Annotated in this window: 251 protein-coding genes, 6 tRNA genes and 2 pseudogenes (2 of these 259 only partly in view); 159 read left to right on the top strand and 100 right to left on the bottom strand. The window is 62.0% G+C overall.

Annotated features, from left to right (window positions below; translation table 11 throughout):
* The 3 genes from ACFQJC_RS15155 to ACFQJC_RS15145 form a co-directional block, all read left to right on the top strand.
* On the top strand, positions 1-920 hold the 3' portion of the coding sequence (locus ACFQJC_RS15155; RefSeq protein WP_390224913.1) for a tRNA (guanine(26)-N(2))-dimethyltransferase. It extends 217 nt beyond the left edge of the window; the window shows 920 of its 1,137 coding nt (coding positions 218-1,137); its start codon lies beyond the left edge, outside the window; it ends in the stop codon at positions 918-920.
* 61 nt (positions 921-981) lie between these two features.
* On the top strand, positions 982-2,331 hold the full coding sequence (locus ACFQJC_RS15150) for a YihY/virulence factor BrkB family protein (RefSeq protein ID WP_390224911.1): 1,350 nt from the start codon (positions 982-984) through the stop codon (positions 2,329-2,331).
* Positions 2,332-2,333: 2 nt separating this feature from the next.
* Positions 2,334-3,275 (top strand): phosphatase PAP2 family protein, encoded by a 942-nt coding sequence (locus ACFQJC_RS15145; protein ID WP_390225632.1) that lies wholly within the window; start codon positions 2,334-2,336, stop codon positions 3,273-3,275.
* Between the two features lie 149 nt (positions 3,276-3,424).
* On the opposite strand, the gene glnA is transcribed toward ACFQJC_RS15145, so the two are convergent.
* Entirely contained in the window at positions 3,425-4,795 is a 1,371-nt protein-coding gene (gene glnA / locus ACFQJC_RS15140) for a type I glutamate--ammonia ligase (protein ID WP_390224909.1), read from the bottom strand.
* Positions 4,796-4,912: 117 nt separating this feature from the next.
* On the opposite strand from glnA, the gene lrp reads away from it, so the two are divergent.
* Positions 4,913-5,380, top strand: coding sequence for an HTH-type transcriptional regulator Lrp (lrp, locus tag ACFQJC_RS15135; protein ID WP_465261520.1), 468 nt, complete (start codon positions 4,913-4,915; stop codon positions 5,378-5,380).
* Positions 5,381-5,698: 318 nt separating this feature from the next.
* Here lrp and ACFQJC_RS15130 read toward each other — a convergent pair whose 3' ends face one another.
* Entirely contained in the window at positions 5,699-6,784 is a 1,086-nt protein-coding gene (locus ACFQJC_RS15130; RefSeq protein ID WP_390224905.1) for an aminopeptidase, read from the bottom strand.
* A 118-nt stretch (positions 6,785-6,902) separates the two neighbouring features.
* On the opposite strand from ACFQJC_RS15130, the gene ACFQJC_RS15125 reads away from it, so the two are divergent.
* Entirely contained in the window at positions 6,903-7,928 is a 1,026-nt protein-coding gene (locus ACFQJC_RS15125; RefSeq protein ID WP_390224903.1) for a threonine aldolase family protein, read from the top strand.
* Positions 7,929-7,934: 6 nt separating this feature from the next.
* On the opposite strand, the gene ACFQJC_RS15120 is transcribed toward ACFQJC_RS15125, so the two are convergent.
* Positions 7,935-8,879 (bottom strand): cation diffusion facilitator family transporter, encoded by a 945-nt coding sequence (locus tag ACFQJC_RS15120; RefSeq protein ID WP_390224901.1) that lies wholly within the window; start codon positions 8,877-8,879, stop codon positions 7,935-7,937.
* An 85-nt stretch (positions 8,880-8,964) separates the two neighbouring features.
* On the opposite strand from ACFQJC_RS15120, the gene ACFQJC_RS15115 reads away from it, so the two are divergent.
* Positions 8,965-9,489: a metallophosphoesterase gene (locus ACFQJC_RS15115; RefSeq protein ID WP_390224899.1), complete on the top strand. Its 525-nt coding sequence runs from the start codon at positions 8,965-8,967 to the stop codon at positions 9,487-9,489.
* A 198-nt stretch (positions 9,490-9,687) separates the two neighbouring features.
* On the opposite strand, the gene ACFQJC_RS15110 is transcribed toward ACFQJC_RS15115, so the two are convergent.
* Positions 9,688-10,644 carry an ArsR/SmtB family transcription factor gene (locus ACFQJC_RS15110; protein ID WP_390224897.1) on the bottom strand — a complete coding sequence of 319 codons (957 nt, stop codon included), beginning with the start codon at positions 10,642-10,644 and terminating at the stop codon, positions 9,688-9,690.
* 96 nt (positions 10,645-10,740) lie between these two features.
* On the opposite strand from ACFQJC_RS15110, the gene ACFQJC_RS15105 reads away from it, so the two are divergent.
* From ACFQJC_RS15105 to ACFQJC_RS15095, 3 genes are read left to right on the top strand one after another with little or no spacing between them, the layout of a single operon-like run.
* Entirely contained in the window at positions 10,741-10,908 is a 168-nt protein-coding gene (locus ACFQJC_RS15105; RefSeq protein ID WP_390224895.1) for a DUF7859 family protein, read from the top strand.
* A 42-nt stretch (positions 10,909-10,950) separates the two neighbouring features.
* Positions 10,951-12,147 carry an inorganic phosphate transporter gene (locus tag ACFQJC_RS15100; protein WP_390224893.1) on the top strand — a complete coding sequence of 399 codons (1,197 nt, stop codon included), beginning with the start codon at positions 10,951-10,953 and terminating at the stop codon, positions 12,145-12,147.
* Positions 12,144-12,419 carry a hypothetical protein gene (locus ACFQJC_RS15095; RefSeq protein WP_390224888.1) on the top strand — a complete coding sequence of 92 codons (276 nt, stop codon included), beginning with the start codon at positions 12,144-12,146 and terminating at the stop codon, positions 12,417-12,419. The genes ACFQJC_RS15100 and ACFQJC_RS15095 overlap by 4 nt, the downstream gene beginning before the upstream one ends.
* 26 nt (positions 12,420-12,445) lie before the next feature.
* On the opposite strand, the gene ACFQJC_RS15090 is transcribed toward ACFQJC_RS15095, so the two are convergent.
* Entirely contained in the window at positions 12,446-13,828 is a 1,383-nt protein-coding gene (locus tag ACFQJC_RS15090; RefSeq protein ID WP_390224886.1) for a hemolysin family protein, read from the bottom strand.
* Between the two features lie 172 nt (positions 13,829-14,000).
* Here ACFQJC_RS15090 and ACFQJC_RS15085 point away from each other — a divergent pair, with 172 nt between their 5' ends.
* The 3 genes from ACFQJC_RS15085 (at position 14,001) to ACFQJC_RS15075 (ending at position 15,425) form a co-directional block, all read left to right on the top strand.
* Positions 14,001-14,264, top strand: a complete 264-nt coding sequence (locus ACFQJC_RS15085) for a glutaredoxin family protein (protein ID WP_390224884.1) — start codon at positions 14,001-14,003, stop codon at positions 14,262-14,264.
* Positions 14,264-14,770 carry a redoxin domain-containing protein gene (locus tag ACFQJC_RS15080; RefSeq protein ID WP_390224882.1) on the top strand — a complete coding sequence of 169 codons (507 nt, stop codon included), beginning with the start codon at positions 14,264-14,266 and terminating at the stop codon, positions 14,768-14,770. The genes ACFQJC_RS15085 and ACFQJC_RS15080 overlap by 1 nt, the downstream gene beginning before the upstream one ends.
* A gap of 64 nt (positions 14,771-14,834) precedes the next feature.
* Positions 14,835-15,425, top strand: a complete 591-nt coding sequence (locus ACFQJC_RS15075) for an L-threonylcarbamoyladenylate synthase (RefSeq protein WP_390224880.1) — start codon at positions 14,835-14,837, stop codon at positions 15,423-15,425.
* Positions 15,426-15,442: 17 nt separating this feature from the next.
* Here ACFQJC_RS15075 and ACFQJC_RS15070 read toward each other — a convergent pair whose 3' ends face one another.
* Positions 15,443-16,105 (bottom strand): CRISPR-associated protein Cas4, encoded by a 663-nt coding sequence (locus tag ACFQJC_RS15070; protein ID WP_390224878.1) that lies wholly within the window; start codon positions 16,103-16,105, stop codon positions 15,443-15,445.
* Positions 16,106-16,202: 97 nt separating this feature from the next.
* Between ACFQJC_RS15070 and ACFQJC_RS15065 the strand changes: the two genes are divergently transcribed.
* Positions 16,203-17,801 (top strand): spermidine synthase, encoded by a 1,599-nt coding sequence (locus tag ACFQJC_RS15065; RefSeq protein ID WP_390224876.1) that lies wholly within the window; start codon positions 16,203-16,205, stop codon positions 17,799-17,801.
* A complete protein-coding gene (locus tag ACFQJC_RS15060; RefSeq protein WP_390224874.1) occupies positions 17,802-18,041 on the top strand; it encodes a DUF7861 family protein in 240 nt (79 codons plus the stop codon).
* 19 nt (positions 18,042-18,060) lie between these two features.
* Here ACFQJC_RS15060 and ACFQJC_RS15055 read toward each other — a convergent pair whose 3' ends face one another.
* Positions 18,061-19,011 (bottom strand): phosphotransferase family protein, encoded by a 951-nt coding sequence (locus ACFQJC_RS15055; protein WP_390224872.1) that lies wholly within the window; start codon positions 19,009-19,011, stop codon positions 18,061-18,063.
* A gap of 91 nt (positions 19,012-19,102) precedes the next feature.
* Positions 19,103-21,511: a bacterio-opsin activator domain-containing protein gene (locus ACFQJC_RS15050; protein ID WP_390224871.1), complete on the bottom strand. Its 2,409-nt coding sequence runs from the start codon at positions 21,509-21,511 to the stop codon at positions 19,103-19,105.
* A gap of 174 nt (positions 21,512-21,685) precedes the next feature.
* On the opposite strand from ACFQJC_RS15050, the gene ACFQJC_RS15045 reads away from it, so the two are divergent.
* From ACFQJC_RS15045 to ACFQJC_RS15020, 6 genes are all read left to right on the top strand, one after another.
* Positions 21,686-22,366, top strand: coding sequence for a DUF7344 domain-containing protein (locus tag ACFQJC_RS15045; protein ID WP_390224869.1), 681 nt, complete (start codon positions 21,686-21,688; stop codon positions 22,364-22,366).
* Positions 22,367-22,603: 237 nt separating this feature from the next.
* Entirely contained in the window at positions 22,604-23,008 is a 405-nt protein-coding gene (locus ACFQJC_RS15040; protein WP_390224867.1) for a hypothetical protein, read from the top strand.
* A 64-nt stretch (positions 23,009-23,072) separates the two neighbouring features.
* Entirely contained in the window at positions 23,073-23,522 is a 450-nt protein-coding gene (locus ACFQJC_RS15035) for a hypothetical protein (protein WP_390224865.1), read from the top strand.
* 125 nt (positions 23,523-23,647) lie between these two features.
* Positions 23,648-24,481: a hypothetical protein gene (locus ACFQJC_RS15030; protein ID WP_390224863.1), complete on the top strand. Its 834-nt coding sequence runs from the start codon at positions 23,648-23,650 to the stop codon at positions 24,479-24,481.
* A gap of 87 nt (positions 24,482-24,568) precedes the next feature.
* Positions 24,569-25,819 (top strand): hypothetical protein, encoded by a 1,251-nt coding sequence (locus ACFQJC_RS15025; RefSeq protein WP_390224861.1) that lies wholly within the window; start codon positions 24,569-24,571, stop codon positions 25,817-25,819.
* Between the two features lies 1 nt (position 25,820).
* On the top strand, positions 25,821-26,741 hold the full coding sequence (locus ACFQJC_RS15020) for a hypothetical protein (protein WP_390224859.1): 921 nt from the start codon (positions 25,821-25,823) through the stop codon (positions 26,739-26,741).
* 8 nt (positions 26,742-26,749) lie between these two features.
* On the opposite strand, the pseudogene ACFQJC_RS18275 reads toward ACFQJC_RS15020, so the two are convergent.
* The 3 genes and pseudogenes from ACFQJC_RS18275 to ACFQJC_RS15015 all read right to left on the bottom strand — a co-directional run bounded on the left by ACFQJC_RS18275 (position 26,750) and on the right by ACFQJC_RS15015 (position 27,525).
* Positions 26,750-26,987, bottom strand: a pseudogene (locus ACFQJC_RS18275) (DUF7386 family protein).
* Positions 26,968-27,234 (bottom strand): DUF8156 family protein, encoded by a 267-nt coding sequence (locus ACFQJC_RS18270; RefSeq protein WP_465261519.1) that lies wholly within the window; start codon positions 27,232-27,234, stop codon positions 26,968-26,970. Before ACFQJC_RS18270 ends, ACFQJC_RS18275 begins: the two are co-directional and overlap by 20 nt.
* Positions 27,235-27,297: 63 nt before the next feature.
* The gene (locus ACFQJC_RS15015) at positions 27,298-27,525 is read right to left on the bottom strand and encodes a DUF7386 family protein (protein ID WP_390224857.1); all 228 of its coding nucleotides are present in this window, start codon (positions 27,523-27,525) and stop codon (positions 27,298-27,300) included.
* Positions 27,526-27,914: 389 nt separating this feature from the next.
* Here ACFQJC_RS15015 and ACFQJC_RS15010 point away from each other — a divergent pair, with 389 nt between their 5' ends.
* On the top strand, positions 27,915-28,376 hold the full coding sequence (locus ACFQJC_RS15010; protein ID WP_390224855.1) for a hypothetical protein: 462 nt from the start codon (positions 27,915-27,917) through the stop codon (positions 28,374-28,376).
* Between the two features lie 45 nt (positions 28,377-28,421).
* On the opposite strand, the gene ACFQJC_RS18265 is transcribed toward ACFQJC_RS15010, so the two are convergent.
* The 5 genes from ACFQJC_RS18265 to ACFQJC_RS14985 all read right to left on the bottom strand — a co-directional run bounded on the left by ACFQJC_RS18265 (position 28,422) and on the right by ACFQJC_RS14985 (position 33,472).
* Positions 28,422-28,625, bottom strand: coding sequence for a DUF8053 family protein (locus tag ACFQJC_RS18265; protein ID WP_465261518.1), 204 nt, complete (start codon positions 28,623-28,625; stop codon positions 28,422-28,424).
* A 298-nt stretch (positions 28,626-28,923) separates the two neighbouring features.
* Positions 28,924-28,996: transfer RNA gene (locus ACFQJC_RS15000), tRNA-Pro, on the bottom strand.
* Between the two features lie 49 nt (positions 28,997-29,045).
* On the bottom strand, positions 29,046-30,902 hold the full coding sequence (locus ACFQJC_RS14995; RefSeq protein WP_390224851.1) for an SLC13 family permease: 1,857 nt from the start codon (positions 30,900-30,902) through the stop codon (positions 29,046-29,048).
* Positions 30,903-30,995: 93 nt separating this feature from the next.
* On the bottom strand, positions 30,996-33,050 hold the full coding sequence (locus ACFQJC_RS14990) for a DEAD/DEAH box helicase (protein WP_390224849.1): 2,055 nt from the start codon (positions 33,048-33,050) through the stop codon (positions 30,996-30,998).
* A 26-nt stretch (positions 33,051-33,076) separates the two neighbouring features.
* A complete protein-coding gene (locus tag ACFQJC_RS14985) occupies positions 33,077-33,472 on the bottom strand; it encodes a cupin domain-containing protein (RefSeq protein ID WP_390224847.1) in 396 nt (131 codons plus the stop codon).
* An 87-nt stretch (positions 33,473-33,559) separates the two neighbouring features.
* On the opposite strand from ACFQJC_RS14985, the gene ACFQJC_RS14980 reads away from it, so the two are divergent.
* Positions 33,560-34,732, top strand: a complete 1,173-nt coding sequence (locus tag ACFQJC_RS14980) for a M50 family metallopeptidase (RefSeq protein ID WP_390224846.1) — start codon at positions 33,560-33,562, stop codon at positions 34,730-34,732.
* Positions 34,733-34,761: 29 nt separating this feature from the next.
* On the opposite strand, the gene ACFQJC_RS14975 is transcribed toward ACFQJC_RS14980, so the two are convergent.
* A complete protein-coding gene (locus tag ACFQJC_RS14975; protein WP_390224844.1) occupies positions 34,762-35,517 on the bottom strand; it encodes a competence/damage-inducible protein A in 756 nt (251 codons plus the stop codon).
* A 109-nt stretch (positions 35,518-35,626) separates the two neighbouring features.
* Between ACFQJC_RS14975 and ACFQJC_RS14970 the strand changes: the two genes are divergently transcribed.
* The gene (locus ACFQJC_RS14970; protein ID WP_390224842.1) at positions 35,627-35,791 is read left to right on the top strand and encodes a DUF1059 domain-containing protein; all 165 of its coding nucleotides are present in this window, start codon (positions 35,627-35,629) and stop codon (positions 35,789-35,791) included.
* Positions 35,792-35,929: 138 nt separating this feature from the next.
* On the opposite strand, the gene ACFQJC_RS14965 is transcribed toward ACFQJC_RS14970, so the two are convergent.
* The 3 genes from ACFQJC_RS14965 to ACFQJC_RS14955 all read right to left on the bottom strand — a co-directional run bounded on the left by ACFQJC_RS14965 (position 35,930) and on the right by ACFQJC_RS14955 (position 37,229).
* On the bottom strand, positions 35,930-36,232 hold the full coding sequence (locus tag ACFQJC_RS14965) for a hypothetical protein (RefSeq protein ID WP_390224840.1): 303 nt from the start codon (positions 36,230-36,232) through the stop codon (positions 35,930-35,932).
* A gap of 184 nt (positions 36,233-36,416) precedes the next feature.
* Positions 36,417-36,489, bottom strand: a tRNA-His gene (locus ACFQJC_RS14960).
* 95 nt (positions 36,490-36,584) lie between these two features.
* Positions 36,585-37,229, bottom strand: coding sequence for an NADPH-dependent F420 reductase (locus ACFQJC_RS14955; RefSeq protein WP_390224838.1), 645 nt, complete (start codon positions 37,227-37,229; stop codon positions 36,585-36,587).
* A 118-nt stretch (positions 37,230-37,347) separates the two neighbouring features.
* On the opposite strand from ACFQJC_RS14955, the gene ACFQJC_RS14950 reads away from it, so the two are divergent.
* A complete protein-coding gene (locus ACFQJC_RS14950; protein ID WP_390224836.1) occupies positions 37,348-37,809 on the top strand; it encodes a DUF5814 domain-containing protein in 462 nt (153 codons plus the stop codon).
* 40 nt (positions 37,810-37,849) lie between these two features.
* On the opposite strand, the gene ACFQJC_RS14945 is transcribed toward ACFQJC_RS14950, so the two are convergent.
* The 3 genes from ACFQJC_RS14945 to ACFQJC_RS14935 form a co-directional block, all read right to left on the bottom strand.
* Complete coding sequence (locus tag ACFQJC_RS14945) at positions 37,850-38,266, bottom strand: DUF8146 domain-containing protein (RefSeq protein WP_390224834.1); 417 nt, start codon at positions 38,264-38,266, stop codon at positions 37,850-37,852.
* 135 nt (positions 38,267-38,401) lie between these two features.
* Complete coding sequence (locus ACFQJC_RS14940; RefSeq protein ID WP_390224832.1) at positions 38,402-38,992, bottom strand: RPA family protein; 591 nt, start codon at positions 38,990-38,992, stop codon at positions 38,402-38,404.
* Complete coding sequence (locus tag ACFQJC_RS14935) at positions 38,993-39,928, bottom strand: replication factor A (RefSeq protein WP_390224830.1); 936 nt, start codon at positions 39,926-39,928, stop codon at positions 38,993-38,995. It abuts the gene before it with no gap.
* 149 nt (positions 39,929-40,077) lie between these two features.
* On the opposite strand from ACFQJC_RS14935, the gene ACFQJC_RS14930 reads away from it, so the two are divergent.
* From ACFQJC_RS14930 to ACFQJC_RS14920, 3 genes are read left to right on the top strand one after another with little or no spacing between them, the layout of a single operon-like run.
* Positions 40,078-40,359 (top strand): DUF7091 family protein, encoded by a 282-nt coding sequence (locus ACFQJC_RS14930; RefSeq protein ID WP_390224828.1) that lies wholly within the window; start codon positions 40,078-40,080, stop codon positions 40,357-40,359.
* Between the two features lie 48 nt (positions 40,360-40,407).
* Positions 40,408-41,412 (top strand): mannose-1-phosphate guanylyltransferase, encoded by a 1,005-nt coding sequence (locus ACFQJC_RS14925; protein ID WP_390224826.1) that lies wholly within the window; start codon positions 40,408-40,410, stop codon positions 41,410-41,412.
* Between the two features lie 47 nt (positions 41,413-41,459).
* Positions 41,460-41,879 carry an SHOCT domain-containing protein gene (locus ACFQJC_RS14920; RefSeq protein WP_390224824.1) on the top strand — a complete coding sequence of 140 codons (420 nt, stop codon included), beginning with the start codon at positions 41,460-41,462 and terminating at the stop codon, positions 41,877-41,879.
* A 9-nt stretch (positions 41,880-41,888) separates the two neighbouring features.
* Here the strand turns inward: ACFQJC_RS14920 and ACFQJC_RS14915 are convergent, their stop codons facing one another.
* The 3 genes from ACFQJC_RS14915 to ACFQJC_RS14905 all read right to left on the bottom strand — a co-directional run bounded on the left by ACFQJC_RS14915 (position 41,889) and on the right by ACFQJC_RS14905 (position 43,752).
* A complete protein-coding gene (locus ACFQJC_RS14915; protein ID WP_390224822.1) occupies positions 41,889-42,674 on the bottom strand; it encodes an SDR family oxidoreductase in 786 nt (261 codons plus the stop codon).
* A gap of 54 nt (positions 42,675-42,728) precedes the next feature.
* On the bottom strand, positions 42,729-43,205 hold the full coding sequence (locus tag ACFQJC_RS14910) for a Tfx family DNA-binding protein (protein WP_390224820.1): 477 nt from the start codon (positions 43,203-43,205) through the stop codon (positions 42,729-42,731).
* 76 nt (positions 43,206-43,281) lie between these two features.
* Positions 43,282-43,752, bottom strand: a complete 471-nt coding sequence (locus ACFQJC_RS14905) for a TRAM domain-containing protein (RefSeq protein ID WP_390224818.1) — start codon at positions 43,750-43,752, stop codon at positions 43,282-43,284.
* 113 nt (positions 43,753-43,865) lie between these two features.
* Here ACFQJC_RS14905 and ACFQJC_RS14900 point away from each other — a divergent pair, with 113 nt between their 5' ends.
* The gene (locus ACFQJC_RS14900) at positions 43,866-44,537 is read left to right on the top strand and encodes a hypothetical protein (RefSeq protein WP_390224816.1); all 672 of its coding nucleotides are present in this window, start codon (positions 43,866-43,868) and stop codon (positions 44,535-44,537) included.
* 1 nt (position 44,538) lies between these two features.
* Here ACFQJC_RS14900 and ACFQJC_RS14895 read toward each other — a convergent pair whose 3' ends face one another.
* The gene (locus ACFQJC_RS14895; protein ID WP_390224814.1) at positions 44,539-45,816 is read right to left on the bottom strand and encodes an MFS transporter; all 1,278 of its coding nucleotides are present in this window, start codon (positions 45,814-45,816) and stop codon (positions 44,539-44,541) included.
* A gap of 111 nt (positions 45,817-45,927) precedes the next feature.
* Positions 45,928-46,923: a radical SAM protein gene (locus ACFQJC_RS14890; protein ID WP_390224812.1), complete on the bottom strand. Its 996-nt coding sequence runs from the start codon at positions 46,921-46,923 to the stop codon at positions 45,928-45,930.
* A 98-nt stretch (positions 46,924-47,021) separates the two neighbouring features.
* Here ACFQJC_RS14890 and ACFQJC_RS14885 point away from each other — a divergent pair, with 98 nt between their 5' ends.
* Positions 47,022-48,527 (top strand): ATP-binding protein, encoded by a 1,506-nt coding sequence (locus ACFQJC_RS14885; RefSeq protein WP_390224810.1) that lies wholly within the window; start codon positions 47,022-47,024, stop codon positions 48,525-48,527.
* A 75-nt stretch (positions 48,528-48,602) separates the two neighbouring features.
* The gene (locus tag ACFQJC_RS14880) at positions 48,603-49,742 is read left to right on the top strand and encodes a DUF373 family protein (protein ID WP_390224808.1); all 1,140 of its coding nucleotides are present in this window, start codon (positions 48,603-48,605) and stop codon (positions 49,740-49,742) included.
* A 26-nt stretch (positions 49,743-49,768) separates the two neighbouring features.
* On the opposite strand, the gene ACFQJC_RS14875 is transcribed toward ACFQJC_RS14880, so the two are convergent.
* From ACFQJC_RS14875 to ACFQJC_RS14860, 4 genes are all read right to left on the bottom strand, one after another.
* The gene (locus tag ACFQJC_RS14875; RefSeq protein ID WP_390224806.1) at positions 49,769-50,611 is read right to left on the bottom strand and encodes a polyprenyl synthetase family protein; all 843 of its coding nucleotides are present in this window, start codon (positions 50,609-50,611) and stop codon (positions 49,769-49,771) included.
* A 193-nt stretch (positions 50,612-50,804) separates the two neighbouring features.
* The gene (locus ACFQJC_RS14870; RefSeq protein ID WP_390224804.1) at positions 50,805-51,755 is read right to left on the bottom strand and encodes an electron transfer flavoprotein subunit alpha/FixB family protein; all 951 of its coding nucleotides are present in this window, start codon (positions 51,753-51,755) and stop codon (positions 50,805-50,807) included.
* Positions 51,752-52,546, bottom strand: coding sequence for an electron transfer flavoprotein subunit beta/FixA family protein (locus ACFQJC_RS14865; RefSeq protein WP_390224802.1), 795 nt, complete (start codon positions 52,544-52,546; stop codon positions 51,752-51,754). The genes ACFQJC_RS14870 and ACFQJC_RS14865 overlap by 4 nt, the downstream gene beginning before the upstream one ends.
* Positions 52,547-52,614: 68 nt before the next feature.
* Positions 52,615-53,757: a helix-turn-helix transcriptional regulator gene (locus ACFQJC_RS14860; RefSeq protein WP_390224800.1), complete on the bottom strand. Its 1,143-nt coding sequence runs from the start codon at positions 53,755-53,757 to the stop codon at positions 52,615-52,617.
* Between the two features lie 126 nt (positions 53,758-53,883).
* Here ACFQJC_RS14860 and ACFQJC_RS14855 point away from each other — a divergent pair, with 126 nt between their 5' ends.
* A complete protein-coding gene (locus tag ACFQJC_RS14855) occupies positions 53,884-55,236 on the top strand; it encodes a DUF7094 domain-containing protein (protein ID WP_390224798.1) in 1,353 nt (450 codons plus the stop codon).
* Positions 55,237-55,347: 111 nt separating this feature from the next.
* Positions 55,348-55,830: a type IV pilin domain-containing protein gene (locus tag ACFQJC_RS14850; RefSeq protein ID WP_390224796.1), complete on the top strand. Its 483-nt coding sequence runs from the start codon at positions 55,348-55,350 to the stop codon at positions 55,828-55,830.
* Positions 55,831-55,867: 37 nt separating this feature from the next.
* Here ACFQJC_RS14850 and ACFQJC_RS14845 read toward each other — a convergent pair whose 3' ends face one another.
* Positions 55,868-56,491, bottom strand: coding sequence for a methyltransferase domain-containing protein (locus ACFQJC_RS14845; protein ID WP_390224794.1), 624 nt, complete (start codon positions 56,489-56,491; stop codon positions 55,868-55,870).
* A gap of 145 nt (positions 56,492-56,636) precedes the next feature.
* Here ACFQJC_RS14845 and ahaH point away from each other — a divergent pair, with 145 nt between their 5' ends.
* The 13 genes from ahaH (at position 56,637) to ACFQJC_RS14780 (ending at position 70,597) form a co-directional block, all read left to right on the top strand.
* A complete protein-coding gene (gene ahaH, locus ACFQJC_RS14840) occupies positions 56,637-56,969 on the top strand; it encodes an ATP synthase archaeal subunit H (RefSeq protein ID WP_390224792.1) in 333 nt (110 codons plus the stop codon).
* A gap of 4 nt (positions 56,970-56,973) precedes the next feature.
* Positions 56,974-59,166, top strand: coding sequence for a V-type ATP synthase subunit I (locus ACFQJC_RS14835; RefSeq protein WP_390224790.1), 2,193 nt, complete (start codon positions 56,974-56,976; stop codon positions 59,164-59,166).
* A gap of 175 nt (positions 59,167-59,341) precedes the next feature.
* The gene (locus ACFQJC_RS14830; protein WP_390224788.1) at positions 59,342-59,599 is read left to right on the top strand and encodes a F0F1 ATP synthase subunit C; all 258 of its coding nucleotides are present in this window, start codon (positions 59,342-59,344) and stop codon (positions 59,597-59,599) included.
* A 20-nt stretch (positions 59,600-59,619) separates the two neighbouring features.
* On the top strand, positions 59,620-60,204 hold the full coding sequence (locus ACFQJC_RS14825; RefSeq protein WP_390224786.1) for a V-type ATP synthase subunit E: 585 nt from the start codon (positions 59,620-59,622) through the stop codon (positions 60,202-60,204).
* On the top strand, positions 60,201-61,247 hold the full coding sequence (locus tag ACFQJC_RS14820; RefSeq protein ID WP_390224785.1) for a V-type ATP synthase subunit C: 1,047 nt from the start codon (positions 60,201-60,203) through the stop codon (positions 61,245-61,247). Before ACFQJC_RS14825 ends, ACFQJC_RS14820 begins: the two co-directional genes overlap by 4 nt.
* On the top strand, positions 61,244-61,564 hold the full coding sequence (locus tag ACFQJC_RS14815; RefSeq protein ID WP_390224783.1) for a V-type ATP synthase subunit F: 321 nt from the start codon (positions 61,244-61,246) through the stop codon (positions 61,562-61,564). Before ACFQJC_RS14820 ends, ACFQJC_RS14815 begins: the two co-directional genes overlap by 4 nt.
* A gap of 5 nt (positions 61,565-61,569) precedes the next feature.
* A complete protein-coding gene (locus ACFQJC_RS14810; protein ID WP_390224782.1) occupies positions 61,570-63,330 on the top strand; it encodes an ATP synthase subunit A in 1,761 nt (586 codons plus the stop codon).
* 3 nt (positions 63,331-63,333) lie between these two features.
* Positions 63,334-64,743: an ATP synthase subunit B gene (locus ACFQJC_RS14805; RefSeq protein ID WP_390224780.1), complete on the top strand. Its 1,410-nt coding sequence runs from the start codon at positions 63,334-63,336 to the stop codon at positions 64,741-64,743.
* A gap of 143 nt (positions 64,744-64,886) precedes the next feature.
* Positions 64,887-66,857, top strand: coding sequence for a bacterio-opsin activator domain-containing protein (locus ACFQJC_RS14800; RefSeq protein WP_390224778.1), 1,971 nt, complete (start codon positions 64,887-64,889; stop codon positions 66,855-66,857).
* Between the two features lie 125 nt (positions 66,858-66,982).
* A complete protein-coding gene (locus ACFQJC_RS14795; protein ID WP_390224776.1) occupies positions 66,983-67,963 on the top strand; it encodes a Brp/Blh family beta-carotene 15,15'-dioxygenase in 981 nt (326 codons plus the stop codon).
* Between the two features lie 112 nt (positions 67,964-68,075).
* On the top strand, positions 68,076-68,759 hold the full coding sequence (locus ACFQJC_RS14790; RefSeq protein WP_390224774.1) for a V-type ATP synthase subunit D: 684 nt from the start codon (positions 68,076-68,078) through the stop codon (positions 68,757-68,759).
* A 54-nt stretch (positions 68,760-68,813) separates the two neighbouring features.
* On the top strand, positions 68,814-69,203 hold the full coding sequence (locus ACFQJC_RS14785) for a DUF6276 family protein (protein WP_390224772.1): 390 nt from the start codon (positions 68,814-68,816) through the stop codon (positions 69,201-69,203).
* A gap of 161 nt (positions 69,204-69,364) precedes the next feature.
* Positions 69,365-70,597, top strand: coding sequence for an MFS transporter (locus ACFQJC_RS14780; RefSeq protein WP_390224770.1), 1,233 nt, complete (start codon positions 69,365-69,367; stop codon positions 70,595-70,597).
* A gap of 75 nt (positions 70,598-70,672) precedes the next feature.
* Here the strand turns inward: ACFQJC_RS14780 and prf1 are convergent, their stop codons facing one another.
* Positions 70,673-71,917, bottom strand: coding sequence for a peptide chain release factor aRF-1 (prf1, locus tag ACFQJC_RS14775; RefSeq protein ID WP_390224768.1), 1,245 nt, complete (start codon positions 71,915-71,917; stop codon positions 70,673-70,675).
* 159 nt (positions 71,918-72,076) lie between these two features.
* Here prf1 and minD point away from each other — a divergent pair, with 159 nt between their 5' ends.
* Together minD and ACFQJC_RS14765 are read left to right on the top strand one after the other, a co-directional pair.
* Complete coding sequence (gene minD, locus ACFQJC_RS14770; protein WP_390224766.1) at positions 72,077-74,035, top strand: cell division ATPase MinD; 1,959 nt, start codon at positions 72,077-72,079, stop codon at positions 74,033-74,035.
* A gap of 57 nt (positions 74,036-74,092) precedes the next feature.
* Positions 74,093-74,230, top strand: coding sequence for a hypothetical protein (locus tag ACFQJC_RS14765; protein ID WP_390224764.1), 138 nt, complete (start codon positions 74,093-74,095; stop codon positions 74,228-74,230).
* Positions 74,231-74,249: 19 nt separating this feature from the next.
* On the opposite strand, the gene argS is transcribed toward ACFQJC_RS14765, so the two are convergent.
* On the bottom strand, positions 74,250-76,013 hold the full coding sequence (gene argS / locus ACFQJC_RS14760; protein WP_390224762.1) for an arginine--tRNA ligase: 1,764 nt from the start codon (positions 76,011-76,013) through the stop codon (positions 74,250-74,252).
* A gap of 183 nt (positions 76,014-76,196) precedes the next feature.
* On the opposite strand from argS, the gene ACFQJC_RS18260 reads away from it, so the two are divergent.
* The 3 genes from ACFQJC_RS18260 to ribB all read left to right on the top strand — a co-directional run bounded on the left by ACFQJC_RS18260 (position 76,197) and on the right by ribB (position 77,948).
* Positions 76,197-76,349 carry a DUF7563 family protein gene (locus ACFQJC_RS18260; RefSeq protein WP_465261517.1) on the top strand — a complete coding sequence of 51 codons (153 nt, stop codon included), beginning with the start codon at positions 76,197-76,199 and terminating at the stop codon, positions 76,347-76,349.
* A 205-nt stretch (positions 76,350-76,554) separates the two neighbouring features.
* The gene (locus tag ACFQJC_RS14755; protein ID WP_390224760.1) at positions 76,555-77,268 is read left to right on the top strand and encodes a DUF120 domain-containing protein; all 714 of its coding nucleotides are present in this window, start codon (positions 76,555-76,557) and stop codon (positions 77,266-77,268) included.
* On the top strand, positions 77,265-77,948 hold the full coding sequence (gene ribB / locus ACFQJC_RS14750; protein ID WP_390224758.1) for a 3,4-dihydroxy-2-butanone-4-phosphate synthase: 684 nt from the start codon (positions 77,265-77,267) through the stop codon (positions 77,946-77,948). The genes ACFQJC_RS14755 and ribB overlap by 4 nt, the downstream gene beginning before the upstream one ends.
* A gap of 41 nt (positions 77,949-77,989) precedes the next feature.
* Here ribB and ACFQJC_RS14745 read toward each other — a convergent pair whose 3' ends face one another.
* Entirely contained in the window at positions 77,990-78,868 is an 879-nt protein-coding gene (locus ACFQJC_RS14745; RefSeq protein ID WP_390224756.1) for an NAD-dependent epimerase/dehydratase family protein, read from the bottom strand.
* 89 nt (positions 78,869-78,957) lie between these two features.
* Here ACFQJC_RS14745 and ACFQJC_RS14740 point away from each other — a divergent pair, with 89 nt between their 5' ends.
* Positions 78,958-79,896: a branched-chain amino acid transaminase gene (locus tag ACFQJC_RS14740; RefSeq protein WP_390224754.1), complete on the top strand. Its 939-nt coding sequence runs from the start codon at positions 78,958-78,960 to the stop codon at positions 79,894-79,896.
* A 40-nt stretch (positions 79,897-79,936) separates the two neighbouring features.
* Here the strand turns inward: ACFQJC_RS14740 and ACFQJC_RS14735 are convergent, their stop codons facing one another.
* A complete protein-coding gene (locus ACFQJC_RS14735; protein WP_390224752.1) occupies positions 79,937-80,551 on the bottom strand; it encodes a DUF502 domain-containing protein in 615 nt (204 codons plus the stop codon).
* A 66-nt stretch (positions 80,552-80,617) separates the two neighbouring features.
* On the bottom strand, positions 80,618-81,457 hold the full coding sequence (locus ACFQJC_RS14730) for a proline dehydrogenase family protein (protein ID WP_390224750.1): 840 nt from the start codon (positions 81,455-81,457) through the stop codon (positions 80,618-80,620).
* Between the two features lie 121 nt (positions 81,458-81,578).
* On the opposite strand from ACFQJC_RS14730, the gene ACFQJC_RS14725 reads away from it, so the two are divergent.
* The 6 genes from ACFQJC_RS14725 (at position 81,579) to ACFQJC_RS14700 (ending at position 87,155) form a co-directional block, all read left to right on the top strand.
* Positions 81,579-82,121 carry a CDP-2,3-bis-(O-geranylgeranyl)-sn-glycerol synthase gene (locus ACFQJC_RS14725; protein ID WP_390224747.1) on the top strand — a complete coding sequence of 181 codons (543 nt, stop codon included), beginning with the start codon at positions 81,579-81,581 and terminating at the stop codon, positions 82,119-82,121.
* 170 nt (positions 82,122-82,291) lie between these two features.
* Positions 82,292-82,822, top strand: a complete 531-nt coding sequence (gene pyrE, locus ACFQJC_RS14720) for an orotate phosphoribosyltransferase (RefSeq protein ID WP_390224745.1) — start codon at positions 82,292-82,294, stop codon at positions 82,820-82,822.
* A gap of 74 nt (positions 82,823-82,896) precedes the next feature.
* Positions 82,897-83,610, top strand: a complete 714-nt coding sequence (locus tag ACFQJC_RS14715; protein WP_390224743.1) for a phosphoribosyltransferase family protein — start codon at positions 82,897-82,899, stop codon at positions 83,608-83,610.
* A gap of 198 nt (positions 83,611-83,808) precedes the next feature.
* Positions 83,809-85,215 (top strand): NCS2 family permease, encoded by a 1,407-nt coding sequence (locus tag ACFQJC_RS14710; RefSeq protein ID WP_390224741.1) that lies wholly within the window; start codon positions 83,809-83,811, stop codon positions 85,213-85,215.
* A gap of 219 nt (positions 85,216-85,434) precedes the next feature.
* Entirely contained in the window at positions 85,435-86,799 is a 1,365-nt protein-coding gene (locus tag ACFQJC_RS14705) for an aryl-sulfate sulfotransferase (RefSeq protein ID WP_390224739.1), read from the top strand.
* Between the two features lie 101 nt (positions 86,800-86,900).
* The gene (locus tag ACFQJC_RS14700; protein ID WP_390224737.1) at positions 86,901-87,155 is read left to right on the top strand and encodes a glutaredoxin family protein; all 255 of its coding nucleotides are present in this window, start codon (positions 86,901-86,903) and stop codon (positions 87,153-87,155) included.
* A 54-nt stretch (positions 87,156-87,209) separates the two neighbouring features.
* Here ACFQJC_RS14700 and ACFQJC_RS14695 read toward each other — a convergent pair whose 3' ends face one another.
* Positions 87,210-88,184, bottom strand: a complete 975-nt coding sequence (locus tag ACFQJC_RS14695) for a transcriptional regulator (RefSeq protein WP_390224735.1) — start codon at positions 88,182-88,184, stop codon at positions 87,210-87,212.
* Between the two features lie 144 nt (positions 88,185-88,328).
* On the opposite strand from ACFQJC_RS14695, the gene ACFQJC_RS14690 reads away from it, so the two are divergent.
* Positions 88,329-89,597: a TiaS agmantine-binding domain-containing protein gene (locus tag ACFQJC_RS14690; protein ID WP_390224733.1), complete on the top strand. Its 1,269-nt coding sequence runs from the start codon at positions 88,329-88,331 to the stop codon at positions 89,595-89,597.
* A 45-nt stretch (positions 89,598-89,642) separates the two neighbouring features.
* Here ACFQJC_RS14690 and ACFQJC_RS14685 read toward each other — a convergent pair whose 3' ends face one another.
* Positions 89,643-90,086 (bottom strand): DUF7382 domain-containing protein, encoded by a 444-nt coding sequence (locus ACFQJC_RS14685; protein ID WP_390224731.1) that lies wholly within the window; start codon positions 90,084-90,086, stop codon positions 89,643-89,645.
* Between the two features lie 75 nt (positions 90,087-90,161).
* Here ACFQJC_RS14685 and ACFQJC_RS14680 point away from each other — a divergent pair, with 75 nt between their 5' ends.
* From ACFQJC_RS14680 to ACFQJC_RS14665, 4 genes are all read left to right on the top strand, one after another.
* Positions 90,162-91,217 (top strand): ATP-binding protein, encoded by a 1,056-nt coding sequence (locus ACFQJC_RS14680; protein WP_390224729.1) that lies wholly within the window; start codon positions 90,162-90,164, stop codon positions 91,215-91,217.
* 20 nt (positions 91,218-91,237) lie between these two features.
* Entirely contained in the window at positions 91,238-91,573 is a 336-nt protein-coding gene (locus ACFQJC_RS14675; protein WP_390224727.1) for a fluoride efflux transporter FluC, read from the top strand.
* Positions 91,570-91,923: a fluoride efflux transporter FluC gene (locus ACFQJC_RS14670; RefSeq protein ID WP_390224725.1), complete on the top strand. Its 354-nt coding sequence runs from the start codon at positions 91,570-91,572 to the stop codon at positions 91,921-91,923. Before ACFQJC_RS14675 ends, ACFQJC_RS14670 begins: the two co-directional genes overlap by 4 nt.
* A 63-nt stretch (positions 91,924-91,986) precedes the next feature.
* Positions 91,987-92,442 carry a putative immunity protein gene (locus ACFQJC_RS14665; RefSeq protein WP_390224723.1) on the top strand — a complete coding sequence of 152 codons (456 nt, stop codon included), beginning with the start codon at positions 91,987-91,989 and terminating at the stop codon, positions 92,440-92,442.
* Between the two features lie 8 nt (positions 92,443-92,450).
* On the opposite strand, the gene ACFQJC_RS14660 is transcribed toward ACFQJC_RS14665, so the two are convergent.
* From ACFQJC_RS14660 to ACFQJC_RS14650, 3 genes are all read right to left on the bottom strand, one after another.
* A complete protein-coding gene (locus ACFQJC_RS14660; protein WP_390224721.1) occupies positions 92,451-93,071 on the bottom strand; it encodes a hypothetical protein in 621 nt (206 codons plus the stop codon).
* A 235-nt stretch (positions 93,072-93,306) separates the two neighbouring features.
* Positions 93,307-93,379, bottom strand: a tRNA-Asp gene (locus tag ACFQJC_RS14655).
* A 27-nt stretch (positions 93,380-93,406) separates the two neighbouring features.
* Positions 93,407-93,479 (bottom strand) — tRNA-Asp (locus ACFQJC_RS14650).
* A gap of 267 nt (positions 93,480-93,746) precedes the next feature.
* Between ACFQJC_RS14650 and ACFQJC_RS14645 the strand changes: the two genes are divergently transcribed.
* The 8 genes from ACFQJC_RS14645 (at position 93,747) to ACFQJC_RS14610 (ending at position 103,543) form a co-directional block, all read left to right on the top strand.
* Positions 93,747-93,974, top strand: coding sequence for a DNA-directed RNA polymerase subunit H (locus ACFQJC_RS14645; RefSeq protein WP_390224719.1), 228 nt, complete (start codon positions 93,747-93,749; stop codon positions 93,972-93,974).
* Positions 93,971-95,536: a DNA-directed RNA polymerase subunit B'' gene (locus tag ACFQJC_RS14640; RefSeq protein ID WP_390224717.1), complete on the top strand. Its 1,566-nt coding sequence runs from the start codon at positions 93,971-93,973 to the stop codon at positions 95,534-95,536. Before ACFQJC_RS14645 ends, ACFQJC_RS14640 begins: the two co-directional genes overlap by 4 nt.
* 1 nt (position 95,537) lies before the next feature.
* Positions 95,538-97,367 (top strand): DNA-directed RNA polymerase subunit B, encoded by a 1,830-nt coding sequence (gene rpoB, locus ACFQJC_RS14635; RefSeq protein WP_390224715.1) that lies wholly within the window; start codon positions 95,538-95,540, stop codon positions 97,365-97,367.
* Positions 97,368-97,379: 12 nt separating this feature from the next.
* Positions 97,380-100,304 (top strand): DNA-directed RNA polymerase subunit A', encoded by a 2,925-nt coding sequence (locus tag ACFQJC_RS14630; RefSeq protein WP_390225630.1) that lies wholly within the window; start codon positions 97,380-97,382, stop codon positions 100,302-100,304.
* A complete protein-coding gene (rpoA2, locus tag ACFQJC_RS14625) occupies positions 100,297-101,562 on the top strand; it encodes a DNA-directed RNA polymerase subunit A'' (protein WP_390224713.1) in 1,266 nt (421 codons plus the stop codon). Before ACFQJC_RS14630 ends, rpoA2 begins: the two co-directional genes overlap by 8 nt.
* 8 nt (positions 101,563-101,570) lie before the next feature.
* Positions 101,571-101,990, top strand: coding sequence for a NusA-like transcription termination signal-binding factor (locus ACFQJC_RS14620; RefSeq protein WP_390224711.1), 420 nt, complete (start codon positions 101,571-101,573; stop codon positions 101,988-101,990).
* A 510-nt stretch (positions 101,991-102,500) separates the two neighbouring features.
* Positions 102,501-102,929, top strand: coding sequence for a 30S ribosomal protein S12 (locus ACFQJC_RS14615; protein WP_004058161.1), 429 nt, complete (start codon positions 102,501-102,503; stop codon positions 102,927-102,929).
* A complete protein-coding gene (locus ACFQJC_RS14610) occupies positions 102,929-103,543 on the top strand; it encodes a 30S ribosomal protein S7 (protein ID WP_390224708.1) in 615 nt (204 codons plus the stop codon). The genes ACFQJC_RS14615 and ACFQJC_RS14610 overlap by 1 nt, the downstream gene beginning before the upstream one ends.
* Positions 103,544-103,630: 87 nt before the next feature.
* Here the strand turns inward: ACFQJC_RS14610 and ACFQJC_RS14605 are convergent, their stop codons facing one another.
* A complete protein-coding gene (locus ACFQJC_RS14605) occupies positions 103,631-104,386 on the bottom strand; it encodes a DUF5781 family protein (protein ID WP_390224706.1) in 756 nt (251 codons plus the stop codon).
* Between the two features lie 209 nt (positions 104,387-104,595).
* Between ACFQJC_RS14605 and ACFQJC_RS14600 the strand changes: the two genes are divergently transcribed.
* Entirely contained in the window at positions 104,596-106,779 is a 2,184-nt protein-coding gene (locus ACFQJC_RS14600) for an elongation factor EF-2 (RefSeq protein ID WP_390224704.1), read from the top strand.
* A gap of 110 nt (positions 106,780-106,889) precedes the next feature.
* Here the strand turns inward: ACFQJC_RS14600 and ACFQJC_RS14595 are convergent, their stop codons facing one another.
* Positions 106,890-107,807: a cupredoxin domain-containing protein gene (locus ACFQJC_RS14595; protein ID WP_390224702.1), complete on the bottom strand. Its 918-nt coding sequence runs from the start codon at positions 107,805-107,807 to the stop codon at positions 106,890-106,892.
* 375 nt (positions 107,808-108,182) lie between these two features.
* Here ACFQJC_RS14595 and ACFQJC_RS14590 point away from each other — a divergent pair, with 375 nt between their 5' ends.
* From ACFQJC_RS14590 to ACFQJC_RS14550, 9 genes are all read left to right on the top strand, one after another.
* A complete protein-coding gene (locus ACFQJC_RS14590) occupies positions 108,183-108,746 on the top strand; it encodes an amino acid-binding protein (protein ID WP_390224700.1) in 564 nt (187 codons plus the stop codon).
* A complete protein-coding gene (locus ACFQJC_RS14585; protein WP_390224698.1) occupies positions 108,743-109,696 on the top strand; it encodes a homoserine dehydrogenase in 954 nt (317 codons plus the stop codon). Before ACFQJC_RS14590 ends, ACFQJC_RS14585 begins: the two co-directional genes overlap by 4 nt.
* 192 nt (positions 109,697-109,888) lie before the next feature.
* Positions 109,889-111,154 (top strand): translation elongation factor EF-1 subunit alpha, encoded by a 1,266-nt coding sequence (gene tuf, locus ACFQJC_RS14580; RefSeq protein ID WP_390224696.1) that lies wholly within the window; start codon positions 109,889-109,891, stop codon positions 111,152-111,154.
* 2 nt (positions 111,155-111,156) lie between these two features.
* Positions 111,157-111,465 (top strand): 30S ribosomal protein S10, encoded by a 309-nt coding sequence (rpsJ, locus tag ACFQJC_RS14575; RefSeq protein ID WP_390224694.1) that lies wholly within the window; start codon positions 111,157-111,159, stop codon positions 111,463-111,465.
* A 198-nt stretch (positions 111,466-111,663) separates the two neighbouring features.
* Positions 111,664-111,735: transfer RNA gene (locus ACFQJC_RS14570), tRNA-Ala, on the top strand.
* Between the two features lie 177 nt (positions 111,736-111,912).
* The gene (locus tag ACFQJC_RS14565) at positions 111,913-112,242 is read left to right on the top strand and encodes a hypothetical protein (RefSeq protein ID WP_390224692.1); all 330 of its coding nucleotides are present in this window, start codon (positions 111,913-111,915) and stop codon (positions 112,240-112,242) included.
* A complete protein-coding gene (locus ACFQJC_RS14560; protein WP_390224690.1) occupies positions 112,239-112,871 on the top strand; it encodes a hypothetical protein in 633 nt (210 codons plus the stop codon). The genes ACFQJC_RS14565 and ACFQJC_RS14560 overlap by 4 nt, the downstream gene beginning before the upstream one ends.
* Positions 112,872-113,127: 256 nt before the next feature.
* The gene (locus tag ACFQJC_RS14555) at positions 113,128-113,553 is read left to right on the top strand and encodes a hypothetical protein (RefSeq protein ID WP_390224688.1); all 426 of its coding nucleotides are present in this window, start codon (positions 113,128-113,130) and stop codon (positions 113,551-113,553) included.
* Positions 113,546-113,935 carry a hypothetical protein gene (locus tag ACFQJC_RS14550; RefSeq protein ID WP_390224686.1) on the top strand — a complete coding sequence of 130 codons (390 nt, stop codon included), beginning with the start codon at positions 113,546-113,548 and terminating at the stop codon, positions 113,933-113,935. Before ACFQJC_RS14555 ends, ACFQJC_RS14550 begins: the two co-directional genes overlap by 8 nt.
* A 91-nt stretch (positions 113,936-114,026) precedes the next feature.
* On the opposite strand, the gene ACFQJC_RS14545 is transcribed toward ACFQJC_RS14550, so the two are convergent.
* Entirely contained in the window at positions 114,027-114,686 is a 660-nt protein-coding gene (locus ACFQJC_RS14545; protein WP_390224684.1) for a recombinase family protein, read from the bottom strand.
* Positions 114,687-114,867: 181 nt separating this feature from the next.
* Between ACFQJC_RS14545 and ACFQJC_RS14540 the strand changes: the two genes are divergently transcribed.
* From ACFQJC_RS14540 to ACFQJC_RS14430, 23 genes are all read left to right on the top strand, one after another.
* Positions 114,868-115,134 (top strand): hypothetical protein, encoded by a 267-nt coding sequence (locus tag ACFQJC_RS14540; protein WP_390224682.1) that lies wholly within the window; start codon positions 114,868-114,870, stop codon positions 115,132-115,134.
* Positions 115,131-115,292 carry a hypothetical protein gene (locus tag ACFQJC_RS14535; protein ID WP_390224681.1) on the top strand — a complete coding sequence of 54 codons (162 nt, stop codon included), beginning with the start codon at positions 115,131-115,133 and terminating at the stop codon, positions 115,290-115,292. The genes ACFQJC_RS14540 and ACFQJC_RS14535 overlap by 4 nt, the downstream gene beginning before the upstream one ends.
* Entirely contained in the window at positions 115,289-115,957 is a 669-nt protein-coding gene (locus ACFQJC_RS14530) for a hypothetical protein (RefSeq protein WP_390224680.1), read from the top strand. The genes ACFQJC_RS14535 and ACFQJC_RS14530 overlap by 4 nt, the downstream gene beginning before the upstream one ends.
* Positions 115,954-116,964, top strand: coding sequence for a hypothetical protein (locus tag ACFQJC_RS14525; RefSeq protein WP_390224678.1), 1,011 nt, complete (start codon positions 115,954-115,956; stop codon positions 116,962-116,964). The genes ACFQJC_RS14530 and ACFQJC_RS14525 overlap by 4 nt, the downstream gene beginning before the upstream one ends.
* The gene (locus tag ACFQJC_RS14520) at positions 116,961-117,500 is read left to right on the top strand and encodes a hypothetical protein (protein ID WP_390224675.1); all 540 of its coding nucleotides are present in this window, start codon (positions 116,961-116,963) and stop codon (positions 117,498-117,500) included. Before ACFQJC_RS14525 ends, ACFQJC_RS14520 begins: the two co-directional genes overlap by 4 nt.
* On the top strand, positions 117,493-118,038 hold the full coding sequence (locus tag ACFQJC_RS14515; RefSeq protein WP_390224673.1) for a hypothetical protein: 546 nt from the start codon (positions 117,493-117,495) through the stop codon (positions 118,036-118,038). The genes ACFQJC_RS14520 and ACFQJC_RS14515 overlap by 8 nt, the downstream gene beginning before the upstream one ends.
* A 29-nt stretch (positions 118,039-118,067) precedes the next feature.
* A complete protein-coding gene (locus ACFQJC_RS14510; protein ID WP_390224671.1) occupies positions 118,068-118,610 on the top strand; it encodes a hypothetical protein in 543 nt (180 codons plus the stop codon).
* Positions 118,603-118,797 carry a hypothetical protein gene (locus tag ACFQJC_RS14505; protein WP_390224669.1) on the top strand — a complete coding sequence of 65 codons (195 nt, stop codon included), beginning with the start codon at positions 118,603-118,605 and terminating at the stop codon, positions 118,795-118,797. Before ACFQJC_RS14510 ends, ACFQJC_RS14505 begins: the two co-directional genes overlap by 8 nt.
* Positions 118,794-118,991, top strand: coding sequence for a hypothetical protein (locus ACFQJC_RS14500; RefSeq protein WP_390224667.1), 198 nt, complete (start codon positions 118,794-118,796; stop codon positions 118,989-118,991). The genes ACFQJC_RS14505 and ACFQJC_RS14500 overlap by 4 nt, the downstream gene beginning before the upstream one ends.
* Before the next feature lie 126 nt (positions 118,992-119,117).
* A complete protein-coding gene (locus tag ACFQJC_RS14495; protein ID WP_390224665.1) occupies positions 119,118-119,927 on the top strand; it encodes an ATP-binding protein in 810 nt (269 codons plus the stop codon).
* Positions 119,924-120,082, top strand: coding sequence for a hypothetical protein (locus ACFQJC_RS14490; protein ID WP_390224663.1), 159 nt, complete (start codon positions 119,924-119,926; stop codon positions 120,080-120,082). The genes ACFQJC_RS14495 and ACFQJC_RS14490 overlap by 4 nt, the downstream gene beginning before the upstream one ends.
* Positions 120,083-120,161: 79 nt before the next feature.
* Complete coding sequence (locus ACFQJC_RS14485) at positions 120,162-120,437, top strand: hypothetical protein (protein ID WP_390224661.1); 276 nt, start codon at positions 120,162-120,164, stop codon at positions 120,435-120,437.
* A 10-nt stretch (positions 120,438-120,447) separates the two neighbouring features.
* The gene (locus ACFQJC_RS14480) at positions 120,448-120,972 is read left to right on the top strand and encodes a hypothetical protein (RefSeq protein WP_390224660.1); all 525 of its coding nucleotides are present in this window, start codon (positions 120,448-120,450) and stop codon (positions 120,970-120,972) included.
* 6 nt (positions 120,973-120,978) lie between these two features.
* The gene (locus ACFQJC_RS14475) at positions 120,979-121,740 is read left to right on the top strand and encodes a hypothetical protein (protein ID WP_390224658.1); all 762 of its coding nucleotides are present in this window, start codon (positions 120,979-120,981) and stop codon (positions 121,738-121,740) included.
* 11 nt (positions 121,741-121,751) lie between these two features.
* Complete coding sequence (locus ACFQJC_RS14470; protein WP_390224656.1) at positions 121,752-121,985, top strand: hypothetical protein; 234 nt, start codon at positions 121,752-121,754, stop codon at positions 121,983-121,985.
* 3 nt (positions 121,986-121,988) lie between these two features.
* Positions 121,989-122,516, top strand: a complete 528-nt coding sequence (locus tag ACFQJC_RS14465) for a hypothetical protein (protein ID WP_390224654.1) — start codon at positions 121,989-121,991, stop codon at positions 122,514-122,516.
* A 2-nt stretch (positions 122,517-122,518) separates the two neighbouring features.
* Positions 122,519-123,112 (top strand): hypothetical protein, encoded by a 594-nt coding sequence (locus tag ACFQJC_RS14460; RefSeq protein WP_390224652.1) that lies wholly within the window; start codon positions 122,519-122,521, stop codon positions 123,110-123,112.
* Complete coding sequence (locus ACFQJC_RS14455) at positions 123,109-123,348, top strand: hypothetical protein (RefSeq protein ID WP_390224650.1); 240 nt, start codon at positions 123,109-123,111, stop codon at positions 123,346-123,348. Before ACFQJC_RS14460 ends, ACFQJC_RS14455 begins: the two co-directional genes overlap by 4 nt.
* Positions 123,348-123,551: a hypothetical protein gene (locus tag ACFQJC_RS14450; protein ID WP_390224648.1), complete on the top strand. Its 204-nt coding sequence runs from the start codon at positions 123,348-123,350 to the stop codon at positions 123,549-123,551. The genes ACFQJC_RS14455 and ACFQJC_RS14450 overlap by 1 nt, the downstream gene beginning before the upstream one ends.
* A gap of 96 nt (positions 123,552-123,647) precedes the next feature.
* Complete coding sequence (locus ACFQJC_RS14445; RefSeq protein WP_390224646.1) at positions 123,648-123,995, top strand: hypothetical protein; 348 nt, start codon at positions 123,648-123,650, stop codon at positions 123,993-123,995.
* Positions 123,995-124,387 (top strand): nuclear transport factor 2 family protein, encoded by a 393-nt coding sequence (locus ACFQJC_RS14440; RefSeq protein ID WP_390224644.1) that lies wholly within the window; start codon positions 123,995-123,997, stop codon positions 124,385-124,387. The genes ACFQJC_RS14445 and ACFQJC_RS14440 overlap by 1 nt, the downstream gene beginning before the upstream one ends.
* Positions 124,387-125,277, top strand: coding sequence for a hypothetical protein (locus ACFQJC_RS14435; RefSeq protein ID WP_390224643.1), 891 nt, complete (start codon positions 124,387-124,389; stop codon positions 125,275-125,277). The genes ACFQJC_RS14440 and ACFQJC_RS14435 overlap by 1 nt, the downstream gene beginning before the upstream one ends.
* Positions 125,274-125,681, top strand: a complete 408-nt coding sequence (locus ACFQJC_RS14430) for a hypothetical protein (RefSeq protein ID WP_390224641.1) — start codon at positions 125,274-125,276, stop codon at positions 125,679-125,681. Before ACFQJC_RS14435 ends, ACFQJC_RS14430 begins: the two co-directional genes overlap by 4 nt.
* A gap of 6 nt (positions 125,682-125,687) precedes the next feature.
* Here the strand turns inward: ACFQJC_RS14430 and ACFQJC_RS14425 are convergent, their stop codons facing one another.
* From ACFQJC_RS14425 to ACFQJC_RS14415, 3 genes are read right to left on the bottom strand one after another with little or no spacing between them, the layout of a single operon-like run.
* Positions 125,688-125,822 (bottom strand): hypothetical protein, encoded by a 135-nt coding sequence (locus tag ACFQJC_RS14425; RefSeq protein WP_390224639.1) that lies wholly within the window; start codon positions 125,820-125,822, stop codon positions 125,688-125,690.
* A 42-nt stretch (positions 125,823-125,864) separates the two neighbouring features.
* The gene (locus ACFQJC_RS14420) at positions 125,865-126,104 is read right to left on the bottom strand and encodes a hypothetical protein (protein ID WP_390224637.1); all 240 of its coding nucleotides are present in this window, start codon (positions 126,102-126,104) and stop codon (positions 125,865-125,867) included.
* Between the two features lie 3 nt (positions 126,105-126,107).
* Positions 126,108-126,368 carry a hypothetical protein gene (locus tag ACFQJC_RS14415; protein WP_390224635.1) on the bottom strand — a complete coding sequence of 87 codons (261 nt, stop codon included), beginning with the start codon at positions 126,366-126,368 and terminating at the stop codon, positions 126,108-126,110.
* A 153-nt stretch (positions 126,369-126,521) separates the two neighbouring features.
* Between ACFQJC_RS14415 and ACFQJC_RS14410 the strand changes: the two genes are divergently transcribed.
* The 6 genes from ACFQJC_RS14410 (at position 126,522) to ACFQJC_RS14385 (ending at position 130,163) form a co-directional block, all read left to right on the top strand.
* Positions 126,522-126,716, top strand: coding sequence for a ribbon-helix-helix domain-containing protein (locus ACFQJC_RS14410; RefSeq protein WP_390224633.1), 195 nt, complete (start codon positions 126,522-126,524; stop codon positions 126,714-126,716).
* On the top strand, positions 126,713-126,916 hold the full coding sequence (locus tag ACFQJC_RS14405) for a hypothetical protein (RefSeq protein ID WP_390224631.1): 204 nt from the start codon (positions 126,713-126,715) through the stop codon (positions 126,914-126,916). The genes ACFQJC_RS14410 and ACFQJC_RS14405 overlap by 4 nt, the downstream gene beginning before the upstream one ends.
* A gap of 2 nt (positions 126,917-126,918) precedes the next feature.
* Positions 126,919-127,155 carry a DUF7389 domain-containing protein gene (locus tag ACFQJC_RS14400; protein WP_390224629.1) on the top strand — a complete coding sequence of 79 codons (237 nt, stop codon included), beginning with the start codon at positions 126,919-126,921 and terminating at the stop codon, positions 127,153-127,155.
* Positions 127,152-128,153: a tyrosine-type recombinase/integrase gene (locus tag ACFQJC_RS14395; RefSeq protein ID WP_390224627.1), complete on the top strand. Its 1,002-nt coding sequence runs from the start codon at positions 127,152-127,154 to the stop codon at positions 128,151-128,153. The genes ACFQJC_RS14400 and ACFQJC_RS14395 overlap by 4 nt, the downstream gene beginning before the upstream one ends.
* A gap of 565 nt (positions 128,154-128,718) precedes the next feature.
* Positions 128,719-129,312 carry a hypothetical protein gene (locus tag ACFQJC_RS14390; RefSeq protein WP_390224625.1) on the top strand — a complete coding sequence of 198 codons (594 nt, stop codon included), beginning with the start codon at positions 128,719-128,721 and terminating at the stop codon, positions 129,310-129,312.
* Positions 129,313-129,713: 401 nt separating this feature from the next.
* Positions 129,714-130,163: a hypothetical protein gene (locus ACFQJC_RS14385; protein WP_390224623.1), complete on the top strand. Its 450-nt coding sequence runs from the start codon at positions 129,714-129,716 to the stop codon at positions 130,161-130,163.
* Positions 130,164-130,171: 8 nt separating this feature from the next.
* Here the strand turns inward: ACFQJC_RS14385 and ACFQJC_RS14380 are convergent, their stop codons facing one another.
* The gene (locus ACFQJC_RS14380; RefSeq protein WP_390224621.1) at positions 130,172-130,912 is read right to left on the bottom strand and encodes an HNH endonuclease; all 741 of its coding nucleotides are present in this window, start codon (positions 130,910-130,912) and stop codon (positions 130,172-130,174) included.
* Positions 130,913-130,977: 65 nt separating this feature from the next.
* Positions 130,978-131,985, bottom strand: coding sequence for a tyrosine-type recombinase/integrase (locus ACFQJC_RS14375; RefSeq protein WP_390224619.1), 1,008 nt, complete (start codon positions 131,983-131,985; stop codon positions 130,978-130,980).
* A 387-nt stretch (positions 131,986-132,372) separates the two neighbouring features.
* Between ACFQJC_RS14375 and ACFQJC_RS18255 the strand changes: the two genes are divergently transcribed.
* A complete protein-coding gene (locus tag ACFQJC_RS18255) occupies positions 132,373-132,585 on the top strand; it encodes a PD-(D/E)XK family putative nuclease (protein WP_465261516.1) in 213 nt (70 codons plus the stop codon).
* A gap of 16 nt (positions 132,586-132,601) precedes the next feature.
* On the opposite strand, the gene ACFQJC_RS14370 is transcribed toward ACFQJC_RS18255, so the two are convergent.
* Positions 132,602-133,507 (bottom strand): hypothetical protein, encoded by a 906-nt coding sequence (locus ACFQJC_RS14370; RefSeq protein WP_390224617.1) that lies wholly within the window; start codon positions 133,505-133,507, stop codon positions 132,602-132,604.
* A gap of 696 nt (positions 133,508-134,203) precedes the next feature.
* Complete coding sequence (locus tag ACFQJC_RS14365; RefSeq protein WP_390224616.1) at positions 134,204-134,503, bottom strand: hypothetical protein; 300 nt, start codon at positions 134,501-134,503, stop codon at positions 134,204-134,206.
* Positions 134,504-135,123: 620 nt separating this feature from the next.
* On the opposite strand from ACFQJC_RS14365, the gene ACFQJC_RS14360 reads away from it, so the two are divergent.
* The 4 genes from ACFQJC_RS14360 to ACFQJC_RS14345 all read left to right on the top strand — a co-directional run bounded on the left by ACFQJC_RS14360 (position 135,124) and on the right by ACFQJC_RS14345 (position 138,531).
* Complete coding sequence (locus tag ACFQJC_RS14360) at positions 135,124-136,008, top strand: ion transporter (RefSeq protein ID WP_390224615.1); 885 nt, start codon at positions 135,124-135,126, stop codon at positions 136,006-136,008.
* A gap of 170 nt (positions 136,009-136,178) precedes the next feature.
* On the top strand, positions 136,179-137,789 hold the full coding sequence (locus ACFQJC_RS14355; RefSeq protein ID WP_390224614.1) for a PAS domain-containing protein: 1,611 nt from the start codon (positions 136,179-136,181) through the stop codon (positions 137,787-137,789).
* Between the two features lie 97 nt (positions 137,790-137,886).
* Positions 137,887-138,264 (top strand): hypothetical protein, encoded by a 378-nt coding sequence (locus tag ACFQJC_RS14350; protein ID WP_390224612.1) that lies wholly within the window; start codon positions 137,887-137,889, stop codon positions 138,262-138,264.
* A gap of 33 nt (positions 138,265-138,297) precedes the next feature.
* Positions 138,298-138,531 carry a DUF7385 family protein gene (locus ACFQJC_RS14345; RefSeq protein ID WP_390224611.1) on the top strand — a complete coding sequence of 78 codons (234 nt, stop codon included), beginning with the start codon at positions 138,298-138,300 and terminating at the stop codon, positions 138,529-138,531.
* A gap of 33 nt (positions 138,532-138,564) precedes the next feature.
* Here ACFQJC_RS14345 and ACFQJC_RS14340 read toward each other — a convergent pair whose 3' ends face one another.
* From ACFQJC_RS14340 to ACFQJC_RS14330, 3 genes are all read right to left on the bottom strand, one after another.
* Positions 138,565-138,792, bottom strand: coding sequence for a hypothetical protein (locus ACFQJC_RS14340; protein ID WP_390224609.1), 228 nt, complete (start codon positions 138,790-138,792; stop codon positions 138,565-138,567).
* A gap of 54 nt (positions 138,793-138,846) precedes the next feature.
* The gene (locus ACFQJC_RS14335; protein ID WP_390224607.1) at positions 138,847-140,166 is read right to left on the bottom strand and encodes an RNB domain-containing ribonuclease; all 1,320 of its coding nucleotides are present in this window, start codon (positions 140,164-140,166) and stop codon (positions 138,847-138,849) included.
* Between the two features lie 100 nt (positions 140,167-140,266).
* Complete coding sequence (locus ACFQJC_RS14330; protein ID WP_390224606.1) at positions 140,267-140,569, bottom strand: DUF7562 family protein; 303 nt, start codon at positions 140,567-140,569, stop codon at positions 140,267-140,269.
* Positions 140,570-140,812: 243 nt separating this feature from the next.
* Between ACFQJC_RS14330 and ACFQJC_RS14325 the strand changes: the two genes are divergently transcribed.
* Positions 140,813-141,292 (top strand): RNA-binding protein, encoded by a 480-nt coding sequence (locus ACFQJC_RS14325; protein ID WP_390224605.1) that lies wholly within the window; start codon positions 140,813-140,815, stop codon positions 141,290-141,292.
* A gap of 28 nt (positions 141,293-141,320) precedes the next feature.
* On the opposite strand, the gene ACFQJC_RS14320 is transcribed toward ACFQJC_RS14325, so the two are convergent.
* Positions 141,321-142,025, bottom strand: a complete 705-nt coding sequence (locus ACFQJC_RS14320; protein WP_390224603.1) for a DUF1028 domain-containing protein — start codon at positions 142,023-142,025, stop codon at positions 141,321-141,323.
* Between the two features lie 153 nt (positions 142,026-142,178).
* Between ACFQJC_RS14320 and ACFQJC_RS14315 the strand changes: the two genes are divergently transcribed.
* Positions 142,179-142,535 carry a cell division protein SepF gene (locus ACFQJC_RS14315; RefSeq protein ID WP_390224601.1) on the top strand — a complete coding sequence of 119 codons (357 nt, stop codon included), beginning with the start codon at positions 142,179-142,181 and terminating at the stop codon, positions 142,533-142,535.
* 105 nt (positions 142,536-142,640) lie between these two features.
* On the top strand, positions 142,641-145,589 hold the full coding sequence (gene uvrA, locus ACFQJC_RS14310) for an excinuclease ABC subunit UvrA (RefSeq protein WP_390224600.1): 2,949 nt from the start codon (positions 142,641-142,643) through the stop codon (positions 145,587-145,589).
* 78 nt (positions 145,590-145,667) lie between these two features.
* Here the strand turns inward: uvrA and ACFQJC_RS14305 are convergent, their stop codons facing one another.
* Positions 145,668-147,287 (bottom strand): COG1361 S-layer family protein, encoded by a 1,620-nt coding sequence (locus ACFQJC_RS14305; RefSeq protein WP_390224599.1) that lies wholly within the window; start codon positions 147,285-147,287, stop codon positions 145,668-145,670.
* A gap of 120 nt (positions 147,288-147,407) precedes the next feature.
* Between ACFQJC_RS14305 and ACFQJC_RS14300 the strand changes: the two genes are divergently transcribed.
* The 4 genes from ACFQJC_RS14300 (at position 147,408) to ACFQJC_RS14285 (ending at position 151,465) form a co-directional block, all read left to right on the top strand.
* Positions 147,408-148,379: an ABC transporter ATP-binding protein gene (locus ACFQJC_RS14300; RefSeq protein WP_390224597.1), complete on the top strand. Its 972-nt coding sequence runs from the start codon at positions 147,408-147,410 to the stop codon at positions 148,377-148,379.
* Entirely contained in the window at positions 148,372-149,175 is an 804-nt protein-coding gene (locus tag ACFQJC_RS14295; RefSeq protein WP_390224595.1) for an ABC transporter permease, read from the top strand. The genes ACFQJC_RS14300 and ACFQJC_RS14295 overlap by 8 nt, the downstream gene beginning before the upstream one ends.
* 90 nt (positions 149,176-149,265) lie before the next feature.
* Positions 149,266-150,255 (top strand): WD40/YVTN/BNR-like repeat-containing protein, encoded by a 990-nt coding sequence (locus ACFQJC_RS14290; RefSeq protein WP_390224593.1) that lies wholly within the window; start codon positions 149,266-149,268, stop codon positions 150,253-150,255.
* Between the two features lie 127 nt (positions 150,256-150,382).
* On the top strand, positions 150,383-151,465 hold the full coding sequence (locus ACFQJC_RS14285; protein WP_390224591.1) for a geranylgeranyl reductase family protein: 1,083 nt from the start codon (positions 150,383-150,385) through the stop codon (positions 151,463-151,465).
* Between the two features lies 1 nt (position 151,466).
* Here the strand turns inward: ACFQJC_RS14285 and ygfZ are convergent, their stop codons facing one another.
* Positions 151,467-152,558 (bottom strand): CAF17-like 4Fe-4S cluster assembly/insertion protein YgfZ, encoded by a 1,092-nt coding sequence (gene ygfZ, locus ACFQJC_RS14280; protein WP_390224589.1) that lies wholly within the window; start codon positions 152,556-152,558, stop codon positions 151,467-151,469.
* 45 nt (positions 152,559-152,603) lie between these two features.
* Positions 152,604-152,903 (bottom strand): DUF6432 family protein, encoded by a 300-nt coding sequence (locus ACFQJC_RS14275; RefSeq protein ID WP_390224587.1) that lies wholly within the window; start codon positions 152,901-152,903, stop codon positions 152,604-152,606.
* Between the two features lie 129 nt (positions 152,904-153,032).
* Between ACFQJC_RS14275 and ACFQJC_RS14270 the strand changes: the two genes are divergently transcribed.
* The 7 genes from ACFQJC_RS14270 to ACFQJC_RS14240 all read left to right on the top strand — a co-directional run bounded on the left by ACFQJC_RS14270 (position 153,033) and on the right by ACFQJC_RS14240 (position 159,327).
* On the top strand, positions 153,033-153,995 hold the full coding sequence (locus tag ACFQJC_RS14270) for a DUF7093 family protein (RefSeq protein ID WP_390224585.1): 963 nt from the start codon (positions 153,033-153,035) through the stop codon (positions 153,993-153,995).
* Positions 153,996-154,069: 74 nt separating this feature from the next.
* Positions 154,070-154,450 (top strand): DUF5611 family protein, encoded by a 381-nt coding sequence (locus ACFQJC_RS14265; RefSeq protein ID WP_390224583.1) that lies wholly within the window; start codon positions 154,070-154,072, stop codon positions 154,448-154,450.
* 210 nt (positions 154,451-154,660) lie between these two features.
* Complete coding sequence (locus ACFQJC_RS14260) at positions 154,661-155,119, top strand: universal stress protein (protein WP_390224581.1); 459 nt, start codon at positions 154,661-154,663, stop codon at positions 155,117-155,119.
* A 117-nt stretch (positions 155,120-155,236) separates the two neighbouring features.
* Positions 155,237-155,917, top strand: coding sequence for a TIGR00266 family protein (locus ACFQJC_RS14255; protein ID WP_390224579.1), 681 nt, complete (start codon positions 155,237-155,239; stop codon positions 155,915-155,917).
* Between the two features lie 81 nt (positions 155,918-155,998).
* Complete coding sequence (locus ACFQJC_RS14250) at positions 155,999-156,970, top strand: ROK family protein (protein ID WP_390224577.1); 972 nt, start codon at positions 155,999-156,001, stop codon at positions 156,968-156,970.
* A gap of 471 nt (positions 156,971-157,441) precedes the next feature.
* Positions 157,442-158,896, top strand: coding sequence for an LVIVD repeat-containing protein (locus ACFQJC_RS14245; RefSeq protein ID WP_390224575.1), 1,455 nt, complete (start codon positions 157,442-157,444; stop codon positions 158,894-158,896).
* A 98-nt stretch (positions 158,897-158,994) separates the two neighbouring features.
* A complete protein-coding gene (locus ACFQJC_RS14240) occupies positions 158,995-159,327 on the top strand; it encodes a NifU family protein (protein WP_390224574.1) in 333 nt (110 codons plus the stop codon).
* A 121-nt stretch (positions 159,328-159,448) separates the two neighbouring features.
* Here ACFQJC_RS14240 and ACFQJC_RS14235 read toward each other — a convergent pair whose 3' ends face one another.
* From ACFQJC_RS14235 to ACFQJC_RS14225, 3 genes are all read right to left on the bottom strand, one after another.
* Entirely contained in the window at positions 159,449-160,168 is a 720-nt protein-coding gene (locus tag ACFQJC_RS14235) for an HAD family hydrolase (protein ID WP_390224571.1), read from the bottom strand.
* 62 nt (positions 160,169-160,230) lie between these two features.
* Positions 160,231-161,643 carry a ribonuclease FAU-1 family protein gene (locus ACFQJC_RS14230; RefSeq protein ID WP_390224569.1) on the bottom strand — a complete coding sequence of 471 codons (1,413 nt, stop codon included), beginning with the start codon at positions 161,641-161,643 and terminating at the stop codon, positions 160,231-160,233.
* Positions 161,640-162,014 carry a DUF7532 family protein gene (locus ACFQJC_RS14225; protein WP_390224567.1) on the bottom strand — a complete coding sequence of 125 codons (375 nt, stop codon included), beginning with the start codon at positions 162,012-162,014 and terminating at the stop codon, positions 161,640-161,642. Before ACFQJC_RS14225 ends, ACFQJC_RS14230 begins: the two co-directional genes overlap by 4 nt.
* Before the next feature lie 99 nt (positions 162,015-162,113).
* Here ACFQJC_RS14225 and ACFQJC_RS14220 point away from each other — a divergent pair, with 99 nt between their 5' ends.
* Positions 162,114-163,157, top strand: coding sequence for a PrsW family intramembrane metalloprotease (locus tag ACFQJC_RS14220; RefSeq protein ID WP_390224565.1), 1,044 nt, complete (start codon positions 162,114-162,116; stop codon positions 163,155-163,157).
* Positions 163,158-163,211: 54 nt separating this feature from the next.
* Here the strand turns inward: ACFQJC_RS14220 and ACFQJC_RS14215 are convergent, their stop codons facing one another.
* Positions 163,212-163,820, bottom strand: a complete 609-nt coding sequence (locus ACFQJC_RS14215) for a riboflavin synthase (protein ID WP_390224564.1) — start codon at positions 163,818-163,820, stop codon at positions 163,212-163,214.
* 113 nt (positions 163,821-163,933) lie between these two features.
* Here ACFQJC_RS14215 and ACFQJC_RS14210 point away from each other — a divergent pair, with 113 nt between their 5' ends.
* Both ACFQJC_RS14210 and ACFQJC_RS14205 read left to right on the top strand, forming a co-directional pair.
* Positions 163,934-164,641 (top strand): DUF502 domain-containing protein, encoded by a 708-nt coding sequence (locus ACFQJC_RS14210; protein WP_390224562.1) that lies wholly within the window; start codon positions 163,934-163,936, stop codon positions 164,639-164,641.
* Between the two features lie 86 nt (positions 164,642-164,727).
* Positions 164,728-164,970 carry a DUF7533 family protein gene (locus ACFQJC_RS14205; RefSeq protein WP_390224560.1) on the top strand — a complete coding sequence of 81 codons (243 nt, stop codon included), beginning with the start codon at positions 164,728-164,730 and terminating at the stop codon, positions 164,968-164,970.
* Here the strand turns inward: ACFQJC_RS14205 and ACFQJC_RS14200 are convergent, their stop codons facing one another.
* The 6 genes from ACFQJC_RS14200 to ACFQJC_RS14175 form a co-directional block, all read right to left on the bottom strand.
* Positions 164,971-166,095 (bottom strand): M24 family metallopeptidase, encoded by a 1,125-nt coding sequence (locus ACFQJC_RS14200; protein ID WP_390224558.1) that lies wholly within the window; start codon positions 166,093-166,095, stop codon positions 164,971-164,973.
* Between the two features lie 6 nt (positions 166,096-166,101).
* Positions 166,102-167,949 carry a UvrD-helicase domain-containing protein gene (locus ACFQJC_RS14195; RefSeq protein WP_390224556.1) on the bottom strand — a complete coding sequence of 616 codons (1,848 nt, stop codon included), beginning with the start codon at positions 167,947-167,949 and terminating at the stop codon, positions 166,102-166,104.
* Positions 167,950-168,111: 162 nt separating this feature from the next.
* Positions 168,112-168,288 (bottom strand): HVO_0416 family zinc finger protein, encoded by a 177-nt coding sequence (locus ACFQJC_RS14190; protein WP_390224554.1) that lies wholly within the window; start codon positions 168,286-168,288, stop codon positions 168,112-168,114.
* Between the two features lie 84 nt (positions 168,289-168,372).
* Positions 168,373-169,881 carry a carboxypeptidase M32 gene (locus ACFQJC_RS14185; protein ID WP_390224552.1) on the bottom strand — a complete coding sequence of 503 codons (1,509 nt, stop codon included), beginning with the start codon at positions 169,879-169,881 and terminating at the stop codon, positions 168,373-168,375.
* Positions 169,882-169,965: 84 nt separating this feature from the next.
* The gene (locus tag ACFQJC_RS14180; RefSeq protein WP_390224551.1) at positions 169,966-170,226 is read right to left on the bottom strand and encodes a hypothetical protein; all 261 of its coding nucleotides are present in this window, start codon (positions 170,224-170,226) and stop codon (positions 169,966-169,968) included.
* A 257-nt stretch (positions 170,227-170,483) separates the two neighbouring features.
* Positions 170,484-171,578: a M20 family metallopeptidase gene (locus tag ACFQJC_RS14175; RefSeq protein WP_390224549.1), complete on the bottom strand. Its 1,095-nt coding sequence runs from the start codon at positions 171,576-171,578 to the stop codon at positions 170,484-170,486.
* A 121-nt stretch (positions 171,579-171,699) separates the two neighbouring features.
* Between ACFQJC_RS14175 and ACFQJC_RS14170 the strand changes: the two genes are divergently transcribed.
* On the top strand, positions 171,700-173,589 hold the full coding sequence (locus ACFQJC_RS14170) for a PINc/VapC family ATPase (protein ID WP_390224547.1): 1,890 nt from the start codon (positions 171,700-171,702) through the stop codon (positions 173,587-173,589).
* 88 nt (positions 173,590-173,677) lie between these two features.
* Here ACFQJC_RS14170 and ACFQJC_RS14165 read toward each other — a convergent pair whose 3' ends face one another.
* Positions 173,678-173,974: an ArsR family transcriptional regulator gene (locus ACFQJC_RS14165; RefSeq protein WP_390224546.1), complete on the bottom strand. Its 297-nt coding sequence runs from the start codon at positions 173,972-173,974 to the stop codon at positions 173,678-173,680.
* A 123-nt stretch (positions 173,975-174,097) separates the two neighbouring features.
* Here ACFQJC_RS14165 and ACFQJC_RS14160 point away from each other — a divergent pair, with 123 nt between their 5' ends.
* The 4 genes from ACFQJC_RS14160 (at position 174,098) to ACFQJC_RS14145 (ending at position 177,736) form a co-directional block, all read left to right on the top strand.
* Entirely contained in the window at positions 174,098-174,412 is a 315-nt protein-coding gene (locus ACFQJC_RS14160; protein WP_390224544.1) for an EMC6-like membrane protein, read from the top strand.
* 2 nt (positions 174,413-174,414) lie between these two features.
* The gene (locus tag ACFQJC_RS14155) at positions 174,415-176,229 is read left to right on the top strand and encodes a ribosome biogenesis/translation initiation ATPase RLI (RefSeq protein WP_390224542.1); all 1,815 of its coding nucleotides are present in this window, start codon (positions 174,415-174,417) and stop codon (positions 176,227-176,229) included.
* A gap of 112 nt (positions 176,230-176,341) precedes the next feature.
* Entirely contained in the window at positions 176,342-177,199 is an 858-nt protein-coding gene (locus ACFQJC_RS14150) for a VOC family protein (protein WP_390224540.1), read from the top strand.
* Between the two features lie 54 nt (positions 177,200-177,253).
* On the top strand, positions 177,254-177,736 hold the full coding sequence (locus tag ACFQJC_RS14145; protein ID WP_390224538.1) for a YbhB/YbcL family Raf kinase inhibitor-like protein: 483 nt from the start codon (positions 177,254-177,256) through the stop codon (positions 177,734-177,736).
* Positions 177,737-177,775: 39 nt separating this feature from the next.
* Here ACFQJC_RS14145 and rtcA read toward each other — a convergent pair whose 3' ends face one another.
* Positions 177,776-178,795 carry an RNA 3'-terminal phosphate cyclase gene (gene rtcA / locus ACFQJC_RS14140; protein WP_390224536.1) on the bottom strand — a complete coding sequence of 340 codons (1,020 nt, stop codon included), beginning with the start codon at positions 178,793-178,795 and terminating at the stop codon, positions 177,776-177,778.
* Positions 178,796-178,920: 125 nt separating this feature from the next.
* Positions 178,921-179,442, bottom strand: a complete 522-nt coding sequence (locus tag ACFQJC_RS14135) for an archaemetzincin family Zn-dependent metalloprotease (RefSeq protein ID WP_390224534.1) — start codon at positions 179,440-179,442, stop codon at positions 178,921-178,923.
* A 39-nt stretch (positions 179,443-179,481) separates the two neighbouring features.
* Between ACFQJC_RS14135 and ACFQJC_RS14130 the strand changes: the two genes are divergently transcribed.
* Positions 179,482-179,898, top strand: a complete 417-nt coding sequence (locus ACFQJC_RS14130; RefSeq protein ID WP_390224532.1) for a UPF0146 family protein — start codon at positions 179,482-179,484, stop codon at positions 179,896-179,898.
* On the opposite strand, the gene ACFQJC_RS14125 is transcribed toward ACFQJC_RS14130, so the two are convergent.
* A complete protein-coding gene (locus ACFQJC_RS14125; protein ID WP_390224531.1) occupies positions 179,895-180,122 on the bottom strand; it encodes a hypothetical protein in 228 nt (75 codons plus the stop codon). The genes ACFQJC_RS14130 and ACFQJC_RS14125 overlap by 4 nt on opposite strands.
* A 127-nt stretch (positions 180,123-180,249) precedes the next feature.
* Between ACFQJC_RS14125 and ACFQJC_RS14120 the strand changes: the two genes are divergently transcribed.
* From ACFQJC_RS14120 to npdG, 3 genes are read left to right on the top strand one after another with little or no spacing between them, the layout of a single operon-like run.
* Complete coding sequence (locus ACFQJC_RS14120; protein ID WP_390224529.1) at positions 180,250-181,107, top strand: TIGR01548 family HAD-type hydrolase; 858 nt, start codon at positions 180,250-180,252, stop codon at positions 181,105-181,107.
* The gene (locus tag ACFQJC_RS14115) at positions 181,104-181,313 is read left to right on the top strand and encodes a DUF7534 family protein (RefSeq protein ID WP_390224527.1); all 210 of its coding nucleotides are present in this window, start codon (positions 181,104-181,106) and stop codon (positions 181,311-181,313) included. The genes ACFQJC_RS14120 and ACFQJC_RS14115 overlap by 4 nt, the downstream gene beginning before the upstream one ends.
* A gap of 60 nt (positions 181,314-181,373) precedes the next feature.
* Positions 181,374-182,042, top strand: a complete 669-nt coding sequence (gene npdG, locus ACFQJC_RS14110) for an NADPH-dependent F420 reductase (protein ID WP_390224525.1) — start codon at positions 181,374-181,376, stop codon at positions 182,040-182,042.
* A gap of 45 nt (positions 182,043-182,087) precedes the next feature.
* Here npdG and hisE read toward each other — a convergent pair whose 3' ends face one another.
* Genes hisE through ACFQJC_RS14095 form a run of 3 tightly spaced genes read right to left on the bottom strand, consistent with a single transcriptional unit; the run spans position 182,088 to position 183,265 of the window.
* Positions 182,088-182,390, bottom strand: coding sequence for a phosphoribosyl-ATP diphosphatase (hisE, locus tag ACFQJC_RS14105; RefSeq protein ID WP_390224523.1), 303 nt, complete (start codon positions 182,388-182,390; stop codon positions 182,088-182,090).
* Between the two features lie 55 nt (positions 182,391-182,445).
* Positions 182,446-183,048 carry a pyridoxal 5'-phosphate synthase glutaminase subunit PdxT gene (pdxT, locus tag ACFQJC_RS14100; protein WP_390224521.1) on the bottom strand — a complete coding sequence of 201 codons (603 nt, stop codon included), beginning with the start codon at positions 183,046-183,048 and terminating at the stop codon, positions 182,446-182,448.
* A gap of 52 nt (positions 183,049-183,100) precedes the next feature.
* Complete coding sequence (locus ACFQJC_RS14095) at positions 183,101-183,265, bottom strand: preprotein translocase subunit Sec61beta (protein WP_390224519.1); 165 nt, start codon at positions 183,263-183,265, stop codon at positions 183,101-183,103.
* Positions 183,266-183,351: 86 nt separating this feature from the next.
* Between ACFQJC_RS14095 and ACFQJC_RS14090 the strand changes: the two genes are divergently transcribed.
* Entirely contained in the window at positions 183,352-183,633 is a 282-nt protein-coding gene (locus tag ACFQJC_RS14090; RefSeq protein WP_390224517.1) for a thioredoxin family protein, read from the top strand.
* Between the two features lie 99 nt (positions 183,634-183,732).
* Positions 183,733-183,879 carry a 50S ribosomal protein L40e gene (locus ACFQJC_RS14085; RefSeq protein WP_390224515.1) on the top strand — a complete coding sequence of 49 codons (147 nt, stop codon included), beginning with the start codon at positions 183,733-183,735 and terminating at the stop codon, positions 183,877-183,879.
* Positions 183,880-183,898: 19 nt separating this feature from the next.
* Here the strand turns inward: ACFQJC_RS14085 and ACFQJC_RS14080 are convergent, their stop codons facing one another.
* Both ACFQJC_RS14080 and ACFQJC_RS14075 read right to left on the bottom strand, forming a co-directional pair.
* Complete coding sequence (locus ACFQJC_RS14080; protein WP_390224513.1) at positions 183,899-184,267, bottom strand: hypothetical protein; 369 nt, start codon at positions 184,265-184,267, stop codon at positions 183,899-183,901.
* Position 184,268: 1 nt separating this feature from the next.
* On the bottom strand, positions 184,269-184,895 hold the full coding sequence (locus ACFQJC_RS14075; protein WP_390224512.1) for an MBL fold metallo-hydrolase: 627 nt from the start codon (positions 184,893-184,895) through the stop codon (positions 184,269-184,271).
* 152 nt (positions 184,896-185,047) lie between these two features.
* Here ACFQJC_RS14075 and ACFQJC_RS14070 point away from each other — a divergent pair, with 152 nt between their 5' ends.
* The 3 genes from ACFQJC_RS14070 to ACFQJC_RS14060 are packed head-to-tail and all read left to right on the top strand — an operon-like array spanning position 185,048 to position 186,493.
* Positions 185,048-185,218, top strand: a complete 171-nt coding sequence (locus ACFQJC_RS14070) for a DUF5786 family protein (protein WP_390224510.1) — start codon at positions 185,048-185,050, stop codon at positions 185,216-185,218.
* A gap of 9 nt (positions 185,219-185,227) precedes the next feature.
* Entirely contained in the window at positions 185,228-185,872 is a 645-nt protein-coding gene (locus ACFQJC_RS14065; protein WP_390224508.1) for an endonuclease dU, read from the top strand.
* Between the two features lie 24 nt (positions 185,873-185,896).
* Complete coding sequence (locus ACFQJC_RS14060) at positions 185,897-186,493, top strand: uracil-DNA glycosylase (RefSeq protein ID WP_390224506.1); 597 nt, start codon at positions 185,897-185,899, stop codon at positions 186,491-186,493.
* 3 nt (positions 186,494-186,496) lie between these two features.
* Here ACFQJC_RS14060 and ACFQJC_RS14055 read toward each other — a convergent pair whose 3' ends face one another.
* The gene (locus tag ACFQJC_RS14055) at positions 186,497-187,276 is read right to left on the bottom strand and encodes a DUF6498-containing protein (protein WP_390224504.1); all 780 of its coding nucleotides are present in this window, start codon (positions 187,274-187,276) and stop codon (positions 186,497-186,499) included.
* Between the two features lie 65 nt (positions 187,277-187,341).
* Positions 187,342-187,458: pseudogene (locus ACFQJC_RS14050) on the bottom strand (phosphonate ABC transporter, permease protein PhnE); the annotation flags it as partial.
* Positions 187,459-187,503: 45 nt separating this feature from the next.
* On the opposite strand from ACFQJC_RS14050, the gene hisH reads away from it, so the two are divergent.
* From hisH to ACFQJC_RS14015, 7 genes are all read left to right on the top strand, one after another.
* Complete coding sequence (hisH, locus tag ACFQJC_RS14045) at positions 187,504-188,163, top strand: imidazole glycerol phosphate synthase subunit HisH (RefSeq protein WP_390224502.1); 660 nt, start codon at positions 187,504-187,506, stop codon at positions 188,161-188,163.
* Between the two features lie 92 nt (positions 188,164-188,255).
* Entirely contained in the window at positions 188,256-189,074 is an 819-nt protein-coding gene (gene pheA, locus ACFQJC_RS14040; protein WP_390224501.1) for a prephenate dehydratase, read from the top strand.
* Between the two features lie 100 nt (positions 189,075-189,174).
* The gene (locus tag ACFQJC_RS14035) at positions 189,175-189,582 is read left to right on the top strand and encodes an Hsp20/alpha crystallin family protein (RefSeq protein ID WP_390224499.1); all 408 of its coding nucleotides are present in this window, start codon (positions 189,175-189,177) and stop codon (positions 189,580-189,582) included.
* Positions 189,583-189,697: 115 nt separating this feature from the next.
* The gene (hsp14, locus tag ACFQJC_RS14030) at positions 189,698-190,144 is read left to right on the top strand and encodes an archaeal heat shock protein Hsp14 (RefSeq protein WP_390224497.1); all 447 of its coding nucleotides are present in this window, start codon (positions 189,698-189,700) and stop codon (positions 190,142-190,144) included.
* Between the two features lie 186 nt (positions 190,145-190,330).
* Positions 190,331-193,207, top strand: a complete 2,877-nt coding sequence (leuS, locus tag ACFQJC_RS14025) for a leucine--tRNA ligase (protein ID WP_390224496.1) — start codon at positions 190,331-190,333, stop codon at positions 193,205-193,207.
* A 178-nt stretch (positions 193,208-193,385) separates the two neighbouring features.
* Positions 193,386-193,523 carry a DUF8106 domain-containing protein gene (locus ACFQJC_RS14020; protein WP_390224494.1) on the top strand — a complete coding sequence of 46 codons (138 nt, stop codon included), beginning with the start codon at positions 193,386-193,388 and terminating at the stop codon, positions 193,521-193,523.
* Between the two features lie 43 nt (positions 193,524-193,566).
* On the top strand, positions 193,567-193,785 hold the full coding sequence (locus ACFQJC_RS14015) for a DUF7535 family protein (RefSeq protein ID WP_390224492.1): 219 nt from the start codon (positions 193,567-193,569) through the stop codon (positions 193,783-193,785).
* 25 nt (positions 193,786-193,810) lie between these two features.
* On the opposite strand, the gene ACFQJC_RS14010 is transcribed toward ACFQJC_RS14015, so the two are convergent.
* The 10 genes from ACFQJC_RS14010 to citZ all read right to left on the bottom strand — a co-directional run bounded on the left by ACFQJC_RS14010 (position 193,811) and on the right by citZ (position 202,318).
* A complete protein-coding gene (locus ACFQJC_RS14010; RefSeq protein WP_390224490.1) occupies positions 193,811-194,809 on the bottom strand; it encodes an ornithine cyclodeaminase family protein in 999 nt (332 codons plus the stop codon).
* 117 nt (positions 194,810-194,926) lie between these two features.
* Entirely contained in the window at positions 194,927-195,844 is a 918-nt protein-coding gene (locus tag ACFQJC_RS14005; RefSeq protein WP_390224488.1) for a hypothetical protein, read from the bottom strand.
* Positions 195,845-195,952: 108 nt separating this feature from the next.
* Positions 195,953-197,593, bottom strand: coding sequence for a thermosome subunit beta (gene thsB / locus ACFQJC_RS14000; protein WP_390225629.1), 1,641 nt, complete (start codon positions 197,591-197,593; stop codon positions 195,953-195,955).
* 217 nt (positions 197,594-197,810) lie between these two features.
* The gene (locus tag ACFQJC_RS13995; protein WP_390224486.1) at positions 197,811-198,203 is read right to left on the bottom strand and encodes a DUF7383 domain-containing protein; all 393 of its coding nucleotides are present in this window, start codon (positions 198,201-198,203) and stop codon (positions 197,811-197,813) included.
* 52 nt (positions 198,204-198,255) lie between these two features.
* On the bottom strand, positions 198,256-198,426 hold the full coding sequence (locus ACFQJC_RS13990; RefSeq protein ID WP_390224484.1) for a hypothetical protein: 171 nt from the start codon (positions 198,424-198,426) through the stop codon (positions 198,256-198,258).
* Positions 198,427-198,692: 266 nt separating this feature from the next.
* Positions 198,693-198,773 (bottom strand) — tRNA-Ser (locus ACFQJC_RS13985).
* A gap of 29 nt (positions 198,774-198,802) precedes the next feature.
* The gene (locus ACFQJC_RS13980) at positions 198,803-199,009 is read right to left on the bottom strand and encodes a hypothetical protein (RefSeq protein ID WP_390224482.1); all 207 of its coding nucleotides are present in this window, start codon (positions 199,007-199,009) and stop codon (positions 198,803-198,805) included.
* Complete coding sequence (locus ACFQJC_RS13975; protein WP_390224480.1) at positions 199,006-199,392, bottom strand: RidA family protein; 387 nt, start codon at positions 199,390-199,392, stop codon at positions 199,006-199,008. The genes ACFQJC_RS13980 and ACFQJC_RS13975 overlap by 4 nt, the downstream gene beginning before the upstream one ends.
* Positions 199,393-199,437: 45 nt before the next feature.
* Complete coding sequence (gene ilvA, locus ACFQJC_RS13970; protein WP_390224478.1) at positions 199,438-200,649, bottom strand: threonine ammonia-lyase; 1,212 nt, start codon at positions 200,647-200,649, stop codon at positions 199,438-199,440.
* A gap of 529 nt (positions 200,650-201,178) precedes the next feature.
* On the bottom strand, positions 201,179-202,318 hold the full coding sequence (gene citZ / locus ACFQJC_RS13965; RefSeq protein ID WP_390224477.1) for a citrate synthase: 1,140 nt from the start codon (positions 202,316-202,318) through the stop codon (positions 201,179-201,181).
* 283 nt (positions 202,319-202,601) lie between these two features.
* On the opposite strand from citZ, the gene ACFQJC_RS13960 reads away from it, so the two are divergent.
* Positions 202,602-203,810 (top strand): potassium channel family protein, encoded by a 1,209-nt coding sequence (locus ACFQJC_RS13960; RefSeq protein ID WP_390224475.1) that lies wholly within the window; start codon positions 202,602-202,604, stop codon positions 203,808-203,810.
* A 24-nt stretch (positions 203,811-203,834) separates the two neighbouring features.
* On the opposite strand, the gene ACFQJC_RS13955 is transcribed toward ACFQJC_RS13960, so the two are convergent.
* The gene (locus ACFQJC_RS13955; RefSeq protein ID WP_390224474.1) at positions 203,835-204,125 is read right to left on the bottom strand and encodes a DUF7536 family protein; all 291 of its coding nucleotides are present in this window, start codon (positions 204,123-204,125) and stop codon (positions 203,835-203,837) included.
* Between the two features lie 97 nt (positions 204,126-204,222).
* On the opposite strand from ACFQJC_RS13955, the gene ACFQJC_RS13950 reads away from it, so the two are divergent.
* Together ACFQJC_RS13950 and ACFQJC_RS13945 are read left to right on the top strand one after the other, a co-directional pair.
* Positions 204,223-205,179: a succinylglutamate desuccinylase/aspartoacylase family protein gene (locus tag ACFQJC_RS13950; RefSeq protein ID WP_390224472.1), complete on the top strand. Its 957-nt coding sequence runs from the start codon at positions 204,223-204,225 to the stop codon at positions 205,177-205,179.
* Positions 205,180-205,181: 2 nt separating this feature from the next.
* Positions 205,182-206,285 (top strand): threonine synthase, encoded by a 1,104-nt coding sequence (locus tag ACFQJC_RS13945; RefSeq protein ID WP_390224471.1) that lies wholly within the window; start codon positions 205,182-205,184, stop codon positions 206,283-206,285.
* 14 nt (positions 206,286-206,299) lie between these two features.
* On the opposite strand, the gene ACFQJC_RS13940 is transcribed toward ACFQJC_RS13945, so the two are convergent.
* A complete protein-coding gene (locus ACFQJC_RS13940) occupies positions 206,300-206,575 on the bottom strand; it encodes a YgaP family membrane protein (RefSeq protein ID WP_390224469.1) in 276 nt (91 codons plus the stop codon).
* A 138-nt stretch (positions 206,576-206,713) separates the two neighbouring features.
* Here ACFQJC_RS13940 and ACFQJC_RS13935 point away from each other — a divergent pair, with 138 nt between their 5' ends.
* A complete protein-coding gene (locus ACFQJC_RS13935) occupies positions 206,714-206,923 on the top strand; it encodes a hypothetical protein (protein ID WP_390224467.1) in 210 nt (69 codons plus the stop codon).
* A gap of 20 nt (positions 206,924-206,943) precedes the next feature.
* Here the strand turns inward: ACFQJC_RS13935 and ACFQJC_RS13930 are convergent, their stop codons facing one another.
* From ACFQJC_RS13930 to ACFQJC_RS13915, 4 genes are all read right to left on the bottom strand, one after another.
* Positions 206,944-207,393, bottom strand: coding sequence for a hypothetical protein (locus ACFQJC_RS13930; protein ID WP_390224466.1), 450 nt, complete (start codon positions 207,391-207,393; stop codon positions 206,944-206,946).
* A gap of 77 nt (positions 207,394-207,470) precedes the next feature.
* A complete protein-coding gene (locus ACFQJC_RS13925; protein WP_390224464.1) occupies positions 207,471-208,202 on the bottom strand; it encodes a protein-L-isoaspartate O-methyltransferase family protein in 732 nt (243 codons plus the stop codon).
* A 21-nt stretch (positions 208,203-208,223) separates the two neighbouring features.
* On the bottom strand, positions 208,224-209,162 hold the full coding sequence (locus ACFQJC_RS13920) for a class I SAM-dependent methyltransferase (protein ID WP_390224462.1): 939 nt from the start codon (positions 209,160-209,162) through the stop codon (positions 208,224-208,226).
* Positions 209,163-209,231: 69 nt separating this feature from the next.
* A complete protein-coding gene (locus tag ACFQJC_RS13915) occupies positions 209,232-209,894 on the bottom strand; it encodes an HVO_0476 family zinc finger protein (RefSeq protein WP_390224460.1) in 663 nt (220 codons plus the stop codon).
* Positions 209,895-210,004: 110 nt separating this feature from the next.
* On the opposite strand from ACFQJC_RS13915, the gene ACFQJC_RS13910 reads away from it, so the two are divergent.
* The gene (locus tag ACFQJC_RS13910) at positions 210,005-211,303 is read left to right on the top strand and encodes a PQQ-like beta-propeller repeat protein (protein WP_390224458.1); all 1,299 of its coding nucleotides are present in this window, start codon (positions 210,005-210,007) and stop codon (positions 211,301-211,303) included.
* Between the two features lie 47 nt (positions 211,304-211,350).
* Here ACFQJC_RS13910 and ACFQJC_RS13905 read toward each other — a convergent pair whose 3' ends face one another.
* The gene (locus ACFQJC_RS13905) at positions 211,351-212,310 is read right to left on the bottom strand and encodes an aminopeptidase (protein ID WP_390224456.1); all 960 of its coding nucleotides are present in this window, start codon (positions 212,308-212,310) and stop codon (positions 211,351-211,353) included.
* Positions 212,311-212,512: 202 nt separating this feature from the next.
* Here ACFQJC_RS13905 and ACFQJC_RS13900 point away from each other — a divergent pair, with 202 nt between their 5' ends.
* The gene (locus ACFQJC_RS13900) at positions 212,513-213,580 is read left to right on the top strand and encodes a type II glyceraldehyde-3-phosphate dehydrogenase (protein WP_390224454.1); all 1,068 of its coding nucleotides are present in this window, start codon (positions 212,513-212,515) and stop codon (positions 213,578-213,580) included.
* 45 nt (positions 213,581-213,625) lie between these two features.
* On the opposite strand, the gene ACFQJC_RS13895 is transcribed toward ACFQJC_RS13900, so the two are convergent.
* Positions 213,626-214,114, bottom strand: a complete 489-nt coding sequence (locus ACFQJC_RS13895; RefSeq protein ID WP_390224452.1) for a metallophosphoesterase — start codon at positions 214,112-214,114, stop codon at positions 213,626-213,628.
* Positions 214,115-214,201: 87 nt separating this feature from the next.
* On the opposite strand from ACFQJC_RS13895, the gene ACFQJC_RS13890 reads away from it, so the two are divergent.
* A complete protein-coding gene (locus ACFQJC_RS13890; RefSeq protein ID WP_390224450.1) occupies positions 214,202-214,396 on the top strand; it encodes a hypothetical protein in 195 nt (64 codons plus the stop codon).
* A 25-nt stretch (positions 214,397-214,421) separates the two neighbouring features.
* Here the strand turns inward: ACFQJC_RS13890 and ACFQJC_RS13885 are convergent, their stop codons facing one another.
* Positions 214,422-214,506: the end of a phosphoglycerate kinase gene (locus ACFQJC_RS13885; RefSeq protein ID WP_390224448.1), read on the bottom strand. It continues 1,121 nt past the right edge of the window; 85 of the gene's 1,206 nt are visible here — the last part of the coding sequence; the start codon falls outside the window, past its right edge; its stop codon occupies positions 214,422-214,424.

Here is a 214,506-nt window from a genome sequence, read left to right as displayed (position 1 = left end):
ACGAGGGCTACGACGTGACCTGCGCCGACCTCGACCCCGACGCGGTCGAACTCGCCCAGCGCAACCTCGACCACAACGGCAACGGCGGCGAGGCGGTCCACCGCAACGCGAACGCGCTCCTCTACGAATCTGACTCCGTGTTCGACGTGGTTGACCTCGACCCCTTCGGCACGCCCATGCCCTTCGCCGACCCGGCAATGGCGAACACCCGGGACCTCGTCTGTGTCACCGCCACCGACACCGCGCCCCTCTGCGGCGCACACCAGAAGAGCGGGATTCGAAAGTACGGCTGTCTCCCGCAGAACACCGACTACCACTCCGAGATGGGCCTTCGCGTCCTCGTCGGCGCGCTCGTCCGCACGGCCGCTCGCCACGACAAGGCTGCGATTCCGATTCTCTCACACGCGACCCGCCACTACGCTCGGACCTACCTCGAACTCGACGAACGCGCGACGAAGGCCGACGAACTCCTCGATTCGACCGGTTTCGTCTACAACTGCGAGGACTGCCTCCACCGCGAACACGAAGCCTCGCTCGTCGCCCACCCGCCCGAGGAGTGTTCGAACTGCGGTTCGACGCGCATCCTCGAAGCCGGGCCAATCTGGCTCGGTCCCATCTGTGACCGTGACTTCGTCGCCTCGGTCAGAGAGCACGTCACCGACGACTTCGGCAGCGCCAAACGCGCACGCAAGATGCTCGATACCCTCGAAGTCGAACTCGACACGCCCACGCACTTCGACCAGCACCGCCTCACCAAGCTCTGGGGACGCTCCGCGCCGAAGATGGACGACTTCCTCGACGCTATCCGCGAGGCCGGATTCGAAGCCACGGACGCGCACTACCACGGAACCGCGTTCAAGACGGACGCGACTATCGCGGAGATTCGAGAAGCGACGGCCGCCTTGGATCCCGAATCCTGAGGTGAATCTGACTGTCCCGTTCGGGGTAGTTTCTTTGCCACGCGTGTCGTTCGAGTGATACGTGAGCGTGCGAATCCGCGAAGCCGTCTCCCTCGCCAAGACCGTCGTCGAAACGATACAAGAGAGAGAAATCACCTTTCTCGCGGCGAGCATCTCGTACTACGCGCTCGTCTCGTTGATTCCGCTGCTCGTCCTCGCGGTGGTGATAACCACGGCGATTGGCGGTGCCGAACTGCAGGCCCAGCTCGAAGCGTTGGTCAATCAGTACCTCGTGCCCGCCGGTCAGGGCATCGTCCAGCGAGCACTCGAAGACCAGACCGGTCAGGGGAGCGTCGGCGTCGTGAGTCTCGGACTCACCGTGTGGGGCGCGCTCAAACTCTTCCGCGGTCTCGACATCGCCTTCTCGCGCATCTACGGCTCCGAGTCCGGCGGCATCGTCGATCAACTCAAAGACGGCACCATCGCGCTCGTCAGCATCGGTCTCGGCACGGTCGGTGTCGCCGTTCTCACGGCGCTCATCGCCATCCTCGACCTCCCGTTCGTGCAACTGCTGTCGCCGCTGATGCTGTTTCTCACGCTCTGTGCGGCGTTCTTCCCGCTCTACTACGTCTTCCCGGACGTGAAACTCCGGCCGCGACAGGTCGTCCCGGGAACGCTCGTCGCCGCCGTCGGATGGACGCTCCTCGGCGTCGGGTTCGGGATTTACACGCAGTACACCGCGGGGTCGATTGCGGGCGCGCTCGGGTCGCTCCTACTCCTCGTCACGTGGTTCTACTTCTCCGGTATCATTCTCCTCGCCGGCGCGGTCGTCAACGCGGTGTTGCTCACCGGCGGCAACTTACCCATCGACGAACCGGGCGGCGGCCCGGGAAACGGACCCGGCGGTGACCGCGAAAAGGACCGGCAAGTACAACATACGGGAGTCCGACATGTTGGTCGTACGAATATGAGCGACGACCGAGGTGACAACGATGGACCGCACGGAGGCGAGGACGCTGGTGACGACCAGCCCCGGTCGTCTGTCTCCCCACGCGGTGCGCCCGACATCGAAGAACTCGAATCGCGCGTCGAAGAACTCCGCGCGGACCTCGACGCTTTCGAGAGCGACGTGACCGACCGAACGGTCGAAAAGCCCAAACTCGAAGCGGAGATGAAACGCTACGTCCGTCGCCGGATGCGACGCGGCAAAGCCCGCGGGTGGGGACCGTATCTCGTCCTCCTCTACGGCACCGTGCTGACCCTCGGGGCGTTCTACTACCTCCAGTCGGACCTCATCGCGGTCCTCGCCATGCTCATCATCTTCCTCTCGACGCTCGGACTGTACGTCCTCTTCGTCATCTTCGGCATCGGCTTAAACGCCCTCGGGGTGCCGAGTCGTGCCGTTGATGCCGTTCGAGAACGTCGTAGCTAATGATGCTGCTCTTGCAGACACGCGGTCTGGGCGAAACCGCACTCGCCAACGCGCCGGACCTGTTCGTGTTTCTGTTCGGTCTCGTCACCCAACTCGGCGACCAGTGGTTCTACTTTGTCCTCTTCACGTCGCTGTACTGGCTCGCACGCCCGCGACTCACGACGTATCCGCGACAGGTCGCCGCGGCGTTCGTCGGTCTCGCGTTCGCGTCGCTCGCGCTCGTCACCGCGCTCAAAGTCGGCCTCGCACTCCCGCGTCCGCCGACCGCGGCCGTCGCCGACGCGCCATCGTGGCCCGCGCCACTCGCCGACCTGTTCGTCTCTTTCACGACCGACGACGGATTCGGCTTCCCGAGCGGCCACGCCCTCGGCACCACCGTCGTCTACGGCGCGGCCGCGGTCATGCTCGACGTCTGGGACCGTCGCCGTCGCATCGTCGCCGCGGCGGTCATCATCGGCGTCGTCTCGCTCTCGCGGGTCGTCATCGGCGTCCACTACGGCATCGACGTGGTCGTCGGCGTGCTCCTCGGTCTCGGCCTCCTGAAGGCGCTCTTTTCCGTCGCGGTGGACGACGAGACGGGACTACTCGACCCCGCTCGCGTCTTCGGCGTCTCGGCCGCGCTCGCGCTCGTCGCGCTCGTTGCCGTGCTCGTCTTCGGCGGTCCTGGCCACACTGAACACGCCGCGGCCGCCTTCGGTGGCTCGCTCGGCGGCTTCTTCGGCTGGACGCGCCTGTCCGACCACGAGTCGCTCCCGACGCTTTCGATGCCAGTCGCGTTCGTCGCGCTCGCAGTCGCGGGCGGTCTGTGGGGCGGTCTCGACGCCCTCGACGCGCCGCTCCCGCTCATGGTCGTCGGGACGGCGGTGGTCGTCGCGTTCATCCTCGTCGCCCCGCGATTGCAGGACTCGCTTGCGTCGTCGAACGTCGTACCGAGCGCCGACTGACGCTGCTTCTGTTTTCGATATCACACTTCCCGCTGGAGCCGAGGCTCTCGGTCTGAGCGTGCCCCGGTCACAGCGTGCCCCCCAGTGTGGAGGCCGACGGCTCGTGATTCGAGTTCGAAAGAAAGTGAGAGTCGGAATTCGAGGCGCGTTCAGTACTTTTCGAGGTACCGGTCGAGTTCCCACTGGGAGACTGCGACGCGGTAGTCGTCGTACTCCGAACGCTTGGCTTCGACGAACTTCTCGTAGACGTGCTCACCGAGGGCGTCCTGGATGACTTCGTCTTCTTCGAGGGCGTCGATTGCCTCGCCGAGGTTACCCGGCAGCACGTCGATGCCGTACTCTTCGCGCTTGGCTTCGTCGAACTCGTAGATGTTCTCGCGGACCGGTTCGGGGCATTCGAGACCCTTCTCGATACCGTCGAGACCGGCGTGGATGAGCGCGGCGAACGCGAGGTACGGGTTACACGACGGGTCGGGGAAGCGCGCTTCGATACGGCTCGCGGCGGGCGTGCGCGCGGCCGGCTTGCGGATGAGCGCCGAGCGGTTGCGGTCGGACCACGCGACGTACACCGGCGCTTCGTAGCCGGGGACGAGACGCTTGTAGGAGTTGACCGTCGGGTCACACACCGCGGTGACTGCGGGCGCGTGTTCGAGGATACCGGCGACGAACTGCTTTGCCGTCTCGCTCAGGTCGAACTCGTCGTCGTCGTCGTGGAACGCGTTCTCGCCGTCTTTGAACAGCGAGATGTGCGTGTGCATACCCGAACCGTTGATCTTGGCGATCGGCTTGGGCATGAACGTCGCGTGCAGGTCGTGTTCGGCGGCGATTGCGCGAACGACAGAGCGGAAGGTTGCGACGTTGTCGGCCGTCGCCAGCGCGTCGTCGTACGTGAAGTTGATTTCGTGCTGGCCTTCGGCGACTTCGTGGTGCGACGCTTCGATGTCGAAGCCCATGCTCTCGAGACCGAAGATGATGTCACGACGAACGTCCGAAGCGAGGTCCTTCGGGGCCATGTCGAAGTAGCCACCGGCGTCGTTCGTCTTCGTGGTCGCGCGGCCGTCTTCGTCTTCCTGGAAGAGGAAGAACTCCGGTTCCGGCGCGGCGTTGACGTCGTAGCCGAGGTCTGCTGCGCGTTCGAGTGCGTCCTTGAGGACGCCACGCGGGTCGCCGCTGAACGGCTCGCCCGTCGAGGTGTTGAACACGTCACAGATGAGACGCCCTGCGGCGCTCTCTTCGGTCTTCCGCCATGGGAGGATTTCGAAGGTGGACGCGTCGGGTTCGAGGCGCATGTCGGATTCCTGAATGCGAACGAATCCGTCGATGGAGGAGCCGTCGAAATAGATGCCTTCGGTGAACGCCTTTTCGGCCTGCGAGGCCGGAATGGAGACGTTCTTTACGGTGCCAAGAATGTCGGTAAACTGCAATCGGAGGAAGTCAACATTCTCTGCTTCAATTTTGTCAACGACTGCCTGTGCTTCCGCGCTCAGGCCGCCGTCGGTGATGGCGTGTTCGTCCGTCATGTTCCTGGACACACGATTCGAACACCCGCACTATAAAGACCTTACCGCTTAATGCAATTCCCCGCACTCAGCCACAGAATTGGATATTCGTAAAATTCTAATGCCCCCAAACGGTTCTTGGATGTAATGACGTACGAAAACCTCGATGCCAAACTCATCAATGCACTGCTGGGCGACGGTCGCGCGAGCCTCCGAAGCCTCGCCGAAGAACTCGACGTCTCGGTGACGACCGTCTCGAATCACCTCCGCGACCTCGAAGACCAGGGCGTCATCGAAGGTTACACTCCCCGCGTCAACTACGACGCGCTCGGCTACGACGTGACCGCGGTCATCCAACTCAAAGTCGAAGGGTCCGCGCTCCCCGAAATCACCGACCGTCTGCGCGCAGAAAAGCAGATGATTTCGGTCTACGAAGTCACCGGTGACTACGACATCATCGCCATCGGCAAGTTCCGCGACACCGACGGCATGAACTCGCAGATCAAGAAGCTCCTCACCGACGCGGACATCCGCGAGTCGAACACCTCGGTCGTGCTCAACTCCGTCAGCGAAAACGAGCAGTTCGAACTCGACATCGAACGGTAACAGACTCGTTTTCTCTCTTCGCGGAGGGCCGAACGCAGCTGTCTTCGCCAGCTGTTGCCCTCCATTTCCACTGGAAAACCGTTAGACTGCGGAGCGGTTTGCACGCCGATTCCAGTGGAAATCAGCGGGTTCGACTTCGGAAAGGAGAGCAGTGAGAACCGATTAGAAGCCGTCTTCGAACACGAACACACCGGTCCCACTTTTTCCGCGTGCTCACTTCGTTCGCACGCGCAAAACCTGTCCTCGTGAGCAATAGCGAGCGAAGGCTCGTGAGACGTATCGCGTCTCACGGTGGAGGAAAAAGACCGCAGAGATAGCTCAGAAGTCGTCTTCGAACACGAACACACCGTCGCGCTGGACGACTTCGCCATCGACTTCGATGACGGAGTCCTCGGACATGTCCACGATCATATCCACGTGTTCGGCGCTCTCGTTGACCTCGTTCTCGTCGCCGACGGTCTCGGGGTAGGCCGCGCCGACGGCCATGTGGACGGTATCGCCCATCTTCTCGTCGAACAGCATGTTGTAGGTGAAGCGGTCGATACTGCGGTTCATGCCGATGCCGAGTTCGCCGAGGAAGCGCGCGCCGTCGTCGGTGTTGAACACGCCGTCGAGGACTTCCTCGTTGCGCTCGGCGGAGTACTCGACGACTTCCCCGTCTTCGAACGTCACGCGGACGCCCGAGACTTCGCGGCCCTGTCGATAGAGCGGCAGGTCGAAGTACACCTCTCCCTCGACCGAATCCTTGACGGGCGCGGTGAACACCTCGCCGCCGGGCAGGTTGTGCATGCCCTTGTCGTTGATGGCGCTGTTGCCCGCGATGCTCATCGTCACGTCCGTCTCGTCGCCCGATTTGATGCGCACTTCGTCCGCATCGTTCAGAATCTCGACCATCTCCGCCTGTAGTGCCTCTTGCTTCTCCCAGTCGAGGCTGACCGCGTCGTAGACGAAGTTCTCGTAGGCCTCGGTGCTCATACTGGCGAGTTGCGCGCTCCCGGACGCGGGATACTGCGTGAGACACCAGCGCTTCGAGAGGGCTTCCGCCTGCACGGGTTTGTAGGCGCGCTTCCACGCGGCGTTCGTCTCCGGCGAGACGTCGCTCTGTTCGGTGGCGTTCGTCTCGGCGCGGACCCGAATGAGCACGTCCGCCGCCTCGAACAGTGCGAGCAAGTGCTCGGGCGTCTCGAACTCGTCTCGCTCGGCGTTGCGGAGGAACGCTCGCATGAACCGCGGGTCGTTGTTGGTGTTGACGACGTACGCCCCGCGCTCGCCGATGAGTTCGTTCAGCGCGGTCACGAGGTCACCCGCGACTGGCGGTGCGGCGACGACGACCTGGTCGCCCGCTTCGATTCCTGTTGAGTGCTCGACGATGGTTTGTGCGTGCTCGCGGATACGCGGGTCCATAACGCGCATGTGGGAAGTGTGGTGGCAAACACCTTTCGGAGTGCAAGCTTTGCCGACCACGCCCGCGTCGGCCGGTGGACCACCGGCTATTTCTCGCTCGCCGCGGTCTGTCCGACCAATGATAGACCTTCGAAGCGACACGGTGACGCTCCCCTCCGACGAGATGCGACAGGCCGCCCACGACGCCGAAGTCGGCGACGACGTGTACGGCGGCGACCCGACCGTGAACGAACTCGAAGCGCGCGCCGCCGAGTTGTTCGGCAAAGAGGCGGGCCTGTTCGTCCCCTCTGGTACGATGGGCAACCAAATCGCCGCGCGCGTCCACACCGAACCGGGTCAAGAGGCGCTCGTGGACGCGAAGGCACACGTCTACAAGTGGGAAGTCGGCGGCTTTGCCCAACTCTCCAGTCTCCAAGTTCGCGCCTACGACGCCGGCGAGCGCGGCGCACCGACGCCCGAACAGGTCCGCGAGCACCTGAAAGAAGAGTCGCTCCACATCGCCGGCACCGGCTTGCTCTGTCTCGAAAACACGCACAACGCCCGCGGCGGCATCGCCATCCCGAAAGCCGATATCGACGCCGCGGCGCAGGCGGCCCACGACCACGGGGTTCCGGTCCACCTCGACGGCGCGCGCGTCCTCAACGCCTGTGTCGCCCTCGACGAAGACCCAGCGGATATGGCCGAACACGTCGATAGCGTGATGTTCTGTCTCTCGAAGGGTCTCGGCGCGCCGGTCGGGTCGATGCTCGTCGGCACCGAGGAGTTCATCGCACAGGCGACTCGCGTCCGCAAGCAGTTCGGCGGCGGCATGCGACAGGCCGGCATCATCGCCGCACCCGGTCTGGTCGCCCTCGACAACGTGGAGCGACTCGCCGACGACCACGAAAACGCGAAAATTCTGGCCGAAGGATTGGATGCTGTCGAAGGTCTCTCTGTCCCGACGCCCGATACGAACATCGTCGTCGTCGATTCCGAGGAAAAAGAGATGACCTCGGACGAATTCGTCGCGCTCTGTGAGTCCGTGGACGTACTCGGCGGCGGGTTCGGCGAGTACCACACCCGTCTCACGACGAATCTCAACGTCTCGCAGGCGGATGTCGAAGAAGCAGTCGAGCGAATAGGGGACGCGGTCGAATCGCGGTAGAGCGGATTACAACTCGGGTTCGATGTAGACGAACTTGACCCGGTCGTCCGCTTCGCGCAGCGTGTCCTCGATGTCCGTAATCAGGTCGTCCAACTCTTCGGTGTCGAGGTCGGGGCCGAAACTCACGTCGAGCGTCACGAGCAGTTTCTCGGGACCGACGTACATCGCGCTGAAGTGGTCGATGTGGACGACGTCGGGCCGTTCCAAGACGAGCGCTTTGAGGTCTTGTTCCTCGTCGAGTGGGACGCTTTCGCCGAGTAAGAGGCGTTTGTTCTCCCACGCGAGCGCGACTGCAAAGCCCATGAGCATCACCCCGATGAGCAGCGCCGTGAGCGCGTCGAACATCGGGTTCCCCGTCACCTCGGTCAGGCCGATACCGATGAGCGCGAGCATCGCGCCGCCGAGTGCAATCGTATCTTCGGTGTAGGCCGTGAGCGTCGTCACGTCGCTCGTCTTGCGGAACGCCTCTCTCAGACCGCTCCACTCGTACTCCTTGATTTGGCGCTGGAGTTCGGCGTTCGCTTTGAGGTAGGCGTAGGTTTCGAAGGCAATCGCCCCGAGGAGGATGGCGACGTTGATGTAGACGGGTTGAACGCTCGTCCCCAGGAGTACGACGGCTTCGCCACCACCGCCGTGTGCAGGGTGCATGAGCGCCTCGTACCCGTGTTTCAGCGACTCCCAGCCAGCGATGCCGAAGAGGAGAACCGAGACGAGAAACGAGTAGAAGAACTGTGCTTTGCCGAACCCGAACGGATGCGCTTGAGTCGCCTCTCGCCCGCTGTATCGAATCCCGACGAGGAGGAACACTTGGTTCCCCGTGTCGGAGATGGAATGATAGGTCTCTGACAACATCGACGGACTACCGGTCGCAAGAAAGCCGAGAAACTTGAGGACAGAAATGGCCCCGTTTGCGAAGAGGGCGGCGATAACGACGGAGGTACTGCCTGCCATGAGTGGGTGTCAGGCGCGTGTCGGATAGCTGTTCCGACGCGGGCGCGGTCGATACGTTTCAGTCCCCTCGCCTACTAGCACACGTATGCTCGTCCTCGTCTCCGACACCCACAGCACGGACTCGCATCGACTCACCGGCCGAACGCTCGAAGCCGTCCGCGAGGCCGACCTCGTCGTCCACGCGGGCGATTTCATGCGCGAACCCGTCCTCGACGCCTTCATCGACGAGTCGTCGCAGTTCCTCGCCGTCTACGGCAACAACGACGACGCCGGGATTCGAGACCGCATCCCCGAGGCGCGAAACTTCACCTACGGGGGCATCGAGTTCGCCATGACACACACGCGCCGTGGTGGGCCACAGGCGCTCACCCTCTTCGGCCGCGAGCGCGGCGCGGACGCCGTCGTCTTCGGCCACAGCCACCGGCCGACGTTCGACGCGACGGGCGCGATTCCGCTCATCAATCCGGGGAGCCACGCCCAACCGCGCGGCCATCGGAAGGCACACGCAGAACTCGAACCGCTTCCGGACGGCGGGCTTCGCGGTCGGCTCGTGACGGTCGATGGGTCCGTGTTCGAACGGTTCACGCTCGACCCGCACGGACGTAACTGAAACCGGCGAAGAGGGCCGAAAAATCAGCGGGGCAGGTGTGGAAACCTGTGGGGGGCAGTTCGAGGCTTCGACGCTGAGACGACGGGGGCAGGGGCAACAGAGGGGTGGACCGAACCGCCATCCGGCGGTGCGTGAAGCCTCGTATCTACTCAGTAGAGAGCCACGCCCAAATACACACCGTAAGCTCAAATGGGCGTTTTAGTTACGCACGAGACCGAGTCCAATCCAGAGACAGAGGACCGTCACGCCCCCGAGGAAGAACAGGAGACCGGGCGAGAGACCGGCGATAGTCTCGCCGATTCCCGGCGCGCCATTCGTGAGCGCCATCGCGGTGTCGGTGGCCTGCTGGGTCGCGGTCGCGGTCGCCTCTGGCGTCTGGGTTGCGGTCGCCGCTTGCTCTGTGACGGTTCGCGTGGCTTCGACTGCCTCTTCGGTGACTGCCTGTGTCGGTTCGCTGGTCGTCGCCTCCGCGATGCCGACGCCACCATCGCCGCCCGATTCGGTCACGGTTTCGGCCGCGGTCGTCGGCGACGGTGTCGCGGTTGGCGACGGTGTCGCGGTCGGCGTCTGTGTCGCGGTCGTCGCCGCGTCCGTGGCCGTCCCGCTCCCGTTGGTAGACACCTGATACGACTCGTTCCCGCCCGCACCGGCGTCTGCGGCCCCACCGTCGGCACCGCTGGACGCGACGAACGGGAAGATACTCCCTGACTCAGCGAGCCGATTGATGACTGCTGCGCCGACACCGAGGACGCCGACGCCGCCGATGAGTTGCGACAGTGCGCTCTTCAGCCCGTTCGTCTCGTCGGAGCGCCCGGCGACGACGACGAGCGCGCGGTCCGCGGGGCCGAAGACGTTCATCTCGCGGCCTTTCTCGGAGTAGCGCATATCGACGACTTCGATGAGTCCGGCTTCTTCGAGGTTGCCGAGGTGGTACTGGACGTTCTGGAGCGACGTGTCCACCTCGTTCGAGAGGTCGGTCGCCGTCGCGGGCGATTCGTGGAGGTTCGAGAGGACGCTTCGGGCGGTCGAAGAGGAGATGGCGGCGAGCAACTCGTCGGCCTCGTCGCTGTCGAGACCGATGACGCGAGGGTCGCCACCGTCTGGCGAATCCGACTCGTCGTCTGGGCCGGAAGCGGAGGGCAAGAGGTCGGCCATTGTGCTGTCGTACTCAGAAGTTCCTCATGAGTGTTCGTGTTCTATCACGTCCACACGCCGAAATGGATATACGGTGGCGCCTCGGACTCCCGCCACATGACACGCCCCTTGTTCGTAGACGGCGTCATCGACTTTCTCGCGGGTGACCCTGTGTTCACGGGGTTGCTCGTGGTGATGTTGCTGTTCGTCTTCTTCGGCTATCTTCTCGTCCGTCGGACGCTCTTGGGCTTACGAGAGGGATTCGACGAGGGTCGAAGCCGTTGAGATGAATAGCGAACATCGGAGTCCTCCGCACGGAGACGCGCTGTGGTAGCCACCGGAACTCTCATCGCGTTCGTCGTCGCCGCACTCGCCAGTCTCTTCATGGCGTGGGCAATCGGCGCGGGGTCGTCCGGTTCGACGCCCTTCGCACCCGCAGTCGGTGCCAACGCCATCTCGGTGATGCGCGCCGGGTTCATCGTCGGCGTCCTCGGCTTTCTCGGTGCGGTCTTACAGGGCGCGAACGTCACGAACGCCGTCGGCCGCGAACTCATCGGCGGCGTCGTCCTCACCGCTCCGGCGGCCGTCGTCGGTCTCTTGACCGCGGCGATTCTCGTCGCACTCGGCGTCTTCGCGGGCTATCCAATCGCCACCGCCTTTACGGTCACCGGGGCGGTCATCGGCGTGGGTCTCGCACTCGGCGGCTACCCGGTGTGGCCGAAGTACCAACAAATCGTCTCGCTGTGGGTGCTGACGCCCTTCGTCGGCGGCGGCATCGCGTACGTGACGGCGCGCGCGCTCAGAAGCGAGCGAATCCCCGAATCCCGTCTCGTTCCCATCCTCGCTGGTATCGTCGGCATCCTCGTGGCCAACATGGAGTTCGCATCGCTCGGCCCGGCCGGCGAGTCGTCGTCGATTGCAGGGGTTGCGGCGGTCTCGCTGGTGGGCGATGGTTCGGCCTCCCTCCTGTGGCTCGCGGCCGTCTCACTGCTCGTCGGTCTCGCCGCCACCGCGCTCGTCGCCCGCTGGATGCAGACCGACGAGGCCCGCGCCCAACGCCGGTTTCTGCTCGTGTTGGGTGGGCTGGTCGCCTTCTCGGCCGGCGGGAGTCAGGTCGGACTCGCCATCGGTCCGCTCGTTCCCCTGCTCGACTCGGTGACCGTCCCGCTCCCCGCGGTGCTCGTGGGTGGCGGACTCGGCTTGCTCCTCGGGTCGTGGACCGGCGCGCCGCGCATGATTAAAGCGCTCGCACAGGACTACTCGGCGCTCGGCCCGCGACGGTCGATTTCGGCGATGATTCCGGCGTTCGCCATCGCACAGACCGCCGTCGCCCTCGGCGTCCCCGTCTCGTTCAACGAAATCATCGTCAGCGCGATTATCGGTTCGGGCTACGCCGCCGGCAGTGCCGGCGTCTCGAAACGGAAGATGGTGTACACCGTCCTCGCGTGGATTGGCTCGCTCGTCCTCGCACTCGTCGCGGGATACGGCGTCTTTACACTCGTCTCGGGCGTACTTCCAGCGTGAACGGTCGCACCCTCCAAGCAGACGTCGTGACGCTTTTTGCGGCGCTGTGGGCTATCTTCGGCGTCTACCACATCGGGATGGCCATCGTCACCGGCATCTCCATTCGCGGATTCACCTTCGGCACGGTCGGACTGGGCGCGTTCTTTCTGGCCATTCGGTTTCGAGCACGCGCCAGTCGCCTCCATCGAAACGTCGAGGCACGCCGCGAACTCGTCTTTCTGACGCTCGTCTCGCTGGCGCTGGTTCTGCTGTCGTTTACCCTCCTCGGGTGAGTGCGGCGCGAAAACAGTCGCCTGTGTCAGGCGTCGGGTTCGACTTCGGCCTCTTCTTCGTCCTCGTCGTCGCCGAGACGGGTCTTCGTCTCGATGCGCGCTTTCATGATGCGCGTGTTGTCCACCTCTTCGATGCCGATGATGACGTCGTCGTAGGTGATTTCTTCACCCTCTTCGACCAGTCGGCCGGCACGGTTGAAGATGAACCCCGCGAGCGTCTCGAACTCTTCGCCCTCCGGCAGGTCGATTTCGAGTACCTCGTTCACCTCGTCGATGTTGACCTCACCGCGGACGAGGTAGGTGTTCTCGCTAATCTCCTCGAACGGTTCTTCCTCGTCGCCTTCGAGGATGTCGCCGACGATCTCTTCGACCATGTCTTCGAGCGTGATGAGACCCTCGGTGGTCCCGAACTCGTCGATGACGATGACCATCTGCATCCGCGTGTCCTGCATCTCGGCCATCAGTTCGTCTACGTTCTTCGATTCGGGGACGTGGAGGGTCGGCGAGACGATGTCGGCGAGTTTGACGCCGCGTTCGCCGTAGTACTTCTCGCGGACGAGGTTCCGGATGTTGACGATGCCGATGACGTTGTCGAGGTTACCGTCGTAGACGGGGACGCGTTCGTGGTCCGCCTGCACACACGTCTCGATTGCTTCGTCGATAGTGGCGTCTTTCGGGACGGCCGTCATGTCGAGACGGGGCGTCATGACCTCCTTGGCGATGGTCTTGTTGAACCGGAAGATGCGGTCGAGCATCTCGCGTTCTTCTTCTTCGATGACGCCCTCGCGCTCGCCCGTCTCGATGAGGTTCTGAATCTCGTCGCGGGTGACGTACGTCGCTTCGATTGCGGTCTGGCCGCCCGTGATGCGGTTGATGAGTCTCGTCAGGTAGTCGAAGACGATGACCAGCGGCATCAAGAACAGCTCGGCGTACTTGAGCGGGCGCGCGATACGGAGCGCCCACGACTCGGTGTGCTCGACGGCGTACGATTTCGGGGCGCTCTCGCCGAACAGCAAGACGAGCGTCGTGATGCCGAGCGTCGAGATGAGCACGGACTGGCCGGGCGAGAAGTCGAGGACGGCCAAGAGACCCGTGGCGAGCGCCGACATCGCAATGTTGACGACGTTGTTCCCGACGAGAATCGTCACGAGCAGACGGTGCGGGTCCTCTTTCAGTGCTTTGACCCGCTTGGCTCCGGAGACGCCGTCTTCGACGAGGGAATCGACGCGGTGCTTTGCGAGTGAGAACATCGCAATCTCGGAAGACGAGAAGAACGCCGAGAGGGCGATGAGAATGAGAATCGCAATCGAACCGAGGATTGCAATCGTGAGGTCGTCCAGCGGCATATCCGAGGCCTGTATGGCCGCGAGTTTGGTGGCTGGGAGCATATGAAGCGGCGACAAACCCATGTAACTACGGACACTTGCGCGGCACCGAAATTAAGGGTTACTCCTTGCCACACCACGGGACTGCGATACTCTCGACGAGTTGAACGAGTTCTCGTGACTGTCTCGAAGCGATATTGCGGCGGCGATGCCCGCGAGCGAAGCGCTTAGGCGACAGGATTTCCAATCGTGTTCCATGTCCGACGACCAGCCTGCGATTACCCTGTATCGGTTGCAGGCGTGTCCGTACTGCGAGCGAGTCGTTCGCGTCCTCAAGGAGAAGGGTCTCGACTACCAGTCGCGGTTCGTCGAACCGATGCACGCCGACCGCAACGTCGTGAAACGCGTCTCCGGCAAGCGCAGTGTTCCGGCCATCGTAGACGAGAACACCGGCGTCACCATGTCCGAGTCGGCGAACATCGTCGAATATCTCGAACAGACCTACGAGGAGGCCGCATAATGGTCGATTTCGACATCGTCGAACTCCCCGACCACGACGCACCGGCCGTGGGCGAGACGGCACCCGACTTCACGCGACCGCTCGTCAACGAGGAGTACTGGGAAGACACCTCGCTCTCCGACCTCACCGACGAGGGTCCGGTCCTGCTCGTGTTCCACCCGATGGACGGCGCGTTCCCGACGACGTACGTCTGGAACAACCTGCGTGACCGCGGCGTCCCCGAGGAGATTCGGACGGTCGGTATCTCGATTTCGTCGCCCTACGAGCACAAGACGCTCCTGAAAGAGCGCGAAGTCGATGCACAGGTCTTCTCGGACCCCGGCGCTGGCGTCGCCACCGAGTACGGTCTCGAACACGACCTCGACGCGATGAACGGCATCACCGAGCACCGCCCCGCGGTGTTCCTGTTGGACGAGAACCGCGAAGTGCAGTACCAGTGGGTCGCCGAGACGTGGCCGGACTTCCCCGAGTACGACGAGGTCGCGGCCGCCGTCTCCGACCTGTAATCGGTCGTCATCTCGGCAATCGAGCTTCGTCACGCTTTTTCTGACCGCTCGCATCCGTCCGAACATGAGTGACGACATCGTGACGCGCGCCGCGCGGGCGATTCGGCGCGGTGAGGCCGTCGTCTACCCGACCGAGACCGTCTACGGGATGGGTGCCGACGCGACGAACCCAGAAGCAGTCGAACGCGTGTTCGAAATCAAGGGCCGGAGTCGAGACAAACCGCTCTCTGCGGGCTTTCCCGACGTAGACGCCGCGCTCGACTACGTGGTCGCGTCCGACCGCGAGGAAGCCTTCATGCGCCGGTTCCTCCCCGGTCCGGTGACCGTCGTCGTCGAACGCCGCGAGTCGCTGCCGGACGTGCTCGTCGGCGGCCGTGACCGCGTCGGCGTTCGCATCCCCGACCACGACCTCTCGTGCAGGCTCTTCCGCGAGGCCGGAACGCCCGTCACCGCGACGAGCGCCAACCGCTCCGGAACCGGGTCGATTACCCACCCCGACCAACTCTCCGAGGAAATCCGCGAGCAGGTCGCCGTCGTCGTCGATGGCGGCGAGACGCCCGGGACTGAGAGCACCGTCGTGGACCCCGGCGAGGGAATCGTCCACCGCCGCGGCGCGATGGCCGACGAGATTGCGGCGTGGCTGGACGAGCACTAGGCCTCGACTCGGGTCGCTTAGAACCCTAACAGCGACTTCAGCGACCGTGTTTTCACCCCGCACGTCGTTCGATACTCGCAGGACTCGCACTTCGCGGAGTCGCCGAGTCGCGGCGGGACGAAATCGAGCGTCCGAGCGACGGTGAGCGCCCGTCGATAGGCCGCTTTGTTCTGGACCGTGAGTCGCACCGTTCGCACGACGCCGTGGGCGGGATACTCCACAATAGCTCGCTCGACTGCGTCTTCTCGCTCCCACGCGAGCGCCTTCGCCAGTCCGACGGCGCGGACGCGCTGTGGTTCCCACACCCCACGCTCCGGTGGTTCACCCGGCGAAATCAACACCGGAATCGGCGGGTCGCCGACGAGTTTGTGGGCGACGCCGCGGCAGTCTTTTCCCGTCAGAAGTGCGTCGCGGGCGACCGGGTCGGTGATGTCGTCCCACACGTCTCGCTCGCGGAGCTGGCGGAGGTTCGCCCGGTACGTCGCCGGCGACAGTGCAGTCGGCGACGCTCGGAGTTCGTCGTCGCTCGCGGTGAGCAACCGCGGGTACTCGAACGCGAGCGTGCGAATCTCGCCGACTTCGGGGGGTGGCGCTCGCTCGTCGTCCCGTCGGGCGTAGTAGAGCTGGCGCGGACAGTACGCGGCGCGGGCGAGCTCCGAGAGCGCGACCAGTTTCGACACGGCGGGTGTGGTCCCGGGATGGTACAAGAAGCTTCGGCCGGCCCGCCTCGCTTTCCGCCGTTGTGTGGTTTATTAGCTGGCCCTCCCTACGTATCGCATGGCAGAGCCGCCCTCCCTCTCGTCTCTCAAACTGAGTCGCCCCGAGTTGGCGGTGTTCGTCTCCGGCGTCGCCAGCATGGGACTGGAGATTCTCGCCGGCCGACTCATCGCACCGGAGTTCGGGAGCAGCATCTACACGTGGGGGAGCATCATCGGCGTCTTCCTCGCCGCGTTGAGCCTCGGCTACTACCGCGGTGGCAAGCAGGCGGCCGCGCGAGCGTCGAATCCGCGACTCGCCCGGCTGTTCGTCGCCACCGCGTTCTACGTCGCGGGGCTGATTCTCTTCGGCGAACTGATGTTGCAGTCGCTCTCTGGATTGCCCCTCCCGAGTCGATTCGCGTCGCTCCCGGCGATTACGCTCCTCTTCGGGCCGCCGACCTACCTCCTCGGTTACGTCAGCCCCTACGCCGCCGAGTTGTCGGGGCGGACCGACGTGGGGGCGGCCTCGGGTCACGTCTACGCCGTCGGCACCATCGGGAGCATCGTCGGCGCGTTTGCGACGACGTTCTTCCTCATTCCGACGCTGAGCGTCGCCGAAATCGGACTCATCTTCGGCTTGCTGTCGGTCGTCACCGCGCTCGCACTGCTTCGTCCGAACATCGGCTCCGACGAGGCGGTGTGGAGCGTCGCCGTGACGATACTGCTCGTCGGCGGCGCGGTCACGGGCGGCATCGGTCTCGACACCGCTGGTAACTCCGTCTACCACACCCAGACCGCGTATCAGGAACTCCGCGTCGTCGATGCCGACGGCACGCGGACCCTCTACCTCGACGGGCAACCCCACAGCGCGATGGACCTCGACCAACCCACGCGCCACGTCTTCGACTACACGTCGTACTTCCACATGCCGTTTCTCTACACCGAGGAGGTAGACCGCGTGCTCTTCGTCGGCGGCGGCGGATTCACCGGTCCGCGAGTGTTCCTCGACAAATACCCGAACGTGACCGTGGACGTCGTCGAAATCGACCCCGAGGTCGTCTCGACGGCGAAACGGTACTTCGGCGTCGAGGAGTCCGAGCGCCTCAACATCTACACCACCGACGGCCGGCAGTACCTCGAAGAGACGAACGAGACGTACGACGTCATCGTCCTCGACGCCTACCGGAAGGACAAGGTGCCGTTCGAACTCACGACGGTGGAGTTCATGCAACTCACCTCGCAGCGCTTAGACGACGACGGCGTGCTCGTCGCCAACGTCATCTCCGCGCCGAGCGGGCCGGCCTCCCAGTTCTACCGCGCCGAGTACAAGACGATGAGTCAGGTCTACCCACAAGTCTACAGTTTCCCGACGGTCGGGAGCGTCGTCGTCCAGAACATCGAGGTCGTGGCGACGAAAGACTCGACGCTCGTCACCAGCGAGGAACTCCAAGCGAGGAACGAGCGCCGCGATATCGGTATCGACCTCTCGTCGGAACTCACCACCTATCGCAACAGCGAACCGACCGACGACGTGCCAATCTTGCGGGACGACCGCGCGCCCGTCGATAGCCTCCTCGACCCGATGGTCGGCCAGCGCTACGTCATCGCCCAGTCGAACGAGAGCGAGACGAACGCGAGCACGTCCAACACGACGCTGATTCGCGCCGCACCGACGTAGATGGCCCACGACAGAATCCACGCCAAGCGCCCGACGCACGATATCGACCGCTGGACCGAAGGCACCATCGAGACCACCGAAGCGCGTGACGGCCACTGGGTCATCCACGCCCGAAACGACGACGGCGAGACGGTCGAACTCGTCGTCACGTTCGCCATCAGAGACCTGTTCTGCAGTCGCCTCGACTTCGAGGACTCTCCCGTCGGTGCGCGGTTCTGGTACCGAAAGAAGTCTCACTGAGGCCGGTTTCCGCCTCAGCTCACAGTTCTGCGAGTCGTCGTTTCATCTCGGCTTCGACCCACGAGACGAACTCGGACGCCGGTTCGTCGATGATGAGCTCTATCCACTTGTCGGTGTACCCGCTGACGCCGAGGAACCTGACCGCCTCGTAGATGGGTTCGCGCTCGGCGTAGCCCAGCGGGAGGCCGCCTGCGACCGACCGATAGCCCTCGTGCAGTGCGGTGACGAGATGCTCCGGGTCGGGTGACCGAAACGACCCGAACTGTTGGCTCTGTGCTCGGTGGAGGTCGCGGGCGGGGTCGCCGACGTGTGCGATTTCCCAGTCTAAAAACCCGATTTCGCCGTCCTGTTGGAAAGCGTTCGGTTGCGCCGGGTCGCCGTGGACGAGCGTCGCCGGCGCGGCATCGAGCACGTCACGATTCCGGAAGACGGCGGCTTTAACCGCGTCGTAGTGGTGGTCGAATCTCGTATCCGAGGCGAGTCCGCGCATCATCTCGATTCGGTCGGCGAGCACGTCGGCCCACCGTCCGCGCTCGGCTTCGAGTTCGGTCGGGCCGCCGCCGAAGATGTCTCCGTGGGCGTCGAAGCCCAGCGAGTGAACCCGCGCCAGTGCCGCGCCAACGCGTCGGGTGAGTTCGGCTCTGTCGCCGTCGTCCCACAGGTCCAAGACGACCGACCCATCGACCGGTTCGGTCACGAGATACGGGATTTCGTGGTCCGGGTCGCGGGCGACGATTTCGGGGACGGGGACGAGTCCCGCGCCCGCGACTCGCTCGATGACCGCGCTCTCGCGGACGATTCGCTCTCCGTCGCCGTCGGCAGCGACTTTGACGAACGCGCGCTGGCCGTCTTCGAACGCCACGCCGACCGTGTGGTTGCTGTCGTTCCACGACGGGCCTGTGGCGTGCACCTCGGCGACGTCGCGCGAGGGGAACGCGTGGGCGAGCGCGGATGCGACGCGACTGTCCATGGCAGATGCTTTCTGGCGGTTGTAGTGTCTCTTTTGGTGTCGTGTTGCTGACGTGTGAGTGGGGTGCGGTCTCTCTCACGTTTGCTCTCCGTTAGCCGAGCAACGAGTCGAACACTTTCTGTTCGGCGGTCCGGAGGTGTTGGTGGAACGTCGATGGACTGACACCGAGCATCTCGGCGATATCCTTGCCCGAATTGGCGCGCGGCCACTCGAAGAATCCGGCGTGGAAACTCGCTTCTAGTGCGGCACGCTGTCGGTCGGTCAACTCGTTGGTCAGCGTATCTTCGACGTCCGGTTCGATTCGCGTTATCTGCCGTCGAGCGGTCATCTCGGTGCCGGGGTACTCGGTCTGAATCGCGTCGGTGACCGTTCGAACGTCCGCGCCGGGCGGCAGGTGGTACCGCAGGTAGACCGTCCCATCGACGATGCGCGACTCGACGACATTGCCACCCTGTGCGGCGACGACTGAGCTAACCGGGGTCTTCGAGAGGTCGATTCGGAATGGTCGTTCCCCGAGCGTCGATTCGCCGATCGATAGTTCCTCCCACCGTGGGTTTGCGTCGAGTATCTTTTGGAGTGAATCGACGCCATCGTCGGTGACCGTTCCGTACGCGAGGTAGTGCCCGTCGCCAACATCGATGGTTTTGTCGATCGAAATCGTCCCGTCCAACTCCAACGATGTGCCGAGTGTCTTTCCAAAGTCCGGCATTCGGAACTGGAGTTCGATGACTTCCTCGCTCATCAACGCCCGCTTGCGTTCGATGCTCGCCAGCGAGTGGCCGATTAGCTCTCCGAGGTGCGTGATAGTCGCCCGCTCGTCGTCGCCAAACGCGTTCGCTCGATTCGTCGAAATCGTCAGCACACCGAAGATCAACTCTTCGTGGACGATTGGGATGCAGACGGTCGATCTGACCCCCGTTTCGTCGAGGAGGGAATAGAGCAATTCGTCGGTGCCGTGTTGGTCGTCTTCTGGATTCGACATCCAGCCATCGGCTCCGTCGATGTGTCGAACTTGGATAGACTGCGTCTGCAACGCGGCGGCGACCATCTCGCCGTACCCCGTCTGGCGCTCGTCGTCTATCAGGAGGTCCATCCCCGCAATCTCGCCGCACCCCGACGTGGCTTTGATGCGGACGCTGTCGAGCGAGCGCGTGAGCTCACCGATCCACGCGAACTGGTTGGTTTCGGTGTCGGCGAATCGGTCGCAGACGACTTGCTCGACCTCGTCACGAGTCGATTGGGCGATGACGGCGTCCGTGACACCGTGGATGACGTCGTTCAGGTCGTTCAGCGCGGCGAGTTGCTGACGGCGACGTTCGAGTTCGTGCTCGAACTCGTGTCGATTGATCGCCGCCGTGAGAATGTGAGCGACCGTTTGGACGAAGTTCACGTCGTGTGCAGTGAATCTCTTCTGCTGGGTGTCGTGTGTCCCGAGGATTCCCCACGGGTCGTCGAACGGACCGATGATCGTACTGATGCCACTCAGCACGCCGTGAGAGGTCAGTAACTCCGGCCCGCTGAATCGCTGTTCTTCGTCGAGGTTCTCGACGACGACCGGTTGTGAAGATTGCAATGTGTATGCCGCTTGCGAGTCGTCTTCGACGGCAGAGACAGTCGCGTGACCGACGATACCGTCCGCCCACCCGAAGCCTTGCCGCAGCAAGAGTTCGTCGTTCGCGCTATCGAGGTCCAGGACTTTGCAGTAGTCGTTCTCCAAGGTGTCGGCGACGACCTTCGACGCTTCTGCCATCACGAAGTCGATATCGAGGGTTTCGAGCGCGAGTTGGCCGAGGTGGGTAATCGCCTCTTGCTGTCGAATCCGCGCTTCGAGTTCGTCTTCTCGCTGCTTGCGGTCTCGAATGTCTCGAACGACCCCGGCACGACCGTACTTGTCGTCTCCGAGCGGGAGTAACGCAAACTGGGTTTCGATCGGCACCTCTTGGCCGTCTTTGGTGAGCAGTGTCGTCTCCACGGTCGTGACTCCCTCGCCGACTTCTGCGAGGTCGTCTCGACGTCGTTCGGCTAATTCGAGGTCTTGGGAGGTCGTGACCATCGATGCGTGTGCACCGATCACCTCGTCGCGGTCGTATCCCGTGAGGTCGCAGTACGCCTGATTTATCAGGTGAAACCGGCTCTCGTGATCGACGATATAGACGCCGTCGCCGACGGTTTCGACCGCCGCTTTGTACTGTTCGAGTTCTCGACCGTCTTCGAGAATCGTGCTGCTCACAGGGTCCGATTCTCGTGAGGGCTGGGTCGTCTCTCGTGACGGCCGAGCCACTTCTCGTGACGGTCGCCACCAGACCCGCCCGCGTGCGCCAACCTTCTTCGTCGCCAACTCGCCTTCCTCGACGAGTCGCTGTAAGCGGTCGTACGCCGCCCGGCGCGTACACTCCAATTGTTCGGTCACTTCGACCGTGGTCAGTGGCTCGCAGGGATACTCGGTCCGTTCGAATACGGCGAGCGTCTCCGTATGACGCGTTCCGCTTCCTGTCCCCATCGTGGGTGAGAATCTCTACCACAGCTATTAGCACTTCCGTCGAAGGAAGTGCGTCGGTGACCAAACTGAGTCGGCGGGTTGTCACTTCCCACTGTACAGTCACGAAACTCGGAACCAGCGCCAAATCCTTTGGGCATCGGCGCTATTCCCAGCGAGATATAGGTGCGTACACCGATGAGCCACGACTACCGACCGCACCCCCGAAACCATACCGCCCTCAGGCTGTGTGCTTGCTCGCCTTCCACGATTCGAGTCCTCGAAGAGCCACTCAGACGGGCCGTCGTGCGCGTGTTGCTGGAACAAACCGCTATTTCGACGACCCAACTGTGCTCGCTCATCACGCTCGCCGCCTTGAGTGACCTCTCCGATGGCGACTCTGAACTCCCCGACAGAGTTGCCATCGAACTCCATCACGTCCACCTCCCGAAGCTCGCGTCCGCCGGATTGGTCGCTTTCGACGACGACCAGGGCGTGCTCTCACTCCGCGCACACCCCGATATCGCCGATGGCCTGCTCGACGCACGCTTGCTCGCGTCGGTGGACCAAGCGCAGTGGGAGGCGATTGCGTCGATTCACTCTCACGACTGTCGGCGCGAACTCCTCACCGTGTTGGCGCAGGCCGGTGGGTCGCTGACGCTCAGTTCGTTAGCGACGGAACTGGCCGAAGCAACGTGGACGAGTTCCTCCGTGGCCGAGCGTGCGTGCCCACACGAGATTGCGATCACACTGCACCATCATCACCTCCCGATGCTCGATGGGTCGGGGTTGGTCAGCTACGATGCTTCGACTCACGAGGTGTCGTACGCGGGGAGTGAGATGTTTGGGTTATCGGCGTTGGCGGCGGCGGTTGAGTAACTCCGGTAGTGTGGATTGCGCGTCGTTGCTGGCGGCGGGCAGTGATATTTCTCTCGGTGGAGGTTTTCTGATGCATCTCGTGCCACGAACATATTATATATCCTGAACGAATCGCATCAGACACCCTAAATGACTACCCTCACCGATGCGATTCAGCCGTATTTGTCCTCGAACGAGTCTATTCGCGCTGCTCGGGCCAACGACTCCAGCGCGGTCGTCGTCACAGACCGCCGTGTCATGGAAATCAAACGAGGCTCCGACAGCCGTGGCCGCGACCTCAAACTCGCAAAGAGTACTCTCATCACTGGACCGAGTATTCTCGGCGTGAAAATCGTCGAGGAAGGGGGCGAACGAGTGGACACCGAGAAGCTCGCTGCTGGTGTTGTCGCGTTCGCTCTCGGAATGGGAGTCTTCGCTGTTACTGGGAATATGAATGGAGAGCTTGCCGGACTCGTAGGAATCCTTGCAGCGGTTGTCGGAGGCGCTATCGGAGCCGTGTACATGTGGAATGCGATTCAGACGAAACAAGGCGAGGTCACGGTGAAACTCATCGGCGACGAGGGCGACATTATCGAGACGATTTCGCTTGCGGAGGAAGAAGCGGACGTGGCTGCGGAGATTTCGAGTGTGATTGGAGAATGACTATTAGAATGGGCATTTATCATGCGAGGTATCGCCGTCGAGTAGAGATCACGGAGGAAGATCCATGAGACGACGGCAATTCGTAGCCTCTGTTTCAACAACGGTACTCACTGCAATCGCTGGCTGTATTGGAAAACCCAATCAAGAGGCGCGAGATGCGTATCGGAGGGGGTTAAGTCAATATCAAGAAGGAGAGGGTATCGCCAATGATACACCACCTGCCGGCCCTGACAAGGAGATAACCCAAGAAACGGCATATCAATACATGTTGTCTGGCGACAAGTTTTTCTCAGCAGTTTTCTCGTTTGAGGATGCAGCAGAGGCATCAAATGCTGACCCCGCACGACAATACGCGCTTGATGCAAGTAGTCGAGCCCGTGAAAAGTCAGAGGAAATGTGGGATCTCGCGGACAACGACGTACAAAAGGCACTAAGCCATCAGAGGGCAGCTTACGAGTACCAGATTGCTGACATGGGTGATTTTAAGCAGGCTACCAGTGGTAGTCTGTTCTGATTTGTCTCTGTTGAGGACGAGAGACGATTGTAGTTCGACTACTTCACTAGGTAGGTCATTTATGCAATTCTGGAGAAATCCCTATATCTTTATTAACTGTTCAAATATTCAGACAATATACCAGAATGAAATCAATCCGTTGGTATATTCTCCCCTTGATCGCCGCCGCTTTGCTCTTTGGGACCCTTGGTGATATTCTTCTTTATGGCGGGTCGATCTTCTCTGACAAAATCTTAGCCTACGCAGGAGAGAATAAGGATTCCTTGTCTGTTGTGTTGTCTGGACTATTGTTGATTGCTTACCTACTCCAGTTCCAATCACAAATTGCCCAGAGGAAGATAATGAATCGACAGGAACAGATCATGAAAGCCGGTTATACACCAATTTTGGGAGTGACAAACCAACGGTTTGGTCAAGACGAGTACGAAGGTCCAGACATTAGCTCACACAAAGCAAATGAGCTATTTCTTGATTTAGTGAATAATGGAAACTCGACTGCTCGGGACTTGCAGGTGTGGTTTGGAATCTCATACAGCGCATGTTCATGGAAAACTCCAGATATTCGGTCAAACTCTGTTCCACTGAGAAGGGCAAAGGATGGCGCTTGGTGGCCAGCAGAAACAGGAGGTGCAATTACTGATGACTCAGAAGATTCGGTGACATTTAGCTGTGAACCAATGTTGTCAAAATTTGAACGAACTATTCCATTCGTCCCCATTTTTGGCTCGCGTAAGGATTTAGAAATGGGAGAAGCGCTTGAACTGCTTAAAAAAGAAGGTGTCAAAGAATTCCGACTGGCGATCGTTCTCAGATATACCACTGCGACTGGTGTTAAAGATAATATTCCTCTTTCAGCTTACAAGGCCAATCCAGGAACAATTGGAGACGACTACTTACTTTATAAGGCATCAGAAGTCAACGCGAAGGTCGAGGAATACAAGGAGGCGGCTCGTGACTGAGCGGAATTACTTTTACACATGCACAAAAAGTATCAGCAATGCGTAGTACTGTTGGTGTTCATAGAACAATCGTTCGGAGGCTAAATCATGAAATTTGACCACCTGAGTAACCCAGAGACAGAAGAGATTGTAAACCAGTTCATAGCTCACGTCACAAAAACGGATGGCGACCTCGCGGAAGAAGCTAAGACTGGTAAAAAATCGTCTACTGAGCTAAAGATATTCATTGCAAGAAGCAATGGGTTCAATCCAGAAGACACCGCTGAATATATTGCAAATATCCTGAAATCAAAGGATACAAACGACAATCCACGTGAGTTCTTCAATGAACATACATTCTCTATTGAAAAGTTGAATGATGAGACCTATCATTTCATAATTTCAACACCAAAGTATAATCGAAATGATGATTTCATTTTAATTGACTCAGATGGGTACTTGAAAGCGATAACAGTCATTAGAAAATCTTGGACTGAGAAAACAATCGAGAAATTTTTCAGATATATTCCAACCCTTGAGCGACTTTTCATTTCATCTGATGATCTGAAGGAAGTGGTTGACAAAGATGAAGATAGGACACTTACTGGATTTACTGCTAAGTATCGGCCGTTCTACAAAGAAGAGCGGGTTAGTGTCCAAGTCCACGGTGGAACTGATGAGCACCTAACTGACGTTAAATCCACATTCCAAGCAGTTCCAAAGCGTATTGAGTTTGGACAAAAGAACAGCCCTACCGACGCAGTAAAAGGGGCAATTCGTCAGGATGGGTATGCATCGATACCATATGTCCGTTCTGGATCAGAGGATGTTGGATTCAAGACAATCGATAGTGTAATTGACTCTTATGAGAAAACGGACCAAGACAAATTTGAAGTCAAATATCGCCCACAACGGATTAGACCTCGAGACCTGAAACAGACCTCGCAGGTCGATTTTACGGATTCTACAAATAAGGACGAGACAGATGGAGGCTACCCTGAAAAGTTGAAGACGATTGATCAGAGTGCCAGGATGGAAGGGGTGACTATCTGGATTTTTGAGGAAAAGATGGGGGGAGAAAACTACCCCAGCAACAAGATGGTTGCTTCAAGTCTAGAGGAGGAGATTCTAGATCACAAACCTCGCTACGCGTATTCAGAGATTGACGAATGCAATTTCCTTGTATATGACCGGAGGTGTGGTGAGTCGTTCGAAATAATCGTACACAACCAGAAGATCAGAGTCTATGCTAAAGCCAATACAACGTCACGTAGCTTTAGGAAATTCTACAATATCCTTGACACGGATTTCAATTCGACGTATAGATTCGATCAAAAGAGAGAGAAATTGATCGCCTAAGATGGTCGGCTGGGAATCTCAGAGTCAACATCTGCGGACTCACGACCTATTCTATTCTGCAGTCTATGGTGAATGTGATGATGGACTCATAGATATTGGATTTCATGTCGCAGGGGAGTTTACTGAAGCCGAGAATAAGAAGCGAGATGCGAGGTGTATCCCATCCTTCACACTTTACGATAATGACAACTTAGTATTTGTTGACATTTTTGAACCTGGTGATGTGACAAGTGAGACGATAGAGCGTGTCTCAAATTACAACAGGCTAGACATGGAATCTGTCGAAAAATACCTCAAGCGGTGTGAGTTCACAGAGGACCATCTTACTAATGAAGAAATTGAAAATTACGACCACCTTTTTGTCCTGACTAAAGAACAATATAGTAATCATCAAGCAGGAGATGCGACACAGAGATCGAACCTCAAACAATTGGAAATTGAAGGTTGTATCGCTACAATAAGTCCTGGCGGCGAGTTAAAAATCGAAAAGGGTGGTCTCCATTGTCCTCCTATTGATGATGCTCTTCAACAAGGTGTGAGCGTACCTGAAAAGACAGGGAAGTACGTGTACATAACCCGAAATTTCTACAGAGAGAGTCTAGCTGTTGGCATTTGTGAGGGCATAGTCATGAACGAAAACCTCACAGAAAGCGATGTTAAGCTCAATTATAGTGATGTTCAGTCTCATTTCAATAGGTCCATCCCTTTTGAAATGCTTGAGGAAGTATTCGAATATCTTCGAAGTATCAATGCATGCAGAGTGAAGAGGGGAGACGATGCGTACACATTCAACAAATACAATCTCGAGACAGTACTTTCGGTACGGAAGTATCTGGCATCACGGCCGATAGATGAAGAACTGTCTGACGACGATTCTCGAGATCCCGGGCAAAATCGGTCACTGGAAGAATTTAGCAAATGATCTCACCGCTACCAGTTCTCTACCCGGGTCTGATACTGTAACCCGAGAACAGACGGGTTCGCCACCGCCTGAACTGCTGTCGGGTCAATGTGTCCACGTATATTCTCGGTGGTTACTTTCGATTCAGTGAATGAGTGCGGCGTCGAGCATGGCAGAGCACGGCGGGTCGTCGGTCTTGTCGGCAGCGACTATCTCTCCTTCTTTCTCGAATAACAGCTGCCGTTCGTCACTGAGATTTAGACTGATTCATCTGCCCAATTCGCGCTTCAAGTTCGCGTATCTCCTTCTCGTTCTCGACAAGAATGGACATGAACATCGATAATTCGGGTCTGAGCGCGTTTTGAGCGTGACCAGCCATCGATTGCGCATGAATCTTGATGAGGAGTTTATCGAAGTCCTCCTTTTCGTGCCGTCGGAGTGCATCCCGATACAGTTTCCAGTCAGTTTCGAATTTGCGAATCGTGTCACGATAGGTCGGATTCGTTCTTCCCATACTCCAGAACACGCATGAGCGTGTGTTAGACGTAATCCTAGCAGAGCGAAACTAAAACGCCGATTATCTCACCTTCGGGTAGTACGACATCTTCAACTCAGACGTGTTGAGTAACCGCATCTGCTTCGGTGTGAACTCCTCCCAGTGCTCTTTTCGGTTCTCCCTGTCTTCGAGGTAGTGCCGAATCGCCGTATCAATCGCATCGGCTCGGGTGCTTGACTCCGTTTCTTCGTCGAGGCGGTCCAGTAGTCGCTCACGGTCGTCGTTGAGTGGGTAGCTGTAGTGGCTCATTTTGATGTACTGTCGGTCGAAAACCGGCGAAAACCGTTTCGCTGGTGTTTCTCAATCGGCTGTTCTTTAAGTGGGGTTTCTCTCGTGGTCGTCACGTTTCCGAGACCCCTGTTCTTCCGGTGCAGTTTTGATGTATCGTAGCGGCCGCTGGTTTCGTCGGAGACGGTGAGAAATACATCAACCGGGGTTTGGCACTCAATCCTGATTACCCCCGTGGGGTCGGATGTGAAGACCCCTCTGCACGATGCTACTGGCTGATTTTGGCTAATTTGTCGCATCGGAGAGACTGGCCACCCAGCAAATAATGACCATTATGGTAAACGACAAAGAGGTGATGACTCATGATAGACCCAATACTATTTATTCAAGAATTGAAATTTTCATAAAGGATGGCTCCATTTATAACTTCAAATGCAGCATTAGCAGCACTCTTGGGCGCGGCTGGTGCATTCGTAGCTCAACTAATTATAAACCATTTCTCTGATGAAGCGCAAAAACACAGACTGAGAACTGCATTTTTGGCGGAACTACGTAATATGCCAAACTTTACTAGCGTGACTAATCGGGCAGCACTCAATGCTAGTCAAGAGGTATATCTGTCTAATGTGAATCAGCTGGGGATGCTGACGGACGACGAAGTAGAGAAAATTGTAGCTTTTTACAGCGACTTAGTACACCAGAGACAAAGAGATTTAGCTAGACGTGTAGAACTTCAAACGAAGAAGTTTGACGATTCCTTACAATTTGCCGAGTATAGGCAGACACTATCAGAAAGTCAGGTCAAGCGGATAGAAGAGCGAAAAAACGACGCTATCGAGGCAATTGAGTGTAATTACGACGACTGGAGGTGAGACAGTGGATCATTTGCAAACCGAACGTCATCTAATAGAGTCAAATCATCGGTGAAGTATTTCCGGCAACTCAGCAATCCCTCCATCCGCAACATCCCGAACAACGTAGACGCCCTCCCCGAGTCGCTGAACGTGCATCTGCTTCCCGTCGGTCGGCTCGCCGTCTTCGAGAACACCGTCCATCTCTAATTCGTCTTTGTCGAGCGCAATCAGTGGCGTACCGTCGTGATTTCGAAGTTTTCTGAACATCTTCACACCGGTCGGCCACCCGCCTCTACTTAACCGTCCGGACGGGGTGAGAACCCCGATAGGAATGAGCTACCGAACACTCAGGGATTCCTGAATATTATGGAATCCGGGGTGGCCGCCCATTTCGTACCATAGCAAAGATGCAATTCGACCCGAGGGACGCGGGGGAATCGAGGGCGGTGTTGGAGTAGACCGCCCGGATGTTGAACCGTGCCGAGACCTCACTCCGTTCGGTCTCGTCGGGTTCAAACCGGCCGCTCGTGACGATTTCGTTCTCACTTCGTTCGAACAGAAATAGTGGGACCGCCCGGATTTGAACCGGGGTCACGGGCACCCAAGGCCCGAAGTATACCAGGCTAACCCACGGTCCCGCGTTTACTTCTCATCCCGACGTGGTGTAAAGGGTTTCGTTCCGTCTTTTCACACCGGTGGGAAGAAATACGCCACCCCAATCGTCGTCACGACGGCCAAAACCAACTGGAGTGGCCCGCCGACGCGGATGTAGTCCGTGAACTTGTAGCCGCCGGGACCGTAGACGAACAGGTTGGTCTGATAGCCGACGGGCGTCATGAACGCCGTCGATGCCGCGAACATGACCGCGACGACGAACGAGAAGGGTCGTGCCCCCAGCGTGTTCGCCGCCTCGATGGCGACCGGAATCATGAGCACGACGCTGGCGTTGTTCGAGATGACGTTCGTCAAGAGCGCGGTCACGAGGTAGAAGACGCCCAAGACGGCGAGCAGTGGGAGGAACTCGCCGCTCATGACGACGAACGAGGCGAGCAACTCCGCGGCCCCCGAGTTCTCCATGGCGATGCCGAGCGGGATGACACCGGCGAGGAGGAAGATGACGTCCCACTGGACGGCGTCGTACAGTTCGGTCGGGCGAAGACACCGCGTCAGAACCATCAAGAGCGCGCCGAGCAGTGCCGAGACGACGATTGGAACGATATTGAGCGCGGCGAGACCGACGACGCCCGCGACGATACCGATTGCGACGAGCGTTTTGTCGGTTCGGTAGTCGCGGCGTTCGATTTCTTGGGCGACGATGAAGTCGCGGTTGAGGTCGAGACGCTCGACGCTCTCGACGGTCGCCTGCACGAGGAGGGTGTCACCGACGCGAAGCGGGAGGTTGTCCATGCGGCGACGGATGAGTTCGCCACCGCGCCGGAGGGCGAGCACCGTCGCGTCGTACCGCTGACGGAAACTCGCGGACGCCAGCGACTCGCCGACGAGCGACGAGCCGGGCGCGACGACGACTTCGACGAGGTTCTGACCCTTGTCTGCGATTTCGAGGTCGTCTTCGGTGACGGTGATGGGCATGAGGTCGAACCCCTCCACGTCGATGAGTTCGACGAGGGTGTCGCGGTCGGTCCTGACGGTGAACACGTCTCCGGCCTGAATCTCCTTCGGTCCGAGTGGTTCGAGGAACACCGTCTCGCCGCGAATCAGTTGGAGCAAGTCCACGTCGAACTCCGTCTCGACGAGCGCCTGCTGGACCTGCTGGCCGACGAGCGGCGAGTCCTGACGCACGACGACTTCTGTCAGGTAGTCGGCCATCTCGAACTCCTCTGTGAGGTCGCGCCGAGGTTCGATACGAACCGGGGTGAGCGCCCGGCCGACGGTGAGCAGGTACGCGATTCCGATGACCATCACGACGGCACCGAGTGCGGTGAACTCGAACATCGAAAAGCCCGCTTCGCCGGTGATTCGAGAGTACACGTCGCTGGCGAGGATGTTCGTCGAGGTGCCGATGAGTGTCAGCATGCCGCCGAACATCGAGGCGTACGAGAGGGGGAGGAGGAGTTTCGACGGCGAGGTTCGCCCCCGCTCTGCGAGGTCGGTCACCATCGGGAGGAGGATAGCGACGGCGGCGGTGTTGTTGATAAACCCGGAAATCGGGCCGACGAGACCGACTGTCGCCCCGAGTTGCTTCAATTCGCTGTCTTCGGTAAACGCAGAGATTTTCGCACCGAGCAACTGGATGATGCCGGTTCGTTGGACGCCCTCGCTTAAGATGAACATCGCCAGAACGGTCAGCGTCGCCGTGTTTGCGAACCCCGAGAGCGCGTCGTTGGGGTACGTTTCGAAGAGGACGATGGGTTCTCCGAGGAGACCGACCGAGACGAGCGCCGCCGACGCCGGTTGGATGAGCATGAGCGTCACCATGATGCCGATTGCCGTCACGTCAACCGGAACCGGTTCGGTGGCGAACAGCACCAAGGCGAGGAGAATAACGAGAAAGACGACGACGATACCCGGCGTAATCCCTACCACGGAGAGATGGACGCGCTGGCACCCGAAAAACGTGGCGGAGAGCCGACCACTGTTCGCACACTGTTCGAAAATCGAGAACGACCGTCGCGGTAGCTACCGGCCTTCGTCTGCCAGTTCGAGGTCCGCGACGATGTCGTATGGCGACCAGCCCTTTCGAATGCCGTTCAGGATTCGGAAGGCGTCCGCGGGTGAGAGGAAGTGCGTCGTCACCGCGCGGCCGAGTGGCGTCGGTTGCAAGCCGTCGATGAACTCCCATTCGAGGAGTTTTCCCACGGCGTGTTTCGTCGGGACGTCGCCGAGCATGCGGTCGTTGAGCGACTTGGCTTTCTTGCCGGCGACGACGATGTTCGCCAGGGTCTCTTCGACCGCCGCGGACTCGTCGTACACCGTTCGCACTTCTTCCATCTCGCCTTTCAGGAGTTTGAACGCGACTTCGTCCTCGGTCATCTCCATCGTGTTGTGATAGCTGGCGTCGGGTTCGACGAGCAGGTAGACGGTGCCCCTGTCGTGGTAGTCGGGACGGCCCGCCCGTCCGAGCATCTGACTGAACTCTTGGACGGAGAGCCACTCGATTCCCATGGCCAGCGTGTCGAAGATGACCTGCGAGGCCGGGAAGTCAACACCGGCGGCGAGTGCAGCGGTCGTGACGACCGCGGCGAGGTCCTGATTGGCGAACTGTCGTTCGACCCGCTTTCGGCGCTTGTAGTCGAGACCGGCGTGATACGGTGCGGCGTTGTATTCGAGTTTCCGCGAAATCTCGTGACAGCGCCGCCGCGAGTTGGTGAAGATAATCGTCTGCCCGCGGTAGCCCTTCGAAGACTTGGTGTCGAACGCGCGCTTGACGAGGCGGTTCTCGATGCGCGGTTTCTCCTGGCCGTTGGCGAACGTGACGTGGCGCTCGATGGGAATCGGGCGGTCCTCGTACTCGATGAGCTTCGCGCGCAGATTTTCACTGAGCCACTTCGGGTTGCCGACGGTTGCAGACAGGTAAATCCACTGTGCGCCGTCGTAGCTCCCTCGCTGTCGGGCGCGCTTCTCGCAGTAGTACTTGAGCCGCGAAATCATCCCGTCGAGGCGGTGGCCGCGCTCTTCTTCTTTCAGGGTATGGACCTCGTCGATGACGACGGTGCCGATGTCGCCGAGGTCCTTGCCCGTCCGGAGCGCGTGGTCGATACCCTCGTACGTCCCCACAATCACGTCCGCGCCGGGGTCGAAGCGGTTGCCGTCGTCGTTGATTCTACTCGCACCGACGCGAATCGTCACCTTGCCGAGGTGGCCGTAGCGTTCTTTGAAGTCCTCGTGCTTCTGGTTGGCGAGCGCGACGAGGGGGACGAGAAAGAGCATCTTTCCTTTGTCCTTCAGCATGCGGTCGATACCCGCAATCTCGCCGATGAGGGTCTTACCCGTCGCCGTCGCACTGACGACGAGTTGGTCGTCGCCCGACAGCAGGCCATTGTTGATAGAGAGACTTTGGACCGGGAGGAGCGTGTCGAACCGCCCTGTCAGCATCGACTTCAGGTTCGGGTGGATGTCGAGGGAGTCGGTATCGACGAGGTCAACGTCCTCAGTGGTCGCGCTGATGGTGTCGAATTTCGTGAGGTCCGGGTCCAACTCGCCTTGGAGGAGGTTCGTGATTCGGGTGAGGTCCTGCGTCTCGAAGAGGAGTTCTTCGAGTCGGTCCTGTGCCGCCCGGGTGAGACCGCCCGCGAAGGAGAGTTCCTGTTCGAGTTCCTTCACGGCGCAGTCGTGGCAGATGTACTCGCGTTCGGCTTTGATGGCCGTATCGTCGGTAATCGGCGAGTAGCGACCGCTCGATGAACAGCGCCGACACGTGCGGACGACGAGCGCCTCCAACTGGTAGCCGTCCAACATATCTTTCAGTTCTTGACGACCCGCCTGCGAGGTCTGTTGCGAGATACGGATGCGCGATGCCGCGCGGGCGAGTTCGACGAACTGCGAGGGGTCGCGGGGGTCTTCCTGTCCCTTTCGCATGACGAGGAATCGAAGCGGCCGCGGCCCGGCGTTCGTCTCCTTGAGTTCGAGTTTCCCGCGGAGCACCCGCTTTCCGTCTCGGCGAGCGACGACGAGATAGTCTTGCCCCGTTTGGTGGAGAAAGAGCGTGTCCACGCGGGTGACCTGTTGAGACACGATAGGTGATATGGAGAGGGGCTATATCAGCGGTTCGTCTGCGCGTCGTCGGCGAGGACGATTTCGTCGTCGCCGTTCGGCACCGCACAGAGGAACGAGCCTTCCTCGTCGGAGTCGTTTCGGTACCAATGGACGACGCCCGCCGGGATGAACAGCGAGTCGCCCGCTTCGACCTCGTACTCTTCGTCGTCGATGCCGACGGTGTAGGTACCGGAGAGGACGTGTTGTTCGTGTTCGACTTCGTTGGTGTGTCTCGGAACTTCGGCACCGGCGTCGAGGACGAACCGACGAATGGCGAAGTTCGGTGCGCCGTCTGCCTCGGAGATGAGGACGCCCTTTTTCATCCCGTCGGCCGCGCCGACGGCGTCGTACTCGATGTCGCGTCCGCGTTTGACCACCGGGTTCGGTCGAGAATCACTCATGTAGTTGTAGGCATCACCGGCCCGCGTAAGCTTTCCCCTGTGAAACGAGCCTGATTACTTAAGGCCCCTCCACGGCTAGTACCCGGTATGCGAGGTATCCGCATCGGTAGCGCCTTCGGTATCCCGATTAAGTTGGACCTGACGTTCCTCGTGGTGTTGCCACTCTTCGCCTGGCTTATCGGCTCCGACGTGGCGCAACTCACCGCGCTCGTGAACGACCTCTTCGGTTCCACTATCGACGGAGCAGCGCTCGCCACGCCGCCGACGCAGTGGATACTCGGCAGTGCAGCGGCGATTGGCCTCTTCCTCGGCGTCTTGCTCCACGAGTTCGGCCACTCGCTCGTCGCCATGCGCTACGGTTACACTATCGAGTCGATTACGCTCTGGCTCTTCGGCGGCGTCGCCCGGTTCACGGACATCCCCGAAGACTGGAAACAGGAACTCACGATTGCGATTGCCGGGCCTGTCGTCTCCGTTCTCATCGGCATCGTCTCCTACGCCGGGTTCGTCGCCGTCCCGAGTTCCCTCCCCCAGTTCAAGTTCGTCCTCGGCTACCTCGCGCTGATGAACATCACGCTCGCGGTGTTCAACATGCTCCCCGGGTTCCCCATGGACGGCGGACGCGTCCTTCGGGCACTCCTCGCCCGTACTCGCCCCCACGCGAAAGCGACGCAGATGGCCGCCGAAGTCGGGAAGGTCTTCGCCTTCCTGCTCGGCATCTTCGGGTTGTTCTTCAACCTCTTTCTCGTCGCGCTCGCCTTCTTCATCTACATCGGCGCGTCCGGCGAGGCCCAACAGAGCGTTCTCAAAGCGACGTTCCAAGACGTGGTCGTCCGCGACATCATGACCGCCCGCGAGAACCTCAGCACCGTCGAAGAAGAGACTAGCGTCGCCGACTTGCTCCAACAGATGTTCGTCGAGCGCCACACCGGCTATCCCGTCCTCCGAAACGGCGACCTCGTCGGCATGGTGACACTCGACGACGCCCGCTCGGTGCGAGAAGTCGAGCGCGACGCCTACCGAGTCGAGGACGTGATGAGCGACGAACTCGCAACGATTACGCCCGACGCCGACGCGATGGACGCCATCGCACTCATGCAGGAACGCGGTGTCGGCCGACTTCCGGTCGTGGACGACGACGGCGTCCTCGTCGGTCTCGTCTCTCGGTCCGACCTCGTGACCGCGTTCAACATCATCCGCAGTCGCGGGTCGCTCGACGCGATGCCGCGGCCCGATTCGGGTCTCATCTCGCCTCGGTAGTCACTCTGCCTCGGTATCGTCTCGGTAACTCACGTTTCGCCGGATTCCACTGCCGCTCGTTCCGTCTCGAACAACCGCATCGAGACGTTGGCTTCGAACCAGCGACTCGCCGCTGCTAACTCCTCCTCGTCGCTCGCGGTGAGTTTGACGCGCGTCGGCCCGCCGCGATTCGGATAGCTCCCGACCTCCACCTCGAATCGACCCTGTACCTCGGTGAGTATCTCCGTCACCGCTCCCTCCGGAACGTTCGCGTACCACGACCGAGAGTGGCGTTCGCCCGTGAATCGCTCGGCGATGGAGTCGAACATCGGTTTCATCTCCTCGGGGATGCCGGGCAGGACGTAGACGTTCCCCGCCAGACAGCCGGGGGCGAGACCCTCGCCGTTCTGTAACACCTCCGCCCCCTCGGGCATCGACGCGTACCACGCGACGTCGAGTTCGAAGTCGATGTCGGGTCGGCGTTCCAGAATCGCCGCAATCGTCGTCTCGACCTGTTCTGCGGCCTCGTCGTTGACGACGAACTCCCTGTCCAGACCGGCCGCGACCGCTTCCATCGTGATATCGTCCGGCGTCCCGCCCAACCCGCCGGTGACGATGACCGCGTCGAAGGTGTCGCTCCACTCGGCGACCACGCCGGCGATGACTTCGTGGTCGTCCGGGACCGTCTGAATCCGTGTCACCGTCGCGCCTCCCTCGGTGAGTCGGCGGGCTAACCACGTCGCGTTCGTGTTCTCGATATCCCCCGCGAGCAACTCGTTGCCGACGGTGAGGATGGCGACTTGCATAGCTGACAAACGGTTCTCGGAGGTGAAAGTCGTGGCCGTTCCGCTGGTCTCAACGATTATCTCCCGTGCGGTCGTATCTCATGGTGCCACGTTCGTGGTGGTGGTACCTGTGACAAAACACGTAAATTGCCGAGATGCTGGCTTCGATTGCAGTTTCGAAGCCGAGGCCGACGACGACGACGAACTCGTACACGAAGTTCAAGAACACGCGAAGAAAGCCCACGACGCCGACTTCACCAGAGAAGACGTGATGGGCTTAGCAGTCTCTGTGTGACTGCGCTCGATTTCATTTTCTCGGACTGGAAACCACTCAGTACCAGTACACCTGCCGAATCGTCGTCTCGTTGACCACGTAGGTCGCTACGTTGACGCCATCTGCTTCTCGGTCGCCGCTCGTGTACCAGTACTCCTGCTAGACGCGGACGTAGACGCCGGTCGAAGAGACGTTCACCACTTCTGCCTCTGGTCGCCCGACGCCGGCGTCGTCGTAGTGGTCGATTCGTGACCGCGTTTGCTCGTCGTGGTGGGTGCTGGCCCGTGTTCGTGCCGTGCCATTGGAGATGGCTGGTGTCGGGGATTCGGTGGTCGTTGTCGGTTGTGTCGTCGTCGCTATCGTTGTGGTTGATTGCGCTGTCTGGGTGCTTCCGGCACTTCCGAGACACCCAGCAGTGAGGAGTAAGAGGGAGAAAACGAGAGATGCCGTGGAGGGTTTCATAGCGTGATGTCAGATGATGTGTAGATGAGTTTTGTGGGGTATTGGTGCGGGAATTGAACCTCGGTCGCTCACTGCGTTCGCTCCCTGGTTCAATTCTCTTCTGAGGACCTCGCATATTCCCGGTCGGTACTCGCGGTGCTCACTGACGTGAGCACACGCTCGAAGGTGTGAGAATATGAAGAAGGTCCAGGTGCGAGAATTGAACCCGCGTCTCAGCCTCCACAAGGCTGAAGGATAGTCCACTACCCCAACCCGGACATGTAACGCAATCATTCCTAATTCGCTACGACTAAAATACGTTACGTTACGGGACTGGAGTGAGAGCACTTCACAGTGCGACACTTCCTCACACCTACTGCACTGCCTTGAACGCGTGACTCCACGTCCCGAGATTCGACCCGACGCGAACCCACAGCGGGACTATCGCCTCCAAGTACCGTGCCGATTTGATGTCACCGACGTCCATCGCGCCGGGCCACCCGAGTTCGACGAGCATCTCTTCGGTTCGTTCTTTCGCCCACGGGTCGTCGCCGCAGATGAGCATCGGCGGCGTCTCTGCGTCGAACTCCGGGTCTATCATCTGACTGTTCGTCACGGTGTTGAAGCACTTCACCACGGAGGCGTCGGGGATTCGCGCCTGAATGCGCTCGCCGAGCGAGTCGGTGCCGCCGTAGAGGAGGTGCGCTTCGCCCTCGCTGAACTCCAGCGGGTTCGTCGCGTCGAGGACGAGTTTCCCCTCGAAGTTCTCGGGGCCGGCCATGTCCACGACTGCCTCTGCGGCCTCTCCGAGGACGGCGAGGACGACGATGTCGCCGTGGCTCGCCGCCTCGTCGAACGTACCAACCGAGACGGTCCCCGTCGTCTCGTCGGCCCACTGTTCGAGGGCGTCGGGGCTTCGAGTCCCGAGCATTACGTCCCACCCGTGGCGGGCGAATCCACGCCCGAGTGCTCGTCCGACGTCACCACTCCCGAGGATACCGATACGATTCTCGACCATGTCACTTATTGGATTCTCAACAATTTAAACGGCAGTGTGAACCGGGCTGACAGTCCGCCCCGAGTGGGATTCGGGAGCGGGAGTCTTTTGGAGTCTGGGGCGGTAGACGGTTCCAACAGTGGCCATCACGGACAAAATCTATCTGAAAAATCACCGGCAAATCGTCTCCCAACTGGACGCGAACATCCCGAAGCGCGTCTTCAGCGGGGCGACCCTCGAAGTGCTCTACTCGGGCGAGGGACTGTCGAAAGTCGATGACGCGACCCGTGAGCGACTGCTCGATTTCGCCCAGGACTTCATGGACTGCGAGGACGCAGACGACATCTACACCGGCTATCCCGAACGGCAGTTCATCGCCTACCTGCTCGACCTGCGGGCACAGGGTCTCGGCCCCGACGCCATCGTGGACGTGATGAGCGACGAGTACATGGTGTACGCCTACCCCGGCGACGTGCTCTCGTTCTTAGACAACGCGGTTCGCACGCTCGAATCGGTGGAGTCGCTCGCCGGCGTGGAGAAGAATCGGGACGCCGAGAACGCGGCGCGGCAGGCCAGAAAAGACCTCGTCGGCCCGCGCTGACGTGTTCGAGGCGGAAGCGAGTCGAATTCAACCGAGTCGGTTATCCGAGACGGAACGGGGGCTCGTCGCTCGGCGCGTCGAGGTCTTCGAGTTGGATGACCTCTTCGACGTCGTCCTCGTCGCTTTCGAGTTGCTCGTGGAGGTAGTTGACGTAGCGTTTGTGCTCTTCCAACTGCTCGCGGAGGTGGTCGGCTTCGAGTTCGAGTCGCTCGTGCTCGCGGATGAAGCTCTTGGGAACCTCGATTTTCGGCGGGAACGACTGTCCGTCGCCGTCGCGGAGTTTCTCTAACTCGTGTTCTGGGACGACCCGCACCTGTCCGTCGTGGGCAACTAGCGTGTCCACGTAGTCGCGGAAGACGGCGGACAAGGAGATGTCCCGCTCTTCGGCAATCTCCCGAAGGGTCTCGAATGCGTCTTCGTTGACGCGGAACGAGATGGTCTTGTTCTTGTTGCCCATGATACCCGAGGCTGTGCAGGCCGTCCACTTAACCTTTTGTCAGACGAGCGGGTCGCTCACGGTGCGTTCGTCGCTGACGCCGAAAAATAGGCGTGTGAACGCTGGTTGGAAATGGACCAGCGGGGGAGCGCCGAATTAGGCGCTGAGTTCGTCGGCCTGTTCGAGGCTTTCGAGCGCTTCGATGACGCTCTGGCCGTACGTCTCGACCGGCAGGTCGTAGTGCTCGCGCGCCATGCGAGCGTACTCGTTGCCTTCGTCGTCGAACGTCTCGATGCGTTCGAGCGTTCGCTCGGCTGTCTCGGTCACCCAGCGGTCGCGCGTCGCGGCATCGACTTCCGTAATCGACTCGGGGCGGACGGAGACGTTGATGTTGCCGTCGTCGGTCTCGTAGGTCCGCGGCTTGCCGACGACCGCGACGTAGGCGGGCGCTTCGAGGTCACGAAGCGCGCTCGCGGCTTCTGGCTGGTACTGACCGGCGTAGACGAAGAACGTCCCCGTCGGATCGACGATGCGTCCGCGCCAGTACTCGTTGTCCTCGCCCACGTCTTCCTTCTCGGTCAGCGTGCCGACGAGGAAGATGCGGTTCGCTCGCTCGCCCGTCGGGAGCAGCAAGTAGACGGGTGCGCGCTCGTCGTCGGACTCTTTGAACGTGTATCCAGCGTCGTTGAACTCCTGTGCGAAGACGCGCCGGGCGACCTCTCGGGTGGGGATTTCGTTGGAACTCATTTACATCGACCTCGCTTTGATAAGCAGTGCTTCAGCATCTGTCGGCGCGCCGAGTTGCTCGACTTCGTCTGCGAGCACGTAGCGGCCGAACGTCGGGCCGGTGACGCGGTAGTAGACGCCGATGAGGTCGCTCCGCATCTCGTCTTCGACGATGGTGGTGTCGAGGGCGTCCATGGCCATCTGCTTCGCTTCGTCCAGTTCGATACCGGTCAGTTCCTCGGTCATCTCGCGGTTGAAGATGACTTCGTGGACCTCGTTCCCGTCGTCGAGTACGGCCTTGATACGCAGGTCGAACTCGCCTTCGACGTTCCCGTGTTCGGAACAGCGGCCGTTCTGGAGGACGCGCGTACAGCCCTCCTCGGGACAGCGCTTGATGAGACCGCTCCCGGACTGGATGTCCACGAGCGCGCCATCGACGCTGGTCGAGTCGTCGCCGACTTCGATGTCTTCGTCCAGTTCGGTGATGCTCGTCGTTCGGTTGAGCTTCACGGAGAAGTTGCCCTGGTACTCGTCGGTGACGACGTTCCCGAGGGCGTAGGACTTCCCTTCTTCGAGTTCGGGAAGTTCAGACGTGGTAAACGAGACGAACTTGAGGCGGCCGGACTCGTCGCCGAGTAGGCCGACTTGGGAGATAGACTCACTGCGGGGTTCCCACAGTTCGACGACTTTCGCGCGCACATCGACCCACTGTTCGTCCTGGTCGATTTCGTTGAGTAAGACTTGCTCGTTGCCGCCGGCACCGCCGCCGAGTTGGTCGCGGTCGATGCCCGCCTCGTCGAGGTAGTTGTTGACGACGCTGCGGCGTGCCTCGTCCACGGGGACGCGGTATTCACTCACGAGCGCTTCGAGTCGTGCTTCGACATCCTCTTCGGTGATGTCTAGATGGTCCGAGAACTGTTCAGCTATCTCTGCTGCATGGGTTTGCAGATCGGTCATGGGTTTTCCTCGCCTCCACCTTGGTTTCCATTGGGAGGCATACGACCGTTGGTTCCGTACTCATATAAAAAGTTGCAAACCCCGGTGAAAGTGAACCTCTCCCCCCACGGAGCGAGGAATTGATAGGTTCGCGGTTCGCATGACTGGGCATGGACGACCGCCTCGAAAGCATCATCCGAAGCGCCGCCCGCAACGCCGGCAAGCGGTACGAGGAGGTCAAGCGCGCCTACCGCGAGGGCCGGTCGGCACCCGACGCCGAGTCGATACCGCGCGACGCCGACGGCCGCGCCAAAATCGTCTGTCGTCGCCACGTCGAACGCCGCGCCGTCGCCCTCGACTCGCAGTCCCGCCCCGCCTGTTTCGACCCCGACCACCCCGACTGTCAGGGCTGTGTCGAAGACATCCGCGAGGGCGTCATCGAGACGTGGTGAGAGTCGAGATGCCGCCGTGATTTTCACCCTCCCCCGCGTGGTCCCGGTATGAACCGCCCACTCGTCGCGCTCGTCCTCGCCGGCGGCACCGGCACGCGACTCTACCCCGCGAGCAGAAGCGACCGACCCAAGCAGTTTCTCTCCTTCGACGGCGAGCAGTCGCTTCTCGAAGCGACCGTCTCCCGCGCAGACTTCGCCGACCACGTCGTCGTCTCGACGCGCCCGGAGTTCGCCGACGAAATCCCGGACCACGCCCCCGACGCGGACGTGCTCGTCGAACCCGTCGCCAAAGACACCGGCCCGGCGCTCACCTACGCGACTCACCGCATCGCCGCCGAGTACGACGACCCCGTGATTCTCGTCCTCCCGAGCGACCACCACGTCGGCGACGGATTCGCCGAAGCGATGCAACGCGGCGCGCGAGTCGCCGCCGAGACGAACTCACTGGTCGCCTTCGGCGTCGAACCCTCTCGCCCCGACACCGGATACGGCTACATCGAACCCGGCACCGACCACGGCGAGTACCACGAACTCGCCGCCTTCCACGAGAAACCGGACGCCGAGACTGCGACCGAGTACGTCGAGTCTGGCTACTTCTGGAACGCCGGGATGTTCGCGTGGACGCCCGACGCGCTCCTCAGCGCCGCGCGCGACTCACCACTCGAACCCCTAGTCGATGCGCTCGACGCCGGAGACCCGACCACGGGATTCGACGCCGTCACCGAGACGAGCATCGACTACGCCGTGATGGAGCGCGTCGAGAACGCCGCCGTCGTCCCCGTCTCGTTCGCGTGGGACGACCTCGGCGCGTGGGACGCGCTCACCCGCATTCTCCCCGCCGACGAGGCTGGAAACGTCGTCCTCGGCGACGACCCAATCGTGGTCGATGCGGCCGACAACGTCGTCGCCACCGACGGCGCGAACGTCTCGCTCGTCGGCGTCTCCGACCTCGCCGTCGTCGCGTGGGACGACCGAGTGCTCGTGATTCCGAAAGACGAGGCACAGCGAGTCCGAGAGGCCGTCTCTCGGCTGAAAGCCCGCGGGGAGTTCTGAGGTCACTTCTCGGGTAGTTTTACAGTCCGCGATTGGCTTTTCACTGTATGACTGGTGACTCGCGCGGTGTCCTGCTGTCGAAAGCGACGGACATCACCGCCCTTCTCATCACGGGCATCTGGCTCTCTGCCCTCCTTCTGGGGTTCGACTGGTGGCTCGTGTTCATGCTGATTGGCTACATCGTCATCCTCCCAATCGTGGACATGCTCACCGACGGCTATTCGAGCTCCATGCCGGAGGAGTTCGAGAGGACGTGGGAGGAGACGTTCAACCCGAAGAAATCGGCTGATTCGACGGGTACAGACGACGAGACGCCATCGAACCGTGACGCCCTCAACACGCTCCGCGACCGGTACGCCCGCGGCGAACTCACCGACGAGCAGTTCGAGCGCAAACTCGAACGCCTGTTGGAGACGGAGTCGCTCGAAGATATCGAAGACCGAGTCAGCGAGCGCGAGCGCGCCTGACGCCTATTCTCACGCGCTCCGGAGCGTCCCGCCATCGACGGGGACGCACGCGCCGTTGACGAAACTCGCCCTGTCGCTGGCGAGGAAGGCGACCACGTCGCCCAACTCTCGTGGGTCGCCGATTCGACCCATCGGAATGCCGTCGGACCACTCCGCGAGTCCGTCTTCGTAGGTGTCGTGGTCGCCGCGTTCGACCGCCGCATCGACTAACTCCCGAATTCGACTCGTCTCGTGTGCGCCCGGGAGGACGGCGTTCACCCGCACGTCGGGGGCGAGTTCGTAAGAGAGCGATTTCACGAGCCCAATCACGCCGCGTCGAACCGCGTTCGAGAGGATGAGGTCGTCCACGACTTCGCGGACCGTCGTGGAGGTGATACAGGTAATCGTCCCCTTGTCGCTCGCTTCGAGGTGGGGACGAGCGGCTTTGACCGTCCAGACGGCGCTCATCACGAGCATGTCGTACGCGCCGTACCACTCTTTCTCGGTGAGGTCGGTGAAGCTACCCGGCGGGACGCCGCCCGCCGAGGTGACGACGTGGTCCAGTCCGCCGAACTCCTCGACCGCCGCTTCGACGAGCGCTTCGAGGTCGTGCTTACTCGTGATGTCGGTCTGGACGCCGAGCACGTCGCCCGCGAGGTCGCTCAGCTCGGTTTCGGTCTCGGCCAGTCGGTCGGCGTCGCGGCCGCAGACGACGACGTTCGCTCCTTCTGCTGCCAGTGCTTCGGCGCTCGCGCGCCCGAGTCCGGCGGAACTCGCCGTGACGAGTACGGTGTCGCCCGCAATTCCAAGGTCCATGGGTGGACTGACGACGAGGGCGGTGAAAAACGTGGGCGTCGCGGACGAGAAGAATCAGACGCCGGGGTGCCGGCGGACGCGAACCCGGCCGTCGCTGGTGACGCCGACGAAGAGTTGTTCTTTGACCTCTCGCCCCTCGACGGCGTCGCCTGCCGCATCGGAGATGACTTTCATCAGGTCGGGTGCGGTGTGGCTGACTTTGACGCCCGAGTCGTCGCAGGCGTCGTAGATGAGCTTCGGCACGTCGTAGAGGTCCGTCTCCGCCGGGACTTCGACCCGGACCGGTGCGGTGAGCGTATCGACGAAGGTGACCGTCTCGCGGGCCTTCTCGACGTTGTTTCGGGCGCTGGCTTCGATACTGGAGACGTTGGCGCGAGACGTGCCGAGAAACTCCGCAATCGTCGATTGGCGGACGCCCTGTTCGCGGAGGGCGAGCACTTCGGCCTGTCTGCGAGTGAGGATACTCGTCTCGGGGTCGAAGCCTGCTCGCTCTAAGAGGTCGTCTACGTCGGGGACCGCGTCGTCGCTCATACTCGACGATAGCACGCGGGGATGAAAAAAGATACAGCAGGCTGACTGTCCACGGTGCGTCGAAGACGCGGGTCGGTTACTCGCCCCAGAAGTTGTCGCGGCTACCGAGTCGCTCTGGGCGCTTTGGCTTGCGGCGCTTGCGGCCCTGCTGGTCGGATGCAGACGACGAAGACGACGCCGACGAGTCGTCCTGTTCTTTGTCCTCGGGTTCGAACGGCAGGCGCTCGACGACCTTCTTCGCGCGAGCGTGGCTTCCTTTCACCTGGTCGATTCGGACGACGGCGCGTGCGTCGGGGAGCAGGCCGTCGATGAAGACGATGAATCCGTCTTCCGTTCGGCCGACACCGGCACCGCTCTCGTGGATGTCCTCGACGGTGACGATGACCTCTTCGCCGGGTTTGACGGGTTGCTCTTTGAGTTCCCGAATCGGCCGCTCGTAGTGGTCACACCACTCTGCACCACCGCGGTCGCTGTAGTACTGACACCCCATGCCAGCGATTCGTTCGGAGAAACTCGGGCACTCATCCGCAAGTGGACAGTCCGGCATGGTCGGAGGTACACGAGGTGTGTTCTAAACCCTTGCGGGTAGTGATTCCAGCCCCTCGCGGGTCTCGATTCCGGCGGCGAAACGCTTTCCGTTGCTCGAACTAACCCCGAGACATGTCCCGCTACGTCCCCGAGATTTCGCTCGTCACCGGGGTCTTTCTCGGTCTCTCGGCGACGCTCTCGGGGGTCGTGCTCACCGGCCGCTTCTTCCCGTCGCTCCTCTTCGGCGTCGTCGTCTGCGTGCCCTTCGCGGCCTTCGGCGTCGTCCGCTCCGAGGACCCGTCCGAGGCGCTCCCGCCGCGAATCATCCTCGGCATCGGCGTCGCCCTCGGCGGGTTGCTTCTCCTCGCTGGACTCGTCGATACACCACGCGTCCCGTTTCTCTCCGGCCTGCTGGCCGCGCTGCTCGTCGCACTTCCCACGGTCGTCTACGCGACGAAGTTCGGTGCCGACGTGAACCCGCTCTCGCCTCTCCAGACGCTCGTCGCCAGTGGTTCCGTCGGTGCGCTCTTTCTCGCCGCCGCCCCGCTCGTCGGCGCGCTCAGCGCGGTTATCGGCCTGCTCGTCGGGCTTTCGGGCGCGCTCTACGCGCAGGCTCGCGGCTTTCGACCCACGTACCGCCAGCAACGACTCGGGATGGTCGCCGGCGTACTTCTCGGGCTTGGAGTCGCATCGTTCGGGTTGGCGATGCGTCTTCCACTGGGAGCGACGACGGCGTCCGCTGGGGCGTTGGTGATTGCGCCGAGTCTGTTCGTGGCGCTGACGCGGGCACAACGTTCGGCCTAATCTAACCGTCACTCACTGGTGTGCCGCGACGCACGCCGAGCGACAACTCGTCAGCACTGGTGACCGCTGGCAGACGGCGGAGTTTTGGATGGAGTCCGAAGTAGACTGCGAGCAGTCCCCAGCATACTGGCAGAACGGCGACGACCGTTTCGACGCCCGCGTACGTTGCGATGTATCCCCCGAAGAGTGCACCCACCGGCATCATGAGCGTGCTCAGACTGGAGATGACCGAGAACACCCGCCCGAGAAGTGAGTCGTCGATAGCCGACTGGACCATCGACCGGAACAAGACACTCGTGAGGCCGGAAGGGACGAACGCCGCGAAGACGAACGCGATAGTCGCCGGAAGCCACGAGACTGTGAAAGCGATGCCCAGACACGCTGCCGAGAGGACGTAGGAGGCGATTGCAACCCGGCCGTATGGATGGTGTTCGACACGTGATGCGACGATGGTCCCGACCAAGCTTCCGCCACCCATCGCAGCGGCCACCAACCCATAGGCAGCGGGACCACCGAGGGAATCGGCGAACGCGGGTAAAACGGCAATCAACATCGCGTAGGCGGCGTTGACGACGACGGAACCGACGACCATCGTCGAGAACACCGACCCTCGAATGTAGTCGAACCCCTCTCGAAGCTCGGCGCGGTAGTCGGCGAAGGCAGACGAAGACGACTCGTCGTCCGATTCCGAATCGTTCGATGGCTCTTCACGCGGTATTCGCAAGCCAACGAACAGGAGCACTGCAACTGCGAACGTTACTGCATCCAACGCAAAGAGATTCGTGGCCCCGACGACGGCGATGAGTGCCCCCGAGAGTGCTGTGAACACCAAATCAGTCCCCTGATAGCCAAACGAAAAGAGCGAGTTCGCCTCGACGAGTTGGTCGTCGGTGACGAGTTTCGGGAGCACTGCGTGCTGTGCTGGGTAGACGAACTGGTTGAGGAAGGCGAGAACCGGCATCAACACGAGGACCACCCACACCGAGAGGTGGCCGGTGAAAGCCGCGAGCGGAATCAACGACACCCCAACCATCTGGGCGAACTGCGTGCCGACGAGGAGATTCCGAACCGGCCAACGGTCGATGAGCGGACCGACGAGAAATTGGAGGGCTTGCGGGCCGAACGACAGGAACCCCGCGAGACCGGTGTAGAACGACGACCCCGTCAGTTCGAAGACGAGCCACATGGCCGCGATTCCATACGCACTGTCGCCCGCATTCGTGACGATTCGTCCCAGAAAGAGTCGCATAAATCCAGAATTTCGATATAAACTAGACATGAAAAAAGAGCAAACGTAACTCGTATTAGCTCTTGTTGTTCCACCGTCACTTCGCACGGTACTCCTGGCTCTGACGACCTGTTGCAACACAGAATCGAACCGCGTTCGAACTCAGGCTAACGGCGTTCGCTCCACGACCGTCCCGTCGTAGGTCGGGTACTGCTCGACGATTTCGCCCTCGTCGATGTCGCCTTCTTCTATCATCTCTTCGAGGAGCCACCACGCGACTTCGACGTGGTTCGATTTGATGGTGTAGAACTCCTCGGGGACGCCGAGTTCGATGAACGTCTCGGCGGGGGTGTGCGTCTTGCCGTAGACGAGCGTACCGTCGTCGGTGACGTCGTCGAAGGGCCGGCGGATGTTGCGGGCCATGCGCTTCAGGCGGTTGCGGTGCTGGGCGGCGTCTTTGAAGACACTCGTACAGAAGTAGACCCGCTCGTGGTGACCCATCTGGTCGAGGATGGCCTCTTTCGAGCCATCGACCGCCGACATGTGGCCGTCTTGGAGTTCGTAGCCCTTCTGTTGCATCCGGCGGTAGTTGCCGTCGGACATCTCGAACTCGTTGATGTTACAGAACTCCGCCGCGCCCTCGTCGAGGAATTCGAGGAACTCGGGTTCGGCGCGGATACCGGGAATCTCGAAGGCAGGGGTGAGACCCTCCTCGCGGGCGATGTAGAGGATGTCTTCCCACTCGGTGCCGTGCATGTCGCCCCAGAGTTCGAGCGGCGGGTGGAAGCGAATCTCGTCGAGTCCGGCCTCGGCGAGCCGGCGCATGTTCTCGCGGCCGCCCGTGATACCCGTGTAGAGGTGGATGTGGTGGTCCTCGCCGAACTCGTCTTTGAGAAGCGAGATGTAGTGACACGTCTTGTCGAGTGCCTCTTGTGGTTCGCCGCCGGTGATAGACGACCCGAGTGCCTCCATGCGCTTTGCCTCCTCGATGACGTCCTCGTCGGATTCGACCAACCGCTCGTTGGCGTACACGTCGGTGACGTTCTTGCGGTTCTCTCCCAGCGGGCAGTAGAAACAATCACGCTGGTCGCAGTACCCGTAGACGAACATCACCATCTTTCCGCCCATGGCGCACTGTTCGCAGCCCTTCGAAATCATTCGATTACGGAGGCTTACACGATGGAGCGTCAAAAGCCGTGCGAATCGTTTCGGCGAGGGAATACCATTAATACCGGCGCACGTGTCAACACCGTATAATGTACGTCGAGGACGTGGTGGACTCGGACGACACGATTCGTGTGCTCCTCGTCACCGACGACGACGCCTACGGAGACCGAATCGAACGGTGTCTCACGGCGACTGCCGACCGCATCGTAACTGACCGACTGGATTCGGACAGAGTCTCCGAGCGCCTCAGCGAACGCATCGTCGATTGCGTCGTCGTGGACGGCGACTTGCGTGGGCCGTCAGCACTCACTGTGGTTCGAGCGGTTCGGCGCGGGGACGCGTCGCTGCCGGTTGTCCTGTTACTCGGCACCGACGCAGACGAACTCGTTCAGCAGACGTTGGATGTCGAGCGCCCCGTCGCCTACGTCTCGAAAGAAACCGACACAGCAGCGTTCGACCTCCTCTCCCGTCGCATCGAATCCGTCGTTCAAGCCTCGCGCCGGCTGAACGAACAGTCGCACACGCAGATGTGGTATCGAACGGTCGTCGAGCACTCGCACGTCGGTCTGTTCGCACTCGAAGACGGACGGGTCGCGTTCGTCAACGACTACCTCGCACGCCTCCTCGGAACCGACAGTGAGACGCTCGTCGGCCAGCACGCCTTCGGCGAATCCCCGGAGTTCCTGGACTACGTCCACATCGACGACCGACAGCAGTTCTCCACGGAGATTGCGGCGATGGCCGACGACCTTCGCGGTGGCACGCCCGCGGACCACTACGAGTTCGAGGTTCGGGTCGTACAGGACGACACAGGCGTCGTTCAGTGGCTCACCATCTATGCGATTCCCGTCTCCGACGGGGGTGAGACGACCACCGTGCTCGGCTACGTCACCGACCTCACCGACCGAATCACGCACCAATTGGAACTCGCCCAACAGAACGCGCGTCTCGAAGCCTTCGCGCACGTCCTCTCGCACGACATCCGTGGGCCACTCGCAGTCGCCCAGGGATGGCTGAAACTCGCACGCGACTCGCACGACCCGGCGCACTTCGACCGTATCGACCACGCTCACACGCGAATCACGGAACTCGTCGAAGACGTGCTCTCGCTCGCTCGTGACGGGACGAACGCGCGCGACGAAACCGAGGTCGCAGTGGCGGATGCAGCGGCCGCAGCGTGGGAGATGTGCGAAACCGAGTCGTTCGACGCTCGCTGTGAAATCTCGGAACTCCCGGTCGTCACCGGCGACGTCGGACAACTCAAACGCATCTTCGAGAACCTGTTTCGGAACGCGATTCAGCACGGGACGACAGACGACGAGTCGCTCGTCGTCCGGGTCGGCACGCTCCCTTCGGCGGGTGGCTTTTTCGTCGAAGACGACGGGCCGGGAATCCCCGACGAGGTTCGGGACGATATCTTCCTCCCGGGTGTCACCACGAAGAACCAAGGAACAGAGACGGGGCTCGGTCTCGACATCGTCACGCACATCGTCGATATGAACGGGTGGACGATTCGCGTGGCTGACGGAGAGGCAGGAGGTGCCCGATTCGAAGTCCTCTTCGACCCGCTCGGCGATGAATACACGTCCGTGTGAGGCCGCGCCGTCTCGTGGTGACGGGGCGACTGCGCCCCCGAAAGCAGATATATCCCCACGGCATACTGGACGATAATGCTCTTGGTCCTCTGTGTCGACCTCGACGACGACCTCGGACGCAAGACGGGGTTCGACACGCCCGTTATCGGGCGTGACCGGGTCGAAGAGGCTGCCGTGGCGCTCGCCACCGCCGACCCAGAGGATTCTGACGTGAACGTTCTCTTTCAGGGGATTCGCGTCTACGACCAACTCCTCGAAGACGAAGACGAAGAAGTCGAAGTCGCGGCCGTCACGGGACTCGAAGGGAGCGACGTGAAAGCCAACCGCGCCATCGGCGAGGAGATAGACACCGTGCTCGCCAGCCTCTCGACCGGCGAGTCGGTCCACGCCATCGTCATCACCGACGGCGCACAGGACGAATCGGTCCTCCCCGTGATTCGCTCTCGCGTCCCTATCGACGGGGTTCGCCGCGTCGTCGTCCGACAGGCACAGAACCTCGAATCGATGTACTACACGATGAAGCAGGTGCTCGCGGACCCCGAGACCCGCGGGACGATTCTCGTCCCACTTGGCATCTTGCTCCTCATCTACCCCTTCGTGACGATTGCGAGTTTCTTCGACGTGCCCGGTGCCGTCGTGCTCGGACTCATCTCGGCACTCCTCGGTCTCTACACGCTCTTTCGCGGTCTCGGTCTCGAAACGGCCGTGGACGACGCCGTCGAACGCGCCCGAAACGTCCTCTACGCGGGTCGCGTCACGATTATCACCTACGTCGCCGCCGCGGCGCTGCTCGTGGTCGGTGGCTTCCGCGCCGTCGAACTCCTGCAACTCACCTCCGAACAGTTCGCCGAGCAGTTCGGCGGGAGTCTCCCGCCGGGCGTCATGCTGGCGGCGCTGGTCCACGGGTCTATCGAGTGGTTCGCCGCCGCCGGTATCACGAGCAGTCTCGGGCAGGTGACCGACGAGTACCTCCACGACCGGTTCAAGTGGCGCTACCTCAACGCACCGTTCTACGTCGGCGCGATTGCGCTCGTGCTCTACGCACTCTCGGGCTTTTTCCTCCCCGAGGGCTTGCCCGGCGTCCAAACGGTCGCGCTCACCGACCTCGCGGTGGCGCTCACGATTGGGACGCTCCTCGGCGTGTTGAGTACGCTCACGTTTGCGATTGCGGAGTCACGATACCCGACGACCCCGGACGGCGAACAAGCGGTCTGAAACGCAGTGAGAACGAGCCGTTCGGGTTAGCTCTCGCGGACGACGACGAACTCCGCGAGGTCGCGGAGATACTCCAGCGATTCTGAGTCTTCGACACCCGACGCGTCGAGCGCTTTCAGTGCGCCGTCTGCCTGCTCGCGGGCGCGACGGTTGGCCTCTTCGGGGGTGAGTTCGGTCACCTGCACGAGCGAGGGGCGACCCATCTCGGCGTCTTGCCCCGTCGGCTTGCCGAGTTCCTCGGCGTCGGCGGTCGCGTCGAGCACGTCGTCTCGAATCTGGAACGCGACGCCGACGCGCTCTGCGTACTCGCCGAAGGCTTCGACGACGTGACTGTCGGCCCCGGCGGCGACCGCTCCGAGTTCGGCCGCCGCACGGAACAGCGCGCCCGTCTTTCGACGCGCGAGTTCCATGTACTCCGCTTCGTTCGAGGGAATGGCGACGAGTTCGACGGCCTCGCCCTCGCCGAGTTCGACCATCGATTCGGCGACGATTTGGGTCGCACGGTCACTCGACGAGAGGAGTGCGAACGCTTCGCCGAGCAGGCCGTCGGAGGCGATAATTGCCGGGCCGTAGCCGTATTCGGCCCACGCGCTGGGCGTCCCGCGACGAATGTCCGAGCGGTCGATGATGTCGTCGATAACGAGCGAGGCGTTGTGAACGAGTTCGACACCGACCGCGAAATCGACCGCATCCTCAGGAGTGCCGCCGATGGCTTCGCAGGCTAAGATGGTCACGGCGGGCCGAACCCGTTTGCCCCCTGCGAGGGCGACGTGGTCGAGTTGGTCAGCGAGGTCCGACGGTTCGACCGTCGAAACGACCTCTTCGAGTCGGTCGTTTACCATCGCCACCCGGCGCTCCAAATATTCCATTGTCGGTTCGTAGGGTCCGGTAGGGAAGTACGTACCGAATTATCGGCAAACGCGAACCGCGAGACCGGGGTCCAATCAGACGGTTACTGTCTCCTTTTCGCACGGATACAGAGATACGTCGGCGTCCCCGAAATTCGCTCGAAAAGCCCGTGAGACGCGTCGCGTCTCACGGTGGACCAAAAAGTGACGGTAGTTAGCTGAACTGCTCGATGAGTTCAGGAACCACATCGAACAGGTCGCCCACGACACCGTAGTCTGCGATGTCGAAGATTGGCGCGTCGGGGTCGGTGTTGACCGCGATAATCGTCTCTGCGCCCTTCATGCCGGCGACGTGCTGGACTGCGCCGGAGATGCCGATTGCGAGGTAGACCTTCGGCGTCACGACTTTCCCGGACTGGCCGACCTGACGGTCCTTCGGGAGCCAGCCGTTGTCCACGATTGGGCGCGACGAGGAGAGGGTCGCGCCGAGCGCGTCGGCGAGGTCCTGTACGAGTTCGAGGTTCTCTTCTTCCTCGATACCGCGGCCGACGGAGACGAGAATGTCGGCGTCGGTGATGTCCACGTCGCCGCCGCCGACTTCCTCGAAGCCGGTGACCGTCGAGCGAACGCGCGAGTCGTCGAGGTCGAAGTCGAACGCTTCGATGGCTGGTTCGCCGGCGTCTTCGGTGTCGTCCCACTCGGCGGGACGGATAGTGACTGCGGCGTTGTCGGCATCGACTTCGATGGTGGATTCGACCTTCGAAGCGTACATCTCGCGGGTCGCCACGAGACCGCCGTCGTAGGAGAGACCGATTGCGTCGGTCACGAGCGGCAGGTCGAGCGCGTCCGCGACGGCGGGCGCGTAGTCGAGACCGTTGACGGTGTTGCCCATGAGGACGAACGTCGGGTCGAGTTCCTCGGCGAGCGCGACCACTGCCTGAACGTACACGTCGTGGTTGAACTCGTCGCCTTCGCTGACGGTGTGAATCGTATCGACGCCCGCGAGCGAGAGTTCCTCTGCGAAGGCATCCACGTCGCCGCCGATGACCGCGAGGTGGAGTTCTTCATCCGCCTGTTCGGCGAGTTCCGCGCCGGCCGTGACGAGTTCGAACGACACGTCGCGGAGCGCACCACGGCGGTGTTCGACGACTGCGAGGACGCTCATTGCGCACCCGCCCCCTTCTCGCGGAGGACCGTCGCAAGTTCGGCGGCCTGCGCTCCCGCGTCACCGTCGAAGTAGGTCACGTCGGACTCGACTTCGGGTTCGTACACGTCGGCCAATACGAGGTCGGATTCGACCGCCGAGGCGTCGAGACCGAGGTCCGAAAGCGACTGTGGCTTGATCTCCTTCGACTGGGCCTGTCGAATCCCGCGCAGACTCGCGTAGCGGGGTTCGTTGATACCCGTCTGAATCGTGAGCACCGCGGGGAGTTCCACGTCGGTCAGCTCTTCGACGCTGCCTTCGAGTTCCCGGCGGACGTGTGCGACGCCGCCATCGACGTCGAGGTCGAGGTCGTTGACGACCGCCGCCCACTCGAAGTCGATAGCGGAGGCGAGCGAGACGCCGGTCGCACCGAAACTGTCGTCGTTCGCCTGGACGCCCGTCAAGACGAGGTCGGGGTCTTCCTCGGCGACGACCGCCGAGAGGAGTTCCGCCTTCGCGCTCACGTCGAGGAGGTCAACGTCGTCGAGGGCGTCGTCCCACACGCGAATCGCGCGGTCAACACCCTTGGCGAGGGCCATCCGGATGGTCTCTTCCGAGCGCTCCGGACCGATGGTCACGCTGACGACTTCCACGTCGTCGTTCTCCTCGGCGATTTGGACCGCCTCTTCGACTGCGTACTCGTCCCACTCGTTGAGGTCGTAGTCGAGATACTCTTCCGCCACGTGGAGGCCGTCGAGTTGGAAGTCCTCTTCCACCTCGGCAACCTCTTTGACGGTTACGAGAACCTTCATCAACGTTCACTAATTTCGCCGGCGAATAAACGTTTTCGTCACGACTCGGCGACAGCGCAGTAGCCCAGTTATTCGGGTATCTCGTTCTCGTCCGGGAGCGAGATGAGGTTTTCACGACCCAACCGAAGTTTCTCGACGCGCTCCTCGTCGGCCATCGAGGACAGCAACTGCGAGACTTTCGCGTCGGACCACCCGGTCTCTTTGACGATGGTGGCCTGTTTCATCCGGCCGCCGTTCTGTTCGAGCATGTGCTCGACGCGCTCCTCGTCGGAGAGCAGGTCGAGGTCGATTCCCGGTTCCTCCTCGGGTTCGACTTCGTCGTGGTCCGGTTCCTGTATCGGTCCCTCGACCGGCTCGTCGTGTCGTTCGACCGGCTCGTCAACAGGCTCGCTCGCTGCCGCGGCTGACGACGCATCGTCACTCGTCGGCCGCCGTCGGACGTACAAGACCGCAGCGACCGCAAAGAGCACGAGCACACCCGCACCGGCGAGGATCCACTGCGCATCGACCCCGCCGCCGTCGCCGCCGGTCGAGCGATAGCTCACTTCGAGGTCCTCGGTCGATTCGAACGTTCGCGGCCCTTCGATGACGATGGAGTTGTTCTCGAACGGGAGGCTGTTGCTGTTACTGTTGAGCGCGAACCCCGGCGGCGTGTGAATCGTCAGGTTCTGATTCGCCTGCAACGAGGTGAGCCACGGTTCGCCCGACTCCGACTCGAAGACGTCACCGAGACGAACGCCACTGTCCGTCTCTTCGAGGAAGTTCGTCCACGTAAAGGAGAGACGAAGGATACCGGTATCGTTCTGGACGATTCCCTCCTGACTGACGTTCTCGATGGCCATCGAGCGACCGGTCTGCTCGCTCGCAGAGGCTGCGATGTTCTCGAAGAGGTCTCTGTCGAACCCGGTGTCCGCTTGGCCGCTCTCGTACTCCTGTGCGAACTGTTCGAACGCGGCCGTCTCGTTCGCCGTTTCGAGCGGATAGCGCATCTCGATGCGCCACCTGGCCGACCGGTCACTCCGTAACTCGATGACGATATCGGTCTTCGGCGTCTGGTCTACTGCCGATTGCTGGGCGACGAGCGCGGAGTCACCGAGCGCCGCGCGCGCAGGGTCCTGAGCGTCGAATGCGACAGGCTCGGCGGCAGCAACTGGTGTGAGCACACCAGCAAGAAGTGTGAGGAGGGCAACGAGTGGGACGGCGCTCCGCATATACGTGAATTGGTTTCGTCCGGCGATGAAAACGCTTTCCATCGACTCAACCTCAGAAGTTGCGACGAATCGACCCGCCTCGACAAGAGGGCCATTTTTGTATCGCCCCCGTGTACGCCTCCATCAATGAAGGCCCTCCCGCTCGTTCTGGTCGTCGTGTTGGTGGCCTCACCAGCACTCGGTGCGGTCGGTCCAGAACCCTTCGCCACTCCATCCGCGGACCTCGGAGAGACGCAGTCGCTACAGGTCCAAGCGTCGGCGAACGAGACGATTCACGTCCTCGATATTCCCGAATCTCAGGTCGCACGCTCCTCGATAAATAGCCAACACGTGGACCTCGGCCCGGCACTCGGCTTCTCGTCGATTCGCGCGAACGGCCGCCTCCAGACGCTCACGTCAATCGAACGAATCGAATCGGTAGCCGACAACAACGTCCGCCAACAGTTGATTCTCGGCGAGATAAACCGCATCGAGCAGCGCGCCATCGCGCTCCAGAGTCAGCAACAGAACGCGCTGTCGGCCTACAACGCCGGAGAGATGTCCGCGCGCGAACTCGTCGTCGAACTCGCCCGCATCGACGCGCAAGCGCGAAACCTCAACGACCGCCGGACGGAACTCCGACAAATCGCGGTCGATACGCCCGACTTCTCGCTCGACTCGGGTCGCCTCGCCGCGCTCGAACGCGAACTCGATACGTTCACCGGGCCGGTGCGCGCACAGGCCGCAGCGGTACTCTCCGGACGGGCCGACCCGGCGCGGTTCTTCGTCCGAACCAGCGAGACCGGCATCGTTCTCAGCACGATCGCTGACGACACCTACATACGCGAAGTCTACCGCTCTGACCTCCGTGACCGAGAGTCCAGCGGCGTGACGCCCGCGGAAGCGCTCGACGTCGTCGCCGAAAACTACCCGACTATCTGGGAGACTCGCGCGTCGCAAAACGGTGCTGACGTGGTCGGCGCGGGCGATAGCTACCTCGTTCGTATCAGCCACTCACGTGGCCAACTCTTCGCCTACGTCGATAGCGGCAGTGGCACCGTGTTCAAAGAGGCCCAAATCCGTCCGCTCGACGACGGCTTCGTCGGCGACCCGGCGACGCAGGTCAAAGACGGACTCAACCTCACCGTCTACCGAACGTACCCCGGCGGGCCGATGCGCATCGCACTGAACGAGAGCGCCACCGACGACCCGGTGAGCGCGAACGTGACGCTCGGTCTCGAAGTGAGCCAAGAGAGTACCTTGATCGGACAGACCGACTCGGACGGGAACCTCTGGACTCTCTCGCCGAATAGTAGTTTCACGGTCACCGTCATCCGCGGCAACGCGGCGGTCGTGTTAACGGTCTCGCCGACGTCCGTCCCCGAACTGGCGACGAACACGTCGAGTCCGTCGTCCAACGTCGGCGATTCGGGTGAGTCGGGTGACTCCTCCGGGTCGATGACCGAGACTCCGGCGAGTGTCGCGGGCGCACTCGCGTAGAAAATTTCGTCCATTTTCGATCCTCCATTCTGATTCCCTCCATTCCGATTCCGGACGTTTTCCGTTCCGCTCCCGAACGTTCATTAGACAGAACGGGCCCACCCCGACCCGATGATTCGGAACTTCTCGTCGGCAACGCGCGGAGTCACGCCGGTAGTCGGCGTCGTCGTGCTCGTCGGCATCGTGGTCGTACTTGCTAGCGTCGTCGGCACGGCAGCGCTCGGGATGGCAGCATCGACGCCGTCGCCGTCACAACCGACGGCGCTCTCGCTCGACGTGAACGGGCAGTCGATTTCGCTCACGAACGAGGCGGGACCCGCACTCGACGTTCACATGCTTCGGCTCACGATTTCGGTGGACGGAACGCCGATTCGGTTCCAACCGGCGGTTCCGTTCTTTTCGGCTCGCGGATTCGCTCCCGGTCCGACTGGGCCGTTCAACTCGGCGTCTGATTCCACGTGGTCCGTCGGCGAGACGGCGAGTCTCGAACTCGCCGGGACGAATTCGCCGCGCATCGAGTCGGGGTCGGAGGTGGTCGTGCGGGTCTATCGAGGGGAGATGCGAATCGCGTCGCTCCGAGCGATTGCTGGGTGACGGTGTGCGGAATAGCAACGATGAGGAGGGCGGTCGATTACTCGTCGGGAGCGCGTGCCACGGTCACGATGGCGCGCGGGCTTCCGGGCTGTCGCTGGAGGATGTGGTGTTCGATATCGACGAAGCCGGCGGCTTCGAACATCCGGTCGGCCTCTTCCTCGTCGTAGAACAGCATAATCGCGTCCGCGAGTTTCTGGAAGACGCCCGTCTTCGGGTAGTCGGGACCGACGACGAGCACCTTGTTGCCGGGTTTGACGACGCGGCGGAACTCTTCGAGCGCGGTCACGGGATTCGGCCAGTATTCGATAGAGCCGGAGGACCAGATGACGTCGAACGAGTCGTCTGCAAACGGCAGGCGCTCGGCGTCGCCGCGGTAGAACCGAACTTGGTCGTTCTTGCCGAACTTCTCCCACGCCTTCTGCATCTGGTGGATGCTCTGGTCGAGACCGTGCACGTCGTCCGTGTAGCGGAGCAGGCCCTCGGTGCCGAAGCCCGTGCCACAGCCGACGTCGAGGACGCGGTCTCCCTGTTGGATGTCGAGCAGTTCGAGTGCCTCGTCGCGCATCTCCTCGTTCCAGATGAAGGGATTGACCTGGTCGTACACCTTCGAGAGATACTTGTAGAACAGGCGTGCCCGCGCTTTGTTTTCGAGGACTCCCATTGGCGCGAGGTTAGGACTCACTCATGATAACGGTGCGGATTCATCGCGCATATTCGGTCGAATTCGATGCGGTCGCTCACTCGCTCTCGACAACGTTCCGCAAACACCTTATACGGCGCTCGTGCAACGTTCCTGTGATACGAGTATGCCGAGACAAGAGGTTCTCGAACAAATCAAATCGGTCGAGCAGGAGGCCGACGATATCGTTGAGCAGGCCGAGGCCGAACGTGAGGAACTCGTCGCGGAGGCACGCCGAGAGGCGGACGAGATTCGCTCCGAAGCCGAGGCGGAGGCGAACGAACTCGAAGCCGAGCGCTTAGCCGAAGGGCGCAAGGAAATCGAAGAAGAGCGCGAGCGTATCCGCGAGGAAGGTGAAAAAGCACGCGACGAACTCATCGAAGAGGCGGAAAGCCGCATCGACGATGCGGCCGAGTACGTCATCAGTACCTTCGAGGAGGCGGTGAATGCTCAGACCTGAGCAAATGAGCAAGGTCTCGGTGACCGGTTCCAAGGGCATCATGTCCGAGGTCATCGAGTCGCTTCATGAGCTGAAACTGCTCCACGTCTCCGAGTACGACGGTTCTTGGGAAGGCGAGTACGGCTTCGACTCCGGGTCGCCCATCGAGGGTGCCGAGTCGGCGTCCGACAAACTCGTCACCGTCCGGTCGCTCAAGAGCATCCTCGGCGTCGAAGCGAGTGACGCCGGTCGCCAGCGCATCGTCCCCGACGACGCGCTCGGCGAACCCCTCGAAGAGATTCGTGACGAGGTCAACAGACTCGATGACCGCCGCTCCGAACTCCAGGGGAAGCTCCGCGACGTGGAAGAAGAAATCAAGGCGATGGAGCCGTTCGTGGACCTCGGTCTCGACCTCGACTTGCTGTCGGGCTACGACTCGCTCCAGGTCGTCGTCGGCCAGGGCAAACTCGACGCCGTCGAGCGCGCACTCCTCGACGACGACGACATCGACTCCTTCGAAGTGTTCTCCGGTGAGAAGACCCACGCAGTCTTCGCACGCCCCGTCTCCGACGCATCCGAGACGGCGCTCCTCGACTCGCTCGTCGGGACGGAGTTCACGACGCTCGGAATCCCGGACGCTTCGGGAAGCCCCGAAGAACACATCCGCGACCTCGAGCAGCAACAGCGCGAAGTCGAATCCAAACTCGACACCGTCGAATCGGAACTCAACGACCTCAAGGTCGAAGAAGGCGAGTTCCTGCTGGCCGCCGAAGAGCGTCTCGCAATCGACGTTCAGAAGACCGAAGCGCCGCTCTCCTTTGCGACGACCGAAAATGCGTTCGTCGCCGAAGGCTGGATTCCGACCGGCGACTACAACGCCTTCGCAAGCGCGCTGAAGAACGCCGTCGGCGAGCGCGTTGACGTCGAAGAACTCGAACGCGCGGAGTTCTCGCACGACGGCCACGACCACGCCACGGAGAGCGTCTCCGAGAGCAGCGGGACACCGACTGCGGCAGACGGTGGCGTCGTCACGATGAACAGTGACGAACCGCCAGTCGTCCAGCAGAATAGCGGTGCGGTCAAGCCGTTCGAACTGCTCGTGAAGGCAGTCAACCGACCGAACTACTACGAACTCGACCCCACGGTCATCCTGTTCCTCACGTTCCCGGCGTTCTTCGGGTTCATGATCGGTGACTTCGGATACGGTCTCATCTACACCGCAATCGGCTACTTCCTCTACGCGAAGTACGACGATGGGGCGCTCAAGAGCATGGGCGGTATCACCATCGCTGCCGGTGTGTTCACTACCATCTTCGGTATCCTGTACGGTGAGATATTCGGGCTACACCTGATTGCCGACTACTTCTGGCACGACGTCGTCGGCCTCGCACACGCCCCGATAGAGAAGGGTCTCTCGCCGGCGACTGCTGAGTGGGCGCTCGGTTGGCTCACCGTGAGCGTCATGCTCGGGATTATCCACCTGAACATCGGTTACATCTTCAAGTTCGTCGATGTGTCGAACCTCCACGGTGCTAAGGAGGCCGTGTTCGAAGCCGGGTCGTGGATTCTGATGCTCAACGGGCTTTGGATCTGGATCTTCAGCCCTGCGCTCGGAAACATCCCGCCGGACTTCCTGTTCACCACGTTCGCCGCTGACGGCGTGCTGCCGATTGGCTTTACTGGCTTCCCAGCCGTCGTCGGCTGGGCTGGCCTCGGGCTGTTCTTCGTCGGTCTCGGACTCCTGGCGATGGCGGAACCCGCAGAACTCGTCGAGTTCATCAGCGTCCTCTCGAACGTCCTGTCGTACACTCGTATCGCCGCCGTGCTGCTGGCGAAAGCGGGTATGGCCTTCACGGTCAACCTGCTGTTCTTCGGCGTGTACGTCGATGACCACGGTGGCTGGCACTTCGGTCTCGGAGGAATGCCCGACGCCAGTGCCGTGGCGGCACTCGGACCGGGTGAAACGCTGAGCTACCACGGCTACGAAGTGACCGAAATCTTGTTCGGCGGCTTGGTCCACGGTGGGGCGGCGACGCTCCTCCTCGGTCTCGTCGTCCTCGTCGTCGGTCACCTGCTCGTCCTCGCACTCGGTGTCACGAGTGCCGGCCTGCAGGCCGTCCGTCTGGAGTACGTCGAGTTCTTCGGCAAGTTCTTCCAAGGCGGCGGCAAGGAGTACGAGCCGTTCGGCTACGAGCGCCAGTTCACGGCTGAAGACTAGCCTTCTCACTGGCACTTCTTTATTCTTCAGTTTTCGAGAGTCATTTTTTGCGGAAACACCACGAACAGCCGGTCGAATAACGCGATATTGGCCGATTGTTTTGGGAACCTTTATGAGACGTCTTGCAACACATACGAACGTTCGGAGACGACAATCCGGTACTTAGGAACACACTATGATTGAAGCAATTGAACCCCTCATGACTGCACTGCAGAGTGAAGCAGCTTCCTCCCCAGCAATCGAAGCCCCAGCCGCAGCGGCCCTGTCCGTCGGTATCGCCGCATTCGCAGCTGGCTACGCAGAGCGTGGCATCGGTTCGGCCGCAATGGGAGCCATCGCAGAGGACGAGTCGCTCTTCGTTAACGGACTGATTCTGACGGTCCTTCCCGAGACGCTCGTCATTCTCGCGCTGGTCGTTGTCTTCCTGGTCTAAACCACCCCTTCCTTTCCATCATGAGTTTGGACAACGTCGTTGAGGACATCCGAGAAGAAGCCAACGCACGCGCGGAGGAAATCAAAGAGAGCGGTGAGGAGCGAGCAGCAGAGATTCGCTCTGAAGCCGAAGCCGAAGCCGAAGCGCTCATCGAAGAGCGCGAAGCCGCTGTCGAGCGTCAGCTCGAACGCGAGCGTGAACAGGCACTCTCTAGCGCCAAACTCGAAGCCAAGCAGGCTCGACTCGGCGCTCGCCGTGACGTGCTGGAGCGTGTTCGCTCGCAGGTCGAAAGCGAACTGGCTGGCCTCGAAGGCGACCGCCGTGAGGAGCTGACCCGTACGCTCCTCGATGCGGCAGCGGTCGAATTCGAAGACGAGGACGAAGTCCACGTCTACGGTCGTGCCGACGACTCCGACCTGCTCGAAACCATCCTCGCCGACTACGACGGCTACGAACTGGCCGGCGAGCGCGACTGCCTCGGTGGCGTCGTCGTCGAGGGCGCGAACTCTCGCGTTCGAGTGAACAACACCTTCGACTCTGTCCTCGAAAGTCTCTGGGAGGACAACTTGAAGGAAGTGAGCACGCGATTATTCGACGACCAATGAGCACTGCAGGCGGCTCGAATCCGGAATACGTTATCGCTCGTGTTCGAGCACGACGCAGTGCCCTGTTCGGGAACGAAGAGTACCGCAAACTGGTCCGCATGGGGCCGGCCGAAATCGCCCGTTTTATGGAGGAATCAGAGTACGAACGTGAGATCAACGCCCTCGGAAGCCGTTTCTCCGGTGTCGATCTCATCGAGTACTCGTTGAACCGCAACCTCGCAAAGCAGTTCAACGACATCCTCGACTGGGCGGACGGTTCGCTCTACGACCTTATCGCGCGGTACCTTCGGAAGTTCGACGCGTGGAACGTCAAGACCATCATCCGTGGCATCTACTCCGAGACCGACCGTGACACGGTCGAAGTCGATCTGATTCGCGCCGGTGAGTTCGACGACCGCTTCCTCTCCCGGCTGCTCGATGCAGCCGAAATCGAGGACGTCATCGAACTGCTCTCGGGGACTATCTTCGGCGATGGTCTCGCGGCCGCCTACGACGACTACGAGGACACCGGTGTTCTCGTCCCGTTGGAAAACGCCATCGACCGTGCCTTCTACGAGCAACTGCTCGAAGGTCTCGTCGTCGGCGAAGAGGCACAGCAGTACCGCGAGTTCCTCGAAGCAGAAATCGACTTCCGTAACGCCCGCAACGCACTTCGCATCGCACGCAGCGGCGCCGAACTCGACCCCGTCGAGTACTTCATCGAAGGCGGCACCCTGTTCCGTGCGAGCGAACTCGCCGCGCTGGCGAACAGCCCGAGCGAACTCGTCTCGAAGATTCGTGACAGTCGCTACGGTGACCGACTCTCCGGTGCGCTCTCTGACCTCGACGAGGCAGACAGCCTCATCGGGTTCGAGCGCGCACTCGATTCGGCGCTCTTGAAGTACGCGGACTCGCTCGGGTACGTGTACCCACTTTCGGTCACCCCTATCGTCTCGTATATCCTCGCCAAGCAGCGCGAGGTAGACAACATCCGGGCCATCGCCCGCGGCCGCGAGGCCGGGCTTGACCCCGATGCAATCGAGGAGGAACTGGTCATCCTATGAGCCAGGAAATCGCAGTAATCGGCAGTTCGGACTTCACCACCGGCTTTCGCCTTGCGGGTGTCCGCAAGTGTGAGAACGTGCCGGACGGGGAGAAGCCAGAAGCACTCGACGGAGCCGTGACCCGCACGCTCGAGGACGAGGACGTCGGCATCATCGTGATGCACGAAGACGACCTCGACTACCTCTCGCGCGGCGTCCGCCAATCCGTCGAACGGAGTATCGAACCGACACTCGTCACACTCGGCGGGTCTGGTGGCGCGAGCGGTCTCCGCGACCAGATTAAGCGAGCAATCGGTATCGATCTGATGGACGAATAACAACAATGAGTCAGGCAACACAAGATTCCGTCCGCGAAGACGGCATCATCGCAAGCGTGAGTGGTCCGGTCGTGATCGCCCGCGACCTTGACGCCCGTATGAACGACGTTGTGTACGTCGGCAAAGAAGGGCTGATGGGCGAAGTCATCGAAATCGAGGGTGACCTCACGACCATTCAGGTGTACGAGGAGACCTCCGGTGTCGGTCCCGGCGAACCCGTCGAGAACACGGGCGAACCGCTGACCGTCGACCTTGGTCCCGGCATGCTCGACGCCATCTATGATGGTGTCCAGCGGCCGCTGGACGTCCTGGAGTCCAAGATGGACTCGGCGTTCCTCGACCGCGGTGTTGACGCACCCGGTATCGACCTCGAAAAGAAATGGGAGTTCGAACCCGCAGTCTCCGAAGGCGACGAGGTCGCCCCCGGTGACATCGTGGGAACCGTCCCCGAGACGGTCACCATCGAACACAAGGTCATGGTCCCGCCGGACTTCGAAGGCGGCGAAGTCGTCGCCATCGAGGCGGGCGAGTTCTCCGTCACCGAGGCGGTCGTCGAACTCGACAACGGCGAAGAAGTCACCATGCACCAGGAGTGGCCGGTTCGCCGCGCCCGCCCATCGAAAGACAAGAAGACGCCCCGTGAACCACTCGTTTCGGGGCAGCGTATCCTCGACGGTCTGTTCCCCATCGCAAAGGGTGGGACGGCCGCGATTCCGGGTCCGTTCGGCTCCGGAAAGACGGTTACGCAGCACCAGCTCGCCAAGTGGGCCGACGCAGACATCGTCGTCTACGTCGGCTGTGGTGAGCGCGGAAACGAGATGACCGAGGTTATCGAGGACTTCCCGGAACTCGACGACCCGAAGACGGGCAACCCGCTCATGGCTCGGACGTGCCTCATCGCAAACACGTCCAACATGCCTGTCGCAGCACGTGAGTCCTGTATCTACACGGGAATCACCATCGCGGAGTACTACCGCGACATGGGCTACGACGTGGCACTGATGGCCGACTCCACCTCCCGGTGGGCAGAGGCCATGCGCGAGATTTCCTCGCGTCTCGAAGAGATGCCCGGCGAAGAGGGGTACCCTGCGTACCTCGCCGCCCGTCTCTCCGAGTTCTACGAGCGCGCAGGCTACTTCGAGACCATCAACGACCAGGAGGGTTCCGTCTCGGTCATCGGCGCAGTGTCGCCGCCGGGTGGGGACTTCTCCGAGCCGGTCACGCAGAACACCCTGCGTATCGTGAAGACGTTCTGGGCACTCGACGCAGACCTCGCAGAGCGTCGTCACTTCCCGGCTATCAACTGGAACGAGTCCTACTCGCTCTATCAGAGCCAGCTCGACCCGTGGTTCGTCGAGAACGTCAAGGACGACTGGCCGGAAGAGCGCCAGTGGGCCGTGGACGTGCTCGACGAAGAGAACGAGCTGCAAGAGATTGTACAGCTCGTCGGTAAGGACGCACTCCCAGAGGACCAGCAGCTGACGCTCGAAGTCGCTCGCTACCTCCGCGAGGCGTACCTGCAGCAGAACGCGTTCCACCCGACGGACACGTTCTGTTCCCCGGAGAAGACCTACGGCATCCTCACCGCGATTCACACGTTCAACGACGAGGCGTTCAAGGCGCTCGAAGCCGGCGTCCCCGTCGAGGAAATCCAGTCTATCGACGCCGCGCCGCAGCTCAACCGCATCGGCGTGCAGGAAGACTGGGAAGTGTTCATCGAGGAGCTCAAAGATGAGATTACGGAGCAACTCCGCGCACAGTACTGAACCATGAAAGAATACCAAACTATCACCGAAATCAGCGGCCCGCTGGTGTTCGCCGAAGTCGATGAGGCAATCGGTTACGACGAAATCGTCGAAATCGAGACGCCGCAAGGCGAGACCAAGCGTGGACAGGTCCTCGAATCCAGCGACGGTCTCGTTGCGATTCAGGTGTTCGAAGGCACGACTGGTATCGACCGGAACGCGTCCGTCAAGTTCCTCGGAGAGACGCTCAAGATGCCCGTGACCGAGGATCTCCTCGGTCGCGTGCTCGACGGGTCTGGCCAGCCAATCGACGGCGGCCCGGACATCGTCCCCGACGAGCGTCACGACATCGTCGGCGCTGCAATCAACCCGTTCTCGCGCGAGTACCCCGAAGAGTTCATTCAGACGGGTGTGTCGTCCATCGACGGCATGAACACGCTCGTTCGCGGCCAGAAGCTCCCAATCTTCTCCGGCTCTGGGCTTCCGCACAACGACCTGGCACTGCAGATTGCACGTCAGGCGACCGTGCCGGAAGAGAGCGGCGAAGACGACGAAGGCTCCGAGTTCGCAGTCATCTTCGGCGCGATGGGTATCACCGCAGAAGAGGCGAACGAGTTCATGGAAGACTTCGAGCGCACGGGCGCACTCGAACGCTCCGTCGTCTTCATGAACCTCGCGGACGACCCCGCAGTCGAGCGGACGGTCACGCCGCGTCTCGCACTCACCACCGCAGAGTACCTCGCCTTCGAGAAGGACTACCACGTCCTCGTCATCCTCACGGACATGACGAACTACTGTGAGGCACTCCGCGAAATCGGTGCGGCCCGCGAAGAGGTTCCGGGTCGCCGTGGTTACCCCGGGTACATGTACACCGACCTTGCCCAGCTCTACGAGCGCGCAGGTCGTATCAAGGGTCGTGACGGGTCTGTCACGCAGATTCCGATTCTCACCATGCCCGGTGACGACGACACGCACCCGATTCCCGACCTGACCGGATACATCACCGAGGGGCAGATCGTGATGGACCGTGACCTCAACAGTCAGGGTCTCCGCCCGCCGGTGAACGTGCTGCCGTCGCTCTCGCGTCTCATGGACGACGGTATCGGTGAGGGCCTCACCCGCGAGGACCACGCCGACGTCTCCGACCAGATGTACGCCGCGTACGCCGAGGGTGAAGACCTTCGTGACCTCGTGAACATCGTCGGTCGTGAAGCACTCTCCGAGCGCGACAACAAGTACCTCGACTTCGCCGAGCGCTTCGAGTCCGAGTTCGTGAATCAGGGCTACGACACCGACCGCCCGATTTCCGAGACGCTCGATATCGGCTGGGAACTCCTCTCGACGCTTCCGAAGACGGAACTCAACCGTATCGACGAAGAACTCATCGAGGAGTACTACAAGGAAGACGCCGAAGCCGTCGAAGCCGAAGCGTAATCTCACCCGTTTTCTCTCTTTATCGACGCCGTGAGCGACGGCGTTCGCAACAGCGACAGTCGCCGGCGACGACTCCACCACTCGTCGCCGATAGCGCCGCCGTCGCCGCATAGAACCTTATCCTCCGGTGACGTGTGCTCGTCATGGGCAGTTTGTACCGCATCCCGATTCGCGTCGTCGCGCTCGCGGATGCGCCGTTTCGAGACCGGGTCGAGCGCGTCCTCGAACCGCTCTCACCCGACTTCGTCGAGACGATTACCGACGTAGAGGCCGCCACGGACCCACCCGATTGCGTCGTCGTCGCCAGCGACGACCGAACGCAAATCGAAACCGCGCTCACCGAACTCGCCGACTCGCCTGTCGTCGTCGTCCACCCGCTCGACGGCGACCTGAGCGTGGCCGCGGCGTTCGACACCGGCGCGGCAGACGTGGTCCCGATAACCGAGACGAACGTCTTCGAACGCCTGCCGGACCGAATTCGGAGCGTCGTCGCGTGGCGGCGCGAGAAAGAGCCCGCGAGCGAGCGAATCACCGAAGACCTCAAAGAGCGCGCGATGGACGCCGCACCCGTCGGTATCTCGCTCGCGGACGCGTCGTTGCCGGATCAACCCCTCGTCTACATCAACGACTTCTTCGAGTCGATGACGGGATACGGACCCCGAGAGGCGCTGGGTCGCAACTGCCGCTACTTGCAGGGTCCCGAAACCGACCCGGCGGCCGTCAGCAAACTCAGAGAGGCCGTGAACGCCGAACTCCCTGCCTCGGTCGAACTCCTGAACTACCGACGCGATGGCGAGTCGTTCTGGAACCGTATCGACCTCGCGCCCATCCGCGACGAGACGGGCGAGGTGACCCACTACGTCGGCTTCCAGACGGATATCACCGAGCGCGTCCGCGCCGAAGAGGCCGCCGAGCGCTACGCCGCCGAAGTCGAGACGGAGCGTGCGCGACTCCAGCGCCTCGTCGAACACATCGAAGGCTTACTCGAAGACGTGACCAGCGCCCTCGTTCGCGCGGAGTCGCGGGTCGAACTCGAACGGTCGGTCTGCGAGCGAGTCGCCGGGACCCCTGAGTTCGCGTGCGCGTGGATTGGCGGGTTGGACCTCGCACCCGATACGATCGCGCCGAGCGTCTGGGGAGGAACGGCGACCGACTCGCTGTCGAATCTGCGCATCGACCGCACCGACGCAGACCCCGTCGCCGAGGCCGTCAGGACGCAGTCTATCCGGGCCGCGTACGACGCTGACGGGGCGATACATCCCCAAGCAGACGTGCCATATTCGGGCGTCATCGCGGTTCCGTTAGTCCACCGAGAGACGCTCTACGGCGTCCTGTGCGTCTACGCCGAGGACGGTCCCATCGACTCGGACGTACACGTCGTCTTCGGGTCGCTGGGGCGGGCGGTCGGAGCGGCCATCGACGCGTTCGAGAGTCGGCGCACGCTGCTGTCGAACGCGGTGGTCGAACTCGAAATCGACCTGCTCGACTCGGCCCAACCCCTCGTCAGATTCGCGTCGCTCGCCGAGTGCCGTCTCGAATACGAGGGGTTGACTTCGCACGACGACGGCACGGTGAGCCTCTTCGTCTCGACGACGCCGCCGGCATCGCTCGAACGTCCGAACGACGCTATTGCCGGGGTTCGTTCGGCGACGGACCTCGTCCAACGCGACGGTGCGGGTCTCTCCGAACTCCGATTCGCGCCCGACTCGCTCGTCGAGCGCATCGCCGATAGCGGCGGGCGTCTGGTTGACCTCGCGGCCGACGCGGATGGCTGCCGAGTGACGGTGGTCGTCCCCGACCGCGCCGTCGGACGCGCACTGCTCGGCGACCTTCGGGCGGCGGAGGGGGGTATCGAACTTCGGGCCGTCCGCGAGCGAGCGACCCCGCCGCAGACCCGCCGGGAGTTCGTCTCACAACTCGGTGACGAACTGACCCCCCGACAACACGCCGCCCTCCAAGTCGCGTACCTCGGCGGCTTCTTCGAGTGGCCACACGGTATCACCGGTGACGAACTCGCCGCGACGATGGATATCTCGCGGGCGACGTACCACCAGCACCTACGGGCGGCAGAGCGAAAGCTCGTCTCGCATTTCTTCGAAGCTAGCCCGAGCTAGCCACGATATGACTGTGCGCTTTATATTCTCCCACTTCGTTCTGTCTCCCGAGTGACCTGTTTGTGGCCGTCACAGCACACCCTGAAACCCCGTCCTCCGTCGCAACTCGCCGTGTCGCGTGGTTCATGTTCGAATGTACCTGGTTCGTCGTTGCCGCCGCGACCGCGCTCTGGGCAATCGGCGGGACGCTCTCGACCGAGTTGCGGTACGTTCCGCTTCTCTTGAGCATCGTCGTCTTCGGACTCCCGCACGGGGGTCTCGACCACGTCACCCTGTCTCGTGGCCGCGGCCGTGACCTCTCGCTGCGCACGCTCGCGGTCGGTGGTGCGTTGTATTCGCTCTTGGCTATCTCCTACGCAATCGTCTGGTTCGTCGCACCGACCGCCGCGTTCGTCGCGTTCCTCCTCTTGACGTGGATTCACTGGGGGACTGGCGACCTGTTTCCGATGGTCCTGTTGGTCGAACGAACCCATCTCGACACGCGACTTCAACGGGTGTTCGCGGCGGCCTCGCGCGGTGCGATTCCCCTCGTCGTCCCGATTCTCGCCCACCCGGTGACGTATCGAGACGCCGCGGTGGCCGTGGTACGACTGTTCGACCCGACTATCTCGCTCGCGTGGCTGACCGCACCGACGTTTCGAATCACCCTCGGCCTCGGTTTCACCGCGCTGGTGTTGACGGCGCTGTCCGCCGGCCGACTCGGTGTCTCCGATGCCGAGGCACGTCGGTCGTGGTACTACGACCTCACCGAGACGGCGCTGTTGGTCCTGTTGTTCGTCGTCTTACCGCCTATCGTCGCGCTGGGCGTGTACTTCCCGCTGTGGCACTCGACGCGCCACCTCGCGCGGATTGCGCTGCTCGACGACCGAACCGCCGGGCCGCTTCGGGAAGGGCGAGTCTGGCGGACGGCACTGACACTCGGGTACGACGCCCTCCCCATGACTCTCGGTGCGCTCGTCATCTTCGCGGTGCTCGCGGTGGCCGTGCCCGCACACCTCGGGTCGATGCAGGACCTCGCGGGCGCGTATCTCGTGTTGCTCGCCGTGTTCACCCTCCCGCATACGATAATCGTCACGTGGCTCGACAAGCGACAGCACATCTGGTGAGAGTCGCCCCGACCGTCGCTCTGCGTTCGCCCTCGGTTTCGTCCTGAAAGAGTCACACGCGCGAGCGCGACAGTAAAAGATTAACACCACAGAAGAACAACCCCCGTCAACGATGGCCGAAGACGTCAAGCCGACTCGCAAAAACCTGATGGCGATTGAGGATCGCATCGAACTCTCCGAGCGAGGTCACGACACGCTCGAACAGAAGCGAGACGGTCTCATCATGGAATTCATGGACATCCTCGACCAGGCGCAGGACGTTCGCGCCAACCTCAACGGGGCCTACGACCACGCACAGGACACCATCAACATGGCGCGCGCCATGGAAGGCGACGTCGCCGTTCGCGGTGCCGCCGCCGCGCTCAAGGAGTACCCAGAGATTACGACGCAGTCGAAGAACATCATGGGCGTCGTCGTCCCGCAAATCGAGTCCTCGCGCGTGAAAAAGAGCCTCGACCAGCGCGGCTACGGCCTGCTCGGTTCCTCGGCCCGAATCGACGAGGCCGCCGACGCCTACGAGGAACTCCTCGAAGCGATTATCCTCGCCGCAGAGGTCGAAACGGCGATGAAGAAGATGCTCGAAGAGATCGAGACCACCAAGCGCCGTGTCAACGCGCTCGAATTCAAACTCCTGCCCGAACTCTACGAGAATCAGGAGTACATCGAGCAGAAACTCGAAGAACAGGAGCGCGAGGAAATCTTCCGTCTGAAGAAGATCAAAGCGAAGAAGGAAGAAGAAGAGAAGGAAGCCCGCGAGGCCGCCGAAGCGGAAGCAGAAGCCGCCGCCGCGAACTGAGTTTCTCTATCTCTCTCCAAATCGATTTTCACACCCCGCCGCGTAGCCAGCGGTATGTCTTGCTCCGAGTGCGACGGCGACACCGCCGTCTTCGCCGTCCCCGACGACATCGCTTCGTACGCGCCCGACGACGCCAAGCGCGTGTCGCTCTGTGGAGACTGTCTTCGCGTGCACGCGAGCGACGACCCGGTGACGGCCGACTCGAATCGCTCGCTCGCCGACATCGTCCCTGCAACTGACGGCGGCGCGGCGCTGGCGCTCGTGATTGGCATGCTCGACTCGCTGGCGCTCAACCGCGCGGCCATCGTCACGTGTCTCGAATACGCCGAGGCAGACGGCGTGGACGTACACCTCGCGCTCGATAGGCTCGCCGAGTCCGTCCCCGAGGCGCACTTCGACGTCGCGCGGCGACACGCTCAGCTAGACTCGTTTCTCGACGCCTGAGGTTCGACCGAGGTGTGATCCGACTCGGTACGCCGACCGAGACGACGAGCACAGTTTCCGAACCCATTTCACCGCGTTCGTATAAGCAGTGACGAGATGAATCGCACAGCAACTACGTTCTGGGTCACGTTCAGAGTGCCTCGCAGGCGGCGATGGTGAGTGTGAACGGTCGATTCGGTGGTTTTGCAGACGGGACGCGAGTCGTCCTCGCCGCGGTCATCGTCAGCACGTTCTTCATCGGATTCGGCGGCGGCGTCATCTTCCCGATTCTGCCGAATCTCGGTGCCGTCCTCGGCATCTCGCCGTTTCTCGTCGGCATCATCCTGAGCGCGAACCGGTTCTCACGACTCGTCGCAAACGCCCCGGCCGGGACTCTCGTGGACCGAATCGGCACGCGGACGCCCTTCGTCGTCGGAATGTTCGTCCAAGGACTCGCCACGTTCGGCTACGTGCTCGCCATGGTCGCCCCGCTCCCCGAAGCGTGGTTTCTCGCCGCGCGACTGCTGTGGGGTGTCGGAAGCGCGCTCGTCTTTGCGACCGCCTACACCATCGCGGCGGACGTGAGCGACGATGGCTCGCGGGGGACGAACATGGGACTCATCAGAGGCGGCGTCCTCTTCGGCTTCCCGACGGGCGTCGTTATCGGCGGAATCGTGAGCGAACTCACCTCCACGCTCACCGCCTTCGCGGTGGCGACGGCCTTCGCCTTTCTCGCCAGTCTCGTCGCGTACGTGACCGTCCCCGAGACGCACGTCGAAGGAGAACAGAAGAAATCGGTCAAGCCGTGGGACATCAACACGAGTCTGCCGGCGCTCACGGTCGGACTGGTGAACTTCTCGGTGCTCTTCGTCTACATCGGCGCGCTGTTCGCCACGCTCGTCTTGCTGCTCGGCCAGAAGGACCTCAGCGTCCTCGGATTCGACGCCCAAGGCTCGTCGGGCATCTTCATGGGCCTGACCGTCGTCGCCGCGGGCGTCTCGATGTACTTCGGCGGCTACGTGAGCGACCAGCGCGGGTCGCGCATCCCGACCCTCCTCTTCTTCTTGGGGGCGACGTCGCTCGGTTTCGTCCTGCTCACGCTCGCCGATTCGAATCTGTCGCTCGCGCTCGCGTGTCTGTCCATCGGCGTCGGACAGGGCGGGACGAGCGGGCCGTTGATGGCGCTCTTGGGTGACCTCGTCCCCGACGAGGAGATGGGCCGCGCCGTCGGAACGAGCAACGTGTTCGGCGACATCGGCGGCGGGTTCGGTCCAATCGTGACGCTCCCGTTGCTCGACTCTATCGGCTTCGCGCCGATTTACTTCGCGTGCGCGCTCTTGCCCGTCGTCGCGGCCGGGATTCTGCTCGTCGGTGTCCGACGAGAGACCGGTCACTTCCTTCCGAACGTCCGGTGACCGGACGTCGGCGTCGTCAGAGAGAGACCTGTCGGTGTCGCGTCGTGGTGGAGAAAAACGCCGAGGAGAGGGTGTTTAGACGCCGGTGGAGTAGCGAAGGATGCCGGCGATACCGCCGAAGGCGTCGTAGAGTTGCTCGCCTTTCTCGAAGTCCGTGCTGATGAACTTGGTCTCGGTGCCGCGCTGGTCGGCGAGGTTCATCAGGAACTCGATGACGTCTTCGCGTTCTTTGAGTTCCGCCTCGCTGCCGTCTTCGCACTCGTGGGTCGGCGTGTTGTGGCGGTGGTCGATGAGTTCGTACTCCTCCTGCCCGTCGCAGTCGAAGATGGCCACGTCCTTGCGGAGGTCCTCGGAGATGAGGAGTCGGTCAACAGACCCCATGACGAGGTTCTTGCGCGTCGCTTCGAACCCGTAGGTGGACTCGTTGCCGCGGTGGAGTTTCTCGAAGAACTCGTCCATCTGTTTCTTGTCCTTGATGACCTCCTGGTCGGCGAGGGCCTCTTGGCCGGCATCGACGAGGTCGTAGAGACCGGATTCGTCGGTGTAGGCCACGTCGAACTTGCCGACGACGAGGTCCTGAATCTCGTGGTGGAGGTAGTCGCCGTCGAGGAACTCGTCTTTCGTCGGCGACGGACCGCCGACGAGGACGCCGTCCATCTCGTGGCGCTTGGGGACGAACAGGTCGTTGGCCATGCCCGCGACTTCCTGATAGAAGTTGTCGATGGCTTCGAGACGCAGGCGAGCGAAACGCTGGGCGGACTGGCCACCTTTTCGCTGCTTGCCGGGGACGAGCGACGAGGCGCTCTTGACCGGTTCGACGCGTTTGCCTTTCAGCCACCCGACGTTCGCCTCGCGGCGGTCGAGGACGACGAGACCGAACAGGCCCTTGTCCATGAGCATGTCTTCGAGCGGCCCGGTGAGGAAGTTCGAATCACAGTGGTACCGGAACGACTGAATCGGCTCGGGCGGGCTTTCGAGCACCTTCGTGACCATCGTAGTCTGGCCGCCGCCGGAGTTGACCGCCCCGGAGAACATGACGATACCCCGCTCTGGCGGGAAGTTGTCGTAGTATCGGAGCCGGTCCTTGATACTCGTCAGTGCGTCTTGGACGTTCGTCCGCGTCTGTTTCGACTTGATGTTCGAGGCCTCGCTGTGCTCCGTGATGACGTGTTCGACCACGTCGGAGATTTGCTTGTCCTCGGGGATGTAGATGGTGACGAGCTGGGTGCCGGAGCCTTCGTACTCTTTGAGGTCCTCGATGACCTTCTTGAACTCGTACTTCCGGCGTTCTTCACCCGCCTCCTCGGCGTCGCTACTCATTACACAACCTAGTCCGGCCAGTGGCTAAGTAACCTTTGACTGGCCACGTCTCTCGGTATCATACGCCACGTTCGGGGTGATTTCGGGGTCGAAACCCTTCGGGGGCGGGGTCGGAGAACCTTTATGTGCCTGTCACGGGTGAATTTCGACATTAGGAACATGGCACGGGTCTACGCAATCGCCAGCGCGAAGGGCGGGGTTGGAAAAACCACCACGACAGCCAACCTCGGGACCGTCCTTGCGATGGCCGACCACAACGTCCTCGTCGTCGATGGCGACCTCGGCATGCCGAACCTCTCGTCCGCACTCGGCGTCGAACCCGACAGTGCGACCCTCCACGACGTTCTCACCGGCGACTCGCCGGTCTCTGAGGCGATTTACGAGGGTCCCGCCGGTCTCGACGTGCTCCCGGGCTCGCCGGCACTCGAAGCGTTCGCCAAAGCGGAATCGACGGGGCTGGAGTCGATTATCCCCTCGCTCCACGACCAGTACGACATCATCATCATCGACACCGGTGCGGGGCTGAGCAACGACACGTTCGTCCCGATGAAACTCGCCGACGAGGTGCTGTTGGTCTCGACGACCGAGCGCAGTTCGCTCGGCGACACCGAGAAGACGCGACAACTCGCCCACCGAATCGGTGCCGAGACGGTCGGCGTCGTCCTCACGCGCGTGGACCAGACGAATCCGAACGCCGACGAAGTCGCCTCGCGCCTCGACGCGGGCGTCATCGCCGTCGTGCCGGAGGACTCCGCAATCAGAGAGGCGCTCAACAGTCAGGCCCCCGCGGTGCTTCGCTCTCCCGACAGCATCGCCTCGGCCGGCTACCGCGCGCTCGCAGAAGCCCTCATCGGCCAGCCCGTCCCGGCACCGTCGTCGGACGAGGACGCGGCGTCTCCCACCGAGGAAACGGAGACCCCATCCGACCCAGAACCAGCGCCGACGCCCGACCCCGGGAGCGACTCGACTGTCGTTCCGACCGACCCAGAACCGGACGATACCGACTCTGCCGCCCCCGCCGAGTCGGAATCGACATCCGAACCGGACGTGGCGTTCGAAGCCGACGCTGACCCGGTCGTCGAAGGCGACACTGGACCTGTCATCTCTGACCCGGAACCTGTCGAAACTGACCCCGAATCGGATTCGGAACCAGAGCGAGACCCGACCGAATCCGAACCGGTCGCAGAACCTGCTTCGACTACACTCGAACCGGACCCTGACCCTGTCGAATCCGACTCCGACCCCGCCGACGAACCGTCTCTCTCGTTCGACTCGGACCCGGATTCGCACGACGAGGACGACGAACCCGACGCTGACGCGATTCCGTTCTCCTCCGGGGAGCGTTCCGACTCCGAGCCTGCGGGCGACGAGGCGGACGCGCCGGTTGACGACCCCGCCGACGCGACCGACCCCGTCGAGTCTGGAGGCGCGTCGGCCGATTCGGAACCGGTTCACGACCCGCTGGCCGAACCGTCACCGACGACGGTGGAGACGGAGACCGACCCGCTGGCGGCCGACCCGCTCGACTCGGGCGAGGACGTGGACTCGCTCGCCGATTCGGTGGACGTGTCGGACGTGACCGGCGGTTCGTCCCAGTCGCGGGAGTCCGAGACCGTCAAGCCGATGGACGAGGACCCGCTGGCGGCCGACGCCGAACCGATGGGAGAACCGCTCCACGAGGAGACCGACTCCGAATCGGTCACCGAAGCGACCGCCGACGAACCCGTCCAAGTGACCACCGGCGACCCCGCCGAAGAGACTATCGAGGAACCTCACGACCCCGAACCTGCACCCGCGACGGACGCGGACGAATCGGCCGCGACCGAGGTCGAACACGACGCACCGGCGTTTGACCCGGAACCGCAGACGGCCGACGAACCGGTCATCGAGGCCGCAGAGGAAGACGACGAACCGCTCGTCGCCGAGGCGGAACCGACCGAGTCGGAAGCCGAGGTCATCGACCGCGACGACGAGGGGGACGAAACGGAGCGCGACGAGATGGAAGACGACGAGGAAGACGGCGTCTACACCACGTCGCTCGTCGAAGAGGTCGAATCGTTCGAGGAGGAAGAGAAGAAAGAGAAGAAGAAGGGCTTCTTCAGCCGCTTCCTCGGCTAATCTGGCTGACTCGACGAAACGAGAGACCTTTTATTTGCGTCTGTGGAACGGCCACCTATGGCAGAATCCGATTCGATACCATTCTGGTGGATCGTGCTTTTCCTACTCCTCGCGCTCGGCGCGGGCGGCGTGACCGTCCTCGCCGTCGGCGGGTCGCTCATCTCGGGACTGGCGTCGCTCCCACTTCTGTTCTGAAAAAATCGTTCGGACGCGGTTACATCGAGTTCGGGGCTTCCACGCCGAGAATCGACAGCGCGTTCGCCACTGTGTTGCGAGAGGCTTTGACGAGCGCGAGTCGTGCCGCGCCGACCTCGGGTTCGGCGTCGAGCACCGAGCACTCGCGGTAGAACTTGTTGAACACCTCTGCGAACTCGCGGGCGAACGTCGCAATCGCGTGCGGTTCGAGGTCGTCGGCCGCCACTTCGATAGCTGCCGGGAAGCGCGCGATGACGCGGAGTAAGTCGCGTTCGGCCTGCGTGTCGAGCACCGAGGGGTCCACGTCGCTCGCGTCGATGCCGGCGGCGTCCGCCTCGTTGACGATGCCGCAACAGCGCGCGTGAACGTACTGGATGTACGGCGCGGACTGGGCTTCGAAGTTGAGCGCCTGGTCCCACTCGAAGGTGATGGCCTTCGCGGGTTGTTTGGAGACGATGTCGTAGCGAACCGCGCCGATACCGACTTGGCGGGCGATGCGCTCGATGTCGGCTTCCGTGAGGTCGTCGTCGCGGATGCGGTCTTCCATGCGCATCTCGACTTCTTCGCGTGCGCGTGCGATGGCCTCGTCCAGCAGGTCGTCGAGCATGACGCCGGTGCCTTCGCGGGTGGACATCGTCTCGCCGCCGGGGAGATTGACCCACGAGTAGATGACGTTCTCCAGTTTGTCCACGTCGTTACCGAGGATGTCCAGTGCGGCGCGCAGTTGGCCGGCTTGGAGTTTGTGGTCCTCGCCGAGGACGGTCACGGCGCGGTCGTAGTTGTCGAACTTCCACTCGTGATGCGCGAGGTCGCGGGTCGTATAGAGCGAGGTGTCGTCCGAGCGGAGGAAGACGAGGTTCTTCTCGAAGCCGTAGTCGTCGAGTTCGAGTTGCCACGCGTCCTCCTCGTAGACGGCGTTCTCCGTCTCTTTGAGGCGGTCCGCGACGTCGCGGGTCTGGCCGTCGAACATGAACCGCGTCTCTTTGACGAACTCGTCGAACTCCGCGGGGAGGCGTTCGAGACACTCGCGCATGCCGCCGAGGACTTGGTCCACGACGTTCTCGACGCGGGCGTAGACCTCCTCGTCGCCCTCTTCGAGACCCTGCAGGATGGCCGTAATCTTCGCTTCAGCGGCCTCAGCGTCCGCGGCGTCGGCCTCTTCGAGGTAGGCGTTGCCCTTGCGGTAGTAGCGCACGAGGTCGTACTCGATGCGGTCGCGCTCGGGTTCGCCGTCGAGGTCCGCTTCGTCGAAGGTCTCGTAGGCCCACGTGAACAGGGCCATCTGGCGACCGGCGTCGTTGACGTAGTAGTGTCGTTCGACGTCGTTACCGGCGAATTCGAGCAGGTTGGCGACGGCGTCACCGATGACCGGATTGCGGGTACGGCCGACGTGAACCGGGCCGGTCGGGTTCGCGCTGGTGTGTTCGACGACGACGCTGTCGCCGGTCGATGGCAGGTGGCCGTAGTCGGTGTCGTCTGCGGCGTCTTCGAGGGTGTCGTCGTAGTACCGGTCGGTGACGTGGAAGTTCACGTACGGGCCTTGGGTATCGACCGCGCCGAGGTAGTCGTAGCCCTCGATGGAGAGTTCGTCGGCGATGTCGTTCGCAATCTTCGGCGGTGGAGCGCCGACGACGCCCGCGAGTCGGAACGCCACGCTGGAGGCCAGTGTCGCTGGCACGTCCTCCGGTGGCTCTTCGACTCCGAGGTCGTCGGTGGGGAGGTCGAGCGACGAGAGCGCCGCAGAGAGCGCCGTCTCAACCTCCTCGCGGAACTGTCTGAACATGCACGCGGGTTCACGGCAGTCGGCTAAAGGCCTTTCCGAACGGGTCGGCGGATGCGCACTCGCGGAGGGTATCTCGTGGTCCGTCCACTCGTACCATACTAGTTAGGTAGTATCGGTATTTGTGTCGCTCACCTTTCTTGAAGTGCGATGGGGCACCTGCCGCCCCTTCGACCCACCCCACCAATGAGTCGATGTACCTACTGCAAGTCGTTCGTTTCCGTAAACTTCGTTCGAGTGTTCGGTGACGACGATGACAACGTCTACGCCTGTCCGAACTGCTCGGCGAACGAAGGAATCTCGGTTATGAGCGCCCAGCGACGGTCGAGTCTCCTGTAACCCCACTCACCCTGGTACCTTCTCCTGCCGTTCCTTCTCCTGCCGTTCCCTTTTCGCTGCAACCGACGGACTTAGGAGCGACGCGACGAACCGTTGTACCAGAACGACATCGGAAGCGGAACGTCATCGACGCTGTCTCCATTCCATTTCTGGAATGCATCTCATTTACGATACGCTTATGGCCGATGCAGCCAACTAGTGAGATATGTCAGAATCGGCAGTCGCCGCTGTGGTTGGCTACGACGAGTTGGCCACGCTCAAACTCATCGCCCTCGACGGCGGCCGCTCCGGGCCGGTCAAGGTCTCCTGTGCCGGTCTCGCTACCAGATTGGATGTGTCGAACCAGACGGCATCCCGTCGCCTCCAACAGCTCGACGAAGCCGACTTCATCGACCGCGAGGTCGTCTCCGACGGCCAGTGGATAACTATCACCGAGGCGGGTGAGGGTGCGCTCCGCACGGAGTACGCCGACTACCGTCGCATCTTCGAGACGCCCTCGACGGTCACGCTCGACGGCACCGTCACCGGCGGCATGGGCGAAGGTCGCCACTACATCTCGCTGTCGGGTTACATGGAACAGTTCGTCGAGCGACTCGGCTACGAACCGTTCCCCGGCACGCTCAACGTCGAACTGAGCGACGACGCCATCCACGCCCGCGCGGGGATGTCGTCGCTCGATGCCGTCCCCATCGACGGCTGGGAAGACGACGAGCGGACGTTCGGCCCGGCGACCTGCTATGCTGCCCACCTCGAAGCCGACGGCGAGACGTACGAACCCGTCCACATCATCGTCCCCGAGCGCACCCATCACGACGAGTCGCAACTCGAAATCATCGCGCCCGACAAACTCCGCGACGAACTCGACCTCGCCGACGGTGACTCGATTACCGTTCGCGTCGAGGAGGTCGAGTCCGAATGAGTCGCGCGACCGAGACCGACCGCGACACGTTCGAACGGGTCCGCTCGGCCTTCGGCGCGGGCGAACCTGTGCTCATCCACGACTTCGACGACCGCGAAGGCGAGACTGACCTCGTGTATCCCGCGGCCGCCGTGGACCCCGCCGCCGTCGCTCGCATGCGCAACGACGCCGGCGGACTCGTCTGTGTCGCCCTCGCCGACGACGTGGCCAACGCGCTCTCGCTGCCGTTCATGGACGACGTGCTCGACCACCCGGCGACGGCCGCCCACGACCTCGCCTACGACTCGCGCTCGTCGTTCTCCTTTACCGTGAACCACCGCGACTCCTTTACGGGTATCACCGACCGCGACAGAGCCATGACGATTTCTCGCCTCGCACCGGTCGCCGAATCCGCCCGCGCCGGCGACTACGACGCCGACGACTTCGGCAACGAGTTCCGCGCACCGGGGCACGTTCACCTCCTCCGCGGCGCGCCGAACCTCCTCTCCGACCGGCAGGGTCACACCGAACTCGGTCTCGCCCTCGCCGACGAGGTTGACCTCCCGCCCGCCGTCGTCGTCTGCGAGATGCTGGACGACCAGTCGGGGTCGGCGCTCTCGGTCGCGGCCGCCCGCGACTACGCCACCCGCCACGACCTCGCCTTTATCGACGGCGACAGCCTGTTGGACGAACTCGCATAGGGCGTCTTCCTACTGCTCACGCCTACTTCGTCCACGTCTTCTCACTGACGCCACGACCACTCGGGTTCCCACCCGAGTACCCGGCGCGCCTTCTCGGTCGAGACGAGCGACCGATTCCCTTCGAGTTCGCCTCGAATCTCCGCATCGTACACCTCGCGCGCGAGCGTCGCCGACGGGACCGGCGTACTCGTGTCTGCGGCCGCCAGCCAGCAGACTTCGTGGCCCTGAAAATCTGCTTCGATAGCGAGTCGCACTGCTCGCGCCGCGTCCTCGCGGCCGAGATAGGAAAACAGCGTGTTGCGGGCGGTGTGAAAGACGCCGGCCTCGCGGAGTCCGTCGAGCGAGCGGTCCGCCTCGGCGAACGTCGCTCGGGCCTCGTCCTCGCTCGGCATCCACGGGAAGCGAAGGCTGGTGATGGTCGTCGGGGCGTCCGCACGTCGGGCGAAGCCATCCGCGGTCTGTTCGGCGAGTCGCTTGCCGAGTCCGTAAGGGTTCGAGGGCGTCGCGCGGTGCGATTCGTCCACGGGGAGGTAGTCGATTCGCGCCGGCTCGGGTTCGAATCCGCCGCCGATGGCGCTCATGCTGGAGGCGAGCACGACGTGGTCGATGTCGAGGGCGGCGGCCACTTCGAGGACGTTGTAGGTCGATTGGACGTTGCTCTCGAAGACGCGGTGGCCGGGGACGTTCGTCGGCGTCGAAATCATCCCCAGATGGACGACAGCGTCTGCATCGACGGCGGCGAGTGTAGCGGTCAGGTCGCCCGGATTCAGCGCGTCGGTACGAAAGTCGCGGTCGGCGACGACTGACCCGCCGCTTCTGCTGGCGTTGGTGACGGTATAGCCGTGGGTTTGGAGGTGTTCGATGACGGCCGCACCGATGTTGCCGGTACCGCCCGTTACGACGACGGAGTTGACGGACATGCACCGACGATGGGCGTCGGCGACAATATGTCTGCGGAACGGATGGACGGTTCGTCATGATTTTAGCGGGGGCCTTCGAAAGCCAGTACATGGGATTCGACGACATGGACGTGTCCACGATTTGGATGAACGGAGAGTACGTGGACTGGGAGGACGCGAAGATTCACGTCCTCACGCACGGCCTCCACTACGGGACCGGCGTCTTCGAGGGCGTCCGCGCCTACTCGACCGACCGCGGTCCGGCTATCTTCCGCTGGGAAGAACACCTCGAACGGCTCTATGCCTCCGGCAAGCCGTACAACATGGAGATTCCGTACTCGGAAGAGGAACTCACCGAGGCCACCCTCGAAGTCATCCGCCGCAACGACCTCGAATCGTGTTACATCCGCCCCATCGCCTACTACGGCTACGACTCGCTCGGCGTGAGTCCACAAGATAACCCGACGGACATCGCCATCGCGGCGTGGCCGTGGGGTGCTTACCTCGGCGAAGAGGCCCTCGAACAGGGTGTCGATGTGATGGTCTCCTCGTGGCGCAAGCACGCCTCCAGCCAGATTCCGACCAACGCCAAGACGACGGGTCTCTACGTGAACTCGCTTCTCGCAGGCGAGGAAGCCCGCCGCAACGGCTACACCGAGGCAATCGTCCTCAACAAGGAGGGCAACGTCGCGGAGGGTCCCGGCGAGAACATCTTCCTCGTCCGCGACGGCAAGATTCTCACGCCCGGTCTCTCCCAGAGCATCCTCGACGGCATCACCCGCGACACCGTCATCACGCTCGCCCGCGAGCGCGGCTACGAAGTTGACGACAACGCGACCATCAGCCGCGGCGAACTCCACACCGCCGACGAACTGTTCTTCACCGGCAGCGCCGCAGAGGTCACGCCGATTCGCAAGGTGGACAACGTCATCATCGGCGACGGTTCGCGCGGCCCGGTCACCGAAGAACTCCAGAGCGCGTTCTTCGACCTCGTGGAGCGAGAGACCGACGACCACGAAGAGTGGTTCACCTACGTGGACGAGCAGTAATTCGATTCGCGGCTTTTCTTCGAAAACGGGCGGAGAGAGCTTAGCTATCGGTCTGCGAGGCCGGCGCTTGCTCTTCTTTGACTTCGATATCGAACTTCTTCGTGTGGTCTTCTTCGGCGAACCCGGCGGAGAGAATCCGGGTCAGTGCCTCTTCGACGCGCTCGCCCGTCTCCTCGATATCCTCTGGTTCGACTTCCATCACGAACCCCGTCGTGATGTTCGGCGCGGTGGGCATGAAGACGATATCCTTGCCGTCTCTGGTCTTCTTGCCCGTCTTGAACGCCGTCATGCGGACGCCCGGCCACACTTCGAGTCGGACGGGTTTCTGGAGGTCTTCGGTGCCGGTGAGTGCGGTTTCGACCGCGAGTTTCGAGGCGTTGTAGAGAATGCGAACCAGCGGGACCCTGTTCATCGCGCCGTCGAGACCTGATTCGAGCAATCGGCCCGCGGTAGTCCGCATGAGATAGCCCACCGAGAGGACCAGCATCAAGAACACGACGATGGCGACGAAGAAGCCCAACACCGGCGGTTGTATCTCGTCGATGAACGGTAACTTGAGGATACTGTTGTAAAGAATCGCTAAAACGTACGTAATGACGAGGAGCGGAACGAGGACCACGAGTCCGCTTGCGAAATCGCGTCTCCACGAGGACATTGATACGCGGAAGGTGTACCCGTGGGCTTAAGGGGATTTCTAGTGGCGACGGTTCTTGCCCGGTTTTCAAATTCCGACGACGGCTCGGAGTGCAAAAAGGGCGTTCTCCTTGCGCTCGCGCACGCGACGATAGAAGTACGAGAACCACTTGCCGCCGTACGGTGCGTACTGCCAGACTTCGACGCCCTCGGCCGCGAGCTTTCGTTGCTCGTCCTCGCGGACGCCCATGAGCATCTGAATCTCGTAGTCGCGGTCGTACCTCGCGCCGAGTTCCTTCGCATAGGATATCATCTTCGGGTCGTGGCTGCCGACGGCGACGCCGCCGACGTACTCCTCGAAGAGGTACTCCAGCAACTCCTTGTACACCTCGTCCACCTTCGCCTTGTTCTTGTGTGCGACCGCAGCGGGTTCGTCGTAGGCACCTTTGACCAGTCGAATCTTCCCCGGCACGTCCGAGAGGCGTTCGAGGTCGTCGGGGGTGCGCTTGAGGTTCGCCTGCACGCACAGTCCCATCCCGCCGTCGAACTCACGAGCCAACTCCTCGAACGCGTCGAGCGTCGCGTCGGTCGTCTCGTGGTCTTCCATGTCGCACCAGAGGAACACGTCGTGCTCGTCGGCGGCCTCGGCGATGCGTCGGTAGTTCTCCGAGAACACGTCTGCGCCCATGTCGAGACCGATTTGCGAGGGCTTGACCGAGACACACGCGTCGAGGTCGGTGTCGGCGATGTCTTCGACGAGTTTGATGTACGTGTCCGCGTCCTCGTCGGCGGGCGCGCGTTCGTGGTAGTGCTCGCCGAGCAGGTTCAGAATGACCGCCACGCCGTCCTCGTTCGTTCGTCGGGCGTGGTCGAGCGCCGCCGCCTCGGACTCTCCGGCGACGAAATTGCTCGCAATGGGCGGAATCATACTGGTCGATTGCAAGCGTCCGGATAATAGACTTACCATCCCTCGTTTCGGAGAATCGCGGGACGACGACCTGCTGTATCGAATCGTCGGAACTTACATGTCCCCCGCTAGACCCATCTGTATGGTCGTTTCTCTCGTCGTCACTGCCTTCTGGGCGATGTTGCCCGCCTATATTCCGAACAACGCCGCCGTCCTCGCCGGCGGCGGCCGCCCCATCGACGGTGGTCGAACAATGGACGGCCGTCGCATCCTCGGCGACGGCAAGACGTGGCGCGGTACCGCCGCGGGAACGATTGCCGGACTCGCCGTCGCGCTCGCGCTCAACGTGGTCCAGCCAACCGTCTCTTCTCTTCTGGGGTTCTCGCTCCCGACGTTCCCCCTCGCCGCTGGGTTCGGTCTCGCACTCGGCGCGATGCTCGGCGACATCGGTGCCTCGTTTCTCAAGCGTCGGACGGGCCGCGAGCGCGGCGCGGCCTTCCCCGGACTCGACCAACTCGACTTCGTCGTCGGCGCGCTCGTCCTCGCTCTCGTCTTCGCGCCTGCGTGGTTCACCGCGACGTTCACGCTCCCGCTTCTCACCGTCGTCCTCGTGATGACGCCCGTGCTTCACGTGGTGACGAACGTGGGGGCGTACGTGCTCGGCTTGAAGAACGAGCCTTGGTAGCCGCCCACTTTTTTCTGCGTCGGGGCCGCCTACGGCGACCCACTCCTTGAAAAACCTGGAGGAAAAAAGGGCCGCGAAGGCTCACTTCGTTCGCTTCGCGGAACGATATCTGGACCTTCTACAGCCGAACCGCCCCGTTTAAGCGCCTCCCTGTTGCCTCTCGAAACAACATGGCGAACGACGAACTCATCGCGGCCCTGCGCGCGGCGAACGCGGTCCAGTTTGGCGAGTTCGAGTTGTCCCACGGCGGCACCTCGAACTACTACGTGGACAAGTACCTCTTCGAGACGGACCCGAAGTGCCTCAAACTCATCGCCGAGGCGTTCGCAGAGCGCGTCGCGGACGACGAGAAACTCGCGGGCGTCGCACTCGGTGCGGTTCCGCTCGTCGCGGCGACGGCCGTCGAAACCGGGAAACCCTACGTCATCGCGCGCAAGAAGGCCAAAGAGTACGGGACGGCCAAGCGGATCGAAGGCGCGCTCGAAGACGGCGAACACGTCACGGTGCTCGAAGACATCGCCACGACGGGCCAGAGCGCGGTGGATGCCGTCGAAGCGCTCCGCGATGCTGGCGCAGTCGTAGACCGCGTTATCGTCGTCGTTGACCGCCAAGAAGGCGCAGAAGAGTTGCTGGCCGAACACAACATCGAACTCCAGTCGCTCCTCACCGCCGACGACTTGCTGGCGGACGCCGACCACTGATACACGTCTGTGAGTAAGTAGCGCACAATCTGCAATCGAAGTATTCATTTTTGTGCAAACGCGAATGCGAGGGTATGAACAGAGCAGAGAAAGCCGCACTCCAGTTGCAGGCTGTCTCCGTCCTCCGGATGCTCAAGGAAACGCGGACCTACGACGAACTCGCAGCCCTCACTGGACTCCCGGCTGGTGACCTCAATCGCTACGTCAACGGCCACGTCCTCCCCGGCGTCGAACGCGCCCGCGAGGTCGTCGAAGGCGTCGGCCGCGACGCACTCTCCGACGAACTCGAAGCCCGCGTCCGATTCGACGACGAGGGCTACGTCGATAACTCCGGCGTCGTCTTCGACCAGTCCTTTCTCGACCTCATCGCCCCCGTCGCGGCGAACGCGCTCGAACTCGAACGCCCCGACGTGGTGCTGACGGCCGCGACAGACGGCATCACCCTCGGTGCCGCGATGGCCAGCTACTTCGGCGCGCGCCTCGCCTACGCGAAGAAGTCGAAAGAGACGGCCGTCGAGGAGTTCATCGAATCCCGCCAGCGACTCGCCTCCGGTATCGAACTCACCTACTACCTCCCGCAGAGCGCCATCGACGCCGGTCAGCGCGTCCTCGTCGTGGACGACCTGATTCGCTCGGGCGAGACGCAAGAACTCCTCGTCGATATCGCACTGCAGGCGAACGCCGACATCGCGGGCGTCTTCGCGCTCATCGCCGTCGGCGACGAAGGTATCGACCGCGCACGCGAACTCACCGACGCACCGGTCGGCGCACTCAGCAAATTCGAGTAACGTCTCTCTCGACTGGGGGACGCGGCCGCACTTTAGCTCCTCTCTCCCGCTATTTTCGAACGTTTACTGCTGAAAATAGTCACACTCATGTTGGTGAATTCTGTGTGTTGCCGAAATCAATCCACGAACGTGCATATTTTCTGGTCTCTCAATGGTAATGCTTATGTGTGAATTGCAAGGTATGCTTACTCGTGCATCATGGGGCTCGCTGAAACCCTCTCAGACTACTTCGACGTGCATAAACACGGGTCCTCGGTCGGGACCGAGATAATCGCAGGTATCACGACGTTCTTGACGATGTCCTACATCGTCGTCGTCAACCCCGCCATCATGACGGGGATTCCGGACGCCAAACCCGGCGTCATCATCTCCGGATTCGCACCGGGGCAGGTCCAGTCGATGCTTGCGGTCGTAACCATCCTCGCCGCCGCAATCGCCACACTGGTGATGGCGTTCTACGCCAATCGACCGTTCGCGCAAGCGCCCGGTCTCGGCCTGAACGCCTTTTTCGCCTTCACGGTCATCGGCGCACTCGGTATCTCGTGGCAGACCGCGCTCGCCGCCGTCTTCGTCGAGGGCATCATCTTCATCGCCCTCACCGCCGTCGGCGCGCGTGAAGCCATCATCAAAATCTTCCCCCAACCGGTCAAGATGGCCGTCGGGACGGGTATCGGTCTCTTCCTGACGATTATCGGACTCCAGGCGATGGGAATCGTCGTGAACGACCCCGCGACGCTCCTCACGCTCGGTGACCTCGCGTCGAACCCCGTCGCAATCGTCTCCATCGTCGGCCTGTTCCTCACCTTCGGTCTCTACGCCGCGGGCATCCCCGGGTCGATTATTATCGGTATCGCCGCGACGACGATTATCGGGTGGGCGCTCACCACGTTCGGCGTCGTCTCGCCCGAAGCGGGTCTCGTCGCCGGCTCTTCGGCCGCGACCTACGACATCACGCCGCTCGCCGGCGCGTTCATCTCCGGCTTCGGCGGCATCGAGGCGTTCAGTTTCGCCCTCATCGTCTTCACGTTCTTCTTCGTGGACTTCTTCGACACCGCGGGCACGCTCGTCGGCGTCGGACAGGCCGCGAACTTCCTCGACGAAGACGGGAACCTCCCCGACATCGACAAGCCGCTCATGGCCGACGCAATCGGCACCACCGCCGGAGCCATGCTCGGCACCTCGACGGTCACGACGTACATCGAGTCCGCGACGGGCGTCGAAGAAGGCGGCCGCACGGGTCTCACCGCGCTTGTCGTCGCCGTGCTCTTTATCGCCTCGCTCGCGCTCATCCCTCTCGCAACGGCAGTCCCACTCTACGCCTCGCACATCGCGCTCGTCGTCATCGGCGTCGTGATGCTCCAGAACGTCATCGACATCGAGTGGGACAACGTCACCCACACGATTCCGGCCGGCATGACCATCCTCATCATGCCCTTCACGTACTCCATCGCCTACGGCATCGCCGCAGGCATCGTCTCCTACCCGCTCGTCAAAGTCGCCGCCGGTGAGTACGAGGACATCAGCGCCGGTCAGTGGGCGCTCTCTGCGGCCTTCTTCGTCTACTTCATCGTCCGGACCTCCGGCATGCTGCAAGCCACGGTCTGACGACGGCACTCACTCTTTCCCTCTCCTCCCTTCTCCCGTTCTCGCTGTCTCCCTCTCCTCACCTTCTCGCTGTCCAACTTTCTCCTCACTCTCTGTCTCGTCCTCAATTTCACTCTGCTCGACGATACAGTCTCGTCGAGCGGAAGTCACGCGACTCGGAACTGTCTGCGAAAATGACAAGCAAAATACATTATATGGTGTATGTCCTCTTTCCTCTGGATGAATCTGCCCTCCACGCGCACCGCACTCCGGGTCGGTGTCCTCCTCGTCGTCGCTGCGCTCGTCTCGCCAGCGGCGGTGTCTGCGGTCACGTACGACCCCGAGACCGAACCGGACCTCGAACCGGGGACGATTGCCAGTCCCGCGAACGGCTCGACGGTCATCAGCGTCCAAGGATACACGTTCCGCGGGAACACCAACCCGAAGAAGCCGGCGCGACTCATCTCGGTCGGCGAGCGCGGGTCGCTCGAATGGATATACAACAGCACCACCGGTGACAGGGGGTGGTTCTACGACGTTGACCCGATGCCGAACGGAAATCTCCTCGTCTCCTCGCCGGTCGCACAGCAGACGGTCATCTTCGAGTTGGACCCCGACACCGGCGAACGCGTCTGGGAGACGACGCTCGACATGGACGACACGCACGACGTGGACTACCTCGGCGGCGACGAGTTCGTCATCGCCAACATGCGCGCGTGGAACGAGTCCGCCGGGCGAAGCGACGACCGAATCGTCGTCTACAATCGCTCGACGGACGAGATTACGTGGGAGTGGTACTTCCGCGACCACTTCCCCGAGAGCACCGACGGCGGCTACAACGACGACTGGAGCCACGTCAACGACGTGGACCCAATCGGCGACGGAAAACTCCTCTTGTCACCCCGCAACTTCGACCAGGCGGTCGTCATCGACATGGAGTCCGGCGACATCGTCGAGCGCCTCGGGAGCGACGACGACTACGACATCATGAACGAGCAACACAACCCCGACTGGTTGCTCAGCGAGAACGGCACGCCCACGATTCTCGTCGCCGACAGCGGAAACAACCGCGTCGTCGAGTACGCCAAGGAGGACGGCGAGTGGGTCCAGACGTGGTCGGTCGGCGAGAACCTCCTGAACTGGCCGCGCGATGCCGACCGCCTCCCGAACGGGAACACCCTCATCGTCGATACGCTCAACCATCGCGTCATGGAAGTCACGCCGACGGGCGAAGTCGTCTGGGAGTACTACGCGACGTGGGGCCCCTACGACGCCGAGCGCGTCGCCCACGGTGACGAGTCGTCGGGGCCGACCATCCGTGACCTCGGCGCGAGCGGTTCCTATCCGATTACCGGGAGTGCGAACCTCACCGCCGGCAGCGGCGAGAGCGTCGGCTTCGTCGGCCAGATGCGAGCCACCTTCGCGGGAACGGCGCTCGAAGCGCCCATGAACGAGTTCGCCGTCCGCTGGGCGCACGTCACGCCGTGGCTCCGCCCGGTGTGGATGTCCGGATGGGACTTCGTCTGGGTGATTTGCGGCGCGCTCGTCGCACTCGTCTGGCTCACGGGCGAACTCGCGCTCGGAGTCCGTCGCGTAATTCGGTGAGGTGAGCGTGGTTTTCGCCAGCTATCTATCGGTCCGGCCGTGTGCACACCCCGTGCACGCGACCACGCCACTCTTTAGGTGGCCGTCCATACCAACAGGCGATGTCGAATCTCGTCTTGTACGAACTCGAAGGCTGTCCGTACTGCGCCAAGGTCAAGAACAAACTCGCCGAGTTGGGCCTGGAGTACGAGTCGCGGATGGTCCCCCGTGCCCACTCCGAGCGCACGGAAGTACAGGAAGTAAGCGGACAGACCGGCGTCCCCGTCCTCATCGACGAGGAACACGACGTCGATGGCATGCCCGAGAGCGACGATATCGTCGCCTACCTCGAAGAGACCTACGGCTCGGCCGCGTAACTCGATTACCGCATCACCGACGACGTATTTCTTTCAAAAAGTCGTGAGCGTCGCTTAGCCCTCTGCCGGGTCGCGGGCGCGCTCACGAATCAGGTCACGAATCTTGTCGGGGTCGTCGATGGCGGCGAGTTCCTCGCAACTGACGATGCCCGTCCCATCGACCGAGGTTCGCTTCTGGGTCTCTTCGACGAAGTAGACCGAGCGCGTTCGCGTGATTTCGCCGAGCGAAGACATGATTTCGGCGCGCTTCTGGGCGCTGCGCGTAAACGGCGAGTGACCGGTGAGCATGTTCCTCGGGTCGCGGCGGTCTTCGTCCTCGCTGACGGCCTTGAACGGCGCGCGAGCGGTCGGATGAACGCGGAAGCCGGCACTGGTGAGCACCGAGACGATGTGTTCGTCCGCGGGGTCCGCCGCGGGGTCTTTCGGCGTCGGTTCGGCATCGCGCACGTCGTCCGCGCCGTCGAGCACATCGACGGGGTTGGAGAAGGGGCGATTGAACAGCTCTTCGAGTTGGACCGCCACCTCGATGCTCGCGTTCATCCCGTCTTCGTACTTCGAGACGGTTCGGCGCGAGACGCCGAGTTCGGTGGCGAGACGCCCGAGGCTCCACCCGCGCTCTTTGCGCTCTTCGGCGAGGATGTCGCCGTCGAGGCTCACGTACAGGCCACCGGGGGCGGCGTAGATGAGCGGCGGCACGCCTTCGACGAAGAAGTCCATCGCGGTGTCCGGATTGATGACGGGGACGCCGTGACGGAAGTAGACGACACCGGGTTTGAGGTCCTCGTCGCGGGTGCGGAGACCGACTACCAGTGGTGTCGCGTTGAGGTACGAGCCCAGTCGTCGCATCTCGGACCCGATGACGCCGTCGAAGGCGTCGATGTTTCCGAGTATCTTCAGGAGCACCAGTTCCTCGCCTCTGCGTGCGGCAAGGTCGAAGCTCTTCGGCCGGATGGCGATGCGGTCGCTCACGACGAAGCCCGCGTCTTGGAGCATCGCGGCGACGTTACCAACCAGCGCTGACCGGGACATAGGGGGCATTAAGTGATTCGGACCATAAAGCATTTTCCCCGTATCGGGGCCTGCGTCCCACGATTACTCCGTGAATTATCGTCCAGTTATATAGTCGCGGCCGACCCGAAAGGTGTTACTCCGCCCTTCAGCTATCATCCGGTAATGACCGTCATCGGTCTCGACGACACAGACTCACGCACCTTGGGGATGTGCACGACGTACCTCGCAACGCTCGTCGCCGAGGCCATCGAAGCGAACGGCGGTACGATAGAGCGACTGCTCTTGATTCGACTCAACCCCGCGGTCGAACACAAGACGCGCGGAAACGCCGCGCTGGCGATTCACACGGACTTCCCCGCGGGTCAAGCGTTCGAACTCGCGCGCGCCGAACTCGAACGCTGGGCCGTCATCGACGACGACCGAACCAGTCCCGGACTCGTCGTCGCGCCGGGGTCTGCCGACACCGTCCCGACCGCGGTCACCCAGTTCGCCCGCGACGCCGTCCGCGACTTCCATACGGTCGAGGCGGCGGTCGAAACCGTCGCTCACTCGGGCTTTCTCGCCCAAGGCTGGCACGGCGGCCGCGGCCAAATCGGCGCGCTCGCAGCGGTCGGTGCGTGGGCGGCCTTCGACTCGTGGACCTACGAGCACATCTCGTATCGAGAGTTCTACCGCTGCGGAACGCCGCGAGAGGTCGATATCGACTCGGTGTTCGAGTCGGCCGACGCCGGCTATCCGACCGCGTGGGACACCGTGGACCACGGCGAGGGCGAAGCGGTGTGCGTGCCGAACGCCCCCGGCCCGATTCTGCACGGGATTCGCGGCGACGACCTGACCGTCGTCCGCGAGGTTGCCGCGGGCATCGAATCCGAACCCGTGGACCGCGAGGCGACGTTTCTCACCAACCAAGGGACCGATATGCACCTCCAGTCGGGCACCGTCGCCGACCTGCGAGACGGGCACGCCTACCGCGTGACCGGAACCGTCGAATCCGAACCGGAGACGCGCCGTGGTGGCCACGTCTTCTTCACCGTCTCCGACGACGAGACGACGCTCCCTGTCGCCGCCTTCGAACCGACCAAACGGTTCCGCAATCGCGTTCGCTCGCTTCGCGTCGGCGACGAACTCACACTGTGCGGCGAGGTGAGCGACGGCACGCTCAAATTAGAGAAGTTCGCCGTCCGCGACCTCGTCGAGACCGAGGCGACGACGCCGGTCTGTCCCGAGTGCGAACGGACGATGAAGAGCGCGGGGAGAGAACAGGGCTACCGCTGCCGCGACTGCGGGACGGACGCGCCGGGAAAAGTCGAGACCGATATCGAACGCGACCTCGAACTCGGGTGGTACGAGGTGCCGCCGTGTGCGCGACGACACATCGCCAAACCGTTGGTTCGCGGCGGGTTCGACGCGGTGACCCATCCGGAGCGATAACGATTGAATCCGGAGCGATAACAGCCGAGCTCCGAATCCCGCGACCTACTTGGCGACCACCAGAATCTCCGTGTTGTCGCGGCGGTCCACGAACGAACTTCCCGCGGGTGGTTTCACGTCCACGACGAGCGTCCCGTCTTCTCGATTCGGGCCGAGTTCCGGGTCGAGGTGTATCGTCGCCTCTCCGCCGTCTCCCGATTTCTTGTGCTCGACTTTTTCGATGTCGGCGGTCCCCGATTTCACGACGACCGTCGCCCCTTCGACCGGGTTGCCCTCGTGGTCCACGACGGTGAAGGTGATGTCCTGTGGGCCTGGCGTGACGACGTCGGGGTCCGGTTTCACGTCGAGTTCCGAGGTTGCCAATCCCTGCACGCCAGAGAGCATGTTGAGCATCACGCTCATCGCGGCGACGCCGACGACGAGGGCGATGACGAGACGAATCGGGAGTCCTTCGATAGCGCGGGTGTCAGACTGGAATGCTTCGAGCATGGGCCGTCTGGTCCCGTCTTTGCTTATAAACGCTCGGCTGGAGGTTCAAGTACGAAGTCGCAACCAGTCTCCCCAATGCACGTCATCGGCCGCCGCGAGGATTCGACCGGACCAGTGTGTGACCTCGGCGCGTACCGCGCCCGCGACGGAAGCACGGGCGCGTCTGTCTCGCTCGATATCGACCGCCCGCACGCGGCAGTCGTCGTCGGCAAACGCGGCGCTGGGAAGTCGCACACGCTGGCCGTCGTCGCCGAGGACCTCGCTCGCGCGCCCGGTGTCGCACCCGTCGTTATCGACCCGATGGGCGTCTTCGGCGGTCTCGCGGAGACAGACGGGGCTGTCTCGGGACGCGTCCACTGTGACCCGACCATCCGCGCCGACGCGTTGCCGCCGCGGGCGTGGCCGGCGCTGCTCGGTCTCTCTGCGACCGAACCTGCAGGCTCTCTCATTTGGCGCGCGGCGACCGAATCGCCCACGCTCGATGAGATGCAAGCGTTCGTCGCCGACGCGGACGTGACGGCGGATACCCGACGCGCCGCCGCGAACCACCTCGCGCTCGCCGACTCGTGGGGCGTCTTCGACGCCGACGGTCTCGACCCGGTCTCGCTCTGTACCCCCGGTCCCGACGTGCTCGACCTCTCGGGTCTCGACAGCGAACCGGCGCGGGCGGTCACTCGCGTCGTCGCCCGCGGCCTGTACGAAGCGAAAGTCGCCGACGAAGCGGAGACGATTCCGTGGTTGCTCATCGACGAGGCGCACGCGTTCACCGACGAGATTGCCGCACCGGCCATCGAGACAGTTCTCACGCGTGGGCGCACGCCCGGCGTCGGTATCGTACTCGCAACACAGCGCCCCTCGGCACTCCCCGACGCCGCCGTCTCGCAGGCCGACCTGCGGATTATCCACCGACTCACCGCCGGTCCAGACATCTCGGCGATGGCGACGGCCGACCCGACGTACCTCGACGGAGCACTGACTGCGCGACTCCCGAGAGAGCGCGGGTGCGCGCTCGTCGTGGACGACAGCACCGAATCGGTCCACGAGGTCCGCGTTCGAGACCGGAGAACGAGAGACGACGGTTCGACCCCGCGGGCGTCCGACTTCGGTGTGCGTTCCGAAACGGTCGAATAGCCCGCGTGAGCAGAGGATGTATGGAACGGTCTGAACTGGCACTCGTCGGACTCGGCGGCTTCGTCGGCGCGATATTGCGCCACGCCGTCTCCGTCCTCGTTCCCGGTGCCGGTGGAACGCTCGCCGCGAACGTCCTCGGAAGCTTCGTTCTCGGCGTCTTCATCACGACCATCACCTCGCGCCGTGCCCAGTTGCTCCTCGGGACTGGCGTGCTCTCCTCGTTTACGACCTACAGCACCTTCGCCGTCCAAACCGCACAGCTCACGACGATGGGCGGACTGACCAACGTCGGCGCGAACTACGTCCTCGGCTTTACCGCCGCGTTTCTCGGACTCGTCGTCGGGAGGACGCGATGACGCCCGCGACGACCGCTCTCCTCGTCGGCTTCGGCGGCGTCTTCGGTGCGACTTCGCGGCACGTGGTTGACCAGCAACTCATCGGTAAGTGGAGCACGTTCACCGTGAACGTCCTCGGAAGTATCGCACTCGGCTTCATCGTCGCTGCCCCTGTTGGTGACGCCGCGGCGACGATGGCCGGGACGGGTTTCTGTGGTGCCTTTACGACGTTTTCGTCCTTTGCTGTCGGCGTCGCCGAACTCCTCGACGCCGGCGAGTACCTGACCGCGGCGTGGTACGCCTTCGGGACGTTGCTGGCGGCGCTGGTGGGTGTGGCGATTGGTGGGGCGATTGCTGGGATTGTCGGTTGAAGTTCTCTGGCCGCACCTACGAGATGTCGGACTACTCTTGCTTCTGTCGCGCTATCAGTGGTCATGGCGCTCGCAATCCGATGGGAACTCGGCGGCGACTGGGGCGGGTACAACAGCACGGACGAAGAGACACACCACGCACTCGCCCGGTGGAGCGCCGACTGCGCCGAACACGTTCTTTCGTACTTCGAGACTGAGCACCCCGACGACGACCGACCCCGACGGGCAATCGAAGCCACTCGTGGCTGGACGCGCGGCGAAGTCACGGTCGGTGAGGCTGTCGAACTCTCTCGGGCGACGCACGCGGCGGCCCGTGAAGCGAATACCGAAGTTGCTCGACAAGCCGCTCGCGCCGCCGGCCACGCAATTGCAACTGCGCACGTCGATGGACATGCCATGGGTGGTGCCAACTACGCGATAACCGCTGTCGTCGCTGATGGCGGTTCTGGGGATGCTGAGTTCGAATGGCAGAGGGAACAGTTGCCGGAGGGGCTTCAATCGGTGGTTAGGGGTGAGTAGCGTTTCGACTACTCATCTAACACAGTGAACGGAACGCCAAGTGCGTAGTCCGTCTCGAAATTCTCTTCTTCTTCTCTCTCGGTCGTGATTCCCCAGTAGACGAACCGGTACGTTCCCGACTTGATGGGGCCGCAGACGCCGATTCCATCGTTTGCGATGTCTTCGAGACCTGCTTTGGTGAACGGAAACTCCCACGTGAACCCTGAGCGAGGTGGATGTCCGATTGCCACATCGATGAACGCCACCATCTCGCCTGATTTCGCTCCATACACCGACCGCCATCCGTCTTCGTGTTCGTACTGCACGTCGAACTTCGACTTGATGCCGGACGATTGTTGCGTGAGTGTCGTATTTCGAAGTTCACATCGAAACGTATCTCCCAGTGTGAGTCCTCGTTGGTCCATCGTGAGGTCGAATCCACCGAGCGGACCGGAACTCTCGACGACATACCACGGTTCGAACGGTTCGTACCCGGACGGGCACGATTTTGCCGGACCTGCTGAGCCTTCTTCTGTCGATGGTGGTGTGTTCCCGCTCGCGGTTGGTGGCTCAGAACCGAGACATCCGGCGGCTGCAAGCCCGGTTCCGACTGCACTCAAGGAAAGCACCTCTCTGCGGGTGAACTGCATTCGTCTTGGAAAATTGAAGGGTACGGTAAGTAGCTTGTGTCAGGTGAGTCGTCTGTGTGGGTGGTGAGATAACTGTCTCACGTGCTCAGACTCACTTCGTTCGTCTGAACTTCAGTCGCTCCACTCGCTGACGCTCGCTTCGCTCCCTAGTTCAAATCCCTTTGAGGGTATTTACGAGAATTACGACCGCGCCGAGACGAGACTCGGCGCTCAGCGAGTAATTCATCGAAAAGTACGCCCGGACCGGGATTTGAACCCGGGTCACGACCGTGACAGGGTCGTATGATGGGCCACTACACCATCCGGGCAGACTGCAGTGAATTTGGAACGGAGAGCGCCCGGACCGGGATTTGAACCCGGGTCACGACCGTGACAGGGTCGTATGATGGGCCACTACACCATCCGGGCCCTCCGTCTGCACTCAATCGTAACCGAGGTTTGTAGATAAGACTTACCATCTGTACTGGCCTTGGCCCGCGGTACCGCGATTCCTGGCCCGAAAAGATATATAGCACAATCCCGGATGACAACGTGTGACGCATCACGCATTGACGCTGCGTGACCTCCGGTAGCTTTGCTTTTCTGAGACCAAGTTGGCAAGTGTTAAATGGTCTGGTCCCAAAATCTGCCGTAGTATCCCGTGACAGCTTCTCCCAGCACCCTGATAACCCATACATGGTAGACGTAAGCCAACACACTCTGGTTCCGGAGCACACGCTTCTCGACGACGAGGACGTCGAGGACGTGCTGCGCGAGTACAACGTCGAAAAGACGAATCTCCCGAAGATTGTGAGGAAAGACCCGGCGCTTCCTGAGGACGCGGAGCCCGGCGACGTCATCAAAATCGTTCGAGATTCGAGAACGACCGACAAGGCGGTCACATATCGACTGGTGATCGAATGAATCGACAAGCACGACGCGAAGTCTCTCGAAAATACTTCTCTGAAGCACGGCTCGCCGAACACCACTTCCGCTCGTTCAACGCCTTCCTCGAACGCGGCATGGAGGAAGTCGTCGAGGAAAAGGGCACTATCGAGACCGACATCGGCGACAAAGAGGGCGAAGAACCCGTCTACGTCGAACTCGGCGGCGTCCGCGTGGAGACGCCCCGTGTCCGCGAGGCCGACGGGTCCGAAGAACTGCTCTTCCCGCAGGAAGCGCGCCTGCGCAACATCACGTACTCCGCCCCCGTGTTCATGGAGATGTCCATCGTCCGCGGCGGCGAGGAAGAAGAAGAGGTCGTCGTCGATAGCTCCGAGACGAAAGTCGGCCGGATGCCCATCATGGTCGGCTCCTCGAAGTGTAACATCGCCGAACTCTCCGACGAGGACCTCGTCGAAATCGGCGAAGACCCCGTTGACCCCGGTGGGTACTTCATCGTCAACGGTTCCGAGCGCGTGCTCATGACCTCGGAGGACCTCGCACCGAACAAGATTCTCGCCGAGTACGACACGAAGTACGGCGACGAGATTCAGGTCGCCAAGACGTTCAGCCAGCGCCGCGGGTACCGCGCGCTCGTGCTCTGTGAGCGCAACCGCGAAGGCCTGCTCGAAGTGTCGTTCCCCTCGGTCTCGGGCAGCGTCAACTTCGTCACGCTCGTTCGCGCTCTGGGTCTCGAATCCGACGAGGAAATCGTCCACCGCGTCTCCGACGACCCGGAGATTGTGAAGTTCATGCTCGAAAACCTCGAAGAGGCCGACGTTCAGACCCAAGAACAGGCCATCGAGGCACTCGGCAAGCGCGTCGCCGGCGGGCAGGGGAAGAACTACCAGCTCAAACGCGCCAACTACGTCATCGACCGCTACCTGCTTCCGCACCTCCACGAGGAGGGCGCAGAGGAAGAGGAAGTCCGTCTCAACAAGGCGTACTACCTCTGCCGCATGGCCGAGGCGTGTTTCGAACTCGCACTCCAGCGCCGCGAATCGGACGACAAAGACCACTACGCCAACAAGCGCCTCAAGGTCTCGGGCGACCTGATGAAGGACCTGTTCCGGACGGCGCTCAACAAGCTCGCGCGTGACGTGAAGTACCAGCTCGAACGCGCGAACATGCGTAACCGCAACCTCACCGTCAACACGGTGGTTCGCTCCGACGTTCTCACCGAGCGTCTCGAACACCCGATTGCGACGGGTAACTGGGTCGGTGGCCGCTCCGGTGTCTCCCAGCTCGTGGACCGCACCGACTACATGGGTGTGCTGTCTCACCTGCGCCGTCTCCGCAGCCCGCTGTCGCGTTCCCAACCCCACTTCGAGGCACGCGACCTGCACGCGACCCAGTGGGGTCGCATCTGCCCCTCGGAGACCCCCGAAGGGCCGAACTGTGGGCTGGTGAAGAACTTCGCGCAGGCGATGGAACTCTCCCAGAACGTCGAAGACGAACAGTCACTCAAACGAGAACTCGCGTCGATGGGTGTCGAGGGCATCCCCGGCATCGACAGTATCGACGCCACCCCAGCGGACGACTAACATGGCTCAGGCACAGCGAGAAGCGAAAGTATACGTCAACGGTAGTCTCGTCGGGACGCACCCCGACCCAGAACAGCTCGCGGCTCAGATTCGGGAGGCGCGTCGCCGCGGCGACGTCAGCCAGATGGTGAACGTCTCCGTCAAAGAGCGCACCCGCGAAGTCATCATCAACGCCGACGCCGGCCGTGCTCGGCGTCCCCTCATCGTCGTCGAAGGTGGCGAACCCCTCCTCGACGACGACCACATCGAGGCGCTCCGGAACGACGAACTGGACTTCGAGGACATGGTCAGCCGTGGCCTGGTCGAGTTCATCGACGCCGAGGAAGAAGAGGACATCTACGTCGCCGTTGACGAGGACGAACTGAACGAGGACCACACGCACCTCGAAATCGACCCACAGCTCATCTTCGGTATCGGTGCCGGGATGATTCCGTACCCCGAACACAACGCCTCGCCGCGTATTACGATGGGGTCGGGGATGATGAAGCAGTCGCTGGGGCTTCCGGCGGCGAACTACCGCATCCGTCCCGACACGCGTCAGCACCTCCTGCACTACCCGCAGCTTTCGATGGTCAAGACGCAGACGACCGAACAGATTGGCTTCGACGAGCGGCCGGCCGCACAGAACTTCGTCGTCGCCGTGATGTCCTACGAGGGCTTCAACATCGAGGACGCGCTCGTCATGAACAAGGGCTCGGTCGAACGCGCCCTCGCTCGCTCGCACTTCTTCCGGACGTACGAGGGCGAAGAGCGTCGCTACCCCGGCGGACAGGAAGACCGCTTCGAGATGCCGTCGCAGGACGTGCGCGGCGCACGCGGTGAAGACGCCTACTCGCACCTCGACGAAGACGGACTCGTGAACCCCGAGACGGTCGTAGACGAGAACTCCGTGCTTCTCGGCAAGACCTCGCCGCCGCGGTTCCTCGAAGAACCCGACGACATGGCTGGTCTCTCGCCGCAGAAGCGCCGCGAGACCTCCGTGACGATGCGCTCGGGCGAGAACGGTGTCGTGGACACGGTCACCCTGATGGAGGGTGAAGACGGCTCGAAACTCGCAAAGGTCTCCGTCCGCGACCAGCGGATTCCGGAACTCGGCGACAAGTTCGCATCCCGCCACGGCCAGAAGGGTGTCGTGGGCCACTTGGCCCCGCAAGAGGACATGCCCTTTACGGCAGACGGCGTCGTGCCCGACCTCGTCCTCAACCCGCACGCACTGCCGTCGCGGATGACCGTCGGCCACGTGCTGGAGATGCTCGGCGGCAAAGTCGGCGCACTCGAAGGCCGCCGCGTTGACGGCACCGCCTTCCAGGGCGAGAACGAAGAAGAACTCCGCTCGGCACTCGAAGAGCGTGGCTACCTCTCCTCGGGGAAGGAAGTCATGTACTCCGGTGTGACCGGCGAGAAGGTGGAAGCCGAAATCTTCGTCGGCATCATCTTCTACCACAAGCTGTACCACATGGTGAGCAACAAGCTGCACGCCCGCTCGCGCGGTCCGGTGCAGGTGCTCACCCGTCAGCCGACCGAAGGTCGCGCCCGCGAAGGTGGGCTTCGCCTCGGTGAGATGGAGCGTGACACCGTCATCGGTCACGGTGCCGCGATGGTCCTGCAGGAACGCCTGCTCGACTCCTCCGACAAGGAGAAGGTCTACATCTCCGCCGACACCGGCATGGTCGCCGTCGAGGACCGCGACCAGCGCCGCATCTACGACCCCGTTACCGGCGACGAAGACAACATCCACGAAATCGAGATCAGCTACGCGTTCAAGCTGCTGCTCGACGAGATGGTCGCCCTCGGCGTCCGTCCACGAATCGAACTGAAGGACGCGGTCTAAGTACACATGTCAATGCAGACACCCAAAGAAATCGGAAGTATCCAGTTCGGGTTGATGGACCCGGAGACGTACCGAGACATGTCCGCCACGAAGGTCATCACGGCGGACACCTACGACGACGACGGCTACCCAATCGACATGGGTCTCATGGACCCGCGTCTGGGCGTCATCGACCCCGGTCTCCAGTGCCGCACCTGCGGCCAGCACTCGGGTTCGTGTAACGGCCACTTCGGTCACATCGAACTCGCCGCGCCCGTCATCCACGTGGGCTTCACCAAGCTCATCCGACGCCTGCTCCGTTCGACCTGCCGCGAGTGCGGTCGCCTCGCGCTCACGCAGGAAGAAGCAGACGAGTACCGCGGCAAACTCCAGCGCACGAAGGAACTCGGCGACGACTGGAGCGACGTGATGAAGTCGGCAGTCCGGCAGGCCCGCAAGGCCCACCGCTGTCCGCACTGTGGCTCCGGCCAGCACGACATCAAACACGAGAAGCCGACGACCTACTACGAGGTCCAGAACGTGCTGTCGGGCGACTACTCGGAACTCATCGCCTCGGCGATGCAACCCGACCCCGACGACGAGGACGACAACGGCATCTCGCCGGTTGACCTCGCCGAGAAGGCCGACATGCCGGCAGAGCGCATCAACGAAGTCCTCGCTGGCGAGTTCCGCCCGGTCGGCGAGGACCGCAAGGCGCTCGAAAAGGCCCTCGGCATCGACCTCACCGAAGAGGACATGAACAAGCTGATGCCCTCGGACATCCGCGACTGGTTCGAGGACATCCCGGACGAGGACCTCGTCACGCTCGGTATCGACCCCTCGCGCTCGCGCCCCGAGTGGATGATTCTGACCGTGCTTCCGGTCCCGCCGGTGACCGCTCGCCCGTCGATTACGCTCGACAACGGCCAGCGCTCCGAGGACGACCTGACCCACAAACTCGTGGACATCATCCGCATCAACCAGCGGTTCATGGAGAACCGCGAGGCGGGTGCCCCACAGCTGATTATCGAGGACCTGTGGGAACTGCTCCAGTACCACGTCACCACGTTCATCGACAACGAGATTTCGGGCACGCCGCCGGCACGACACCGCTCCGGTCGCCCGCTTAAGACGCTCAGTCAGCGTCTCAAGGGTAAGGAAGGTCGCTTCCGTGGCTCGCTGTCCGGAAAGCGTGTGAACTTCTCCGCGCGTACCGTCATCTCGCCGGACCCGACGCTCTCGCTCAACGAGGTCGGCGTTCCAGACCGCGTTGCGACCGAGATGACCCAGACGATGAACGTCACCGAGCGCAACATCGAACAGGCCCAGCAGTACGTCCGCAACGGGCCCGAAGCGCACCCTGGTGCGAACTACGTCCGCCGACCGGACGGCCGCCGTCTGAAGGTGACCGAGAAGAACTGCGAAGAACTCGCAGAGAAGGTCGAACTCGGCTGGGAGGTCAACCGCCACCTCGTCGATGGCGACATCGTCATCTTCAACCGGCAGCCATCGCTGCACCGGATGTCGATTATGGCGCACGAAGTCGTCGTGATGCCGTACAAGACGTTCCGTCTGAACACCGTCGTCTGCCCGCCGTACAACGCAGACTTCGACGGCGACGAGATGAACATGCACGCCCTCCAGAACGAGGAGGCCCGTGCCGAGGCGCGCGTCCTCATGCGCGTCCAAGAGCAGATTCTCTCGCCCCGCTTCGGTGAGAACATCATCGGCGCGATTCAGGACCACATCTCGGGAACCTATCTCCTCACGCACGACAACCCGCACTTCGTCGAGACGCAGGCGCTCGACCTGCTCCGTGCGACGCGCGTGGACACGCTCCCCGAACCCGCAGGTGAAGAAGAAGACGGCACGCCGTACTGGACGGGCCGGCAAATCTTCTCCGAACTGCTCCCCGACGACCTGAACATGGCGTTCACTTCGAAGGTCGGCGACGAAGTCGTCATCGAGGACGGACAGCTCATCTCCGGAACCATCGACGAGGACGCAGTCGGTGCGTTCGGTGGGGAAATCGTTGACGTGCTGGCGAAGGATTACTCGAAGACGCGCTCGCGCATCTTCATCAACGAGATCGCCTCGTTGGCGATGCGCGCTATCATGCACTTCGGTCTCTCCATCGGTATCGACGACGAGTCCATCCCGGACGAAGCGACGGCGCAGGTGGACGAGGCAATCGACGCCGCCTACGACAGCATTCAGGAACTCATCGAGATTTACGAGGCGGGCGAACTCGAATCCCTGCCCGGTCGCTCGGTGGACGAGACGCTCGAAATGAAGATTATGCAGCGTCTCGGCAAGGCGCGCGACTCTGCCGGTGAAATCGCAGAGGACCACTTCGAAGAGGACAACCCCGCGGTCGTCATGTCGAAGTCCGGTGCGCGTGCATCCATGCTCAACCTGACCCAGATGGCCGGCTGTGTCGGCCAGCAGGCAGTTCGCGGCGAGCGTATCAACCGCGGCTACGAAGGCCGCACCCTCAGCCACTACAAGCCCGGCGACCTCTCGGCGGAAGCACACGGTTTCGTCGAGAACTCCTACCGCGCCGGTCTCACTCCGCGTGAGTTCTTCTTCCACGCGATGGGTGGCCGCGAAGGGCTGGTGGACACGGCAGTTCGTACCTCGAAGTCCGGGTACCTCCAGCGCCGTCTCATCAACGCACTCTCCGAACTCGAAGCGCAGTACGACGGCTCCGTCCGCGACACCTCCGGAACCATCGTGCAGTTCGAATTCGGCGAGGACGGCACGAGTCCGGTGAAGGTCTCGTCGGACGACGAGACGCCGATCGACGTGGACGCCATCGCGGACCGCATCATGGACTCGGAGTTCTCCTCCGACGAAGAGAAAGAACGCTTCCTTGGGGAGCGCGCACCGCCGACGAACCTCTCCGAACACGCCGAACCGCGCGTCAGTGCCCGTGCGGAGGTGGAATCCGATGACTGAAGAGACAGAAATCGAAGCCTCGGACTACGAATTCGTCGATGAAGAACTCATCGACCTCGTCGAGTCCAAAGAGCTGACCCGACGACTCAAGGACCGCATCTACCAGACCATCGAAGAACGCGAAGGCGTCTCCGTCCAGCAAGCGGGAGAAATCGCACAGGCCGTCGAGGCCCGCTACCTCGACACGCGCGTGGACCCGCTCGACCCCGTCGGAACCGTCTCTGCGCAGTCCATCGGTGAACCGGGGACGCAGATGACGATGAACACCTTCCACTACGCGGGCGTCGCAGAGATCGACGTGACGCAGGGCCTGCCGCGACTCATCGAGCTCGTGGACGCCCGGAAGACGCCCGACACGCCGATGATGACGGTCTACCTCGAAGACGACTACGCGAAAGAGCGCGAACTCGCACACCAGGTCGTCTGGGGAATCGAGGCGACGAAGATTCTCGCACTGGGTGACATCTCGACGAACGTCGCGGACATGGTCGTCCAAATCGACCTCAACGACGACACGCTCCAAGAGCGCTGGCCGACCTACGACGACGTGGGCGTCATCGCCAGCGAAGTCGCCGAGACCATCGAGGACGCCCTCGGCGTCAAGACGCGCCGGCAGGGAACCATCATCGAGTTCGGTCCCGAGACGCCGAGTTACCGCCGTCTCCTCCAACTCGTCGAGGAACTCCGCGACATCGTCTTCAAGGGTATCGAAGAGGTCTCGCGCGTCGTCATCCGCAAGGAGCAAAACGAGAAGACGGGCGAAGAAGAGTTCGTCCTCTACACCGAGGGCTCTGCCTTCGGCGACGTGCTCGCTATCGAGGGCGTCGATGCCTCGCGTACGACTTCGAACAACATCCACGAGGTGTACAAGCAACTCGGCGTCGAGGCCGCCCGCGAAGCCATCATCAACGAGACGATGAACACGCTCGAAGAGCAGGGTCTCTCCGACGTGAACATCCGTCACCTGATGCTGGTCGCGGACATCATGACCAACAACGGCGAAATCGAATCCATCGGTCGGCACGGGATTTCGGGTTCGAAAGAGTCCGTGCTCGCCCGCGCAGCGTTCGAGGTCACGGTCAACCACCTCCTCGATGCGGCCATCCACGGCGAGAAAGACGACCTCGACGGCGTCATCGAGAACGTCATCGTCGGCAAGCCAATCGCCATCGGCACCGGCGACGTGAACCTCCGCATGGGTTCTATCGACGTGGACGACGTCGAGACGACCGCGGCCGTCGAACCCTCTGACGACTAACGATACCGATGAAAGTCACGCTGTCGGACGCCGCTCGCCGCTATATCGCCCTCTTCGAAGAGGAGACTGACGCGACGGCCCGCGATTGCCTCGTCTTCGACGACCGCGTCGTCTTCCTCGTCGCCGCGGGGGAGATGGCGACGGCCATCGGACCCGGCGGCAGTCAGGTGAAAGCCCTCGAAGAACGCATCGGCCGCCGCGTCGAACTGGTCGAAGACGCGGACACCCCCGAGGCGTTCGTCGCCAGTGCGCTCGCGCCCGCGGCCGTCCGACACGTGACCATCTCGCGGCAGAACGACGTCGTCGCGTACGTCGAAGTCGCAACCGAAGACCGCGGCGTCGCTATCGGTGGTGGCGGCAAGACCATCGAGACGGCGCGAACCCTCGCGCGACGACACTACGACATCGACGACGTCCAGTTGACCTGAACTGGAGTACACGTTTTCACCGACTTCGCCCACCCGAGTGGCCACGCTGTCGTGGTGTCGAGATGGCCGAAGTCGTTGACGTTCGCTTCGCGCGCGTGCGAAGAACCACATAATATCCACGCGGTAACCGTAATGACCAACATAGTATCCACGCGGTAACCGTAATGACTACGCGGTAACGATGGCGAGAGTGACGACGGCTGTTCCCAGCACTGGGCGTACGGTGACGAACTCCCCCGACTTCGTCGGCCGAACGCTGGAGGGCGGCACAGGCGAGAACCGAGCGCCTCTCGACGCCGATGCTGTGTGTGAATGACACACTGCCGACGAATGAACAGTTCTCCGGTCACCTTAGTCGCTCTTCGCCAACCTGTGGCCGTCGCTCTCGTCACTCTGGATTCGTGAAACGTCCTCAGATTCGTCCTTAGGGGTCGCTAATGCTCACTGAATCCGTTTCGCCGGATTCGAAAAGGGAGGCTTAAGTAGCTCCATTTGGAAGTTGTGTTCACTATGGCAAACGGCAAATACGCCGCGCGCAAGCTCAAAAAGGACCGGCAGAAGCGCCGATGGTCCGACTCTGAGTACGCGCGCCGTGAGCGCGGTCTCGGTAAGAAATCTGACCCGCTCGAAGGCGCACCGCAGGGCCGCGGTATCGTCCTCGAGAAGGTTGGTATCGAAGCAAAGCAGCCGAACTCGGCAATCCGAAAATGTGTTCGTGTCCAGCTCATCAAGAACGGAAAGCAGGTCACCGCGTTCTGTCCCGGTGACGGTGCAATCTCCTTCATCGACGAGCACGACGAAGTGACCATCGCCGGTATCGGTGGTGCAAAGGGTCGTGCGATGGGTGACCTTTCCGGTGTCAACTACAAGGTCGAGAAGGTCAACGGCGTCTCGATGATCGAACTCGTCCGCGGTAACGCAGAGAAGCCGGTGCGATAATGTCTGAGAACGAATCCCCCGAACCCGAATCCCCCGCAGGTAGCGAAGAGGCGAAGCAGAACGCGCTTCTGTTCGGCGTCTGGGACGTCTCCGAAATCGAGTACACCGAACCCGGCATGGACCGCTACATCAAGGTCACGCCGATTGCCCACACGATGGGCCGCCACGCTTCGAAGCAGTTCAAGAAGAGCGAAATCAGCATCGTCGAGCGCCTCGTCAACCGTCTGATGCAGACCGAAGACAACACGGGCCAGAAGCAGAAGACGATGAAAATCGTCAAGGAAGCGCTCGAAATCGTGGACGAGCGCTCCGAGGAGAACCCCGTGCAGGTCCTCGTCCGCGCAGTCGAGAACGCAGGTCCCCGCGAGGAGACCGTCCGCCTCAAGTACGGTGGCATCTCCGTCCCGCAGGCCGTTGACGTCGCCCCCCAGCGCCGTGTTGACCAGGCCCTGAAGTTCATCGCAAAGGGAACTCTCAGCGCCTCGTACAAGTCCAAGACCAGCGCTTCGGAAGCGCTCGCAACGCAGCTCATCGGTGCCGCCGACTACGACCTTCAGTCTGGGCCAATCTCCCAGAAGGAAGAGCGCGAACGCGTCGCGCAGGCAGCCCGATAATCTCTCTCTCTTTCGTTTTTCACCTCGGTGAGCGGTAGCGTCGTCACTCTCGCGGTCGGCGAGCCGACTCGGTTTCGCCGGCGTTCGTCAGTCGGCGGCGACCGAGGGACCGACGACGTAACGCCGGACCACGTCCACGAGCGTGCGACGGTACTCGCTCTTCGAGGGGTCGTCGGCGAGCGTCCGGAAGTGTTCTTTGAACGTCTCCAGCGAGATGTTCGGCGCGTCGTCCGCGGCCGCGTGCGCGAGGTCGTACAGGCGGTGGTCGTCCGAGATGAGGTCGTGCCGTTCGACGAGCGCGAGCGCGAACGCGGCGTTGACCGCGGTGATGTCGGGGTCGGACCCCGGCGTGACGAGTCGGTACTCCGGGTTGGTCGTCGTCTGTGGCCGATCGATGAGCGACGCGGCCAGTTGCGATTCGAGGAACTGGACGAGTTTGTCCGCGGGCGCGACTGCGAGCGTCAGGTCGTCGGCGTAGATGTCTTTACAATGGTTGGCAATCTGGTAGCAGTGAGCGAGCTTTCGGCGTTCGACCGTCCGGCCCGCGAGGGCGAGAAAGACGGCTTCTTCGGTCGATTGGTAGTGGGAGACGTGCCGCTCTTCGTTCCGCGCCATATGCGACAGTTCGTGGAGGGCGAACTCCCGAGCCATCGCGCTCGTCGCGGCCTGCCGAGAGATGTTGAGGACGTGGTGGTCTTCGTAGTGGGCGGCCCACGTCCGCGAGTCGGGGTCGTCGCGGACGGTGACGAAGACGGGGTACTCGATCGAGAACTCGGTTTCAAACACGTCGGCGGCGCTCAAGAACGGGTCTGCGGGTGCGCCTCCGAGCACACGGAGGTCCATCTATCATGTGTATTGTTGTCACGGAACATGACTCTTCCGAACGGATGGATGCTTCGTCGGCCGAAACAGAACTCTCGTTCCGTCTCTGGTGTCATTCCGTCTATCGTGACAAAAATGCTCATACCCCGGCCGTAGGGGGCCTGACGAGGGGAAATCCGCTCGGCAAAAACACTACTCTTTTGACCCTCCTGCCGGTAGACCCCTGTATAATGGGCCGACGAAAGAAAATTGTCCAAGAATGTGAGAAATTGATGGACAAGCCGGAACAGATCCGGAACATTGCCATCGCCGCTCACGTCGACCACGGGAAGACGACGCTCTCCGACAACCTCCTCGCAGGTGCAGGCATGATCTCTGACGAGACTGCCGGCCAGCAGCTTGCGATGGACACGAAAGAGGACGAGCAGGAACGCGGTATCACCATCGACGCGGCAAACGTTTCGATGACCCACGAGTGGGAAGACAAGAACCACCTCATCAACCTCATCGACACGCCGGGCCACGTTGACTTCGGTGGCGACGTGACGCGCGCGATGCGCGCAGTTGACGGCGCACTCGTCGTTGTGGACGCTGTCGAGGGCGCAATGCCGCAGACCGAGACGGTGCTGCGTCAGGCGCTCCGCGAGGGTGTCAAGCCCGCGCTGTTCATCAACAAGGTTGACCGCCTCATCAACGAACTGCAGGAAGGTCCCGAAGAGATGCAGCAGCGTCTCGTCGATGTCATCTCCGACGTCAACGAACTCATCCGCGGGATGACCGAAGAGAAGGACTACGACTGGACCGTCTCCGTCGAAGAGGGCACCGTCGCCTTCGGGTCCGCCCTCTACAAGTGGGGTGTCTCCATGCCGTCGATGCAAGAGACCGGCATCTCGTTCGGCGACATCATGGAACTCGAACGCGCTGGCGACCGCCAGGAACTCCACGAGCGCACGCCGCTCTCGGACGTCGTTCTCGACATGGTTGCGGAGCACTTCCCCAACCCGCTCGACGCCCAGCCCCGTCGTATCCCGACGGTCTGGCGTGGCGACTCCGAGTCCGAACTCGCACGACAGATGCGCGAAGTCGATGACGAAGGCGAAGTCGTCTTCATGGCGACCGACATCTCGATGGACCCCCACGCGGGCGAAATCGCAACCGGTCGTCTGTTCTCCGGTACCATCCGCAAGGGTCAGGAACTCTACGTCTCCGGTACCGCGGGCAAGAACCGCGTCCAGTCCGTGGGTGTCTTCATGGGTGGCGAGCGCGAGGAACTCGACCGTGGCGTCCCCGCAGGGAACATCGCCGCAGTCACCGGTCTCCGCGACGCCATCGCTGGCTCGACCGTCTCGTCCGTCGAGATGACGCCGTTCGAGTCCATCGAACACATCTCCGAGCCTGTCATCACGAAGTCCGTCGAGGCAGAGCGCATGGACGACCTGCCGAAGCTCATCCAGACGCTTCAGCAAGTCGCAAAGGAAGACCCGACCATCCGCGTCGAGATTAACGAGGACACCGGTGAGCACCTGATCTCCGGTCAGGGTGAACTCCACCTCGAAGTCATCACGCAGCGTATCCGCGACAACCAGGGCATCCCGGTCCGCACCGGTGAGCCGATTGTCGTCTACCGCGAGCAGGTCCAGACGAAGTCCCACGAGGTCGAGGGTGTCTCGCCGAACCGCCACAACAAGTTCTACATCACGGCAGAACCCCTCTCGCAGGACATCGTTGACGACATCAAGCTCGGCGAAATCTCGATGGACATGCCCGAACTGGAGCGCCGCGAGGCACTGCAGGAAGCCGGCATGGACAAGGACACCTCCCAGAACGTCGAACACATCCACGGGACGAACATCCTCATCGACGACACGAAGGGTATCCAGCACCTGAACGAGACGATGGAACTCGTCATCGAGGGTCTCGAAGAGGCACTCGACGACGGTCCGCTCGCCGCAGAACCCGTTCAGGGTACGCTTCTGCGTCTCCACGACGCGAAGCTCCACGAGGACACCATCCACCGCGGTCCCGCGCAGGTCATCCCTGCGACGCGTGACGCGGTCCACCGCTCGCTCATCGCGGGTCAGGTCAAGCTCCTCGAACCCATCCAGAACGTCCGCATCGACGTCGCCTCCGAGTACATGGGCTCGGCGTCCGGTGAGATTCAGGGTCGCCGCGGCCGCGTTGACGACATGTACCAAGAGGGTGACCTCATGGTCATCGAGGGTATCGCACCCGTCGAAGAGATGATTGGCTTCTCCTCCGACATCCGTTCGGCGACCGAAGGTCGCGCGTCCTGGAACACGGAGAACGCTGGCTTCCGCGTCCTCTCGGACAACCTCCAGCGCGAGAAGATTATGGAGATCCGCGAGCGTAAGGGCATGAAGCTCGAACTCTCGCAGGCTATCGACTACATCTAAGCGCGATACATCGCGCCTTTCTTTCGTTTATTCGCCGGTGAGCGACAGCACTGTCCACCGGACTGCCGACTGTTCCGCACACGCTCTCAAAAAAAGTCGCCGGGCCCGACTTAGAGCGACAAGCCTGCCCACGGGACCTCCCCTTCGCTGACGATGTTGTCCGGGGTCAGTTCGGGCGCGGCCAGCACGGCACCCGCGTTCGGGATTTCGAGTGGGCCGTAGTCGTCTTCGGGAACCTCGTCGCCGTCGGGGACGACGATTCGCATGACCATTCCTAACTCCAAGTGCGGCAGACACAACAGGTCGTACACGCCGGGTTCTGTGAATCGGTAGAGCCACGCGTCGCCGTCCACGACTGGCGGTGAGGTAAAGCCGTACTCCGTCGGCACCCGCTCTGGCAGTACGAAGAACGGTGGCTCGCTGAACTTCGGATGGAACGAGGTCACGGTGTGGAGACCGAAGCCGACTCGAAACTCTACGACTTCGTTCGGATTCACGGCCAATCCGACCGGGTCGAAGATGAACTCCGGAAGTTCGTCTCCCGACTCGGGGGTCGCCGTCTCGGTGTCGGTCGCCGTCTCGGTGTCGGTCGCTGTTTCTGTGCTCGCCGTCTCTGTGGCCGTCGCAGTCTCGGTCGTCGTGTCTGTGCTCGTCTCGTCCGACTCGGTGGTCGCAGTCTCGGTTGTCGCCGTCTCCGTCGCGGTCATCTCTCCGCCGCCCATCTCGTGGGCTGCCGGGTCAACCGGGAAGCCGTCGTACGTTCCCCCTTCGTTGATGGTGACCACGACGGTGTGGTCCACGAGTCCCCGTGGGACGTTCTCGTCTGCGGAGTACGGCGCACCGTACACTTCGTCGATTCGGGCCGCTTGGGCGCTACTCGCTGTCGCTGTTCCACCGACTGTCGATGCGACTGCTCCCACCCCGAGCAGTTTCATCAGCGTTCGGCGTTTGATTCCGTAGTTTTTCAGGGCCTCTATCAGTTCAGTATCACTGAGTGTGAGACCGTCTTGCTTCGATTTCTCGCCCATTGGAAATTCTTCCCTTCACCCAACCGCTCGACTCGTCAAGTGGCAGGTGTGTGAATAATCGACGTGAGACGACTTTGGTACGAAAGTTATAACCCTGATATTTATTAGTTTAAACTGACCTGTCCCGGTAGCACACCGTCAGCAACGCGTGTACGCCGAATTTTCGGCCGGGTGCACGATTATGGCCGTGTGAAATGCCAGCACGCTCGCATCCCCGGCAAACTGTGTCGTCTGCGAAGGCTTATACCGCGTGGCCGAATGACGGATAGGTATGCGTAGGGGCACGTATCCCGACTCCCGGCGCGACGACGCGAAACCACCGCAGAGCCACGCGTCGCCGACAACACGGTCGGGGCGTCCCACGGAGGTGGTCAGATGAGCGCCCAAGACATCGAGCAAGAGGAAACCGAGACCGACGGTGGCGAACTGCCGCAGGCACACACCATTCGGCTCGAACTGGTCGATGAACCCGGCCAGTTACTCGACGCGCTCAAACCCATCGCCAACAACGGAGGCAACCTCCTGTCGATTTTCCACGAACGTGGGAACCTCACCCCGCGCGGGCACATCCCGGTCGAAGTAGACCTCGAATGTCTGCCCGCTCGGTTCGAAAGTATCGTGCAAGCGGTGCGCGACGCCGGCATCAACGTCATCCGCGCCGACACCGAGCACTTCGGCGAGGAACTCATCTTGCTGCTCGTCGGTGACCTCGTCGATTCGGACCTCTCGGATACGCTTCACCGCGTCGAGGAAGTCGCGGACGCGACGGTGACCGACCTGTCGCTGTCGGCACCGTCCGGCACGCAGGAACACTCCAGTGCGCGCCTGCGCCTCGCAACGCGCTCCGGCAAGAGCGACGAGGTGCTGGGCGTCGTCCGCGACATCGCCGCCGAGAAGGACCTCCACGTCATCGAACCGCTCACGGAGGAGTCCGCATGAGCCTTCGTCTCGCCGTCCTCGGCGCGGGCGCTGTCGGCAGTTCGGTCCTCGAACTCGCCGGCGAGTACGGCCACGAAGTCGTCTCCTTCGCGGACTCGTCGTCGTCCGTCTCGGATTCCGAGGGGCTGGACCCACAACGGGTGCTCGAACGGAAGGCACAGGAAGGCGTGGTCGGCCCCGACGACCCGGACGCGCTGTTCGATTCGGACTACGACGTATTGGTCGAAGCGACGCCGACGACGCTCGGCGACGCCGAACCGGGCTTCTCGCACGTCGAGCGCGCGCTCGAAGCGGACCGACACGTGGTCCTCGCCAACAAAGGCCCGGTCGCCGAACGCTACGCGGACTTGCGCGCCCTCGAAGCCGAAAGCGAGGGCCGCGTCCAGTTCGAGGCGGCCGTCGGCGGTGCGATTCCCGTGCTCTCGACGATTTCGGACCTCGGTGCGTCACAGGTCACGGCCGCGCGCGGCGTGCTCAACGGCACGGCGAACTTCATCCTCTCGCGGATGGCCGCCGAGGGACTCGACTACGAACACGTCCTCGCGGAAGCACAGGACCTCGGTGTCGCCGAAGCGGACCCGACGTTCGACGTGGACGGCATCGACGCTGCCCTCAAGTTCGTCATCCTCTCGAACGTCCTGAGCGACGGCGAGGTGGAGTACCGCCTCGACGATGCCGACGTCGAGGGGATTCGGAACGTCCCCGGCACGGCGCTCGACCTCGCCGCCGAAGACGGTCGGACGGTTCGACTCATCGGCGAGGCCACCGCGTCCGGCGTGCGCGTGGCTCCGCGACTCGTCCCGACTGGGTCGGCGCTGGCGGTCACCGGCACGCAGAACATCGTGCAACTCGAGACCACGCACGCGGGTCAGCTGAACATCAGTGGGCGCGGTGCGGGTGGTCCGGAGACGGCGACGGCGGTTCTCTCGGACGTTTCTCGACTAGAGTAGACCACTTACAAGCCGTCTCACAACGCTTTTCGAACGATTAGTGATTCTTCGAATTTCTTGACACTGCGACCCATGGTATGGTTCGGCAAATCGCAGTACGGCGCTTAGACGGCCTGTAGTGCGTATCGAAATCGTTTTAGGGGTTTCAGCGAAAACAATCCCCACAGAGCGCCTTAGCGCGTGAACATACCAATGAGCGACAAACCCCACCAGAACCTGGCCATCATCGGCCACGTCGACCACGGTAAGAGTACGCTCGTCGGCCGACTCCTGTTCGAAACCGGTTCCGTCCCGGAACACGTCATCGAACAGCACCGAGCGGAGGCCGAGGAGAAGGGCAAGGGCGGATTCGAATTCGCCTACGTCATGGACAACCTCGCAGAAGAGCGCGAGCGCGGTGTCACCATCGACATCGCCCACCAGGAATTCGACACTGACGAATACTACTTCACCATTGTCGATTGTCCCGGTCACCGCGACTTCGTCAAGAACATGATCACCGGTGCCTCGCAGGCTGACAACGCAGTGCTCGTCGTCGCAGCAGACGACGGTGTTGCACCGCAGACCCGCGAGCACGTCTTCCTCGCCCGTACCCTCGGTATCGGCGAACTCATCATCGGCGTCAACAAGATGGACGTCGTTGACTACAGCGAAGACTCCTACAACGAAGTCAAAGAGCAGGTCTCGCAGCTCCTCAAGCAGGTCCGCTTCGACGCAGACAACGCGACGTTCGTCCCCATCTCGGCATTCGAGGGCGACAACATCGCAGAGCGCTCCGAGAACACCTCCTGGTACGACGGAGACATCCTCCTCGAAGCACTCAACAACCTGCCGGCACCGTCCCCACCGACGGACGCACCACTGCGTCTGCCGATTCAGGACGTTTACACCATCTCGGGCATCGGTACCGTCCCCGTCGGACGTATCGAGACCGGTACGATGAGCCCCGGCGACAACGTCTCCTTCCAGCCGTCTGACGTTGGCGGCGAAGTGAAGACGGTCGAGATGCACCACGAAGAAGTTCCCCAGGCCGGCCCTGGTGACAACGTTGGTTTCAACGTACGTGGCGTCGGTAAGGACGACATCCGCCGCGGTGACGTCTGCGGTCCCGCAGACGACCCACCGAAGGTCGCCGAGACGTTCAAGGCACAGGTCGTCGTCATGCAGCACCCCTCGGTCATCACCGCTGGCTACACGCCGGTCTTCCACGCCCACACGGCGCAGGTCGCGTGTACCATCGAGTCCATCGACCAGAAGCTCGACCCCGCGTCGGGTGAGGTCGCAGAGGAGAACCCAGACTTCATCAAGTCCGGTGACGCTGCAATCGTGACGGTCCGTCCGCAGAAGCCGCTCAGCATCGAGCCGTCCTCCGAGATTCCGGAACTCGGCAGCTTCGCTGTCCGTGACATGGGTCAGACCATCGCGGCCGGCAAAGTGCTCGAAGTCAACGAGCGATAACGATGCAACAGGCACGCGTTCGGCTCGCCGGCACGAGCCCGGAAGACCTCGACGAGATCTGCGACGACGTTCGCGAGATCGCAAACAAGACGGGCGTCAACCTCAGCGGGCCGATTCCGCTGCCCACGAAGACGCTCGAAGTCCCTACCCGCAAATCGCCTGACGGCGAGGGGACCGCGACGTGGGAACACTGGGAGATGCGCGTCCACAAGCGCCTCATCGACCTCGACGCTGATGAACGCGCACTGCGTCAGCTGATGCGCGTTCAGGTTCCCAACGACGTCAGTATCGAGATCGTCCTCGAGGACTAACTACCCTGTCCGACGTTTCGGACACCCGTCCGCGGTAGCCTCGTGCTATCGCTTGCGGCTGTCGAGGCGCGCGTCCGGAGGACTCTGCCTCCGAGCTGGTTACAGCGCTAAGGCGCGTGTCATCTCACACGCTTCGACAGGAACCGCGAGACGGTGAAACAAAGCGTATAAATGCATCCCACGACTCCGTGGGAATGAGGGCTCGTAGATCAGTGGCAGATCGCTTCCTTCGCAAGGAAGAGGCCCCGGGTTCAAATCCCGGCGAGTCCATAGGCGACCCGCTTCTTACAGAAGACCTCGAAAACCGGAGAGCTACCCGTGTAGCTATCCCGTTTCACGCTGGCACCTCACGAGAAGAAGACACCTCTCGGATAGAGTTCCAGCGGTAACCAGAAGACACCCGACTACGTCACTCGATTCGACCGAAGGAAACGGGGGGTGGTCTGCGTGAGAGACCGCAGACGGCAGACCTCCGTCGATATCGACCTCGACGACAACGAGGCGACCGTCGAAATCGTCGAGAGAAGACGTAGAAGAGTTCCCGACCTCTTCGACGAAGACGGCGAACTGCGACTGTGGGAAGACAACTTCGGGTGGAGCGGATACAAACTCGAAGATGGCCGCTTTTTCAGAGTCAACTACCACAAGAGGAACGACGAGTGGTTAGAGCATTCGAACGTCTCACCTGACGACGTAGTCGAGTCTATTCGTGACCACATCAAAGACCCCAAGGCGGGTGCTGCTGGCCGGTTCGTCCGGAGGTGTTCGCCGCCATGAGCACCAAGAGCAGTTCCGAAGTGTCTCACCACGACGCGGAGAGTGGTGAACTGCTGTTCTTCGAGGAACTGGCCCGTAACAGGCGCAACTCGTGGACACGTGCCGACCCGTTCAAAGCGATTATCGACCCAATCAGCACCTACGGCTGGCGGGTCAAACTGCCCGATGGTGACATTCACACCGTCGCACTGGCGAAGCAGAGAGACCGCTTCGTCGGCCGGTGTGACTGCAAGGGGTTCCAGTTCCACGACGGGGCTTGTGCCCATCTGTGCACCATCAGAAAGGCCGACTTCGGCGACGTTCCCGACATCTACGGCGACCCAGTCTCGATTTCCTCGACCGAGGTCCGTGACGAACCGCCAAAGCCGGACCTGACAGTGCTGACCTACGCTGAACGTAACGCTTTCGTGGCCTGTCGGATGGGCGGCGTTGGTGTGCGAGAGTATCAACGAGAATGCGAGTACTCCTCGCCGGGGACGGTCAGTAACCTGCTGAGAAGAGCCGAGGACAAGCTGGAAGAGCAGGAGTCGAAGCCACTCGTCCTTACTGACGGCGGCCACATCGACAGAGCACAGCTTTCTGATTCGCTTACTGGTGCCCGGCGAGTGCCGGGAGAGGTTCGACGATGACTGCATACACGACGACTATCTGTATTACGGACTCAAACGACGAGAACAGTAGAAAGGACGACTCTAACGGCAGTATCGCACTCTGTATTAAACAGGGGCGTACCTGTCTACGCGGCGGTATTCCCACACACGGGGACGAACGCGCGGTTATTAAGCGGCGCGCGCGCTGCCGCACGCCCGAGCGCATTATGCGCCCAAGCCCGTCGCGCCGAGAGGCGGGCACGCACGCGACGGCCGCGCCGACGGAGGTGGCGGCATGAGCAGTGCCCAAGAACCGGCCGAGTCAACGACGGTGCAGGCACGGGTCAACGACCCCGAACTGGTGAAGGCCATCGAGCAGGAGACGAAAGACTGCTCGACCTCGGCTGTGGTTCGTGAAGCCCTTCGGGGGCACCTCCTCGACGCCGACGACCGCGACGGCGACGAGGACAACTCCGCGATTCCCGGCGGAATGGCAGGCCGGGGCTACCGCTCACTGCGAAAGCACGTTGAAATGGACAACGGTCTGATTCCGGTCTCGGCGGCTGAGTCGCTGATAGCCTCGGACCTGAACATCAAGAAGGACTCCGTCCGGAGCACGGTGTTCGCACCGCTTCGGCGACGTGGTCTCATTCACCTGATGCAGACGGTCAACGCTGTGTTTGTGGAAGTCCGGAGTCCGGAGGTGGCTGAAGATGTCTGAAGGTATCGAATGGCCGGCCGGATGGGAGCGAACCGCAGAGGGTGACAGAGTCCCGAACCGAAGCTTTCAGGCAACGTCTGCAACGTCCGAGACACGAACGCTACACATCGACCCGAAGCGTGGTCTGTGGATTCCTGTCTCACTCCGCGAGTTCGACAAGCAAGTCGTGTTCCGTACGCCCCGAGCGACTATCCAGCACTTCGGAAAACAGCCTCTAGAGGGCTACTACGGAATGATTGACGCCAGCCATTTCGGCGCTGCCGAGGAAATTGACGACCCGAAGAACTCGCACCTTGCACCGAATCGCGTATCAATCAAACACGCTGGTAAAGAGCCGGTTGAGTTCGACGTCGAACTCGACGACCTCGGAGACGGAGTGTAGCTATGGTGGCGTTCAACCGCCTTCCAGAACACGAGTGTCTGAACTGTGGTGCGCGATACTACGGTGAAGAAGCCGCTCGCGGCTGTTGCCCTCAGAGTCCGTAGAGTTCGCCGCGCTCTTCGACTGCGCGCCGGATGGTCCGGCGCGACGATTCCAATTCTTCCGCTGCTTTTCGCTGACTCATATCGTTTCGAGCCACCATATCGAGAACAGTGCAGACGCGGTCGTAGTCGCCTCCTTCGACGAGCCGACCGTCACGCTTCTCGAAGCCGAGAGGGGCCGGGCCGTGTCGGTACTCGTCGCTCTCCTGTCGTGCGGCGATTCCCTCGCGGATGTTCTGCCGCTTGATGTTCGCTTCGAGTTCACCGAAGACGCCGAGCAGTTGGAACAGCGCCCGCTGGTACGGGTCTTCTTCGTCAGCGCCGATGACCAGCCCTTCGGAGACAACGTGCAACTCGACGCCAGATTCTCGAAGGCGTTCGGCAGTTCGTTCGAGGTCAGAAATCGAGCGGGCGACACGGGAGACCTCGTGAGCGACCACGATGTCAACTTCACCAGCTTCGGCGTCGTCCATGAGTCGCTGGTAGTCGTCACGGGCACTCGTGGAAGTCCCGGTCGCTTTGTCTCGGTAAATCTCGATGTCTGCGAGGGTTGCACCGAGTCGGTTCTCGGCGTACTCCTTCGTCGAGGTCAGTTGCCGGTCGAGGTTCTGTTTCGCGGTGGAAACTCGCACGTAGCAGGCAATCGTCATGCCCACCACTACAGGTACTTAAAGTAAAAGACTTACGCCCATGGTGGTGGTCCCATGGGCAGGTACTAAAGTTAATGTCGCAATGATTTGCTGACACGGGAACTCGTATAATGGGCTTAGTGGCTGAATGATTGATTTATTCAGCGATAACAGACTTTTGTTAGAACTGATATGTGGGGTTGTGAGCCAAACAACTGACGCTCAAGAAGACATCGTCGCAGACACAGAGGTACGGCACCGACGCAACGAAGGGACTGGCGCTCAAGAAACCACCGTCGCGGTCGTGCTCGACGGCGAACGGACTCTTTTCAAAGGCGAACCAAGCGGGCCATACCACTACCAAGGAGACGGAGACGTGCCAGAGGAAGTGGTCGAAGCTATCGAATCGACTCCCTACAAGGTGGCGGAGGGGGGCACTCTCGTCCCCGTCACGGAGTCTGAGGCATGATGATTCCGGAGGTGCTCCACGTCGAAGAACCCGAATCGTTCCCGTATGAAGTGCGGTTCACTGGCGAAGGAGCGACGTTCTCGAAGGGACTCACAAAGAATCAGTTGCGGCAACTCCGAGACGCCGCGACCCGCGAACTTGAGGGGCCGCTGCCGTGACAGTCACGTTCGAGTTTCCGCGCAAGAACGACGCCGACCAGTTCCGCGAGGAGTTGGCAGAGTACGTCGCGGACTCAGACGACAAGCGCCTAAAACGGGTGGTGTTCGAGGACTCCCTACCGAGCATCCCGCGAGACCGAATCAACGCGGCGATTGCTTCGACCGAAGCAGAGACCGGGACCACCGACACTGTGCCGCTGACCCGCGCGGAAAAGCGACAAATCGACTTCTCGCAAGTGCCCTACGTCCGGGCGAAAGCCATCAAAAACGTGCTCCTGAAGGCGGGGGTAGACGACTGGTTGGCCTACTTCGACCCCACCCTTTCGGTGGACGAACACCGCTCGCACGCGGCCGAATGGCGGCGTGAAGGGGGTGGCGCACGGAACGACCGCGACCGGCCGTCACGGTCGGCGGCCGCGACCGCAGAGAAGGCGGCCAACGAGTCCTGCGGACGGGCGGCTGACGCCTGCCGAGAGGGGTACTCGGATGCCTGCGAGATGCTGTCAGACGAGTGCGGTTACACGGCCGACGATGTGGCTGGGGTAGTGGCTGAATCCAATGGGTCGGTCTCTATGGACGACCTCGACGGCGTCCGTCTCGGTGACGCCCACACCGTCGATGTGGTCATGACCACCCTTGGCGACTACGCAGAGGGGGCGGCGTGAAGCTCGATTCCACGACGCTGATGGACATCGAGGAGGAGCTACGCCGACGCCTCCCCTCGAAGGACCGGAAGGCCACCGTCGCGGCCGTGCTCGACGAGCACGACGTACCCGAAGAAGCCCGCGAAAAGGTGCTCGACCGACTCACCAACGCCGAAGGGGAGTTGACTGGCCGCCAACTGGGGGCACTCCGACGTGCATGGGGGGCCTACATCGGCGCTATCAAATCGGCTTCGCAAGCGTTCGGCACCATCAACTCAATTCGAGCCGACGCAGGACAGACGCCACTCGACCACTCAGACCTGTACGGCGCTCCCGAGGAGTGGACAGACGCGCTTCTCGCGGAACTCGACGCCGACCAGACGAACCCGACTGTACCGGCGGCGTTCGACCCGGAGGAGTTCGCGGAACTCACCGACCCACGCACGCCTATCCCCGAGTCGGAGCGTATGCGACTCGCAGAGCGGCACGACGTGAGCCTATCGCCGGAGGAGATGCGGGGGGTAGGTTCGGATGGTCTTGGAGAGACCGAGCTAAACGCCCAACTGCGGGCCGAAGCGAACGGCAACGCACCCACCCCCGACATGGTGCGCCAACCCCTTCCCGGTGAAGGTCCGTCGATAGCCGACCTCGAAGCCGCCCGCGCGGAGGGGGCGGCCGTCGTCGCCGATGAAGTGGCCGACCGGCTCTCGGAACCGGGCGAGTCCCAAGAAGAAGCCGTCGAACGGCTCGGTCTCGACGCCGACCGACGCGGCTATCAGGGCACGCTCGGAGACACGGGAATCAACCCGCACTCCAACGACACTGAGTCGCGGCTGGCTGCGGAGAAGAACACGGGCGGCCTGATGGCCGACACGCGCTCGGAACTCGGGCGCGGAGCATCGACCAACGACCGACCGGACACCGAACAGGATTCGCTGTTTGACGGCGAGTCGGACGAACCCGACCCGCACTCACTGGAGTCCTACAATTCTCCCCGACCCGACAAGCCCCGTGAGGTGGACGAATGACGGTCTCGTTCACCTGTCCAGAGTGCGGTAAGGAAATCGAGAAGGACGACGCCGAATCGGTGTTCAACTCGATTCGTTCTCACGCCTACGCCAAGCCGGGCGAGGAGTGGTCGGAAATCGAACCCGTGGCGCGAGACGCGCTCGGTTTCGTCGAGGACGCGGACGACGCGGACGACGGAGACGCACAGGACGTAGACGACGTGGACGCCGACGGAGACGACGACAAAGACATGGCGACTCAAGAGGAGTACGAAGCACAACAGGCGGGCACGACGCCCGCAGACGACGACGGAGACGAGCAGGACGAAGACGACAACCTCCCGGCGAACCCGGACGATGGAGACGGCGGTATCGGTCTGCCTGCGCTCCCAGTCTCGCCAGTCGTTCTGTTCGGCGTGCTGGTCATACTGGTGCTGGTGTTCCTGTACGTCCGTGGCGGCGAGGAGGGCGGCACGCAGGAGACCGCGCCAGAGACCGAACAAGAATCGACTCAGACTCAGGACAACGAGCAGTTCCGAGGGCTGGTCGATGAGTGACGCCGAAGCCGACTCCGAAGGCGTAGACGCGGCCGATTACTCCGAGGATGGCGCTGAAACGGACGCCGAACCGGAGACGGAGGACAACGGGATTCCATCACTCGACGACTCTGAGACGGTCGATATGTCGGACGCTCTCGACATGGCGGCCGACGACCTCGATTCGAGTTCGGACGATTCTGAAGAAGCATCAACCGATTCTCGATCAGAAAAATCTGAGTCCGATTTGGAGGGGTCGAAGACCGACGCCAAATGGGGCGACATGTACTGTAAGACGGTCGTTCAGGTGACTAACTCTGTCGTCGAGTCTCAGGGTGGCGAAGCAAACGCTCTGAGCATTGACGACGCCCGCGAGTTGGACTTAGACGACCACTTCAACGAGGTGCTTCGAGAGATGGACCTCTCCGAAGAAATGTCGCCACAGGCGGCGCTCATGTCCGCAACGGCGCTTCTCGTTTTCGGCGCAATCATCGCGGAAACCGACGCGGGAGCACAGGCAATAGACCGAATCATGAACGGAGCGAACCCAGAACAATGAGTTTCAAAAAGATGCGGCAGGCGAAGCGTATGGTATCGAACCCGGAAGACTCGGAGATGATTCAAGCACTGGCGACAGTGGTTGCTAGTCTCGAATTCGAACAACTCGAAGCGGTGGCCGAGTTGCACGAGTCCGCTGGAACCGGCGAAATGGGCGTCACGGTGACGCAGGAGGAGCGGAAAGAAGAACTGGTCGAGATGATGGTCGGAATGGCAAAAGGAGACCTCGGAGAGGTTTACCTGAAGAACGTCGCACCCATCGAGAACCCGTCGAAGGCGGCTCAGTATCTCGGCATCGGAATGGACGACTGGCAAGACGAATTAGAGAAAATCGCGGCGTCGGTATCGAAAAATCTGGGCGAGACGGACCAGACCGACCGCGAGTTAGTCGCGGCGTACATCGACCGGCATCACGGGTGCAAACTCGCCACGTTCGAGGAAGAAGTAATCGAGTGGGAGAGTGGCGAAGCCCTGAAACTCATTCTCGCACGGAACATGCGTGCGACGACGCAGGAGATTCACACGGTCGCTGACGCGCTCGCAGAGGGTGAGGAGGTGTCGGCCGATGCTTGAATCTCCGAACTACTACTGGGACGACCTCGACCCGTTCATGCAGTGGTACATCCTCTTTTGGGTGGTCGTTCTTCTGTACCTCGCGGTGGATTCGGCCCTCTCGCCCGCGCCGACTCGCGGCCCGCCCAACGGCGATATCGTGACGGTGAACGTCGATAGCCAAAACCAGAACTGGGAGGAATCATGAGCGACCCGCTCGACAGCGCCGAACTTCTCACGGAAGACGACATCATGACGGGGTACGAGGGGGAAACACTGCACTGTCCAAACCCCGAATGCTACTGCACACCCTCCTTCGAGCAGGTCATCAAGCACGGGCAATGCTACTGCGGCGAGGGGATGTCGGTCTACATCGTCCGTGAGAGGGACAGAGACGAATGACCGTGTTTGAAATCGGAACGAACCTAACTGTGGTTCTGTGCTTTTGGGGTCTGTTGACGTTCTTAGTAGAGGTTGGAAACCTCGGAACGGACGACACAGAAGCCACGAGGGGGCGAGAATAGCGCCGTGCAACTCCTGTTCGCCGCAAAATCGGGTTGGGGAAAATCCTACCACGGGCAGGGCTACATAGAAGCGTCTATCCCGAAGTACGAGCGGTGTGTTATCCTCGACTACAAAGACGAGTACAGGGGTTTGGTGAAAGCAGGATTCTGCCGTAATTACATCATCGGTCCTGTGGAGCACCAGACATGGGACGACTCCGACTTCCGGCAACTCATCGAGCGGGGCGAGCGGCTTCAACTCCCGCGATATCGTCTCGACGATGACCAATGGCGCGAAGTCTGCGACCAAATCATCCGCGTTGCACGGGAGATGCGCGACGTTCTCATTATCATTGATGAAGCGCACTTCGTGGCCCCACAGGACACGAAATTGCCGTCTAACGTGAAAGGTCTCGCCACCACCGGACGCGGCGAACAGGCGTCGGCTATCTGGCTAACTCAGCGACTCACTGAGATAGATTCGACCGTCGTTTCACAGGCTGACGCGTACATGCTCGGCGGATTCGGAAGTGACGCCGACCTGAAGAAGCTACGGAATCCGCTCGATTACACGCCGGAAATTCACAACCCCGGCGGCACGCCGTTGGACCCGGCTGCCTACCCCGAACAACTCCACGCCGAAGACGCCGGAGCAATCACACTTCGCAAGTGGACCGACCCGCCGAAAGACCCGGACGGGGACGTAATCGGGAGCGAGTGGATTTATAGCGACGATTCGGGAGCAATGGAGCGAATCAGCACGAAGGGCATGGAGATGGAAAGCACCCACTTCGGGCCGCAGGGTAAGGGCCTGAACCGACCGAGCTACGCATGAGCAGGAGAGACGTGACGCTGTACGGTGAAGACGCGCAGACGTTCGACGCGGTGCACGAGCACCTGTCGCAAAATCGAGTAGGCGACCTGTCGAATCCGGAGGTGGTGCGCCGACTGATGGAGCACTACGTCGCAACTGAGAAAGTCCCGTTGTAAGCCGGTATCTGCCGTCACAGGCCGCTTATGTCTTCGTTCTGTCTTATCTTTTGGTCTCCTGACAGTCTTACCCGTAGCAATGCAAGAACTGTCTGAAGCATTCAGCACTCTCGCGGATGGCGACTTCATGCGCGAGGCTGGTATGGTACTGGTCGGCTTCCTGTTCCCCACTCTCGTGGGCGGGCTGCTCTCGAATCATCTCACGATGATTCCAGAAGAAGCGTACGGGCTGGTCGTGTCCCTGCTCGCCATCTACTTCGGCTACCACGAGGTGGCCGTCGGTGGTGCGGTCGCAACTGGTGACGCGGCGGCCGAATCGTTTGGCGTGAAGCAATCGCTCGCGGCCGCACTCTGAGGTGTTTTGAATGGAAATCAGCATCATCGGAGACGGCAACAACGCGAACAGCACGGACGAAATCACTCCAAAGACCAACACGGCCGACGTGATGACGCCGGTCGCTGAAATCAGCCCGGAACGCGGCACGTTCATCCGCCTGCTCAATCGGGTTGCACGCGGCGACCTCGCGGGACTCCCGATTTACGGGAAGTTCAAGGACTCCGGCGGCAACGACCTTCCGGTCAACACGGAGATGGTTATCACCGTCGAGCAGGCAGGCGAGTCTCGCCCTGTCGAAGTCTCGCAGGAGAAGACGGACATCCGCGAGTACAACCAGAACGACATCACCACACAGCGGAACGTGGATAACGTCGATTCGGTGAAGCACGTGCTCAAGTGGCCGCAGGGCTACGACAAGCCCGGAATGCCCCCGCACATCAACGTGAACAGCATCGACACCGCCTACATCGAGATGAAGTCGGCTTCGGTCATCGACTGGACCGAATCGACTCTCATCATCGACTCTGCCGGTGTTGAGGAGCACCGGGGGTAATCTCTGATGGACGTTCTTCAAACGCTCCGCGAGATGCCGTACCGTCCTTCGACGGTCTCGCCCAAGACGTTCAAAAATCAGGACGGGAGCGATGTGGGTCTGTTCGCTGGCACGGCGGGCGAGCGGTCGCTTATCGCTTCGCTCGACGCCGACCTTCCCACGTCCATCCCCGACGGCGAGGAGTTCCGTCTGGCGCTTCCTGCCTACGAGACGTTCACTCTCGACTCGACGGCCGACAACACGGAGACGTTCGAACTCGGTTTCCCCATCGCGGAGTGCCCGAACACTCAAAACATCGTACTGTGGGACGGCTCTACGTACATCGGGGTGCCGGAGTCGGTCACGAAGGTCAACGGTTCGGACGTTGGCGAGTTCGACATCACGTCGAGCAACACCGACACCGACATCCACGTCTACTACATCCCCGACGCGCAGGGTTCCATCGAGGTTATCAAGTCGTCGCCCGGCACGTCGGCGTCGGCCACGCAACAGCTCTTCAACGAACAGTTGAAACTCGTGAACCTCTCCAACCAGAACGAAGCTCCCGAGACGTTCAACCTCGGGAAGTCGAAGCTTCAGGGCGTCATCCCCGAGGATTACAATCTGGATGTGTACGTCGATGCGCCGTACACCGTCAAGTTCTCGGAATCGACGGACGGGACCAGTGCAACCAACGCGCTCATGTCTTTCGGTGTTCGCAAGGGCGTCCGAGCAATCGGGAAGCCCCTGCGTGACGCCGTGGCTACCGACATGGCGCGGCAGGACTGAGCGGGGCGCTCATGTCTCAACCACTTGTTTCTGACGTAGCAACCGAACGGAGCGGCGCGACTCCGACAGCGACCGGCACGACGGGCGAGACGTTCGAAATCACCACCGAGACCGACCAGATGGGACCGGTTGATGCGTGGTTCGACGAACGGTCAATCTCGCAGGAGGAGGCACAACTCCTCCTCGACGCGGCTTCGACCGTCGCCACGCTGGTCTTTCTGTATCTCGCGCTGGTGAAGGAGTGACAGATGTTCATCGCACCAATTGATTCCGGTTCGACCGGCACGACCTACGATGATGAGAGCGACGGTGGCGGTTTCACTGTCGATACAGACGACGCAGATTCGAGCGCGGGCGGTACGACCAGCCCGCCGGACTTCAGCGACGACGCCAGCTTCGGCGGGTCTGGTGATGACCATGTGGTGGCCGATACGGACGGCACTCCGCTGGTTTCCGACACGCAAGCGGGCGGCGATTGGTTGGCTGACCAGCTTGCGGGCGAATCGTCCACAGACGACGGAAACGAAGGCGGTGGATACGTCGATGCTACTGGCGCGGTTGAAGACCTCGAATCTGGTGCGGACCCCGAGGTCGTCGAGGAAGACCTCCGCAATCAGATTGCGGGAGATTCGACCGAGACCGAGACGGGGCCGGAAGAGACCGCCCCGACCGACACCGAATCGGGTTCAGATGGTCTGCCGTTCGACCTCTCGGGCGACGGCCTCAAACTCGCACTGGCAGTAGCGGTTGCGCTCGCACTCGGAGGTAGCGCCTGAAAATGGCAGACGTGCGAATAGCGGGCGTTGAGTTCGACAATCCCGGATTTTCGGGGTCGCCCACCTCGGTGACTGTCAAGGTCAACAATCGAGAACTCATGGGGCCGGTCGGGTTCGGGGAAGTGACTTGCGCTGGTGGACTCACGAACGACGGGCACGCCGTCGAAGTGACGCTCACTATCAAGGATGCACTCACCGGAACCCCAGTGTGGTCCCGCACTAAGGACGGGTGCGCCCGTGCCGAGGACTGGGACAACACGCTCCGACTGGAGTTTTTGCCCGTCCTCGATGCGGGGGACTACACTCTGCAAGCAAGTCTCCAAGTCAAAGGCGATAACGGGTCTGACACCGGGTCGGTTCGGTCGCTGACTGTCACTGGCGATGCGGCCGACGTTCCCGGTTCTGACACCAGCGGCTCATCGTTCGACTTCTCGCAGTGGACCGGCAGTGCCGACGGCGACGGGAACAGCGACGGGCCGAGTTTCAACTTCGACCCACTCGGAGACCTCCCCTCGGGCAACGTCGTGCTCGCAGTCATCGTGCTCCTGCTTCTCGCGTGGTTGGCTGATTCCGGTGCTCAGGTGTTCAGAGAATGACGCCGGTAGAGGCCGCTGTCGTGGTCACTGGCGCGTCTGTGTCGGGGTGCGGCGTCGTAGTCGTCCACTACGCTCGCCGTCTCTCCAATGACGCGAGACTGGCACTCAGGCTGGTTGCTGGCGAAGATGACGTAGAATCGTCCGACGGTCTTCTCGGAACCGTCGAAGAACACGAAGGGCGGTTAGAAACGAACGAGTCGCACATCCGCGACTTGGCGGCGGAGGTTTTCAACTGATGCAAGAGATTCCAGTCATGTGGGCCGTGTACGCAACCGCGGCGGGCGTCGTGCTCGCCGGGACGGACGCGGCGAAGTTCGGTCGAATCGGTGTCGAAGTCGTGCGGAAGCGTCTCGGTGTGAGTGCGCGGTATGTCTACCGCGACGACGCCGCGGGCGACGACGGCGGAGACGAACAATCGTCGGAGACGGAGGGCCAGTAACATGGCTAAAATCAACGTCGAAGGCATCGACAAGATGTCTCCAGGCGAGATTCGGGATAAGAAGCCCGAGCACATGAAGGAAGGTGACGCTGACGAATGAGCGCCACCGAACCCGACGCGAACGACGTTCCCTTCAACGAACCCGTTACGGTCACGATTCCGGCCGGGTCGAAGGCGACTATCACGGTTCGCACGGCCGCTGACGGCGTTTTCAACGTCGATATGCTCGCCATCTCGAAGCGACCGAACACGACCTACACGGCCGAGTTCGACGGCGTGGAACGGTTCGACGCGGCTATCCCGCCGACAGACATAGACGACTCCTCGGTAACGTGGAAGCCGCCGCACAAGTTCAGCAAGCGGATGAAGGTCGTTATCCGGAACTTCGGCAGTACGAGCGAGATTTACCACTGTCAGCCGCGCGGCTGGGAGAGTGTCCAGTAATGCCCTCGGAGACTAACGCGAAGGTCGAGAAGATGACTTCGGTACAGGACGCGCAGGGCGTCGCTCAGCCGCCCGCGTCGGACGCCGAAGGCTACGTCTCATCTGACGGCGTGGACATCAGCACGAGCGGCAGTAAGACCGTGACGCCGGACGTTCCCGGCCGGGCCACGCAGATGTTCATTCTGGTGGAAGCAGACGCGGCCTTCAAAGTCGAACTCGTCTTGCCGGACTCGGGCATTACTCGTGGGCCGAACCAGAACAGCGATTTTGCGTCTTCGGACGGGTCCCAAGTCGCGCAGGTTGTCGCGGTCTACTCCCCGACCGTGCAGGTGAAAATCTCCGATACGTCGGGCGGCGCGAACACAGCGAAATATGACGTGAGGGTGGTCTGATGGTCGGATTCACTGACCCGGAGTCTGGCGGAAATGTGGCGCTTGCTGAAAACCAGATTGCGAAGCGGTTCGACGAGGATTTCGTCGAAAGCGTGACTGGGCGGGTATCCCCGACCTTCGGAAGCGGTTCGGTCGAGACGCCGTTAGATGGCGACCTGATGCCGGATTACTCCAGTAATACCTCTACCGTTGCCAGTCAAAGCGGTAGCCTTTCGTCAACATACGGCGGGGACAAGCCGCGAGGGATGTACTTCACTGTGAATGATGCGAGTGTGAACGCAGTTTACGCCCAACTCGGCACATTCAGCGGTGACCGAGCAGGAATCGCAGAGTTCGACGGAAATGGAGATTTCGTAACTCATGCGACGGTGGACGTGTCTGGGTTCGGTTCGGGGGACTACATCGGACTGCTTCACAACTTCAAACCGGGCGTTCAATACGCGCTCTATGTGTGGTCTTCGGACGGTTCAGACTTCACAGCCAACTCAGACGGCCCTGCGGTGAGTCTAGACAACTCTTACGTCACCCTCGATTATTACGGGTATGTCTGGTACGGAACCGAGTTCACCCAAAACGTCCTGTCGGTTTTCAGTGATATGACGTTTCGTACCGTACCTTTCGACACTCTGTCAGCGACGGTCAACTTTGAGCGACCGGAGTACGTCGTGGGATGGGACATTGCGTCTTACTCGGCCGACGAACCGGGGGATTCGGAGGTGGCGCTCTACATCGAAGACGATGCTGGTGACGAACTCGGTGGCCCTCTCGCGCCCGGCGAACAGATTCCGGCGCTACCCTCGCAGAACGCGAACTATCGGTTTGACTTCACGCTCGGAAGTGACGGGAACTATCCGCGAGTGGACGAGGCTCTGCGACGGAGGAAAATGTGAGATTCCCCGTCGAGCACGTCCCCGACGGCCATATCTTCGCGCCGCATCACCTCTACATCGGCGTGCTTCTCGCCGCGGTCGCTCTCGCGGCCGTGTGGGACAACAACCGACGCGCCGAACCCGTCGGTGGCGCGGTCGCGGTCGGCGTCTCGACGTTCGGCTTCGCGCTGACGTGGAGGTACTACCCGGTCACTGGTGCGACACTCGCACTGGGCGGCCTCCTCGGGGCGCTCTCGGCGTTCCCGCTCGAACGAGACGTATGGGCCGACGCTCGAACTCGGTACGCCGTGCTGTTCATCCTCGGCGTTCTGGTCGCGCTTGACGACGTGGTGTCGCACTCGTTCGGTGTGTGGACGCCGCTCGACGCGCTCTGGAAAGCGCACCTGATTCAGTTCGTCGCGTAAAAAACTCTACTCGACGGCCTTCTCGACGATGTGTTTTCCCCATTTCAGAACCCGATAAGCGACGTATATCGGAATGATAATTACAGCGAAAACGAGGAACACCTCGGAACCACCGGGGATGCCGGGGAAGAGTGGTATCATACTGCTAAACAGTTCGGATTAAGAGAAATTTAAGACTACCGGTCACAACAGCACCGGACTCTCGGTGTTGAAATCCGATTCGGCCATGAAGCGGTCGAACTTCTCGCGGCCGCTGAGGACCTCCACGAGCGCCTCGTTCACCATCATGAGGTCAGATAGGTGTTCGGCTTCTTCGACGCCCTCGCGCCACGCCTCGCGCTCTCCGGGCGCGAATACGTCGTTGTCGTCGAGCGCGGCGAGCATCTCGCGCAGGTCGGACTCGTAGGAAGAGAAGAGCGTCATGGCTCAGAGTGGGTCGTTACTGGCGTTGTCGTAGTCGTGCGGGCCGTTCGTTCGGCGCTCGACTTCCTTCTTCACTGCGGCCTCGATGAGTTCCTGACGCTCCTCATACTGATACGGCTCGAACATCTCATCGAGTATTCCATCTACCGCATACGTCGTTTCGAGTGCGTACCTTAGCCATATTCCCCGTTTTTGACCGGGAACTAACCGTTCCATCACCCACTCGTCGATGTCGTCCTCGTAGGTGAGAGTTGTTCGTGCCATCCTCTTGTGAATCACTTATTGAGTGATGCACTAATTGTTTGCCCTATGAAATGCAGGTGTGCATTCTATGCGTTGATGCACTGATGTTATGATGTGCATGATGCATCTGGGTGCGCAAAGATTATGTAGCATAGTGATTCATTGACTAATGCAATGGCCCTGAGTGTCAATGTGACCGTCTCCATGCCGATGGAGATGGTTCAGAATATCGACGAAGAGGCAGACGCGCACGGCATGAGCCGAGCGCAGTACATCCGCGAGGCTATCCAACTGGCGAACGGGACGCCGTTCACGGCCGACAGAACGACTCTCTCGCGTGACGATGAGGAGCAACGAGCAAAAGCATGAACGAGGACCCCGGACTACCAACGACGCCTACCAACGTCTGTGAGGTCCCCGCTGTTACTGACGACAGCCTGACTGAAAAACCTACTGAGAGGTTTTCGGCGCTGTCGTCGATTCTGAATCGTGCTGACCGGCACATGCACGATGTCGCGCAGACGCACCTCACCGAGTTCCGTGGCGAGGTCAACCTGTACCCGGTGTGACCATGTCGGATGAATTCGAGACGAAAATCGTCGTCACCCGTGGGAGCGGGACGAACGACCGAGAAAAGTTCACGACGAAGGTCACGGCACCGACAATCGACATACTGAACGACCGCGTTGAACAGGTTCGGCAGAGCGTCGAGAAGTGGGCGGAGGACTTCCGTGCCATCCAACCGGACGGCAGGAAGAGCCGAGGTCTCACGAACGACCAGAGTACGCTCACTGAGGCCGAATCGTGACCGGTTCGCTGCTGTATCTCGACCCAGAGGACGCCGTGGAACGCTTTCTGGCGTACATGGCCCCGTCGTGGCGAGATTCGACGTTCAACAACGCGACAACGCGGCTCGGTCACCTACTCGACTTCCTCGACGAGCGAGGAATCGAGGACACAACCGAACTGAACGGCCGGACGCTGTCGGACTTCGTAGCGTGGAGAAGGGCCGACGTAGCTCCTATCACGCTACAGAAGCAGTTGACGACCGTTCGCGTGTTTCTCCGGTGGGCCGCCGACATCGACGCGGTGCCGGAAGGTCTCGCTGAGCAGTTACACGCGCCGGAACTTCCGGACGGCGCAGAGTCCAGCGACATTGTCATCGAGACGCACCGCGTTGAGCGGATGCTGGACTACTTCGAGCGGTTCGACTACGCCAGCAGGATGCACGCGATGGTCGCAATTCTCTGGCGGACAGGGATGCGGCGCGGCGCGTTGCACAGCCTCGATGTCGGCGACCTCCGACCCGAGGAGAACGCGCTCGTGTTGGAACACCGCCCGGAGACCGACACGTACCTGAAGAACGGCAAAGACGGTGAGCGGTGGGTCTACCTCGGGCCGATTTGGTATCAGGTCGTCGAGGACTACGTCAACGAGCGTCGTCTCGACAAGACCGACGACCACGGCCGCGACCCGCTGCTGACCACGCGATACGGCCGACCGCACGTAACCACAATCTCAGATAACTGCTACCGGGCAACCCGCCCGTGTCAGTACACGAGTGAGTGCCCGGTCGGCCGCGACATCGAGGAGTGCGCGGGAACGACCAATCCCGAGCAGTGCCCATGCAAGCGAGGGCCGCACGCCTTCCGACGTGGCGCGATTTCTGACCACCTCCGAGAGGGGACGCCCCCGGAGGTCGTGAGTGAGCGCATGAACGTCTCGCTCGACGTGCTGTACAAGCACTACGACGTGCGTAGCAACCGCGAGAAGATGGATGTACGGAAAGAACACCTACCAAGCTGAACGAGCAAACATGAACGGATTTGGATTACCAACGACCGCAGAACAGACTCAGGGAGCGGTCGCCTCTCGCCACTACACTTCCCGGCGAGTCCATGCGGCTGACGCCGCAACCGCAATCGGCACACGGCGTCGGCATTCACGCTTTTGTTTAAGTACCACATCCCCTTAGGGGTGAACATGCGGTGATTTCTGCCGGGTACAATTGCACCCGTCGTGGTAGCGGTGTCGTTGCCGTTGGTTGGTGGCTACAATTAATGTTGAGAAATGGACGCTTAGACTTTTGGGTGACTTTCATCTCTTGCGGATGTCGTCAGGAACAGCCGACTGCGTGCGCAACAACGGGTTAGAACATCAAAATCTACTCCACCGTGTCGAGGAAGGTTAGCCGCTCAGAGAATTTGGGCCAATTCTGCCTATACGGGGGTCTTCACGACTTCGACCAAACATTTAAATTCGCAGACTGGTTCTACTCTTGTGAATAGTTCTCCGTGGTTACTCTACTCTGAGCGGTGCGACCGTTCTTCAGAGGGCTTGCAGTACTTCGGAGGGCTAACTAAACTCAATCATGAGCGCTACAACAACGCAGAGCGACGGCTACGCCCCAGAGTCACAACCTTTTATCGAGTGGTCTGATTTCAACGAGAACCGCGAGAAGTACACTGGTATAATCTGTGAAGAGGCAGAGCCAGACATTTGGAACCCAGATACTCAGAACGCCACCACCATTCGTTATGATATCGACTGTATAGATGGCTCTCTGGCGCGGGAAAAATTCAAGAGGCTATCTCAGTACAACACAGGGTTACGTGTTGGCCGCAAGTGGACTAATGACCGGTACAATACGAACTTACTGAACCGCCACTTGATTCAGGCACTCGCTTCTCAGTTGGATTTGAATCCACGTTTTCAACGGGAAGCGGAGAGGCTATTCCTCAGTCTTGACCTTTCTCGGTTTGGCATTGACGCAAGGGCTGTTGCTTACACCGTCTGTATGGTCGTTGTTCACTCTTCGGAGGATAACACACGGGCTTGTCACCCATCCGTGAAGGATGTTGACTCCGAGTTTGAGAGGATTGCAGAATGTGAGGGATTCCGGGAGGGTAGCCTCATCAGCCTGTACAATAAAGTGGCTCAATCAGGTGGGAAGTTCCGGGGGTGACCCCCTATATATACCCCATCCCATTCTACCCTCTTGAGGGGCGACAGAGGAACACACCCAGAACTTCTCTTGACGGTTAACAGCGCGGTTATCTACGGGAACAGTGGCCGCCAGCCGAGCCGCAGGCGAGGGGCGGTCGGTTATCGTTCCCCGACCTATCACCCGGTTGCCCGCTTCGGTCGCTTCGCTCCCTTCGCCCGGGCGTTCCCGATGTTCACCGCTCACTGGTTCCCTTCTCTGGTCATATGTGTAAGTGAAAATGAAACCGGCAGCATGGATGGTCGAATAATGCACGCTTTTCCAGATTTCCGTCCATCAAAACGTGATACAGTATATTTTCCCACGCGATGTTAGAAATTATTGGTTAGTTTATTATCAATTCGGGTGGTTGTTACAACTGGATGCCATCGAACAACAGAAATCATCCTCTGTACGTAGCACTGATAAGCCTGTTTTTCACAGGTCTCTGGACTCACTTTGGATTCAACCCCATTATTCGAGTTTCAGAACTCACCATTACCACCGCGGCAGAAGCGACTGCGTTTAGTCAGAACAACGCCTTCGCGGGCCAGTTCCCCGGACCGGGTGAACTCATTGGGATACTTCACATGGCTGCTTTGTTCATAACGCTGGCAGCAGTCCTTGCTTGTCTCCTTCATGGCCGGGTACTTGGACTGCTTGGAGGAGGCTCTACGTACCTTGCAGGACTTGTTGTTCTGGACGCACACCAACTGGGGGCGTTCCTGCTTATCACAGGTCTATTCCTCGGGACTGTGGGAATGCTGTTGAGTGATTCAAACCGCGGTGGGGGTCGACGTGGTCGCCCAGTCGCACACAGAGGATTAAGGTAAGTAATACGTTAGCCGCGTGTAATTGGAAGTTCTTCTCTCACCATCTTCCTTTTTGTAAATATTCTCCCGGTCGCTTGGATTACCAAATGAGAAACAACTGCAAGAAGAAGTAGAGTGTGTGTATAGGTGAATATCCATGCTACAAAACACACCAACGAAACAATACCTGCGAGAATAATTCCTCTGTGGTGAATGCGTGACCATCTGTTCGAGTGCGACTGTAACTCTTCCAAATCTATGTTCTTGAGTGAATCCCTATCACTCAGGAGTTCCCAATTCTCGGGTAATAACGTCAGTCCACTCTCGCCCGGAGAAAATGCTCCAACAGTTCTGTGGTGACCACGAGGCCCGACACGTAATTCAAACCGGTCTGACTTTGCGCTCGCAAGCGTGGACCAGCAGTCAGAGCATTGTAACGTCTTATCTTCAGAAGGATGGTGAGAAATCTCATTGCTGCCGCAGATAGGGCAGTTTTCAAAGGGATTGGTGACTTTCTTTTGCTTGGTCTGAGACGACGTTTTAGACTGATATTCTCTGGCAGTAGGTGCTTGGACGTCATAGTGGACCGCGTCATGGCATCTCTTACAAAGGGTTTTCAAATTCGACATTTTGTCACTCCCTCCTTTCCCTTTAGGTACTATGTGATGGGCATGGAGAGTGACATTTTCACGAGGTCCTCCTTTAGCCCCGCAGTTCTGACAAACGTAGTCGTCTCTCTCGTAAACCCTTTTTCGGCGAGGTTGGCCCATGCTACAATGGTGGCTTCAATATGTTAAAAAGATATTATTTCAGACTATCAAATGGTTTTGACGGGTTAGAGTCCTTCGAGGTACTTCCGCCGCGTACCCATCTGTTCGTCCTTCGACTGCTTGTTGTAGTGCTTATCGAGAACTTCCCTACTCACGTCCATACGGTCGCTGACGACGTCTTTCGGCGTTTCTTTGTTCAACATATAGGTGATTGCTCCTTTCCGAAGGGGGTGCGGTGAGAGCGACGAGGGGCACTTACAGGCGTCGTTGTAGGAGTTCGCTTCACACGTCTCTGGTTCTTGGTCGTGCGGGCACTCCTTCCCGATGTGACACGGACGGGTAGCCGTGTAGATTACTCGCTGGACAGTGGTGCGAGAGACACGGGTGTTCCTCGTTGCAAACAGTGGGCGACGTCCGTGTTCGTCCAGCACGTCGGCACGGTTCTGGTTGATGAAGTCCTGAATAACGGTCACCAGTTCGTCTTTGATGAACACGTTGCGTTCCCCTTTCTCCTTGTTCTTCAACGCCGTTCCTGTTGTTGGCCGGTGTCGGATACAGAGTTTGTTCTGCTCGGGCTGGAAGTCCTTGAGGTCGAGCGCGAGAAGTGAACTGCTCCGCATACCCGTGTGCCACAGTGTGTAGAATACAGCGTGTCGGAGAGAAGCGTACTCGAACTTCTCAAGATATTCGAGGACGTCCTCAGCGTCAACTGCTCGGATGAAAGCGTCGTTCACCTCGTCGGCGTCGGACGTCTCGGGGATGACTACCTTCTCGCTGGTCCTCTCGGCTACGGCGTCCACCTGCTCACAGAAGCGGATGAACTTCTTGATGGACCACAGGTTGTGCTTGAGGGTGATGAGTTTCACCTGCTTGCTTCGCCACGTTCTGAAGTTGGCTAACGCCCTTCCAGTCACGTCGTTCATGTTGGTGACGTCGGACTGGTCACACCACTTCAAGAACACCCTGAGGTCGGAGTTGATGTTCTGGAGTGATTTCTTCGTGACTTCGTCCTCGCGGCTGGTCAGGTACATTTCAACGGCTTTCTCCGGTCGGAGTGGTTCGAGGTTCGTCATAGTTGGTTCTCGTTGTTGACCACCAACCAGACGGAACAGACACCGCGTGTGGCTCCGTACAGGGGCACCGGCAAGCCTTCAGTTGCGGCCCGCCGAGGGCACCCCTTGCGGGTGCAATGCCGAGGCGGTAGAGGCCCCGGGTTCAAATCCCGGCGAGTCCATTTCCTTCCGTCGCTATGCTCCGTCAGTCAATGGACTCGCCGACCTTCGCAAACCTTCGGTTTGCTCAGTCCCGGCGAGTCCACTCTGCGTCGCGTGAAATCGTGAATGTTCGAGACGAGATTTGAGCAGCGAGCAAACCTCTGATTTGCGAGTGAGTTCAAACCCACCCGGCGATTCAATCACTCTCTAAGGATACTCTCCGCTGAGTAGCAACTCATAGGGGAAGTGTCCCACCAAACGCAGTCGATACTTGCGTCGGATGCTCGCGGCGTTGCGTGGTACACCTTCGTGCTGTACGACTTCGAGAAAGGAGAGATTCGGATTCGTCGGGCGAAGCCCTTGACGGTGAGTACATGGGTGCGTGAGGCTGGTGGGTGGAACGAAGCGGGTCATGAGGAGTTCGAGACACAAAAGAAAATGTCTCCCCGGTACAGTTGAGATGTTTATTCTGATTTCACTCGGTGTTTCTATTTTTTACTTCTAACTTCGCCTGATAGTAGATGCCTGCTGCAAAAATAAAGTAACATGTGGATATCAGGAATGCCCACTCGACCGGGTTGGGATCTTCCAAATATGGCAGAGTCAAAAATAAAAATAGTGATAATATTGAAAGATTCCTAAATGGGTTGTTCATAACCAACGAGTCCTCACTAAACACCAGATACGAAAATACTGTTTGAACGAATCTTGAATTCACACCGACTATTTCCTCTGCAATTAGTACGAGTGAAACAAGTGTTTGTGAATAAATGAGGATAAGGAATGTTGAAAATCCTAACACAACCAGGATGCTGGTTATTTCATTGGATATTGCCGATGTGACTTGGTTGAAAATAACAGCGAGTGATGCTAATGTAACAAATAACGATGTTCCAAGAGCAGCTCTGAGAACCTCACCTGGTTTACTACCTTGCTTGAATTGATCCGTGATGTCACTGTAATCTGTGCGGGTTTCAACATGATTGTCAAATATTCTTCTATACCTTTCAAACACCCAAGTAGAGCTGTCAGACCCTTTGTTTCTGTTTTCCCACTGACTTAAGTAAATAAATTGATTACTAGCCTTCCTCCTAGCAAGATAATATGTGATTGATGTGAGTGAGATTGAAAACAACATACCAATCACTGCGAATCCAGTGTTTTGAGTGTCCAACGCGGTTGCTAAAGTGGTTATAGATTCACTCGCTTCTCCCTCCATATTTGATACGACTCTGGATACGAGGCTGATTAGTGAGATTGTGAGAGGAATTACAAACAACTGGATGCTTAGAATTGAGAGAGAATCGCTTGCTAAACGGTCATAGATGTCTGACCGGTGTTGGACAATTTGAGTAATAAGATCTCTATCTACCTCTGCCATTTTTCTCATCTACTCAATCGTCTTTTAAAAAAGAATGTGCAATTTCATTCTCATTGTATCCTAATAATTCGTGATTGAATAGGCCCGCATCAAAGATTACAGGTATACCGGGCAGGTATCTCTGAAGCGAATGTGTGAGGCAAACGAGTCCTGAGTGGTTAGAGAAGCAGCGGAAGCTAGGAAAGTCGAAAATAGCATGACCTGCAGGAGAACATTTTCAGAATAGTTGGGGTTGAGAATTTCCGATAGACATTAGTCAATAGAAGTAGTAAATTCACATGGTTCCAGGGATTACCAATCCGAACCTAACATGACCAAACAGGCTGAAGCCTAAAACTAGCTATCAGGTAACTGTACTACCAGCTTGGATATTGGTCATACATATATCACTTTCAAAAAATATCAGGATGAGCTGCAGCTCTATTCGGTAGAGTCTGCAGTATATAACTGTACTACAGTCCATAGACCGAGAGACACAATTCCGAAGAAAAGTGCCCAGCTCGGGAAGCCATAGATAACCATCGCACCAGCAACTAGAACGCCGGCGGATGGTGCTGGGATATCAGTAAACATACATATATCACTTTTTGCTACCGTCTATAGGTAGCATTCAATCATTATTCTATGAGTAGAAAAGTATACTTGAAACGGCTTGATGCACTCTGCATCTGATAATTGAACTGGAATACAACACTTTCATTCTCCAATTCTTTGTTCCACCTTACCGGCCTCCTTGACTATAGTGAATGTAGGTTCACCATCATCGGCTATCCACTCAATTATCTTAGCCATGAATTGTGTCACTTCTGATGGTTCTGTTTCATTGATTCTCATCTGAATTTGAACATCTCCCTTCCAATTCCCTGCCTGCTTAGAGAGATCTTTGACCACGTATGAACACCTGAGACCATGCCTGGAACAGAGATTATCAAAATCAGATTCGTTCCACGGAGAGCCCTTAGATACTCCTGGTCCCCATAAATCAACGGTTAGCATCACTGTCCCATGTGGATATCTCCGAAACAGGTTTCCAATCTGTGTTGTCTTACTCTCTGACTCAGCAACTGTGACTCTTTGCACGAGCAACCCCCAATCGCCTATTTGAAACTGACCGCTTTCACCAACTAGTCGAGACCGGAGGGTTTGCTCGATCTCTGATGGCTTCACTTGTTTAGTACGGAGATATGTGAGGATAATTAATACAAGGCTTAGTGTGGCCACTGTCCGGTCGAAAAAGTTCCACAGCTCCATCCCACTAATCAGGTTCCAAAGGAATTCACTTATCGCCGATTTCTCTCTGCCTCCGGTCAACCTCTTTTAGGACAGCGTGGACTACGAGATTCATTCTTTCCTCACGCTGGTACGACTCATAGATCCCGTCGAGAATGGGATCCACCTGCTGTCGAATACGAATTATGGGCTGAATCGACTCATTTTTTGATTCGCCGCAAAATAACTCATTCTCGATTTGATTAGCTAACTGCTCGACCAGACTCATTAGGGCTATCGACATGTTCTACTACTATCAATATTCTCATCAGTGGTACCAAAACGGATACTCTCACCCTCCAAACCTGACAACGACTCTATACTCCCTTCCAACCAACTAGCCCCTCATGCCCAGCCTAAAAAGCCGCGTGTGGAGCGTCGTCGCTCCCGAGACGGAAGACCACACGGGCCAGCAACTCGAAACGGCCAAAGTCGTGCTGGCGACGATGAACGTGGTCGCGGTCATCTTGCAGAGCGTCGATTGGCTCTCCGAGGCGCTCCCACTGTTCTTCGAGGGGTTCGCCATCGTGTCGATTCTGCTGTTCATGCTGCTATACGTCGTCCGGTTGTGGGCGTCGCCGACGGACCCAGAGTACCGGGGGGCCGAAGGCCGACTGCGACTCCTCCGGCGACCCTACTCGCTTCTCGACCTCGTCGTCATCGTGGGGTTCTGGGTCGGACTCCTGTTCTTCGACGACTCGCTGGGGAGCGTTCGGGTGCTCTGGTTCGCGCGGATTTTCGACATCCCGCGGCTCAACCGGTCTCAAGAGCGGTTCAAGCGCGTGCTCGCCGCCCAGCGCGAAGACCTCGTCATCGCCTTTTCGGGTGCGGCGATGCTCGCGCTGGTCTCCTCGACGCTGATGTTCTTCGTGGAGGGTCGCGCCCAACCCGAGGCGTTCGGGTCGATTCCGGCCGCACTCTGGTGGGGCGTGGTGACGCTCACGACCGTCGGGTACGGCGACGTGGTTCCCACGACGCCGTTGGGTCGCCTCCTCGGCGGACTCACGACGATTGGGGGCATCGCCTTTTTCGCCCTTCCATCGAGCGTTCTGGCGGCGGGGTTCTTGGCCGAGCGAGAGCGTGAAGAGCAAGAGGCGTTGGAGGCGGCCGAATCTGGGCCTGAGCGTACCGAGGCGCAGACCACCCAAAGCGGAGCAATCGAGGCGACGTCACAGAATCGGTGCCCGCACTGTGGAGAGTCGCTCGACCCGACTGGCACGGCGAATCGCTGAAAATGTGGCGTGGTCGGTGACGCCCGGCAGGACGAACTATCGAACACTGCCTACTAATGTTAGAAAATGAACACGATTCACCGACAGTTCTGCCAATTTATACTGATATGCGTGACAATGTCATAGTCAGAACAGAATTACTATATCGTCTACCTCGGAAGTGCTGAGTGATGGCGGAGGAGATTCGAGCATTACACGTGGACGACGACCCGAATTTCGGGGAGTTGACTGCGGTGTTTCTCGAACGTGAAAACGAGCGACTCAGCGTACTCTCGGAGACTGACGCAGAACGTGGATTACGCCGACTCGCTGCGGACGACATCGACTGTGTCGTCAGCGACTACGACATGCCCGGCCAGAACGGAATCGACTTTCTCAGAGCCGTCCGCGAGGAGTATCCCGAACTCCCTTTTATCCTCTTTACTGGCAAAGGCTCGGAAGAAGTCGCCGCCGACGCGCTATCGGCGGGGGCGACCGATTACATCCAGAAAGAAAGCGGGACCAGCCAGTACACGGTCCTCGCCAATCGAATCACGAACACCGTCGCCCAGCACCGTGCTCGTCGGCAGTCCGAGCGTGCGAACCAGCGACGACGCTTGACCCTCCGGCAAATCACCGACGGGTTCGTCGAGTTGGACGACTCGCTCACGGTGACGGACGTGAACGAGCAGGCGGTGGAGTTGACGGGACTCCCGCGCGAGGAACTCTGCGGTTTGAACTACCGCACGTCGATTGCGGAAGACGGCTCGGACCAGTCGTTGGCCGAGTACGAGCACGTCCTCGCCACGGGCGAACCGCGAATCATCGAGGCGCGGTCGGACATCAACCCCGACCGGTGGCTCGAAGAGCGAATCTTCCCCACCGAGCGCGGAGACGGTATCTACGTCTACTTCCGCGACATCACGTCGCGCAAACAGCGCGAGCAGAAACTGGAGACGCAGGCGCGACAACTGCAGGGCGTCCTCGACAGCGTGCAGGCGGCGCTCTGGATGCGCGATACCGAGAGTCGGTTCATCCTGATGAACCAGAACTACCGCGACCGATTCAGTATCGACCACGACGCTGACATCTCGGGATTACGACCCGAAGACCTACTCGACCCCGCACTCGCCGCGCAGTTCAGAGGGAACGACGAGCGAGCGATGGCGGCGGGCGAACCAATCGAAATCGAAGAAGAAGTCGAAACGGTGTACGGTCCCCGAGTGTACCTCTCTCGAATCACGCCACTGTTCGACGACGACGGCGACGTGTTTGCGACGGTCGGTGCCGCCGTAGACATCACGGTGCGAAAAGAGCGCGAGCAGACGCTCACCGCGCTCCACACCGCCGCGCAGAAAATCGAACAATCGACCGACGAGCAGACGGTGTACGAGACGCTCATCGAGACGGCCGAGAACGTCCTCAACTTCGACCTCGTCGCGGTCGATATCGAGCGCAACGGCTACCTGATTCAAGAGGCCTGGAAGCTCAACACGGACAACGAGGGCTACTACGAGAAGACCTCTCTCGAAGCGAACATGACGTTCGCGGCGCGGGCGTACAATCGCCAAGAGACCATCGTCGTCGATGACCTCAGAGAGTCCGACATCACCCCCGCCGACCCCGACTACCGCTCGGCGATGACGGTCCCAATCGGAACGTTCGGGACGTTTCAGGCCGTCTTCAGCGAGACCGACGCCTTCGACGAGAACGACCAGGAGTTCGCCGAACTGCTCGTGGACCACGCTCGCGTCAAACTCGCGCAACTCGAAAGCGCGGGGCTGTTGGAGTCAGACGACTGACTCGTCGCCCGGCACGCTGGATTTCACTTTCACTCAATCCTTCACTTTCACTCCGCCCTTGGCTGACCCTCTTAACGCATCACTGCAACGCCCTCGTATGGAAACCGAACAGGGTGAACCGCCATCGGACCCATCTGCGCTCTTTCACGACCTCGTTTCGACGCTGCGCGAGACGCGCCGCGGTGTCCACCAACACCGAATGGCACAGTCGCTCCTCCAGAAAGACGCCACCGGCGCGCGCCTCGTCGGTCTCTCTGCCGACATCGAGCGCGCGGTGTTCTTCAATCCCGCCTCGCAGACGTTGGAGTCGATTCCGTTCGACCGAGAGGGAACACACGAATCGGAGGCCAGCGTGCTCTCTTCCCAGTTGAGCGACCCAGCGTCGTGGGTCGAGACGCACGCGACACGCCTCGGGTGGATTCACCCGCACTTTCGATGGGCGTGCGGACTGGAGGACGAATGTGTCCGACCGTGAAGAATTAAACACCCACCGCGCACACCTCCCTCTATGAACGACGAAGAACTGGACGAACTTCGGTCGTCGCTCACGCCGCACGAGTCCAGCGGCGGCGTCACCACCTACCGCAACACCGTCGCTATCGCCTGTCCGGCCTGCGAGAAACCGTTCGACGACCTCGTCGTCTGCGAGAACGACTACAACAGCCTCGAACTGAGCAAGATGTTAGACCTCTGTGTGACGACCCACGACGGCGACGTGCTGCTCTTCACGCACAAGCAGTAGCACACGCAACTCTCGGCGAGGAAGACGACCCTCTCAGTCGCTCCACCCGACGGTCACGCGCTCCTCGTCGATGGTCGTCTCGTTGGCAATCGTGTCGGCTTCGACGACGCCGAAGACGACCCACGTGAGCGCCGCCGAGAGTAGGCCGCCGACGATGCCTGCACGGAGACCGCTCTTCCACCCACCGGTGATGCTACCGACGACGAAGGCGACGAGAAAGCCAACCGCTCCGTCGGCGAGTGCGACTTGCAATCGGTTCATACGCTCACAACGCGCTGAAAGACGAAAATTGTAGGCGGCGACTGGAGGCGACGACTACTCTTTCGGCGGCAGGCCGTTCTCGTCGATAACGTCGCCGTCGTCGTCGATGGTGACGATACCGCGGTTGTTGACCGCGTAGGGGTCGAGACCGACCTCTTGGAGGAACTGCTTGTAGAGTCGCTCGGCCGTCTCGGCGTCTTTCTGGCGGTCGGAGGCGCGGTCACAGAGTTCCACGAGGTCTTCGGGCACGTCGTTCTCGTGGACGATCCAGTGATTGATGAGGTCCGACAGGCGGCGGATGGGCGAGGTGAAGTGGCCGTAGATGTCGAAGTTGAGCGCGTAGTGGCCACCGAAGGGGTCGTTCATGTACTTCGCACGAGGCATCACCTTGAGCACGGCGCGCTGAATCTTGTTGAGCGTGCGGGAGTTCGCACTTTCGAGCGCGTCGTTGACGGCCTTGCGAGGTTCGTCCCACGAGGTGGATTTGATGCTCACGCCGTCGAGTTCCGTAATCTCGCGGAGCGCCTTGTCCCACTGGTCGGGCGTCGGTTGCGGGTGGACGCGGTACATCGCCTCGACGCCGCGACCCCACATCAGCTCGTGCGTGACGGCCTTGTTGGCCTTCAGCATGCACTCTTCGATGATGGTGTGCGCGCGGTCACGACTCGGGTTCAGGACGAGCGACCCGTCTTCTTTCCGCTGTTCGTGCAGTTGGTCCGCGAGGTCGTAGACGAGCGCGTTCTCCTCGTGCAGCGGGAGTTCGGGGTCGTCGAGGCGGTTCTCACACTGCGTGTAAGTGAGCCGCTCGTCGGAGTGGATGACAGACTTGTAGATGTCGATAGACTCGAACGAGAGGGTGTCCTTCTTGATTTCCATCTCCACGGTGTGGGCCAGTCTGTCCTCGTTGGGGACGAGCGAACACACCGTCTCGGCGAGCACCGGCGGGAGCATGTGGATGGTGTAGGCCGGGAGATAGACCGTGTTCCCGCGCTTGACGGCCTCCGCCCACATCTCCGAACCGGGGTGGACGTAGTGTGTCACGTCGGCGATGTGGACCCACAGCGTGTACGTCTCTTCGTTCTCGCGGATGCTGATCGCGTCGTCGAAGTCCTGTGCGTCCACCGGGTCGGTGGTCCACGTCGTCAACTCGCGGAGGTCCTGTCGGTGGTCGAGTTCGTCTTCGATTTCGGCCTCGACGCCCTCGGTTCGCGCGCGCGCCTCCGAGAGCACTTCTGGCGGGAATCGGTCTCGAATCTCGAACTCTTCGAATAGCTCCTCGCGCTTGTTTTGGAGGTGTCGCGCGAGTTCGGCGTCGATTTCGACCGGTCCTTGCCCTTCGGCGGTGCCGGCGTACGCCTGCGCGTCGTCTGACATAGCCCCGACTAAACGGGGCAGGGAGAAATGCGTGTCGGGCACGAGCGTGCAAAAAACGGTGATTCGAGTGAATCGGCGGTGACCGCGTGCGCCGCCGCGCTCACCGCTCGGGTTCTTCGGCCGGGCCGTAGCGTTCCTCGACGGCGCTGAGGTACCGACGGAGGAACTCCTGTTGGGAGGTGCCGTGTTCTTCGATGTCCGTGAGGAGGGATTCGAGTCCCTCGCGCGGTTGATGACACAACCCGCGGTAGCAGGATTTACAGAGGTGTTCGAACCGCTTGCCGTGTCGTTCCCAGCGGTTCCCCTCTTTGTCGTACTCACGCGCCGCCGACCGAAGGACAGAATCGCCGCACGCGATGCAGACGACGGTCGTTCGGTCCCGGCTTGTCCGGGAGCGCCACATACGACTGTGGTGGGTCCAGCCGTACTTATCGTTTGTTCCGTGTCGTCCGACGGACGTCACACGAACGTGGTACTGACCACACTGCTGCCATCGGACGAACTGACCACACTGCTGCTATCGGACGAACTGACCACACTGCTGCTATCGGACGAACTGACCACACTGCTGCTATCGGACGGCCAGGACCGTCACTCCCCGACGCGGAACGGGCGATTTATCGGCCGCGGGCGACGATTGTGGTGTATGAAAGTCAAGTCTCGTCATCACCTCCGAAGCGACGAAATCGACTCGCTGAAAGCCTCGATTCGAGAGTCGCTCGGCGTCGAACTCGACGGCGACGCCTTCGAAGACGTGGAACTCGCCGACGCCGACTACGACCTCGTCCTCGTCGATGGCGAACCCGTGGTCATGTACATCGAGGAGGAACCGTTCCTCACGGTCAGGGGTGCGAACCAGTTCCCGCCGACCAAGCGCGTCGTCACGGTCGATGCCGGTGCCGTCTCGTTCGTCTCCAGCGGCGCGGACGTGATGCGCCCGGGCATCACCGAAGCAGACGACCTCATCGCGCCGGGCGACCTCGTCGCTATCGCCGAAGAGACGCACGGAAAAGTCCTCGCCGTCGGCCGCGCGCTCGAATCCGGTGACGACCTCGTCGGCGACTCCGGCAAAGTGGTCGAGTCGATTCACCACGTCGGCGACGACCTGTTCGAGTTCTCCGTCTGAGCGATAACTCGGCAGCTGATATTCTCTTCTACGCGTCCGCGTTCTGGTCTTCTTTCACGTCGTCTTCGTACTTCTCCAGTGCCGCCTCGTAGCCCTGTGCGGCCTTCTCGAACGTCTCGCGCAGGTCCGCAATCGGCGTCTCGGTCGCATCGACCCGTAGGTCGTTGTAGTACGGGTCCATCACCGTCTCTTCGGTGGTCTCAACGAGGAGCGCCGCGCTCTGGATTTCGAGGTCTTCACGCTTGTCGCCACCTTCCTCGTGTCCTGCTTCGAGTGCGTCGATGAGGCGCTTTGCCAGCGGTTCGTCTCGGTCGCTCGACTCGTAGGTCTCTGCGGTCGCTTCGACGACCGACTCGCCGGTGAGCAGGTTGCCAGCGACGGTGTAGTTCGGGCCTTCGACGTGGCCGAACCAGTCGAGACACTCGTCGCCCGAGAAGGCGAACGTGCCGTCTGCACCGACACCGTGGAGTTGTCGCTGTGCGCGGCCGTCGTCGGAACTGAGAAGCGACTGGAGGGCAACCTCGACGCCGAGACCGTTGTCGAGGTGTTCGATGCCCTTCTCGCCGAGTTCGACGTTGACGAGCGCCTGTGTTGCGACCGCACCGTGTTCACTTGCAAACGGACAGAGGGTGCCGACACCCGGGAGGCGCGTCGTGACGGCCACGCCGAATCGATGCTGTGACTCGCCGCCGTCGCCGGTGTACTCCTCGCGGACGCAGATGCTGAAGGTCATACTCACTCGGAGGGAGGGCGCGCTAAAACACGCGGTGAAACCGGTCGCCTGCGCCGCTTTTCTCCTCACGATTCAAATTTCGTGTCAAAAAGTGTCGAATACTAGACTCTCGTCTGACGCAAGAACTAACCCAGTTGTGCCGTTGTAGGTACTATGGGCATCATGAGCAAGATTCTCGGCGGTGGGGGTTCCCGCACGACCGAGGACTACGTCGAACTCGACCTAGACGACTTCGACACCGCCCGCGGAGAGGCCGGCGTGTCGGTCCACATCGCGGACATCGGTGGCCAGCAAGACGTCATCGCAATCAAAGACGCCGTCTACGACGGCGACCTCGTCATCGCGGACATCACGCGACACACCACCTCCGACAGCACGATGGAGCACATCATCGACGACCTGCGACAGGTCGCACACGAAGTCGATGGCGACATCGTCCAGAAGGGCGACGACCAGATTATCATCACGCCAACGGGCGTGACTATCTCGCGTTCGAAACTCACCACGTAACCGGCTCTTTTCGCGGGTTTCTCAGCCGAATTCGCGGTTTGAACAGGCGGGCTATATGACCCAAACCGATGGGTATTCGGTCACCAAGTTCGAAGGGAAACCAGAATGAGTAAGGACTACATCGAGGTTCGAGGAGCCGAAGAACACAACCTCAAGGACCTCGACGTCCGCATCCCCCGCGAGACGTTCACCGTCGTCACAGGTCTGTCGGGGTCGGGGAAGTCGTCGCTCGCGTTCGACACGGTCTACGCCGAAGGCCAGCGCCGCTACATCGAGTCGCTGTCGGCCTACGCGCGGAACTTCCTCGGGCAGATGGACAAGCCGAAAGTCGAGGCTGTCGAGGGACTCTCGCCCGCCATCTCCATCGACCAGAAGAACGGCGCGAACAACCCTCGTTCGACGGTCGGAACGGTCACCGAACTCCACGACTACCTCCGTCTCCTCTACGCCCGCGTCGGCACGCAGTACGACCCCATCACGGGCGAGGAAGTCGGCGAGCAGTCCGCACAGGACATGGTCGAGCAAATCCTCGAATTCCCGGCGGGGACGCGCGCGATGATCGCCGCGCCAGTCGTCCGCGACCAGAAAGGCGAGTTCAAAGACCTCTTTTCCGACCTCGTCTCCGAGGGCTACGCCCGCGTCGAGGTCGATGGCGACTCCTACGACCTGTCGTTCGAGACGCCGGAACTCGACAAGAACTACGACCACACCATCGACGTCATCGTGGACCGCATCAAGGTCTCACCCGAGTCGCGCTCGCGCATCGCAGATTCGGTCGAAACCGCGCTCGAAGAGGCCAACGGCGTCCTGAAACTCATCGTCCCCGACCCGCCGGAGAACCCGCCGTTCGCGTCCAACACGCGCTCGACGGGCGCGCTCGCCGGCGAGGGCGACGACCGACTCGTGGTCGAATTCTCGGAAGAACTCGGCAACCCCAACTCGTCGTTCCGCTTCTCCGAAATCGAGACGCGCTCGTTCTCGTTCAACAGTCCGCACGGGGCGTGTCCCGAGTGTGAGGGCCTCGGTAAGGCGAAAGAGGTAGACCCGGACCTCGTCGTCACCGACCCCTCGAAGAAACTCAAACACGTCTTCGAACCGTGGAGCTACAACCGGACCTACTACCGGCGGCAAATCGACTGCGTGGCAGACCACTTCGGCGTCAGCGTCAACACGCCGTTCGAGGACCTCGACGAGGACGTTCAGGAGGCGTTCCTCTTCGGAACGTACGAAGACGTGGTGTTCGAGTGGACGACAAAGAACGGGACGCGCCACAAGGAACACCCCTTCGAGGGCGTCGTCACCAACCTCGAACGTCGTCACGTCGAGACCGATTCGGACCGCACGCGCGACCACATCGAGGACTTCATGGCCGTCACGACGTGTCCGGCCTGTAACGGCTCGCGCCTCAAAGAGCAGTCTCGCCACGTCCGCGTCGGCGGGACCGCCCTCCCCGAAGCCAACCGGATGACCATCGCGGGCGCGCTCGAACACTTCGAAGGTCTCGAAACCGACCTCTCCGAGCGCGAGAAGACCATCGCCCAGGAGATTCTCAAGGAGATTCGCGCCCGACTCGGCTTCATGATGGAAGTCGGGTTGGACTACCTCACGCTCGACCGCGAGGCCGCGACCCTCTCCGGCGGCGAGTCCCAGCGGATTCGCCTCGCCACGCAGGTCGGTTCCGGTCTCGTCGGCGTCCTCTACGTCCTCGACGAGCCGTCTATCGGCCTCCACCAGCGCGACAACGACAAACTCCTGAACACGCTCGAAGGCCTGCGCGACCTCGGGAACACGCTCATCGTCGTCGAACACGACGAGGAGACGATGCGCCGGGCCGACGAAATCATCGACATGGGTCCCGGTCCGGGCAAGCGCGGCGGCGAAATCGTCGCGCAGGGCGATTTCGACGACATCGTCGCGGCCGACAACTCGCTGACCGCGGACTACCTCTCGGGGCGCAAGGACATCGACGTGCCCGAGACGCGCCGCGAGGGCGACGGCGAACTGACCGTCGTCGGCGCGCGCCAGCACAATCTCAAGGACCTCGACGTGCCCATCCCGCTCGGGACGTTCACCGCGATTACGGGCGTCTCCGGGTCCGGCAAGTCCACCTTGATGCACGAGATTCTGTACAAGGGTCTCGCGCGGACGATGAACGACAACACCTCAGTAGACCCCGGCGAACACGACGAAATCGCGGGCTACGACCAAATCGAGACGGTCCGACTCATCGACCAGTCGCCCATCGGTCGCACCCCGCGGTCGAACCCGGCGACCTACACCGGCGTCTTCGACTACGTCCGCGAACTCTTCGCATCGACCAAGCTCTCGAAACAGCGCGGCTACGAGAAGGGCCGGTTCTCCTTCAACGTCAAGGGTGGCCGCTGTGAGGAGTGTAAGGGTCAAGGGACGGTCAAAATCGAGATGAACTTCCTCTCGGACGTGTACGTGCCCTGCGAGGAGTGTCACGGCGCGCGCTACAACACCGAGACGCTCGACGTGACCTACAAGGACAAGACCATCGCCGAGGTGCTCGATATGGAAGTGGACGAGGCGCTCGAATTCTTCGAGAGCAACTCGCAGATTCGCCGCCGCTTGCAACTCCTCCACGACGTCGGTCTCGGCTACATGCAACTCGGCCAGCCATCGACCACGCTCTCCGGCGGCGAGGCCCAGCGCGTCAAACTCGCCGAAGAACTCGGCAAGCGCCAGAAGGGCGATACGCTCTACTTGCTGGACGAACCGACCACGGGACTCCACAAAGAGGACGAGCGCAAACTCATCGACGTGCTCCAGCGTCTCGTGGACAACGGCAATACGGTCGTCGTGGTCGAACACGAACTCGACCTCGTGAAGAACGCCGACCACGTCCTCGACCTTGGGCCCGAAGGTGGCGCAGGCGGCGGCACCATCGTCGCCAGCGGCACGCCCGAGGAAGTCGCACAGCACGCCGACTCACACACGGGTCGCTACCTGCGCGACTACCTCCCAGAGGTGGACAAAGAAGGTCCGCGGGCGGACCGCCGCAAACCCGCGAAAGTGCCGAACGACGACTGACCGATTCGAGATACCGAGTCGTGCCGTCGCCGACGCGCCCCTTCTCTCGCTGCGATTCATCACGTCGCCGCCAGCCTCTCAGCGCCGCCGCCACCACCACACGCCCACGCCGACGAGGGCGATACCGATGACCGCGGTGGGGACGATGGGGAACGTCGTGGTCGGTTCGACGACTTCGACGGGAATCTGTTGGGTACCCGTCGCCAACAACCGGCCGTCGCCGTCGCGGTAGGTCACGTTGACGCCCACGGCTTGCGTCTTGGCGACGGCCTCGTCGCTCACTTGCAGGTCGAAGACGACGAGGCGCGTCTCCTCGGGTTCGAGTCGCGGGATGAACGCGACGGCGTCGTCGCTCGACAGCGGCGGTTCGGCGGCGATGCGGACGGTCACGTCGGTCTGCGGACTCGTCTCGGTGTTCGTCACCGCGAGGACGAGGCGTCCCGTCGAGTCCACTTCGAACGACGCGTTTCTCGGTTCGACCCTGATTGCCGGGTCGCGGGCGCTCACCGAGACGGTCACGTCGGCTTGGTCCAAACTGCGGTTGTCGCCGTCCTCGGCGCGATACTCGATGACGAACGGGAGTCGTCGCTCGCCGGGTGAGGCACCTTCGCCGAGCGCGACCGAGTATTCGAACTGCGCGGACTCACCGGGCGCGAGCGCCCCGACCGGGACTTCGAGGTCGGTCGGCGTGACGGCGGGGTCTTCCGAGGCTAACCGGAGTGTGACGTCTTCGGCGGTCGTATCGCCGGTGTTCTCGACCACCCCTCGAATGCGACCGACACCGCCCGAGCGAAGGTCGCTCTCGGTGACGGTGAGGTCGAACGAGGCACCCGAGCGCGGACTGACACCCGCGACGAGTCGCCGCGAGGTTCGCTCTTGGCCGTCTTCGTCGCGGTAGGTGACGACGGCGCTGATGGTGTAGGGGCGAACGATGGCGTCCTCGGCGACGCGAGCGCGGACCTGGATGGACTTGTTCTCGCCTGCGGCCCAGTCGCCGACGTACGTCTCCGCTTGCGGCGCGCCGGTCCCGAAGGTAATCTCGGGGTCCGAGGAGGAGACGGTGACCGTCGCGTCCGTCGCATCGACCGTCCCGACGTTCTGGAGGTCGAGCGTCACCGTCCCGGCCGCGCCGACAGAGAGGTCAGAGTCGGTGGCGACCACGCCGAACGCCGGGCGACGTTCGACGACGACTTCGAGCGTCTCGGTCACTCGTCGATTCCGCTCGGTCGTCTCGACGTTCGACCCATCGACGAAGATGGTCGAAGTGTAGTCGTAGCTGAATCGGACCGGAATCTCGTACGTTCCGGGTTCGGCGTCCTCCGCGACGCGGACGGTGAGCGGCACCGGCCCGGTGACGCCCTCGGGGACGGTCCCGACCGGATAGTCGCCGCTCACGACGGTAATCGGGCCGGACGACGACGCGTCGAGGGTCACCGCGCGGGCCGTCTGGACGATGGCTTCGTACTCCTCGGGACCGTCCATCGTCACCCGGCCGGTGTTGACGACGAACACCTGAACGGTGGACTCCGTGCCGGCGACGAGGCGGTTCTCCGGTGCGATGACGGTGAGGTCTGGATTTCCAGTAATTCGCTCTGCCGCGGCGGCCGTTCCAACAGTTCCGAGGGGTCCGGCGAGGGATGCCACGACGAGGAAGGCCACGAGAACCGCGGCACTCGCACCGGAAGTGAGTCGAGTCATTGTAGGCACCGACGACGAGAGAAGTGTCGTTCGGCGGGGAAAGATACGCGTGGCATGACATTAACTTCTATACAAAACACGTCGCGCAAGAGATAGGTTCCTCCCGAGCGTACCTCACGTATGGCAGCCCCCGCCATCGACATCCACGGGCTTACCAAGTACTATGGCGACGTCCGCGGTGTCGAGGATCTTACACTCTCTATCCCTCGCGGCGAGTTGTTCGGCTTTCTCGGTCCGAACGGTGCCGGCAAGTCCACGACGATTCGGCTCTTACTCGGGTTTCTCGCGCCGACGGAGGGGACGGCGACGATTCTGGGGACGCCGCTCGAAGACACGGCCGCCTTTCAGGCCACACGGGCCAAAATCGGGCACATCCCGAGCGACCCGCAGTTCTACGACGACGTGACCGGCAAGAAGACGCTCGACTACTTCGCCCGTCTCTCGGGTGACGAACGCCGGGACGAACTGCTCGAACGGTTTCCCGTCCCGCTCGACAGGCACGTCCGCGCCTTCTCACGGGGGAACAAGCAGAAACTCGCTATCGTCCAAGCGTTCATGCACGACCCCGAGTTGGTCATCATGGACGAACCGACGACCGGACTGGACCCGCTCGTCCAACAGGAGTTCTACGACTTTCTCCGCGAGGAGCGTGACCGCGGCGTGTCGGTGTTCTTCTCGACGCACATCCTGAGCGAAGTTCGGGACGTCTGCGAGCAGGTCGCTATCATCAGAGACGGCCGACTCGTCGCCGTCGAAGCCATCGACGACCTGCTCGCTCGAAGTGGCAAGGTCGTCACCGTCCAGACGCCCGACCCACTCACGCTCTCCGACTTCGAGTTCGAAGAGACCATCGACGCGCGCATCGAACCCGACGGGTCGCTCCGCCTCGTCATCTCGGGGAACTACGACCGCCTCGTGGACGTCCTCGACGGCTACCACGTCACCGACCTCGAAGTCCGCGAGACGGCCATCGAAGACGTGTTCATGCACTTCTACGACGACACCGAGCGCGACGCGGAGACCGACCGCTCGCACGAACCACACGAACCGAACGAACCCCCCGAGGTTGCCGACGAGGTCCCCGATGCGTGAACTCGACGTGGCACGCTTCGAGTTCGCCCAGCGCCGGCGGAGCATCGCCATCGTCAGCGCGTTGCTCGTGGCGACGGTCGGACTGACCATCGCGGTGTTCCCGTCGTTCGAACAGGCGGGCGTCGATTTCAACGAACTCTTGCAGTCGTATCCGGAGGGACTCCAGGCCGCGTTCATCGGGAGCGTCAGCGACATCACGTCGCTCGACGGCTACCTCGTCGTCGAGTTGTACCAGTTGGTGTGGTTGCTCATCGTCGGCGGCTACTTCGCCTACTCCGCGGGGTCGCTCGTCGCGGGCGAGGTGGACAACCGCTCGGCCGAACTCGTCCTCGTCCGCCCGATTTCGAGGACGCGATTCGTCCTCGGGAAGTTCCTCGCCATGGTTCCGACCGTCGCGCTCGTAGACCTCGTCGTCCTCGTATCGGTCCTCCTCGGTACGGCGCTCATCGACGAGGAGTTGCGGCTGTGGCGACTCCTGCTCGTCCACTTCGTCGGCGGGCTGTATCTCCTCGCGTGCGTCTCGATTGGCCTGCTCGCGTCGGCGTACTTCCAGCGGGTCCGCAGGGCACAGGGGGCCGCCCTCGGCGCTATCTTCGGGACGTTCTTCCTCGACTCGCTGACGACCGACACCGACTACGAGTTCCTCGGGTCGCTCTCGCTGGCGCGCTACATCGACCCCGGTGACCTCCTCATCCTCGGTGAAGTCGATTGGGACGGCGTGGCCGTCCTCGTGGTGGCGACGTGCCTCTTCGTCGTCCTCGCGGCCGAAGTGTTCGAGCGGCGCGACCTCTCGTGAGTCTCACGACTCGCTCACACCTGTCCCACTGTCCGTCCTGTCTTACAGCTCTGTCATCTCTCTTATCCGTCTCCCCACCCTACGTCAGCTATGCAGCTCTATGCGGCCGTTGACGGGGCGCTCCTCGTCGTCTCCGACCCACGCGGCGACCCGAGTGTCGTCCACCACTTCGACGCGGAGCGTATCGAGTGCGTCGCGGCAGACGCACGACGGCCCAGTCGTGCGTTCTGCGGGACGTTCGATTCGGGGCTGTATCGAACGACCGACGCCGGCGAGACGTGGGACGCTGTCGGCGAACGGATGTTCTTCGAGTCGATGACGAGTCTCGCCATCTCACCCGCGGACCCCGATACGATTTACGCCGGCACTGAACCCTCCGCGGTGTATCGCTCTACCGACGGCGGGGAGACGTGGCGCGCGCTCTCGCCCCTCACGTCGCTCCCGTCGTCTTCGTCGTGGGCGTTCCCGCCGCGGCCGACCACGCATCACGCCCGGTGGATAGAAGTGGACCCCGCCGACCCCGAACACCTCTTCGTCGCCGTCGAGGCCGGGGCGCTCGTCCAGTCGTTCGACGGCGGCGAGACGTGGGAGGACCGCGTTCCCACCTCGCGGCGCGATACGCACTCGATGGCGACTCATCCCGACGCGCCGGGCCACGTCTGTGCCGCCGCCGGCGACGGTTACGCCGAGAGCGAAGACGGCGGCGAGACGTGGAGCTATCCGACCGACGGTCTCGAACACGGCTACTGCTGGAACGTCGCGGTCGATAGCGACGACCCCGAATCGAGACTGCTCACGGCCGCCCGAAGCGCCATGCACGCGCACTCGCCGCGCTCGGCCGAGTCCTACCTGTATCGTCGTCGCAGCGGCGGTCCGTGGGTTCGACTGTCGGGCAACGGACTCCCAACCGGCAAGGGCGTCACGCGGTCGGTGTTGCGGGCGAGCGACGTCGGCGGCGAGTGTTTCGCCGCGAACGACCACGGCGTCTATCGGACGACGAACTTCGGCGATACGTGGTCGAAACTGGACCTCCCGTGGCGCACGCCGCCGCACACCGCGGCGGGATTGGCGCTGGGGTGATGGGGAAGGCGCTCGGTTGGTGGGAGGGCTTTCGGATGGTGGGAGAAGGCGCTCGGATGATGAAAATCGCACTCGGACGAGTCCGTGAGCGAGAAGATTCTTAGCGCGTCGGCACAAGCCACCGAACATGTACGATTTCGCTGTCGTCGGCGTGGGACCTGCGGGTGCGCGATTCGCCCGTCGCGCCGCCGAATCGGGGTACGACGTCATCGCCTTGGAGAAAGGCGAGGTCGGAACCCCGCTCGCGTGTTCCGGCCACGTGAGCACCGACATCTGGGACTTCGTGCCCGACGAGGCCCGCGACCACCTCTTTCAGAACCGCATCTTCGGGGCCGACTTCCACGTCGGCGGGCCGAACTCGAAGGCCTATCCCTTCTACAAGAAGACGGAAGTCTCGAACGTCATCGACCGCGTCGAACTCGACAAGACGCTCGCGGAGTGCGCCCGCGAGGCCGGTGCGGACGTGCGCGAAGGCCACACCGTCACCGAAATCGAAGAGCGCGAGGACAGGGTCGAACTCACCGTGAGCGTCGCGGGTGAGTCCGGGACGACTACCTTCGAGGCGAAGATGGTCGCCGGATGCGACGGTCCTACCTCCCGCGTCCGGCGCGCTGTGGACCTGCCCGAACCGGCCGAGACGCTGCACGGCGTCCTCGCGTTCGACCCCGACCCCGACGACGGCGATTTCGTGGACGTCCACCTCACGGTCCCGCGATTCTTCGCGTGGCGCATTCCGCGCGGTGAGGCGGGCGTCGAGTACGGTCTCGCCGCCCCGCCGGGTGCCGAAGTCCGCGAGATGTTCGACGCGCTCACGCGGACCTACGACGTGGAGACAGAACACTTCTGTTCGGGTGCGATTCCCATCGGCCCGCCGAAGCGCACGACGACGCGCCGGGCGTTCCTCATCGGTGACGCCGCCGCCCAGACCAAGCCGTTCACCGGCGGCGGAATCTTATATGGGATGACGGCCGCAGACTGCGCTGTGGAAACCATCGACCCCGACGACCCGGACTCGCTCGCCGCCTACGAGTCGGCGTGGCGCGACGAACTCTCGACGGAGATTCGACTCGGTCACTGGGTTCGAAAGTGCTACTCATTTCCCGAATGGCTCCAACACGCCGGTCTCAAATCGCTCTCCGGCGAAATCGGCGTCCACATGGACAAGCCGAGTTCGTTCTTCTCGCGCGAGCACCTGAAGAAGCTCTTGTAACCTACTCCGGATACGTCGGAATCCGCGCCGACCGCGCGTTGCCTTCCACGAACGGAAGCGACTTCCGGACCGCCGCGACTTCCTCGCCGTCGATTTCGACGGCCAGTTCGTCCGCGTCGAGGTCGTACGGGACGAACGCGAAGGCGATTGGCGAGTCCAGCAACGGGCTTTCGACGGCGCGGGTAATCTCGCCGATTGAATCGCCATCTGCGAGTACGTCGTCGCCGCGCGCTGGGAGCGCATCGACCTGCAGGCCGACGAGTCGGCGCGATGGCCGCCCACGGTTCTCGACTTTCGAGACGACTTCCTGGCCGACGAAACAGCCCTTGTCGAAGTCGAGGGCGTTGCGGAGGCCGAGGACGTTCGGAATCTGCCCTTTCAGTTCGGTTTCGAACAGCGGCGTTCCCGCTTCGGCGGTGAGGCTGTCCCACGTCTGGTAGCCGACGGGGACCGCGGGATTACCGTAGATGAGCAGGGCTTCGAACACGTCTTCGGCGTCCTTCGCGCGGCAGATGATGTCGTAGCCTTCCTCGCCGGTGGGGTTGTCCGAGGCGATGACGGTGACGCCCAACTCGCCGCCGATAGACCCGCGGACGAAGGTGAGTTCGGGTTCGGGCGCGCCGGCGTCGCCGAGGACGCTTGCGACCTTCTCGGTGGCGTGCTTGCCGTGGACGCCGAAGACGCCGAACTCGTCGGAGGCGTCGCGGATGCGGACGCGCTGGAGGAACGTCTTGGAGCGCCACTCCTCGACGAGGGGTTCGGCGCGGTCTGGGGGCGTAAAGACGAGCAGTCGCTCGCCGGCGTTGTAGACGTACATCTCCGTCTCGATGCGGCCGTCGGGGTCGAGGAGGAGCGCGTAGGTTCCCTGTCCGTCTTCGGTGGGGACGGTGTTCGTGACGACGTTGTCCACGTACTCGATTCGGTCGTCGCCTTCGACGACGACGACGCCGTAGCCGTGTTCGATGACGCCGACACCGTTTCGGACGGCGCGGTGGGTTCGTTCGGGGCGACCGTAGTGGCTGACGACGGTGACGCCGCCGCGCGACTCGAACGTCGCGCCGTGGGCCTCGTGAATGTCCGCGACGAGTGTCATGGCTATCGCTTTGGTGGCGACGAATAAAACCCTCCCACTCTGGGATTACAAACCGATTCGCTTTCGGAGTCGGTCAATGAGCGACGCGTCCTCTTTGACCGCCTCGCCGGGGTCGGGGACGACTCGGTCGTCCGGGTGGATGAGAACGCGCTGTTGTGACTCTTCGACGACGATGAGTTCTTCAGATTTCAGTGCGGCGAGGGCGTCTTCGAGCGTGTCGATGTCGGCATCGACCGCTGCTCGAAGTTCGAAAACGGTCATTCCCTCTTCGTGTCTATCGACGAGTGCGTCGAGAACCGCGACTTCGATATCACGGCGATTCCGAAACTCCCGCCTCGCTTTCATACCCCGTATTTCGCTTGCCGGTGGTTTACCTGTACCGCCTGTCTGGGTGGGTCACTGCGCCTCCCGTCTGACGGCCGTCCGACACAGAGGGGGTAGCTTTTTGTTCCCGAACCCCGGAAATCTCGCGTAATGGGACTTACGTGCCGTCTTCTTGGGCACTCCTACGGAGACACCGAGACAGAACGGGAGCGCGAGGAACGCGGCGACGAGGTGGTTGTTTCCGTGCGAGAACTGCAAGTGTGTTCGCGGTGCGGACACGAACACGTCGTCACCGAGAACAAAGAGGTCACAGCCATTCGGACGCCCGAAGAGGTCGGGATGACCGACGGTGAAGCCGACACCGTCGCCGCCGGATTCGAACCCGCAGAACCGAAACCAGACCAACCAGCAAACGAAGAGACGGTCATCGAAACCGCGCCGGACCCGGTGACGGAGGCCGAACACGAGGCGGAGTTCATCGACGACGCCGAGGACGAAGACGAGACCGACGAGGTCGAAGCCGACCCCGAACCGGAACCCGAACCGGAGACGCTCGACGAACCGCCGGTCACGGACGATGCGATTATCCTCGACGACGACGGGAGCGACCGCGACCGGACGCAGTGGCCCGACGACGTCGATGAGGTCGAGACCGACGACCCGACGCCGCAACCGACCTCGACGGGACACGACGCCGAGTTCATCGACGCCGGCGCAGAAGCCGAAGCCGACGCCGACTCGGGCGTCACCGAGGTCCAAGAGTCGCGCGACTACGGCGCGTGGCCGGACCCGCCGGGCGAAGACGAAGGGTTCGACGCCCGACCCGACGATGGTGAACCGTCTTCTATCTCCTTCGGTGGGGGCCTGACGCCGGAGAACGACGGGGCGGCGAACGCCGAATCGAACGGCGAGTTCATCGAAGCACCCTCGGGGAGCGACGACGAGTTCGTTCGTGCAGGCGAGGCACCGCGGAACAGCGACGTACCCGACGACGCCGTCGAGTACTACTGTCCGAACTGCGGCCACGCTCGCGGGGCGTCGTCCTCTTCGATGCGTGCCGGTGACATCTGTCCGGAGTGCCGCAAGGGCTACATCGCCGAACGAGAGGCGTAAGCGCGCACCGTCACGTCGTCGCAGACGCGACGAGTCACGAAACAGGTAAACCGTCCGCTATCGAAACCCCGGCCATGAAGGAGTACAAAATGCGCCGCGGGGAGACGCTCGAAGAGCGAATTCCGGACATGAAAGCGACCGTCGAGGACTACTTCGGTCCGATTACGGGCACCGAGGATTTCAAAGGAAGCGACCTGTTCGTCGTCGGTGAGCCGAAGAACCCCGTGTTCGAACGCGTCGTCGTCGGCGCAGTCAAGTACAGCGGCAAGAAGGACCGCCTCGCGGTCAACTTCGAAGAGGCGGACCCGACCGAACTCTCGCCCGACGAACTCGAAGCCGCGGGCGAAGCCGTCAGCGCGAAGAACGAATTCTTGCTCGAAGCGACCGGCCGTGACGCGAAGTCGCGCCGTGAATCGATGAAGCGCTCCGTCGAAGACGACGCGCCCGACTACTGAACCGTCAGTTATCGACTCATCCTTCTCGAAGCTTCCCCCGCGAGCGACGCGGCTATCGCCCGCGACACATCCGGAGAGACGTACATATCGGCGGATATCGATTCACGAGATAACGTATCGAGCGGCAGCTGTTTTGAAACGAATTATTATTTCGGAAACGAGTAAAAATACCCGACACGGTTAAGTGACAGCCAATCGAACGGGTAGCTAATGGCTATCGAAACCACCTTACTCGCTGTCGGCCCGAGCGACGCCGACCGTATCGACCGACTCGCCGAAGAGGCAATCGACATCGCAGGTCCGACGGGGGCGACTGTCGTCCTCGGCCACGTCTTCACGAAGAGTGAGTACAGCGAGGCGCTCGACAACCTCGACTTCGACGTGACCGCCGAGGAAGTCTCCGCCGACGACGTGGCCCGACGCCACGCGACGATTCGAAAACTCGTCTCGCAACTCGCCGACGAAGACATCGACTACGACGTCCGTGGCCGTATCGGTGACCACGGCGAAGAACTCGTCGAGCTGGCGTCCGAAGTCGATGCCGACCAGTTGCTCGTCGGCGGCCGCAAGCGCTCTCCGACGGGCAAGGCCGTGTTCGGAAGCCTCGCCCAAGAAGTGATGCTCTCGTCGCCGTGCCCGGTCACGTTCGTCCGCGAAGACACGAAGTAAGACCGACGCCGGAGCGAACGCCGGGCAGTGGTGGCCGCCGACTGTGGTGGTCGCCCAGAGTGCCGACTGTCGGCTATCGAGAGATATCTACATACCTTAGCGAGACAACACATCAGCATGGAGTACGAAATCGAGTACCGACCATCGTTCGCACTGGTGACCGTCTCGCTCGAACAGGGCGAATCCGTCCGCTCCGAGGCGGGCGCGATGGTGAGCTATTCCGACGGCATCGAGATCGAGACGGCCGCCCGCGGTGGTCTCTTCGGGTCGCTCAAACGCAGCGTCCTCGGCGGCGAATCGTTCTTCCAGAACACGTTCACGGCGAACGCGCCCGGCGAAGTCTCGTTCGCCCCGCCGCTCCCCGGCGACATCGTCGCCCACGAACTCGATGGTGAGGTGCTCTACGTACAGTCGGGGTCGTACCTCGCCTCGGACGTTGACCTCGAACTCGACACGTCGTTCGGCGGCGCGAAGACGTTCTTCGGGAGCGAAGGGCTGTTCCTGCTCAAACTCGACGGCGTCGGCGAGGCGTTCTTGTCGAGTTACGGGGCGATTCACGAAGTCGAACTCGGCGAGGGCGAGACGTACACCGTCGATACCGGCCACATCGTCGCCTTCGACGGGTCCACGACGTTCAACGTCGAACGCGTCGGCGGACTCAAATCGACGCTGTTCAGCGGTGAAGGCTTGGTCTGCACGTTCCGGGGTCCCGGCACGGTTTGGCTCCAGTCGCGGAGCATGGACGCCTTCCTGTCGTGGCTCATCCCACAGCTCCCTTCGACCAACGGCACGCAGTGAGTGTGGGAATCGCTACCGCGTTGCGAGTAAATTAGGCGAAATCCCTCTCAGTTAAGTGGCGGGCGGGTCCCTATGGACACAATGGCGTACTACGTGGGTGTCGATCTCGGGGCGACAAACGTCCGTGCGGTCGTTGCCGATGGTGAGGGAACGATACTCGGGCAAGCCCGCGACCGAACGCCGCGAGGTCCGACCGGAATCGCGGTCACCGAAGCGGTCCTGAACGTCGTTCGTGAAGCGTGTGACGAAGCGAATATCGAACCGAAGGAGGCGGTCGCCGCTGGCATCGGCGCGATTGGCCCGCTCGACCTCGCAGAGGGCGCGGTCGAGAACCCGGCGAACCTCCCAGACACTATCGATAGAATCCCGCTCACCGGTCCGATTTCTGTCTTGCTCGACACCGAAGAGGTCTACCTCCACAACGACACCAACGCCGGTGTTATCGGCGAGCGCTTCCACTCCGACCGCAACCCCGACGATATGGTGTATCTCACCATCTCCTCGGGTATCGGCGCTGGCGTCTGTGTCGATGGCCACGTCCTCTCCGGATGGGACGGCAACGCGGGCGAAGTCGGTCACATGACGCTCGACCCCAACGGCTTCATGACCTGCGGGTGCGGCCACGACGGCCACTGGGAGGGCTACTGTTCCGGGAACAACATCCCGGACTACGCGCTCGAACTCCACGAGGAGGACCCGGTCGATACTGTCCTCCCCGTCGAAGACCCCGATTTCTCCGCCGTGGACGTGTACGAACACGCCGGCGAAGACGAGTTCGCCGACTACGTCGTCTCGCAAGTCGCCCACTGGAACGCGATGGGCGTCGCCAACATCGTCCACGCGTTCGCACCGCTCGTCATCTACGTCGGCGGCGCGGTGGCGCTCAACAACCCGGAACTCGTCCTCGACCCCATCCGCGAACGGATGAACGAGATGGTTATGTCCAACATCCCGCAGATTCAGTTGACGACGCTCGGCGACGAAGTCGTCGTCGAGGGCGCACTCGCCAGTGCGATGACCAAAGGCACCGGCGACCGCTCGCGTCTCCGATAGGCCGTTCGGCGACGTCTCACTATCGTTCGTTTTCGACCAGTTTCTGTACCTTCAGGCTCCACCTGCTCTCAGCTCCTGTTCTCAACGACGATAGCGCGTACGACCACGACGTTGGCAGACGCGGACGAACAACTCGTTCGATACCGATATATTATCTCGTCTGATATTCGGCGGCGCAGGCTTATATGGGTGGTCGAGCTATCAATAGTCGTGCACCTCGGTGCGGCTTGCTCTGCAGGCCGATAACTCGACGCCCCGTTCCCGTCGATGCGAACGGTGCACGGACGTTCCACCGGAAGCAAGGAACGGGTGTCGGTCGGTTCCCACCACCACCTACCGGCCGCACGACGCCACGGGGATTCCCACCCACCCACCTATCCCCCTCGGCGTCACCACAGTTCTCAGACGAATTACGACTTCAGTAGCTACCAGAGCCATCCAACTTTTGTCGCTGCCTCACCGAGTGGCAGTGTGAACCGTCGCCAGTTCCTCCGCGTCGCCGGCGGTGCCGCCCTCCTCGGCGGTGTCGGCACGGTCGGCCGCTCGGTAGCACACCCGGGACCGTTCGAACCGCTCGGCTCGGTGGCTATCGACGGTGCGAAAGAAGCCGTCGTCTCGGCGGATGGCCAGACCGCGTACGTCGCGGCCACGACCGGTTACGCGGTCGTCGATGTGTCTACGCCCGACCGCCCGGAGGTTCTCGCAGACCGCCGTGACCTCCTCTCCGACCGCGAGGACGGGCCACTCCGCGGCATCTACGACGTGAAACTCGACGGCGAGACGCTGGTCGTCGTCGGCCCGGCGAACCCGCTTCCCGGCGCGCCGTCCGGCGTGCTCGTCGTCGATGTCTCGGACCCCGCCTCTCCGACCGAACTCGACTTCTACGAGACCGACTTTCCGATACACAACTGCTTCGCGGCCGACGGCCGCGTCTACCTCACCGCGAACGACGGCGAGGGCAACCCGCTCGTCGTCCTCGATATCGCCTCGGGCGACGAACTCGGACGCTGGTCGCTCGTCTCCGAAGACGACCGCTGGGCCGACGTGCGAACCTCGCTGTGGGCCATTCACGACGTGTGGGTCCGAGACGGCGTCGCGTACATCGCCCACTGGGACGCAGGCACGTGGATTGTAGACGTGTCCGACCCCGCGAACCCGGCCGTCATCACGGCTATCGAACCCGGCGACCCCACTGCACTCGCAGACCGCTCTCGAACTGGCCTGATTCGCGCCGGCCGAACCCCGCCCGGAAACCACCACTACGTCGCCACGAACGACGACGCGACGCTCCTCGGTATCGGCGTCGAATCGTGGGCCTACGAAATCGAAAACGAGGACGACACGACCGAACTCGTCGGCGGTCCCAGCGGCGTCTCGCTGTGGGATATTTCTACGCCCAGCGACCCGACCAAACTATCGACTATCGACCCGCCACAGAGTCCCGAACCGACCTACGGCGGCGTCTGGACCACCGCGCACAACTTCGACTTCCACGACGGCCGTCTCTACACCTCGTGGTATCGCGGCGGCGTGAAACGACACGACATCACCGACCCGTCGGACCCCGTCGAACTCGCGTGGTGGCGCGACCCCGAGACGGCCAGCTTTTGGACGGCACAGTACGCCTTTCCCTTCGCCGACGAGGGCGTCTTCGTCGCCTCCAGTTGGGGCGTGGGTGACGAGGACGGCGCGCTCTACACCTTCCCGGACCACACCGGCGAGCAGAGGAACCCGCCGACGCTCGTCTCCGAGACGACCACCGAGTCGCTCGTGCAGACGGCGACATCGACGCCGACGGGGACTGCGGGTGACACTCCGACGACGACCGGCGAATCCCGAACCGAGACACCCGGCTTCGGACTCGCCGTCGGCGCGACCGCACTCGGTGCCGCCGGCTTGTGGTATCGAACGCGCGGCCGTGACTGACGAATCTATCACGAACGACCGTCACACGCTTTCTCTCGCCGGTTGGTTCGTCGGGAGAACCGCACCATTCTCATACGTGGACCTCCAAGCACCGCCATATGAGTGACGAGTCGGAGACGCTCAAAGAACGTGTCGAGCGCTGGATGGTCGGCCAGATGCCCATCATCCAGATGCACGGGGGCAACAGCGTCGTCCGAAAGGCCGACCCGGAGTCCGGAGAAGTCGTCGTCGAACTCGGCGGGGCCTGCGCCGGGTGCGGCATCAGCAACATCACCGCCCAGAACATCCAGTCCGACCTCATCATGAAGTTCGACGAAATCGAGGACGTGCAGGTGAAGGTGCCGAGTTCGGGCGACCACGGCAGCAGCACCGTCGAGGGCGGCCGCGGCGGGGAGTTGCAGTTCGGGAGCGAGAGTCCCGACCACTTCTAGGACCCCCACCTTTTTTCACGGGGTCCTCAGCGACTTCGTCGCCTCGAACCCCGCCAAAAAATCTGGACCAAAAAAGGGCCGAACCTCGCTTCGCTCGGTTCGGGACTGACTCTCGAATCCCTCATTTGGACGGGCGAAGCTCTAATTCGCTAATCACGCGCGTCAGTTCGCCAAGTGAGTCAATCGTATAATCTGGTTCTCGTTCTGGTCCACGTGAGATGGTTGGGCCGTTCGATAGATACACAGTCGTCATCCTAACTTGATTGGCCCACATATCCTCGTCTAATCGGTCTCCAACCATCACACAGTCCGCTCCGTCCAGCCCTGCTTCTGTCAAGAAAATCTCGAACGGTTTGACGGTCGATTTCTCCGCTCGAATCTCCGTCGAACACAGTACCACGTCGAACTTGTCTGCGATGTCGGCAGAACGGAGACGTGTCTCGGTCATCATCCGATTCCCGTTCGTGATGGCACCCGTAATGAAACCTCGGCGGCGACAGAACCGAAGCACGGACTCGGCGTGGTCGTCGAGATATTGGTGGCGTAAGCGAATTTCCCAAAATAACCGGTCGAGTGCTTCCTTCTCTTCTTCGGTGGCTTCGACTCCCCACACGTCGAAGAAGGTCTCCATGAATGTCCCGAAGTGGAACCGGCGGTAGTCTCCGTGATATCGTTCTGCGAACTGCTCGTTGGCTTCTTTCAATAGCGACTCGAATTGTGTCTCGCCGAGTTCGTAGCCTCGATTGCACAGAGCATCGTACACGCCCTCAACTGCCTTTGAAACGTCGTCCTCGCCGTGAAAGAGCGTCCCGCCCAAATCGAATATCACGGCCTCGACCATTGTTTCTCACCAGAGGCTTCCGGCCGCTAAAGTCGTTTTCCCGACAAAAAGGATTTCCAGCCCTACTTCGCCAACGCTTTCTCCAGACTCGACGCCACCGACCGCGCTTTCTCCGCTAACTCCTCTGAGATGTGGCCCGCTTCGACTGCCTCATCTAATTCGTCGTCGTCCACGCGTTCGACCGTTCCGTCGGCGTGTTTGATGACATCGACGTGCAGGTCGATGTAACGAATCTGGTTCGGGAAGCACTCGACGGGCGTACAGATGTTGACGTAGGTGCCCTTGACCGAGCCTTCGGAGTCGCGGTAGACCGTCGGGTACCACCACCGACCTTCGCGGAACTTCGTCGTCGCGGTGTCACCCGATTCGCGTGGGATTTCCAGTGCGTCGTAGGCACCGCCGCCGGACATCTGTCGGCGGAGTTCGATGGTCCCCTCGGGGTCGCGCTTCGTCACCTCGCCCGACCCGAGGACGATGAGTCTGCCGTCGGGTTTGCCGTGGCCGATAGCGACCCTGTCGCCTTCGAGGGGGCCGAACTGAGCGGTCACCACGTCGAACGGGAACGCGCCGTCTTCGCCACCGAGTCCCTCGCAGAGTGCTTCGGCGAGGTCCACACCAGAGGACGCGGCGGCCGACCCGGCTTTCGTCCGGTGGTGACCGGGCATCGTCGTCGCCACCTCTCTTCGATGTGCGTCGAGCGCGAAACGCGTCTCGCGGCCGAACCAGACCCACGTCGTCTTCGTCGGTGCGGCGAGTTCGCGGGGCGCTTCGATCGGGTCGTCGAGTACCGAATCGAGCTGTGTGGCGATGTCCGCAGCTCGGTCGAGCGCGTCGTTGAGCGCGCCCATGTCGGCATCGACGGCGTCGCGGTGCCAGCGAATCCCCCAACCCTCGGGTGGGTCGCCGCCGAGGAGGTCGGTCATCCCGGCGAGTTCGCGCGCGGCGGCCTCGTCGCGGGTCTCGACGCGGACGCCCTCGGTTCCGGGGACGAGCGTCGCCAGTCCGGCCAGTGCGCGAATCTCACCAGTCAGTTCGGCGCGGTGGTCGGCCCACGGTGGCGACGACTCGGCGACCTGCACGCGAATCTCGTCGCCGGTTTCGACGCGGCCGTCGAACTCGTCGTACGGGAGATAGCCAGTCGTCTCGCCGAGGTCGCAGACCGCGCCGCCGCCCAGGGTCTCGGTCACGCGAGCGTCGAACACCGCGCCAGTCGGGGCGGGGTCGTCCCACGCGAACGCGTCGATAGCGAGGTTTTGGAGGAGCGTCGTCGCCGTCGAGACGGCGCGTGCGGTGCCCTCGACGCCGACGCCCTGTCGCTTGTCGGTCGTCTCGATTGCCACGTCGTGGTCGGCGCTCTCGAACTCGGCGTCGAAGCGCTGGCGAATCGGGCCGGAGGCCTGGACCACGTCGTGGTCGGCATCGAGAAACAGGTGGGTCAACGCCGTCGAGTAGATGCCGCGGACGCGAACCTTCATAGGTCGGCTTCGTCGCGGGCGAAGCGAACGCGCGAATCGACGGTCGGCCCGAGCGTGAGTTCCACCACGTCTTCGGAGAGCACGCGCCCGCTCTCGATGGGGACGCCCCACGAGTCGAACTTGAGATAGCCGCGGAGCGACGCGCCGTGGGTGTAGAGGTCCACGTGGTCAACCTCGTGTTCGACGACGTCGCTCGCGCTGTGGGCCATCTCCATATCGGAGTAGAACGTCCCGCCGTCGGCGAAGAACGCCGCGAGTTCGTCTGCGTCTTCTTGGACTGCCTCTCTCACCAGGTCGGCGGCTTCACGGAGGTCGTCGGTGTCGAGTCCCACCGCGCGGAGCGCCGCCTGTTCACGGGGGTCGAAATGCATATCCCCGTGTTTGTCCCGGGGGGTTTAACTTCGATTGGTCGCCCGCGACAGTGCCGCCTGCCAAAGGTATTACCGACATCACATCGATATATCGGAGTGATGGACGAACGACGAGACCCAGTCGAACGTGCCGCGGGTAACTCGATGGACCTCTACGACATCGCAACGTGGGAGGAGCGCACGTCGGTTGACGGATTGGCGGTGGCGTTGTATCGACTCTTGGTCGCCTCGTCCAAGGCAATCGTCATCGGACTCGCGCTCATCATCCTCATCGGTATCGGCGGTCTGTCGGCGATTACCGACCCGCAAATCGGGGCGCTCACCCTGCTGTCGGCGCTCCCGGCGCTCGGTCTCGCGGCCTACGTCTACACCACCGACGTCACGGAGAACGAACCGATTTCACTGATGGTCGTGACGTTCCTCCTCGGCGTCCTCACGGCGACGTTCGCGGCCATCGCCAACTCGCTGTTGAGCAACGCCGGGCAAGTCATCGCCAGCGAGTTCAACCTCGCACTCGGCTTCGTCGGCTCGGTCATCTTCTTCTACCTCGTCGTCGGTCCCGTCGAGGAGACGGTGAAGCTCCTCGCGGTCAGACTGTACGCCTACTCGAACTCGAAGTTCAACGCCGTCGTCGATGGCGCGGTGTACGGCGCGATGGCCGGTCTCGGTTTCGCCACCATCGAGAACGCGCTGTACATCACCCGAAACCTCGCCGAGTCGGGACTCGACCTCGGGGTGGCGAGCGCCCCGGCAATCATCGGCGCGGGCGGGACGATTACCGCGGTTCGCGCGCTCGCCGGACCGGGACACGTCATCTACTCCGCCATCGCCGGCTACTACCTCGGTCTGGCGAAGTTCAACAGAGAGAACTTCGGCCCAATCGTCGTCAAGGGCCTGATTCTCGCCGCGTTAGTACACGCGACGTACAACTCGACGGTCGGTATCGGGTCGGGAATCATCGCCTCGGTGACCGGTATCGGCGGCGTCGGTGCCTTTCTCCTTTATGTCATCATCTACGACGGCATCTTCGGACTCTACCTCATCAGGAAGATTCAGCGGTACAGCAACGCCTACCACGAGGCACACGACCAAGGCCCGAGCGCCGCGGCGTTCGGCCCAGAACAGACCGAATTCGAGGATTAGACCGGATTCGGAGAGTAGCCCGCCGCGTTCGAAGGGTACTCAGTCGCGCCGTGCTCAATCACGCAGAGCGTCCGCGTAGCCCTCTAACATCGACTCGACGTACTTGGCGACCACGTCCACTTCGACGTGAATCGGGTCGCCCACGGATTTCTCGGAGAGCGTCGTCAGGTCGTAGGTCGTCGGGATAATCGCCACCGCGAAGTCCTCGTCGCGGCGGTCGGCGACGGTGAGACTGATGCCGTCGAGACAAACTGACCCCTTCTGGACGACGTACGTGGCGAACGACTCGGGCAGGTCGAACTCGAAGAACCAGTCGTCGCCCACTCGCTCGATGTTCGTAATGGTCGTCGTGCCATCGACGTGGCCCTGGACGATGTGGCCGTCGAAGCGCGCACTCGCCGCGAGCGCCCGTTCGAGGTTCACGATGTCGCCCGCTTCGACCCCCCCGAGGTACGTCTTCTCGACGGTCTCCGCGGCGAGAAACACGTCGAACCAGTCGTCGCCGAACTCTTCGACGGTGAGACAGACGCCGGAGACGGAGATAGACTGCCCGTGGTGTAAGTCGTCGAATTCGAGGTCAGTACGAATGCGGAGACGGCGGCCGCCGTCGGTGTCGGTCACGTCGGCGATTTCGCCAGTCCCCTCCACGATGCCAGTGAACATACACGCGGCTTTGGGATGCGTCGGTTAATGGTTATCGTTTCTGTTTACCATCACGTTTTCGTGACGTTCACCACCGACCATAGCGTTTTGTCGTTCTCGCCCGCAGGATGTGTATGGACGTTCTCGCTCGGCTTCGAAGCAGTTTCGTCACTGGGTTGATTCTCGTCACCCCGCTCGCGGTGACGTTGTTCGTCTTGCAGTTCGCCTTCAGTCGCATCGCGGCGGCGCTTCGTCCGCTCGTCCGGCAGGTGACGCCGTTTCTCGCCAGCGCGCTCAACTACTCGGGAGATATCGTCCTCATCTCGCAGGTGCTCTCGGCGCTCATCATCGCCGCCACGATTACGACGCTCGGCTATCTCACGTCGATATCGGTCGGCCAGCGACTCTTCGGGAGTTTCGAGCGCGGCGTCAAACTGGTGCCGCTCGTCCGGACCATCTACTTCGGCGTCCGGCAGGTCTCGGAATCGCTGACCGAACCCACCGCGGGATACGAACGCGTCGTGCTCGTCGAATTCCCTCGGAAGGGTGTCCACTCTATCGGGTTCGTGACGAACGACGCGCCCAACGCCATCGAAGAATCGGTCGGCGAAGACCTCTTTACCGTGTTCATCCCGCACAGCCCCAACCCGACTGCGGGGTCGCTCATCATCGTCTCGCCCGACGAGGTGCGCGAACTCGACATGCCGGTTCGGCGCGGCCTTCGCCTGCTCGTCACGACCGGTCTCAGCGTCGAAGACCCCGATACGCTCCCGTCCGGTCCGGCGGGTTACTCGCCCCAAAACGGGCAGGAGTACCGCACCGAAGAGCCGAGCGCGGAGTAGTCGCGGGCGACGAACACCGGCCGTATCGTTCGTCTCGTCGGCCACACCCGCGACGTTTTTACTGTCCCGCGGGCTACCGGCGAGCGATGCGACTCGGAATCCTCGAAATGATTGGATTGGGCGCGACGCTCATCTTCGCGCTCCCGGTCGGTATCTTCGGGCTGACGCTGCTGGCCGACGGCCGAACGACGCTCGGCGGAGGCATGGTCGTCCTCGCGGTTCTCATGGTAGCGCTCCCGAAGTTCCTCACGATGCCGCAAGACGTGCCCGGATTGGTCGTGGAAAAAGTCGTCGGCACGGCCACGAAAGACCCGGACGAAGAAGAGTAATTACTCCCAGCCAGCGGGGTCGAGAACGGTCGGCGTGTCGCCGAGGACGCGAGGGCCGTCCTCGCCGAGCGCGATAACGTCGGCAAGTTCGACCCAGCCGTGGTCGGGGTTCGAGACGGCCGCGCGAATTCGAAGGACGTTGCCCGCGACTAGTTCTGTGTCTCCGTCGAGTTTCGGTGCCTCGCGTACCGAGAGCCCGATACCCTCGCCCACGTCGCGGGTCACCTCGTCGGCCATCGAGAAGCCGAAGGCGGCCGTCTCGGCTCTGATTTCGCTCCCGACGAAGCCGGCGTCTGCTCCGGGTTTGGCTTCGATGAGTGCGACGTCGCGGGCGGCGTCACAGGCGACGTGCGCCCGGCGGTCCCATCCACCGTCGCTGTCCACGACGAACGTTCGCGCGAGCGCGCCGAAGTAGCCGTTCGCACCGCGGGGTCGAACGGAGACCGCAATAGGCCTATTGGGGGCGAGTTCGACTGCAACATTCTGGCCCTTCGTTTCGTCTGCACTGGCCGGTCCGACCGCGACGTTCGTGTTGCCGGCCGAATCGACGCCTTCGGCCGCGAGAACCGCGTTCACCTGTCTGCGGAGGCGCTCCGTGGAGAGCGGTGCGCCGTCCCAGACGAGTAGGTCCTCCTCGGTGGTCGCATCCGCAAGTATCGTCGCCGCGTGGGTGAGCGCGTGTCGTGCCGCGCGCTGGACTCCCTCGATGGCGTCGAGTTCGGCGTCGGATTTCGTCGCTCTCGCCTCCGTGAGCGCGGTGGTCGATTCGAGTTCGTAGCCCGCACGCTGGAGGTGGAGGGCGGCGTCGTATGGGAGGTAGCGCGGCGCGAGAACGGTAGTGCGCTCGCCTGCTCCTTCTGCGTCGAGCACCGCGGCGGCCGCCTGTCCCGCCGGTCGGTCGTCGGTCCGGACCGATACACCGGAAACGTCGGGGTGTTCGACGCCGGAGGGAACGCGGACGTGCGTCTCGCCATCGGCGCGAACGACTGCGACTTCGGCGTCGAAACCGAGACCCGTCAAGTAGCGGCCGTCCGGGTCGTCGCCGCGACAGACGTGGACGAACCCAGCGGCCTCGCGCCCGGAGAGCGCGGAGTCGAGTACCGTTGCGCCACGCGAGTCGGACACGACTGCTTACGCCTCGGGTTGCGGTGCGGCGTCTTCTTGGACTTCTTCGACGAGTTCCTGCACGTCACCCTCGCGGATTTCGTTGTGGAGCAGGACGCTAATCGGGAGGGTCGGCGCACCGCTCACGAGGTCTTCGAGGATGATGAGGCGCTCCCGAGCGCGCGACATGCCGACGTAGAAGACGCGGCGTTCGTTGTCCGTGATGAGCGGGACGGGGTCGGTCGCCGAGGTGAACTCCTCGATACCGCGGGCTTCGAGTTCCTCGTCGGAGACGGAGGCGGCCATCTGCTCGACGACCTTCTCGGTCAGGTCGGTCGCCATGAACACGTGGTCGGCCTCACGACCCTTGGCGGAGTGAATCGTGCCGACGCGGACGCGGTTCGGGTCCATGTCCTGATACTTGCCGCCGAAGTAGGCATCGACGGACTTGCGCTGGAAACTCGTGACCTTGCGGACCATGTCGCTGGCCGACTGGCCGTCGGGGACGAACGGTGCGAAGTCCTTGATTTCGTCCACCGTGAATTCGAGTTCCGTGATGTCGTCTACGTCCTGTTCTTCTTTCCGCTCGTCGATGAGGTCGAACAGTTCGTCGCGCTCGTTGGTGCCGAACGCGGAGGATTTCAGCATGTCGGCGAGTCGCCGCGCTTGTAGGCCATCGACCGGTTCGCCCTCCGCGATTGCTTCGATTGCGCGGACGTACTGGGTGAGTCGGTCGGTCCACATGCGCTGGTCGGTGAGCGTCGAAAAGGGAATGCCGAGCGGGAGGAACTCGTCGATGAACTGGAACATCTGGTAGCGCGCACGGAACAGGAGCATCACGGTGCCTTCGTCCTGTTCGACCGTGTAGCGGACGTTCCGAGCGAGTTCGAGCATCGACGGGCCACTGATGGCTTCGACCGCGCCACCTTCTTTTCGCGGCTTCAGGTCCTTCTCTTGGCGCTTGTCGATGTGGCGAATCTCCCGGTTGACGACGTTGAGGACGTTCGACGGGAGGCGGTAGGAGTTGGGCAGCACCTCGTCCTCGTCGCGCTGGGCGTCGAGCAGCAGGTTCGGGTCGGCACCCTGCCACGCGTAGACGACCTGGTCGTCGTCGCCGGCGATGAGGACGCCCTTCATGTGGGGCTTCCACTCCTCGTACACGTCGTACTGGAGGGTCGTGATGTCCTGAAACTCGTCGATGATGAGGTAATCGACGTTGGGGACGAGCGCGCGCTGTTTGACGCGTTCGAGCATGTCTGCGAATCCGACGAGACCGTGTTCGCCCTTGTAGGCGCGCCACGCGCGGATTGCCTCGGGGATGTCCACGCGGTCGTCGCTGGAGGGCCACGTCGGCGTGTACTTGTTCCCCTCTTGGGCGTTCGGGTCGATTTCGGGCGGGAGACGAACTTCTTCGACGTTCCACTGGAACGGCACGTCGTACCAGTCGGCAACGTCGCGGCGAGTGCGCTGGAGCCACTGGCTGGTGGCGATGACTTTGTTGCCGATGGTGGTCGAACGCGAGGTTCGGCGGCCGCCGCCGTACTCGTCTTGATACTCCAGACCGTAATCCTCGCAGAACTCCTGTTTGTTCTTCTCGCCGACGACGTCGTTGCGCGAGAGACCGAGCAGTTCGTAGGCCTTCGCGTGCATCGTCGAGACGTTGCCCTTCAGCGAACGCGGGTTCACGTCGAGTCGCTCGGAGAGACGGTCACGAACCTCTGCGGCGGCGGCGCGCGTGTACGAGACGACGAGGATGTCGCGGACGCTCACGTCGTCTTGGTCTAAAATCAACTCGACCTTGTCGAGCAAGGCCGTGGTCTTCCCGCTCCCCGGTCCCCCGAACAGTCGGGTTACGGTCGGGTCGGATTCGCTCATTGTCCACGTTCAGGTTCTAACGTGTGATAAACGACGTGCTTCTCTCGGCGATGTAAACAGTGTCTCATCTGTGAGTGTCGCTGGCGCTCGCTGGTGGTGTAATCTGCGTCAAAAATCGACCCACGCGGGGTCGAATTGGTACTTAGGTGGTCAATCCGGAGTTCAAGCCTCGGGCAACCAGCCACAGACGGTGCATGTCGATGCACCTTGGCTGTGTAGCGCCCCGCACTCGGGGCACTGGAGTTTGTTATAAGATCGGTCCCAGCGTACCGGTTCTGTCTCGTGACCGCGGTCGGCCAAGAATTGGTCGAACATATCGTCACTGGGTGCTGAGGCCATACATGGCATGATAAGGCATACCACTATTTAATTCCTACGACCCCTCAGCCTTCATCTGCCAAAAACGGAGAGTATTCGCCTCAGCTAGAGGTTATACAGTGCGCTGTACTTCGCATCGACGTAGTCGAGGAAGTCGTCGGCGGCGAAATCGTCGCCCGTGGCGAGCTTCACGAGGTCGTTCGTCTCGTAGCGCCGCCCGCGCTGGTGGACGTTCTCGCGGAGCCACTCGCGCAGGTCTGCGAACTCGCCCGCGGCGATTTTCTCGTCGAGGTCGTCGATGTCCTCGCTCGCGGAGGCGAACAACTGCGCGGCCATAATCGACCCGAGCGAGTACGTCGGGAAGTAGCCGAAGTTGCCGTAGGCCCAGTGGATGTCCTGCAGACAGCCCTCGGTGTCGGTCTCGGGTCGAATGCCGAGGTACTCCTCGTACTTGTCGTTCCACGCCTCCGGCACGTCCTCGACGTCGAGTTCGCCCGAGATGAGCGCGCGTTCGAGTTCGAACCGAATCACGATGTGCAGGTGGTAGGTGAGTTCGTCCGCCTCGACGCGGATGAAGTTGTCCTCGTACACCTGATTGGCGGCCTCGTAGGCCTCCTCCACTGTTGCATCGATATCGGGGAAGTGCTCCGAGAACGTCGGCATGAAGTGCTCCCAGAAGCTCTTCGAGCGTCCGACGTGGTTCTCCCACAGGCGCGACTGCGACTCGTGGACCGAGAGGTTGCGACTCTCGCCGAGCGGCGTCCCGTAGTGTTCGTCCGGCAGGCCGAGCGTGTACAGGGCGTGGCCGAACTCGTGGATGGTCGAGAAGAGCGACCCGAGCGGGTCGGACTCGTCGTAGCGCGTCGTCACGCGGGCGTCGAACTGCGTGCCCGACGAGAACGGGTGCGGGGCGGTGTCGAGGCGGCCGCGCTCCCACGGGTAGCCCAAGGTGGAGAGCGCGTCGCGGGCGAGTTCCTCCTGCTCGTCGGCGGGATAGTCGCCTTTGAACGCATCGACGGCGAGTTCGACGTCGGACTCGCGGATGTCCGCAATCATCGGGACGAGCACTTCGCGCACTTCGGCGAGAATCTCCTCTGCTTGATCGAGCGGGAGACACGGTTCGTAATCCTCGAAGAGGACTTCGTAGGCATCGCGGTCAGGGTCGATGTATTCTGCATATTCGCGCTTGAGTTCGACGTGCTTCTCAAGATGCGGGGCGAACTTCGAGAAGTCGTCTTCGGCTTTCGCCTCCTTCCACGACGGAATCGCCTCCGACGAGGCGGCGGAAATCTGTTCGACCAACTCGCTCGGGACGCGTGCGGCACGCTCGTAATCGCGGCGGAGTTCGCGCACCACGTCCGCCTCTTCGTCAGAAAGGTCCGACGCTTCGACTTCGTCCAAGAGGTCGCCGAACTCGTCGTCCGTGAGGAGTTCGTGACTCAGCGCCGAGAGCGTGGACATCTGCTGGGAGCGCGCTGGCGTCCCTTCGTCGGGCATAATGACCTGCTGGTCCCACGAGAGTAACCCGGCCGCGTTCTGGATGTTTGCGACGCGTTTGTACTTCGCAAGCAGTCGGTCGTACGCCGACGCCTCTTCGGTGGAGGTTGCTGCCATCGACTGTGGGTGGGGTGGCCGTGGTAATAAATCGCAGGAGATGGGGATTCGACTTCGACGTTCCTTCGGGCGAACTCGTAGTCGTCAGCGTACTCTCTGGATGGCCGACGCGACAACGACCGAAAACAGGTACGTGTAGACGAGACCGATGCCCCACGTGAGTGGGAGACAACCAAGCGTTCTACACCCGACTGCGAACGACGTTTGTCTTCCCAACTCGGTGAACGGCCAGAGATACGGATTCCCGAGAATCGTTATCGAAGCCACGAACCCGCCGAGGAAGACGACGAACACCCCGATGGTCACCGGATGTAAAAACAGATTCTTCGACTTTTGCGCGACCATTTCATGATACTAAAAATATCAACTGCATAGCTTTTGTGTGGAGACGTGTCGGCTACCAACGCTTCGAAAGCCCCCGCACCGACAACTCCCGCGCTGACGCGCGCTCCTCGGCCTCCGGCCTGCGGTGCTCACGTCAGCGGGGTTCGTCCTCGGCGCGGCCCCTTTCAGTCCCACCCCGTGGATTGCTTGGTCGCCGTCGCCGCCGGTTGATTCGAAATCGTCGCCGCCGACTGCTCACCTCTCGTCGCCCTGAGGTTCTACCAGTCCGCCACGATATCCCGATACGTCTCGTAACACCGCTCCAGTACGTCCACAGAGACGCTCTCGTTCTTCGTGTGGGCCTCGCCGGGCGAAGATGGTCCGTAGACGACACACGTCGTCCCTTCCTCAGCCAACCACCCCGCGTCGGTCGCGTGGGGCTTCGTCACCTGCTGTGGGCTCTCGTCGCCGCGTCTTTCGTGAACCTGCTTCGCCACGTCGAAGACACGCTCCGCAAAGTCGGCGTCGTCGCAGGCCATCGGCGGGAGGTCCTGTTCGACCACCCACTCGACGCCCTCGATTGCTTCCGTCTGTTCGAGGTCGGCGTAGCCGCCGGGAACCGTGCGCTCGTCGATGACGACTTCGCACTCGTCGGGGATGACGTTCCACGCGGTCCCGCCGTCGATTCCGGTGACGGCGATGCTCCCAGAGACGCTGTTTCCAAGGACTTCCGAGTCGGGCACGTCTAACTCTCGAACGATGTCCACCGCGTCGCTGGCGCGGTAGATGGCGTTCTCGCCCTTCTCGGGTTCGCTGGCGTGGCACGCCGTCCCCGAGACTTCGAGGACGCTCGCCCGACGGCCGCGATGGGCGACTACGAGGTCGGTTCGGTTCGGTCCCGAGTAGTTCGTGGAGCCTTCGGCGACGACGGCGTAGTCGATTTGTAGTCCTTCTTCGAGCGCCGCTCGAACGCCGATGCCGCCCAACTCCTCGCCGACGAACGAGGCGAAGACGACTTCTTGGCTTGCCTCGGCGGCCGCGTCACGGAAGGCGAGCATGGCGGCCACGTCCGCGCCTTTCATGTCGGCCGATCCGCGGCCGTAGATTCGCCCATCCTTCGTCTCGACGACGTACTCGCCGTCGTCGGTCGTCTGGCGCTCGGCGGGCGGGACCACGTCGTGGTGGCCGACGAGCGCGAGCGACTCGCCCTCTCCCGCGTTGACGCGAGCGAAGACGTTGCCTGCCTCGTCGCGGGTCACCTCGGCGTCGGTCTCCGCGCGGAGCCACGACTCCATGAAGTCGCCCGCGGCGGTCTCGTCCTCGTGACTCGGAATCGACACGAGGTCCACCGTCAGGCTCGAAAGTTCGTCCATGGCTGGTGGAGGTGACACCTCGTGAAAAGCGTGGCCAATGCGGACAGTTCGCAGGATTTCGCACACCCGCGTGGACGCGCTACCTACAAGCCTTATCCGTGCGCCATGCAAATCGGAGTTCATGAAGATAGTGCCGGACACGAGCGCGGTCATCGACGGTCGCGTGTCCGAGCGAGTCGAGGAAGGTACGTACGCGGGTGCCGATATTCTGGTGCCCGAAGCGGTCGTCAGCGAGCTGGAGTCGCAAGCCAACGACGGACGCGACACCGGATGGGACGGACTTTCTGAGTTGCAGCGCCTCGCCGAGTTCGCCGACGAGGGCGAGATTTCGCTCCAGTACCTCGGTCGGCGTCCGACCTCGGACGAGACGAAGGGTGCCCGCGAGGGCGACATCGACGCGCTCATCCGCGATTTCGCCGCCGAACACGACGCCACGTTGCTCACGAGCGACAGCGTGCAGGCCGAGATTGCCAAGGCCAAGAACCTCTCTGTCGAGTACGTCGATGCCGTCGTTCGCGGCTCTGGCGGTCTCATCATCGAGCAGTTCTTCGACGACCAGACGATGTCCGTCCACCTCAAGACCGACACGAAGCCGAAAGCCAAACGCGGCGACGTCGGCGACATGCACTACCGCATCATCGACGAGGAAGTCACCGGCGAGAGCACGATGCGCGAGTGGGCCGACGACATCGTCAACTCCGCCCGCGCCTCCCCGGACGGCTTCATCGAACTCTCCGAACCGGGCATGAATATCGTCCAGTTCCGCGACTACCGCATCGCCATCGCCCGCCCGCCCTTCGCGGACGGCATCGAAATCACGGCGGTCCGACCAATCGTCAAGACGGACCTCGACGACTACGAGTTCGCCGACGAACTCCGAGACAGACTCGCCGAACGCCAGCGCGGCGTGCTCATCGCCGGGTCGCCCGGTGCAGGGAAGTCCACCTTCGCGCAGGCTGTCGCCGAATTCCTGAACAACAGCGACTACGCGGTCAAGACGATGGAGAAACCGCGCGACTTGCAGGTCGGTCCCGAAATCACGCAGTACACCGCACTCGCCGGCGACATGGCCAAGACGGCCGACTCCCTCCTCCTCGTCCGCCCCGACTACACCATCTACGACGAGGTCAGAAAGACGAAGGACTTCTCGGTCTTTGCGGACATGCGCCTCGCCGGCGTCGGGATGGTCGGCGTCGTCCACGCCACCCGCGCCATCGACGCGCTCCAGCGTCTCGTCGGCCGCGTCGAACTCGGTATGATTCCACAGGTCGTAGACACCGTCGTCTACATCGAGGCCGGACAGGTCCACACCGTCTACGACGTGACGACGCAGGTGAAAGTGCCCGAGGGTCTCGCTGCCGAGGACCTCGCCCGCCCGGTCATTCAGGTACGCGACTTCGAGACGAGTACGCCGAAGTTCGAGATTTACACGTTCAACCGGCAGGTCGTCACCGTCCCGCTCGGCGACGGCGGCGAGAAGAGCGAGACCGGCGTCTCCCGACTCGCGCGACAGGAAATCGAGCGTGAGATTCGCTCTATCGCCCGCGGTCACGTCGATGTCGAACTGAAGAACCAGAACCGCGCTGTCGTCTACGTCGATGACGACGACATCTCCTACGTCATCGGCAAAGGCGGCGGTCGAATCTCCGACGTGGAAGAGCGCCTCGGTATCGAAATCGACGTCCGAACGCACGACGAGAACCCCTCGAACAAGGCTCCGGGCGTGGGCGGTTCGGGCGGTTCCGGTGGGTCGGGCGGGTCGCCGTCAGGGACGAACGCCGAGCCATCGGGTGGTCTCGTCGTCACGCCCGAAATCACCTCTCGGCACGTCATCATCCGGATGGACGGCCACGTCGGCGAGACGGTCGAAGTGCGGGCGGACGACCAGTACCTCTTCACGGCGACGGTCGGCCGCGGCGGCGACATTCAGGTCTCGCGCGGGAGCGCCATCGCTGACGAGCTAGAGAACGCAATCGACCGAAAGATGCAGATTACGGTCGTCCCGGCCTAACCGGAACGCCCCGTGCCCTGATTTCAGTGTGTGGATATGGTTCGACGCGTCGCAACGGAGAACAGAGTGCGAAGCGGCGGACGATTCGTTACTCGACGCAGCAGGCGTTTTCTTTGCCGCCGTCGGCTTTGACCTTCGCTTCCTGCTCTGGTGCGCCGTCGGTGAGTTGATAGAGGTTCTGCCGAGCGTCGGCGAAGTAGACGTCTTCATCGACGATGTCGATGCCTTCCAGTCGTTCGAGTGCGTAGCGGACGGTTCGCGCAGAGAGCATCGACTCTTCGACGATGCCTTTCTGGGTCAACGGACCGTTGTATTCGAGTACTTTGAAAACAAGCTTCGCACTCGGTGGGAGTTCATCGAGACTCTCCTCTTCTGTTCCAGCCATCGTTACGAATTGAAAGCCGCGAGAAGCTTAAATCTTCTTGGCGGCGACTAGCCGACAACGCTATATCGCCTGCGGGACGGCAGGAACGAACGCCTTTTCATGCCCGATATCGCAGTGGAACACATGGCTACGGAAACGCAGACCGGTCTCTCCAAGCACATTCGGGGAGTGACGGTTACAACACTCGCCTGTCTCGCCGGTGTGGCCGCCGCGATGGTCTCCGGTGTGCTGGTGGGGACAACTGCCGCCGCCGCGACGAACAACGTGGCTGTGGGCGTCCTCGGGGCGTTCGTGCTCGCACAGTTCCCCGTACTTCGCGTCCTCGGCATCGACGTGAACGGGTTCGGTGTGAAAGACTACCTGTACATCGTCTTCATGACGTTCTCGCTCTGGTTCATCTCGTTCGCCATCCTGCTCACCTCGGGTGTTCAGCTCTAACCATGGCAGACCACAGTATCGCCGTCGTCGATCTCGACCGGTGTTCGCCGGACCGATGTAGCTACGAGTGTTCGAACTTCTGTCCGCCCAACCGGACGGGCAAGGAGTGCATCACGCTCCGTGGCGAAGACGCCGAACAGGGCGGTCCCGACCAGGTCCGCATCTCCGAGGAAATCTGTCTCGGAGAGACCTGCGGTATCTGCGTCGAGAAGTGCCCGTTCGACGCCATCGAAATCATCAACCTCCCGTCCGAACTCGACGAAGAGCCGACCCACCGCTACGGCGAAAACGCCTTCGCGCTGTACGGCCTGCCGGTGCCCGAACCCGGTTCGGTGACGGGTATCCTCGGTCCCAACGGAATCGGTAAAACGACCGCCGTCCACGGCCTCGCCGGCGAGATGGTCCCCAACCTCGGCAACTACGACGACGAACCGTCGTGGGAGGCGGTCCTCGACCGCTTCCGCGGGACCGAACTGCAGAACTACATCTCGCGGCTTCGAGAGGGCGAGGTGTCGGTCGCACGCAAACCCCAGTACGTGGACCAGATTCCCAAGCAGTTCGACGGCAAAGCCCGCGAACTCCTAGAGGCGACCGACGAGCGAGGCGCGCTCGACGAGTACATCGACCGCCTCGATATCGGCCCCGTCGTGGACAACGACATCGACACGCTCTCCGGCGGCGAACTCCAGCGCGTCGCGCTCGCCGCGACGCTCGCCCGCGACCGCGACTTCTACTTCCTCGACGAGATTTCGCCCTACCTCGACATCGGCCAGCGCGTCACCGCGGCGCGTCTCATCCGCGAACTCGCCGAGGACGAGGACCGCGCCGTGCTCGTGGTCGAACACGACCTCGCAATCCTCGACTTGCTCGCCGACACGCTCCACGTCGCCTACGGTGAACCCGGGGCGTACGGTGTCATCACTGACCCCAAGTCGGTCCGCAACGGCATCAACGAGTACCTGAAGGGCTACCTCTCGAACGAGAACATGCGGATTCGCCCCGAGGCGATTACCTTCGAGGAACACGCCCCGCGCGAGACCACGAAGGCCGAACCCCTCATCGAGTACCCCGATATGTCCAAGTCCTACGGCGAAGGCGAGTTCTCGCTCGACGTCGATGCCGGGACCATCTACAACGGTGAAGTGCTCGGTATCGTCGGCCCGAACGGGATTGGTAAGTCCACGCTGGCGAAGATGTTCACGGGTGCACTGGAGCCGGACGAGGGCGAACTCGACTTCGCGCTCGACATCTCCTACAAGCCGCAGTACGTCGAAATCGACCAGCCGATGCGCGTCGATGCGTTCCTGTCGTCTATCACGGACCAGTTCGGCTCGTCGTACTGGAACACCGAGGTGGCGAACCCGCTGCAACTCAACCGCATCATGGAGCGCAACCTCACCGACCTCTCCGGCGGCGAGCGCCAGCGCGTCGCCATCGCGGCGTGTCTCTCGCAGGACGCCGACCTCTACCTGCTGGACGAACCGTCTGCTCACCTCGACGTCGAACAGCGCGTGCAGGCCACCTCCGCGATTCGCCGCTACGCCGAGAACCACGACGCGACGGTCATGGTCATCGACCACGACATCTACATGATGGATCTGCTCGCCGACCGCCTGATGGTCTTCGACGGCCAACCCTCCATCGAGGGCCACGCCACGAAGCCACAGGAGATGCGCGACGGCATGAACGACTTCCTGTCGGACCTCGACATCACGTTCCGCCGCGACGAGCGCACCCAGCGCCCGCGCATCAACAAGCCCGACTCGCAACTCGACCGCGAGCAGAAGCGCTCCGGCGAGTACTACTACGCGAACTGACCGACCCGCGTTTCCGTCCGTTCACCTTCTCAGTTTCCACCTTTTCACCACTCTCACCACGTTACACCCGTGTTACGAGGGTCGCTTTGTACGTCCACCGCGAAGAGTGAGTATGTCAGATACCTCATCCGAGACCGGTGTGCTCCCCGCCGCCTCACACCTCGGCCGAATCGCCCTTCGCGTCGGTTCGCTCGACACGCTGGTTCCCTTCTACCGCGACGTACTCGGGTTCGAAGTCGAACGAACCGACTCACGAGCAACCCTCTCGGCGGGACACAATCCAGTCGTCGTCCTCGACGAGGCTCCGGATGCCCCGCCTCGCGCCCGCGACGAAGCGGGACTCTTCCACCTCGCAATTCGCGTCCCGACCCGCGCGGCGCTCGGTGACGCACTCCGGCGTATCCGCGACGGGGCGCAACTCTCGGGCGCGTCGGACCACCTCGTGAGCGAGGCGCTCTACCTCCGCGACCCGGAAGGAAACGGCATCGAAGTCTACTGGGACCGCGCGAAATCCGAGTGGCCGCACAACGACGACGGAACGGTTGCGATGGACACCTTGCCGCTCGCGCTCGACGACGTGCTCGACGAAGCCGCAGGCGACGACTCGCTTCCGGCGGGGACCGACCTCGGGCACGTCCACCTCGAAGTCACCGACCTCTCGCAGTCGGTCGAATTCTACACCGAGGCGTTGGGCATGAACCTCCGCAACGACACCTATCCGAGCGCGGCGTTCGTCGCCGCTGGCGACTATCACCACCACGTCGGCCTGAATCGCTGGAACGACCGTCGAACGGGAGTCACAGACGGCCGCGGCATCGAGTGGTTCGAAGTCGTCGTCCCCGACGCGGACGCTCTCGATGTCGTGAGCGACGCACTCGGCAACGCTGGATTCGACGTGCGCACGTCGGAGGAGGCGGCCGTTGTCACGGACCCCGATGGTATCGAAGTTCGGCTGATTCAGGCCGACTAACCGGTCACATCGCCCGAACGAACCGTTTTGTCGCTGGTCGTCGAATCTCTGTGTATGAACTCAGACGCAGGGAGCGACGCGTCGGTCGGACTCACGCTGCGGAGTCCGGCGTTCGACGATGGGAGCGAGATTCCACGAAAGCACGGCTACACGGAGCGGAACATCAGCCCGCCGCTCGAATGGAGTGGCGTCCCGACCGAAGCGGCGTCGCTGGCGCTGGTGGTGGACGACCCCGACGCGATGGAACCCGCCGGGCAGGTGTGGGACCACTGGGTCGTCTGGAACATCGACCCAGCGACCAGCGAGATTCCAGAAGGGACCACCCCTTCCGAGGCCGACGAAGGGACGAACAGCTACGGAACGCGCGGCTACGACGGCCCGAACCCGCCGGACGGCGAGCACACCTACCAATTCGTCCTCTACGCGGTCGATAGAAAACTCCCGCTCGAACCGGGTGCGACGAAGGCGCACCTCGAACGGCAGATAGAGGGTCACGTCATCGACGAGGCGCGACTCACCGGGACGTACGCGCCGTAGCGTACTTCTCGTCCACATTTCTCCCCGTACACATTCTTCCTACTCGACGCGCTCGACGACCGCTCCCGTCGCCCTCTCACGCAGTCTCACGTCGAACCCGAACGCGCGAATCACATCGATGTTCGTCCGCACGTGATTCGTCACCACTGGGACCGAAATCCCCCCGCCAGCCAGTGCGACCCAGACGAGCAGTTGGTCGGCCATGTACCGGTCGAGGGGTACGTCGCTCGCCGCCCAGTCGCGGAACTGTCCGACCGCCTGCGCGCCGACTCGCTCGGCTGGCATGCCCTTCTCGCCGTAGGCGTTGAATCCCACGACCGACTCGCCAGCGCGGGCGACGAGGACGACGACCGTTCCCGATGATGTGCTCTCGGCGTAGGTCGCAGACGACATGAGCGGTACCTCGACATCGGTCTCGGCCAGCGCGTTCTTCACGCCCTCGATTTGTCGATGAGCGACGTTTCCCGACCGAAGCGACTCACTGGCGACCGAGTAACAGTCGAGCGCTGAAATCGGGTCTCGTGCCGAATCGAACGCCAGCCCCGTCGGGTCGGCGGGGTGAATCGTCATCACAACCCGGCCGCCGCCTGCGGGGTAGAAGCCACGTCGTCGCACGTCGAGGTCGAACTCGACGCCGAAGGCCGAACAGAGCGGTCGTTTGACGTACCGAAGGTAATCGACGGGCGGCGACCACCGAACGTCGGTGCCGCCGGTGACGGTGAGTTCGAGCGGGTCGTCGAGGGCGACGGCGACCGGAAGGACGGTCTCACAGACGAGCGTCGTACTGCCGGCGGTGCCGACATCGACGTGGATTGGCTCGGAGCGAACCGTCGTCGGGGAGAACCGGAGCTTCGATGAGCCTTCTTTCGCGCCTTCGACGCTGGCCTCGGAGACGGCTTCTGCGACCGAAACACAGGCGAGGTGCTGGGGTTTCAGGCCCGGAGTCGGCCGCGAGGCGCGAATCGAGGTCATCTCGAACGCCTCACCGGTCACGACCGAGAGCGCCAGTGCGGTTCGAAGGAGTTGGCCGCCGCCGTCGGACCCGTCGATTCGAATCATCGGCCGACTCGGTGAGCGTGTGGTATCGTCGGCGAACGAGTCGGCTGGAGAGGCATGCGTGAACGATGGCGAACCGAGCGGAAAAACGAGCGGGGTTCGGCGAAGTGTGGGTTCGGCGACGGTCGTCAGTGAATCAACCGGCTACACGTGCCGCAGAGGTTCTCTTCTTTCACGTCTACCTCGCGGACGGTCGGCGAGAAGGACATGACGCACTTGCTGTTGTCGCAGTGTTCCAGCCCGAACGTGTGGCCGATTTCGTGGACGACTTCCTTGCGAACGCGGTCGGAGAACACCTCGTCGGCGGGTTTGGTCGTGATGCCACCGTCGGAGGAGGTCTGGAGGCGGTACGTCGAGATGACAGAGCCGTTGCCGTTGAGATACGCGAGCCCGAAGACGTAGTTGCGTCGGCGGTAGTAGAGGTCTTTCGCGGTGATTCCGATGTTCTTCTCGCCGCGGCCGACTCGGCTCGCCAGTTCGATGAACTGCTCGGCCCGGTATTGGTTTCGACTTCGGTCAAACGCACCCTCGGGAATGGCCTGATTCGCGTGGACGGTCACGTCGCAGTCGTAGACGGACCGAAGCCCCGCGGAGGCCTCCCGCTTCACCCGGGCGGGAATGTCTCCGATAGGTACGATATCGACAAGCATAGCAGGCGTTAAGCGGTGGCCGGTGATAAATATCCCGCCGTGAGAAATTCGCTTCGAGACGCCATCGCCGCGCAGTTAGCCGATTACGAGCGAGTGCTCGAAGTCGGCATCGGCCGCAATCCCGATGTCGCCGAGTCAGTCGCCGCCCGCGGCGTCGAGGTGACCGCGGTCGATGTCCGCGAGTTTCCGGTCCCGGACGGCGTTCGACTGGTCATCGACGACGTGTTTTCGCGCGCGGACGCCGCCGGCCTCGGCCCGTACGCGGGCGTCGATGTCGTCTACGCGTTGAACCTTCCCATCGAACTCCATCGCCCCGTCGCGTCCATCGCGCGCCGCGCGGGTGCCGAGTTTTACTTCACCACGCTCGGCTACGACGAACCGTCAATTCCGGTCCGACGCATCTCGCTCGACGGCGACACGCTCTACGTCGCAGAGGAGCTGTCCGGACGAAGCTAACTCCTTAACTGCTGCACAGAAATCCAACCCGCGGCGACGACGGCGACTCCGAACAGCGCCGCGGCGAAGAACGCACTCTGCGTCCCGAGAATCGGCGAGAGTCCGAGTACGTCGGCGCGGGAGAGATAGCTCACGCCGAAGAAGACACCCACGACGACGACTGCCGCGCCGAGTCGCATCGCAACCTCTTCGAGAAAACTCCCGAAGCTCCTGTCGCGGGCCATACAGAACTTCCTCGTCGGAACCAGTTGATTCTGGTGCACACATCGACACGGCCGTTGGTTCCTTGAGAGGGACTCAACAGCGCTAAAAAAGAGTAAGGCACTTTTCGCTCCGCCCCTCGCATCTCGTATGAACGCGGACACTGTCGTCCTCGATATCGACGGCGTGCTACTCGACGTGGCCGACTCCTACCGGCGGGCGATAATCGAATCGGTCACGCGACTCCACGGCGAGACCATCGGCCGCGAGGACGTCCAACTGTTCAAGAACGCTGGCGGGTTCAACAACGACTGGGAACTCACCTACGCGGCCGCGCTGTACGTCCTCCTCTCCCGACAGACCGAGCTTTCCATCGCCGAATTCACCGACGCGATTCACGAGGCCGGCGGCGGGTTGGAGGCCGCGAAAGCGGTCGTCGAGGCCGAACTGGCCGACCCCAGTGTGGTCTTCGACCAGTGGAACCCCGACGAGTTGCGCGACGTGTTTCAGGCGCTCTACCTTGGCTCTGACCTCTTCGTCGAACTCGAAGGCCGCGAACCGCCGTTCGATGCTTCGGGCTACATCCACGACGAACCCGTGATTCTCCAGCAGGAGACGCTCGACTTCCTCGCCGACTACAACGTCGGCGTCGTCACCGGCCGCCCCGCCGCCGAGGCCGACATCGCGCTCGAACGCGCGGGCGTCGAACTCGACGGCGACCACCGATTCACGATGGACGACTGGGACCACGGCAAACCGCACCCGAAGGCGCTCGTGACCGTCGCCGAACGCCTCGGTTCGGAACAAATCATCTTCGTCGGCGACACCCTCGACGACGTGAAGACGGCGCTCAACGCCGAGGCCGCGGACGACTCGCGGGTCTACTACGGCGTGGGCGTCCTCTCCGGCGGCCTCACGGGTGACGACGGCCGACAGAAGTTCTCGGAAATCGGTGCCTCGGCGGTCATCGAGGACGTGAACGAATTACCGCAACTCCTCGACCGATGAGCGACTTCCGCGTCTTCGTGATGACGTTGCTCGCGTTCGACGCAATCATCGTCGCCGTCGGGTCGCTCGTCCTCCCGCCGGACGCGGCGAGTCAGGTGTTTCTCATCGCGCCGGCGCTGCTCACCGCGCCGGTCATCGCGTGGTGGTTGGTGTACCGAGACGGGTTCGCGCGGTTGCAGGGTGCGGTGGAGTCGGACGAGGAATAGACACAGGCAGAACCGTCCGGTCGCGTAATTCTTTAGCACACCCCGTCCCCTCTACGACGTATGCGAATTGCACTTCTCGGCGGCACCGGCGACATCGGCGAAGGACTCGCTCTGCGCTGGGCCTACGACACGGACCACGAGGTCATCATCGGCTCCCGCGACCCCGAAAAGGCGCGCGAGAAGGCCGACGAGTACGAGACCGAACTGTCGAGTCGCGGCCGCGACGTGAAGATAAACGGCTTCACCAACGAGATGGCCGCCGACCGCGCGAGCGTCGTCGTCCTCTCGGTGCCGCCGTACCACGTCGCCGACACCATCGAATCGGTCTCGGGTTCGCTCTCGGAAGGCGACGTGCTCGTCACGCCCGCGGTGGGCATCAAGCGCGACGACGACGGCTTCCACTACCACGCGCCCAAAGCGGGAAGCGTCACGGCCCTCGTCACCGACGCCGCACCAGAGGGCGTTCCGGTCGTCGGCGCGTTCCACAACCTCCCTGCGGCCCGACTCGCCGACCTCGATTCGGACCTCGATATCGACACGCTGCTCATCGCTGACGACGACGACGCGAAAGAGACGGTTCGACTCCTCGCGGACGGTATCGAGGGACTCCGCCCGCTCGACGCCGGTGGACTGGCGAACGCCAGCGAAATCGAGGCGCTCACGCCGTTGCTCATCAACGTCGCCCACAACAACAAGGGACTGAACGACCTCGGCGTGCGGTTTCAGTAGACCGAAGAACCCGACTCGGGCCGGTGCAGGCCGGTTCTGGTCAGTTCAGAACCGACTTTTCAGCTCTTCTCGCAGTTCGTCGAGCGACACGTCTTTCATCGACAGCAACACCAGCAGGTGATAGACGAGGTCGGCGCTCTCGTAGCGCAGTTCGTCGATGTCGTCGTCTTTCGCCGCGAGAATCGTCTCGGTCGTCTCCTCGCCGAGTTTTTCGAGGACGTAGTTCTCGCCTTTCTCGTGAGTGAAGAGCGACGTCGTGTAGGAGTCCTCCGGCAACTCGGCCTTGCGAGACTCGATAGTCGAAAAGAGTTCGTCGAGCACCTCGTCGGTCGGCGTGTCGGCGTCCATACCCGCGAGTTGCGGGGTGAGAACTAAATACGCGTGGAATTCGACTCAGGCTTCGTCAGGCTTCGACCGCCAACTCCTCGAAGAACGCGAGGTCGTGAAGGCGGCTATCGGGCGTCAGTTCGGGGTGGAACGAGGTCCCGATGATGGGACCATCGCGGACGGCGACGGGGTTGCCGTCCCACTCGGCGAGGATTTCTACGCCGTCGCCAACCTCGTCGATGAGGGGCGCGCGGATGAACACGGCGGGGAAGGGCGAGTCCAGCCCCTCGACGTCGAGCGGGGCTTCGAAGCTATCGACCTGCCGGCCGAAGGCGTTGCGGTCAACCGTCACGTCGAGCAGGTCGAGCGTCTGGACGCGCTCGTCTTTGGCGTCCCGGGAGGCGACGATGAGACCGGCACAGGTGGCGAGAATTGGTTTACCGGCTTCGACGTGGGCCTCGATTTCCTCGTCGATGCCCTCGCGCGCGAGGAGTCGGGAGATAGTCGTGGACTCCCCGCCGGGCATCAACAGCACGTCGCAGTCGGTGACGAGTCCGGACTGACGGATTTCGACGATATCGGCCGCGACACCGTGTGCCGCCGCGGCGTGTTCGATAGCGGCGGCGTGCTCGGAGACGTCGCCCTGAACGGCGATGACACCGGCGCGTAACGTGGTCATAGATTGGACTCGGAAACGCGAGAACAAAAAGCGTCCGTTCGGGTTTCTGTCGTTAGAACGCGAGGGCGTTCAGCACCAGGATGCCGATGCCGAAGAGGGTTCCCGCGGCGACGATGGCTTTCGGGTCGAGACGAATCGCGTTGCGGTCCTCGGCGTCGAAGTACCGAACGAGACCGGCACTCGACATCAGGCCGCCGCTGTTCTGGCCTTTGCTCATGTCTCACCCTCTGTACGTGCCCTGCCTAAACGTTTCGGCTCGGTGCGAGCGACGGTGAGTAATCCTTATGCACCGAGGCAAGCAAGATGCGGCGGGATACCATGACTGTTCGACTCCTCGACTTCTATGCGGACTGGTGTGGACCGTGCAAAACGCAAGACCCGATTCTCGACGAACTCGAAGCCGACTTCGAGGCCGTCGAGTTCGAGAAGGTAGACGTAGACGACGAGCAGGACGTGGCCAACCAGTACCAGGTTCGGTCGCTTCCGACGCTCATCATCGAGAACGACGACGGTATCGTTGACCGCTTCGTGGGCGTCACGCAGCGTGAGGATATCGAATCCGCACTGAAGCAGGCTGGCGCCTAAGCGTTCGACGACTTCGTTACACATCCTTCGAGACCAGCGCCCAGAGCCACAGCGCTCCGTCTCGCAAGCGTTATAGGAACGTGGTAGGGACTGTTGTGTATGGCTAACGACGCTGCGACGAAGCGGACGCTGGAGAAGCAGATCTGCATGCGCTGCAACGCGCGAAACTCGAAGAAGGCAAAGAGCTGCCGCAAGTGCGGCTACAAGCACCTTCGACCCAAGTCGAAGGAACGCCGCGCGGCCTAACTGGTCTGTCTTTTCCTTCTTACTGCCGATACAACCCGACGAGTACCGCCAGCAGTGCAATCTGTACGATTTTGTCCACGACGCCGCCGATACCGAAGACGTTCGGCCAGTTCAACACGAGATAGAGGAGAATTTGGCCGAGGACGAACGGGATTCCGAGACCGATAGCGAGGCGTCGCGCTCGCTCACTCCCGCGAAGGACGGCGACGATGCCGGCCGCGAACCCCGCCGCCGCGCCGATAAAGGCGATAGCCAGCGGGTCGGCGAGATTCGACGCGAGCGCCGCGGCCCCGAGGACGAGGTGAATCAGCCCTGTCACCCCCGCGAGGAGGACGCCGACGTAATCGAGGCGGGTGAGTGGTTGGCGGACGGTCCCGTTCGTCGCCATCTCACCCCTCCGGATACTTCGGTTTGCGCTCTTTCGCCCGACGGAGCGCTCGCTCGATGACGTCGCGGACGCTGTCGCCCTTTGCTTCGTTCGTGAACACGTCGCCGTGGCCGGCGTACAGTGCTTCGACGTTCTCGGGGAGTCGTTCGAGGAGCGTTTCGAGGCTCTGGATGAGTCGCTCGCGCGACTGGCCGGACATGTCTGTCCGCCCGAAACTGCCGTCGTCGTACGCGCCGTCGTTGTAGACGATGACGTCGCCCGAGAAGAGCACGCGGTCGCTGACGAGCGCGACGTGGTCGGCGGCGTGGCCGGGGGTGTAGACGACTTCGAACGTCTCGTCGCCCATCTGGACCTCGTCGCCGTCGTCGAGATTGTGGGTTCGGAGCGGGTGGTCGCCGTAGGCGTACACTTCGGGGTCGAACCGCTCGACGACCGAATCGAGTCGGGCGATGTGGTCCGAGTGCTGGTGGGTGATGACGACTGCGTCGAGGTGGTCGGTGTGGTCTGCGACCACCGATTCGACGCCGTCCATCGCGCCGGCATCGACGAGGATGACCCGGTCGCCGAGGACGAGATAGGCGTTACAGGTGAACACCTCGGCGTCTGCCGTCACAGGAATAATTTCCATACTCCCTGTACGCGCCCGATGAAAAAAAGCCGTGGGCACCGGACATTCACGACCGACCGTCGGGTGCGCACCGCACACGCCGGCGGCCCTCCACCTCACCGCGACGGCCACACGGCAAATCACTTTTCCCGCTCAATCTCGTATACACACGTATGGGATTTGGGAGCTACGACGAATCAGAGCAGAGTTCTAACGACGTCGATTTCGACGAAGACGAGGGCGTGAACACCAGCGAATCGGAGCACGAAGGAACGGTTGACTTCGAAATCGGGGCCTCGAACGACGAGTTACTCGACCGCCTCGAAGAGATGAAAGAGGAGTGAACGCGGGGAGTGAAACCCGGCACTCGCGCGCTCGGAATCGCTGAATCCTACGGCGGAACCGAGCACGCGGAATCGACAGACAGCTCTATTCTTTCGACCCGCGATGCTGCCAGTGACGACGCGACACAGACCGACAGTGGTGACGCCCAACAGAGCACCGTCTGCGGCGCCGTCGTCCGCGCCGACCGGGTCGTCGATGGACTCTCGTTCGACCGTTGGACCGTCGGCGGCGACGACGCCACCGACGCCCTCTGTAGACTCTGGCGAGAACTGGACCGCGAAGACGTCCGCTACGTCCTCGTCTCGGGTATCGCCCCCGCGTGGTTCAACGTCGTGGACCTACACCGCGTCGCGGCCGAGACCAATCGACCAGTCATCTCCGTCTCGTTCGAGGCGAGCGACGGATTGGAAGCCGTGCTGACCGAACAGTTCTCCGGCCCAGCGCTCGACTGGCGACTCGAACGCTACCGCGACGCGCCTCCCCGCCAGCGACTCGAAGTCGATGGCGAGGAGGTGTTCGTCCGTGCAGTGGGATGCGACGACGACACGGCCGCTCGCGTCGTTCGTGCCTTCACGCCCGAGGGTGGGCGACCCGAACCACTCCGCGTGGCGCGCATGGCCGCTCGCGCGGCACACCAGTTCGGTGGGAATTAAGCGTCCGCCGTCTTCTTCCCACGCATGGAACACATGGAGGGCCTCTGCGTGACCGACTGCGAGCGATGTCCTGCGCTCGTAGAGTCACGAAGTCGCATCGTCAACGGCGTCGGTCCCGACGACGCCGACTTGCTGTTTCTCGGGGAGGCACCCGGCGCGAAGGAAGACGAAGGCGGCGAACCCTTCGTCGGCCGCTCTGGGAGTGTCCTCGACGACGCGCTCCGCGATGCCGGACTCGCCCGCCCCGACGTTCGCATCACCAACTGCGTTCGGTGTCGTCCCCCCGAGAACCGCGACCCGACGAGCGAGGAACTCTCGAACTGCCGCGGCTACCTCGCGCGCGAACTCGAACTCGTCGAACCGGAACTCATCGTGACGCTCGGGAAGGTGCCGTCGCAGAACCTTCTCGACCGAAGCGTCGCTATCACCTCCGAGTCCGGCTCGGTCGTGGACGTGCGACTCGGCGAGCGGTCGCATCGCGTCCTGCTCTCTGTGCACCCCGCGGCGACCCTTTACGACCGGAGTCAGCGCGAAGGCTTCTTCGAGACGATTGCTCGCGCGGCGGACCTCTCCGGACTCGCCGACTCGTCGAACGGGCAGGCCAGCCTCGGCGACTTCTGAGCGTTAGAGCGCGAACTCCGAGTCGGGTTCGGAGCCGACGCCGTCGTCGCTCCGGTCGGCTTCTGGAGGTTCGCCTCGCTTCTTCGCACGTTCGTCTCGTCTCTTCGCACGCGTGTGCTCGCGTACGTGAGACGCGATGTCGAGTACCGATTTCACGACGACCATCACGACCAGCGCCGCCGCGGGCGTCCCCGCACTTGCGACGAGAAAGGCCCCGCCGAGAATCGTCAGGTGGAGGACGATGACGCGCTTGTAGGGTTCGGACATCTGCCCGCCCGGCGAGATGTGGCGATACTCCTCGCGGCCGACGAAGTTCGTGAGGAGCGACCCCCCGTGCGTGACGAGTGTGATGCCCGCGGCGAGGAGGACAGAGACGAGCGGGACGCCGCCGGTCGACCCACCGGCGAACTGGTCGAACGACCAGACGAAGACGCCGTGGACGACCCAGAAGATGCCGTAGTGCATGGCGAAGAAGCCAGCGATTGGGACGTTCGAGAGGTAGAACTGTACTCCCTCTCGCGGGTTCTCCGGCGGCGAAACATCGACCTGTTGGCCGTTGATGGTCAGCGAGACGTTCGACCCGAACGTCCCGCTCTCGGTGCCGCTGGCGAGCAGAATCTTCGGAACGTTGAGCAGGCCAATCACGCCGCTTTCGAGCCAATAGACGACGAGCAGGGCTTTGAGACTCCAGCCGAACCAGAGGACGCCAGCGAGGGGAACGAGGTTCGCGGCCACCAACGCGAAGAGTGCAATCGGCGACGACGTTCGTGGTGACCACTGCATGTGAGTCGTATCGCACCCGGCCGAGAAAAAGCGTTGCCGCGCGAGACTGTCGGGTTACTCCCACATCGGGCGCGCTGGCTGACGACCGCGTGCTCGACGACGAGCAGGAAGATGACGAGGATGGTCGCCATCGTGTTCGTGTACTTGAACAGACCCCACTGGGTCTGAAGGATGGGGGCTATCGCCGAGACGGAAACTCACTTTGTGCTCCCCACGAAGGATGTGGTATGAGTACATCGAAGCCACCCGAGGAGACCCTCGCCGACGTGGTCATCGTCGATTACGGGCTTGGAAACCTCCGGAGCGCGATGCGCGGCCTCGAACGCGCCGGCGCGAACGTGACGATTTCGGACGACACGGCCGACTTCGCCGACGCGGACGGCATCGTCCTTCCCGGCGTCGGTGCCTTCTCCGAAGGTATGGAGAACGCCGGTCCGTTCCGTGATGCCCTCGCAGATGCCGCCGCGGACGGCACGCCAATTTTCGGCATCTGTCTCGGGATGCAGATGCTCCTTACCTCCTCCGAGGAGGCCGACCACGCCGGCGAGGGTGAAGTCGAAGGACTGGATTTCATCCCCGGCGACAACGTCAGATTCGCCGAGGGCCAGAAGGTGCCGCACATGGGCTGGAACGAACTCTCGGTGAGGCGCGACCACCCAATCGTCGAGGGTGTCGATGGGGAATTCGCCTACTTCGTCCACTCCTACTATGCGAAGCCCGACGACGAAGACGCCATCGTCGCAACCTCCGACTACGGCGTCGAGTTCCCCGCCGTCGTCGCCAACGAGGACGGGACGATTTTCGGCACGCAGTTCCACCCCGAGAAGTCCGGCGAGACCGGACTGACGATTCTGCGCAACTTCGTCGAATTCTGCGCGACTCGGTAGTTCGTTTCTCGACTCTCTCCGAGCGCGCCGCGCTCGCGTCATCGTCTGCCGCCCCCGACGGCCTTTTGTCGGCGCTGAGTGAAGGAAGTGCTATGCAGGTTGTCACGCTCGGTCCCGCCGGAACGTACTCACATCGCGCCGCCCGTGCGGTCGCCGACGAGGTGGAGTTCAGAGAGTCGGTCTCGGCTATCGTCGAAGCCGTCGCGGACGGGTCGTTCGACCGTGGGGTCGTCCCCATCGAGAACAGTATCGAAGGGAGCGTCACCGAGAGTCTCGACGCCCTCGCCAACTCAGAAGTGAGCGTCACCAAGGAAATCGTCACCCCGATTCGTCACGCCCTCCTCGCACAGGGTCCCGACTTCGACGTCGTCGCCAGCCACTCGCAGGCGCTCGCGCAGTGCCGAACCTACCTCGAAGAGAACTACCCATCCGTGAAACTCGAAGCGGTCGCAAGCACGGCACGCGGTGTCGAGCGCGCCCGCGCCGACCCCGCTATCGCCGGTATCGGCCACCCAGACAACGCGACCGGTTCGGACGGGGACGACCTCCAAATCATCGCCGAAGACATCCAAGACCGCTCGTCGAACGCGACGCGATTCCTCGTCGTCGCCCCCGAATCTGCGCGCTCGGACGCCGGCGGAAAGACCTCACTCGTCGTCTATCCGAACGCCAACTACCCCGGCCTGTTGCTCGAACTGCTCGAAGCGTTCGCCGAGCGCGACATCAACCTCTCGCGTATCGAGTCGCGGCCGAGCGGCAACCGCCTCGGCGACTACCTGTTCCACATCGACGCCGACGCCGGACTCTACGAAGAGCGGATGCAGGGCGCACTCGACGAAGTCGAAGGCATCGCCCGCAACGGGTGGGTACGCATCCTCGGGTCGTACGACACCCAACACGTTCTCTACTGACTAATTTCTCTTATCCCGAAGCTTCAGTCCTTCTAACCCGAAAATCGGGGTCCGTGTGGCCACAGAATACTTACCGACGAGTATCGAACCGCGACTCACGATGGACGACTCGTCTACTGGCGACGATGACGACCCGTTCGAACGGATTCACCAGTCGTTAGGAGACGTCCGTCTCGGCCACGCGACGGATATCCCGGTCGATATCGTCGATCGAGGCGACCACCTCGAACTCGTCGCCAACCTCCCGGGGTACACCCGAGACGAAATCGAAATCGACGTCAACGAACGAGGGGTGAACATCTCGGCCGTGTCCGAGGGACATCCTCACAGCGAATCGCTGAACTTCGTCCTCCGCGAGCGACGACGTGAACCCCTCTCTCGGGGTGTCCGCCTCCCGACGGCCGTCGTCAGCGACGAGGCGACCTATCTGCTCCGAAGGGGCGTCCTCGTTCTCACACTCCCCAAAGTAGACCCCGAGTGGAGCCTCGACGAGTACACCAGAAACTGATTTCTCGTACGTGTCGAATGCGGGTCTGAGCGCACCTGTAGCGTGCGAATTGCTATACCAGTTCCGGCAACGATTATATCCTCAGACGGCGTGTTATATTCTCGGTGAAACACCCATGATGCGACGTACTAACCCCTTTGATGATTTCGAATCGATGTTCGAACGAATGTCCCGCCAGTTCGAAGAGATGGGTCGGCAGTTCGACCGCTCGGGCATGATGCCCTCGATGCAGATGCACGACATCGACATCGACGTGGCCGACCACGACGCCGAACTCGTCATCTCGGCCGACCTCCCGGGCTACGAGAAAGAAGACATCTCCCTGTCGATCGCCAACCGCACGCTGACCATCGACGCCTCCCGCGAACTGTCCGAAGAACACGCTGACGGCGAATACCTCCGCCGCGAGCGCCGCCAGGAATCGGCCCGCCGCACCGTTCGCCTCCCCGTCGATGTTGACGAAGAGAACGCCAGCGCGACGTACCGCAACGGCGTCCTCTCGGTGACCCTCCCCAAACTCGACGCCGAATCGGACGACTCGCACCGTATCGACATCGACTGAACGGATTCGGTGGGAACGGGAGTCGTCGTGATGGATTGCAGTGATTTATGATGGGTCGTGGGTGCTGATGACACCCACGACTCGGCAGTTTCTTTCGTTTTCGCGTCAGCAAAATTTGCCTCAATCTGACAGACCGGGAAGTCGGGTATAGGAGTTATTTTAGGTCGGGGTGCCACTACATCGGATATGGACTACGACCCGCAGGAAATCGAAGCGCGTTGGCGGGAGCGCTGGGCCGAGAACGGCCGGTACGAGGCCGACCCAGACGCGGACGCCGACGACGCGACGTTCATCACGGTCCCGTATCCCTACCCCAGCGGTGGGATGCACATCGGCCACGCTCGGACCTACACCGTCCCCGACGTGTACGCCCGCTACCGACGACAACAGGGTGACAACGTCCTGTTCCCGATTGGGTGGCACGTCACCGGCACGCCGATTATCGGCGCGGTCGAGCGCCTGAAGAAAGGCGAAGAGAAACAGCTCTCTGTCCTCCAAGACACCTACAACGTCACCGATAGCGAACTCTCCGAACTGGAGACGCCGATGGGGTGGGCGCGCTACTTCATCGAAGAACACTACAAGCAGGGCATGCAGTCACTCGGTCTCTCCGTGGACTGGCGCCGCGAGTTCACGACGAACGACGAGCGCTACTCGAAGTTCATCGAGTGGCAGTACTGGACGCTCCGCGACCGGAACCGTCTGGAGAAGGGCCTGCACCCCGTCAAGTTCTGTACGAACGAAGAGCAACCGGTCACGACCCACGATATCTTGGAGGGCGAGAACGCCGAGTTCCAAGAGTACACGCTCGTTCGATTCGGCTGGGAGCGCGACGGCGAGGAAGTCGTCGTCCCGATGGCGACGCTTCGACCCGAGACGGTCCACGGCGTCACGAACGCCTACATCGACCCCGAAGCGACGTACGTCGTCGCGGACGTCGATGGCGAGACGTGGTTCGTCTCCGAGTACGCCGCCGCCAAACTCGAATACCAGGCCCACGACGTGGAGATTCTGGAGACGGTCGAAGGTGCCGAACTCGTCGGCGCGAGCGTCGCAAACCCCGTCACCGGCGACGACGTGCTCGTCCTCCCCGCGTCGTTCGTCGATGCCGACAACGCCACGGGCGTCGTCATGTCCGTCCCGGCACACAGCCCCGACGACTACGTCGCACTACAAGAGGCGAAAGCCGATTCCGACTATCTGGAGTCGTTCGGCATCGACCCCGCCGATGTCGAAGCTATCGAGCCGATTCCGATTCTCGACATCGACTCCGAAAACGACGAGTACGGCGCAATTCCCGCCAAGTCCGCGGTCGAAAACCGCGGTATCGAGTCCTCGGACGACCCCGAACTCGAAAAGGCGACCAAGGACCTCTACAACAAGGAGTTCCACGCCGGCCGCCTCAAGGAGTTCTACGGCGACTACGCGGGCGGACTGGTCGAAGAAGTCCGCGACGACTACAAAGCCGACGGCATCGACGCCGGGCAGTTCGGTGTCATGCAGGAGTTCTCCGAGGAGGTCATCTGTCGCTGCGGCGGTGACGTCGTCGTCGCCGAGCAGGACACGTGGTTCCTCTCCTACGAGGACGAGGACTGGAAGCAAACCGCCCACGACGTGGCCGACGGACTGGACGCGATTCCATCCAACACGCGCGACGAGTACCACCACACCATCGACTGGCTGAACGGGTGGCCATGTATCCGTAACTACGGTCTCGGAACCCGCCTGCCGTGGGACGACCAGTTCGTCATCGAACCGCTGTCGGACTCGACCATCTACATGGCGTACTACACCATCGCCCACCGCCTGCAGGACATTCCGGTCGAGGAACTCACCCGCGAGTTCTTCGATACGCTGTTCTACGGTGCCGACGCGGTCGATGAACCACACGAGCGCGCGCTCGAACTGCGCGAGGAGTGGAACTACTGGTACCCGGTCGATTACCGATTCTCCGCGAACGACCTCATCACGAACCACCTGACGTTCTACCAGTTCCACCACGGCGAACTGTTCGACACCGCCAACTGGCCGCAGGGCATCGTCATCATGGGTATGGGCCTGCTCGAAGGCCAGAAGATGTCCTCCTCGAAGGGCCACGTCGTCCTCCCCGGCGAGGCAATCGACAAGTACGGAGCCGACACCTCGCGGTTCTTCCTGCTCAACTCGGCCGAACCGTGGCAGGACTTCGACTGGCGCGACGACCTCGTGGGGTCGGTCCACGACCAACTCAAGCGCTTCTGGAACCGCGCAAAGGAGATTATCGCCGACCCCGGTCCGGAAGACCAACCCGAACTGGAGACGGTGGACCGCTGGCTGCTGTCGAAGCTCAACGACACCATCCGTCTCGCCACCGAGTCGATGGACGAAGCCGAGACGCGCGCGGCCAGCCAAGCCGCGTTCTACAACTTCGAAGAGAACCTGCGCTGGTACCGTCGTCGTACCGATCTCGACCGTCCGGGCGCGAAGTGGACGCTCCGGCAGGTGCTGGAAGCGCGTCTCCGCATGCTCGCGCCGTTCGTCCCGTTCATGACGAACGAACTCCACGAGCAGTTGACCGGCACGCCCGCCGAAGACGTGCCGTGGCCGACCCCGGACGAGCAGTTCGACGACGACTCGGTCGAACTGGAAGAACAGCAGGTCGAACACCTGACCGAGGACGTCCGCGACATCATCGACGTGACCGACGCCGACCCCGAGACGATTCGGGTCTACGTCGCCGCCGACTGGAAGCGCGACGTGTTCGAGGCCGTCGTCGAGAACGGCGACGACGTCGGAGCCGTGATGGGACAGGTCATGCAGGACCCCGACCTCCGCGAGAAGGGCAATCAGGTCAACCAACTCGTCCAGGACCTGGTAGACCAGAGTCGCGGGCAGGACGAAGACGCGCTCCGCGCCAAACTCGCACTCGACGAACTGGCGACGTACGAACGCGCCGCAGAGTTCCTCAGCCGTGAGTTCGACGCCAGCATCGAAGTGTACGCCGAGGACGGCGACGACCTCGTTGACCCGGCCGACCGCGCCTCGAAGGCGATTCCGTTCCGTCCGGCAATCCATCTCGAGTAACGCGGCCGACTCCGATTTCTAATTCCTCGTTTTGATATCTCTACGCCCACACGTTCGAAGCCAGATTGTAATCGGCTGAACGCGACAGAGACCGACTGAAAGTGGTCGAAACTGAACGTATCAGCCGGAAATGTAATTTCACCCCTAGAGTTACAGTATCAGGCATGATAGCTAGTGTATGCATCAGTGCAAGGAGTGTGAGGTCGAGATGTACGAAATCGAAGACGAGAAACGGACAGACCTCGAAGATAGACGGCGATACGAGTGTCCCGACTGCGGGACTGTCATCGAGCGGGCAAAGTATCGTCACCGATAACGTCGCTTGCCAGCTTATTCTCTCAGCGCACGTAGCTGAGTGTATGAGCAACGCCGACACGCCGACACTCCCAGAGCGAGTGTACAAGACCGTCACGCCAGAAACGGGCACCCGACCGGACGCCGAGATGGACGTCATCGGGTGGTCGATGTTCCTCGCACTACTCATGTTGATGCTCCCGCTGTTGCCGTTTCTCGCCATCGTCTACGCGGTGACGAAGCTCCTCGATTTCGTCACGCCGCAACCGCCCGAACAGGCGTAGAAAGAGCCGAAAACGCCGCGGTGGCTTACTCGTCGGCCAGGCCGAGCAGGTCGAACGCGTAGCCGTTCTCGTTTTCGATTGCGTGCTCGTAGGCGACGTGCGCGGCTGCGACGTCCTGAATCGCAAGCCCGGTGGAGTCGAAGACGGTGATACCGTCGTCGTCGGTTCGGCCGTCCTTCTCGCCGACGACGATTTCGCCGATTGCACCGAAGATGTCGTCGTCGGTGAGGACGCCCTCGTGGTACGGGACGTTGATTTCGCCCGAGTGGGTCGTCTGGGCGTGGTCGTCGATGACGAGTTTTGCGTCGAGAAGAACTTCGTCTGCGAGTTCGTGCTTGCCCTCTGCGTCGGCACCCATCGCGTTGATGTGGGTGTGGTCGCCGACTGCTTCGCGCGGGACGATTGGGCTTTCGACGGGCGTCACCGTCGAGAGCACGTCACACTGCGCGGCCTCTTCGATGGAGCCGGCGCGGATGTCGAAGTCGGCTTCGAAGGCGTCGATGAAGTCGGCGACGCGCTCTTCGTCGAGGTCGGAGATGACGACTTCTTCGATGTCGCGGACTTCGCTGATGGCGCGGAGTTGCGTGTAGGACTGGACGCCAGCCCCGATGATGCCCATCGAGGAGGCATCCTCGACGGCGAGGTGGTCGGTGGCGACGGCGGCGGCCGCCCCCGTCCGGAGCATCGTTAGTTCCGTCCCGTCGAGCAGCGCGAGGGGGAAGGCGTTCTCGGGGTCGGAGTAAATCATCGTCCCCATGACGGTCGGAAGGTCGTACTTGTCGCCGTTGTCGGGGTGGACGTTGACCCACTTGATGCCCGCGGCGTCCCAGTCGCCAGCATCCAGATAGGCGGGCATCGACCGGAAGTCGCCGTTGTACTGCGGCAGGTCGATGTAGGATTTCGGTGGCATCTGTGCGTCGCCCGATTCGTAGGCCGCGAAAGCGTCCTCGATTGCCGAGATGAGTTCCGGCATCTGAACGTTCTCGTGAACGTCTGCCTTGTTCAAGAGCAGCGTCTTGCGCATGGACTCACGTTCCCATACCTGCTATTTAGTTCGTTCTATTTCTGGACTATACTCTAAGTCTCACTCTGAAAGTGAGAGAATAGTCTAATTTGTTCACGATGCGCATCGTTCGCACGGCTAGCTGTCGTCCGATTTCGGAACGACTTCGATACTGTGCTCGTACTCGCTTTCGCCGGTTCGGAGGTTACACGAGAACGAGCTATTCGGCTCACCCACGAAGTTGTTGACGGGCAGCGGATGCGTGACCGTCTCCTCGGCACCCGCTTCCAGCGGGAGGGATAGCTCGTGGAATGCATACAACCCAGTCGTGTTGAGACTCCCTCGAAAGACGCCATCGACCGAGGACGTGTTGCGAACGGTAATCGTCAGTTCGGCAACCTCTCCCTCCGGGACTTGCGCCGGGCCGTCGTACGTGACGAGTTCGAACGTGGGTCGGGGGCCGGCAATTCGCGCTTTCGTGTCGTCCGGAAGCGACCAGTGGGCGATTGCGTCGCCGTCATCGTACTGGAGTCGAAGGTCGGACGCCGAGTCGATGGCTTCGGGGACGGCGAACGCGAGCAGGCCACCGCCGTCTTCCTCTGTGGAGTACGGACTCGCCGTGATGCCTCCACCCGGTCGAACGACGTTGAGTGGTGCATCGCCCACGGGGTCCTGTGGGGCGAACTCCTCGTCTCCGGCGACCAATCGGAACGAGTCTTTCTCCGGAGGCGACCCCGACGCTGCTCGGACGGAGAGACTCACGAACACGACCCACTCGTCGTCGAGTCGTTCGATATCTCCCCAATCGACGTTCGAGATGTAGAAGACGGAGGCCTGCGGGTGGACCGTCTCTGGCGTGATGGTCACGCCGTTGACCGTCGTCTCGGTTCCGAACGGGAGTCCTTCGATAGCGGGCGTTTCCGTCGCTGTCGTCGCCGTCGAGTCGTCTTCGGTCTCGGTCTCGGCGTCTGGTGATTCCGAACCACTGAGACACCCGGCGAGTCCGACTCCGACGAGTCCCACGCCCGCTTTGAGATACTGGCGTCTGGAGGGCATAGCCGCCGCTATGCAGAAATTCGGTATAGCTCTTTTGTCCGAAAATGAAGAACGTTTTCGCGCGATTCGGGGGTCGGGATGGGGGGAGAGGCTAGCGTGTGCCTATCTTCACATCGCGCCGCCCATGCCGCCCATACCGCCCATGCCACCCATGCCGCCGGGTGCGCCGCCCTCGTCGTCGTCGCCGCCGGTGGAGAGGTCACCAGCAGCGATGATGTCGTCGATCTTGAGGACGAGGTTCGCGGCTTCGGAGGCAGACGCGATGGCCTGCTCCTTGGCGTGGGCCGTCTCGACGATGCCTGCCTCGAAGGAGTCTTCGACTTCACCCGTGAAGACGTTCAGGCCAGCGCGGACCTGCCCGTCTTCGTGGGCCGCACGAAGGTCCACGAGCGTGTCGATGGAGTCGAGACCAGCGTTCTCGGCGAGGACGCGTGGAACGAGTTCGAGCGCGTCGGCGAACGCTTCGACGGCGAGCTGTTCGCGTCCGGAGACGGAGTCGGCGTAGTCACGGAGGCGCGAGGCGAGTTCGACTTCGATGGCACCGCCGCCAGCGAGGACGCGGCCGTCGGAGACCGTGGAGGCAACGACGTCGAGTGCGTCCTGTACGCCGCGTTCGAGTTCGTCAACGACGTGGTCGGTCGAACCGCGGAGGAGGATGGTGACGCCGTGGACGTCGTCGCCCAATCCTTCGACGTAGAACAGTTCGTCAGCGTCGTCGCGGCGGATGGACGCGACGCCGAGGTCTGCGGCTTCGAGAGAGTCGAGGTCCGAGACGATGGACGCGCCCGTGATGTTCTTGAGGAACTTCACGTCCGACTTCTTCGTCCGGCGGACCGCGAGGATGCCCTGCTTTGCGAGGTAGTGCTGTGCGAGGTCGTCGATACCCTTCTGGCAGAAGACGACGTCAGCACCGGACTCGACGATTTTCTCGACCTTGGCCTTGAGCTGAGCCTCTTCTTGGTCGAGGAACTTCTGGAGCTGGTCGGGGCTCTCGATGGAGACGTTCGTGTCGATGTCCGTCTCTTCGACTTCGACGGGTTCGTTGAGGAGCAGGACGTCGGCCTCGTCGAACTGGACGGGCATGTCGTCGTGGACGGGGTCCTTGTCGATGACAGCGCCCGTGAGGAGTTCGGACTCCGAGGCGGAGCGGCCGGTCTGCGTTTCGAGCGAGATGTTCTCGAGGTCAACGACGTAGGAGCCGTCGTCCGCTTCGACGGTGACCTGCTTGACCGCGCGAACGATGAGGTCGGCGAGAAGTTCCTTGTTGAGTTCGGAACTCTTGCCGGTCATCGACGTTTCGGCGACCTTCTTCAGGAGGTCTTCGTCGTCGGGATCGACGTGCTCTGCGATGTTATCGACTTCCTCGCGGGCCTTCTCGGAGGCGAGGTTGAAGCCACGAATGATGGCCGTCGGGTGGATGTCCTGTTCGAGGAGGTCCTCTGCGTTCTTGAGGAGTTCACCGGCGATGGCGACTGCCGTCGTCGTGCCGTCGCCCGCTTCGTCTTCCTGCGTCTCGGCGACTTCGACGATCATCTCGGCCGTCGGGTTGTCGATGTCCATCTCTTTGAGGATGGTGACGCCGTCGTTCGTGATGGTGACGTCGCCCATCGAATCGACGAGCATCTTGTCCATCCCTTTCGGGCCGAGTGTCGAACGTACCGCCTGCGCGACCGCACGAGCGGCACGGATGTTGTACGCTTGCGCATCGCGGTCCTTGACGCGCTGGGAGTCTTCGCCGAGAATGATCATCGGCTGACCCTGCTGCATTCGCTGGCTCATAGTCATCGCCTGATTGTTTGTGCTTCTATATAAATTTGTCGCAGGTGCGAATCTCGGACCTTCCGGTAAATTGCGCACGATAACGATGAGAAATAGCAGACTGCGTTGACTTCGGGGGACGCCCAACAGAAAATACGACAACCGCTAACATACCTCAAACAGCGTCCACCAATCGGGTGTTTATATACTATCGTTCGACCGGCTCTTTCCAGTGAATCGTCACCGTGCCGATGGCGAACGCGTCGTCTCCCTCGGCGTCGCGGACGACTTCGAGGGTGTTCGTCCCACCGACCAGTTCCGCGCCCGTGATGGTATCGACCCAGTACTGCCAGCCTTCGTTCGGCGGAATGTCGAAGCCCGACAGCGACTCGCCGTTGATACGAATCTCGTGACCGTACTCGCCGACGTCGAACGCCTGGATACCGATGTACGGCTCTCGCGGGTCGTCGGTCGGCACGTCGAACTCGAACGCTTCGGTCTCGTCGCCGCAGTCTGTCGCCCACTCGACGTCGAGTGACTGTCCGTCCGGATGGAGATGCGACCCGAGGAACACGGTCGCGTAGTTGGCGCGGTGTGGCACGCTCAGGGGGTTTCGAGTGCGTCAATAAAAAGGGTCGAGAGCGCGTCTCGGGTCAGTCGTCTTCGGGAAGTTCGTCCGCGATGAACTCCCCGCTCGTATCGTCGAGCGGCGGCTCGTCTGATTCACCGTCTAACACCTCCAATTCCTGCTCATACAGGGTCGCATCGAGCTGCGCCTGCTTGTTGAGCCCTTTCTTCTCTCGGCCGGATTTGGTGTCAGGCATTGTCAATCGTGTCATCGACTCCCATGGGGATGAATGTTTTGCACACTTTGGTAATATATTGAAATTCAGGATTCGGGGTGTATTGGGTGTCAACAGTGGGTTTGTGGGGGAATTAGATGTTTGAGGGTGGGACTGAACGGGATTTGAACCTCACTCGCAAATCGGAGATTTGCTCGCTGGTTCAAATCCTCACGAGGACGCTTCCTCGAACTCGCCGTTCGCAGCGCGATAAAACGCGCTGCTCGGGGTGTTGAGTTCGAGAGAAGCGCCAGGAGAGGGATTTGAACCCCCGATCCCAAAGGGAACACGCTTTCCAGGCGTGCGCCTTACCGCTCGGCCATCCTGGCTTACACCCAAACGTATCCGGGTGACTAATTTAAGCCCTTCCTTTCGATTCGATTCGGGGTTCGATGACATACGTCACGACAGCGACGACGAGGCCGACGACGAGTGCCATGGCGACGCCCGCGACGACCGAGAGTCGTGGTCCAACCCCGAAGAGGACTGCACCCTGCGCGAGGACGCCCGTCGTGAGCATCCCGACGACGCCCCAGAGGAGCGCAGACTTCGTCGTGGGATTCACTCCTCGCTGACGACGGCCACCGCTTCGATTTCGACGCCGACGCCCTTGGGCAGGTTTGCGACTTCGACCGCCGAGCGCGCCGGCGGACTCTCGCCGAAGTAGGTCGCGTACGTCTCGTTCATCTCGTCGAAATCGTCGATATCGGCGAGGAAGACGCTCGTCTTGAGCACGTCGTCGGCGCTCGCGCCGGCTTCTTCGAGGATGGCCATCACGTTGTCGAGCGACTGCGTCGTCTGCGTGGCGATGTCCTCGTCGTCGAGGAGTTCGCCGTCCGGCGTCAGCGGAATCTGACCCGCCGTGAAGAGCAGGTCGCCGTTGGTCGTCGCTTGGCTGTACGCGCCGACTGCCGCCGGTGCGTCGTCAGTCTCGATGATTCGCTTCATAGCTGGCAAGATTCCCCAAGCGGTGATAAAATAGGGTGGAACCGCTCAGTCGAGTACCGCGACTTCGTACCCGTCGGCCCGCAGTGCGGCGAGCAACTCGTCCACGTGCTCGGGGCCGCGCATCTCCAGGTCCACTTCGACTTCCGTCGCGTTCAGCGCAATCTTCCGCGAGGTCCGGTCGTGACGCACCGCGTAGATGTTCGCCTTCTTCTCGGCGATGATTTGGATGAGGTTTTCGAGCGACCCCGGTCGGTCCTTCAACTCGGTTCGAATCTTCAGGTACCGACCCGTCTCGACCAGACCGCGCATGACCACCGTCGTCAGGGTGTTCATGTCGATGTTTCCACCGCAGAGTGCTGGGACGATCGTCTCGCCCTCGTCGTAGTCGAACTTGTCGAACAACAGCGCCGCGAGCGCGACTGCGCCCGCGCCCTCGACGAGCGTCTTCGAGCGTTCGAGCAGGTAGGTGAGCGCGACGGCGATTTCCTCGTCGGAGACGGTGACGACTTCGTCCACGCGCTCTCGAATCACGTCGAAGGTTCGGTCACCCATGCGTCGGACGGCGATACCGTCGGCGATGGTATCCACCTCGTCCAACTCCTGAATCGACCCCTTGTTGAGCGAGTCGGCCACGCTGGAGGCGTGTTCGGCCTGCACGCCGATGACGCGCGCGTCGGGGTGGAGCGCTTTGACGGCCGTCGAGATACCGGAGATGAGGCCGCCGCCGCCGATAGGGACGACGACCGTTTCGAGAGTCGGGCAGTCTTCGGCGATTTCGAGGCCGATGGTTCCCTGTCCGGCCATCACGTACTCGTCGTCGAACGCGTGGACGTAGGTTCGGTTCTCCGCGCGCTCGATCTCGTGGGCCTTGGTTTGCGCCTCGTCGTAATCGACGCCGTGGAGAATCACGTCGCCACCGTAGCGCTCGGTGGCTTTGACCTTCGTAATCGGCGCGTGTTCGGGCATCACGATTTTCGAATCGACGCCCGCGCGAGTGGCCGCGAGAGCGACGCCCTGCGCGTGGTTGCCCGCGCTCGCGGTGACCACACCGGCGTCTTTCTCCTCGTCGGAGAGCGTCGTGATGCGGTTCATCGCGCCGCGAATCTTGAACGACCCGGTCCGCTGGAAGTTCTCGAGTTTGAGGTGCACGTCGGCACCTGTCATGTCCGAGTAGGTGTGCGAGTATTCGAGCGGTGTGCGTCGTGCAACCGTCTCGACGCGCTCGCGGGCGTCTTCGACGTCCGAAAGAGAGAGCATAATCTGGTGTCTGCGTTATCGGTGTTTAATCGTTCGGGAAAGATTTGCCACCGCGTCGGTGTCTCACCGACGGGGTGAGCGCCGCCGCTCAGAACTGTGGGGATGGGGGAAATGGGGGAACGCACGCGTGTGACGTGCAACTTCCACTCTGACGCCCGAGTATATAAACATCCCCCACCCGGATCGAAAGTGAAATCGCAAGACGGCGGCGGGGTTAAAATTACGTCTGACGGATGTCGTCTACGTGTCGTTCTCAGTTTGGATAACTGACACTTCGGTCTCTAACTGGTCTGTGCCGGGGGGTTCCGCTTTCGGTACGGTCATTTGTGGAACTTGCTTGATTCGGGTATGGACCTCGGTCGCCTGCGCGCGGTCTGGCGGCGTATCTTCGCCCTCGCGTGGCCCGTGATGGCCGAACAGACCACGCGGACGCGCTCCTGCGAGAACGCGGGAGCGTCGGCGCTGAAGCTACCGAGGACGATTAAAAAAGAAAAGCCCGTGCCGTGCCCTGTTCGGTCTCCTGCGCGCTCTACCGTTCGTCCAGACTGGGGAATTCGAGGTCCTTGTCGCCCGTGTAGCGTGCGCGCGGGCGAATGAGGCGGTTGTCCTCGTACTGTTCGAGGACGTGCGCAATCCAGCCACCGACGCGAGAGACGGCGAAGATGGGGGTGTAAAGGTCGATTGGGATTCCCATCTGGTAGTAGGTCGAAGCCGAGTAGAAGTCCACGTTCGGCGCGAGACCCTTCTCGGAGCCGATGTAGTCCTCGATGGCGACCGACATGTCGTACCACTTCATGTCGCCTGCGGCCTCACCGAGCGCCTCGGACTTCTCGCCGAGAATCTTCGCGCGGGGGTCTTTGACGTTGTAGACGCGGTGACCGAAGCCGGCGACGCGCTTGCCATTGGCGAGGGCGTCTTCGACCCACTCGGTGGGTTCCATGTCGCTGTCGTCAATCTCCTTGAGCATCTTCATCACGTTCGCGTTCGCGCCACCGTGGAGCGACCCCGCGAGCGTGCCGACTGCGGAGGTCACCGCGCTGTAGAGGTCAGAGAGCGTCGAGGCGGTGACCGTCGCGGAGAACGTCGAAGCGTTCAGGCCGTGGTCGGCGTGGAGGACGAGCGCCATGTCGAACGTCTCGGCCAGCACCTCGTTCGGCTCCTCGCCGTTGAGCATGTAGAGGAAGTTCGCCGCGTGACCGAGGTCTTCCTTCGGTGCGACGTAGTCGTCACCGCGGCGGAAGCGCGCGTAGGCCGCGAGCACCGACGGCGTCTTCGCCGTGATGCGCTTTGCCTTTTCGAGGTTGACCTCGCGGTCGGTCACGTCTTCGAAGTCGGCGTTTTCGTCGTATGCCGACATCGCGGAGACGAGCGTCCGGAGCGCCGCCATCGGCGCTTCGTCCTGTTCGGCGAGCTCGCGTGTCACTTCGAGAATGCCGTCGCCGAGGTCGCGGTGAGCCGCCAGCCCAGCGGCGAACTCGTCGAGTTCCTCACGATTCGGTAGTTCACCGTGCCAGAGGAGATAGAGCACCTCCTCGTAACTTGCGTCACGCGCGAGGTCCTCGATAGCGTAGCCCCGATAGACGAGTTGCCCTGCGTCGCCGTCGATGAAACTGAGTTCCGACTCCGCAACGAGCACACCTTCCAGCCCCCGTTTTAATTCGCCTGACATACCCGGAACGTTGCTTACCATATCAAAAAAGCGTTATCGTTTCGTTGTATATGTTATCGACTGGCATACAATTCGTAACGGTGTCAAGTCGCTCGATTTCTTCAACGTCACCTGCTAACGCGCGGTTCGTCGTTCGTCGAAAATCCGGCCGTGTTTAAGTATGGCTCGCCTGCCCATGTCTCACCCTCTGTGGTCATATCAGATGACAGCGTACCTAGTACGAACAACGGTGCCACCGATATTCCTGACAAGTCTTTTAGCGTCACGTCGTGAAACCGGGCGCATGAACCCCGAGGACGTCGAGTACGAACCCGTCAGCGTGAAGGCGGTACTCGCGGAGATGAAAGACACTGCCGAGTTGCTCATCGACCTCTCGTACTCGTCGGTCCTCCACGCCAACGAAGACCTCGCCGAGGCCGTCCTCACGCTCGAAGAGCGGATGGACATCCTCCAACTGCAAGCCCGAATGAGCCTGATGATGGCCGCCCGAAGCCCCGAAGACGCCGAAGAACTCGCGCCCGTGCTCGGCGTCGTCGGTGCCGCCGAAAAGATTGCGGACGCCGCGGGCGACATCGCCAAAGTCGTCATCGAGGACATCGGCCTGCCGGACGCGATTCGCGCGGCCCTCCCCGAAGCGGTCGAGACGACGATTCGCTGCGAACTCACCAATTCGTCGCCGTACTCGTCGCAGACGCTCGGCGAGATCAACATGGAGACCGAGACCGGCGTCCGCGTCGTCGCCATCTTCCGCGGCGACGAGTGGGTGACCAACCCCAACCACGAGACGGTCCTGCGCGCGGGTGACGTACTCCTGCTTCGCGGCCGTGACGACGGACTCCAGACGGTCTACGAGACGGCCACCGGGTCGTCGTACGACCCGCCGGAGGTAGAGGAACCGACCATCCGCGACCTCGAACGCGCGGTCGATTCGCTCGTCCTGATGAAGGACATGAGCGAACTCGCGGTGGACCTCGCCTACGGTGCAGTGCTCTTCGACAGCGAGGGCGTCGCCGAAGAAGTCGAAGAACTCGAAGCCGAGGTGGACGCGCTCAAGTCCCGCTTCGAGGCGTGGACGCTCCGCGCGGCCGAGCGCGTCGAAGACCCCGTCTCGCTCCGCGGTCTCGTCCACATCGCCAGTGCGACCGAGGTGATAAGCGACGCCGCACTGGAAATCGCCGAGGGCGTCCTCCACGGTATCGACGCCCACCCCGTCGTCGCCGCCGCCGTCAAGGAGTCCGACGAGGTCATCATCCGCCTTCGTGTCGCCCCCGAGAGCGACCTCGCAGACGCGACGCTCGGCGACCGGCGCGTCAAGTCCGAGACGGGCATGCGCGTCATCGCCGTCCGCCGACAGGGCCGCAAGGAGTGGGTCGTCTCGCCCGGGTCACGGACGCGGCTCAACGGCGGCGACGTCATCATCGCCAAGGGGACCCGCGCCGGTGCCGAGCGACTGGGCGAACTCGTCGGCGACGAACGCGAGTTCGACGAGTAGTGCGGGCTTCGACTGGGTGGTGACTCAGACTTCTTTACTCAGCCGATACGCCGAGACGACGGTCAAAACTGCCGTCACCAAGAGCGCCGTCGCCGACGCGAGGACGAACGCGAGGAGGATGAACCAGCCTTCGGCACCGAGTCCGGGGTACTGTCGCGTCCCCGCGAACGGACCGAACAGTTCGAGGACGCGAACGAGGTAGGCACCGGCGGCGAGGACGACCCCGACCACGAGACCGATACCGGCGTTTCGCGGGACGTTGAGCGCCTGCACCAGCCCACCCCCCGGTGGGCGCTCCGGAATGTCGTCTGTCACAGGTGCCAGTTGCGACCCACAAAGTAAAGCGACACCGCTTTTCTATCCCGCTGACGGGACCGAATTTCTAAAGGGAGGTGGGTCCAACCTTCGCGGTATGATTACTGTGGGAACTGCGTCTGCGGCCCCCGGGGAGATGGCCGTCGGTCGCCTCGAAGTGGGTGAATCCCGTGACGGTGGGACCGTCGGGTTGCCCGTCGCCGTCATCAACGGCGCGAAGTCGGGCAAGACGCTCTACATCCAAGCCGCCTCCGACGGCGACGAACTCAACGGCGTCGGCGTCGTCCAGCGACTCGTACCGCAACTCGACCCCGCCGAGATTTCGGGGGCGATTCTCATCGTCGGCATCGTCAACTACCACGCGTTTCAGGTCGCCCAACATCGAAACCCCATCGACGACCGGAAGATGAACCGCGCGTATCCCGGCGACGAGCGCGGCACCTCCTCCGAACGCATCGCCGACGCGACGTTCAAAGTCGCCCGCGGTGCCGACCTCATCCTCGACTTGCACCAGGGCTCCACGAGTCAGATGATAAACGAGGTGCGCGTCCGCTGCGGCCGTCACCACCGGATGCACGCCGAGTGCCTTCGGCTCGCCAAGACGTTCGGGTGCGGGTACGTCCTCGACCAGAAAGGCCCGGACGGCCAACTCGCCCGCGCCGGTCCCGACGCGAGCATCCCGACTATCGACCCCGAACTCGGCGGCTGTGTCGGCTGGGACGAAGAGAGCATCCGACTCGGCGTTCGCGGCGTCCACAACGTCCTCCGCGGCTACGGCTTTCTCGACGGCGACGTGGACCTCGAACCCCAGACCCGCGCCCGCGGATTCGACCAGTACGGCTCTCCCGCGGGCGGTCTCGTCCGATTCAAGCGCGCGCTCGGCGACGAAGTGAGCGCCGGCGACGTGCTGTTCGAAATCACCGACGTGTTCGGCCAACTCAAATCTCGCGTCACCGCGGACCACAGCGGCATCTTCTGGCGCGCCCGGCGACTCCCACAGGTCGCCTCGGGCGAGTACGTCTGCTCTGTCGGCATCGACATCGATAGCTACTGACCATGCCCACCGACACCTCGCTCTCACCGACGCTTCGTCTCTCGTGTCCCGCCTGCGGCACCACCTACGAGACGTGGCAGTGGCGCTGTTCGTGCGGCGGCCCACTGGACTTCGAGACCGACTTCCTCCCCGACGTATCCGACCCCGCGACGGCCGATATCGACCTCCGGCGCGGGTTGTGGGCCTTCGAAGACTTCCTCCCCACCGAACCACACGCAACCCTTGGCGAGGGAATGACGCCGCTCGTGGACGCGCCCGAGTGGGACGCCGCGTTCAAACTCGAATACGTCTTTCCCACCGGCTCGTTCAAGGACCGCGGCGCGACGACCACGCTCTCGCTCGCCCGCGAGTTGGGTGTCGAGCGCGTCGTCGAAGACTCCTCGGGCAACGCTGGCGCGGCGATTGCGACCTACGCCGCACGCGCCGGTATCGACGCCGAAATCTACGTCCCGCGTTCTGCGAAACAGTCGAAACTGAAAGCCATCGAACGCGCCGGTGCCACGCCGGTTCGCGTCGAAGGCTCCCGGCAGGCCGTCACCGACGCCTGCGTCGAAGCCGTCGCCAACGACGACGCGTGGTACGCGAGTCACGCGTGGAACCCGGCGTTCTTCGCGGGAACGGCCACGTTCGCCTACGAACTCGCCGCCCAGCGCGACTGGGAGGTCCCGGATGCAATCGTCACGCCACTCGGCCACGGCACGCTCTTTCTCGGTGCCTACCGCGGCTTCGACGCACTCCGGGAAGCGGGCTGGATAGATGACGTTCCTCGACTCTACGGCGCGCAAGCCGCCGGGTACGCACCGATTGCGGACGCGCTTCACCGCTCGACCGGCGAGACGAACGACGTTGCGGACGGGATTCAAATTCAACAGCCGGTTCGTGAGACCGAAATCATGACCGCCATCGAGGAGACCGGCGGCGACGCAATCGCCCTCTCGGAGGCCGCCGTCGAGGACGAACTCGACCGCCTGCACAGGCACGGCTTCTACACCGAACCGACGTGTGCGGTCGCTCCCGCGGCGCTCCACCAGTTGCGGGCGACGGGCGAAATCTTGCCCGACGAGGACGTGGTCGTGCCGCTGACTGGGAGTGGCCTGAAGAGCTAATCAAAATCGAAGTGTTACGCCCGCGGTCGCGGGGTGTCGGTTCCGCGCTCGGGTTCCATCGCGCCCTTGTAGGTGTTGATGCCGAGTGCTCTGTTGAGCGGGCACTGCTGCGTGATGGCAGTCACGGTGAGGACTGCGCCGACGAGGAGTGCCACGACGGCGATGGTGGCCTGGAGCGTGGCGGTTGCAATCACCAGCAGACCGGCGAACATCGCGGCGGCGACGATAATCAGCACCGGGCCGAGTACCGCCCGCAGGATGCGGTCGTATCCACCAACGTTCTTCTCCATGGGTGTTTCACCAGGTATAGATAGACCGTAGATGGGATTAGCGTCCCTGCAAATTCTCGGCGGGATGGAATCGTGATACTCTGCGGCGCTGTTATCTCAGCGCAATGATTTATCCACGCGTCTTGCAATGATACCACCATGTCCCGCCTCACGTATCTCCTCCCGAGCGACGACGACACACTCGGTCGGTTTCTCGCGCTCACGCTCCTGATTTTCACCATCCTCTCGGGCTTCCAAGTCGGCGTCCTCCTCGGCTCGATGCTCCTCGCGGGCGCGATTTGGGTGCTCGTGACGGCGATACAGGGACTCAGATACGGCTATCTCGAAGGCGTCAGTGGGTCTGACTGATTCTCTACTCGGTGTCTGAATCACTGTTTGCTGATTTTCTCATAGCACGTTACGTTCCCGCCACAGTTGTGAACCGAACTCTCACCGGGGCCGAACACGTACAAGGTTGCTCCAGATGTGTAGGTAACATCCGCTTGTGGCGTTGCATCGAACTCCTTACTCACTAGCTGGCCTTCGTCCTCTGCCGAGATTGTGAGCACGTACGCTTGGTCACTGTGCGCTGTTTCCGTGAGTGTCGTTGCGACCCACCGCTCTCCGGAGTCAACGGAGCGGGTTTCGTTCACGACAGTCTGGCCGCTTTTTGTCGTCAAGGACACGGTGAACGCTTGGGCTTCGTAGCCGTTCTCGACGACGATTCGATACTCCCAGGGTTCCTCGCTCTCTGTCGGCGTCGCAGGTGGTTGACCGGAGAGACCGCTACACCCGGCCAGAGATAGAAGACAGAGCACGACCAGAAGTTGTCTTTTCATTAGCAGTTCTTCAGACTGCGCGCTGAAAAATCATGGTTCGAATCACACCGAAAGCACAAACAGCGCCGACCCGCCGACTACCGCGCGCCCCAGTCGATCCACTCTTGTTCCCATCCCGTCCCGGCGTGCCAGCCTCGGCCTTCGTACTCGGGGTCCTCGCGCTTGGTTCGGTTGCGGACGATACTCCCGGTCTGCTCGCCATCGACGAGCAACGGTTTAAACGAGATTGGGCCGAACGTCTCGACCACCTCGTCGTCCTCGAACGCGACGAGCGACTGGTCGCCGACGCCCATCGGCATGACGAGTCGGCCGTCGTCGGCGAGTTGGTCGAGCAAGTGTCGCGGCGGGCGAATCGCGGAGGCTTCGACCAGAATGCGGTCGAACGGGGCGTACTCGGGCAACCCGTCGGCTCCGTCGCGGCAGTCCACGAGCACGCCGCCGTAGCCCGCTTTCTGGAGGTTCGAGCGGGCTTCGTAGACGAGTTTGCGCGTGATATCGACGGCGTGGACGTTGGCGTCGCCGACGATTTCGGCGACGAGGGCGGCGGTGTAGCCGACGCCAGCGCCGACGACGAGGACGGAGTCGTCGGGGTCGGGAGAGAGCGCGGAGACCAATCTGGTGGCGGTGCTCGGCGAGAGAATCGTCGTTCGCGTGTCGCGGTGTTCACCCGTCCGGTTCTCGTAGGGTGCGTCCGCGACGAACTCGTGGCGCGGGACGGTGCGGAGGGCGAGACCGACGGTCTCGTCGAGCGGGCCGAGCGATAGCTCTAACCCATCGACCATGTCCTCGCGCAACACGGCATAGTCCATGTTCGCCCTCGGCGGCCGGGGCTATTGAACCGCACGCTCGCACACCACGGCCTGCACGTCGGTCCCCGGAATATCTCGAATCGTCGGCCGCTCGAATCCGGCCGCTTCGACCCACTCTCGGACCGTCTCTTCGTCGTAACACTCGCCCGTTCCGAGTGCGAGCGCATCGACCGCTCGCTGGGTCGTCGTCGCCACCGAACACCGGTTCGAGAGGGCGTCGATGAACACTGCTATCCCGCCGGGTTCGAGAGCGTCGTAGGCTCCTGCAACGATGCTTGCGGCCGAGTCCGGGTCGTGTCCCACGAACGCGTCGTCGGCGAACACGAGGTCGAATCCGGACACAGGTGGGTTCGTCACGTCGCCCGCGACGAGGTCGATACCGGCACGCGAGAGCAACGGACGGACGATTTCGACCGTCTCACTGTCGTCGAGGAAGGTCACCTCGGAGCCGCGAGCGCGGAACTCGCGGGCGAAGACGCCCGATTGTCCGCCGAGGTCGAGGACGCGCTCGGCGCTCGGATTGGCACGAACTGCGGCGGTCACACACGCCCGAACGACCGCTTCGTCGGTGGCGTCGTGTGCGCCGAGTCGGTTCCGCGCCCACTCGTCCGGCATGGCTGGCGCTTCGCCGGTCGCCATCGTCCCCGGTAAGTCGGCGTACAGAGAGAACCGGTCGAGCGCGTTCGGGAGGCGACCGATAGAACGCACGTCGCGCTTGGCGAGAAAGCCCAATGCGCGATTCGTAATCTCGAACTCGTCGCCGACGCGCTTGATGAAGCCCATCGATTCGAGCGCATCGACGGTGATTCGCGCCGCTCGGGGGTCGATACCGGCTTTCTCCGCGACCTGCTCGGCGGTGCCTGCGTTCGTCGTCAGCGCGTCGATGACGCCGCTCTCTCGGGCGGCCCACAGGAGCGCGAGCGATTCGATAGAAAACCGTGAGCGGTCGCGGGTCGGCATGGCTGTTCGAACGGAGTCCAGCGCAAAAACACGTTCTGATGGGCGATGAAGACTGAGGACCAGTCCCGATTACCAGGCGGACCACGCCGACGACGATTCGTCGCGGGTGTAGACGCGCTTCGCGTCTTTCGCATAGACCATGTCGCCGGGGTGGTCGAGTTTCCCGTGGCGGTACTCGGGCGCGTCTGCGCGGACGACGAGGCCCTCGATTTTGACTTCCTCGTCGCCGAACTGCTCGGACTCGCCGACGACGAACTCGTAGTCGCCGGGGACGTTGACGGTGATGCTGCGGGTCTCCTCGTTGTAGCCGTCGCCCTCCTTCGGGTGGATGGTAACGTTGACCTTCACGTTGTCTACGACGCGCGTCCAGACGGTTTTGGCGTCTTTGATCAGCGACTCCTCGACGCGCTGTTCGGGACCGACTTCGATGCCCGTGATGCGGACGAGCTGAATCGCTTCGGGGGTATCGACGATGAACTCGTCGCCCGTTTCGATGGTCGCCTCTTTCGGGGCGGAGACGGTCGTCGAGACCGACGAGCCGTCTTGCGAGACGACGACATCCATGTCGATTTCGTCCGGCACTTCGATTTTCTCTTTGTGGACGTGACCGCACTCGGTGCAGCGGACGGTCGAGTGACCGCCGGGCTTGAGCACCTCGTGGACGGTGGGTTCGGAGGGTGAACACGTCGGACAAGAGAGTGGGACGCGCTCACCGGCGTCGGGTAGGCTCATACGGTCGGATATCCGTTCAGGGCGTAAAAACCCGCCTTTCTCCTCGTGGGCGTGGGAGTCGGTGGCGCGGAGCCGGGTGTGTTTTCATGTCGAACGAACAATCTCTTTTCGTGAATCCCCCGACTCGTCGCCGATTTCTCGCAGCGCTCGGAGCTTCGGCGTTGGTGACGACGGCGGGGTGCCTCTCGGGAATTCAAGACCGACCCTCGTACGACGGAACGTGGTCGCGCTACGGTGCTGACGACGCCCGGACTGGCGCGACACCCGGCGAGGGACCAACGGGCGACCTCTACTCGGCTTGGCGCGCCGAGGTGTTCGAGGGCTTTCCGACGAGTTCGCCCGTCGTCGCCGACGGCGTCGTCTATCACTTGCACACGCGGGGTGGCTACGATACCGACCACGAATCGGTCGTTTCGGCGTTCGATGCGAGTACGGGAGACGAACAGTGGCGCACGACGGTTTCGGTCGCCGACAGAGACGAGACTCGGTTTCATCACGATTCGGTCGTCGTCCAGTTCGACCGAATCTATGCCCGAACGTTCGAGGGATTGCACGCGCTCGACACCGACGGGAACCTGCGCTGGACCGAACCGATTCCGACGACCGACCAACCGTGGCCAATCGTCGCGCCGCCAATCGTCTCCGATGGACTGGCGATTACGGCGACCTACGGCGACCGGGAACCGCCCGTGCAGGTCGTCGCGTTGGATGCCGAAACCGGCGACCCAGTGTGGGAAGCGGGCTTTTCGACGCGTCAACTCCCGTGGACGCTGTCGGCGTTCGGCGACACGGTGTACGTCCCGTTCTTCGGTGGTGAGTCGGGTCTCGTCGGACTCGACGTGGCGACCGGCGAGCGACTGTGGGAAAAGTCGATGCCGATTGCCGGGCCGGTGACCATCACTAACGAGGTGATTCTGACCACGCTGAGCGAGAACGTGGCCGGGAGCGACAGCGACCAGCGATACGTGGTCGCGTTCGACCGTCGAAGCAGAGAACTTCGGTGGAAACACGCCGCCAGAAAGTGGTCCACCACCGGGGTCGCAACCGCGGCCGGACTCGTCTACTATTGCGACGACAATCGCCTGCTCGCCCGCCGACTCGATACCGGAGAGGTAGCGTGGTCGTTCGGACCGGACCCGTTGGTGCTGTTCGATTGGACGCCCGCTATCACCGGCGCGACAATCTACGTCGTCGCTGAGCATCTCGACGAGGAACGAACGCCGAACTACCTCTACGCGCTCGACACCTCGACCGGCGAGGTTCGCGGGTCTGGAAAACTCCCTGTCTCGGCGTCGCCGTCGGGTCTCGCACTGGTCGATGGCGCGTTCTACGTAGCCTTCGGAAACGGCGAACTCAGATGCTACGAGTCGTGCGGGGTGGAACTCGCCGAAGAGTGTCTCCTCGGCTGAGAGAGAATCCGAGAGAAGAGCGAATCCGAAAGAAGAGAGAACCCGACTTAGGGCTGTGGCAGTTCGACTTCCTCGCCGTCGGCGTACACCGTCGGCTCTCGAATAATGCCGTCGAGGTGGAGCGGTGCGTCGGTGTCGCCGCCGATGCCCGCGTCGTCGCCGATGGCGATGTGGACCGTGCCGGCGGCCTTCTCGTCGAGGAGGACCGAGCCGACGAGGTTGGTCACGCCGACGTTGGTACCGATGCCGATTTCGGCGAGGTTGTAGGCGTCTCGGCCGACTTCGTCGGCGGCGGTTTCGACCTGCTCGCGGATGTCGTCGTCGGAGATGTGGGTGACGTAGCCGTCTTCGACCTCGAAACGAAGTTCCTGGTCGTCGTCGAGCAGGCCGTGGGGCATCATGGTGCCGTCTACGACGTAGGTTCCGGTGGCGGACTCGGGACTGAGGAAGATTTCGCCCGCCGGGAGGTTCGAGAAGGAACCCTCGTTGGCGATGTAGCCCGTGTCGGCCAGCCACTCGCGGTCGCCGCGGACGAAGGTAATGTCGGTGCCCTTCTCGGTCGTCACGCGAACTTCGTCGGCCTCGCCCACGGCTTCGAGCATCTCCTTGCTGTGTCGGTAAATCGCGTCGTAGTCGGCGTCGAGACCGGTCACGAACACCTCTTCGGTGATGCCGGGGAGGGTCGCACCGCGAGCGCCGGCGTCGCAGGCCGCGCCGCGTGCGCGAGTGTGACTGAGGCTCTTCGTCGTCGGCGCGAGGAAGGCGTCGGCGCTCGCCATCGCGGCGGCGACCGGTGCGGGGGGTTCTTCGCCGTGTTGGTTGCCCGGCGGGTAGCGGATGATGGAGGCGTCGTCGGTCACTTCCGAGGCGACTTCGTAGAGCGCCTCGCCGATGACCTCGCGCTTGTCGTCGGTGACGACGACGAGCGACTCGTCGGACTGCAAGTCGAGACACTGGTGAATCGCCGTCTCGCTGGCGGCACGGAGGTCCGCATCGGAGTAGGTCATGATTGTGCATGGTGTGTCCGCCGGGTTAGGCATTCCCATCTGAGACCGAATGCCCCCGTAATGCCTTCGGGACCATCGATTTTTCTACTTCAGACCAACTTCACTCGCCTCAGAGATAATCGAGCGAGTCACTCGGTTGAGAGTTAATTTCTGGGTTCTAATCATCGAAATAACTATGTTCGGCCACGCTGGTCATCTATGCATGATACGAGTGGGAGTCAACGGCTACGGTACAATCGGAAAGCGCGTGGCCGATGCCATCGAGGCGCAACCCGACATGGAAGTCATCGGGGTCGCCAAAACGCAACCCAACTTCGAAGCACACACCGCAATCGAACGTGGCTATTCGATGTACGCCGCGATTCCCGAACGAGCACCTCTCTTCTCCGAAGCCGGCATCGACCTCGCCGGCGAAGTAGACGAACTCGTCGCCGAAGCCGACGTCATCGTGGACTGTACGCCCTCGGGAATCGGCGCTCGCAACCGTGAACTCTACGAGACTCACCACACCCCCGCCATCTTCCAAGGCGGCGAAGACGCCGACGTCGCCGAGGTGAGCTTCAACGCTCGCGCCAACTTCGACGCCGCCCGCGACGCCGACTACGTCCGCGTCGTCTCCTGTAACACGACCGGTCTCTCGCGCATCATCGCTCCCCTCAAAGAGGAGTACGGCGTCGAGAAGGTCCGCGCGACGCTGGTTCGCCGCGGTGGCGACCCCGGACAGAACTCTCGGGGACCCATCAACGACATCCTCCCCGACCCGATTTCGGTTCCCTCGCACCACGGTCCCGACGTGAAGACCATCTTCCCCGACCTCGAAATCGACACGCTCGGACTGAAAGTCCCGGCGACGCTGATGCACGTTCACGCCCTCAACGTCACGCTCGGCGACGACGTGACCGGCGCGCACGTCCGTCAACTGCTCGAAAACGAGAACCGCGTCTACGTCATCCCCGAGGGTCTGGGCATCGACGGCGCTGGAAAGCTCATGGACTTCGCGCTCGACGCTGGCCGCCCGCGCGGCGACATGTGGGAGAACTGTGTCTGGGGTGAGTCCATCGGCGTCAACGGCCGTGACCTCTACCTCTTCCAGGCCATCCATCAGCAGTCCGACGTGATTCCGGAGAACGTGGACGCGATTCGCGCCATGTTCGACCTCGAAGACAAACAGGCGAGTATGGAACTCACCGACCGCCGACTCGGCATCGGTATCACCGGCGACCCTTCTGGGTTCTCTGAACAGGCGCGCGCAGAGTTCGCTGACGACTAGTCAGTCCGTCTGTTCACCCGCAGTCTCTTTTCTCGCGTGGTTGGTTCAGAGCGTCTCGAACGCGACGTTCTCGGTCGCTAAATCGACGACGGCGACGTGGAACTCCTCGTCCGCGTCCGGAATCGGTAACCCGCCGGGGTTGATGTGCGTCGTCGCCCCGTAGTAGTCGAGCGACTTCTGATGGGTGTGGCCACGGAGTACGTAGTCGTACGTATCGGATTCGAGGAGCGTGTCCACGAGTCCCGCTTCAGTGCCGTGATAGACGGCTATCTCCTGGCCGTCGAGGGTCAGGTGGGCGAAGTCGTCGTGGTAGGTGCCGAACGAGTTCACGATGTCGCGGAGTTTCCACTCGCCGTCGTTGTTTCCGCGGACGGCGTGAAACTCGAACTCCCTGTCGAACGGTGCGACCGAGAACGGCGCGACGATATCGCCGCAGTGGACGACGACATCGACCATCTCTCGTTCGAAGTGTTCGACCGCGGCGTGGACGTACTCCAGGTTATCGTGCGTATCTGAGACGACACCGAGTTTCATGCCTCCCTTTTCGCCCGCCACCAACATCAAATTTCATAGACATCTATATCAAGGAGTGCTGCACGTCGTGTAGATACACCAGATACTATGGCTGACACGACATTCGACCTAACTGCCTTTTTCGTCGCCTTCGTCGGTTCGGTCACGCTGCTCGCCGACCGGGTCGAAGAACCGCATCCCGAGAGCAGTTGGTCCGGCGTCGTGGCGCTCGCGCTGTCCTACGCAGTCGTCACGTGGTCAGTCGCAACCGCGCTTTCGCGGTGGGTTCTCCCGGCGAGATAAGAACTGGGAGAAGAGGAGTGGGCGCTCAGTCCTGTTTCAGCACTTCGACGCCCGCGAGCGGTGCGCCCGTGAGCGCGCGGATGTACGCGCCGCCGGCGATGGAGACGTGG

The sequence above is a fragment of the Haloferax namakaokahaiae genome (assembly GCF_042663225.1).
Classification (GTDB): Archaea; Halobacteriota; Halobacteria; order Halobacteriales; family Haloferacaceae; genus Haloferax; species Haloferax namakaokahaiae.
Note: the sequence above shows the minus strand (reverse complement) of the source record. Positions and strands in the feature narration are given on the sequence as shown.

Excerpts from the sequence above, each read along its gene's own strand:
- ACFQJC_RS15015 (WP_390224857.1), bottom strand. The coding sequence starts at position 27,525 with ATGAGCCACTACAGCTACCCACTCAACGACGACCGTGAGCGACTACTG.
- ACFQJC_RS14460 (WP_390224652.1), top strand. The coding sequence starts at position 122,519 with ATGGCAGACGTGCGAATAGCGGGCGTTGAGTTCGACAATCCCGGATTT.
- ACFQJC_RS14600 (WP_390224704.1), top strand. The coding sequence starts at position 104,596 with ATGGGCCGACGAAAGAAAATTGTCCAAGAATGTGAGAAATTGATGGAC.
- ACFQJC_RS14250 (WP_390224577.1), top strand. The coding sequence starts at position 155,999 with ATGGCGTACTACGTGGGTGTCGATCTCGGGGCGACAAACGTCCGTGCG.
- ACFQJC_RS14725 (WP_390224747.1), top strand. The coding sequence starts at position 81,579 with ATGGTCGTTTCTCTCGTCGTCACTGCCTTCTGGGCGATGTTGCCCGCC.
- ACFQJC_RS14490 (WP_390224663.1), top strand. The coding sequence starts at position 119,924 with ATGAGCAGGAGAGACGTGACGCTGTACGGTGAAGACGCGCAGACGTTC.
- ACFQJC_RS14690 (WP_390224733.1), top strand. The coding sequence starts at position 88,329 with ATGACCGTCATCGGTCTCGACGACACAGACTCACGCACCTTGGGGATG.
- ACFQJC_RS14260 (WP_390224581.1), top strand. The coding sequence starts at position 154,661 with ATGGCTATCGAAACCACCTTACTCGCTGTCGGCCCGAGCGACGCCGAC.
- ACFQJC_RS15145 (WP_390225632.1), top strand. The coding sequence starts at position 2,334 with ATGCTGCTCTTGCAGACACGCGGTCTGGGCGAAACCGCACTCGCCAAC.
- ACFQJC_RS14375 (WP_390224619.1), bottom strand. The coding sequence starts at position 131,985 with ATGACGAACCTCGAACCACTCCGACCGGAGAAAGCCGTTGAAATGTAC.
- ACFQJC_RS14790 (WP_390224774.1), top strand. The coding sequence starts at position 68,076 with ATGGCCGAAGACGTCAAGCCGACTCGCAAAAACCTGATGGCGATTGAG.
- ACFQJC_RS14420 (WP_390224637.1), bottom strand. The coding sequence starts at position 126,104 with ATGACGCTCTTCTCTTCCTACGAGTCCGACCTGCGCGAGATGCTCGCC.
- ACFQJC_RS13975 (WP_390224480.1), bottom strand. The coding sequence starts at position 199,392 with ATGAAGCGAATCATCGAGACTGACGACGCACCGGCGGCAGTCGGCGCG.
- ACFQJC_RS14815 (WP_390224783.1), top strand. The coding sequence starts at position 61,244 with ATGAGCCAGGAAATCGCAGTAATCGGCAGTTCGGACTTCACCACCGGC.
- ACFQJC_RS14120 (WP_390224529.1), top strand. The coding sequence starts at position 180,250 with ATGAACGCGGACACTGTCGTCCTCGATATCGACGGCGTGCTACTCGAC.
- ACFQJC_RS15060 (WP_390224874.1), top strand. The coding sequence starts at position 17,802 with ATGGCCCACGACAGAATCCACGCCAAGCGCCCGACGCACGATATCGAC.
- ACFQJC_RS14415 (WP_390224635.1), bottom strand. The coding sequence starts at position 126,368 with ATGGCACGAACAACTCTCACCTACGAGGACGACATCGACGAGTGGGTG.
- prf1 (WP_390224768.1), bottom strand. The coding sequence starts at position 71,917 with ATGAGTAGCGACGCCGAGGAGGCGGGTGAAGAACGCCGGAAGTACGAG.
- ACFQJC_RS14500 (WP_390224667.1), top strand. The coding sequence starts at position 118,794 with ATGAGCGACCCGCTCGACAGCGCCGAACTTCTCACGGAAGACGACATC.
- ACFQJC_RS14365 (WP_390224616.1), bottom strand. The coding sequence starts at position 134,503 with ATGCTAACCGTTGATTTATGGGGACCAGGAGTATCTAAGGGCTCTCCG.
- ACFQJC_RS13925 (WP_390224464.1), bottom strand. The coding sequence starts at position 208,202 with ATGGACTATGCCGTGTTGCGCGAGGACATGGTCGATGGGTTAGAGCTA.
- ACFQJC_RS14390 (WP_390224625.1), top strand. The coding sequence starts at position 128,719 with ATGAGCGCTACAACAACGCAGAGCGACGGCTACGCCCCAGAGTCACAA.
- ACFQJC_RS14275 (WP_390224587.1), bottom strand. The coding sequence starts at position 152,903 with ATGAAAGCGAGGCGGGAGTTTCGGAATCGCCGTGATATCGAAGTCGCG.
- ACFQJC_RS14695 (WP_390224735.1), bottom strand. The coding sequence starts at position 88,184 with ATGTCCCGGTCAGCGCTGGTTGGTAACGTCGCCGCGATGCTCCAAGAC.
- ACFQJC_RS14325 (WP_390224605.1), top strand. The coding sequence starts at position 140,813 with ATGAAAGTCAAGTCTCGTCATCACCTCCGAAGCGACGAAATCGACTCG.
- ACFQJC_RS15120 (WP_390224901.1), bottom strand. The coding sequence starts at position 8,879 with ATGGCAGGCAGTACCTCCGTCGTTATCGCCGCCCTCTTCGCAAACGGG.
- ACFQJC_RS14620 (WP_390224711.1), top strand. The coding sequence starts at position 101,571 with ATGAAAGTCACGCTGTCGGACGCCGCTCGCCGCTATATCGCCCTCTTC.
- ACFQJC_RS14210 (WP_390224562.1), top strand. The coding sequence starts at position 163,934 with ATGGACGTTCTCGCTCGGCTTCGAAGCAGTTTCGTCACTGGGTTGATT.
- ACFQJC_RS14730 (WP_390224750.1), bottom strand. The coding sequence starts at position 81,457 with ATGATTCCGCCCATTGCGAGCAATTTCGTCGCCGGAGAGTCCGAGGCG.
- ACFQJC_RS14240 (WP_390224574.1), top strand. The coding sequence starts at position 158,995 with ATGAGTGACGAGTCGGAGACGCTCAAAGAACGTGTCGAGCGCTGGATG.
- ACFQJC_RS14800 (WP_390224778.1), top strand. The coding sequence starts at position 64,887 with ATGGGCAGTTTGTACCGCATCCCGATTCGCGTCGTCGCGCTCGCGGAT.
- ACFQJC_RS14160 (WP_390224544.1), top strand. The coding sequence starts at position 174,098 with ATGGCTACGGAAACGCAGACCGGTCTCTCCAAGCACATTCGGGGAGTG.
- ACFQJC_RS14330 (WP_390224606.1), bottom strand. The coding sequence starts at position 140,569 with ATGTGGCGCTCCCGGACAAGCCGGGACCGAACGACCGTCGTCTGCATC.
- ACFQJC_RS13950 (WP_390224472.1), top strand. The coding sequence starts at position 204,223 with ATGATTACTGTGGGAACTGCGTCTGCGGCCCCCGGGGAGATGGCCGTC.
- ACFQJC_RS14470 (WP_390224656.1), top strand. The coding sequence starts at position 121,752 with ATGTCTCAACCACTTGTTTCTGACGTAGCAACCGAACGGAGCGGCGCG.
- rtcA (WP_390224536.1), bottom strand. The coding sequence starts at position 178,795 with ATGATTCGAATCGACGGGTCCGACGGCGGCGGCCAACTCCTTCGAACC.
- ilvA (WP_390224478.1), bottom strand. The coding sequence starts at position 200,649 with ATGCTCTCTCTTTCGGACGTCGAAGACGCCCGCGAGCGCGTCGAGACG.
- ACFQJC_RS14550 (WP_390224686.1), top strand. The coding sequence starts at position 113,546 with ATGTCTGAAGGTATCGAATGGCCGGCCGGATGGGAGCGAACCGCAGAG.
- ACFQJC_RS15045 (WP_390224869.1), top strand. The coding sequence starts at position 21,686 with ATGAGCCACGACTACCGACCGCACCCCCGAAACCATACCGCCCTCAGG.
- hsp14 (WP_390224497.1), top strand. The coding sequence starts at position 189,698 with ATGATGCGACGTACTAACCCCTTTGATGATTTCGAATCGATGTTCGAA.
- uvrA (WP_390224600.1), top strand. The coding sequence starts at position 142,641 with ATGAGTAAGGACTACATCGAGGTTCGAGGAGCCGAAGAACACAACCTC.
- ACFQJC_RS14640 (WP_390224717.1), top strand. The coding sequence starts at position 93,971 with ATGAATCGACAAGCACGACGCGAAGTCTCTCGAAAATACTTCTCTGAA.
- ACFQJC_RS14930 (WP_390224828.1), top strand. The coding sequence starts at position 40,078 with ATGGACGACCGCCTCGAAAGCATCATCCGAAGCGCCGCCCGCAACGCC.
- ACFQJC_RS14335 (WP_390224607.1), bottom strand. The coding sequence starts at position 140,166 with ATGTCAGACGACGCGCAGGCGTACGCCGGCACCGCCGAAGGGCAAGGA.
- ACFQJC_RS14825 (WP_390224786.1), top strand. The coding sequence starts at position 59,620 with ATGAGTTTGGACAACGTCGTTGAGGACATCCGAGAAGAAGCCAACGCA.
- ACFQJC_RS14225 (WP_390224567.1), bottom strand. The coding sequence starts at position 162,014 with ATGCATTTCGACCCCCGTGAACAGGCGGCGCTCCGCGCGGTGGGACTC.
- rpoA2 (WP_390224713.1), top strand. The coding sequence starts at position 100,297 with ATGACTGAAGAGACAGAAATCGAAGCCTCGGACTACGAATTCGTCGAT.
- ACFQJC_RS14610 (WP_390224708.1), top strand. The coding sequence starts at position 102,929 with ATGTCTGAGAACGAATCCCCCGAACCCGAATCCCCCGCAGGTAGCGAA.
- ACFQJC_RS14735 (WP_390224752.1), bottom strand. The coding sequence starts at position 80,551 with ATGTCCTCGTGGAGACGCGATTTCGCAAGCGGACTCGTGGTCCTCGTT.
- ACFQJC_RS13915 (WP_390224460.1), bottom strand. The coding sequence starts at position 209,894 with ATGAGCCTACCCGACGCCGGTGAGCGCGTCCCACTCTCTTGTCCGACG.
- ACFQJC_RS14630 (WP_390225630.1), top strand. The coding sequence starts at position 97,380 with ATGCAGACACCCAAAGAAATCGGAAGTATCCAGTTCGGGTTGATGGAC.
- ACFQJC_RS14505 (WP_390224669.1), top strand. The coding sequence starts at position 118,603 with ATGCTTGAATCTCCGAACTACTACTGGGACGACCTCGACCCGTTCATG.
- ACFQJC_RS14445 (WP_390224646.1), top strand. The coding sequence starts at position 123,648 with ATGAGCGCCACCGAACCCGACGCGAACGACGTTCCCTTCAACGAACCC.
- ygfZ (WP_390224589.1), bottom strand. The coding sequence starts at position 152,558 with ATGACACTCGTCGCGGACATTCACGAGGCCCACGGCGCGACGTTCGAG.
- npdG (WP_390224525.1), top strand. The coding sequence starts at position 181,374 with ATGCGAATTGCACTTCTCGGCGGCACCGGCGACATCGGCGAAGGACTC.
- ACFQJC_RS15055 (WP_390224872.1), bottom strand. The coding sequence starts at position 19,011 with ATGGACAGTCGCGTCGCATCCGCGCTCGCCCACGCGTTCCCCTCGCGC.
- ACFQJC_RS14070 (WP_390224510.1), top strand. The coding sequence starts at position 185,048 with ATGGGATTTGGGAGCTACGACGAATCAGAGCAGAGTTCTAACGACGTC.
- ACFQJC_RS15030 (WP_390224863.1), top strand. The coding sequence starts at position 23,648 with ATGAAATCAATCCGTTGGTATATTCTCCCCTTGATCGCCGCCGCTTTG.
- ACFQJC_RS15125 (WP_390224903.1), top strand. The coding sequence starts at position 6,903 with ATGATAGACCTTCGAAGCGACACGGTGACGCTCCCCTCCGACGAGATG.
- ACFQJC_RS14440 (WP_390224644.1), top strand. The coding sequence starts at position 123,995 with ATGCCCTCGGAGACTAACGCGAAGGTCGAGAAGATGACTTCGGTACAG.
- ACFQJC_RS14215 (WP_390224564.1), bottom strand. The coding sequence starts at position 163,820 with ATGTTCACTGGCATCGTGGAGGGGACTGGCGAAATCGCCGACGTGACC.
- ACFQJC_RS14795 (WP_390224776.1), top strand. The coding sequence starts at position 66,983 with ATGTTCGAATGTACCTGGTTCGTCGTTGCCGCCGCGACCGCGCTCTGG.
- ACFQJC_RS14675 (WP_390224727.1), top strand. The coding sequence starts at position 91,238 with ATGGAACGGTCTGAACTGGCACTCGTCGGACTCGGCGGCTTCGTCGGC.
- ACFQJC_RS15035 (WP_390224865.1), top strand. The coding sequence starts at position 23,073 with ATGAGACGACGGCAATTCGTAGCCTCTGTTTCAACAACGGTACTCACT.
- ACFQJC_RS14115 (WP_390224527.1), top strand. The coding sequence starts at position 181,104 with ATGAGCGACTTCCGCGTCTTCGTGATGACGTTGCTCGCGTTCGACGCA.
- ACFQJC_RS14510 (WP_390224671.1), top strand. The coding sequence starts at position 118,068 with ATGGTATCGAACCCGGAAGACTCGGAGATGATTCAAGCACTGGCGACA.
- ACFQJC_RS14870 (WP_390224804.1), bottom strand. The coding sequence starts at position 51,755 with ATGAGCGTCCTCGCAGTCGTCGAACACCGCCGTGGTGCGCTCCGCGAC.
- ACFQJC_RS14805 (WP_390224780.1), top strand. The coding sequence starts at position 63,334 with ATGAAAGAATACCAAACTATCACCGAAATCAGCGGCCCGCTGGTGTTC.
- ACFQJC_RS14450 (WP_390224648.1), top strand. The coding sequence starts at position 123,348 with ATGCAAGAGATTCCAGTCATGTGGGCCGTGTACGCAACCGCGGCGGGC.
- ACFQJC_RS14020 (WP_390224494.1), top strand. The coding sequence starts at position 193,386 with ATGCATCAGTGCAAGGAGTGTGAGGTCGAGATGTACGAAATCGAAGAC.
- argS (WP_390224762.1), bottom strand. The coding sequence starts at position 76,013 with ATGTTCAGACAGTTCCGCGAGGAGGTTGAGACGGCGCTCTCTGCGGCG.
- ACFQJC_RS14925 (WP_390224826.1), top strand. The coding sequence starts at position 40,408 with ATGAACCGCCCACTCGTCGCGCTCGTCCTCGCCGGCGGCACCGGCACG.
- ACFQJC_RS14455 (WP_390224650.1), top strand. The coding sequence starts at position 123,109 with ATGACGCCGGTAGAGGCCGCTGTCGTGGTCACTGGCGCGTCTGTGTCG.
- ACFQJC_RS14545 (WP_390224684.1), bottom strand. The coding sequence starts at position 114,686 with ATGACGATTGCCTGCTACGTGCGAGTTTCCACCGCGAAACAGAACCTC.
- ACFQJC_RS14865 (WP_390224802.1), bottom strand. The coding sequence starts at position 52,546 with ATGAAGGTTCTCGTAACCGTCAAAGAGGTTGCCGAGGTGGAAGAGGAC.
- ACFQJC_RS13990 (WP_390224484.1), bottom strand. The coding sequence starts at position 198,426 with ATGCCTGACACCAAATCCGGCCGAGAGAAGAAAGGGCTCAACAAGCAG.
- ACFQJC_RS14560 (WP_390224690.1), top strand. The coding sequence starts at position 112,239 with ATGAGCACCAAGAGCAGTTCCGAAGTGTCTCACCACGACGCGGAGAGT.
- ACFQJC_RS14370 (WP_390224617.1), bottom strand. The coding sequence starts at position 133,507 with ATGGCAGAGGTAGATAGAGATCTTATTACTCAAATTGTCCAACACCGG.
- ACFQJC_RS13935 (WP_390224467.1), top strand. The coding sequence starts at position 206,714 with ATGTCCCGCCTCACGTATCTCCTCCCGAGCGACGACGACACACTCGGT.
- ACFQJC_RS14975 (WP_390224844.1), bottom strand. The coding sequence starts at position 35,517 with ATGCAAGTCGCCATCCTCACCGTCGGCAACGAGTTGCTCGCGGGGGAT.
- ACFQJC_RS15105 (WP_390224895.1), top strand. The coding sequence starts at position 10,741 with ATGACACGCCCCTTGTTCGTAGACGGCGTCATCGACTTTCTCGCGGGT.
- ACFQJC_RS14180 (WP_390224551.1), bottom strand. The coding sequence starts at position 170,226 with ATGGTCGCGCAAAAGTCGAAGAATCTGTTTTTACATCCGGTGACCATC.
- ACFQJC_RS14345 (WP_390224611.1), top strand. The coding sequence starts at position 138,298 with ATGAACGACGAAGAACTGGACGAACTTCGGTCGTCGCTCACGCCGCAC.
- ACFQJC_RS14740 (WP_390224754.1), top strand. The coding sequence starts at position 78,958 with ATGGGATTCGACGACATGGACGTGTCCACGATTTGGATGAACGGAGAG.
- ACFQJC_RS14205 (WP_390224560.1), top strand. The coding sequence starts at position 164,728 with ATGCGACTCGGAATCCTCGAAATGATTGGATTGGGCGCGACGCTCATC.
- ACFQJC_RS14860 (WP_390224800.1), bottom strand. The coding sequence starts at position 53,757 with ATGCGGAGCGCCGTCCCACTCGTTGCCCTCCTCACACTTCTTGCTGGT.
- citZ (WP_390224477.1), bottom strand. The coding sequence starts at position 202,318 with ATGTCAGGCGAATTAAAACGGGGGCTGGAAGGTGTGCTCGTTGCGGAG.
- ACFQJC_RS14055 (WP_390224504.1), bottom strand. The coding sequence starts at position 187,276 with ATGCAGTGGTCACCACGAACGTCGTCGCCGATTGCACTCTTCGCGTTG.
- ACFQJC_RS14985 (WP_390224847.1), bottom strand. The coding sequence starts at position 33,472 with ATGAGTGATTCTCGACCGAACCCGGTGGTCAAACGCGGACGCGACATC.
- ACFQJC_RS14385 (WP_390224623.1), top strand. The coding sequence starts at position 129,714 with ATGCCATCGAACAACAGAAATCATCCTCTGTACGTAGCACTGATAAGC.
- ACFQJC_RS14945 (WP_390224834.1), bottom strand. The coding sequence starts at position 38,266 with ATGGGCAACAAGAACAAGACCATCTCGTTCCGCGTCAACGAAGACGCA.
- ACFQJC_RS13940 (WP_390224469.1), bottom strand. The coding sequence starts at position 206,575 with ATGGAGAAGAACGTTGGTGGATACGACCGCATCCTGCGGGCGGTACTC.
- ACFQJC_RS14890 (WP_390224812.1), bottom strand. The coding sequence starts at position 46,923 with ATGATTTCGAAGGGCTGCGAACAGTGCGCCATGGGCGGAAAGATGGTG.
- ACFQJC_RS14615 (WP_004058161.1), top strand. The coding sequence starts at position 102,501 with ATGGCAAACGGCAAATACGCCGCGCGCAAGCTCAAAAAGGACCGGCAG.
- ACFQJC_RS14765 (WP_390224764.1), top strand. The coding sequence starts at position 74,093 with ATGGCAGAATCCGATTCGATACCATTCTGGTGGATCGTGCTTTTCCTA.
- ACFQJC_RS14315 (WP_390224601.1), top strand. The coding sequence starts at position 142,179 with ATGGGCATCATGAGCAAGATTCTCGGCGGTGGGGGTTCCCGCACGACC.
- ACFQJC_RS14685 (WP_390224731.1), bottom strand. The coding sequence starts at position 90,086 with ATGCTCGAAGCATTCCAGTCTGACACCCGCGCTATCGAAGGACTCCCG.
- ACFQJC_RS14905 (WP_390224818.1), bottom strand. The coding sequence starts at position 43,752 with ATGCCGGACTGTCCACTTGCGGATGAGTGCCCGAGTTTCTCCGAACGA.
- ACFQJC_RS18265 (WP_465261518.1), bottom strand. The coding sequence starts at position 28,625 with ATGTTCAGAAAACTTCGAAATCACGACGGTACGCCACTGATTGCGCTC.
- ACFQJC_RS14915 (WP_390224822.1), bottom strand. The coding sequence starts at position 42,674 with ATGGACCTTGGAATTGCGGGCGACACCGTACTCGTCACGGCGAGTTCC.
- hisE (WP_390224523.1), bottom strand. The coding sequence starts at position 182,390 with ATGGACGCCGACACGCCGACCGACGAGGTGCTCGACGAACTCTTTTCG.
- ACFQJC_RS14410 (WP_390224633.1), top strand. The coding sequence starts at position 126,522 with ATGGCCCTGAGTGTCAATGTGACCGTCTCCATGCCGATGGAGATGGTT.
- ACFQJC_RS14350 (WP_390224612.1), top strand. The coding sequence starts at position 137,887 with ATGGAAACCGAACAGGGTGAACCGCCATCGGACCCATCTGCGCTCTTT.
- ACFQJC_RS14845 (WP_390224794.1), bottom strand. The coding sequence starts at position 56,491 with ATGGGAGTCCTCGAAAACAAAGCGCGGGCACGCCTGTTCTACAAGTAT.
- ACFQJC_RS14150 (WP_390224540.1), top strand. The coding sequence starts at position 176,342 with ATGTCAGATACCTCATCCGAGACCGGTGTGCTCCCCGCCGCCTCACAC.
- ACFQJC_RS14965 (WP_390224840.1), bottom strand. The coding sequence starts at position 36,232 with ATGAAACCCTCCACGGCATCTCTCGTTTTCTCCCTCTTACTCCTCACT.
- ACFQJC_RS14340 (WP_390224609.1), bottom strand. The coding sequence starts at position 138,792 with ATGAACCGATTGCAAGTCGCACTCGCCGACGGAGCGGTTGGCTTTCTC.
- ACFQJC_RS14300 (WP_390224597.1), top strand. The coding sequence starts at position 147,408 with ATGGCAGCCCCCGCCATCGACATCCACGGGCTTACCAAGTACTATGGC.
- ACFQJC_RS14080 (WP_390224513.1), bottom strand. The coding sequence starts at position 184,267 with ATGGCGACGAACGGGACCGTCCGCCAACCACTCACCCGCCTCGATTAC.
- ACFQJC_RS14940 (WP_390224832.1), bottom strand. The coding sequence starts at position 38,992 with ATGAGTTCCAACGAAATCCCCACCCGAGAGGTCGCCCGGCGCGTCTTC.
- ACFQJC_RS14010 (WP_390224490.1), bottom strand. The coding sequence starts at position 194,809 with ATGCGCAAGACGCTGCTCTTGAACAAGGCAGACGTTCACGAGAACGTT.
- ACFQJC_RS14520 (WP_390224675.1), top strand. The coding sequence starts at position 116,961 with ATGACGGTCTCGTTCACCTGTCCAGAGTGCGGTAAGGAAATCGAGAAG.
- ACFQJC_RS14135 (WP_390224534.1), bottom strand. The coding sequence starts at position 179,442 with ATGCTTGTCGATATCGTACCTATCGGAGACATTCCCGCCCGGGTGAAG.
- ACFQJC_RS14035 (WP_390224499.1), top strand. The coding sequence starts at position 189,175 with ATGGACGACTCGTCTACTGGCGACGATGACGACCCGTTCGAACGGATT.
- ACFQJC_RS14700 (WP_390224737.1), top strand. The coding sequence starts at position 86,901 with ATGTCGAATCTCGTCTTGTACGAACTCGAAGGCTGTCCGTACTGCGCC.
- ACFQJC_RS14810 (WP_390224782.1), top strand. The coding sequence starts at position 61,570 with ATGAGTCAGGCAACACAAGATTCCGTCCGCGAAGACGGCATCATCGCA.
- ACFQJC_RS14830 (WP_390224788.1), top strand. The coding sequence starts at position 59,342 with ATGATTGAAGCAATTGAACCCCTCATGACTGCACTGCAGAGTGAAGCA.
- ACFQJC_RS14155 (WP_390224542.1), top strand. The coding sequence starts at position 174,415 with ATGGCAGACCACAGTATCGCCGTCGTCGATCTCGACCGGTGTTCGCCG.
- ACFQJC_RS14295 (WP_390224595.1), top strand. The coding sequence starts at position 148,372 with ATGCGTGAACTCGACGTGGCACGCTTCGAGTTCGCCCAGCGCCGGCGG.
- ACFQJC_RS14880 (WP_390224808.1), top strand. The coding sequence starts at position 48,603 with ATGCTCTTGGTCCTCTGTGTCGACCTCGACGACGACCTCGGACGCAAG.
- ACFQJC_RS13960 (WP_390224475.1), top strand. The coding sequence starts at position 202,602 with ATGAACCCCGAGGACGTCGAGTACGAACCCGTCAGCGTGAAGGCGGTA.
- minD (WP_390224766.1), top strand. The coding sequence starts at position 72,077 with ATGGCACGGGTCTACGCAATCGCCAGCGCGAAGGGCGGGGTTGGAAAA.
- ACFQJC_RS15110 (WP_390224897.1), bottom strand. The coding sequence starts at position 10,644 with ATGGCCGACCTCTTGCCCTCCGCTTCCGGCCCAGACGACGAGTCGGAT.
- ribB (WP_390224758.1), top strand. The coding sequence starts at position 77,265 with ATGAGTCGCGCGACCGAGACCGACCGCGACACGTTCGAACGGGTCCGC.
- ACFQJC_RS14835 (WP_390224790.1), top strand. The coding sequence starts at position 56,974 with ATGAGCAAGGTCTCGGTGACCGGTTCCAAGGGCATCATGTCCGAGGTC.
- ACFQJC_RS14465 (WP_390224654.1), top strand. The coding sequence starts at position 121,989 with ATGTTCATCGCACCAATTGATTCCGGTTCGACCGGCACGACCTACGAT.
- ACFQJC_RS15065 (WP_390224876.1), top strand. The coding sequence starts at position 16,203 with ATGGCAGAGCCGCCCTCCCTCTCGTCTCTCAAACTGAGTCGCCCCGAG.
- glnA (WP_390224909.1), bottom strand. The coding sequence starts at position 4,795 with ATGACGGACGAACACGCCATCACCGACGGCGGCCTGAGCGCGGAAGCA.
- ACFQJC_RS14360 (WP_390224615.1), top strand. The coding sequence starts at position 135,124 with ATGCCCAGCCTAAAAAGCCGCGTGTGGAGCGTCGTCGCTCCCGAGACG.
- ACFQJC_RS14590 (WP_390224700.1), top strand. The coding sequence starts at position 108,183 with ATGAGCGCCCAAGACATCGAGCAAGAGGAAACCGAGACCGACGGTGGC.
- ACFQJC_RS14085 (WP_390224515.1), top strand. The coding sequence starts at position 183,733 with ATGGCTAACGACGCTGCGACGAAGCGGACGCTGGAGAAGCAGATCTGC.
- leuS (WP_390224496.1), top strand. The coding sequence starts at position 190,331 with ATGGACTACGACCCGCAGGAAATCGAAGCGCGTTGGCGGGAGCGCTGG.
- ACFQJC_RS14380 (WP_390224621.1), bottom strand. The coding sequence starts at position 130,912 with ATGGGCCAACCTCGCCGAAAAAGGGTTTACGAGAGAGACGACTACGTT.
- thsB (WP_390225629.1), bottom strand. The coding sequence starts at position 197,593 with ATGATCATTCTCGGCGAAGACTCCCAGCGCGTCAAGGACCGCGATGCG.
- ACFQJC_RS15050 (WP_390224871.1), bottom strand. The coding sequence starts at position 21,511 with ATGGGGACAGGAAGCGGAACGCGTCATACGGAGACGCTCGCCGTATTC.
- ACFQJC_RS14980 (WP_390224846.1), top strand. The coding sequence starts at position 33,560 with ATGCGAGGTATCCGCATCGGTAGCGCCTTCGGTATCCCGATTAAGTTG.
- ACFQJC_RS14645 (WP_390224719.1), top strand. The coding sequence starts at position 93,747 with ATGGTAGACGTAAGCCAACACACTCTGGTTCCGGAGCACACGCTTCTC.
- ACFQJC_RS15115 (WP_390224899.1), top strand. The coding sequence starts at position 8,965 with ATGCTCGTCCTCGTCTCCGACACCCACAGCACGGACTCGCATCGACTC.
- ACFQJC_RS13900 (WP_390224454.1), top strand. The coding sequence starts at position 212,513 with ATGATACGAGTGGGAGTCAACGGCTACGGTACAATCGGAAAGCGCGTG.
- ACFQJC_RS14095 (WP_390224519.1), bottom strand. The coding sequence starts at position 183,265 with ATGAGCAAAGGCCAGAACAGCGGCGGCCTGATGTCGAGTGCCGGTCTC.
- ACFQJC_RS14435 (WP_390224643.1), top strand. The coding sequence starts at position 124,387 with ATGGTCGGATTCACTGACCCGGAGTCTGGCGGAAATGTGGCGCTTGCT.
- ACFQJC_RS14480 (WP_390224660.1), top strand. The coding sequence starts at position 120,448 with ATGGAAATCAGCATCATCGGAGACGGCAACAACGCGAACAGCACGGAC.
- ACFQJC_RS14605 (WP_390224706.1), bottom strand. The coding sequence starts at position 104,386 with ATGGACCTCCGTGTGCTCGGAGGCGCACCCGCAGACCCGTTCTTGAGC.
- ACFQJC_RS14955 (WP_390224838.1), bottom strand. The coding sequence starts at position 37,229 with ATGGTCGAGAATCGTATCGGTATCCTCGGGAGTGGTGACGTCGGACGA.
- ACFQJC_RS14060 (WP_390224506.1), top strand. The coding sequence starts at position 185,897 with ATGGAACACATGGAGGGCCTCTGCGTGACCGACTGCGAGCGATGTCCT.
- ACFQJC_RS14665 (WP_390224723.1), top strand. The coding sequence starts at position 91,987 with ATGGCGCTCGCAATCCGATGGGAACTCGGCGGCGACTGGGGCGGGTAC.
- ACFQJC_RS15025 (WP_390224861.1), top strand. The coding sequence starts at position 24,569 with ATGAAATTTGACCACCTGAGTAACCCAGAGACAGAAGAGATTGTAAAC.
- ACFQJC_RS14820 (WP_390224785.1), top strand. The coding sequence starts at position 60,201 with ATGAGCACTGCAGGCGGCTCGAATCCGGAATACGTTATCGCTCGTGTT.
- ACFQJC_RS15090 (WP_390224886.1), bottom strand. The coding sequence starts at position 13,828 with ATGGGTTTGTCGCCGCTTCATATGCTCCCAGCCACCAAACTCGCGGCC.
- ACFQJC_RS15020 (WP_390224859.1), top strand. The coding sequence starts at position 25,821 with ATGGTCGGCTGGGAATCTCAGAGTCAACATCTGCGGACTCACGACCTA.
- tuf (WP_390224696.1), top strand. The coding sequence starts at position 109,889 with ATGAGCGACAAACCCCACCAGAACCTGGCCATCATCGGCCACGTCGAC.
- pyrE (WP_390224745.1), top strand. The coding sequence starts at position 82,292 with ATGGCGAACGACGAACTCATCGCGGCCCTGCGCGCGGCGAACGCGGTC.
- ACFQJC_RS14075 (WP_390224512.1), bottom strand. The coding sequence starts at position 184,895 with ATGGAAATTATTCCTGTGACGGCAGACGCCGAGGTGTTCACCTGTAAC.
- ACFQJC_RS14855 (WP_390224798.1), top strand. The coding sequence starts at position 53,884 with ATGAAGGCCCTCCCGCTCGTTCTGGTCGTCGTGTTGGTGGCCTCACCA.
- ACFQJC_RS14230 (WP_390224569.1), bottom strand. The coding sequence starts at position 161,643 with ATGAAGGTTCGCGTCCGCGGCATCTACTCGACGGCGTTGACCCACCTG.
- ACFQJC_RS14255 (WP_390224579.1), top strand. The coding sequence starts at position 155,237 with ATGGAGTACGAAATCGAGTACCGACCATCGTTCGCACTGGTGACCGTC.
- ACFQJC_RS14920 (WP_390224824.1), top strand. The coding sequence starts at position 41,460 with ATGACTGGTGACTCGCGCGGTGTCCTGCTGTCGAAAGCGACGGACATC.
- ACFQJC_RS14400 (WP_390224629.1), top strand. The coding sequence starts at position 126,919 with ATGTCGGATGAATTCGAGACGAAAATCGTCGTCACCCGTGGGAGCGGG.
- ACFQJC_RS14485 (WP_390224661.1), top strand. The coding sequence starts at position 120,162 with ATGCAAGAACTGTCTGAAGCATTCAGCACTCTCGCGGATGGCGACTTC.
- ACFQJC_RS14265 (WP_390224583.1), top strand. The coding sequence starts at position 154,070 with ATGAAGGAGTACAAAATGCGCCGCGGGGAGACGCTCGAAGAGCGAATT.
- ACFQJC_RS14895 (WP_390224814.1), bottom strand. The coding sequence starts at position 45,816 with ATGTCTAGTTTATATCGAAATTCTGGATTTATGCGACTCTTTCTGGGA.
- ACFQJC_RS18270 (WP_465261519.1), bottom strand. The coding sequence starts at position 27,234 with ATGGGAAGAACGAATCCGACCTATCGTGACACGATTCGCAAATTCGAA.
- ACFQJC_RS13945 (WP_390224471.1), top strand. The coding sequence starts at position 205,182 with ATGCCCACCGACACCTCGCTCTCACCGACGCTTCGTCTCTCGTGTCCC.
- ahaH (WP_390224792.1), top strand. The coding sequence starts at position 56,637 with ATGCCGAGACAAGAGGTTCTCGAACAAATCAAATCGGTCGAGCAGGAG.
- ACFQJC_RS14425 (WP_390224639.1), bottom strand. The coding sequence starts at position 125,822 with ATGATACCACTCTTCCCCGGCATCCCCGGTGGTTCCGAGGTGTTCCTC.
- ACFQJC_RS15080 (WP_390224882.1), top strand. The coding sequence starts at position 14,264 with ATGGTCGATTTCGACATCGTCGAACTCCCCGACCACGACGCACCGGCC.
- ACFQJC_RS14220 (WP_390224565.1), top strand. The coding sequence starts at position 162,114 with ATGGACGAACGACGAGACCCAGTCGAACGTGCCGCGGGTAACTCGATG.
- ACFQJC_RS14005 (WP_390224488.1), bottom strand. The coding sequence starts at position 195,844 with ATGCCCTCCAGACGCCAGTATCTCAAAGCGGGCGTGGGACTCGTCGGA.
- ACFQJC_RS14555 (WP_390224688.1), top strand. The coding sequence starts at position 113,128 with ATGAGCAGTGCCCAAGAACCGGCCGAGTCAACGACGGTGCAGGCACGG.
- ACFQJC_RS14715 (WP_390224743.1), top strand. The coding sequence starts at position 82,897 with ATGAACAGAGCAGAGAAAGCCGCACTCCAGTTGCAGGCTGTCTCCGTC.
- ACFQJC_RS14710 (WP_390224741.1), top strand. The coding sequence starts at position 83,809 with ATGGGGCTCGCTGAAACCCTCTCAGACTACTTCGACGTGCATAAACAC.
- pheA (WP_390224501.1), top strand. The coding sequence starts at position 188,256 with ATGCAGGTTGTCACGCTCGGTCCCGCCGGAACGTACTCACATCGCGCC.
- ACFQJC_RS14680 (WP_390224729.1), top strand. The coding sequence starts at position 90,162 with ATGCACGTCATCGGCCGCCGCGAGGATTCGACCGGACCAGTGTGTGAC.
- ACFQJC_RS14125 (WP_390224531.1), bottom strand. The coding sequence starts at position 180,122 with ATGGCCCGCGACAGGAGCTTCGGGAGTTTTCTCGAAGAGGTTGCGATG.
- ACFQJC_RS14320 (WP_390224603.1), bottom strand. The coding sequence starts at position 142,025 with ATGACCTTCAGCATCTGCGTCCGCGAGGAGTACACCGGCGACGGCGGC.
- ACFQJC_RS14170 (WP_390224547.1), top strand. The coding sequence starts at position 171,700 with ATGAAGATAGTGCCGGACACGAGCGCGGTCATCGACGGTCGCGTGTCC.
- ACFQJC_RS18260 (WP_465261517.1), top strand. The coding sequence starts at position 76,197 with ATGAGTCGATGTACCTACTGCAAGTCGTTCGTTTCCGTAAACTTCGTT.
- rpsJ (WP_390224694.1), top strand. The coding sequence starts at position 111,157 with ATGCAACAGGCACGCGTTCGGCTCGCCGGCACGAGCCCGGAAGACCTC.
- ACFQJC_RS14785 (WP_390224772.1), top strand. The coding sequence starts at position 68,814 with ATGTCTTGCTCCGAGTGCGACGGCGACACCGCCGTCTTCGCCGTCCCC.
- ACFQJC_RS14090 (WP_390224517.1), top strand. The coding sequence starts at position 183,352 with ATGCGGCGGGATACCATGACTGTTCGACTCCTCGACTTCTATGCGGAC.
- ACFQJC_RS14475 (WP_390224658.1), top strand. The coding sequence starts at position 120,979 with ATGGACGTTCTTCAAACGCTCCGCGAGATGCCGTACCGTCCTTCGACG.
- ACFQJC_RS14290 (WP_390224593.1), top strand. The coding sequence starts at position 149,266 with ATGCAGCTCTATGCGGCCGTTGACGGGGCGCTCCTCGTCGTCTCCGAC.
- ACFQJC_RS14405 (WP_390224631.1), top strand. The coding sequence starts at position 126,713 with ATGAACGAGGACCCCGGACTACCAACGACGCCTACCAACGTCTGTGAG.
- ACFQJC_RS15075 (WP_390224880.1), top strand. The coding sequence starts at position 14,835 with ATGAGTGACGACATCGTGACGCGCGCCGCGCGGGCGATTCGGCGCGGT.
- ACFQJC_RS14190 (WP_390224554.1), bottom strand. The coding sequence starts at position 168,288 with ATGGCCTCAGCACCCAGTGACGATATGTTCGACCAATTCTTGGCCGAC.
- pdxT (WP_390224521.1), bottom strand. The coding sequence starts at position 183,048 with ATGACCACGTTACGCGCCGGTGTCATCGCCGTTCAGGGCGACGTCTCC.
- ACFQJC_RS14195 (WP_390224556.1), bottom strand. The coding sequence starts at position 167,949 with ATGAGCGAATCCGACCCGACCGTAACCCGACTGTTCGGGGGACCGGGG.
- ACFQJC_RS14145 (WP_390224538.1), top strand. The coding sequence starts at position 177,254 with ATGAACTCAGACGCAGGGAGCGACGCGTCGGTCGGACTCACGCTGCGG.
- rpoB (WP_390224715.1), top strand. The coding sequence starts at position 95,538 with ATGGCTCAGGCACAGCGAGAAGCGAAAGTATACGTCAACGGTAGTCTC.
- ACFQJC_RS14285 (WP_390224591.1), top strand. The coding sequence starts at position 150,383 with ATGTACGATTTCGCTGTCGTCGGCGTGGGACCTGCGGGTGCGCGATTC.
- ACFQJC_RS13905 (WP_390224456.1), bottom strand. The coding sequence starts at position 212,310 with ATGACCTACTCCGATGCGGACCTCCGTGCCGCCAGCGAGACGGCGATT.
- ACFQJC_RS14355 (WP_390224614.1), top strand. The coding sequence starts at position 136,179 with ATGGCGGAGGAGATTCGAGCATTACACGTGGACGACGACCCGAATTTC.
- ACFQJC_RS14235 (WP_390224571.1), bottom strand. The coding sequence starts at position 160,168 with ATGGTCGAGGCCGTGATATTCGATTTGGGCGGGACGCTCTTTCACGGC.
- ACFQJC_RS15130 (WP_390224905.1), bottom strand. The coding sequence starts at position 6,784 with ATGGACCCGCGTATCCGCGAGCACGCACAAACCATCGTCGAGCACTCA.
- ACFQJC_RS14745 (WP_390224756.1), bottom strand. The coding sequence starts at position 78,868 with ATGTCCGTCAACTCCGTCGTCGTAACGGGCGGTACCGGCAACATCGGT.
- ACFQJC_RS14885 (WP_390224810.1), top strand. The coding sequence starts at position 47,022 with ATGTACGTCGAGGACGTGGTGGACTCGGACGACACGATTCGTGTGCTC.
- ACFQJC_RS14935 (WP_390224830.1), bottom strand. The coding sequence starts at position 39,928 with ATGACCGATCTGCAAACCCATGCAGCAGAGATAGCTGAACAGTTCTCG.
- ACFQJC_RS14535 (WP_390224681.1), top strand. The coding sequence starts at position 115,131 with ATGATGATTCCGGAGGTGCTCCACGTCGAAGAACCCGAATCGTTCCCG.
- ACFQJC_RS14175 (WP_390224549.1), bottom strand. The coding sequence starts at position 171,578 with ATGGACGAACTTTCGAGCCTGACGGTGGACCTCGTGTCGATTCCGAGT.
- ACFQJC_RS14875 (WP_390224806.1), bottom strand. The coding sequence starts at position 50,611 with ATGGAATATTTGGAGCGCCGGGTGGCGATGGTAAACGACCGACTCGAA.
- ACFQJC_RS14850 (WP_390224796.1), top strand. The coding sequence starts at position 55,348 with ATGATTCGGAACTTCTCGTCGGCAACGCGCGGAGTCACGCCGGTAGTC.
- ACFQJC_RS15040 (WP_390224867.1), top strand. The coding sequence starts at position 22,604 with ATGGAAATCAAACGAGGCTCCGACAGCCGTGGCCGCGACCTCAAACTC.
- ACFQJC_RS14900 (WP_390224816.1), top strand. The coding sequence starts at position 43,866 with ATGTCCCGCTACGTCCCCGAGATTTCGCTCGTCACCGGGGTCTTTCTC.
- ACFQJC_RS14185 (WP_390224552.1), bottom strand. The coding sequence starts at position 169,881 with ATGGCAGCAACCTCCACCGAAGAGGCGTCGGCGTACGACCGACTGCTT.
- ACFQJC_RS15085 (WP_390224884.1), top strand. The coding sequence starts at position 14,001 with ATGTCCGACGACCAGCCTGCGATTACCCTGTATCGGTTGCAGGCGTGT.
- ACFQJC_RS14165 (WP_390224546.1), bottom strand. The coding sequence starts at position 173,974 with ATGGCTGGAACAGAAGAGGAGAGTCTCGATGAACTCCCACCGAGTGCG.
- ACFQJC_RS15010 (WP_390224855.1), top strand. The coding sequence starts at position 27,915 with ATGGCTCCATTTATAACTTCAAATGCAGCATTAGCAGCACTCTTGGGC.
- ACFQJC_RS14660 (WP_390224721.1), bottom strand. The coding sequence starts at position 93,071 with ATGCAGTTCACCCGCAGAGAGGTGCTTTCCTTGAGTGCAGTCGGAACC.
- ACFQJC_RS14910 (WP_390224820.1), bottom strand. The coding sequence starts at position 43,205 with ATGAGCGACGACGCGGTCCCCGACGTAGACGACCTCTTAGAGCGAGCA.
- ACFQJC_RS14705 (WP_390224739.1), top strand. The coding sequence starts at position 85,435 with ATGAATCTGCCCTCCACGCGCACCGCACTCCGGGTCGGTGTCCTCCTC.
- ACFQJC_RS14670 (WP_390224725.1), top strand. The coding sequence starts at position 91,570 with ATGACGCCCGCGACGACCGCTCTCCTCGTCGGCTTCGGCGGCGTCTTC.
- ACFQJC_RS14515 (WP_390224673.1), top strand. The coding sequence starts at position 117,493 with ATGAGTGACGCCGAAGCCGACTCCGAAGGCGTAGACGCGGCCGATTAC.
- ACFQJC_RS13930 (WP_390224466.1), bottom strand. The coding sequence starts at position 207,393 with ATGAAAAGACAACTTCTGGTCGTGCTCTGTCTTCTATCTCTGGCCGGG.
- hisH (WP_390224502.1), top strand. The coding sequence starts at position 187,504 with ATGAGTACATCGAAGCCACCCGAGGAGACCCTCGCCGACGTGGTCATC.
- ACFQJC_RS13895 (WP_390224452.1), bottom strand. The coding sequence starts at position 214,114 with ATGAAACTCGGTGTCGTCTCAGATACGCACGATAACCTGGAGTACGTC.
- ACFQJC_RS13920 (WP_390224462.1), bottom strand. The coding sequence starts at position 209,162 with ATGCCGACCCGCGACCGCTCACGGTTTTCTATCGAATCGCTCGCGCTC.
- ACFQJC_RS14015 (WP_390224492.1), top strand. The coding sequence starts at position 193,567 with ATGAGCAACGCCGACACGCCGACACTCCCAGAGCGAGTGTACAAGACC.
- ACFQJC_RS14595 (WP_390224702.1), bottom strand. The coding sequence starts at position 107,807 with ATGGGCGAGAAATCGAAGCAAGACGGTCTCACACTCAGTGATACTGAA.
- ACFQJC_RS14270 (WP_390224585.1), top strand. The coding sequence starts at position 153,033 with ATGGGACTTACGTGCCGTCTTCTTGGGCACTCCTACGGAGACACCGAG.
- ACFQJC_RS14585 (WP_390224698.1), top strand. The coding sequence starts at position 108,743 with ATGAGCCTTCGTCTCGCCGTCCTCGGCGCGGGCGCTGTCGGCAGTTCG.
- ACFQJC_RS14755 (WP_390224760.1), top strand. The coding sequence starts at position 76,555 with ATGTCAGAATCGGCAGTCGCCGCTGTGGTTGGCTACGACGAGTTGGCC.
- ACFQJC_RS13890 (WP_390224450.1), top strand. The coding sequence starts at position 214,202 with ATGGCTGACACGACATTCGACCTAACTGCCTTTTTCGTCGCCTTCGTC.
- ACFQJC_RS14305 (WP_390224599.1), bottom strand. The coding sequence starts at position 147,287 with ATGACTCGACTCACTTCCGGTGCGAGTGCCGCGGTTCTCGTGGCCTTC.